The organism is Rhizobium sp. BK275 (assembly GCF_014193555.1).
Taxonomy (GTDB): Bacteria; Pseudomonadota; Alphaproteobacteria; order Rhizobiales; family Rhizobiaceae; genus Rhizobium.
In genome coordinates this window covers 1-227,358 of record NZ_JACHZL010000003.1, presented here as the reverse complement: position 1 = coordinate 227,358, position 227,358 = coordinate 1, and the positions used below count along the sequence as shown (strand labels likewise).

General features: G+C 59.8%; 216 protein-coding genes, 7 tRNA genes and 1 pseudogene (1 of these 224 only partly in view). 142 read left to right on the top strand and 82 right to left on the bottom strand.

From position 1 onward, the window contains the following. Together xth and erpA are read right to left on the bottom strand one after the other, a co-directional pair. A protein-coding gene (xth, locus tag FHT82_RS10970) for an exodeoxyribonuclease III (RefSeq protein WP_183729792.1) crosses the window boundary here: on the bottom strand, positions 1-78 show its beginning. It extends 714 nt beyond the left edge of the window; 78 of the gene's 792 nt are visible here — the first part of the coding sequence; its start codon is at positions 76-78; the stop codon falls past the left edge of the window. 120 nt (positions 79-198) lie between these two features. After that, positions 199-531 carry an iron-sulfur cluster insertion protein ErpA gene (gene erpA, locus FHT82_RS10965; RefSeq protein WP_183729790.1) on the bottom strand — a complete coding sequence of 111 codons (333 nt, stop codon included), beginning with the start codon at positions 529-531 and terminating at the stop codon, positions 199-201. A gap of 219 nt (positions 532-750) precedes the next feature. Here erpA and FHT82_RS10960 point away from each other — a divergent pair, with 219 nt between their 5' ends. From FHT82_RS10960 to FHT82_RS10900, 13 genes are all read left to right on the top strand, one after another. Then, positions 751-1,968, top strand: a complete 1,218-nt coding sequence (locus FHT82_RS10960; protein WP_183729788.1) for a deoxyguanosinetriphosphate triphosphohydrolase — start codon at positions 751-753, stop codon at positions 1,966-1,968. Positions 1,969-2,030: 62 nt separating this feature from the next. Further along, the gene (gene argS / locus FHT82_RS10955) at positions 2,031-3,788 is read left to right on the top strand and encodes an arginine--tRNA ligase (protein ID WP_183729785.1); all 1,758 of its coding nucleotides are present in this window, start codon (positions 2,031-2,033) and stop codon (positions 3,786-3,788) included. 62 nt (positions 3,789-3,850) lie between these two features. Beyond that, positions 3,851-7,153: an SPOR domain-containing protein gene (locus FHT82_RS10950; protein ID WP_183729781.1), complete on the top strand. Its 3,303-nt coding sequence runs from the start codon at positions 3,851-3,853 to the stop codon at positions 7,151-7,153. Between the two features lie 108 nt (positions 7,154-7,261). Further along, positions 7,262-8,275 (top strand): beta-N-acetylhexosaminidase, encoded by a 1,014-nt coding sequence (nagZ, locus tag FHT82_RS10945; protein ID WP_183729778.1) that lies wholly within the window; start codon positions 7,262-7,264, stop codon positions 8,273-8,275. Between the two features lie 25 nt (positions 8,276-8,300). Beyond that, entirely contained in the window at positions 8,301-9,161 is an 861-nt protein-coding gene (locus tag FHT82_RS10940; protein ID WP_183729775.1) for a ScpA family protein, read from the top strand. Continuing rightward, on the top strand, positions 9,158-9,880 hold the full coding sequence (scpB, locus tag FHT82_RS10935; protein ID WP_183729772.1) for an SMC-Scp complex subunit ScpB: 723 nt from the start codon (positions 9,158-9,160) through the stop codon (positions 9,878-9,880). Before FHT82_RS10940 ends, scpB begins: the two co-directional genes overlap by 4 nt. A 183-nt stretch (positions 9,881-10,063) precedes the next feature. Beyond that, on the top strand, positions 10,064-10,255 hold the full coding sequence (locus FHT82_RS10930; protein WP_132651313.1) for a twin-arginine translocase TatA/TatE family subunit: 192 nt from the start codon (positions 10,064-10,066) through the stop codon (positions 10,253-10,255). A 51-nt stretch (positions 10,256-10,306) separates the two neighbouring features. Next, positions 10,307-10,918 (top strand): Sec-independent protein translocase protein TatB, encoded by a 612-nt coding sequence (tatB, locus tag FHT82_RS10925; RefSeq protein WP_183729769.1) that lies wholly within the window; start codon positions 10,307-10,309, stop codon positions 10,916-10,918. Beyond that, the gene (tatC, locus tag FHT82_RS10920; protein ID WP_183729766.1) at positions 10,915-11,742 is read left to right on the top strand and encodes a twin-arginine translocase subunit TatC; all 828 of its coding nucleotides are present in this window, start codon (positions 10,915-10,917) and stop codon (positions 11,740-11,742) included. Before tatB ends, tatC begins: the two co-directional genes overlap by 4 nt. 94 nt (positions 11,743-11,836) lie before the next feature. After that, positions 11,837-13,120 carry a serine--tRNA ligase gene (serS, locus tag FHT82_RS10915; RefSeq protein ID WP_183729763.1) on the top strand — a complete coding sequence of 428 codons (1,284 nt, stop codon included), beginning with the start codon at positions 11,837-11,839 and terminating at the stop codon, positions 13,118-13,120. Positions 13,121-13,124: 4 nt separating this feature from the next. Beyond that, positions 13,125-13,898 carry a 5'/3'-nucleotidase SurE gene (gene surE / locus FHT82_RS10910; protein ID WP_183729760.1) on the top strand — a complete coding sequence of 258 codons (774 nt, stop codon included), beginning with the start codon at positions 13,125-13,127 and terminating at the stop codon, positions 13,896-13,898. Continuing rightward, the gene (locus tag FHT82_RS10905) at positions 13,895-14,548 is read left to right on the top strand and encodes a protein-L-isoaspartate(D-aspartate) O-methyltransferase (RefSeq protein WP_183729757.1); all 654 of its coding nucleotides are present in this window, start codon (positions 13,895-13,897) and stop codon (positions 14,546-14,548) included. Before surE ends, FHT82_RS10905 begins: the two co-directional genes overlap by 4 nt. Positions 14,549-14,711: 163 nt before the next feature. Then, complete coding sequence (locus tag FHT82_RS10900) at positions 14,712-16,349, top strand: LysM peptidoglycan-binding domain-containing M23 family metallopeptidase (RefSeq protein ID WP_183729754.1); 1,638 nt, start codon at positions 14,712-14,714, stop codon at positions 16,347-16,349. Positions 16,350-16,482: 133 nt separating this feature from the next. Here the strand turns inward: FHT82_RS10900 and FHT82_RS10895 are convergent, their stop codons facing one another. Continuing rightward, the gene (locus FHT82_RS10895; protein ID WP_183729751.1) at positions 16,483-17,355 is read right to left on the bottom strand and encodes an ATP-binding protein; all 873 of its coding nucleotides are present in this window, start codon (positions 17,353-17,355) and stop codon (positions 16,483-16,485) included. A 208-nt stretch (positions 17,356-17,563) separates the two neighbouring features. Between FHT82_RS10895 and yajC the strand changes: the two genes are divergently transcribed. From yajC to FHT82_RS10870, 5 genes are all read left to right on the top strand, one after another. Then, a complete protein-coding gene (yajC, locus tag FHT82_RS10890) occupies positions 17,564-17,911 on the top strand; it encodes a preprotein translocase subunit YajC (RefSeq protein ID WP_007813582.1) in 348 nt (115 codons plus the stop codon). A 43-nt stretch (positions 17,912-17,954) separates the two neighbouring features. Next, positions 17,955-20,474 (top strand): protein translocase subunit SecDF, encoded by a 2,520-nt coding sequence (gene secDF, locus FHT82_RS10885; protein WP_183729748.1) that lies wholly within the window; start codon positions 17,955-17,957, stop codon positions 20,472-20,474. Between the two features lie 4 nt (positions 20,475-20,478). Further along, positions 20,479-20,865 (top strand): Mth938-like domain-containing protein, encoded by a 387-nt coding sequence (locus tag FHT82_RS10880; protein WP_183729746.1) that lies wholly within the window; start codon positions 20,479-20,481, stop codon positions 20,863-20,865. Between the two features lie 2 nt (positions 20,866-20,867). After that, positions 20,868-21,716, top strand: a complete 849-nt coding sequence (locus FHT82_RS10875) for a phytoene/squalene synthase family protein (protein ID WP_183729743.1) — start codon at positions 20,868-20,870, stop codon at positions 21,714-21,716. A 69-nt stretch (positions 21,717-21,785) separates the two neighbouring features. Beyond that, complete coding sequence (locus FHT82_RS10870; RefSeq protein WP_183729741.1) at positions 21,786-22,253, top strand: hypothetical protein; 468 nt, start codon at positions 21,786-21,788, stop codon at positions 22,251-22,253. A gap of 121 nt (positions 22,254-22,374) precedes the next feature. Here FHT82_RS10870 and trmFO read toward each other — a convergent pair whose 3' ends face one another. The 5 genes from trmFO to FHT82_RS10845 all read right to left on the bottom strand — a co-directional run bounded on the left by trmFO (position 22,375) and on the right by FHT82_RS10845 (position 25,152). Further along, on the bottom strand, positions 22,375-23,808 hold the full coding sequence (trmFO, locus tag FHT82_RS10865; RefSeq protein ID WP_183729738.1) for a methylenetetrahydrofolate--tRNA-(uracil(54)-C(5))-methyltransferase (FADH(2)-oxidizing) TrmFO: 1,434 nt from the start codon (positions 23,806-23,808) through the stop codon (positions 22,375-22,377). Positions 23,809-23,884: 76 nt separating this feature from the next. Continuing rightward, positions 23,885-24,199: a hypothetical protein gene (locus FHT82_RS10860; RefSeq protein WP_183731041.1), complete on the bottom strand. Its 315-nt coding sequence runs from the start codon at positions 24,197-24,199 to the stop codon at positions 23,885-23,887. Positions 24,200-24,203: 4 nt separating this feature from the next. Continuing rightward, positions 24,204-24,443: a hypothetical protein gene (locus FHT82_RS10855; protein ID WP_183729735.1), complete on the bottom strand. Its 240-nt coding sequence runs from the start codon at positions 24,441-24,443 to the stop codon at positions 24,204-24,206. 124 nt (positions 24,444-24,567) lie between these two features. Beyond that, entirely contained in the window at positions 24,568-24,711 is a 144-nt protein-coding gene (locus FHT82_RS10850; protein WP_112568191.1) for a DUF1127 domain-containing protein, read from the bottom strand. 294 nt (positions 24,712-25,005) lie between these two features. Next, entirely contained in the window at positions 25,006-25,152 is a 147-nt protein-coding gene (locus tag FHT82_RS10845) for a DUF1127 domain-containing protein (protein WP_003558908.1), read from the bottom strand. Between the two features lie 855 nt (positions 25,153-26,007). On the opposite strand from FHT82_RS10845, the gene FHT82_RS10840 reads away from it, so the two are divergent. The 4 genes from FHT82_RS10840 to tig all read left to right on the top strand — a co-directional run bounded on the left by FHT82_RS10840 (position 26,008) and on the right by tig (position 29,620). Continuing rightward, positions 26,008-27,111 carry a DUF2157 domain-containing protein gene (locus tag FHT82_RS10840; protein WP_183729732.1) on the top strand — a complete coding sequence of 368 codons (1,104 nt, stop codon included), beginning with the start codon at positions 26,008-26,010 and terminating at the stop codon, positions 27,109-27,111. Beyond that, the gene (locus tag FHT82_RS10835) at positions 27,108-27,698 is read left to right on the top strand and encodes a GDYXXLXY domain-containing protein (RefSeq protein WP_183729729.1); all 591 of its coding nucleotides are present in this window, start codon (positions 27,108-27,110) and stop codon (positions 27,696-27,698) included. Before FHT82_RS10840 ends, FHT82_RS10835 begins: the two co-directional genes overlap by 4 nt. Positions 27,699-27,852: 154 nt before the next feature. Then, a tRNA-Leu gene (locus FHT82_RS10830) sits at positions 27,853-27,937 on the top strand. Positions 27,938-28,123: 186 nt separating this feature from the next. Further along, complete coding sequence (gene tig / locus FHT82_RS10825; RefSeq protein ID WP_183729726.1) at positions 28,124-29,620, top strand: trigger factor; 1,497 nt, start codon at positions 28,124-28,126, stop codon at positions 29,618-29,620. A 102-nt stretch (positions 29,621-29,722) separates the two neighbouring features. On the opposite strand, the gene FHT82_RS10820 is transcribed toward tig, so the two are convergent. From FHT82_RS10820 to map, 5 genes are all read right to left on the bottom strand, one after another. Then, on the bottom strand, positions 29,723-31,504 hold the full coding sequence (locus FHT82_RS10820; protein WP_183729723.1) for a radical SAM protein: 1,782 nt from the start codon (positions 31,502-31,504) through the stop codon (positions 29,723-29,725). Between the two features lie 311 nt (positions 31,505-31,815). Further along, entirely contained in the window at positions 31,816-33,222 is a 1,407-nt protein-coding gene (gene sthA, locus FHT82_RS10815; RefSeq protein WP_183729720.1) for a Si-specific NAD(P)(+) transhydrogenase, read from the bottom strand. Between the two features lie 97 nt (positions 33,223-33,319). Next, on the bottom strand, positions 33,320-33,910 hold the full coding sequence (locus FHT82_RS10810) for a dual specificity protein phosphatase family protein (protein ID WP_183729717.1): 591 nt from the start codon (positions 33,908-33,910) through the stop codon (positions 33,320-33,322). 72 nt (positions 33,911-33,982) lie between these two features. Then, entirely contained in the window at positions 33,983-34,798 is an 816-nt protein-coding gene (gene radC, locus FHT82_RS10805) for a DNA repair protein RadC (protein WP_183729714.1), read from the bottom strand. Positions 34,799-34,806: 8 nt separating this feature from the next. After that, complete coding sequence (map, locus tag FHT82_RS10800; RefSeq protein WP_183729711.1) at positions 34,807-35,643, bottom strand: type I methionyl aminopeptidase; 837 nt, start codon at positions 35,641-35,643, stop codon at positions 34,807-34,809. Positions 35,644-35,890: 247 nt separating this feature from the next. On the opposite strand from map, the gene FHT82_RS10795 reads away from it, so the two are divergent. The 3 genes from FHT82_RS10795 to FHT82_RS10785 all read left to right on the top strand — a co-directional run bounded on the left by FHT82_RS10795 (position 35,891) and on the right by FHT82_RS10785 (position 37,170). Then, positions 35,891-36,550 carry a TetR/AcrR family transcriptional regulator gene (locus FHT82_RS10795; protein WP_183729708.1) on the top strand — a complete coding sequence of 220 codons (660 nt, stop codon included), beginning with the start codon at positions 35,891-35,893 and terminating at the stop codon, positions 36,548-36,550. Positions 36,551-36,670: 120 nt separating this feature from the next. Next, the gene (locus FHT82_RS10790; protein ID WP_183729705.1) at positions 36,671-36,844 is read left to right on the top strand and encodes a hypothetical protein; all 174 of its coding nucleotides are present in this window, start codon (positions 36,671-36,673) and stop codon (positions 36,842-36,844) included. After that, positions 36,841-37,170 (top strand): DUF6105 family protein, encoded by a 330-nt coding sequence (locus FHT82_RS10785; protein ID WP_183729702.1) that lies wholly within the window; start codon positions 36,841-36,843, stop codon positions 37,168-37,170. The genes FHT82_RS10790 and FHT82_RS10785 overlap by 4 nt, the downstream gene beginning before the upstream one ends. Here the strand turns inward: FHT82_RS10785 and ruvX are convergent. Beyond that, entirely contained in the window at positions 37,110-37,601 is a 492-nt protein-coding gene (gene ruvX, locus FHT82_RS10780) for a Holliday junction resolvase RuvX (protein ID WP_183729699.1), read from the bottom strand. The genes FHT82_RS10785 and ruvX overlap by 61 nt on opposite strands. A 178-nt stretch (positions 37,602-37,779) precedes the next feature. On the opposite strand from ruvX, the gene FHT82_RS10775 reads away from it, so the two are divergent. From FHT82_RS10775 to FHT82_RS10760, 4 genes are all read left to right on the top strand, one after another. Continuing rightward, the gene (locus tag FHT82_RS10775) at positions 37,780-38,484 is read left to right on the top strand and encodes a metal-dependent hydrolase (protein ID WP_183729697.1); all 705 of its coding nucleotides are present in this window, start codon (positions 37,780-37,782) and stop codon (positions 38,482-38,484) included. A 125-nt stretch (positions 38,485-38,609) separates the two neighbouring features. After that, entirely contained in the window at positions 38,610-38,897 is a 288-nt protein-coding gene (gene gatC, locus FHT82_RS10770) for an Asp-tRNA(Asn)/Glu-tRNA(Gln) amidotransferase subunit GatC (RefSeq protein WP_113295688.1), read from the top strand. 58 nt (positions 38,898-38,955) lie between these two features. Further along, entirely contained in the window at positions 38,956-40,437 is a 1,482-nt protein-coding gene (gene gatA, locus FHT82_RS10765) for an Asp-tRNA(Asn)/Glu-tRNA(Gln) amidotransferase subunit GatA (RefSeq protein ID WP_183729694.1), read from the top strand. A gap of 106 nt (positions 40,438-40,543) precedes the next feature. Beyond that, positions 40,544-40,819, top strand: coding sequence for a hypothetical protein (locus tag FHT82_RS10760; RefSeq protein WP_183729691.1), 276 nt, complete (start codon positions 40,544-40,546; stop codon positions 40,817-40,819). A gap of 52 nt (positions 40,820-40,871) precedes the next feature. Here FHT82_RS10760 and FHT82_RS10755 read toward each other — a convergent pair whose 3' ends face one another. Then, positions 40,872-41,129 carry a YjhX family toxin gene (locus FHT82_RS10755; protein WP_183729689.1) on the bottom strand — a complete coding sequence of 86 codons (258 nt, stop codon included), beginning with the start codon at positions 41,127-41,129 and terminating at the stop codon, positions 40,872-40,874. A gap of 319 nt (positions 41,130-41,448) precedes the next feature. Between FHT82_RS10755 and FHT82_RS10750 the strand changes: the two genes are divergently transcribed. The 6 genes from FHT82_RS10750 (at position 41,449) to FHT82_RS10725 (ending at position 45,633) form a co-directional block, all read left to right on the top strand. Further along, positions 41,449-41,958: a GNAT family N-acetyltransferase gene (locus FHT82_RS10750; protein ID WP_183729686.1), complete on the top strand. Its 510-nt coding sequence runs from the start codon at positions 41,449-41,451 to the stop codon at positions 41,956-41,958. 76 nt (positions 41,959-42,034) lie between these two features. Then, the gene (gatB, locus tag FHT82_RS10745; RefSeq protein ID WP_183729683.1) at positions 42,035-43,537 is read left to right on the top strand and encodes an Asp-tRNA(Asn)/Glu-tRNA(Gln) amidotransferase subunit GatB; all 1,503 of its coding nucleotides are present in this window, start codon (positions 42,035-42,037) and stop codon (positions 43,535-43,537) included. Between the two features lie 65 nt (positions 43,538-43,602). Next, positions 43,603-44,109 (top strand): GNAT family N-acetyltransferase, encoded by a 507-nt coding sequence (locus FHT82_RS10740; protein ID WP_183729681.1) that lies wholly within the window; start codon positions 43,603-43,605, stop codon positions 44,107-44,109. A 1-nt stretch (position 44,110) separates the two neighbouring features. Beyond that, entirely contained in the window at positions 44,111-44,578 is a 468-nt protein-coding gene (locus FHT82_RS10735) for a GNAT family N-acetyltransferase (RefSeq protein WP_183729678.1), read from the top strand. 102 nt (positions 44,579-44,680) lie between these two features. Continuing rightward, positions 44,681-45,076 carry an NADH:ubiquinone oxidoreductase subunit NDUFA12 gene (locus FHT82_RS10730; protein WP_183729675.1) on the top strand — a complete coding sequence of 132 codons (396 nt, stop codon included), beginning with the start codon at positions 44,681-44,683 and terminating at the stop codon, positions 45,074-45,076. Positions 45,077-45,192: 116 nt separating this feature from the next. Next, on the top strand, positions 45,193-45,633 hold the full coding sequence (locus tag FHT82_RS10725; RefSeq protein WP_183729673.1) for a DUF2155 domain-containing protein: 441 nt from the start codon (positions 45,193-45,195) through the stop codon (positions 45,631-45,633). Between the two features lie 122 nt (positions 45,634-45,755). On the opposite strand, the gene FHT82_RS10720 is transcribed toward FHT82_RS10725, so the two are convergent. From FHT82_RS10720 to FHT82_RS10695, 6 genes are all read right to left on the bottom strand, one after another. Beyond that, positions 45,756-46,685, bottom strand: a complete 930-nt coding sequence (locus FHT82_RS10720; RefSeq protein WP_183729669.1) for a DUF2167 domain-containing protein — start codon at positions 46,683-46,685, stop codon at positions 45,756-45,758. Between the two features lie 74 nt (positions 46,686-46,759). Then, positions 46,760-47,377: a leucyl/phenylalanyl-tRNA--protein transferase gene (aat, locus tag FHT82_RS10715; protein WP_183729666.1), complete on the bottom strand. Its 618-nt coding sequence runs from the start codon at positions 47,375-47,377 to the stop codon at positions 46,760-46,762. A gap of 7 nt (positions 47,378-47,384) precedes the next feature. After that, positions 47,385-48,737 carry an acetyl-CoA carboxylase biotin carboxylase subunit gene (gene accC, locus FHT82_RS10710; protein ID WP_183729663.1) on the bottom strand — a complete coding sequence of 451 codons (1,353 nt, stop codon included), beginning with the start codon at positions 48,735-48,737 and terminating at the stop codon, positions 47,385-47,387. 10 nt (positions 48,738-48,747) lie between these two features. Then, positions 48,748-49,224 carry an acetyl-CoA carboxylase biotin carboxyl carrier protein gene (accB, locus tag FHT82_RS10705; RefSeq protein ID WP_183729660.1) on the bottom strand — a complete coding sequence of 159 codons (477 nt, stop codon included), beginning with the start codon at positions 49,222-49,224 and terminating at the stop codon, positions 48,748-48,750. A 21-nt stretch (positions 49,225-49,245) separates the two neighbouring features. Next, complete coding sequence (aroQ, locus tag FHT82_RS10700) at positions 49,246-49,683, bottom strand: type II 3-dehydroquinate dehydratase (RefSeq protein WP_183729657.1); 438 nt, start codon at positions 49,681-49,683, stop codon at positions 49,246-49,248. Between the two features lie 244 nt (positions 49,684-49,927). Continuing rightward, on the bottom strand, positions 49,928-50,686 hold the full coding sequence (locus FHT82_RS10695; protein ID WP_183729654.1) for a DsbA family protein: 759 nt from the start codon (positions 50,684-50,686) through the stop codon (positions 49,928-49,930). Positions 50,687-50,892: 206 nt separating this feature from the next. On the opposite strand from FHT82_RS10695, the gene FHT82_RS10690 reads away from it, so the two are divergent. Beyond that, positions 50,893-52,050, top strand: coding sequence for an aminotransferase class I/II-fold pyridoxal phosphate-dependent enzyme (locus tag FHT82_RS10690; protein WP_183729651.1), 1,158 nt, complete (start codon positions 50,893-50,895; stop codon positions 52,048-52,050). A gap of 6 nt (positions 52,051-52,056) precedes the next feature. Here the strand turns inward: FHT82_RS10690 and FHT82_RS10685 are convergent, their stop codons facing one another. Continuing rightward, on the bottom strand, positions 52,057-52,848 hold the full coding sequence (locus FHT82_RS10685; RefSeq protein ID WP_183729648.1) for an aldolase: 792 nt from the start codon (positions 52,846-52,848) through the stop codon (positions 52,057-52,059). A gap of 22 nt (positions 52,849-52,870) precedes the next feature. Continuing rightward, positions 52,871-53,572, bottom strand: a complete 702-nt coding sequence (locus FHT82_RS10680) for a haloacid dehalogenase type II (protein WP_183729645.1) — start codon at positions 53,570-53,572, stop codon at positions 52,871-52,873. An 87-nt stretch (positions 53,573-53,659) separates the two neighbouring features. Between FHT82_RS10680 and FHT82_RS10675 the strand changes: the two genes are divergently transcribed. Further along, the gene (locus FHT82_RS10675; RefSeq protein ID WP_183729642.1) at positions 53,660-54,514 is read left to right on the top strand and encodes a LysR family transcriptional regulator; all 855 of its coding nucleotides are present in this window, start codon (positions 53,660-53,662) and stop codon (positions 54,512-54,514) included. Here FHT82_RS10675 and FHT82_RS10670 read toward each other — a convergent pair. Further along, the gene (locus tag FHT82_RS10670) at positions 54,511-55,851 is read right to left on the bottom strand and encodes a tlde1 domain-containing protein (RefSeq protein WP_183729639.1); all 1,341 of its coding nucleotides are present in this window, start codon (positions 55,849-55,851) and stop codon (positions 54,511-54,513) included. The two genes, FHT82_RS10675 and FHT82_RS10670, sit on opposite strands and share 4 nt — an antisense overlap. A 281-nt stretch (positions 55,852-56,132) precedes the next feature. Continuing rightward, positions 56,133-57,962: a class I poly(R)-hydroxyalkanoic acid synthase gene (phaC, locus tag FHT82_RS10665; protein WP_183729636.1), complete on the bottom strand. Its 1,830-nt coding sequence runs from the start codon at positions 57,960-57,962 to the stop codon at positions 56,133-56,135. 148 nt (positions 57,963-58,110) lie between these two features. On the opposite strand from phaC, the gene FHT82_RS10660 reads away from it, so the two are divergent. From FHT82_RS10660 to recJ, 4 genes are all read left to right on the top strand, one after another. Then, positions 58,111-58,533, top strand: coding sequence for a hypothetical protein (locus tag FHT82_RS10660; RefSeq protein ID WP_183729633.1), 423 nt, complete (start codon positions 58,111-58,113; stop codon positions 58,531-58,533). Between the two features lie 223 nt (positions 58,534-58,756). Beyond that, entirely contained in the window at positions 58,757-59,974 is a 1,218-nt protein-coding gene (locus FHT82_RS10655) for an LL-diaminopimelate aminotransferase (RefSeq protein ID WP_183729630.1), read from the top strand. A 66-nt stretch (positions 59,975-60,040) separates the two neighbouring features. Continuing rightward, positions 60,041-61,366, top strand: a complete 1,326-nt coding sequence (locus FHT82_RS10650) for a homoserine dehydrogenase (protein ID WP_183729627.1) — start codon at positions 60,041-60,043, stop codon at positions 61,364-61,366. A gap of 440 nt (positions 61,367-61,806) precedes the next feature. Continuing rightward, positions 61,807-63,609 carry a single-stranded-DNA-specific exonuclease RecJ gene (recJ, locus tag FHT82_RS10645; RefSeq protein ID WP_183729624.1) on the top strand — a complete coding sequence of 601 codons (1,803 nt, stop codon included), beginning with the start codon at positions 61,807-61,809 and terminating at the stop codon, positions 63,607-63,609. A gap of 179 nt (positions 63,610-63,788) precedes the next feature. On the opposite strand, the gene FHT82_RS10640 is transcribed toward recJ, so the two are convergent. The 6 genes from FHT82_RS10640 to FHT82_RS10615 form a co-directional block, all read right to left on the bottom strand. Next, a tRNA-Glu gene (locus FHT82_RS10640) sits at positions 63,789-63,863 on the bottom strand. 162 nt (positions 63,864-64,025) lie between these two features. After that, positions 64,026-65,165 (bottom strand): response regulator, encoded by a 1,140-nt coding sequence (locus tag FHT82_RS10635; protein ID WP_183729622.1) that lies wholly within the window; start codon positions 65,163-65,165, stop codon positions 64,026-64,028. A gap of 12 nt (positions 65,166-65,177) precedes the next feature. Then, positions 65,178-65,543 carry a response regulator gene (locus FHT82_RS10630; RefSeq protein ID WP_183729619.1) on the bottom strand — a complete coding sequence of 122 codons (366 nt, stop codon included), beginning with the start codon at positions 65,541-65,543 and terminating at the stop codon, positions 65,178-65,180. Continuing rightward, positions 65,540-68,173 (bottom strand): GAF domain-containing protein, encoded by a 2,634-nt coding sequence (locus FHT82_RS10625; protein ID WP_183729615.1) that lies wholly within the window; start codon positions 68,171-68,173, stop codon positions 65,540-65,542. Before FHT82_RS10625 ends, FHT82_RS10630 begins: the two co-directional genes overlap by 4 nt. Beyond that, a complete protein-coding gene (locus FHT82_RS10620; RefSeq protein WP_183729612.1) occupies positions 68,139-68,720 on the bottom strand; it encodes an SCO family protein in 582 nt (193 codons plus the stop codon). The genes FHT82_RS10625 and FHT82_RS10620 overlap by 35 nt, the downstream gene beginning before the upstream one ends. 46 nt (positions 68,721-68,766) lie before the next feature. Beyond that, positions 68,767-69,774, bottom strand: a complete 1,008-nt coding sequence (locus FHT82_RS10615; protein WP_183729610.1) for an ABC transporter substrate-binding protein — start codon at positions 69,772-69,774, stop codon at positions 68,767-68,769. Between the two features lie 654 nt (positions 69,775-70,428). Between FHT82_RS10615 and FHT82_RS10610 the strand changes: the two genes are divergently transcribed. After that, a complete protein-coding gene (locus FHT82_RS10610) occupies positions 70,429-71,448 on the top strand; it encodes an ABC transporter substrate-binding protein (protein WP_183729607.1) in 1,020 nt (339 codons plus the stop codon). 226 nt (positions 71,449-71,674) lie between these two features. Here the strand turns inward: FHT82_RS10610 and FHT82_RS10605 are convergent. Together FHT82_RS10605 and FHT82_RS10600 are read right to left on the bottom strand one after the other, a co-directional pair. Beyond that, positions 71,675-71,749 (bottom strand) — tRNA-Glu (locus FHT82_RS10605). 74 nt (positions 71,750-71,823) lie between these two features. After that, positions 71,824-71,898: transfer RNA gene (locus FHT82_RS10600), tRNA-Glu, on the bottom strand. Here FHT82_RS10600 and FHT82_RS10595 point away from each other — a divergent pair. After that, on the top strand, positions 71,899-72,090 hold the full coding sequence (locus FHT82_RS10595) for a hypothetical protein (RefSeq protein ID WP_183729603.1): 192 nt from the start codon (positions 71,899-71,901) through the stop codon (positions 72,088-72,090). Between the two features lie 3 nt (positions 72,091-72,093). On the opposite strand, the gene FHT82_RS10590 is transcribed toward FHT82_RS10595, so the two are convergent. Further along, entirely contained in the window at positions 72,094-73,197 is a 1,104-nt protein-coding gene (locus FHT82_RS10590) for a D-Ala-D-Ala carboxypeptidase family metallohydrolase (RefSeq protein ID WP_183729599.1), read from the bottom strand. A 96-nt stretch (positions 73,198-73,293) separates the two neighbouring features. After that, positions 73,294-73,734: a lactoylglutathione lyase gene (gloA, locus tag FHT82_RS10585; protein WP_183729596.1), complete on the bottom strand. Its 441-nt coding sequence runs from the start codon at positions 73,732-73,734 to the stop codon at positions 73,294-73,296. Positions 73,735-73,927: 193 nt separating this feature from the next. Here gloA and FHT82_RS10580 point away from each other — a divergent pair, with 193 nt between their 5' ends. From FHT82_RS10580 to FHT82_RS10560, 5 genes are all read left to right on the top strand, one after another. Further along, positions 73,928-74,506 carry a cold-shock protein gene (locus FHT82_RS10580; RefSeq protein ID WP_183729593.1) on the top strand — a complete coding sequence of 193 codons (579 nt, stop codon included), beginning with the start codon at positions 73,928-73,930 and terminating at the stop codon, positions 74,504-74,506. Continuing rightward, positions 74,506-74,994, top strand: coding sequence for a DUF192 domain-containing protein (locus FHT82_RS10575; RefSeq protein WP_183729590.1), 489 nt, complete (start codon positions 74,506-74,508; stop codon positions 74,992-74,994). The genes FHT82_RS10580 and FHT82_RS10575 overlap by 1 nt, the downstream gene beginning before the upstream one ends. An 83-nt stretch (positions 74,995-75,077) precedes the next feature. Then, positions 75,078-75,154, top strand: a tRNA-Pro gene (locus tag FHT82_RS10570). Positions 75,155-75,785: 631 nt separating this feature from the next. Beyond that, a complete protein-coding gene (locus FHT82_RS10565) occupies positions 75,786-76,091 on the top strand; it encodes an ETC complex I subunit (RefSeq protein ID WP_112568114.1) in 306 nt (101 codons plus the stop codon). A 61-nt stretch (positions 76,092-76,152) separates the two neighbouring features. Beyond that, a tRNA-Arg gene (locus tag FHT82_RS10560) sits at positions 76,153-76,229 on the top strand. Positions 76,230-76,338: 109 nt separating this feature from the next. Here the strand turns inward: FHT82_RS10560 and FHT82_RS10555 are convergent. Both FHT82_RS10555 and FHT82_RS10550 read right to left on the bottom strand, forming a co-directional pair. After that, the gene (locus tag FHT82_RS10555; RefSeq protein WP_183729587.1) at positions 76,339-77,643 is read right to left on the bottom strand and encodes a DUF5623 domain-containing protein; all 1,305 of its coding nucleotides are present in this window, start codon (positions 77,641-77,643) and stop codon (positions 76,339-76,341) included. Between the two features lie 511 nt (positions 77,644-78,154). Continuing rightward, positions 78,155-78,679 carry a DUF992 domain-containing protein gene (locus tag FHT82_RS10550; protein WP_183729584.1) on the bottom strand — a complete coding sequence of 175 codons (525 nt, stop codon included), beginning with the start codon at positions 78,677-78,679 and terminating at the stop codon, positions 78,155-78,157. Positions 78,680-78,868: 189 nt separating this feature from the next. Here FHT82_RS10550 and FHT82_RS10545 point away from each other — a divergent pair, with 189 nt between their 5' ends. Next, the gene (locus FHT82_RS10545) at positions 78,869-79,042 is read left to right on the top strand and encodes a hypothetical protein (protein WP_183729581.1); all 174 of its coding nucleotides are present in this window, start codon (positions 78,869-78,871) and stop codon (positions 79,040-79,042) included. 206 nt (positions 79,043-79,248) lie between these two features. Here FHT82_RS10545 and FHT82_RS10540 read toward each other — a convergent pair whose 3' ends face one another. From FHT82_RS10540 to FHT82_RS10525, 4 genes are all read right to left on the bottom strand, one after another. Then, positions 79,249-80,022, bottom strand: a complete 774-nt coding sequence (locus FHT82_RS10540; RefSeq protein WP_183729579.1) for an amino acid ABC transporter ATP-binding protein — start codon at positions 80,020-80,022, stop codon at positions 79,249-79,251. Positions 80,023-80,037: 15 nt separating this feature from the next. Then, positions 80,038-81,183 carry an amino acid ABC transporter permease gene (locus FHT82_RS10535; protein WP_183729577.1) on the bottom strand — a complete coding sequence of 382 codons (1,146 nt, stop codon included), beginning with the start codon at positions 81,181-81,183 and terminating at the stop codon, positions 80,038-80,040. A gap of 1 nt (position 81,184) precedes the next feature. Next, positions 81,185-82,387, bottom strand: a complete 1,203-nt coding sequence (locus tag FHT82_RS10530) for an amino acid ABC transporter permease (RefSeq protein ID WP_183729574.1) — start codon at positions 82,385-82,387, stop codon at positions 81,185-81,187. Positions 82,388-82,491: 104 nt separating this feature from the next. After that, on the bottom strand, positions 82,492-83,517 hold the full coding sequence (locus FHT82_RS10525; protein WP_183729571.1) for an amino acid ABC transporter substrate-binding protein: 1,026 nt from the start codon (positions 83,515-83,517) through the stop codon (positions 82,492-82,494). Positions 83,518-83,897: 380 nt separating this feature from the next. On the opposite strand from FHT82_RS10525, the gene FHT82_RS10520 reads away from it, so the two are divergent. After that, positions 83,898-85,088, top strand: coding sequence for a cystathionine beta-lyase (locus tag FHT82_RS10520; RefSeq protein WP_183729568.1), 1,191 nt, complete (start codon positions 83,898-83,900; stop codon positions 85,086-85,088). Positions 85,089-85,103: 15 nt separating this feature from the next. On the opposite strand, the gene FHT82_RS10515 is transcribed toward FHT82_RS10520, so the two are convergent. Both FHT82_RS10515 and FHT82_RS10510 read right to left on the bottom strand, forming a co-directional pair. Continuing rightward, entirely contained in the window at positions 85,104-86,252 is a 1,149-nt protein-coding gene (locus FHT82_RS10515; protein WP_183729565.1) for an FAD-dependent monooxygenase, read from the bottom strand. Positions 86,253-86,281: 29 nt separating this feature from the next. Next, complete coding sequence (locus tag FHT82_RS10510; RefSeq protein ID WP_183729563.1) at positions 86,282-86,527, bottom strand: zinc-finger domain-containing protein; 246 nt, start codon at positions 86,525-86,527, stop codon at positions 86,282-86,284. Positions 86,528-86,674: 147 nt separating this feature from the next. Here FHT82_RS10510 and FHT82_RS10505 point away from each other — a divergent pair, with 147 nt between their 5' ends. From FHT82_RS10505 to clpA, 6 genes are all read left to right on the top strand, one after another. Then, positions 86,675-87,460: an alpha/beta hydrolase gene (locus tag FHT82_RS10505; protein WP_183729560.1), complete on the top strand. Its 786-nt coding sequence runs from the start codon at positions 86,675-86,677 to the stop codon at positions 87,458-87,460. Positions 87,461-87,592: 132 nt separating this feature from the next. After that, a complete protein-coding gene (gene cysE, locus FHT82_RS10500) occupies positions 87,593-88,426 on the top strand; it encodes a serine O-acetyltransferase (protein ID WP_183729557.1) in 834 nt (277 codons plus the stop codon). A 138-nt stretch (positions 88,427-88,564) separates the two neighbouring features. After that, the gene (locus tag FHT82_RS10495) at positions 88,565-88,768 is read left to right on the top strand and encodes a DUF3126 family protein (protein WP_007827403.1); all 204 of its coding nucleotides are present in this window, start codon (positions 88,565-88,567) and stop codon (positions 88,766-88,768) included. 285 nt (positions 88,769-89,053) lie between these two features. Continuing rightward, positions 89,054-89,422, top strand: coding sequence for a phasin family protein (locus tag FHT82_RS10490; RefSeq protein WP_183729554.1), 369 nt, complete (start codon positions 89,054-89,056; stop codon positions 89,420-89,422). Positions 89,423-89,686: 264 nt separating this feature from the next. After that, positions 89,687-90,037, top strand: a complete 351-nt coding sequence (gene clpS / locus FHT82_RS10485) for an ATP-dependent Clp protease adapter ClpS (protein WP_037072724.1) — start codon at positions 89,687-89,689, stop codon at positions 90,035-90,037. Between the two features lie 10 nt (positions 90,038-90,047). After that, positions 90,048-92,537, top strand: coding sequence for an ATP-dependent Clp protease ATP-binding subunit ClpA (gene clpA, locus FHT82_RS10480; protein WP_183729551.1), 2,490 nt, complete (start codon positions 90,048-90,050; stop codon positions 92,535-92,537). A gap of 90 nt (positions 92,538-92,627) precedes the next feature. On the opposite strand, the gene FHT82_RS10475 is transcribed toward clpA, so the two are convergent. The 4 genes from FHT82_RS10475 to FHT82_RS10460 all read right to left on the bottom strand — a co-directional run bounded on the left by FHT82_RS10475 (position 92,628) and on the right by FHT82_RS10460 (position 95,578). After that, positions 92,628-93,056 (bottom strand): HIT family protein, encoded by a 429-nt coding sequence (locus FHT82_RS10475; RefSeq protein WP_037106265.1) that lies wholly within the window; start codon positions 93,054-93,056, stop codon positions 92,628-92,630. 54 nt (positions 93,057-93,110) lie between these two features. Next, the gene (locus FHT82_RS10470; protein WP_183729549.1) at positions 93,111-94,313 is read right to left on the bottom strand and encodes a GNAT family N-acetyltransferase; all 1,203 of its coding nucleotides are present in this window, start codon (positions 94,311-94,313) and stop codon (positions 93,111-93,113) included. A 78-nt stretch (positions 94,314-94,391) separates the two neighbouring features. Next, on the bottom strand, positions 94,392-95,111 hold the full coding sequence (locus FHT82_RS10465; protein WP_183729547.1) for a glycerophosphodiester phosphodiesterase: 720 nt from the start codon (positions 95,109-95,111) through the stop codon (positions 94,392-94,394). Next, positions 95,111-95,578: a RidA family protein gene (locus FHT82_RS10460; RefSeq protein ID WP_183729544.1), complete on the bottom strand. Its 468-nt coding sequence runs from the start codon at positions 95,576-95,578 to the stop codon at positions 95,111-95,113. The genes FHT82_RS10465 and FHT82_RS10460 overlap by 1 nt, the downstream gene beginning before the upstream one ends. A 150-nt stretch (positions 95,579-95,728) precedes the next feature. On the opposite strand from FHT82_RS10460, the gene FHT82_RS10455 reads away from it, so the two are divergent. The 14 genes from FHT82_RS10455 to lpxB all read left to right on the top strand — a co-directional run bounded on the left by FHT82_RS10455 (position 95,729) and on the right by lpxB (position 109,934). Continuing rightward, complete coding sequence (locus FHT82_RS10455) at positions 95,729-96,568, top strand: cell envelope integrity EipB family protein (RefSeq protein WP_183729541.1); 840 nt, start codon at positions 95,729-95,731, stop codon at positions 96,566-96,568. A gap of 250 nt (positions 96,569-96,818) precedes the next feature. Then, positions 96,819-97,586, top strand: a complete 768-nt coding sequence (gene rpsB, locus FHT82_RS10450; RefSeq protein WP_183729538.1) for a 30S ribosomal protein S2 — start codon at positions 96,819-96,821, stop codon at positions 97,584-97,586. A gap of 238 nt (positions 97,587-97,824) precedes the next feature. Beyond that, a complete protein-coding gene (gene tsf, locus FHT82_RS10445) occupies positions 97,825-98,751 on the top strand; it encodes a translation elongation factor Ts (protein WP_183729535.1) in 927 nt (308 codons plus the stop codon). 96 nt (positions 98,752-98,847) lie between these two features. Then, positions 98,848-99,570 carry a UMP kinase gene (gene pyrH / locus FHT82_RS10440; protein WP_183729532.1) on the top strand — a complete coding sequence of 241 codons (723 nt, stop codon included), beginning with the start codon at positions 98,848-98,850 and terminating at the stop codon, positions 99,568-99,570. A gap of 51 nt (positions 99,571-99,621) precedes the next feature. Beyond that, complete coding sequence (frr, locus tag FHT82_RS10435; protein ID WP_183729529.1) at positions 99,622-100,182, top strand: ribosome recycling factor; 561 nt, start codon at positions 99,622-99,624, stop codon at positions 100,180-100,182. Between the two features lie 37 nt (positions 100,183-100,219). Continuing rightward, positions 100,220-100,963 carry an isoprenyl transferase gene (locus FHT82_RS10430; RefSeq protein ID WP_183729527.1) on the top strand — a complete coding sequence of 248 codons (744 nt, stop codon included), beginning with the start codon at positions 100,220-100,222 and terminating at the stop codon, positions 100,961-100,963. Further along, on the top strand, positions 100,963-101,793 hold the full coding sequence (locus tag FHT82_RS10425) for a phosphatidate cytidylyltransferase (protein ID WP_183729524.1): 831 nt from the start codon (positions 100,963-100,965) through the stop codon (positions 101,791-101,793). The genes FHT82_RS10430 and FHT82_RS10425 overlap by 1 nt, the downstream gene beginning before the upstream one ends. Positions 101,794-101,822: 29 nt before the next feature. Beyond that, positions 101,823-102,956 carry an RIP metalloprotease RseP gene (rseP, locus tag FHT82_RS10420; protein WP_183729521.1) on the top strand — a complete coding sequence of 378 codons (1,134 nt, stop codon included), beginning with the start codon at positions 101,823-101,825 and terminating at the stop codon, positions 102,954-102,956. A 200-nt stretch (positions 102,957-103,156) separates the two neighbouring features. After that, positions 103,157-105,496 (top strand): outer membrane protein assembly factor BamA, encoded by a 2,340-nt coding sequence (bamA, locus tag FHT82_RS10415; protein ID WP_183730989.1) that lies wholly within the window; start codon positions 103,157-103,159, stop codon positions 105,494-105,496. A gap of 50 nt (positions 105,497-105,546) precedes the next feature. Further along, positions 105,547-106,608, top strand: coding sequence for a UDP-3-O-(3-hydroxymyristoyl)glucosamine N-acyltransferase (gene lpxD / locus FHT82_RS10410; protein WP_183729518.1), 1,062 nt, complete (start codon positions 105,547-105,549; stop codon positions 106,606-106,608). Then, complete coding sequence (fabZ, locus tag FHT82_RS10405) at positions 106,601-107,068, top strand: 3-hydroxyacyl-ACP dehydratase FabZ (protein ID WP_183729515.1); 468 nt, start codon at positions 106,601-106,603, stop codon at positions 107,066-107,068. The genes lpxD and fabZ overlap by 8 nt, the downstream gene beginning before the upstream one ends. Next, positions 107,065-107,883 (top strand): acyl-ACP--UDP-N-acetylglucosamine O-acyltransferase, encoded by an 819-nt coding sequence (gene lpxA, locus FHT82_RS10400; protein ID WP_183729512.1) that lies wholly within the window; start codon positions 107,065-107,067, stop codon positions 107,881-107,883. The genes fabZ and lpxA overlap by 4 nt, the downstream gene beginning before the upstream one ends. A gap of 3 nt (positions 107,884-107,886) precedes the next feature. Then, positions 107,887-108,768 (top strand): LpxI family protein, encoded by an 882-nt coding sequence (locus tag FHT82_RS10395; protein WP_183729509.1) that lies wholly within the window; start codon positions 107,887-107,889, stop codon positions 108,766-108,768. After that, on the top strand, positions 108,765-109,934 hold the full coding sequence (lpxB, locus tag FHT82_RS10390; RefSeq protein ID WP_183729506.1) for a lipid-A-disaccharide synthase: 1,170 nt from the start codon (positions 108,765-108,767) through the stop codon (positions 109,932-109,934). The genes FHT82_RS10395 and lpxB overlap by 4 nt, the downstream gene beginning before the upstream one ends. Before the next feature lie 30 nt (positions 109,935-109,964). On the opposite strand, the gene gltA is transcribed toward lpxB, so the two are convergent. Further along, complete coding sequence (gene gltA / locus FHT82_RS10385; RefSeq protein ID WP_183729503.1) at positions 109,965-111,254, bottom strand: citrate synthase; 1,290 nt, start codon at positions 111,252-111,254, stop codon at positions 109,965-109,967. 341 nt (positions 111,255-111,595) lie between these two features. Here gltA and FHT82_RS10380 point away from each other — a divergent pair, with 341 nt between their 5' ends. After that, positions 111,596-113,968, top strand: coding sequence for a ComEC/Rec2 family competence protein (locus tag FHT82_RS10380; RefSeq protein WP_246698121.1), 2,373 nt, complete (start codon positions 111,596-111,598; stop codon positions 113,966-113,968). Here the strand turns inward: FHT82_RS10380 and lexA are convergent. Then, complete coding sequence (gene lexA / locus FHT82_RS10375) at positions 113,949-114,671, bottom strand: transcriptional repressor LexA (RefSeq protein ID WP_183729497.1); 723 nt, start codon at positions 114,669-114,671, stop codon at positions 113,949-113,951. The two genes, FHT82_RS10380 and lexA, sit on opposite strands and share 20 nt — an antisense overlap. Before the next feature lie 195 nt (positions 114,672-114,866). Here lexA and FHT82_RS10370 point away from each other — a divergent pair, with 195 nt between their 5' ends. The 15 genes from FHT82_RS10370 to FHT82_RS10300 all read left to right on the top strand — a co-directional run bounded on the left by FHT82_RS10370 (position 114,867) and on the right by FHT82_RS10300 (position 128,045). Then, positions 114,867-115,754 (top strand): VOC family protein, encoded by an 888-nt coding sequence (locus tag FHT82_RS10370; protein ID WP_183729493.1) that lies wholly within the window; start codon positions 114,867-114,869, stop codon positions 115,752-115,754. Further along, positions 115,751-116,596: a 3-deoxy-8-phosphooctulonate synthase gene (gene kdsA, locus FHT82_RS10365; RefSeq protein WP_183729490.1), complete on the top strand. Its 846-nt coding sequence runs from the start codon at positions 115,751-115,753 to the stop codon at positions 116,594-116,596. The genes FHT82_RS10370 and kdsA overlap by 4 nt, the downstream gene beginning before the upstream one ends. A gap of 152 nt (positions 116,597-116,748) precedes the next feature. Further along, complete coding sequence (gene eno / locus FHT82_RS10360) at positions 116,749-118,023, top strand: phosphopyruvate hydratase (protein ID WP_183729488.1); 1,275 nt, start codon at positions 116,749-116,751, stop codon at positions 118,021-118,023. A 145-nt stretch (positions 118,024-118,168) separates the two neighbouring features. Beyond that, positions 118,169-118,489: a septum formation initiator family protein gene (locus tag FHT82_RS10355; RefSeq protein WP_183729485.1), complete on the top strand. Its 321-nt coding sequence runs from the start codon at positions 118,169-118,171 to the stop codon at positions 118,487-118,489. Positions 118,490-118,635: 146 nt separating this feature from the next. Then, positions 118,636-119,682, top strand: coding sequence for a pyruvate dehydrogenase (acetyl-transferring) E1 component subunit alpha (pdhA, locus tag FHT82_RS10350; RefSeq protein WP_183729483.1), 1,047 nt, complete (start codon positions 118,636-118,638; stop codon positions 119,680-119,682). A gap of 16 nt (positions 119,683-119,698) precedes the next feature. Continuing rightward, entirely contained in the window at positions 119,699-121,096 is a 1,398-nt protein-coding gene (locus FHT82_RS10345; protein ID WP_183729480.1) for a pyruvate dehydrogenase complex E1 component subunit beta, read from the top strand. Between the two features lie 15 nt (positions 121,097-121,111). Further along, complete coding sequence (locus tag FHT82_RS10340; protein WP_183729477.1) at positions 121,112-122,452, top strand: pyruvate dehydrogenase complex dihydrolipoamide acetyltransferase; 1,341 nt, start codon at positions 121,112-121,114, stop codon at positions 122,450-122,452. Between the two features lie 21 nt (positions 122,453-122,473). Beyond that, the gene (locus tag FHT82_RS10335) at positions 122,474-123,115 is read left to right on the top strand and encodes an SGNH/GDSL hydrolase family protein (protein WP_183729474.1); all 642 of its coding nucleotides are present in this window, start codon (positions 122,474-122,476) and stop codon (positions 123,113-123,115) included. Between the two features lie 2 nt (positions 123,116-123,117). Then, positions 123,118-123,696 carry a GNAT family N-acetyltransferase gene (locus FHT82_RS10330; RefSeq protein ID WP_183729471.1) on the top strand — a complete coding sequence of 193 codons (579 nt, stop codon included), beginning with the start codon at positions 123,118-123,120 and terminating at the stop codon, positions 123,694-123,696. Positions 123,697-123,712: 16 nt separating this feature from the next. Continuing rightward, positions 123,713-125,158: a dihydrolipoyl dehydrogenase gene (gene lpdA, locus FHT82_RS10325; protein WP_183729468.1), complete on the top strand. Its 1,446-nt coding sequence runs from the start codon at positions 123,713-123,715 to the stop codon at positions 125,156-125,158. Between the two features lie 77 nt (positions 125,159-125,235). Beyond that, a complete protein-coding gene (locus FHT82_RS10320) occupies positions 125,236-125,490 on the top strand; it encodes a GlsB/YeaQ/YmgE family stress response membrane protein (RefSeq protein ID WP_183729465.1) in 255 nt (84 codons plus the stop codon). A gap of 13 nt (positions 125,491-125,503) precedes the next feature. Next, positions 125,504-125,752 (top strand): GlsB/YeaQ/YmgE family stress response membrane protein, encoded by a 249-nt coding sequence (locus tag FHT82_RS10315; RefSeq protein WP_183729462.1) that lies wholly within the window; start codon positions 125,504-125,506, stop codon positions 125,750-125,752. Between the two features lie 105 nt (positions 125,753-125,857). Next, entirely contained in the window at positions 125,858-126,829 is a 972-nt protein-coding gene (lipA, locus tag FHT82_RS10310) for a lipoyl synthase (protein WP_183729459.1), read from the top strand. Positions 126,830-127,055: 226 nt separating this feature from the next. Further along, positions 127,056-127,586, top strand: a complete 531-nt coding sequence (locus FHT82_RS10305; protein ID WP_348647593.1) for an AAA family ATPase — start codon at positions 127,056-127,058, stop codon at positions 127,584-127,586. Between the two features lie 9 nt (positions 127,587-127,595). Beyond that, positions 127,596-128,045, top strand: a complete 450-nt coding sequence (locus FHT82_RS10300) for a type II toxin-antitoxin system RatA family toxin (RefSeq protein WP_183729454.1) — start codon at positions 127,596-127,598, stop codon at positions 128,043-128,045. A gap of 8 nt (positions 128,046-128,053) precedes the next feature. Here FHT82_RS10300 and FHT82_RS10295 read toward each other — a convergent pair whose 3' ends face one another. From FHT82_RS10295 to FHT82_RS10285, 3 genes are all read right to left on the bottom strand, one after another. Continuing rightward, complete coding sequence (locus tag FHT82_RS10295; RefSeq protein WP_183729451.1) at positions 128,054-128,359, bottom strand: hypothetical protein; 306 nt, start codon at positions 128,357-128,359, stop codon at positions 128,054-128,056. Between the two features lie 79 nt (positions 128,360-128,438). Then, positions 128,439-128,933 (bottom strand): CinA family protein, encoded by a 495-nt coding sequence (locus FHT82_RS10290; protein WP_183729449.1) that lies wholly within the window; start codon positions 128,931-128,933, stop codon positions 128,439-128,441. Next, positions 128,930-130,150: a bifunctional 2-C-methyl-D-erythritol 4-phosphate cytidylyltransferase/2-C-methyl-D-erythritol 2,4-cyclodiphosphate synthase gene (locus FHT82_RS10285; RefSeq protein WP_183729446.1), complete on the bottom strand. Its 1,221-nt coding sequence runs from the start codon at positions 130,148-130,150 to the stop codon at positions 128,930-128,932. Before FHT82_RS10285 ends, FHT82_RS10290 begins: the two co-directional genes overlap by 4 nt. 141 nt (positions 130,151-130,291) lie before the next feature. Between FHT82_RS10285 and dusB the strand changes: the two genes are divergently transcribed. The 8 genes from dusB (at position 130,292) to hflX (ending at position 140,398) form a co-directional block, all read left to right on the top strand. After that, positions 130,292-131,311 (top strand): tRNA dihydrouridine synthase DusB, encoded by a 1,020-nt coding sequence (gene dusB, locus FHT82_RS10280; RefSeq protein ID WP_183729443.1) that lies wholly within the window; start codon positions 130,292-130,294, stop codon positions 131,309-131,311. Then, a complete protein-coding gene (locus FHT82_RS10275) occupies positions 131,308-132,462 on the top strand; it encodes a nitrogen regulation protein NR(II) (protein WP_183729440.1) in 1,155 nt (384 codons plus the stop codon). Before dusB ends, FHT82_RS10275 begins: the two co-directional genes overlap by 4 nt. Further along, positions 132,459-133,910 (top strand): nitrogen regulation protein NR(I), encoded by a 1,452-nt coding sequence (gene ntrC, locus FHT82_RS10270; protein WP_183729437.1) that lies wholly within the window; start codon positions 132,459-132,461, stop codon positions 133,908-133,910. Before FHT82_RS10275 ends, ntrC begins: the two co-directional genes overlap by 4 nt. Positions 133,911-134,094: 184 nt before the next feature. Further along, a complete protein-coding gene (locus tag FHT82_RS10265) occupies positions 134,095-136,362 on the top strand; it encodes a PAS domain-containing sensor histidine kinase (RefSeq protein ID WP_183729434.1) in 2,268 nt (755 codons plus the stop codon). Continuing rightward, positions 136,352-137,716 carry a sigma-54 dependent transcriptional regulator gene (locus tag FHT82_RS10260; protein ID WP_183729431.1) on the top strand — a complete coding sequence of 455 codons (1,365 nt, stop codon included), beginning with the start codon at positions 136,352-136,354 and terminating at the stop codon, positions 137,714-137,716. The genes FHT82_RS10265 and FHT82_RS10260 overlap by 11 nt, the downstream gene beginning before the upstream one ends. Positions 137,717-137,776: 60 nt before the next feature. Then, positions 137,777-138,640 carry a D-amino-acid transaminase gene (locus FHT82_RS10255; RefSeq protein ID WP_183729428.1) on the top strand — a complete coding sequence of 288 codons (864 nt, stop codon included), beginning with the start codon at positions 137,777-137,779 and terminating at the stop codon, positions 138,638-138,640. Positions 138,641-138,750: 110 nt separating this feature from the next. Continuing rightward, entirely contained in the window at positions 138,751-138,993 is a 243-nt protein-coding gene (gene hfq / locus FHT82_RS10250; protein ID WP_003539403.1) for an RNA chaperone Hfq, read from the top strand. A 79-nt stretch (positions 138,994-139,072) separates the two neighbouring features. Then, the gene (hflX, locus tag FHT82_RS10245; RefSeq protein ID WP_183729425.1) at positions 139,073-140,398 is read left to right on the top strand and encodes a GTPase HflX; all 1,326 of its coding nucleotides are present in this window, start codon (positions 139,073-139,075) and stop codon (positions 140,396-140,398) included. A gap of 16 nt (positions 140,399-140,414) precedes the next feature. On the opposite strand, the gene mazG is transcribed toward hflX, so the two are convergent. Together mazG and FHT82_RS10235 are read right to left on the bottom strand one after the other, a co-directional pair. Continuing rightward, entirely contained in the window at positions 140,415-141,260 is an 846-nt protein-coding gene (gene mazG, locus FHT82_RS10240) for a nucleoside triphosphate pyrophosphohydrolase (RefSeq protein ID WP_183729424.1), read from the bottom strand. A 5-nt stretch (positions 141,261-141,265) separates the two neighbouring features. Next, positions 141,266-141,853 carry a nucleoside deaminase gene (locus tag FHT82_RS10235; RefSeq protein WP_183729421.1) on the bottom strand — a complete coding sequence of 196 codons (588 nt, stop codon included), beginning with the start codon at positions 141,851-141,853 and terminating at the stop codon, positions 141,266-141,268. Between the two features lie 286 nt (positions 141,854-142,139). Between FHT82_RS10235 and cysG the strand changes: the two genes are divergently transcribed. Genes cysG through FHT82_RS10210 form a run of 5 tightly spaced genes read left to right on the top strand, consistent with a single transcriptional unit; the run spans position 142,140 to position 147,346 of the window. Further along, the gene (gene cysG / locus FHT82_RS10230; protein ID WP_183729418.1) at positions 142,140-143,576 is read left to right on the top strand and encodes a siroheme synthase CysG; all 1,437 of its coding nucleotides are present in this window, start codon (positions 142,140-142,142) and stop codon (positions 143,574-143,576) included. 1 nt (position 143,577) lies between these two features. After that, positions 143,578-143,892 (top strand): DUF2849 domain-containing protein, encoded by a 315-nt coding sequence (locus FHT82_RS10225; RefSeq protein WP_183729415.1) that lies wholly within the window; start codon positions 143,578-143,580, stop codon positions 143,890-143,892. An 8-nt stretch (positions 143,893-143,900) separates the two neighbouring features. Then, positions 143,901-145,571, top strand: coding sequence for a nitrite/sulfite reductase (locus FHT82_RS10220; RefSeq protein ID WP_183729413.1), 1,671 nt, complete (start codon positions 143,901-143,903; stop codon positions 145,569-145,571). A gap of 10 nt (positions 145,572-145,581) precedes the next feature. Then, on the top strand, positions 145,582-146,094 hold the full coding sequence (locus tag FHT82_RS10215) for a DUF934 domain-containing protein (RefSeq protein WP_112704833.1): 513 nt from the start codon (positions 145,582-145,584) through the stop codon (positions 146,092-146,094). Positions 146,095-146,134: 40 nt separating this feature from the next. Continuing rightward, on the top strand, positions 146,135-147,346 hold the full coding sequence (locus FHT82_RS10210) for a UbiH/UbiF family hydroxylase (RefSeq protein ID WP_183729411.1): 1,212 nt from the start codon (positions 146,135-146,137) through the stop codon (positions 147,344-147,346). Here the strand turns inward: FHT82_RS10210 and FHT82_RS10205 are convergent. The 3 genes and pseudogenes from FHT82_RS10205 to FHT82_RS10195 all read right to left on the bottom strand — a co-directional run. Continuing rightward, positions 147,326-147,436 (bottom strand): annotated as a pseudogene (locus FHT82_RS10205) (AEC family transporter); the annotation flags it as partial. The gene FHT82_RS10210 and the pseudogene FHT82_RS10205 overlap by 21 nt on opposite strands. Before the next feature lie 79 nt (positions 147,437-147,515). Next, the gene (locus FHT82_RS10200) at positions 147,516-148,265 is read right to left on the bottom strand and encodes a cytochrome c biogenesis CcdA family protein (RefSeq protein ID WP_183729409.1); all 750 of its coding nucleotides are present in this window, start codon (positions 148,263-148,265) and stop codon (positions 147,516-147,518) included. A 239-nt stretch (positions 148,266-148,504) separates the two neighbouring features. Then, positions 148,505-148,663 carry a hypothetical protein gene (locus FHT82_RS10195; RefSeq protein WP_183729407.1) on the bottom strand — a complete coding sequence of 53 codons (159 nt, stop codon included), beginning with the start codon at positions 148,661-148,663 and terminating at the stop codon, positions 148,505-148,507. Between the two features lie 174 nt (positions 148,664-148,837). Between FHT82_RS10195 and FHT82_RS30320 the strand changes: the two genes are divergently transcribed. Further along, on the top strand, positions 148,838-149,017 hold the full coding sequence (locus FHT82_RS30320) for a hypothetical protein (RefSeq protein ID WP_246698108.1): 180 nt from the start codon (positions 148,838-148,840) through the stop codon (positions 149,015-149,017). 86 nt (positions 149,018-149,103) lie between these two features. Here FHT82_RS30320 and FHT82_RS10190 read toward each other — a convergent pair whose 3' ends face one another. The 5 genes from FHT82_RS10190 to FHT82_RS10170 form a co-directional block, all read right to left on the bottom strand. Further along, entirely contained in the window at positions 149,104-149,379 is a 276-nt protein-coding gene (locus tag FHT82_RS10190) for a hypothetical protein (protein WP_183729405.1), read from the bottom strand. Positions 149,380-149,559: 180 nt separating this feature from the next. Beyond that, a tRNA-Lys gene (locus FHT82_RS10185) sits at positions 149,560-149,635 on the bottom strand. A gap of 207 nt (positions 149,636-149,842) precedes the next feature. Then, positions 149,843-150,709, bottom strand: a complete 867-nt coding sequence (locus FHT82_RS10180) for a DMT family transporter (RefSeq protein ID WP_183729403.1) — start codon at positions 150,707-150,709, stop codon at positions 149,843-149,845. A gap of 10 nt (positions 150,710-150,719) precedes the next feature. Beyond that, positions 150,720-153,116, bottom strand: coding sequence for a PIG-L family deacetylase (locus FHT82_RS10175; protein ID WP_183729402.1), 2,397 nt, complete (start codon positions 153,114-153,116; stop codon positions 150,720-150,722). A 36-nt stretch (positions 153,117-153,152) separates the two neighbouring features. Then, positions 153,153-154,373, bottom strand: a complete 1,221-nt coding sequence (locus tag FHT82_RS10170; protein ID WP_183729400.1) for an ROK family protein — start codon at positions 154,371-154,373, stop codon at positions 153,153-153,155. A 262-nt stretch (positions 154,374-154,635) separates the two neighbouring features. Between FHT82_RS10170 and FHT82_RS10165 the strand changes: the two genes are divergently transcribed. The 10 genes from FHT82_RS10165 to FHT82_RS10120 all read left to right on the top strand — a co-directional run bounded on the left by FHT82_RS10165 (position 154,636) and on the right by FHT82_RS10120 (position 165,376). After that, positions 154,636-155,892 carry an extracellular solute-binding protein gene (locus FHT82_RS10165; RefSeq protein ID WP_183729399.1) on the top strand — a complete coding sequence of 419 codons (1,257 nt, stop codon included), beginning with the start codon at positions 154,636-154,638 and terminating at the stop codon, positions 155,890-155,892. Positions 155,893-155,976: 84 nt separating this feature from the next. Beyond that, positions 155,977-156,849 carry a sugar ABC transporter permease gene (locus FHT82_RS10160; RefSeq protein WP_348647604.1) on the top strand — a complete coding sequence of 291 codons (873 nt, stop codon included), beginning with the start codon at positions 155,977-155,979 and terminating at the stop codon, positions 156,847-156,849. Continuing rightward, positions 156,846-157,703, top strand: coding sequence for a carbohydrate ABC transporter permease (locus FHT82_RS10155; protein ID WP_183729395.1), 858 nt, complete (start codon positions 156,846-156,848; stop codon positions 157,701-157,703). The genes FHT82_RS10160 and FHT82_RS10155 overlap by 4 nt, the downstream gene beginning before the upstream one ends. A 3-nt stretch (positions 157,704-157,706) precedes the next feature. Then, a complete protein-coding gene (gene argH / locus FHT82_RS10150) occupies positions 157,707-159,221 on the top strand; it encodes an argininosuccinate lyase (RefSeq protein WP_183729394.1) in 1,515 nt (504 codons plus the stop codon). Further along, entirely contained in the window at positions 159,221-160,252 is a 1,032-nt protein-coding gene (ugpC, locus tag FHT82_RS10145; protein WP_183729392.1) for a sn-glycerol-3-phosphate ABC transporter ATP-binding protein UgpC, read from the top strand. Before argH ends, ugpC begins: the two co-directional genes overlap by 1 nt. Next, positions 160,249-161,145: a sugar kinase gene (locus FHT82_RS10140; RefSeq protein ID WP_183729390.1), complete on the top strand. Its 897-nt coding sequence runs from the start codon at positions 160,249-160,251 to the stop codon at positions 161,143-161,145. The genes ugpC and FHT82_RS10140 overlap by 4 nt, the downstream gene beginning before the upstream one ends. 294 nt (positions 161,146-161,439) lie before the next feature. Next, a complete protein-coding gene (locus FHT82_RS10135) occupies positions 161,440-162,738 on the top strand; it encodes an efflux RND transporter periplasmic adaptor subunit (RefSeq protein ID WP_183729389.1) in 1,299 nt (432 codons plus the stop codon). Positions 162,739-162,750: 12 nt separating this feature from the next. Next, complete coding sequence (locus tag FHT82_RS10130) at positions 162,751-163,467, top strand: ABC transporter ATP-binding protein (RefSeq protein ID WP_183730986.1); 717 nt, start codon at positions 162,751-162,753, stop codon at positions 163,465-163,467. After that, positions 163,457-164,659, top strand: a complete 1,203-nt coding sequence (locus FHT82_RS10125; protein ID WP_183729386.1) for an ABC transporter permease — start codon at positions 163,457-163,459, stop codon at positions 164,657-164,659. Before FHT82_RS10130 ends, FHT82_RS10125 begins: the two co-directional genes overlap by 11 nt. Positions 164,660-164,761: 102 nt before the next feature. After that, positions 164,762-165,376 (top strand): GntR family transcriptional regulator, encoded by a 615-nt coding sequence (locus FHT82_RS10120; RefSeq protein ID WP_183729384.1) that lies wholly within the window; start codon positions 164,762-164,764, stop codon positions 165,374-165,376. A 48-nt stretch (positions 165,377-165,424) separates the two neighbouring features. On the opposite strand, the gene FHT82_RS10115 is transcribed toward FHT82_RS10120, so the two are convergent. Next, positions 165,425-166,237, bottom strand: a complete 813-nt coding sequence (locus FHT82_RS10115) for a ferredoxin--NADP reductase (RefSeq protein ID WP_183729382.1) — start codon at positions 166,235-166,237, stop codon at positions 165,425-165,427. A gap of 349 nt (positions 166,238-166,586) precedes the next feature. On the opposite strand from FHT82_RS10115, the gene pcsA reads away from it, so the two are divergent. The 14 genes from pcsA to FHT82_RS10045 all read left to right on the top strand — a co-directional run bounded on the left by pcsA (position 166,587) and on the right by FHT82_RS10045 (position 182,719). Then, complete coding sequence (gene pcsA / locus FHT82_RS10110) at positions 166,587-167,312, top strand: phosphatidylcholine synthase (protein WP_183729379.1); 726 nt, start codon at positions 166,587-166,589, stop codon at positions 167,310-167,312. Between the two features lie 11 nt (positions 167,313-167,323). Next, complete coding sequence (locus FHT82_RS10105; RefSeq protein WP_183729376.1) at positions 167,324-168,304, top strand: quinone oxidoreductase; 981 nt, start codon at positions 167,324-167,326, stop codon at positions 168,302-168,304. 39 nt (positions 168,305-168,343) lie between these two features. Then, on the top strand, positions 168,344-169,912 hold the full coding sequence (locus FHT82_RS10100) for an ABC transporter ATP-binding protein (protein WP_183729373.1): 1,569 nt from the start codon (positions 168,344-168,346) through the stop codon (positions 169,910-169,912). Then, a complete protein-coding gene (locus tag FHT82_RS10095; RefSeq protein ID WP_183729370.1) occupies positions 169,902-170,987 on the top strand; it encodes an ABC transporter permease in 1,086 nt (361 codons plus the stop codon). The genes FHT82_RS10100 and FHT82_RS10095 overlap by 11 nt, the downstream gene beginning before the upstream one ends. Then, positions 170,984-171,904, top strand: a complete 921-nt coding sequence (locus tag FHT82_RS10090) for an ABC transporter permease (protein ID WP_183729367.1) — start codon at positions 170,984-170,986, stop codon at positions 171,902-171,904. The genes FHT82_RS10095 and FHT82_RS10090 overlap by 4 nt, the downstream gene beginning before the upstream one ends. 54 nt (positions 171,905-171,958) lie before the next feature. Further along, positions 171,959-173,035, top strand: a complete 1,077-nt coding sequence (locus FHT82_RS10085) for a BMP family ABC transporter substrate-binding protein (RefSeq protein ID WP_183729364.1) — start codon at positions 171,959-171,961, stop codon at positions 173,033-173,035. Positions 173,036-173,183: 148 nt separating this feature from the next. Further along, positions 173,184-174,146 (top strand): galactofuranose ABC transporter, galactofuranose-binding protein YtfQ, encoded by a 963-nt coding sequence (gene ytfQ, locus FHT82_RS10080; protein ID WP_183729361.1) that lies wholly within the window; start codon positions 173,184-173,186, stop codon positions 174,144-174,146. A gap of 120 nt (positions 174,147-174,266) precedes the next feature. Further along, on the top strand, positions 174,267-175,790 hold the full coding sequence (gene ytfR / locus FHT82_RS10075; RefSeq protein ID WP_183729358.1) for a galactofuranose ABC transporter, ATP-binding protein YtfR: 1,524 nt from the start codon (positions 174,267-174,269) through the stop codon (positions 175,788-175,790). Then, positions 175,787-176,797 (top strand): ABC transporter permease, encoded by a 1,011-nt coding sequence (locus FHT82_RS10070; RefSeq protein ID WP_183729355.1) that lies wholly within the window; start codon positions 175,787-175,789, stop codon positions 176,795-176,797. Before ytfR ends, FHT82_RS10070 begins: the two co-directional genes overlap by 4 nt. Beyond that, entirely contained in the window at positions 176,794-177,762 is a 969-nt protein-coding gene (yjfF, locus tag FHT82_RS10065) for a galactofuranose ABC transporter, permease protein YjfF (protein ID WP_183729353.1), read from the top strand. Before FHT82_RS10070 ends, yjfF begins: the two co-directional genes overlap by 4 nt. 13 nt (positions 177,763-177,775) lie before the next feature. After that, positions 177,776-178,549, top strand: a complete 774-nt coding sequence (locus FHT82_RS10060; protein ID WP_183729350.1) for a FadR/GntR family transcriptional regulator — start codon at positions 177,776-177,778, stop codon at positions 178,547-178,549. A gap of 64 nt (positions 178,550-178,613) precedes the next feature. Then, positions 178,614-179,975, top strand: a complete 1,362-nt coding sequence (glmU, locus tag FHT82_RS10055) for a bifunctional UDP-N-acetylglucosamine diphosphorylase/glucosamine-1-phosphate N-acetyltransferase GlmU (RefSeq protein ID WP_183729347.1) — start codon at positions 178,614-178,616, stop codon at positions 179,973-179,975. A 108-nt stretch (positions 179,976-180,083) separates the two neighbouring features. Next, positions 180,084-181,910, top strand: a complete 1,827-nt coding sequence (gene glmS, locus FHT82_RS10050) for a glutamine--fructose-6-phosphate transaminase (isomerizing) (RefSeq protein ID WP_183729344.1) — start codon at positions 180,084-180,086, stop codon at positions 181,908-181,910. Positions 181,911-182,032: 122 nt separating this feature from the next. After that, positions 182,033-182,719 (top strand): DUF502 domain-containing protein, encoded by a 687-nt coding sequence (locus FHT82_RS10045; protein ID WP_183729341.1) that lies wholly within the window; start codon positions 182,033-182,035, stop codon positions 182,717-182,719. Here FHT82_RS10045 and recG read toward each other — a convergent pair. Further along, entirely contained in the window at positions 182,716-184,821 is a 2,106-nt protein-coding gene (recG, locus tag FHT82_RS10040; RefSeq protein ID WP_183729338.1) for an ATP-dependent DNA helicase RecG, read from the bottom strand. The genes FHT82_RS10045 and recG overlap by 4 nt on opposite strands. A gap of 94 nt (positions 184,822-184,915) precedes the next feature. Here recG and FHT82_RS10035 point away from each other — a divergent pair, with 94 nt between their 5' ends. Next, positions 184,916-185,218, top strand: coding sequence for a succinate dehydrogenase assembly factor 2 (locus FHT82_RS10035; protein WP_183729335.1), 303 nt, complete (start codon positions 184,916-184,918; stop codon positions 185,216-185,218). Next, positions 185,215-188,721 (top strand): transcription-repair coupling factor, encoded by a 3,507-nt coding sequence (gene mfd / locus FHT82_RS10030; protein ID WP_183729333.1) that lies wholly within the window; start codon positions 185,215-185,217, stop codon positions 188,719-188,721. Before FHT82_RS10035 ends, mfd begins: the two co-directional genes overlap by 4 nt. Positions 188,722-188,783: 62 nt before the next feature. Here the strand turns inward: mfd and FHT82_RS10025 are convergent, their stop codons facing one another. Both FHT82_RS10025 and FHT82_RS10020 read right to left on the bottom strand, forming a co-directional pair. Further along, positions 188,784-189,455, bottom strand: coding sequence for a DsbA family oxidoreductase (locus tag FHT82_RS10025; RefSeq protein ID WP_183729330.1), 672 nt, complete (start codon positions 189,453-189,455; stop codon positions 188,784-188,786). A gap of 124 nt (positions 189,456-189,579) precedes the next feature. Beyond that, positions 189,580-191,382, bottom strand: a complete 1,803-nt coding sequence (locus tag FHT82_RS10020; RefSeq protein WP_183729327.1) for an extracellular solute-binding protein — start codon at positions 191,380-191,382, stop codon at positions 189,580-189,582. Between the two features lie 285 nt (positions 191,383-191,667). Here FHT82_RS10020 and FHT82_RS10015 point away from each other — a divergent pair, with 285 nt between their 5' ends. After that, positions 191,668-192,339 carry an invasion associated locus B family protein gene (locus tag FHT82_RS10015; RefSeq protein ID WP_183729324.1) on the top strand — a complete coding sequence of 224 codons (672 nt, stop codon included), beginning with the start codon at positions 191,668-191,670 and terminating at the stop codon, positions 192,337-192,339. A gap of 110 nt (positions 192,340-192,449) precedes the next feature. Here FHT82_RS10015 and hspQ read toward each other — a convergent pair whose 3' ends face one another. From hspQ to FHT82_RS10000, 3 genes are all read right to left on the bottom strand, one after another. Further along, positions 192,450-192,779, bottom strand: coding sequence for a heat shock protein HspQ (gene hspQ, locus FHT82_RS10010; RefSeq protein WP_183729321.1), 330 nt, complete (start codon positions 192,777-192,779; stop codon positions 192,450-192,452). Positions 192,780-192,933: 154 nt separating this feature from the next. Continuing rightward, positions 192,934-194,343 (bottom strand): type I glutamate--ammonia ligase, encoded by a 1,410-nt coding sequence (glnA, locus tag FHT82_RS10005; protein ID WP_183729318.1) that lies wholly within the window; start codon positions 194,341-194,343, stop codon positions 192,934-192,936. A gap of 79 nt (positions 194,344-194,422) precedes the next feature. Then, complete coding sequence (locus FHT82_RS10000; RefSeq protein WP_003539626.1) at positions 194,423-194,761, bottom strand: P-II family nitrogen regulator; 339 nt, start codon at positions 194,759-194,761, stop codon at positions 194,423-194,425. A 343-nt stretch (positions 194,762-195,104) separates the two neighbouring features. On the opposite strand from FHT82_RS10000, the gene FHT82_RS09995 reads away from it, so the two are divergent. Beyond that, the gene (locus tag FHT82_RS09995) at positions 195,105-196,577 is read left to right on the top strand and encodes an NAD(P)H-hydrate dehydratase (RefSeq protein ID WP_183729315.1); all 1,473 of its coding nucleotides are present in this window, start codon (positions 195,105-195,107) and stop codon (positions 196,575-196,577) included. A gap of 4 nt (positions 196,578-196,581) precedes the next feature. Here FHT82_RS09995 and FHT82_RS09990 read toward each other — a convergent pair whose 3' ends face one another. From FHT82_RS09990 to uvrA, 3 genes are read right to left on the bottom strand one after another with little or no spacing between them, the layout of a single operon-like run. Beyond that, the gene (locus tag FHT82_RS09990; RefSeq protein ID WP_183729311.1) at positions 196,582-197,388 is read right to left on the bottom strand and encodes a DUF72 domain-containing protein; all 807 of its coding nucleotides are present in this window, start codon (positions 197,386-197,388) and stop codon (positions 196,582-196,584) included. A gap of 24 nt (positions 197,389-197,412) precedes the next feature. Next, positions 197,413-197,874, bottom strand: a complete 462-nt coding sequence (locus FHT82_RS09985) for an N-acetyltransferase (RefSeq protein ID WP_183729308.1) — start codon at positions 197,872-197,874, stop codon at positions 197,413-197,415. Further along, positions 197,871-200,795, bottom strand: coding sequence for an excinuclease ABC subunit UvrA (uvrA, locus tag FHT82_RS09980; protein WP_183729304.1), 2,925 nt, complete (start codon positions 200,793-200,795; stop codon positions 197,871-197,873). Before uvrA ends, FHT82_RS09985 begins: the two co-directional genes overlap by 4 nt. 256 nt (positions 200,796-201,051) lie before the next feature. Between uvrA and FHT82_RS09975 the strand changes: the two genes are divergently transcribed. Further along, positions 201,052-201,597, top strand: coding sequence for a single-stranded DNA-binding protein (locus FHT82_RS09975; RefSeq protein ID WP_183729301.1), 546 nt, complete (start codon positions 201,052-201,054; stop codon positions 201,595-201,597). 47 nt (positions 201,598-201,644) lie between these two features. On the opposite strand, the gene FHT82_RS09970 is transcribed toward FHT82_RS09975, so the two are convergent. Then, entirely contained in the window at positions 201,645-202,292 is a 648-nt protein-coding gene (locus FHT82_RS09970) for a MarC family protein (RefSeq protein ID WP_183729299.1), read from the bottom strand. A gap of 225 nt (positions 202,293-202,517) precedes the next feature. Between FHT82_RS09970 and gyrA the strand changes: the two genes are divergently transcribed. The 5 genes from gyrA to FHT82_RS09945 all read left to right on the top strand — a co-directional run bounded on the left by gyrA (position 202,518) and on the right by FHT82_RS09945 (position 208,724). Next, positions 202,518-205,319 (top strand): DNA gyrase subunit A, encoded by a 2,802-nt coding sequence (gyrA, locus tag FHT82_RS09965; protein WP_183729297.1) that lies wholly within the window; start codon positions 202,518-202,520, stop codon positions 205,317-205,319. Positions 205,320-205,413: 94 nt separating this feature from the next. Continuing rightward, positions 205,414-206,907, top strand: a complete 1,494-nt coding sequence (locus tag FHT82_RS09960; RefSeq protein ID WP_183729294.1) for an FAD-binding oxidoreductase — start codon at positions 205,414-205,416, stop codon at positions 206,905-206,907. Between the two features lie 10 nt (positions 206,908-206,917). Further along, complete coding sequence (locus FHT82_RS09955; RefSeq protein ID WP_183729292.1) at positions 206,918-207,325, top strand: hypothetical protein; 408 nt, start codon at positions 206,918-206,920, stop codon at positions 207,323-207,325. Beyond that, positions 207,325-208,398 carry a hypothetical protein gene (locus FHT82_RS09950; protein ID WP_183730983.1) on the top strand — a complete coding sequence of 358 codons (1,074 nt, stop codon included), beginning with the start codon at positions 207,325-207,327 and terminating at the stop codon, positions 208,396-208,398. Before FHT82_RS09955 ends, FHT82_RS09950 begins: the two co-directional genes overlap by 1 nt. A gap of 32 nt (positions 208,399-208,430) precedes the next feature. Next, positions 208,431-208,724 carry a hypothetical protein gene (locus tag FHT82_RS09945; RefSeq protein WP_246698107.1) on the top strand — a complete coding sequence of 98 codons (294 nt, stop codon included), beginning with the start codon at positions 208,431-208,433 and terminating at the stop codon, positions 208,722-208,724. Between the two features lie 57 nt (positions 208,725-208,781). On the opposite strand, the gene FHT82_RS30540 is transcribed toward FHT82_RS09945, so the two are convergent. Both FHT82_RS30540 and FHT82_RS30670 read right to left on the bottom strand, forming a co-directional pair. Further along, positions 208,782-208,916 (bottom strand): hypothetical protein, encoded by a 135-nt coding sequence (locus FHT82_RS30540; protein WP_281411227.1) that lies wholly within the window; start codon positions 208,914-208,916, stop codon positions 208,782-208,784. 347 nt (positions 208,917-209,263) lie between these two features. Next, on the bottom strand, positions 209,264-209,431 hold the full coding sequence (locus FHT82_RS30670; RefSeq protein WP_348647591.1) for a hypothetical protein: 168 nt from the start codon (positions 209,429-209,431) through the stop codon (positions 209,264-209,266). Between the two features lie 195 nt (positions 209,432-209,626). Between FHT82_RS30670 and coaD the strand changes: the two genes are divergently transcribed. The 5 genes from coaD (at position 209,627) to tgt (ending at position 213,538) form a co-directional block, all read left to right on the top strand. After that, a complete protein-coding gene (coaD, locus tag FHT82_RS09935) occupies positions 209,627-210,121 on the top strand; it encodes a pantetheine-phosphate adenylyltransferase (protein ID WP_183729286.1) in 495 nt (164 codons plus the stop codon). A gap of 25 nt (positions 210,122-210,146) precedes the next feature. Next, complete coding sequence (locus FHT82_RS09930) at positions 210,147-210,719, top strand: peptidylprolyl isomerase (RefSeq protein ID WP_183729283.1); 573 nt, start codon at positions 210,147-210,149, stop codon at positions 210,717-210,719. A gap of 25 nt (positions 210,720-210,744) precedes the next feature. Further along, positions 210,745-211,254: a peptidylprolyl isomerase gene (locus tag FHT82_RS09925; protein WP_183729280.1), complete on the top strand. Its 510-nt coding sequence runs from the start codon at positions 210,745-210,747 to the stop codon at positions 211,252-211,254. A gap of 71 nt (positions 211,255-211,325) precedes the next feature. Further along, the gene (gene queA, locus FHT82_RS09920; RefSeq protein WP_183729277.1) at positions 211,326-212,411 is read left to right on the top strand and encodes a tRNA preQ1(34) S-adenosylmethionine ribosyltransferase-isomerase QueA; all 1,086 of its coding nucleotides are present in this window, start codon (positions 211,326-211,328) and stop codon (positions 212,409-212,411) included. Further along, on the top strand, positions 212,408-213,538 hold the full coding sequence (tgt, locus tag FHT82_RS09915) for a tRNA guanosine(34) transglycosylase Tgt (protein WP_183729275.1): 1,131 nt from the start codon (positions 212,408-212,410) through the stop codon (positions 213,536-213,538). The genes queA and tgt overlap by 4 nt, the downstream gene beginning before the upstream one ends. Here the strand turns inward: tgt and FHT82_RS09910 are convergent, their stop codons facing one another. The 4 genes from FHT82_RS09910 to FHT82_RS09895 form a co-directional block, all read right to left on the bottom strand. After that, positions 213,539-213,967: a DUF4864 domain-containing protein gene (locus FHT82_RS09910; RefSeq protein WP_183729272.1), complete on the bottom strand. Its 429-nt coding sequence runs from the start codon at positions 213,965-213,967 to the stop codon at positions 213,539-213,541. Positions 213,968-214,030: 63 nt separating this feature from the next. Then, positions 214,031-215,296 carry a beta-ketoacyl-ACP synthase II gene (fabF, locus tag FHT82_RS09905; RefSeq protein ID WP_183729269.1) on the bottom strand — a complete coding sequence of 422 codons (1,266 nt, stop codon included), beginning with the start codon at positions 215,294-215,296 and terminating at the stop codon, positions 214,031-214,033. Positions 215,297-215,309: 13 nt separating this feature from the next. Further along, positions 215,310-215,816: a helix-turn-helix domain-containing protein gene (locus FHT82_RS09900; protein WP_183729266.1), complete on the bottom strand. Its 507-nt coding sequence runs from the start codon at positions 215,814-215,816 to the stop codon at positions 215,310-215,312. 262 nt (positions 215,817-216,078) lie between these two features. Continuing rightward, positions 216,079-218,427 carry a calcium-binding protein gene (locus FHT82_RS09895; protein ID WP_183729263.1) on the bottom strand — a complete coding sequence of 783 codons (2,349 nt, stop codon included), beginning with the start codon at positions 218,425-218,427 and terminating at the stop codon, positions 216,079-216,081. 257 nt (positions 218,428-218,684) lie between these two features. On the opposite strand from FHT82_RS09895, the gene FHT82_RS09890 reads away from it, so the two are divergent. Both FHT82_RS09890 and FHT82_RS09885 read left to right on the top strand, forming a co-directional pair. Next, positions 218,685-220,400, top strand: coding sequence for a type I secretion system permease/ATPase (locus tag FHT82_RS09890; RefSeq protein WP_183730980.1), 1,716 nt, complete (start codon positions 218,685-218,687; stop codon positions 220,398-220,400). Beyond that, positions 220,397-221,695 carry an HlyD family type I secretion periplasmic adaptor subunit gene (locus FHT82_RS09885; protein ID WP_183729261.1) on the top strand — a complete coding sequence of 433 codons (1,299 nt, stop codon included), beginning with the start codon at positions 220,397-220,399 and terminating at the stop codon, positions 221,693-221,695. The genes FHT82_RS09890 and FHT82_RS09885 overlap by 4 nt, the downstream gene beginning before the upstream one ends. 80 nt (positions 221,696-221,775) lie before the next feature. Here FHT82_RS09885 and fdhA read toward each other — a convergent pair whose 3' ends face one another. After that, the gene (gene fdhA / locus FHT82_RS09880) at positions 221,776-222,966 is read right to left on the bottom strand and encodes a formaldehyde dehydrogenase, glutathione-independent (RefSeq protein ID WP_183729258.1); all 1,191 of its coding nucleotides are present in this window, start codon (positions 222,964-222,966) and stop codon (positions 221,776-221,778) included. A 334-nt stretch (positions 222,967-223,300) separates the two neighbouring features. Here fdhA and FHT82_RS09875 point away from each other — a divergent pair, with 334 nt between their 5' ends. Next, complete coding sequence (locus FHT82_RS09875; RefSeq protein WP_183729256.1) at positions 223,301-223,783, top strand: phage regulatory CII family protein; 483 nt, start codon at positions 223,301-223,303, stop codon at positions 223,781-223,783. On the opposite strand, the gene FHT82_RS09870 is transcribed toward FHT82_RS09875, so the two are convergent. After that, positions 223,756-223,974 carry a hypothetical protein gene (locus FHT82_RS09870; RefSeq protein WP_183729253.1) on the bottom strand — a complete coding sequence of 73 codons (219 nt, stop codon included), beginning with the start codon at positions 223,972-223,974 and terminating at the stop codon, positions 223,756-223,758. The genes FHT82_RS09875 and FHT82_RS09870 overlap by 28 nt on opposite strands. 175 nt (positions 223,975-224,149) lie before the next feature. Continuing rightward, entirely contained in the window at positions 224,150-226,987 is a 2,838-nt protein-coding gene (locus tag FHT82_RS09865; protein ID WP_183729250.1) for a M16 family metallopeptidase, read from the bottom strand. Positions 226,988-227,358: the final 371 nt, after the last annotated feature.

The following is a 227,358-nucleotide window of genomic DNA, read 5'->3' as shown; positions in this document are numbered from 1 at the left end:
GCTGGAATCCTTCAACCATTGCGTCAGGTTATCGATGCGCGCCTTGACGCCGTTGATGTTCCAGGTCGCGATCTTCATGGCTTGTATCCTAGCTCCGTGTGAGCGTTCTTTTATCGCGCACCGGCGCCGGCGGACAAGACAGGAAACCGACCGAAAGAAAATCTCCGGCCGGTTATATGTGGAAAGCAAGTTGTCGGATCAGATCGCGAAGCTGGTGCCGCAGCCGCAGCTTGCCACCGCATTCGGGTTGTTGATCTGGAAGGACTGGCCGAGCAGGTTGTCGACGAAATCGATTTCGGAGCCAGCCATATAAACCAGCGAGAGACTGTCGATCAGCACCTTGGCATTGTTCTTCTCGACGACGATGTCGTCGTCAGCGGCAGCATCCACAAGATCGAACTTGTAGGAAAAGCCCGAACAGCCGCCGCCCTCGACGGAGACGCGCAACGCGCTCTTGCCGGGATCGCTGCCGACGATAGCGGCGATACGCTTTGCCGCGGCATCGGAAAGGGTTACATTTGCTTCAGTCATTATTCCTCCTGCCGGGGTCAAGATCCGGAGAGAACCCATTTTAGACGTTTGATGTTCAAACGCATGATATCAAAGAAACTTATCATGATCCTCCCATAAAGGACAGGATCTGGCGAAGCGGTCGACAAAGTGCTTCTTTGCCGTTTCTGTAGGCTATAGGTATGAAGAGCGGAAAGCGGCGTCAATGGGCAAGTCGCAACGCATTGGTGATGGTGAAGAATGAGCTTCGACACGCATGCATTGGGTTTCGGTTATGGCGAACGGGCGGTCTATGCGGCAGATCCATGGAACTCGCGCGGGCGCCTCTATCCAGAGAGCGGCAGCCCGACGCGCTCCGATTTCCAGCGAGATCGCGACCGCATTGTCCATACGACGGCCTTTCGGCGGCTGAAGCATAAGACACAGGTTTTCATCGCCCAGGACGGCGACCATTACCGCACGCGCCTGACGCATACGATCGAGGTGGCGCAGATCGCCCGCGCGCTTGCCCGTGCCCTGAAGGCTGATGAGGACCTGGCTGAGGGCGTGGCGCTCGTCCACGATTTCGGCCACACGCCCTTCGGCCATACCGGCGAGGATGCGCTGCACGAAGAACTGCTGCCCTATGGCGGCTTCGACCACAATGCCCAATCCTTGCGCATCGTCACCAAACTCGAGCGGCGTTATGCCGAATTCGACGGCATCAACCTGACCTGGGAAAGTCTCGAGGGTCTCGTCAAGCATAACGGCCCGCTGCTGACCGCCGATGGCGTTGGCACGCGCGGACCGGTGCCGCAGCCGATTCTCGACTATTGCGAGTTGCACGATCTGGAGCTTGCGAGCTATGCAAGCCTCGAAGCCCAGGTCGCCGCCATCGCCGATGACATCGCCTACAACACGCATGACATCGATGACGGCCTGCGCTCGGGTTATCTGAGTTTCGAGATGCTGGAGGAAATTCCGTTCCTCGCCGGGCTGATGGCAGAGGTGAGAGAGCGCTACCCGCATCTGGAGCCGAGCCGTTTCACGCATGAAATCATGCGCCGTCAGATCACGCGCATGGTCGAGGACGTCATCGGAGTGGCGCAGAAACGCCTCGCAGAGCTGAAACCGCAGAGCGCCGATGATATCCGCAGGGCGGATCACGTGATTGCAACGTTTTCAGACGAGATGGCCGAAACCGACAGGCAGATCAAGGCGATGCTCTTCAAGCGCATCTACCGGAATCCCGACATCATGCGCATCCGCGCCGGTGCCGCCCAGATCGTCAAGGATCTCTTCGGTGCCTATATGGCCAATCCCAAGGAGATGCAGAGCCATTATTGGGTAGACCATATCGCCGGTCTCTCCGATGCGCCGAAAGCCCGCCATGTCGGCGATTACCTTGCCGGCATGACGGACACTTATGCCATCAGTGCCCACAGGCGATTGTTTGACCACACTCCGGATTTGCGATAGGCAGCGGGCGCCCGGCAGCCGCCGGCAATCCTATTGGCACAGCCTGTGCATGGAAGAGTGCGATGAACCTTTTTACCGATTTTGAAGCCAGGATTAAAAACGCCCTTGAACAGCTCGATCTGGTCAAGGAAAAGCGATCCGAGCTCGATTTCGGTCGCATCGCCGTCGAACCGCCGCGTGATGCGAGCCACGGCGATGTCGCGACCAACGCTGCCATGGTGCTTGCCAAGCCGCTCGGCACCAATCCGCGTGCACTGGCCGAAATCATCATCGCCAAGCTGCAGGAAGATGCTGACGTCGCCGAAGTTTCGGTCGCCGGTCCGGGCTTTATCAACCTTAGGCTTTCCGTCGGTTACTGGCAGCGCCTGCTTGGCGCGATGATCCAGTCGGGCACCAAGTACGGCCGTTCCGGTCTGGGGCAGGGCCGCAAGGTCAATGTCGAATATGTCTCGGCCAATCCGACCGGCCCGATGCATGTCGGCCATTGCCGAGGCGCCGTCGTCGGCGACGCGCTGGCGAACCTGCTCGCCTTTGCCGGCTACGATGTCGTCAAGGAATATTACATCAACGATGCAGGCTCCCAGATTGATGTGCTCGCGCGGTCCGTCTTCCTGCGCTACCGCGAGGCGCTCGGCGAGAAGATCGGCGAGATCCCGTCCGGTCTCTATCCGGGAGACTATCTTGTCCCGGTCGGGGAATCGCTTGCTGCCGAATATGGCGTGCGCCTGCACAATATGCCGGAAGAGCAGTGGATGCCGATCGTCAAGGATCGCGCCATCGAGATGATGATGGCGATGATCCGTGAGGATCTGGCCGCGCTCAACGTCCATCACGACATCTTCTTCTCGGAGCGCACGTTGCATGCCAATGGCGCAGCCGCGATCCGCACCGCCATCAACGACCTGACCTTCAAGGGCTATGTCTACAAGGGCACGCTGCCGCCGCCGAAGGGTCAGCTTCCCGAAGACTGGGAGGACCGCGAACAGACGCTCTTCCGCTCGACCGAAGTCGGGGACGATATCGACCGTGCGCTCATCAAGTCGGACGGCTCCTATACCTATTTCGCCGCCGACGTCGCCTACTTCAAGAACAAGTTCGATCGCGGCTTTGACGAGATGATCTATGTGCTCGGCGCCGATCATGGCGGCTACGTGAAGCGTCTCGAGGCGGTTGCACGCGGCGTTTCGGATGGCAAGGCGAAGCTGACGGTGCTGCTCTGCCAACTCGTGAAGCTGTTCCGCGACGGCGAGCCGGTGAAGATGTCCAAGCGCTCGGGCGATTTTGTCACATTGCGCGATGTGGTTGAGGAAGTCGGACGTGATTCGGTCCGCTTCATGATGCTTTACCGCAAGAATTCCGAGCCGCTGGACTTCGATTTCGCCAAAGTAACGGAGCAATCCAAAGATAATCCGGTCTTTTACGTACAGTATGCGCATGCCCGCTGCATGTCGGTCTTCCGTCAGGCGAAGGAAGCATTCCCGGATCTTGCCCCGACGCCGGAGCTTTTGGCGCAATCCGTTGCAGGCATTAGCGATTCCGCCGAATTGCAGCTGATTGCCAAGGCCGCGGAATTCCCGCGAATCGTTGAAAGTGCAGCCCAGTCTCAAGAGCCGCATCGCATCGCTTTTTACCTCTATGATCTTGCCAGCGCCTTCCACGCGCACTGGAACAAAGGTAAAGATCAGACTGAATTACGATTTGTTAACGATAAGAACCGAGAATCGAGTATTGCCAGACTTGGGCTGGTGTACGCCGTCGCGTCGGTTTTGAAGTCGGGACTTGCCATTACAGGCACTGCCGCACCGGACGAAATGCGATAACGTCACCATTTCCCCACAATGCGCTGGCATTGAAGTGTTTGCGTTTTTGAGTGGGGATGGGCATGGCTGATAAACGACTTGCGTATGACACGCGCGGTAAAGACGATATGTTTGCCGACGATGATCCGTTGGCTGAACTTGCTCGTATCGTCGGCTTTGAACCCCGAATTGCGGCCAATACTGTAGACGAACCTCAGCGGCAGGAGCCGGTTCTCAATCTTGAGGACGAGCTTCTCCGCGAGTTCGAGAGCTATGATGCGCCGCGCCCCCCGGCTGACTCCGATCATCAGGTGGAGCCAGTCGCTCAACAACAAGTCGAAGCCTACGACTATGTCGAGCCGGTTCAGGAGGACGTCCCCTCGATCGGTGAGGAACTTGTCCCGACGGTCGTGTTCGATTTCGAGACGCCTGTGGTCGAGCCGGAGCTCCCGGAGGCAGCTGTCATTGCTCCCGAAGTGGCTGCTCCCGAACCGGTTGCGGTCAATCGGGAGGCGCCTGTCACCGATGATTGGGCTCCTGTTCCGACGAAGCCCGTTGCCGTTTCTGCCGAACCTCCGGCCACGTTTACGGCATATGGCGGCGCTCGTGATCTGATCGAAGAGCTGGAGCTTTCCATCAGCGGCGCTCTTCCTGCCGCTCCGTCCATTCAGCCGCCGACGAAGGCGCCGCAATGGTCGGCCGCCAGCATTCGTCTGCCGATCGCCAATTTCCACGCGCCGCGCCGCGAGGAACCGGTTCTCACCGAGCTGGCCATCGAGGCGCCCGTTGTCGAGCCGGCTCCGGTGGAAGCCTTCGCTGTCGAACCTGAATTTGTTGCCGAACCGGCGTTCACGGTCGAACCCGAAATGGCTGTGCCTGTCGCCGAAGAGCCTCTGCCGGTCGCCGCCGTTGAAGCTGCGGATTTCGAGCCGGTTGCCGCATCCTTCGGTTTTCCGGCAGAGATCGATCGCCACGAAGAAGTTGCCCTTCCTGAAGAGCCCGTCGCAGCGTTCGAAGATAGTGCTTCCTTCGAAGAGCCTGTTGAGCCCGCTAACTCCGGTTTCGACCTGATCGCGGCTGCAGCCGAAGGCGATGTCCATCCCGATGCTGCGCTCACCGAAGCGTTGCCGGAGCCCGCCTTCGATGCGGAAACCTTCGATCTCGACGATCTGCTTGCGGATGTCTCCCGTTATCCGGTACCGCAGCGCGCTGCATCGTCCGTTGCGTCTGAGCCCGTCGCCGCTGCACCCGAGCCTGTCGTTGCGTCGTCGGCACAGCAACCGGCGCCGGTTGCTGCTGTTCCCGTCTTCGAAGCTCCGGTGTTCGATACGCCCTTGTTCGAAGCGCCCGTTGCTCGCGCATCCGTGCAGCCGACGGTGATTGCGCCTGTGCCGATGAGCCGTGCGACGCCCGTTCTTCGTCAGCCCGAAGCGCCGAAGCCGGTCGTTCGGGCTCCGGTGGAGCCGGTCTCGCAGCCTATCGCGCCCGCGCCTGGCGTCGCGCGCCAGGCGGAACTGGAGGCTGAAGATCCTTTTGCCGGCCACGATTTCGAACTGGATCTCGCCGGTATCGAACTGGAGCTTGCCGATCTCGACTTCGCCGAGCCGCAGGCTCCGCAGTCGGAACCCGAGCCCGAACCCGTGCGAGTTGCGCCTGTCGTCGCAGCACAGCCTTCGCCGCGTCCGCAGCCGGCCCCGGTTTTCGTGCCTGAGCCGCAGCCTGCTCCGGTCAGCTATGCCAGGCCGGCGCCGGCAAGCGAATCCACCGAGGATCTGCCCTTCGATCCGTCGATGATCTCCGATCCGGAAGATCGTCCCGAGACGGTGGAGGACATGCATGTTCCGACGCTGCCGCCTGTCGAGCATCCGGAACCGGTCGCCAAGACCGCCGACTTCGATTTCGATCTCGATGCCGAGATCGCAAGCTTCTTCGAGCCCGCCAAGCGACAGGAGAAAGCACCGGTTGCCCCGGCTTGGGCATCCCCGGTCAGTGCTGCAACGGCCGCTGCTGTGGCCAAGCCCGCGAACTCCGTCTTTGCCGACGGGCTTGATGATTTCGAGCGCGCGCTGGAAGAGGATTTCCGCCGCAGTGTGCGCGAGCCGGTCGAGCGCCGCGAGAATGTTTCCGAAGTCCATATCGAATCCGCGAGCCAGACCGCGGATTTCAACCGCGCCCGCTCCATGCGCCGTCTGTTGGCTGCAGCCGCCATGCTGGTCGTTTTTGCCGGCGGCGCTTATGGGGTCTACACTTGGGTTTCCAACGGTCCCGGCCTTGGCATCGTCAGCTCCGGCGAGCCGCGCGTCATAACCGCCGACAAGGATCCGGTGAAGGTCGTTCCCGAGAATCCGGGCGGCAAGACCGTGCCGAACCAGGACAAGGCTGTCTATGACCGGGTCGCAGGTGCTGCCGAAGAGCCGAAGCAGAAGGCGCTTGTTTCCTCCGATGAGGCGCCGGTCGATGTCGTCCAGCGCACATTGACGCCGGAAGTTTCGCCCGATGACAATGAAGGTAGTGCCGATCAGGTCATGCCGACTGCAGTCGGCGAAACGCAGGATCCGCGCCTGCTGCCCGATCACGACAGCACTGTGAATGCCTCCGCTTCCGACGACGATGCGGTACCGTCCGTTTCGCCTCGCAAGGTCCGCACGATGATCGTCAAGCCGGACGGCACGCTCGTCGCTCGCGAAGAGCTCGCGCCTGCCGAGCAATCCGCGCCAGCCAATGACGTGGCGGCGACAACCCCTGCAGCCCAACCGGCTGCGACGCCATCTGCTGCAAGTTTCCCGGCAAGCACCGGCAATCAGGTTGCTTCCACAGCAATTCCACCTGTCGGAACTGCGCCTGCAGCTCAGACGGTGGCCAAGGTGGCTGAGGCGAATGCCGCCAACGCAAATCAGGTTGATCCGCCGGTTCGCGCAGTGAAGACGACGCCGATCGCCGACGCTGCCTCTGCCTCTGCCGTGGCGACCGATACGGCGCCTGTCCCGACCGCCCGCCCGGCCGAGCAGCCGGTCAATGTCGTCGGCACGGTAACCGAGAACGGCAATGTTCGCCCAACGGCTCAGCAGAAGCCGACGCAGGTCGCTTCTGCACCGGCAGCAACCGCTGCCCAGCCGGCACAGCAGGCTCCGGCCGCCGCAAGCGGTGGCTACGGCATCCAGATCGCATCGCTGCCGTCGGAGGATGAGGCGAAGAAGTCCTACGCCAGCCTGTCGAAGAAGTTCGCCGGTGTGCTCGGTGGCCGCGCCTACGAAATCCGTAAGGCAGATATCGCCGGCAAAGGTACTTTCTACCGCGTCCGCATCCCGGCCGGCTCGAAGGACGAAGCTGCCGCCCTTTGCGAGCAGTATCGCTCCGCCGGCGGAAGCTGCCTCATCTCGCGCTGAGCTTTCTGAATAATTTTATCGGAACGGCGGGCTTGTCCCGCCGTTCTTTTTTGTGGGATCGCGCTTGACCTTGCTCGCAATTCGCGAGGCTGCCCTTATGATTCGAGTATGACCGAATCAAAAGCAATGATCCTCGGCTGCAGCGGCCTCAAGCTGACCGACGAAGAGAAGGCCTTCTACAAGGCTGAACGCCCCTGGGGCTTTATCCTCTTCGGGCGGAATATTTCCGAAGCCCAGCAGATCAGTGATCTCGTTGCCGAGCTGCGTGAATGCGTCGGCTGGCATGCGCCTGTGCTGATCGATCAGGAGGGCGGTCGCGTTCAGCGCATCCGTCCGCCGATCCTGCAGCACTATCCGCCGGGACAGGCGCTTGGTGATCTCTATCGCCGCGACCGCGCGCTTGGGCTGCGCGCGGCCTGGCTGATGTCGCGCCTGCATGCCTTCGATCTCCAGAGGTTCGGCATCAATGTCGATTGCCTGCCGGTGCTGGACGTGCCCATCGAAGGCAGCAGCAACGTCATCGGCAACAGAGCCTATGGCGGCGATCCCGTCACTGTCACGGAAATGGGCCGGGCTGCTTGCGAGGGGTTGAAGGCTGGTGGCTTGCTGCCGGTCATGAAGCACATGCCGGGTCATGGGCGCGGCTTTGCAGATTCGCATCTGGAGCTGCCGGTCGTTACGGTATCGCGCGAGGAACTGCAAGTTCACGACTTCCCGCCCTTTATCGCCATGAAGGATGAGTTGATGGCCATGACCTGCCATCTCGTCTTCACGGCGATCGATCCGGACAATCCGGCAACCACCTCCCGTAAGGTGATCGACGAGGTCATCCGCACTGAGATCGGCTTCAAGGGCTTGCTCCTGTCGGACGATAGCTCGATGAATGCGCTTTCCGGCACGATCGGCGAACGGGCGGCGAATATTATTGCGGGCGGCTGCGATATCGTGCTGCATTGCAACGGCCATATGGACGAGATGCTTCAGGTCGTGGCAAATGTTCCGCCGCTGGCAGGTCTTGCGCGCGAGAGGGCACGGCTGGTTGAGGACGGCTTCCCGACCGCCGATGCTGTAGACGAGGCGACGATAAGGGCGGAATTCGACGCCATGTTTGCAACGGCTTGAGAAGAGGTCGGAAAGGCAGGGTAGGGTGAACACGATCAAGGGCACGGAGCGGTCCCAGGCGGCGTCAACGCCGATGGACAAGCTGTGGCAGCAGAACGGTTCGGAACGGGCCACCCATGAGCCGGCGCTGGTGATCGATGTCGCCGGCTTCGAAGGCCCGCTCGATCTTTTGCTCTATCTTGCCCGCAACCAGAAGGTCGACCTGTCGCGCATTTCGGTTCTGGCCCTTGCCGAGCAATATCTGCAGTTCGTCGAAAGCGCGCGGCGTATCCGCATCGAGCTTGCCGCTGACTATCTCGTCATGGCGGCTTGGCTTGCCTATCTGAAATCCAGGCTGCTCATTCCGCAGCAAGTGAAGGACGACGGTCCCTCCGGCGAGGAAATGGCCGCAACGCTCGCCTTCCGCCTGAAGCGACTGGAAGCGATGCGTCAGGTTGCCGATGGTCTCGTCAACCGCAACCGGCTCGGTCGCGATATCTTCGCCCGCGGCGCGCCGGAGCACATCCCGGATCGCCAGCAGTCAGCCTACGACGCCAATCTCTACGACCTTTTGAGCGCCTACGCGGCCTTGCGTCAGCGCCACGCGATCACTCAGGTAACGATCGAGCGCCGCAATGTCTGGTCGTTGACCGATGCCCGTGAACTGTTGACCCAGATGATCGGCGATATCGTCGACTGGACGGCGCTCGAACAATATCTGCTGCGCTACCTCGCAAGCCCCGCCGAGCGGGTCACTGCCGTCGCCAGTGCCTTTGCCGCCTCGCTGGAACTGGTGCGCGAGGGCAAGCTCGAAATACGCCAGGACGGCGCTTTCCAGCCGATCTACATGCGCCGCGGCCCGAAACATGCCACCCTGCAGGTGGTCGAACAGGAGCAGTCGGATTGATCGACGTGCAGGACGAGGACTTTGAACGCGAAGACGGGGAGGGCGAGGGCACTGCCCGCGATCTGCAGGCCGAAATAGAGGCGGAGCGCATTGCCGAAGCGCTGGTCTTCGCCTCCGCCCAGCCGGTATCCGAAGGTTTCATTACTGAACGCCTGCCAAAGGGATTCAATGCGCACGAGATCATGCTGCGCCTGAAGGAGCAGTATGCTCCCCGTGGCGTCAATCTCGTGCAGGTTGACAATGCCTGGGCTTTCCGCACCGCCGCCGATCTTTCCTTCGTCATCCGCCGTGACGAGAACGAGGTGAAGAAGCTCTCGCGTGCTGCGCTGGAAGTGCTGGCGATCATTGCCTATCACCAGCCGGTGACGCGCGCCGAGATCGAGGATATCAGAGGCGTGCAGACCTCGCGCGGTACGCTCGACGTGCTGATGGAGGCGGGTTGGGTACGTTTCCGCGGCCGCCGTCGCACGCCGGGCCGGCCGGTGACGCTCGGCACGACGCGGGATTTCCTCGATCATTTCGGCCTTGAGGAATTGCGCGACCTGCCTGGTCTTGAAGAACTGAAGGGCGCCGGCCTGTTGTCCGGCCGGATCCCCGCCAATTTCAACATTCCGTCGCCCCTCATGAACGACGAACTGACCGAGGACGAGGATCCAATTACACAACTGGACCTTGAAGAGCTTGGACTGCTCGCCCCGGGTGGCGCCTCCGAGGAATGATGAAGGTTGGTCTTGCTTTTGCCACGCCCTCGCAAAACAATGTCAATCATGACTTTTCGATGGATGAATGGCTTGTCACAAAGGCCGATACCGTGACATTAAGCTCAGTCCAGAAGGATTGATGTTGGAAACCGGATCGGAAATTCTTACATCGAGGGAATACCGAAACAGGGAGTATGCGTAATGGGTTCTTTTAGCATGTGGCACTGGTTGATCGTTTTGGTCATCGTGCTTTTGTTGTTCGGTCGCGGCAAGATCCCGGAACTGATGGGCGACGTTGCCAAGGGCATCAAGAGCTTTAAGAAGGGCATGAACGACGAAGACGCGCCTGAAACCGCAAAGACCGTCGATCACAAGGCCGACGAAACGAAGTAATCACGTACGGGAAAGGGCGCAGCCCCCGCGCCGCCCGTTCAGGAGCCTTGCATGTTCGATATTGGCTGGACCGAACTCTTGGTTATCGCGGTCGTTCTGATCGTGGTTGTCGGTCCGAAGGATCTGCCGCCGATGCTGCGCGCTTTCGGCAAGATGACGACACGTGCCCGCAAGGTGGCAGGTGAATTTCGTGCCCAGTTCGACGAAGCTCTGCGCGAAGCCGAACTTGACGACGTGCGCCGCACGATCAGCGACGCCCAGAGGCTGAACCCGGTCAACAGCCTGCGCGAGGCGATGAACCCGCTGCGCCAGATGGGCAACGAGATCAGGTCCGATCTGCAGAACGCGACGAAGGTTGACAAGCCGGTCGAGCAGGGCGCTGAAAACAAGACTGAAGTGCCGCTTGCGGAAGTCTCTGCACCGGCGCCGTCCCTGAGCCTGCCGGAAACGCCGCCAGCCGTTCCCGCGCCGCCGCCGGTTGCGCCGCTCGTAGCTGCTGAAAAGCCGAAGACGGTGCGCAAGCCGCGGGTGAAGGCAGCAGACAAGGCCGATGCGGTGGCCCTTGTTGCCGCACCTGTCGAAAAATCGAAGCGCGCTGCTGCAACGAAGAAGCCGACCGAGGTCAAGAAGCCGGCCGTAAGAAGAAAGAAGGATGAGGCATGAGCGGTGATATCGAAGACAAGCCGCAGCCGTTGATCGAGCACCTGATGGAGCTGCGTAAGCGGCTTATCTGGTCGATCGGGGCGTTCTTCATCGCCTTCATCGCGTGCTTCATTTTCGCCAAGCACATCTTTAATTATCTCGTCTTTCCCTACAAGCTTGCCGTCAGCTGGGCTCACCTCGATGTCGAGAAAGCGCAGCTCATCTACACCGCGCCGCAGGAGTTCTTCTTCACGCAGGTCAAGGTTGCCATGTTCGGCGGTCTTGTGATCGCCTTCCCGATCATCGCAGCACAGATCTACAAGTTCGTCGCTCCCGGCCTCTACAAGAACGAGCGCCAGGCCTTCCTGCCGTTCCTGATCGCATCGCCGATCCTGTTCCTCATGGGCGCCGCGCTGGTCTATTTCTTTTTCACGCCGATGGTCATGTGGTTTTTCCTGTCGATGCAGCAGGCGCCGGGCCATGACGAAGTGGCGATCTCGCTCCTGCCGAAGGTCTCGGAATATCTGAGCCTCATCATGACGCTGGTCTTCTCCTTCGGTCTCGTCTTCCAGCTTCCCGTCATCACCACGCTGCTCGCCCGCGTCGGTCTTCTCACCTCACAATGGCTCGTTGAGAAGCGCAAGTTCGCGATCGTGCTTGCCTTCGTCGTGGCTGCGGTTCTGACGCCGCCCGATCCCATGTCTCAGATCGGTCTTGCGCTGCCGACGATCCTTCTCTACGAGATTTCCATCTACGCGGCACGACTCGTGGAGCGTCAGCGTTCCAAACAGGCGCTTGAAGAGGCCAGTGAATCCTCCGACGTCGCCAAGACGGACAGCGTCTGAGCGCATCAGGACATTTCTCTGAGTTCTGCCGTTTTCCATCCGGTCGGGGTTTTCTCCGACCGGTTCATTTCTGTTGAAACGATCTGGAACGACGATGCTCGATATCAAATGGATCCGTGAGAATCCCGAGGCTCTCGATGCTGCCCTTGCCAAGCGCAGCGCGGAACCTCTGTCGCAATCTCTCATTGCCCTTGACGAAAAGCGCCGCTCCGCCGTGCAGAAGGCGCAGGATCTGCTCTCCCGCCGCAACGCCGCCTCCAAGGAGATCGGTGCGGCCATGGCGCAGAAGAACGCCGAGCTTGCCGACAAGCTGAAGGCCGAGGTCGCCGAGATCAAGGAAACGCTGCCGGCTGCTGAAGAGGAGGAGCGTGCGCTTTCCGCTGAACTCCACGATCAGCTCTCGCGTATTCCGAACGTGCCGTTTGACGACGTACCTGTTGGTAAGGACGAGCACGACAATGTCGTGACCCGCGTCGTTGGCGAAAAGCCGCGCTGGAACCATGCGCCTAAGGAGCATTTCGAAATCGGCGAGGCCCTTGGCTACATGGATTTCGAACGCGCAGCCAAGCTGTCAGGCTCGCGTTTCACGGTTCTGACCAGCCAATTGGCCAAGCTTGAACGTGCGCTCGGTCAGTTCATGATTGACCTGCACACGACCGAACACGGCTATACCGAAGTGTCCTCGCCGCTGATGGTTCGTGACGAAGCTGTCTACGGCACCGCCCAGCTGCCGAAATTCGCGGAAGATCTGTTCCGCACTACGGACGGCCGCTGGTTGATCCCGACGGCGGAAGTGACGCTGACCAACCTGGTGCGCGAAGAAATCCTCGATCAGGAAAAGCTGCCGCTGCGCTTCACCGCGCTCACGCCGTCCTTCCGTTCGGAGGCGGGCTCTGCCGGCCGTGATACCCGCGGCATGCTGCGCCAGCACCAGTTCTGGAAGTGCGAACTCGTCTCGATCACCGACGCCGAGAGCGCGATTGCCGAGCACGAGCGGATGACGGCCTGCGCTGAAGAAGTGCTGAAACGCCTCGGCCTGCATTTCCGCACGATGACGCTCTGCACCGGCGATATGGGCTTCGGCTCGCGCAAGACCTATGACCTCGAAGTCTGGTTGCCGGGACAGAACACCTTCCGCGAAATCTCCTCCTGCTCGGTCTGCGGCGATTTCCAGGCACGGCGCATGAATGCTCGCTATCGAGGCAAGGACGACAAGGCGACGAAGTTCGTCCACACGCTGAACGGCTCCGGTACGGCGGTCGGCCGCTGCCTGATTGCGGTTCTCGAAAATTATCTGAACGAGGATGGCTCGGTCACGATTCCGGACGTTTTGCTGCCCTATATGGGCGGTCTGACGAAGATCGAACGGGCGGCTTGAGACGATGCGCATCTTGCTGACGAATGACGACGGTATCCATGCCGAAGGCTTGGGTGCGCTGGAACGGATCGCAAGAGCGCTTTCTGACGATGTCTGGATCGTCGCCCCCGAAACCGATCAGAGCGGCCTTGCCCATTCGCTCAGCCTTTCGGAGCCGCTCAGGCTCCGGAAGATTTCAGACAAGCATTATGCGCTGCGCGGCACGCCGACCGATTGCGTCATCATGGGCATCAAGCAGGTGCTCGACATCAAGCCGGATCTTGTTCTGTCAGGCGTCAATTCCGGTTCCAACGTCGCCGACGACGTGACCTATTCCGGCACGATCGCCGGCGCCATTGAAGGCACGATGCAGGGCGTGCGCTCCTTCGCCCTCAGCCAGGCCTACATCTATGATGATGGTGCGCGCATCCTGCCCTGGGAGGTTTGCGAGGCACATGCGCCGGCACTGCTCGAAAAGCTGATGGCGGTCGATCTGCCTGAGGGTACCTTCCTGAATCTCAATTTTCCGAACTGTCATCCCGACGAGGTCGAGGGCGTCGAGGTGACGGCGCAGGGCAAGCTTGCTTTCAACCTGCAGGTCGACGCGCGCACGGATGGCCGCGGCTTTCCCTATTACTGGCTGAAATTCGGCGAGCGCGCCGGCGCCTTCACCGAGGGCAGCGATATTCACGCGCTGAAGCATAATAAGATTTCGGTAACACCTTTGAAACTGGATCTGACCGATTATTCCGTGACGGACCGCGTGGCGCGGGCCATCGGACACGGAGTGAAGGGGTGACGGCGAAACTGGCCGAGAAGGAGGGCTTTGCGGCGCTGGTCCTCAGATTGCGCGCAGAAGGCATTTCCGACATCGATTTGCTGACGGCAGTCGAGCAGACGCCGCGCTCGCTCTTCGTGCCTCCGCAATTTGCAGAGAATGCCTATTCCAGCCGCACCATTCCGATTGATTGCGGCTCCTTCCTCGAAGGCGTCGATTTTGCCGTCCGTCTTCTCCATCATCTCAAAGTCCGCCCCGGCCAGCGTGTGCTCGAAATCGGCACCGGCAGCGGATTTACCGCGGCGGTCATCGGTCGCATTGCCGAACGCGTGCTCACGGTCGATCGATATAAGACGCTGACGCTTTCGGCGCAGCGCCGCATGGAATCGCTGAGCCTGCGCAACATCATCATCCGTCAGGCCGACGGCAGCGCCGGCATGCAGGGCGAGGGCACCTTCGACCGTATCCTGGTCACGGCTGCCTTCAATTCCATGCCGCGCTTCTATGCCGATCAGCTCGTTTCGGGCGGTTCTATGATTGCGCCGCTGATCATATCCGAAAACGAATGCCGCATGGTTCGATTGACCAAAACCGGCAGCCGCTTCGAGCGGGAAGAGCTCTTTGACGCTCCCTATCTGCCGATCGTTCCCCGCCTCGCTTCCCAGCTTTAAGCTAGGTAAGGCTCCAGGGCCTGCGGGCTATGACTTTTCGCCCGCAAACTTATGGTTATCAAGCTCTCAAAAATATAGCACTGATTCCAGCGCCTTAACCGCATGGTAACACTAACGCGCTTTAATAGATTCACAAATGGTTGCGTTCTAAGTGGGTCGAGTCATGCGTTTTAGTTTTTCGCCGAAGTTCGGGAAGTCGGCCGGGAATCTTCTGGTGGTCGCCTTGCTGGCGAGCGCAGCTACGGGCTGCAGCTCTGATGTGACGCGTTTCGGCAGTCTGTTTTCCTCCTCCGGGCAGGATCAGATCACGACAAATTCCATCCCGCGCAGGAGCTTCAACGGCCCGCAGGGCGACCCGGTGCCGCGCGCCGATCTCGGCGGCTCAGGCATTCAACCGGCTTATGCCGCGAGCAATCAGGGCCAGCCGGCTTACGGCGCGAGCAATCAGGGGATGAGCCAGCCCTATCCGGGTCGTTCGAGCTATGAGCCGGTCAGCTCCAACGCACGGATGGCATCCACCCCGGTTTCTGTTCAGCGTTCCGATCTCTCGCCGCCAAGCGCAGGTCCGGTTTCCTCACGTCAGCGAGAGAGGGATGTCGCTCTCGCCCAACCGTTCCCGGCCGCTCCGAAGCCTGATCGTATTGCACCGGCTGCTGCGTCGGCTCCGAGGGTTGCGCCCGATGCGCTGACGACAGGCACGACACCGAAGGTCTCCGGCTGGTCCGGCGCCAATGCACCGTCCGTCACTCTGCGTCCCGGTGAAAACATCGCCATCCTTTCCCGTCGGTACGGCGTTCCGGAAAAGGAAATCCTGCGCGTCAACAATCTGAAGACGGCATCCGCCGCACAGCCCGGCCAGGCGATCCTCATCCCGACCTTCAATGGTGGCAACAACGCCGCCAAGGCCGCAGCCCAGTCCGCTGACCTTTCCAAGCCCGGCAACCTGCCGCAGCCGACGAAGGGCCAGGAACAGAAGGTGGCCGTTGTTCCAGGCGCCAATTCCGCTCGCGACAAAACCGTCGCAAGCGCGGACCCGGCAGGCAAGGTTCCCTCAGGTGCCGGTAAGGATCCGAAGGGCGCTGTCGGTACTTACACGGTCAAGCAGGGTGACTCGCTTACCAAGATCGCCAAGGCAACGGGCGCCAATATCGACGCTATCAAGGCGGCCAACAATCTGTCGGCAGGCTCGATCCGCATCGGTCAGGAATTGAAGATCCCGAACGGCGCGGCTTCCGCCGACGCGATCAAGACCGCGTCTATCCCGGCGCAGAAGGTCGATCAGGTAAAGCCCGCCCAGGCCGCGAGCGCTCCGGTCCAGACCGCTTCCGCGCAGCCGGCGCCTTACAAGGCTCCTGCCGCCACGCAGACGGTCGACGACGTCGAGAAGAAGTCCGATGTCAGCGCAGCAGCTCCGGAAGCCACCGGCATCGGCAAATATCGCTGGCCGGTTCGCGGTCAGGTGATTGCCGCCTATGGTGCCAACGTCAACGGCAGCCGCAATGACGGCATCGACATCTCGGTTCCGCAGGGTACTGCGATCAAGGCTGCTGAAAATGGCGTCGTCATCTATGCCGGCAACGGCCTGAAGGAACTCGGCAATACCGTTCTCGTCCGTCACGATGACGGCACCGTCACCGTCTACGGTAACGCCGATACGCTGAGCGTCACCCGCGGCCAGAAGATCCAGCGCGGCCAGACGGTCGCCGTGTCGGGCATGAGCGGCGACGTAAAGCAGCCGCAGGTACATTTCGAGGTCCGCAAGGATGCGGCCCCGGTCAACCCGATGACCTTTCTTGAATAGCGATATTTCTTGAGCAGGTAGAGCGTCTCAGGGAAATGCAAAAGCCCGGTCGGTGACCGGGCTTTTGTCGTTTTGAAGCGTTTCGCGCAAAAGCGTGCAGCGGTTTGCGATAACGACACGCGTTGGGAAATGTCTAAGCGGGGTCGAGATGGATGCGCAGTCGCCCCGCCAGATCCTGGATATACTGCCATGCGACGCGGCCGGAGCGGGCGCCGCGGGTCGTTGCCCATTCCAGCGCTTCGGCATGCATCTTCTCGCGGTCGAGGCCGAGCTTGAAGTGGTCGGCATAACCATCGATCATCATCAGATAATCTTCCTGGCTGCATTTGTGGAAGCCGAGCCACAGCCCGAAGCGATCGGAAAGCGACACCTTTTCCTCGACGGCTTCGGACGGATTGATTGCCGTCGATTGTTCGTTCTCCATCATGTGGCGCGGCAGCAGGTGGCGCCGGTTGGACGTGGCATAGAACAGCACATTGTCCGGCCGTCCCTCCACGCCGCCATCGAGCGCGGCCTTGAGCGACTTGTAGGCAGTATCGTCGTGGTCGAAGGAAAGATCGTCGCAGAAGACGATGACGCGATGCGGCGTATCTTTGAGGAGGTCGAGAAGTGTGGGCAGGCTGGCGATATCCTCGCGATGCACTTCGACGAGCTTCAGCGATACGCCACTCTCGCGGCGCACGTCTTCGTGCACTGCCTTGACGAGAGACGACTTGCCCATGCCGCGCGCGCCCCAGAGAAGGACGTTATTGGCCGCATAGCCCTCGGCAAAACGCACGGTATTTTCGTGCAGGATATCGCGCACGTGATCGACCCCGCGGATGAGCTTCAGCGCTACGCGGTTGGGACGCTTGACAGGCTGCAGATACTGGCGGGCAGGGGACCAGACGAAACAGTCGGCAGCATTCCAGTCGTTGACGGCAGGCGCCGGTCCCGCCAGCCGCTCCACCGCATTCGCGAGCCTCTTCAGCTCCTGAAGCAGAACGCTATTGATTTCCTCGGCCATCGGGTGCCTCCTTCATAGATTGCAGCGATAATCCGCTTTCTTTTTTTGATGCCGGGTAGCATGGCCTTTCCACAGCGGAAAGGTTATGAGGCAGCGGAATCGGTACGGTTGCCGGCTGTTTTTGTTGCATTCATCAAGGCTGCAACTATAGTCCGGCGACTTGAAAAGAGAGGCGGGGTTCCGCCGCCCACAGCCTTAGGAGCTTAGCATGTTTATCACCCCGGCATTTGCCCAGAGCGCAACTGACGCCACGAGTGCTTTCGGCGGCTCAGGCCTCGAAATGATCATCCTGTTCGTGCCGCTGATGGTGGTCTGGTATTTCCTGCTTATCCGCCCGCAGCGTGCTCAGGCCAAGAAGCGTGAGGAAACCCTGAAGGCGATCCGTCGCGGCGACCAGATCGTCACCGGCGGCGGCCTCGTCGGCAAGGTTACGAAGGTTGTCGACGAGAAGGAAGTGGAAGTCGAAATCGCCGAAGGCGTGCGCGTGCGCATCGTCCGTACCGGAATTTCCGAAGTCCGCGTGAAGGGCGAGCCGGTCAAGGCTGACGCTGCATAATATGCAATAGCAACACCCGCCGGATCGGAAGATAGTCGAGAGAATGCACCATTTTTCCCGCTTGAAAACACTTCTGATCTGGTTGTTCGCGATTGCCGCTATTGTCGTCGCTGCGCCTAATCTTCTGAGCCAGGCGCAGCTTTCCTCCCTGCCAGGGTGGGTCCGGCAGGACCGTATCACCCTCGGTCTCGATCTGCAGGGCGGCTCCTACATCGTATTTCGCCTCGAGCGCGCGGATATCATCCGAGACCGGCTCGAAAAAACGGTCGCCGGCGTTCGTGACAAGCTCCGTGGCGCCGGCATCCGCTATACCGGGCTCACAGGAACCGGCCAGACGGTGACGGTCAAGATCACCGATCTGGCCCAGCTTCAGGCTGCCGCCGATCTTCTGAAATCACTGACATCGGCCAATGTTGCTCTCCAGCAGAGCAATGATGGCCAATTGACGCTGCAGATCTCCGACAAGGCGATCGATGCCGATACGGTAGCGGCGCAGACGCGCTCCCTCGATATCGTCGCCCGCCGCATTGCCGGCTTTGGAATGGAGAATTTCACCGTTCGTCCTGACGGGAACGACCGTATCGCCATGCAGGTCCTCGGCTCCGTCGACGCCGAGCGGTTGAAGAACCTGCTGAACGAACCTGCGGCCCTCTCCTTCCACCTGATCGATGAAAGCATGACCGGCCAGCAGGCGCTCGCCGGCCGCTGGCCCGCGACATCGCAGGTGCTCTATTCGCTGGATGATCCGCCGATCCCCTATCTCGTCGATCGCTCGATAATTGCGACAGGCGCAGATTTTGCCGAGGTCGATACGAAGACTGACCCACAGACGCAGGACAGCGCGGTCGTCTACCGGCTGAACGCCGAGGCTGCGCAGCGCCTTGCACAGGCAACGACCGCCAATGTCGGAAAGCATCTCGCCATCGTCTTCGACGATCAGGTGATGGCAAGCCCCGTCATCGAAGCGCCGATCACAGACGGACGCGGTGAGATTGCCGCCAATTTCTCCGAAGAGGGCGTTGAGGATCTGGCCGTCATGCTTCGGGCCGGCGCGCTGCCTGCGACGTTGACGGCCGTCGAGGAGCGCACTGTCAGCCCGCTCTTCGGTTCCGAATCCGTTTTCTCCGGTCTGATTGCCGGCATTGTCGCGGTGGTGCTCGTCGCTGTGCTGATGATCGCGCTCTATCGTATGCTCGGCATCATCGCCCTCGTTTCACTGGTCTTCAATCTGGTGCTGATCGTTGCGGTCTTAAGCGTTGCCGGTGCGACGCTGACGCTTCCGGGCATTGCCGGCCTCGTGCTGATCGTCGGCATGGCGGTGGATTCCAACGTGCTGATCTATGAGCGCATCCGCGAAGAAGCGAGGGTGCCGCATACGACCTTCGCCCAGGCGGTCGAGCGCGGCTTCTCGCGTGCTTTCGCCACCATCGTCGATGCTAACGTCACGATCTTCATCGCCGCCGTCATTCTGTTTTTCGTCGGCAGCGAATCCATTCGCGGCTTTGCCGTGACGCTGGCCGTCGGCATCCTCACGACCATCCTGACGGCCTTCACGCTGACGCACGGCTTCGTCGCCGCCTGGCTGGCGAAGCGGCATCCCCGCCATCTGCCGAAGAGCGCGCTGGCAAGCCTGTTCGAGCATGCCAATATTCGTTTCATGGGCATTCGCCGCTATGTCTTCACGGCATCGGCGGCACTTTGCATCGCCGCAATGCTCGCCTTCGCCTCGGTCGGCCTGCAGCTCGGCATCGACTTCACCGGCGGTTCGCTGGTCGAGGTCAAAGCGAAGCAGGGCAATGCCGATATTGCCGATCTCAGCGCCCGTCTGAACGAGTTGAACCTCGGACCGGTGCGCGTCGAGCGAATCGGCGATGCCACCAACGCCCTGATCCGCGTAGGCTCGCAGGACGGCGGCGAAAATGCCGAGCAATCGGTGGCGACGTTCATTCGCGGCGAACTGGCCGAGGATTATGATTTTCGCCGTGTCGAGGTCGTCGGCCCGGCCGTCTCCGGCGAGTTGACGATGCTGGCGACGATCGGCATCCTTGCCTCGCTGTTCGCCATCCTGGTCTATATCTGGATCCGCTTCGAATGGCAGTTTGCGGTCGGCGCGGTCGTCGCGACGCTGCACGATGTCATCATCATGCTCGGCCTCTTCGTGCTGACGGGCATGGAATTCAATCTGACGAGCGTGGCCGCATTGCTCACCGTCGTCGGCTATTCGCTGAACGACACCGTCGTCGTCTATGACCGCATGCGCGAAAACCTGAAGCGCTACAGGAAAATGCCGCTGCCGATCCTGATCGATGCGGCGATCAACCAGACGCTCTCGCGCACCGTTCTGACGGGCGCCACGACCTTGCTTGCGCTGCTTGCGCTCTACATCTTCGGCGGAGCCGTCATCCGCTCGTTCACATTCACCATGCTCTTCGGCGTTGCGCTTGGAACATTCTCCTCCATCTATATAGCAGCGCCTGTCCTCATCATCTTCCGGCTGCGCCGGAACACGAACGGTGAGGACGAGGGCGACACCAGCATGAAATCCGGCAAGCCGGCGGTATAGATCCATGGCAAAAGGCATTGAAATCCGCGACGCCCATTTCCCGGGCCGCGCTCCCATCGACACCTATGGCAATGGCGGCTTCCGCTTTGCGGATATGTCGCATCGTGGTTCCATCCTCTGCCTGCCATCGGGCATTCACGGCTGGGATATGGACATGACGACGCCGCTGTCTGTAGAGAATTTCCGTCTTGTGCTCGATGAAGCCGCCGATATCGAAGTGCTGCTCGTAGGCACGGGCACGGAGCTTCGCCGTCTGCCCGCGGAATTGCGTGCCGCCCTCAAAGCGCGCGGCATTTCCTCAGATCCGATGAGCACGGGTGCCGCCGTGCGCACCTTCAACATCATGCTTTCCGAACAGCGCGCCGTCGCCGCCGCCCTGATCGCGGTCTGATCATGTCCGATGTGAAGACGAACCAGGATATCAGCCTGGCGATGCTGCGCGACACCGATCGCGACCGCTATCTTGCCTGCCTGCTGTCGCCCGAGGCCAAGCGCGGTGCGCTCGCTGCCCTTTATGCCTTCAATGCCGAGCTCGCCCGCATCCGCGATCTCGTCCACGAGCCGCTGCCCGGCGAGATCCGCATGCAATACTGGCGCGACCTTCTGGAGGGGAATGCGCACGGTTCGACCGAGGCCAATCCTCTTGCCGCGGCCCTTCTTACGGCCGTCGAGACGCATCGGCTTCCGCGCCAGACGCTCGTCAACATGATCGAAGCGCGGATATTCGACCTCTACGACGACCCGATGGAAAGCCGCACCTCGCTCGAAGGCTATGCGGGTGAAACGGCCTCGGCGCTGATTCAGCTTGCGAGCCTTGTCCTTTCGCCGGAAGACGCGACAAAATCCGCCGATGCTGCCGGTCATGCCGGTGTGGCGCAGGCGATATCAGGCATGCTGCTTTTGATGCCGCTCCATCAACGCCGCGGCCAGGTCTATATCCCGCTCGAAATTCTCTCGGCGACGGGTCTCGACCGGGAGACGTTCCTGGCTGGTACGGACAGGCCGCGCATCTCTGCGGCCATCGAAGCTTTTGCCGGGCTCGGCCGCGATCACCTTGCCAAGGCGAGGGCCTCTGCGCTGTCGCCGGTTATCGTGCCGGCCTTCCTGCCGGTTGCGCTTGCGGAACCGGTGCTGGTGAAAGCGCAGAAGCGCGGTGCTGCCGTTTTGGAAGGCTCTCTGCAGGAGCCGCAATGGCGTCGTCAGATGCGCATGGCTCTTGCGGGCATGCGTAAGAAAATCTGACGACGGTCAAACTCGCGCAAGTCTCGCGCGTTATGTCAGGCATAACCCCATTCTAAACGGAGAATCCGCGTGGGCATTATCGTCTGGTGCGTTCTTTTCGCCATCGTCATCTTCTTCGCCTTCGTGGCGACGCGCATGGCTGCTCAGAACAAGGAAGATGGCCTGCACGACACGGGCCTTGCCATCATCGAGTTCGGCCGTGCATTCCCCAATGAAGCGATCCGCCAGCTTCAGGCGACGGTTGACGGTCAGGCCGTCTTCGTTCGTCTGCACGATAACAAGGCCGGCTTCATGCGCAACATGTCGCGTCACTTCGCCTGTCATCTGATCGAGCCGGGAACGGTGCGCGTTCTTGCTTCCGAAACGGGCAGGGGCCTAAGCATCGAATTTGTCAATGCGCCCTCTCACAACGGCACTTACGAGTTCACCTCCGCCAAGGAGGCGTCAGAAGTGTCGCTCTGGCTGCTCGGCAACTATGTTGCCGAGCCGGATAAGGAATTGCCTGCGCCGAATTCGTCCGCCGCAAACGGCCATTAAAGCGTGTCGCGCAAAAGTGTGCGCGGTTTTGCGATATCGACACGCGTAAAAACAAAGACCTAAAGCACGGCGAGCGAATCTGAAAGATCGCGACGTGCTTTGGTCAAAACAAAATGTAGGCTCAGATGCTTTCGGCGAGCTTGACGTCCTGACCCAGCCAGGCGGCGCAATCTGCAAGCGCTCGCTTGGCAATCAACTGCCGCTTCATGATCGTCTTGTCCTTGCCGCGGAAGCGCTTGACGCCTTCAGGCTTGACGATCGAGCCGGGTTGAAGCTCGGGAAACAGACCGAAATTGATGTTCATCGGCTGGAATGAGCGCTTGCCTGGCTCCTCGTCGGTGACGAGATGTCCGCCGGTGATATGGCCGAGCAGCGAACCAAGCGCCGTCGTTGCGGGGGGGAGCGAAACTGGTTCTCCCTTGCGTTCCGCGGCGGCAAAGCGGCCGGCGAGCAGACCCACACTTGCGCTTTCGACATAGCCTTCGCAGCCGGTGATCTGGCCGGCGAAACGCAGACCGGGACGTGATTTCAGCGTCAGCGACGGATCGAGCAAGGTGGGCGAGTTGACGTAGGTGTTGCGGTGCAGGCCGCCGAGTCGGGCGAATTCTGCATTCTCAAGCCCTGGGATCATGCGGAAGATATCAGCCTGCGCACCATATTTCAGCTTTGTCTGGAAGCCGACCATATTGTAGAGCGTGCCGAGCGCATTGTCCTGGCGGAGCTGCACGACGGCATAGGCCTTCACGGTCGGATTATGTGCATTGGTGAGGCCCATCGGCTTCATCGGCCCGTGCCGCAGCGTCTCACGCCCGCGCTCTGCCATGACCTCGATCGGCAGGCAGCCGTCGAAATAGGGCGTGCCTTCCCATTCCTTGAAGCCGACGGTATCACCGGCAATCAGCGCGTCGACAAAGGCATTATACTGCTCTTCGGTCATCGGGCAGTTGATATAGTCCTTGCCGGTACCGCCGGGGCCGATCTTGTCGTAACGCGACTGATACCAGCAGATATCCATGTCGATGCTGTCGCGATAGACGATCGGCGCGATGGCATCGAAGAAAGCAAGAGAATCCTCCCCCGTTTCCGCCTGGATGGCGCTCGCAAGCGATGGCGCAGTCAGCGGACCGGTGGCGATAACAGCCAGATCCCATTCCCTCGGCGGCAGGCCGGAGATCTCCTCGCGCATGACCGTGATCAGCGGATGTTCCTGGATCGCCTTGGTCACGGCATCGGAGAAGCCATCGCGGTCGACGGCGAGTGCACCGCCGGCAGGCACCTGATGCCTATCGGCCGACGCCATGATCAGCGAACCGGCCATGCGCATTTCCGCATGGATGACGCCGACCGCATTGCTGGTAGCGTCATCCGAGCGGAAGGAGTTGGAGCAGACGAGCTCGGCAAGTCCATCGGTCTTGTGTGCATCCGTGCCGCGCACGCCACGCATTTCGTGCAGGATCACGGGAACGCCAGCATTGGCAATCTGCCACGCAGCTTCAGAGCCGGCCAGTCCGCCGCCGATGACATGAATAGGGGAATAGGAGGAATTGTTGATCATCGGCGGCTGATATCACGCCAGGACATGCGATCCAACAATAGAATCGAAAACGGCGCCGGCCGGCGCCGCAACGTGATTAGCTCTGCTCTCGCGTTCCGGGCGACGCTTCGCGCTGGTCAGCATCTTCGAGATCGGCAGCAACAACGTATGCGTCGCCATGTTCTCGCGCCGCTTCGCGTTGTGCAGCAAGGTTAGGGAGGTCGTCGGGGTTCATTTCTTCAGCGTCTGTGGTGAAGGCGTCTATTTCACCCTTTGGTGATGGACTGCCCTCACGACGGGCATCCAGTGCTCGGGAGGTTTCGTCCGCAATTTCGCGACGACGCGCGTCGGCAGCCGGGCTGTCTTCGGCCCGCGCATCGTCAGTTGCTTTTTCGAGAATGGTTTTGGCCATGATGTCACCTCCAGAAACGGCTGGTCTCGACGGATTGGCGACCGAGCAGATAGCCGATGCTGAAAGCCAGAACGCCGATACCTACAACGACGGAGCTGGCGGTATGGGGATGACCGGCCGCACCCGTTGCAACGGCCTGTACTTCGCGCTTGACGGCAGAGGCAGTATTGGAAGCAGCTTTGCGAATGCCTTCGGGCTTATTCGCCGGCTGGCCGGTAAAGCCGGCATTAAGTCGGTTTGCCATGGTAGTCTCCTTTCGTGAAGGAGAACTGACGGAAGGCTGTAGGGTTCCGATAAAGAAAGAGCAAAGCCCAAAAACGAAAACGGCGCCCGATGGCGCCGTCTTGGAGAATGGTTCGCTCGATGTATTAGCGGAACGAGCGGGATGCGATGTTGCGGATGTCGTAACGGCTGACGCCGATATCGGCAAGCGTCTGGTTGGACAGGTTGCCAAGTTCGTTGAGCGTGCGGCGGTAGCTAATCCAGCTCTTTGCAATGCGGATTGGGTTCATGATCTTTTTCCTCAGATGTCTTGTGCAGGCAGCGGGATCGCTGTCTCTGCGGTTGACATCTATATAATCGAGGTCATCGATATTGTGCAGTGCAAATAAAAGGCGTCTGCTATGCAATTGTGCAATCTGATGCTCGCTAATTATGCAGAGCACGATTTTTGAGCGGACCAAGAATTAATACTTCTGCAACTTTTTCGGCAGTCCGACCGATAGGCAAAAAGAAAACGCCCGCTGCGGAGGCAGCAGGCGTTTTGGGAAGGCAATCTGCTTGGGAGGAGCAGCGATTACCTGTACTTAGCGGGCGGAAGCTTCGCGAGCAACGCGATGGATGTCCGAACGGTCGATGCCGAGGTCATGCAATTCGCGGTTGGTCATGCGGCCGAGTTCGGTAACGGTCTGACGATACTTGCGCCAGTTATTGAAAGAGCGAGAGAAGTTCATGTTAATCCCCTTTCCTAGGGCTTGATCCTGCCAGCAGCCTGTCTTCGGCGCTGACCTCTATTTGATGACCAGAATATATGTTGCGGCGCGAAGAACTAACAGAGCCAAGATTTCAAGCCACCTATGCGTGATTCGCAGAGCTCAGGCCGAGATTCACACGCTTTAGCCATTTTCTGGTCAACGAATAGGCAGAATGATTTTTTCTCAGCCTCCCGGCTTTCGTGGATAGATATTTGGCCAGCTTCCATACCTGCGAAGGGGCTTTTCTCCCGTTGGCGCCTTCCTCAGCGCGTCCTGGTAACTGGTCGTTGGTCGAGCTTCGAAAGCCGTGTCGCTGGCTCTCGGATGAGGCTTAACGAATGCTTCACCTTGATTCTCGCGAAGGCCCGGAAGGGCAGGGTGCTAATCGTTTAATCATCCATTAAGCAAAACGCCCACCGGGGGAGGATCCGGTGGGCGTCGTGATGGTGACTGGCAACTGGGAGGAGGAGTGTTGCCAGTCTATCGCAGGGCGCTGGGAGGAGGAGTGCGCGTCTGCGAATCTCGTCACGGACAAATGGTCCGCAGGCATCCGGCAACCCGGGCCGGGGCGCCATCCCCGTGCTTCGATAAACAGGTAAATAGTATGACTTTTGATCTTTTTGCAGTGCAATATGGTCATGAGGGCTATGCTGTTCATGCATGCCTCTTCTGCGGTAGTTATATATTAGCAATGCCGCGGTTAGTGTTTCGTTAACGGTCGCCCCAATTTAGACCAGGGAGGAATTTGCATATTTCAAATGCCGACGTTTCCGTGCGCCGATCCTGCGCTATAAATGCGTCAGCCGAATATGGCGGATCATTGCGGGGTAGGGCATGTATCGCGGCAGGTTGGAGCGTGATCTCTCGCTCTGGGTGGGGAAGGGACTGCTTGAGGAAAAGACGGCGGAGACACTGCTGGCCGAATATGACGCGCGCCCGGCAAGTTTCAGCCTCGGTCGCGTGCTGATGGGGCTGGCGGCGATATTGCTTGGCGCGGCCCTGCTGCTGCTCGTCGCCTCAAACTGGGAGTATATTCCGCGCCTCGTGCGCGTAGGCCTCATGCTGGCGCTCATCTGGGCGGTTCATATCGGCGCCGCACTTCTTTTTGTACGTGGTGCGCTGGCGACCGCTAACGGTTTGCTTATCATCGGTGCCCTCAGTTTCGGCGGCGCCATCTCCCTTATCGGCCAGATGTATCATCTCTCAGGCGACGAGCAGACGGTCATGTATCTCTGGTTTGCCGTTGCAACTGTTTCGGCAATCCTTTTCCGCTCGGCCGCGGTGACCGTTGTCGCCGGCTTCCTCTCCTGGGCCTCCTTTGCCGTATACATCGAGAATTACGATACGCGTTGGGTCGGCTTCGGTCCCTACGCGCCGCTGGTGATGGCGGCTGTTGTTCTCGGGCTGGTGCGCTTTACGGGCGCCGATCGCGCCCGCCATCTCGCCTATCTGTTGGTCATCGGCTGGCTCGCATGGCTTTATGTACTTTTTGACGAGATTTCCGTGGCGATCGCCTTCGCAGTTTTCGGCATGGCGGCGTTCCTGCTGACGGCCTTGCCCGTCCGCCCGATTTCCACGCTCGTGAGAACGGCGGGTGCCGCTCCGGCGTTCTATAGCTTCCTTGTCGCCATTATGGGACTGTTCCTGCTGCATATGGAAATGGACGAAGGCGGGCGCATGGTCCTGCTTGGCCTGCTGACGCTGGGTGCTGCGGTTGTGGCGATTGTGCTGCATGGCCGCAACAATGGCGCGGTACGCTACCTGGCCTACGGCGCTTTCGCTGCTGAGATGCTCTATCTGGCCTCGGTGACGGTCGGCACGATCCTCGGCACATCGAGCCTCTTCCTGTTTTCCGGCCTGGTGGTGGCAGCCGTTGCTTGGGTCGTCATCCGCCTTGAAAAACGCTTCTCGGCAGGTCGAGTGGAGGAACGCGCATGAGCTTTGCCTTTGCAAGACCGCAATCCACCCGCTTCTATATTATTGCTGCGATTCTGGTCGCTGGCCTGCAGACGCTGATCCTTGGCTATATCATACAGAGCCGCGCTTCAATTCTTGCCGGAGGCACCGAGATATTGCTCAAGACGGCGCCGGTCGATCCGCGGGATTTCCTGCGCGGCGACTATGTGGTGCTGAATTACGACATATCTACCGTCCCGGTCTCGACGGTGACAGGCGGCATTCCGGCAGAAGCAGGCGAGCAGACGCTCTGGGTGCGCCTCAGGCGCCAGCCGGACGGCTTCTGGGGTGTTGTCGAATCGTCGTTCAAACAATTGCCGGCCGCGTCAGACACGGTCGTGATGCGCAGCCTGCCTTTCTACAGCTACGGTCCCGATAACGGCGAAACCATCCGGGTCGAATACGGGATCGAGCGATATTACGTGCCGGAAGGCAAAGGCAAGCCGCTGGAGGAGGCCCGCAACGAGGGTGTCGTTTCGATTGCCGCCAGCGTTTCGCCCTCGGGTGCCGCGCAGATCCGCAGCCTCGTCGTCGACGGTAAGCCGGCCTATGAGGAGCCGCTCTACTGAGAGGCGAGACGGGTGATGGGAGGGGCGCGCTTTTACCCGAAAATCCCTGTCATTTGCCGTTCATTTTTCCTTTGCCTGTTCTAAATCGGGTGATATAGAGACGCCGCGCTCCGGAAGGCCTCATGCGCAGGCATATGCATGCGGTTTTGCGAACGCGGGTATGGTGAAATTGGTAGACACGCCAGATTTAGGTTCTGGTGCCGCAAGGCGTGGGAGTTCAAGTCTCTCTACCCGCACCAAGCTGCCTTGCAGGGCGGGAGGACTGGAACTTGGTTGTCCCGGATACCCGGAAAGCGAGTGCTGTTCCGCTTCGAACGGAACGAACAGGAATTAGAAAAAGCCACGCGCGGCAGTTGGCCGGCGTCGTGCTCACCGAAACGAACGGCGTCTGGGCACGGCCGCCACGGAAATGAAGGTAGGAAGACATGCAGGTTATCGAAACGCTCGCTGAAGGGCTGAAGCGCGAAATCAAGGTCGTTATCCCGGCCAAGGACATGGAAAACAAGCTGAACGAGCGCCTTGCCGACGTGAAGGACAAGGTTCGCATCAACGGCTTCCGTCCGGGCAAGGTTCCGGCCGGTCATCTCAAGAAGCTTTACGGCAAGTCCGTCATGGTCGACCTTGTCAACGAGATCGTCCGCGACCAGCCGACCCAGATCCTGTCCAGCCGCGGCGAAAAGTCGGCCACCCAGCCGGAAATCGACATGACGGAAGACCAGGCCGAAGTGGAAAAGATCCTCGCCGCCCAGCAGGATTTCGAATTCACCCTGTCTTACGAAGTTCTCCCGCCGATCGAATTGAAGTCCAACACGGGCATCAAGGTCACGCGCGAAGTCGTCGACATCTCCGATGACGAAGTCAACGAGCAGGTTCTGAAGGTCGCTGAAAGCGCCCGCGACTACGCTGAAAAGAAGGGCAAGGCTGCCAACGGCGACCGCGTCAAGATGGACTATGTCGGCAAGGTCGACGGCGTTGCCTTCGACGGCGGCACCGATCAGGACGCTGAACTGGTTCTCGGCTCCGGCCGCTTCATCCCGGGCTTCGAGGACCAGCTCGTCGGCCTCAAGGCTGGCGACGAGAAGACCATCACCGTAACCTTCCCGGCCGACTATCCGGCCAAGAACCTCGCTGGCAAGGAAGCCACCTTCGACGTCACCGTCAAGGAAGTTGCAGCTCCAGCCGATGTCGAGATCAACGACGAACTCGCCAAGAAGCTCGGCCTCGAATCGGCCGATCGCCTGAAGGAAATCGTCCGTGGCCAGATCGAATCCCAGTACGGTTCGCTGACGCGCCAGAAGCTGAAGCGCCAGATCCTCGACCAGCTCGACGAGCTGTACAAGTTCGAAACCCCGTCCAAGCTCGTCGAAGCCGAATATAACGGCATCTGGAACCAGGTCAGCAACGACCTCGCCCAGTCCGGCAAGACCTTCGAAGACGAAGACACGACCGAAGAGAAGGCCCGCGAAGAATACCAGAAGCTCGCCGAGCGCCGCGTCCGCCTCGGTCTCGTTCTCTCCGAAATCGGCGAAAAGGCCGGCGTCGAGGTCAGCGAAGATGAAATGCAGCGCGCGATCTATGAACAGCTGCGTCAGTATCCGGGCCAGGAAAAGCAAATCCTCGAGTTCTTCCGCAGCCAGCCGGGTGCCGCCGCTTCGATCCGCGCTCCGATCTTCGAAGAGAAGGTCATCGACCACCTGCTGACCGAAATCAACGTCACCGACAAGAAGGTGACCAAGGAAGAGCTGCTCGCCGACGAAGAAGGCGAAGCTTCCGACAAGGCCGACGCCAAGAAGGCCGCACCGAAGAAGAAGGCTGCCGCCAAGACCGAGGCTTCTGCCGAAGCCGCTGAAGGCGAAGAAGCCGCTGCTCCGAAGAAGAAGGCAGCTCCGAAGAAGAAGGCTTCTGAAGACAGCGCCGAATAATCGGCTCTTTCCTGCTGAAATTCGAAAGCGCTGCCGCATGCGGCAGGGCTTTTTTGTTGGGCTCTGAAACCAGGCGGGCCGTGCGCCGGCCCGGTGACTTTGTCAGACGGCTTTGCGCGTGTGAGTCAGTTCGGCAACCTTCTTGATGTGGCTGACGGCAGCCGTGCCGCCGGCCGTCTTGGTGAAGAGATCCAGAACGTCTTCGTCATCGTCACCCACGGGCGTCAGAGCCTTGTCCGTATAGGTCTTGGCGCCGGCACCACGCGCAATCAGGAAGGCCGAAACGCTGAGGCCGATGATTGTGCCGGCAAGCGAGAGATGCTTGCGGGCGGTATCGAAGACAAAACGCGGCCAGAACAGCAGTGGATGTTCGCGCTTCAGGCCAGGGCGCCGCTCTGAGGGATGTTTTAGGCGCAGAAGGCCGCTCTGCAACGGATGGACATTCTCCAGCGGTACGGTGGTCGCAAACGAGACCAGGACCTTGACGAGACTGCTCAGCTTGATGCCGGTCGCCACAGCGCGGCGCAGCAGGGTCTTCATATGGTCAGGCGAGTAGTAGAGCGACCAAGCCTCCTGGTAGATATCTTCCCATTCCCGCTTGCTCATCTTTGGATGGGCCGTGCAGACATGCTCGACATCGTAGATATTGAGATCGGCATCCATCTCGACGCCCTTCTTCCAGAGAACCTGATGGTCCTCGGAGCCGGGGAGCGGCGTCAGAACGAAGAATTCGATGACGTCGAGCGGAAGCTCTTCCTGAATGATCTTGATGTCGCGGCGGATCGATTCCGGCGTGTCTGCCGGGAAGCCCAGAATATAGCCGGCAAGCGTCATGATGCCCTGCGCCTTCCAGGCAAGCAGCATCTTGCGATATTCGGTGATCTTGTTCTGGTTCTTCTTGGCGGCGGTCAGGTTGTCTGGATTGACGTTTTCCAGACCGATGAAGACGCGGGTAACGCCGGCACGCTTCGATTTTTCGATGAAGTTCGGGATCTTATGGCAGAGCGTGTCTACCTGGATCATCAGGCCGAGCGGAATGCCGTCTTTTTCTCTCAGCTCGATCAGCCGGTCGAAGATCGCTTCCCAATCCTTGTTACGGGCAAAATTGTCGTCGGTGATGAAGAATTTATGGATACCCTGCGCCCAGTTCATGCGCACCAGCTTCTCGACATCGTCGGCGGAGCGGAAACGGGACTTGCGGCCCTGCACGTTGATGATCGTGCAGAAGGAACATTGATAGGGGCAGCCGCGGCCTGCATCGAAACTGGTGCTGAGGCCAAGCGTGCGCTGGATATTGTCTTTCGGCAGGAAAGGCACCGGCGTGCCGCCGATGCCGGGAAGGTCGTTCATGAAATTGTAGAGCGGCTTCAGTTCGCCGGCGGCCGCATCGCGCAGCACCAGCTCCAGCCGTCCTTCGGCTTCGCCGGCAAACATCGAAACGCCCATCTTGCGGCATTCCTCAAGGCCGATCGCATCACCGTCGAGCATCGACAGGCATCCCGATATATGGAAGCCACCCATCGAAACCGGCAGTCCGGCATCGCGGAACGGACGGGCGATATCGAGCGCACGGGGATACTGGTTGGATTGCACGCCGATAAGCGCGATCATCCCGAAGTTGTCGTTGCGCTTGAACTGCGACAGCAGCGCCGCAAAATCGATGCGTGTATTGGTCTCGTCGATGACTGTGATGTCGATTGCAGTATCGGCGCCAAGAATTTGCCGCTCGGCACAATCCGCGGCAATCCCGTAGATGGCTGCCAGCGAATTGGAAGGGATCATTGCCCGCCACCAACGGATCACATAGCCGTCATCGTCATAGTGCGACGGCTTTATCAGGATGAGCTGAAACCGTTTGCGAGCAGCCTCTGAAGTATCGGACAAAATATCTATCTTTCGTTGTGGTCTGCATTGCTGGATTTACTGGTACCGCAGGCCGGTCTACGACATGGATTTCAGGCTGTCGAAAGGCGCACCCCATACTTGGGAAGGCGATAAGCAAAACGCAACAGAACAATGCAGGGTGCGAACACGCTGACCTTACCAATATCTTTTGACATAGGATATAGGTCATCGGCGCAGGGTACAGGCAATCGCCAGTAGCGTGCAACGAGACGCCCCGCGGAGAAATAAAATTAAATATCAGCGACCTGCGTTCTGCCGCTTGGAAAGGCGAGGGCGTTCCCCTCGCTTCCTTAAAGTTCGGACTTTATATCGCCCATGCGGTTCCACGCATCGAGGCCGGCGATTTTGTAGGCTTCGGCAAGCGTCGGGTAGTTGAAGGTATTTTCGACGAAATATTCGACTGTACCCTTCAGGTTCAGCACGGCCTGGCCGATATGTACCAGTTCGGTCGCACCTTCGCCGACGATGTGCACGCCGAGCAGCCGGCGCGTCTTCAACGAGAAGATCAGCTTCAGCAAGCCGGTATCGAGGCCCATGATGTGGCCGCGCGAGGTCTCGCGGAAGCGGGCGATGCCGCATTCATAGGGAATGCCGCGCTCCTTCATTTCCTCTTCCGTCAGGCCGCAGGTGGAGATTTCCGGCACGGCATAAATGCCGTAGGGGAAGTATTTCTGCGGCTCCTTGGCGACGGCGCCGATCGCCACGCGCGCTGCAATACGGCCCTGTTCCATCGAAGTCGAGGCAAGGCTCGGGAAACCGACGACGTCGCCGGCGGCGTAGATGTTCGGTACCGAGGTCTGGAAAGTCTCGGGATTGACCTTCAGACGGCCGCGGCTGTCGGCTTCGATGCCAACGGCTTGCAGGTTCAGCGTATCGGTGGCGCCCATGCGCCCGGCGGCAAAAAGCACCATGTCGGTCACGAGATGCCGGCCGCTGTCGAGCGTCAGCTGCACCTTACCGGTATCAAGCCGCTCGACCTTCTCTGCCTTCGTGCCGAGCAGCAGCTTCATGTTGCGGTCGCGCAGTTGATAGGTGAAGTCCTCGACGATTTCCTTGTCGATGAAGTCGAGCATGGTCGACTTCGGATCGATGACGGTTACAGCTGTATCCAGCGCCGAAAAGATCGTCGCATATTCGATGCCGATGACGCCGGCGCCGATGACGGCCATCGTGCGCGGCAGTTCTTCGATATCGAGCAGCTCGTCGCTGTCGAGCACGGTTTTGTGGTCGAACGGCATGTAGTCAGGTCGGAAGGGCTTGGTGCCGACGGCGAGCAGAATGCTGGCGCCGGTCACCGTCATCGTATCGCCGTCGTCCTTGATGACCTGCAGGGTGTTGGCGTCGACGAAGCTTGCCTTGCCGCGGATGTGCTGGACGCGATTGCGGGCGAACTGGTGTTCGAGCACTTCAACTTCATGATCGAGCGTGATCAGCAGGCGGCGGCGCAGGTCTTCGGCACTGATCTCCTGCTTGACGCGGTAGCTGCGGCCGTAAAAGCCGCGCTCGCGCCAGCCGGAAAGATTGAGTGCGGTTTCGCGCAGCGTCTTGGAAGGGATCGTGCCGGTATGGACGGACACGCCGCCGACACGCTTTCCTTGCTCGATGACCAGTACTTTCTTGCCGAGTTTTGCAGCCTGGATTGCGCCGCGGCGCCCCGCCGGACCGCTGCCGACTACCACGAGATCGTACTGGAACATCTTTAGCCCCGAACTGGAATTGGAATCATATTGCGACGCGAAATGTCGCGCGTTCATCGGTAGCCGGTCAATGTTACAGTTTGTATTCCCGTGCAGTTTAGGAGTTCAAAAAGCCAAACATCGGCTCAAGCCGCTCGAATGTGCGGTCCATTGCGTAGGCGCCGATGAAGAAAAGCGACAGATGGCCGTATGTCAGCGAGATCTGCGACTCCGCCGCCATCTCTCCTTCCTTGGCAATGCCGGCGACGTAGATAGCTGAAGCCAGTCCCGTACGGTCGGCGCCGGCCTTGCAGTGAATGAGCATAGGCTTGGGCGCGGCCGCCATGATCGCCATCAGCTGACGACCTTCCTCGATGGAGAGTTCCTTGGTCGCCGACATGCGGAAATCGATATGCTGGACATTGAGGCCCTTTGCAGCCGCGACCTCGTTGTCGTACCAGGCCTCGCCGCTGCTGTCGCCGCGCAGGTTCAGTACGGTTTTGATGCCGTACTCCTTGACGAGTTCGCCAAGCTTCGCGGGGGAGGGCTGGGCGGAGCGGTACACCTGGCCATCGACGACCGCATGCACGTTGGTCGAAAGCTGCAGGTAGCCGAGATAGAGACCGGTTATAACCAGCAGCAGAAGCGTCAGCCGTATCAGCGATCGAAGGCTCGGCGGCGCGTACAAGCGACCAGGAAAAACGCCCATATTTCCCATCCTGTTGTCAGTCCTTCAGCTTGGAGAACGCCAAAATGGCTTTTTCATGCCCTCGCCGGCGTCCTATATCAAACGCAGGCCTTTGAGGCTCGCTTGTCCGTCTTTGCCGATGATGATGTGATCGTGGATGGCAATACCGAGCGGCTTTGCCGCATCGATGATCATCTTCGTCATGTCGATATCGGCGCGCGATGGAGTGGGATCGCCTGAAGGATGATTGTGGACCAGAATCAGCGCCGTTGCCGAAAGCTCGAGCGCCCGCCTCACCACTTCGCGCGGATAGACAGGCGTGTGGTCCACCGTGCCATGCCCCTGCACCTCGTCGGCGATCAGCGCATTGCGTTTGTCGAGGAAGAGAATGCGGAATTGTTCGCGCGTCTCATGTGCCATGGCCGCATGACAATATTGGACGACCGACGACCACGAGGAAAGCACCTGCTTGCCCTTAAGCTCGCTCTTCAGTGCACGATGGCCAATGGCGGATATCAGCTTCAGGTCCAGCGCCACCGTCTCTCCGACGCCTTTGATTTCCTGCAGCAGTACTGCCGGTGCACCGAAGACGCCGGCAAGTGATCCGAAGCGATCGATCAGCGCCTTGGCGATCGGTTTCGTGTCGCGGCGCGGGATCAGCCGGAAGAGCAGCAGTTCGAGGATTTCATAGTCGGCGAGCGCCGTATCGCCATTCTCACGGAAGCGGTTGCGCAGCCTCTCGCGATGGCCGTGATAATGTTCTTCCCTGCCAGGCAGGGCGGCTTTTTTTGCGGGAGCCGCCGCCTTTGCCGGCTGTCCGAAAAACGCCCGTTCGTCCACGGCGATATCCTCGTCCATGTCGAAAGGCAATTCGTCATCGCCGGTCTGCGGAACGGGACCTTTCGCCATGGAGACCGTCACCCGTTCAGTGACGGCAGGCCCGGCCGGTCGAGACCGGCGGGCGAAAGCGTGAAGATCTCGCAGCCATTTGCGGTCACGCCGATGGTATGTTCGTATTGCGCTGACAGCGAGCGGTCACGCGTTACGGCGGTCCAGCCGTCCGCCAGCACCTTCACATGCGGGCGTCCGAGATTGATCATCGGTTCGATGGTGAAGATCATGCCCTCACGCAATTCCGGTCCTTCATTGGCGCGGCCGTAATGCAGGATGTTCGGCGAATCGTGGAACAGACGGCCGACACCATGGCCGCAGAAGTCGCGCACGACGGAGCAGCGCTCGGCTTCGGCATAGGTCTGGATCGCTTCGCCGATCGCGCCGGTGCGCGCGCCGGGATGAACGGCGGCGATGCCGCGCATCAGCGACTCATAGGTCACTTCGAGCAGTCGCTCGGCAGCGCGTTTGATCTGGCCGACCGGGTACATGCGGCTCGAATCCCCATGCCAGCCGTCGACGACAAAGGTCACGTCGATATTGACGATATCGCCTTCTCGCAACGGCTTGTCATCGGGAATGCCGTGGCAGACCACATGATTGATGGAAGTGCAGGTGGACTTCGTATAGCCGCGATAGTTCAGCGTCGCCGGATAAGCGCCGTGATCCATGCCGAATTCGAAAACGAAGCGGTCGATTTCATTGGTCGCGAGACCCGGCTTGACGATATCGGCAAGCGCATCGAGACAGCGCGCGGTCAGCTGGCACGCATCGCGCATTCCCTCGAATGCTTCGGGACCATAAAGCCTGATGGCGCCGGTATTCTTCGGCGGCGCGGAGGAGGCTTCGATATAATTCACCATTGCAAGGCCTTAGCAGAAATTGTCGTCTCTTTTCATAATGCAGCTATGCCGGGTTCGTCCATCGCGATCAACCGCATGGGCAAGATTTCTCGGACGCGTGATAGCGATGAGAAGATGCCGCCGGGCCGCCCACCAGCGTCTGCAGAGCTGCGGATCATCAATATCCACAGTCTTCTCAATTAGATAGGATTGTAGGCGGAAAATTCCGCTGTTACTCACCGATTGGTGACAGACCGGGGTTGACCGAATGCTGAATGAAAGTGCCGTGGCCGTGCTCGAACAGACGGGTGCTGCTGAACCTGAAAAGCGCATCCGCGACAGAAGCGCGACTGAGCGCGCTATCCTGAAAGCCGCCAAGAATCTGCTGGCGGAAGAAGGCTTCCAGAATTTCGGCATCAATGCCGTCGCCCGCCGCGCCGGCTGTGATAAACAGCTCATCTACCGCTATTATGGCGGCCTCGATGGCCTTGTCGAGGCGATCGGCGCCGATCTCGGCAATTGGGTCAAAGATCGCATCCCTGAAGATACCGGCGGCATGTTCCTCCTGACCTATGGCGACCTCATGGAGCGGCTCTCGCTGCTTTTCCTGGAAGCTCTGCGCGACGATCCTCTGATGCGGCGTATCGTTGCCTGGGAAATTTCGGAAAATACCGAGCAGGTGAGGCGCCTTTCCGAAGCGCGCTCAAAAGCGCTCGGACTGTGGCTAGATCGCATGCGCGGCTCGCTGACGCCGCCGAAGGGCATCGATACGGCAGCCGTCAATGCGCTGATCTTTGCCTCGATCCAGCATCTTGTGCTGTCAGCAGCGGCCGGCGGTCAGTGCGCGGGTTTGGTTTTGAAGAACGGCAAGGACTGGGAGAAGGCGGCAGGTGCGTTGAAGCGGCTGGTGCGCGGCGTCTACGGCTGAATAATCCACAGCCGGCGCCCGGGCATTAACCTTAACAATTGGTTTACGTTGCGTGACGCTGGTTAACCCGCCAGTGTGGTGTCAGGTAGAAATGTAACGAATGTGGACCCGAGTTCAGTGATGGGAACCAGAGCAGCCAGAACCGCGTTGCTTGTCGCGGCGATGATGTTTTTCGCCGTGCTGGCGCTGGATATCACGGTACCCACGCTCGTTCTCTGCATCATGGCATCGTCGGTCTGGCTCGTTTCTCTTGATATGCCGGTCCTGCGCAAGCACGAAGGAGAGGCCGCATGAAGTGGTTTCTGATCTTCTGGGCCGGTCCGATCGTCTTCTTGGCGGGATGGTACTGGCTTTCCTATTACGATCTGAACTTCGGCATCTTCATGCTGACGCGGCAGGTCCATGACCTGACATTCCAGGTTTACGGCAAGGTGCTCGGCCTGCCGCCGCAGGAAATCCCGCCGCTCGTCGCCCGCGCCATCGCCATCGACAGCCTCGTCGTCTTCGCCATCATGGGCTTCCGTAAGCGCCGTCAGATTGCGGCATGGTGGAAGGCGCGTCACGCCTCCGTATCGTCTGCCGACCTCGCCAGCAAGGAAAGCCTATCAAGCGCTCCCTGAAGGATGAAGCTTGCCGCAGCCGAATCGATCCGTTCGGCGCGTTTTGCCCGTGAAACATCCATTTCCAGCAAGGCTCGTTCTGCCGCCACCGTCGATAGCCGCTCATCCCAATAAATAAAGGGAAGGGCGGTTTTCTGCTCCATGTTGCGCACGAAAGCCCGCGTCGCCTGAACGCGCGGCCCTGCCGATCCGTCCATATTCATCGGCAGGCCGATGACGAAGGCTGAGACTTTTTCTTTCGTTGCGAAGGCCAGCAGGGTCTCGGCATCGATGGTGAATTTCTCGCGCTTGATGACCGGGCGCGGCGTCGCAAAGCGGCGTCCGAGATCGGACATGGCAAGACCGATCGTCTTCGTGCCAAGATCGAGGCCGGCAATTGCCTGTCCGGGGCCGAGTGCTTCGGCCAGTTCCTCGATCGTCAGCACCGTCATTGTCGTGTCATCCTGTCAAAAGAAATTGAACCGCCCACCGCTTTTCTTTGCGGCCATATCGGCTATGTCCTTAGAGCAATTCCAGAAAAAGTGCGAAACGGTTTTCCGGCCGGAATTGCTTTGAACCATTCTGGCTCCGAAATCGTCTTTTTGCATCACGTAATAAAGGAGACTTTTCATGAAGATCACCTGGCTCGGCCATGCTGCTTTCCGCATCGAGACGAAAGCCGCCAAAATCCTGATCGATCCCTTCCTGACTTATAACCCATCCTTCGCCGGCCAGGATATCAAGGACGTGACCAACGGCATCACCCACATCCTGCTGACCCACGGCCATGCCGACCATGTCGGCGATACGGTCCAGATTGCCAAGGAAACCGGCGCCGTCGTTCTTGCCAATGCCGACCTTGCTTCCTGGCTCGGCTCCAGAGGAGTCGAGAAGCTCGAAATGGGCAATACCGGAGGCACCGTCTCGCTCGGCAGCTTCAGTGCGACTTTCACCAATGCATTGCACTCTTCCGCCCAGATCACCGAAGATGGCGTTTCCCATTCGCTCGGTAATCCGAACGGCCTCGTGCTGCATTTCGAGGACGAGCCCAGCCTCTTCCATATGGGCGACACCGATATCTTCTCCGACATGGGGCTGATCAACGAATTGCATCAGCCGGATATCGGCATCGTCCCGATCGGCGACCGCTTTACCATGGGCGGTGCTGTCGCAGCGCTTGCCTGCCAGCGCTACTTCAACTTCAAGACGGCCATTCCCGGCCACTACGGCACTTTCCCGATCATCGACCAGACGCCGGAGAAATTCATTGCCGGCATGGAGGCTTCCAAGACCGAAGTGAAGGCGCCGAAGCCCGGCGAAAGCTTCTCGCTCTGATGCATAACTCCTCGAATCCAGGTGGATTTGAGGAGAGGAATTCTGCGTAGCCGAAAAGGCAAACCCGTTGCACAGGACGGACAGGGTCTTTATAGCGATAGGAAAATTCCTATCCGGAGAATGCCATGTCCGTCGATCTCGCCACCGTTAAGCGCGTTGCGCGCCTTGCCCGTATTGCCGTCTCGGAAGAAGAGGCAAATCGCATGGTCGGTGAGCTGAATGGTATCCTCGGCTTCGTCGAGCAGCTTTCCGAAGTTGACGTCGAAGGTGTCGAGGCTATGACCTCGGTCACGCCGATGGACATGAAGAAGCGGACCGATGTCGTCAATGACGGCAACAAGGCCGCCGATGTCGTTGCCAATGCGCCTATCACTGACCACAATTTCTTCCTGGTGCCGAAAGTCGTCGAATAAGGCGCTCAACGCCTCTTTCCGACCCTGTTGCCATTTTCAGATCTGAAGCGAAAACACGATGAGCGAACTCACCAGCCTGACCATTGCCGAAGCCCGCCAGAAGTTGCGCGCCAAGGAGATCACCGCCAGCGAGCTGACCGAAGCCTATATTTCGGCGATCGATGCGGCCAATGGCCAGCTCAACGCCTATATCAAGGTCACGCCGGATCTCGCACGCCTCATGGCGAAGAATTCCGACGAGCGCATTGCCGCCGGCAAGGCAGGTGATCTTGAAGGCATCCCGCTCGGCATCAAGGACCTGTTCGCCACCGTTGGCGTGCACACCCAGGCCTGCAGCCACATTCTCGATGGTTTCGAGCCGCGGTATGAATCGACGGTTACCCAGAACCTCTGGGACGACGGCGCCGTCATGCTCGGCAAGCTGAACATGGACGAGTTCGCGATGGGCTCTTCCAACGAGACCTCGTATTATGGCGCTGTCATCAACCCCTGGCGGGCTGCGGGCTCCAACCAGCAGCTCGTTCCCGGCGGCTCGTCCGGTGGTTCGGCCGCAGCCGTTGCCGCTCATCTCTGCGCCGGTGCGACCGCCACTGATACCGGCGGCTCGATCCGCCAGCCGGCAGCCTTCACCGGCACCGTCGGCATCAAGCCGACCTATGGCCGCTGCTCGCGCTGGGGCACGGTTGCCTTCGCCTCTTCGCTCGATCAGGCCGGCCCGATCGCCCGCGATGTTCGCGATGCCGCAATCCTCCTGAAGTCGATGGCCAGCGTCGACGCCAAGGACACGACCTCGGTCGATCTGCCGGTTCCGGATTATGAGGCCGCCATCGGTAAATCGCTGAAGGGCATGAAGATCGGTATTCCGAACGAATATCGCGTCGACGGCATGCCCGAGGAGATCGAAGCCATCTGGCAGCAGGGCATCGCCTGGCTGAAGGATGCCGGTGCCGAGATCGTCAACATCTCTCTGCCCCACACGAAATACGCCCTTCCGGCCTACTACATCGTGGCGCCCGCCGAAGCCTCTTCGAACCTCGCCCGTTATGACGGCGTGCGCTACGGGCTACGGGTCGACGGCAAGGATATCGTCGATATGTACGAAAAGACGCGCGCCGCCGGCTTCGGCCAGGAAGTTAAGCGCCGCATCATGATCGGCACCTATGTTCTGTCGGCCGGTTACTACGACGCCTATTACCTGCGCGCCCAGAAGGTTCGCACGCTGATCAAGCGCGATTTCGAACTCGCCTTCGATGCCGGCGTCGACGCCATCCTGACGCCGGCCACCCCGTCGTCCGCCTTCGGCGTTGCCGACGAGAACCTCGCCGCCGATCCGGTCAAGATGTACCTGAACGACATCTTCACCGTGACGGTCAACATGGCCGGCCTGCCGGGCATCGCCGTCCCTGCCGGTCTGGACCATAAGGGCCTGCCCCTCGGCCTGCAGCTCATCGGCAAGGCCTTCGACGAGGAAACCCTCTTCAAGACCGCCCATGTCATCGAACAGGCGGCCGGCAAGTTCACGCCGGCCAAGTGGTGGTAACAGATCTAACGATCCAATCAATCTTCGCGATTGAAGAAAAGCAGGCGCCGTCTCGGATTTCGAGGCGGCGCCTGTTATAGAGGGAGGACTTTGCGGGGAGGGCCTCATGCCGAAACGGGATCTTGCGCGATTGATCGAGGCCTTTGATCGCCTCGCTGCCAGCGGCTTTAAGATGGGCGCGGAGTGGGAGGCGGTTCACGAAATCTGCCAGAACCATGAAGGCGAACAGCCCTTCGACTGGGGCCACGCGCTTTGTCATCGCGTCGAAGGCGACGACTGGAACGCCGGCTACTGGTATCGCCGCGCCGGCAAGACGGTCGGCGCGGGCACGATTGCCGAGGAGTGGACGGCGATGCGTCCGGAGCTTTCCGAAAAGCTCTGAAACTCTGTCGGCCGCACAGCAACTTTGCTGCACGGCCAAGCTCTTGTCAGCCCTATCTGTTGTCGAGCTGCGACCTGACCAGTTTCAGCCCTCTGTCCGTGATCCGATAAGGCTGGCCGGCGGAAGATTTGATCGCCTTCAGCCGTTTCAGCTTACGGAAAAGCTCCAGACCGAAGCCGGGATAGACCCAGCCGTCGCGGGTGAAGCAGTTCACCGTTTCGATCTTCTTATTGTCGTCGCGGGTAATTTCGATACGGCCGCCCTGGGCCATAAGGTGCAGGATGCGCTGTTCTGCGCACGAGATGTCCATTGCTGTTGATCCGGAAACACGCCTTAGTAAAGGCGCACAAAAACGACCTGGCGTTCGGGCTTGCCGATACGCCGCGGCTTCGTTTTTCGGGTCCATGCGCGCGAGCCTGTGCTTGCGGGCAGGGACCTTTACCGGGACTCAGACAGGTTAGACATAAAACACCTCTGGCGCGTCTTTTATCAGCAACCACGATCCGGTCAAGCCGGACGAGGCTTGCGCAGAAAAGCCGATCGAAATGCTTTCCCCTTTTATCTCATTGGAGGCACTGGAAAATTGCCCGACTCAATGGTCTACTCTCTGTTGTAGAGCGGAGGTGCCATTGATCCACATTCGCAATGCCCGCGAAGGCGAAACGGAACTCTTGAGCGAAATCGGCTTACGAGCCTGGCAAAGAGCGATGGCATTGATCGGCGAATCGGACGCCATGACGGATGGAGCCCGCAGCGCCTTCCGGACTTTTGTGGACAATAACTGGCTGACCATCACTGTCGTCGAGCAGAACGGACAGGTTGCCGGTTGGGCTGCGCGCGAGGGGCTGGACGAGACGATTTCCGACTTCTGGATCGACCCGAGCTTCAACCGGCAGGGGCTCGGCACCGCTCTGCTGGAGCGTATCGAGGCCGATATTCTGGAGCAGGGCTTCGAGGAGGCGGCAATACAGACCCACTCGGGAAATTCCGAGGCGATCGCCTTCTTTCAGAAGCACGGTTATTCGATCCACTGGCTCTCGGTCGCCTATAATCCGAAGCTCGATCGTGACGTACCGTCCGTCGGGCTCACCAAGCATCTCGGCCCGCAGGAGCCGGAAGGTTACGGCCCCGGTTTCTAACCGTTGAAAGCCTTGCACCGGCAGGCCATTTCCTTTACCTCACCAGTTGAAAAGAACAGCCTTCGAAGAGCATCTCATGACCATTGTCGACGTTCGCACGCCCGATCCGAAACGTTATATCCCCGGCGCCACTGGCGATTGGGAAGTCATCATCGGCATGGAAGTCCATGCCCAGGTGCTCTCCAATTCCAAGCTTTTCTCCGGCGCTTCGACGGAATTCGGCAAGCCGCAGAATTCGAATGTCTCGCTGGTCGATGCCGCCATGCCCGGCATGCTGCCCGTCATCAACGAGGAATGCGTCAAGCAGGCGGTGCGCACCGGTCTCGGCCTGAAGGCTGAGATCAACAAGCGCTCGGTCTTCGATCGCAAGAACTATTTCTATCCGGACCTGCCGCAGGGCTATCAGATCTCGCAGTATAAAGACCCAATCGTCGGCGAGGGCAAGATCGTCATCTCGCTCGGCCCGGATCGTCAGGGCCAGTTCGAGGATATCGAGATCGGTATCGAGCGCCTGCACCTGGAGCAGGACGCCGGCAAATCGATGCACGACCAGCATCCGACCATGTCTTATGTGGACCTGAACCGTTCGGGCGTGGCGCTGATGGAAATCGTCTCCAAGCCGGATATGCGCACCTCCGATGAGGCCAAGGCCTACATGACGAAGCTGCGCTCGATCGTGCGCTACCTCGGCACCTGCGACGGCAACATGGACGAAGGCTCCATGCGTGCCGACGTCAACGTCTCCGTGCGCCGCCCGGGTGAGCCTTTCGGCACGCGCTGCGAAATCAAGAACGTCAACTCCATCCGTTTCATCGGCCAGGCGATCGAATTCGAAGCCCGCCGGCAGATTGGCATTCTCGAGGATGGCGGCACGATCGATCAGGAAACCCGCCTGTTCGACGCGAACAAGGGCGAGACGCGGTCCATGCGCACCAAGGAAGATGCGCATGATTATCGCTATTTCCCCGATCCGGACCTGTTGCCGCTCGAATTCGACGACGCCTTCATCAGTGATCTGGCCCAACATCTGCCGGAACTGCCCGACGACAAGAAAGAGCGTTTCGTTCGCGAGCTCGGTCTCTCGATCTATGACGCTTCCGTGCTCGTCTCGGAAAAGGCGATTGCCGATTACTTCGAAGCTGTTGCCGAAGGCCGCGACGGCAAGACGGCTGCCAACTGGGTCATCAATGACCTGCTCGGCGCACTGAACCGCACCGGCAAGGATATCGAGGAGACGCCGGTTTCTCCGGCCCAGCTCGGTGCCATCATCGACCTCATCAAGGCTGAGACCATCTCCGGCAAGATCGCCAAGGACGTCTTCGAAATCATCCTCAACGAAGGCGGCGATCCCGCCGAGATCGTCGAAAGCCGCGGACTGAAGCAGGTGACGGACACCGGCGCGATCGAAAAGGCTGTCGATGAAATCATCGCCGCCAACCCGGATCAGGTTGCCAAGGTCAAGGCGAAGCCGACGCTTGCCGGCTGGTTCGTCGGTCAGGTCATGAAGTCGACCGGTGGCAAGGCCAACCCGCAGGCCGTGCAGGCTCTCGTCAAGGCTAAGCTCGGCATCGAGGAATAAGCTGAAGGCATTAGCCGAAGCGTGCGAAGCGGTTTTCGAATGGCCGATGCCGTAAGGAGAAGGTCTTGGTTTATTTCGTCCGAACGGCCAGCGAGCGCGATCTCGATAAGGTGCGAGCCCTCTTGGTCGAAAGCTTCCATGCCGCCTATGACGCCGGCTATGGTGCCGCAAAGGTCAACGAACTGGTCGCTCATCTCTTTTCGCCGGCTGCGCTGAAGGCGCGGCTGGCGAAGAAAAATGCCGAGTTTCTCGTCGCCGACGATGGCAGGGATATCGGCGGCATGGGCTATGCGGCGATGTCGGACGAAACGACGAAGACCGTCATGCTATATCTCCTCTATGTCCGACCCGGCCTGCATCGGCAGGGCATTGGCCGCGATATTTTCGCGGAGCTCGAAACCTGCTTCCCGGACGCAGAGATCATGCGGCTGGAAGTCGAGGTGCAGAACCACAAAGCCATCCATTTCTATGAGCGGCTCGGTTTCGTCGAAGCCGGCAGTAACGAGAACGACGGTCCCGGCCAGTCCGGCATCCCGACGCTGGTCCTCGAAAAGGTGCTCGAGCTCCACTGACATGGCATTTGGCGACATAATCATTCGCGAGGCGCGTGAAAGCGTTCTGTCGGCCTTGATCGCAATGTTTGCCGCCAATCCGCTCGGCGGCCATGGGGATACGACCGATCCGAAGGCTTATCCGGATTATATCAGCGCCTTTGCGACGATCGCTGCATCGCCGAACCAGACGCTCTATGTTGCCGAATGGAATGGAGAAGTCGTCGGCACCTTCCAGACGATGATCACCACCTCACTCAATGGACGCGGCTCGTCCGCCATGATCATCGAGGCGGTGCAGACGCGTGCCGATCTGCGTGGGCAGGGCATCGGTGCTCGGATGATCGAATTCGCCATTGCCGAGGCGAAAAGTCGCGGCGTGCGGCTCGTCCAGCTGACATCGAATGCAGTGCGCAAGGATGCCCATCGTTTCTATGAAAGGCTGGGTTTCAAGCCCTCGCATATCGGTTTCAAGATGGCTCTGAAATGACCGTCGTTTCGGCGGGAATCACTGGACAATTCGGGTTGGCGGCGGCATAAGCGAAAAAGCCTATCTGCTTTCGTCCGCGTCCTGCGGCCACGAGGAAAAGACATGATCAAGTTCCTGCTGCACACCTTCACCTGGTGGAACAATTACACTTTCGGCACGCTGTTCGCCCTTCGCGGCTTCAAGCGCGTTGGTGAAGACGAGTTAGGCAATGTCTATTACGAAGGCGGTCTTTCCTCCTACGGTCTGCCGAAGCGCTGGGTGATCTACAAGGGTTACGCCGAAGCGTCCGCCATCCCCCCGGGCTGGCACGGCTGGATGCATCACCGCACCGACGTTCCGCCGTCGAAGGAAAATTACGCTGCCAAGGAATGGCAGAAGCCCCACCGCGCCAACCCCACGGGTTCGCCGCAGGCCTATCGCCCGCCGGGCTCGCTCTCGGTTGCCGGCGAACGTCCGCGCGTGACCGGCGACTACGACGCATGGACACCTGGCAACTGAGAGTCAAGCAATCGATGGCGGGGTCTGCCCCGCGCTTTGGCCACAATTGACCTTTACCCGCAGGTTGGCCGCAATCGCGCGGCCGTGAACCTGATATGTGCTGGAGACGGGTAGATATGAAGCTTTCCCTGCGAAACATGGTCCTGCCGGCTGCGGGAACTGTATCGCTGTTGGCGCTTTCCGCCGCGCTTCTTTCCACTCCCGCGCAGGCTGCCCGTATCGATAATCCGGTCGCCGTCTTCTCCGGCCTCGACAAGATCACCGGCCGCATCACCACCTTCGATGTCTATGTCAACGAAACGGTCCAGTTTGGCGCGCTACAGGTTACGCCGAAGGCGTGCTATTCGCGCGACCAGTCGGAAGCCCAGAAGATCGATGGTTTCGTCGAAGTCGACGAGATCACGCTGGACCGCAAGATCCGCCGCATCTTCACCGGCTGGATGTTTGCCGACAGCCCCGGCCTCAACGCCGTCGAGCATCCGATCTATGACGTCTGGCTGAAGGACTGCAAGCAGAACTCCGACGTCCCGCCACCGGACAGCGCTGGCGCGAAGTAAGAGCACACGCCTGATCGACCGGGCTTTCAGCTGCAAATAACTATCTACAGCAAGATGATGGCGGCGCCGGGTGCGTGTCGCATAAGATCCGTTCGATGCGACACGCCTGCTGATGCTGGCCGCTATGCGTTGGGCGTCTTGTTGCCGGTGAAGAGCTTCTTCACGAGGCCGACCGCCCCGCCAAATACCACAAAGACAAGGATCCACGCCTTCTTCAGAAAGGCAGCGGCGATTGCCAGCAGTCCGATCTTCGCGGCAACCTTGGCGCCAGCGCCTGCAGCGATCATGCCCGCCATCCCGTAGGCAGCGATCTTGTCGCCATCCACGTGATCGCTATAGGCCATTCCCTTGTCGAACTGGACGAGCTTGGTCACGGTCGGGACGGCGGTCTCGATTTCCTTCAACTGTTCGAGACCGGCAACGAAGTCGAACTGAAAGACGCCCTCACGGCCCAGCGTGCGCACGGAATAGTTCAGTGTATGCTGCGTGTTTCCATTTTCGTTGAACACCAAATCGCGTGCCCAGTGCAGGGCGTGTGCGGATTGGTCGTAATGCGGGGCAGAGGCCCAGCCGACGAGTGTCACCGTCGGAAAGCCCTGCTTCTGTCGCTCGGTATTGCTCTCCGAAATAGAGTCCTTGATGTTCTGCAGCAGTTCATCGTAGTCGATCGTCGCTGCGTCGGCATCCGATACATAGCCATCCGCGCTGAATTCGACGACCGAACCCCATGACCCGACATCAGTCGGGGAATATTGTGCAGGAAATAACATGCCCAACGCATCAGCCGCCGCGCCCGGAGGGTTGCCCCAGATATCGACAAGCACGGTCTTCGTATCTTCAGGGCTGAGATAGTAAAACCCATCCGGTACGTTCAGCGTTGCCCTCGCAGCCGGCAGCCTAATCGCCCCTTGCTGGAAGTCGAGCTTCTGCAGAACCGGCTTTTCTTGCTCGGAGAAATCCGTTCTGTTCGGAAACATTTCCTGATAGGGGCGGGAATCGGCTGTCCCGGCAGCCATGGCGAGCAGGATCGCTGCCGCAAAATATCGCTTCAAGATTTCACCCTCCGTTGCAGCCCGACCTTAAACCGATTGGTCGAAAAATCAACGCTGAGGTGAAAAATTCAACCTTAAAACTTAAGGTGTGGCGATTCCATCGCCGCGGCGAGCATCAGCGCGTAATCCGCTTTCGGCACGTCGAGCGCCCCGAATGTTTTGAGATGCTCTGTCGTGAATTGCGTGTCGAGCAAGGTGAAGTGCTGCCGCCTCAGATGCTCGACGAGATGGACGAGACAGATTTTCGAAGCGTCGGTGCGCCGCGAGAACATGCTTTCCCCAAAGAAGGCGGAGCCGAGAGAAACACCATAGAGGCCGCCGACGAGTTCATCGCCATCCCAGGCCTCGACAGAATGGGCATGGCCCATGCGGTGCAGGGCGGAATAGAGCGTCTTGATGGTTTCGTTGATCCAGGTGCTCGGCCGATCGGATGTCTCGCTGGCACAAGCGGTAATCACTGCATCGAAGTCACTGTTGAAGCGAATGTCGAAGGGCTTCTGGCGGACCGTCTTTCGAAGGCTTTTGGAGACGTGGAAACGATTGTCCAGCGGCAGGACGCCGCGGATATCCGGTTCGACCCAGAAGATTTCGGGATCGTCGGCGGATTCGGCCATGGGAAACAGGCCGATAGAATAGGCGCGCAAGAGGATTTCCGGGGTAATACCTGGTGACTTCCTGCGCGCTCCTGCCATTCCTGTCCTATGCTGCCGGCTTGCTGTTGGCGAGATAGTTTTCCAGCCAGTGAATATCGTAGTCGCCGTTGGCGATATCCTGGTTGGAAACGAGATCCTGGAACAGTGGCAGCGTTGTCTTGATGCCGTCAACGACAAATTCATCGAGCGCACGGCGCAGGCGCATCATGCATTCGACGCGCGTGCGGCCGTGAACGATCAGCTTGCCGATGAGGCTGTCGTAGTAAGGCGGGATCTTATAGCCCTGATAGGCGCCGGAATCGATGCGCACGCCAAGTCCGCCCGGTGCATGGAAATGCGTGATCGTGCCCGGTGAGGGCACGAAGGTGCGCGCGTCCTCGGCATTGATGCGGCATTCGATGGCGTGGCCCTGGAAATGCACCTCGTCCTGCGTGACAGACAGACCGCCGCCCGAGGCTACGCGGATCTGCTCATGCACGAGGTCGATGCCGGTAATGGCTTCGGTAACCGGATGCTCTACCTGCAGGCGAGTGTTCATTTCGATGAAATAGAACTCTCCGTTCTCGTAGAGGAACTCGATCGTGCCGGCGCCGCGGTATTTCAGCTTCTTCATGGCGTCAGCGCAAATCTGGCCGATCTTCTTGCGCTGTTCGACATTGAGGGCAGGCGAGTTTGCCTCTTCCCAGACCTTCTGGTGACGGCGCTGCAGCGAGCAGTCGCGTTCGCCGAGATGGATGGCATTGCCTTCGCCATCGCCGAACACCTGGATTTCGATGTGGCGTGGCTTTTCGAGGTATTTTTCCATGTAGACGGCGTCATTGCCGAAAGCGGCGGCCGCTTCGGTGCGGGCCGTCGACCAGGCTTCGATCAGGTCTGCTTCGGTCTTGGCAACCTTCATGCCGCGTCCGCCGCCGCCGGCCGTTGCCTTGATCAACACCGGATAGCCGATATAGCCAGCCGTCTTCAGCGCATCCTCTTCGGTCTTCACTTCGCCGTCGGAGCCGGGAACGACGGGGATGCCGAGTTCCTGTGCCGTGGTCTTGGCGGTGATCTTGTCGCCCATGATGCGGATGTGTTCCGCCGTCGGGCCGATGAAGGTAATACCATGCGCTTCGAGGATATCGGCGAACTTGGCATTTTCCGACAGGAAGCCGTAGCCCGGATGCACGGCGTCAGCGCCGGTGATTTCGCAGGCTGCGACGATCTGGTGGATGTTGAGATAGCTTTCGCGCGAAGGCGGTGGGCCGATGCACACACTTTCGTCGGCAAGGCGCACATGCATGGCGTCGGCATCGGCCGTCGAATGCACGGCGACACTTGCAATGCCGAGCTCCTTGCAGGCGCGCAGCACGCGAAGGGCGATCTCGCCGCGATTGGCTATGAGGATCTTCGAGATCATTGGCAAAGCCTTATTCGATGATGACGAGCGGCTGGCCGTATTCGACGGGCGAGCCGTCTTCGACGAGGATTTCCGTGACCTTGCCCGACTTCGGCGAGGGGATCTGGTTCATCGTCTTCATCGCTTCGATGATGAGCAGCGTCTGGCCTTCCTTGACGGTGGCGCCAAGTTCGATGAACGCGCGAGCGCCAGGGGCCGGGGCCATATAGGCCGTGCCGACCATCGGCGCGTTCACCGTGTTCGCCGGGTTACGGCCTGCCGCAGCGGGAGCAGCGGCAACCGCTACCGGGGCTGCTGCAGCTGCAGCCGGTGCTGCATAGGCGGGGGCCGCAATCGGCGCCTGGATGTACTGGGTCGTGCCTGCACGCGAAACGCGGATACGCAGATCTTCCTGTTCGACTTCGATCTCGGTCAGATCCGTGTCCTTGAGGATGTTGGCGAGATCGCGGATCAGTGCCTGATCGATACCGGATTTCTTTTCAGCCATGAGTGTTGCCCTGTCTTCTTCTTATGCCGTGATGTTCTTCAGCGCGCAGAGCGCCAGGATGTAGCTGTGAGGCCCGAAGCCGCAGATCACGCCTTTGCATGCCGGCGCGATCATCGACTTGTGACGGAATTCTTCCCGTGCATGCACATTGGATATGTGAAGTTCGATGACGGGAATGGAAATAGCACGGATCGCATCATGCAGCGCGACGGATGTGTGCGTATAGGCGCCTGCATTGATAGCAACGCCGAAAGCCTTTTCATCCGCTTCGTGGAACCAGTCCACCAGCGTGCCTTCGTGATTGCTCTGGCGGAAATCGATGTCGAATCCGAGTTCGCGGCCCGCAGCCTTGCAGTCCGCCTCTATGTCCTTGAGCGTCTTGCCGCCATAGATGCCAGGTTCTCGCTTGCCCAGCATATTCAGGTTGGGGCCGTTCAGGACGAAAATCGTTTGCGTCATCGAATGTTCCGTTTGGCGCACCGGCTCTTGATCCTCTCTGGATCAGGCGACCGTTACGCGGTTCATTGTATTCATCGCGCCCTGTGTCAGCCTTTCGACGGCAAAGGCACGGGAATGCGCGAGCGCCACCTATAGACTCCGCGCGGGCTTATTGAAAGCCCTTACAGAATCGGCAGCGGAGGTCGCGCCATGTTTGTCCACATGGCTGAAACGCTTCGATTTAGGCGATTTGATGGGCGCGGGTTCAGCAGCTCGTCTTGCCGCAGGCCCGCATGTTCTTCACCTTGGCTTCGAGATCGTTGAGGCCGACGGCGCCGGGCACCATTTCGTTACCGATCACATAGGACGGTGTACCGCTGATACCGAGATTGGCTGCAAGCTGATAAGTCGCCTGCACGATGCCATCGTTCGGGCTCTTTTTCATCTCCGCGCGGATCTTGTCTTCGCTGACGCCGAGAGAAGAGGCGACCTGGATTGCAGTGTCCTCGGAGGCGCGGCCATCGCTGCCGAGCAACGCGACGTGGAAATCGCCGTATTTTTCCGGCGCAAGGCGGCGGAAGGCATCCGCCACGCGGTGCGCCGCGACCGAATCCGGCCCGAGGATCGGGAATTCCTTCAGCACGAAGCGGACATTCTTATCCTTCTTCAACAAGGCCTGCATGTCGGGCAGGGCGTGGCGGCAATAGGTGCAGTTATAGTCGAAGAACTCGACGACGGTGACATCGCCTTTGGGATTGCCGAGCGTCACGTCGTCATTGGAATCGAAGATCCTGTCGGTATTGTTCTCGATGGCCATGGTGGCCTTCACCTGCTGGGCCATCTGCTGCTTTTTTTGCAGCGCGTCCTGCACGTCGAGCATGATCTCAGGATTTTCGATCAGGTACTGCTTGATGAATTCCCCCAGTTCCTTCTTCTGCTGGTCATCGAATGCAAATGCCTGAGCCGGAAGGGCTATAGAGGCTGCAAGCGCCAGCGCGGTGAGCGTTTTGGAGAAGAAGGCCATGGTATCCTCGTCGTCGGCTGATGGGTTTTCGAAGCGAAATTACCATTACCGGGTTAATGGGCTTGGATGCGTCCGCATCAAATTACGGCGCGTCGGGCCGCCATCAAACAGGAATTTTCCTCCGATCCAAGCCCTCGCGGGATTGTGATGAGCCGATTATTGCGGCAATTGTCTGGCCGTCATCTGAACCCAGGCAGGAAGTGATCGTGTTTTCCATCTCGAAACGCAGCGAAGTCGAACCGTTCCACGCCATGGATGTCCTGGCCGAGGCGACGAAGAGGCGCGCAGGCGGCCACCCCGTCATTTCCATGGCCGTCGGCCAGCCGTCGCATCCTGCACCCCAGTTGGCTCTTGAAGCCGCCCGCGCGGCGCTCGCCGAAGGGCGCATCGGTTATACGGATGCGCTCGGCACGGCACGGCTGAAACATGCGCTCGCCGAGCACTATCGCGATCGCCACGGCCTCGAGATCGCTCCTGCGCGTATCGCGATCACAACCGGTTCGTCGGCCGCCTTCAATCTCGCCTTCCTGTCACTTTTCGATGCCGGCGATGCCGTCGCAATCGCCCGGCCGGGCTATCCCGCCTATCGTAACATCCTCGGCGCCCTTGGCCTCAATGTGGTCGAAGTGCCCGTTACCGCAGAAACGCATTTCACCCTGACGCCAGAAAGCCTCGAAGCGATCCAGACGGAAAAGGGCGTGAAGCTGACGGGCGTGCTGCTTGCCAGCCCCGCCAACCCGACCGGCACTGTCACCGGTCGCGATGGCCTGAAGGCGCTTGCTGCTTACTGCGACGCCAACGACATCGCCTTCATCTCCGACGAGATCTATCACGGCCTGACCTTTGCAGGAGAAGAGACGAGCGCGCTGGAGCTGACCGACGAAGCGATCGTCATCAACTCCTTCTCCAAATATTATTGCATGACCGGCTGGCGCATTGGCTGGATGGTGCTGCCCGAGCGGCTGGTGCGTCCGATCGAGCGCGTCGCCCAGAGCCTCTATATCTCTCCGCCGGAGCTTTCGCAGATCGCCGCCACCGCCGCCCTCGGTGCCGGCGATGAACTGGATGGCGTCAAGGCAAGCTATGCCGCCAATCGTGAACTGCTGCTCGACCGCCTGCCGAAGATCGGTCTTGCGCCGGCGTCACCGATGGACGGCGCCTTTTACGCTTATGTGGATGTTGCGCGCTTCACCAATGACAGCATGGATTTCGCGCGGCGCATGCTGGCGGAGATCAATGTCGCCGCCACCCCCGGCCTCGATTTCGATCCGGTTGAAGGACCGCATACGCTGCGCATCTCCTATGCCGGTTCGGAGGCCGAGATCGCCGAGGCGCTGGAGCGCATCGGCGTCTGGCTGAGGTAGGCGTTTTCAGTCCCGGTATTCCGGGGCCTGCCGGTCGAGAACACGCCTGACGCTTTCGAGATGCAGGCGCGCACTTTCCGGATCGCCTTCCCGCATCTGCTTTGCGGCCTGTTCGGCGATATCGGTCGGCACAGCAATCAATTGCCGCCCGGTGCTCATCGCCTTGAGCTGAACCTCTGCAGCGCGCTCAAGATAATAGAGGTCGTCCCAGGCTTCGGCGATGTTTGGCGCGCAGACCATGACGCCATGGTTCTTCATGAACAGGATGTCCTTGTCGCCAAGCACGGCCGCGATCCTGTCGCCCTCGCGCTCATCGAGCGCCAGTCCGTTATAGTTTTCATCGACCGCGACGCGGCCATAGAATTTCAGCGACGTCTGACCGGCCCAGACGAAGGGTTCACCCTCGACCATGCTGAGCGCGGTCGCGTTCGGCATATGCGTATGGAAGGCGGCACCGACGCGCGGCGACATCTTGTGCAGGCGGGCATGGATGAAGAAGGCGGTCGCTTCCGGCACACCGTCGCCGGCGATGACATTGCCATCGAAATCGCAGATCAGCAGAGACGAAGCGGTGGCCTCCTGAAAGGCCCAACCGAGCCTGTTGACCAGGAAGAGATCGGGATGGCTGGGCACGACGGCCGAGAAATGATTGCAGATGCCTTCCTCGAGCCCGAGCCGCGCGGCCATTCTGAGGCAGGCCGCCAAATCGACGCGCGCCTGCCAAATCTCGTCCGTATCGAGCGGCAAATTGCGCAATATCGCGGGCTGTCCTTTCGCAAGGTTCAGTTCATGAGCCATGTCTTGTCTCCAATCGCGTCAATTACATCCAGCCGTTTGCGGCAAATAGGCCAGGCACCTTGTTGAGCGTCGGCACGATCTCGTTGGGACGGTAATCGCTGAGCGGCTTCCGTCCCGTGCCGCGATCCACCCAGATCGCACGAAAACCGAGTTCGCGCGCGGCGGCAAGGTCAAGATGCGGGCTGGCGCAGATATGCACGAGATCATCCATGCCTATGTCGAGTGTTTTCCAGGCATGCCGGAAGATCTGTGGCGACGGCTTATAGGCTTCCGCTTGTTCAGCGGTGATCACCCGGTCGATGAGGCCGCCGAGCTGTGCGACATTGCCGGCAATGATCGCGTCGTCCGTATTCGAGATAATGGCGAGCCGGAACCCGGCAGTCTTCAGCTCGTCGAGCGTTTTGACGACTTCGGGGAAGGGCGGCATCCGGCCGATCGATGACGTCAGCAGATCGGCATCGGCAGTGTTGAACGGCAGGCCGAACTCGTTCATTGCCAGTTCCAATGCAAGGGCGGTGACTTGGCCGAAGGATCGGTGCGGCTTCTGCTGTTCCAGTTCATGCTCGTATCGGTCGTAGACAGCAATGAAGGCCGACTGGTCGATATCGCCGCCCTTTGCCGACAGGATCGCATCCATCGCGGCAAGCAGCCCTTCATCCCACTGGATCAGCGTGCCGTAACAGTCGAATGTCAGCCAGCTCGGCCGATTTCCGGGAAGTGTCATCTGTCGTCTCCATGATTTTCGCCATGTTGACAAAGAATGGAGTCATTGAGAAATTAAATGTTGTAATTTCACATAGTGGAAAATCGAATGAGCTTCGCTTTCGACCTCGATCTTCTTCGCACCTTTGCAGCCGTGGTCGACGCCGGCGGCTTCACGCGTGCGGCCGAGCGCGTTCACCTCACCCAGTCCACTGTCAGCCAGCAGATCAAAAAGCTTGAGGCCAATATCGGTCGCACCCTGCTGCTGCGCGACAAGTCGACGGGTGGCATCCAGACGACCGAGGAGGGCGAAGTGCTCCTGAGCTATGCGCGACGTCTGCTGGCGACGGCAGAAGAGGCAATGGACGTCATGCGCAAGCCCACTGCGCCCAAGACCGTCAGGCTTGGTGTTCCCGAGGATTTTGCCGGCCGCAGGCTCATTGATCTTCTCTCCGGTTTTTCTGCTGCCTCATCGCATATAAGGCTCGACACTGTCAGCGGATGGAGCGTCGAGCTTCGCCGCCTCCTCGACGCCGGCGAAATCGATCTGGCGCTGATCAAACGCGAGCCCGGCGACGGCGCCTGTCTGGCCAGTTGGGAGGAAGAGCTGGTCTGGGTCGAGAGCATGAACCGGCCGGTAAAGGACGATGAGACGGTGCCGCTCGCGGTTTTTCCTGTTGGATGTATCTATCGCGAACGGTCGATCCGATTCATCGAGCGCAGCGGGCGGCGTTGGCGCATTGCCTATACGAGCCAGGGTTTGATGGGAGTTCAGGCCGCAGTCGCTTCCGGCCTCGGCATCAGCCTGCTGCCATCGGATGCCGTCTTGCCTGAACATCGCCGGCTTACAGCGGCAGATGGGTTCGATCCGCAGCCGGCATCCGAACTTGCGCTCGTCAGGGGAAAGCTGCGCCTCTCGGCGGAGAGCCGGTCGCTGGCCGATTTCCTCGCGGCCAGTCTTTAGGTTCGCGACGAGAAGAGCGAAGCGAGCGTCGAAGCAGGCTTGTTGTTCATCCGGGGCACGACGACGAGCTGCCTGATATCGCCGCGCTTGTAGGCGGCGAGGAAACGCTTGTAATCCTTGAAGGAAATGCAGCCGTTGGAATCGCCGTTCTTCCCAAGCATGTAGGTGTGTGCCAGCAGGCCGACGCGGTTGAAGATCGCGTCCGAACCCTGCACCGGCGTCAGGCGAATGGCCGCTACGCCATGGAACAAGGCTTCACGCATGGTCAGATTATAGGTGTGCGGCGGCGTCGGTCCGCGCATCTTCTGATCGATGTAGCGTGGGTTGTCGCGCATCTTTCCGAGGCCGGAATGGGCCTCCAGCCGCTCGCCGTTCGGCAGGTAGACCGTAGCGTTTTCGATGTCGTAGATCGCAACACCGGCGCGCAGGCGCGGCGAAAAGACCGGCTTATCGTAGCGCGGCACTGCATCGTCTTGGTCATCCTCGATCGGCGAGTTTGGCTTGGCATAAGCAAGCACAGGCTCGGCAGCGCGCGGCGAACCCTTGGAGGCCGGAGCCGGCTTGCCGACGAGGCCATCGGGCCGCGCCATCGGCAGCGGTACGGAATCTTCATCGGGCGCCAGAACCAGATCGAAAGGCCGCGGGCTGCTGTCTGCCTCGGCAACGTCCACCTCTGCCGGCTTGCCGGCAGCAGGAGCGGCAGCCCGATTGACCGGCGCCGGCTCGACCGGAACGGGCGTCACGCGAGGTCCGGCTTCGGCAAGCGCGAGCGTTGCCGGCATTTCGGCAGCAGCAACGGCTTCCTTCGACGGAATGATGATCCTGTCATCGACGTCAGACGCAGCGGAAGCGGTTTCGACGACGGTTGGCGGCGCCTTGAGCGTGTCGTCCTTGTTGAAGCGCGGATTGTCGGAGAGGGCAACCGGCTGAAGTTGCGCGACGGCAATGGGAAGGCGGTTGGTTTTCGCAAGTGCCAGGATTGCATTCGAGGCAGCCGATGTCTTCTCCGCATGCGACTGGATCAACTGGGCCGTCAAAGGCACAACCGGCTTGGCGTCGAATGCCGCAAGCCGCGAAGCCTTGTTCACGTGGATGAGGCGCTCATGCGCAACGGCAACAGGTGTTGCCTTCGGCGCAGCCGTGACCTGAGCAATCTCCTTTCGGGAGGAGAACGGCATCGGCACGGATTGCATCGTCGCAACAGCGCCGATGAGCCACGTGGAGGTCAAAAGTCCGGCGATTGCGATGCCGGTAAGAAAACCGCGAGATCTGCCCGAACGAACAGGGGATCCGCCAAAAGGGGCGACGTTATTGAACGTCCCTACTGCAAACGCCATACTCTACTCGTCTTCCAAAACTCGCTACGCAGGCCGGCAACACTGACTACTGATCTATGCCGGAGCCGCTAACTGCCCAAAAAGGCCGAATTTTGGCCCGTCCGCGGCATGCGACCGTTTCTTAAGGATGACGAACTATGGTTTCCAATTGGTTTACGGGCACGGCGCTCTGCTTCGATTGTCACGAAAAGAGACGCAATATTTTAGGGAAAGCTATTTTTCAAAGGTTTGCAGTCACCGCCCGGTGAGGGGTGATTCGATGGTGGAAGATTTTTCCGACGTCAGCTTCGCGCCATCACATAGCTGCCGGGTGCTTCCTCGATGGCGTTGAGTGCCGCGCCGCCCGGTTTGCGGGCCGCAACGCGCTCGCCGGCTTGCGCCTCGATCCACGCATGCCAGTGCGGCCACCAGGAGCCCGCCGTTTCCTTCGCCTTGGCAAGCCAGGCGTCATAGTCGCCCTTGGCCGGGCCGCCGCTCCAGAACTGGTATTTGTGCTTGTCGGGCGGGTTGACGACGCCGGCAATATGGCCGGAGCCGGTCACGACGAACTGCACTTTGCCGCCGAAGAACCGGCTGCCGAGGAAGACGGACTTCGCCGGCGCGATATGATCCTCACGCGTCGCGAGATTGTAGATCGGAATCTTGACGTCTTTCAGCGAGACGGTTTTGCCGTCGAGGATCATCTCGCCCTTTGTTAGTGCATTCCTCAGGTAGCAGTTGCGCAGGTAGAAGGCATGGTTGGCTGCTGCCATGCGGGTCGAATCGGCGTTCCAGAACAACAGGTCGAAGGGGAGAGGCTCCTGGCCCTTCAGGTAGTTGTTGACGAAATAGGGCCAGATAAGCTCGCTTGCTCTCAGCATATTGAAGGCCGTCGACATGCGCGAACCGTCGAGATAGCCGAGTTCCTGCATATGCGCTTCCAATGCCTGAAGCTGCTCTTCGTCGACGAAGACCTTGAGGTCGCCGGCATGGGTGAAATCGACCTGCGTGGTAAAGAGCGTCGCGGTCCTGATGCGCTTGTTCTTCTCCTTGGCATGCAATGCCAGCGTAGCGGCGAGCAGTGTGCCGCCGACGCAATAGCCGATGGCGTTGACCTCTTTCTCGCCGGTCGCCTTCTCCACCGTCTCCAGCGCGAAATCGACGCCTTCCCTTGCGTAAGCCGTCCAGTCTTTCAGCGCATGGCGGCTATCCGGATTGACCCAGGAGATAACGAAGACGGTGTGTCCCTGATCGACACACCATTTGATGAATGATTTCTGCGGGTTGAGATCGAGAATGTAGAATTTGTTGATCCAGGGCGGGCAGATCAGCAGCGGCCGCTTCAATACGGTTTCCGTCGAAGGCTCGTACTGGATGATCTGGCAGATTTCATTCTGGGCGATCACTTTGCCCGGGGTCAGCGCCATATCGCGGCCGACGGCGAATTTGGTCATGTCGGTCTGGCGCAGGCGTAGTTCGCCGCGGCCCGCGATGATATCCTCGGTCAGCATCTTCATGCCGCGCACGAGGTTCTCGCCGCTGGTCGCGATCGTTTCCCGGTAGACTTGCGGATTAGTGACCACGAAATTGGTGGGCGATAGTGCCGCGGTGATCTGCTTCACATAGAAGCCGGCCTTGTGCTTCGTGTGCTCATCCAACCCTTCGGTCTCGGCCACGAGCTTTTCAGCCCAGTCGGCGGTCACGAAATAGACCTGCTTCAAAAATTCGAAGAAGGGGTTCTTCTGCCAGTCTTCGTCTGCGAAACGCTTGTCCTTGCGCTCGATCTCCTGTTCGACCGTCTCGCCCTGCATGCGCTGCATCGACCGCATCCAGATGCCGAAGAACGAGGTCATGAGCTCCGTCTGGGCTTCGAAGGTGCGGCGCGGATCGGAAATCCAGTACTCCGTAACCTTGGAGAGCGTCTTCACCATATCGGTGACGGGTTCGACGACCGTGTCGGAGATTTCGCCACGCTCACGCGGGGCCAGCCACGCTGAAGCTGCCTTGCCGAGGTTTTCGAGCGCACGGGCGAAGTTCATCGCCATGGCCTCGGGATCCTTCAGGAGATAGGGATCAAGATCCTTGGCGTCGAAATCCCGCTTGGCACCATTCTCCCGCTTGCTGTCGGTCACGCATTTCCTCCGGCGGCAGCATCCACTGTTTGTTCGTTGTACATCTGCGACGATGAAGAAAACAAGTTCCGCAGACCCGCTCTCGTGCTATTGCTTTGTCGCTGCGACGAATTTAACAGTCGAAGCAGGCAGGATTGGATCATCAGGCATGACGACGACAGGCATTGGGCATTTCGCGACCTTCACCCGCACCGCAGCAATCTGCGCGGCGGCCGCGGCAATGGCCTTCGCGCTTGCCGGATGCAACAAGACCGCCGAGGAGAAGAAGGCCTTCGCCCAGCGCATGGCAGCGCCGACCGCAGTCGTGATGCCGGCGTCCAAGGGAGAGCCTGTCGAAGGTGGCCTGACCAAAAGCCGTGATGGTTATCCCTCATTCGGTGCGCCACTGACCGCCGCCAACGTGCAAATGAGTGACGAGCAGGCAGCCGAGCTGCAGCACCAGCTGACAGCGCTGACGGGCAAGCGCAATTCAGGCGCGATCTCGGAGGCGGAATATCAGCGTCGCGTCGCCGAGATGCGCGCGCTTGCCGCCGACCACGGGGCCTCGACGCTCTCCGAAATCACCAAATAAGCCTTGCCTTTAAGGCGATTTGGACGCAAAGCCTTCCGGATGGATCGGAAGATGCAATTTTCCCGATAATGCGCTTCATGTGCGGCTCTCCGTCAAAGATTTGCCGCGCAGTTTGAGTTGAAGAGGAATACGGCGCTGCGAGTCTGAAGCTCGTATCGCAGATGCCGGGAGACGGAACGAGCTTCGACAGCGGTCAGTTGGCCGCATTTCCATGGGGAAAGAGATGGAAGAGTTTCACAAAGTCCGGCGTTTGCCGCCTTACGTTTTCGAACAGGTCAACCGTTTGAAAGCGAGCGCGCGAGCGGGCGGGGCCGATATCATCGATCTCGGCATGGGAAACCCTGACCTTCCGACCCCTCAGGCGATCGTCGACAAGCTGTGCGAAGTCGTCCAGGACCCACGCACACACCGCTATTCGTCCTCCAAGGGCATTCCCGGCCTGCGCCGTGCGCAGGCTGCCTATTACGCCCGCCGATTCGGCGTGAAGCTGAATCCCGATACGCAGGTCGTCGCCACTCTTGGCTCCAAGGAAGGCTTCGCCAACATGGCGCAGGCGATCACCGCACCGGGGGACGTCATCCTCTGCCCGAACCCGACCTATCCGATCCATGCCTTCGGCTTCCTGATGGCTGGCGGTGTGATCCGCTCCATGTCGGTCGAGCCGGACGAAAGCTTCTTCCCGCCGCTGGAACGGGCGGTGCGCCATTCGATCCCGAAGCCGCTGGCGCTGATCCTGAACTATCCGTCGAACCCGACGGCCTTCGTTGCCAGCCTCGACTTCTACAAGGACGTCATTGCCTTCGCTAAGAAGCACGACATCATCGTGCTGTCGGACCTCGCCTACTCGGAAATCTATTTCGATGGCGAGCCGCCACCGTCTGTGCTGCAGGTTCCGGGCGCAATGGACGTGACGGTCGAATTCACCTCCATGTCCAAGACCTTCTCCATGCCTGGCTGGCGCATGGGCTTTGCCGTCGGTAATGAGCGGCTGATCGCGGCGCTGACGCGTGTGAAGTCCTATCTCGATTACGGCGCCTTCACGCCGATCCAGGTTGCGGCCACCCATGCCCTGAACGGCGACGGCTCCGACATTGCGGAAGTCCGCAACGTCTACAAGCGTCGCCGCGACGTCATGGTCGAAAGCTTCGGCAAGGCCGGCTTTGAAGTGCCGCCGCCGGCGGCCACCATGTTCGCCTGGGCAAAGATCCCGGAAAAGTTCCGTCATCTCGGCTCGCTGGAATTCTCCAAGCTGCTGGTCGAGAAGGCCGACGTCGCCGTTGCCCCGGGCATCGGCTTTGGCGAACAGGGTGACGACTACGTCCGTTTGGCGCTCGTAGAGAACGAACACCGCATCCGCCAGGCTGCGCGCAACATCAAGAAGTTCATGTCGACGGCCGACGAGACGATGCACAACGTCATCTCGCTCAACGCCCACCGTTAATTCCAACCTTGAAGACAGCCGCGAAACTGCGGCTGTCTTTCATCAGAGACATTTCAGGATCGATCCATGGCAGATGCCCTCAAAATCGGCATTGCGGGCTTGGGTACCGTTGGTGCCTCGCTTGTTCGCATCATCAAGCAGAAAAGCAACGAACTTGCAGTCACCTGCGGCCGCCCGATCACGATTACGGCAGTTTCGGCCCGTGACCGAACGAAGCACCGTGGCATCGATCTGACAGGCATCGCCTGGTATGAGCGCCCGGAAGAGCTGGCGGAAAAAGCCGACATCGATGTTTTCGTCGAGCTGATCGGTGGCGCAGAAGGCGCCGCAAACACAGCCGTTCGTGCCGCTCTCGCTCGAGGTCTCCATGTGGTGACAGCCAACAAGGCGCTACTTGCCTATCGTGGCGTCGAGCTTGCGACGATTGCCGAAGAAAAGGGCTCGCTCCTGAACTTCGAAGCGGCGGTCGCCGGCGGCATTCCGGTCATCAAGGCGCTGCGTGAATCGCTGACGGGAAATACGATCTCGCGCGTCTATGGCATCATGAACGGTACCTGCAACTACATCCTCACCAAGATGGAGAAGGAAGGTCTGTCCTTTGCCGATTGCCTGAAGGAGGCTCAGCGTCTCGGTTATGCCGAGGCCGATCCGGCTTTCGACATCGAAGGCAATGACACTGCTCACAAGCTGTCGATCCTGACGACGCTTGCCTTCGGCAACAGAATTGCCGCCGATGATATCTATCTCGAAGGCATCACGAATATCTCGATCGAGGATATCCGCGCTGCGGCCGATCTCGGCTACCGTATCAAGCTGCTCGGCGTTGCCCAGCGCACGGATACCGGCATCGAACAGCGCGTGCATCCGACCATGGTGCCAGTTGATTCCGTCATCGCCCAGGTCGATGGCGTCACCAACGCGGTCGCAATCGAATCCGATATCCTCGGCGAATTGCTGATGGTCGGCCCCGGTGCCGGTGGCAACGCCACGGCATCTTCTGTGCTTGGCGATATCGCCGACATCGCCAAAAGCCAGCCGGGCGCCCAGCGCGTTCCCGTTCTCGGTCATCCGGCAAAGTCACTGGAGCCTTACCGCAAGGCGCAGATCCAGAGCCATGAAGGCGGTTATTTCATTCGCCTGACCGTTCTCGACCGCACCGGCGTCTTCGCCAGCGTCGCCACCCGCATGGCTGAAAACCAGATTTCGCTGGAATCGATTGTCCAACGCTCCCAGCAGCATCTGGCGCCCTCGCATCATCAGACGATCGTCCTCGTCACTCATGCGACAATGGAGGATTCCGTGCGCAAGGCAGTCGCGGCGATCAAGGAGGAGGGCTACCTCGTCGGAGAGCCGCAGGTGATCCGCATCGAACGTCCGAAGGAAGAATCCTGACGCTTTGTTCCAGTTTGGAACGGTTCAACCCGTCCGAGGTCACTCGGACGGGTTTTCTGTTATTAATCAAGGCACTTCGCCAAAATTTATATTAACAGATATTGAGATATAGATATAATCAATCCGCGAGATGTTGGAGTCGTGGGTTGAGGAATATCGAGCAGCATACGGATGATCATGCTCCCACGGAGCTTGAGAGTCCTCGGGCGGATTTACAGAGATATGATCAGGCGACCCTTGGAGTGGCCCTCGAATGCGAGGGGCCGCAAGGGCGAAATTGGGCTACGCTCCTGATCCTGCTTTCGATCGTGTTCGTTCAGACACTGGGTATCGGCTTGGTTATCTGGACACTTTTCTGGTAATCCACAGCCTTCAAATCACCGCTTTGCTATCCGTTCCGCATCTGTAAAAAGAGGCAGATGATGAAAGCGGAGTTTGGCATGGCAGATATGGTCGATCCGGTACCGCGCGCCTTCCTGGGCGTCGAAAGGTCCGTTCTCGACAATCGCTGGGTTTCACGTCTCGACCAGGCGGGGCAAAACCGCGCGCTCGCCATGTCGCAGATGCATGGCCTGCCTGACCTGATCGCCCGCGTGCTTGCCGGGCGCGGCGTTGCGGTGGATGAGGCGGTCGAATTCCTCGATCCGACGATCCGCAGCCTCATGCCTGATCCCTACAAGCTGACCGACTGCGAGAAGGCCGCCAAACGCCTTGCCGCGGCGATCCGTAATAGTGAGCCCGTTGCGATCTTCGGCGATTACGATGTCGACGGTGCGGCCTCTTCCGCGCTCATGTATCGCTTCCTGACCCATTTCGGCGTCAAGGCGCATATCTACATTCCCGACCGCATCTTCGAAGGTTACGGCCCCAATCCGACGGCCATCAATCAGCTAATCGACAACGGTGCAAGCCTGATCGTCACCGTCGACTGCGGCTCCACCAGTCATGAGACGCTGGCGGCTGCCGCAGACCGCAACATCGATGTCGTCGTCATCGATCACCACCAGGTGACACACGAGCTGCCGCCTTGCCACTCCCTCGTCAATCCAAACCGCGAAGACGATCTTTCCGGCCTGGGGCATCTTTGTGCGGCGGGTGTCGTTTTCATGGTGCTTGTCGCAACGCTGCGCCTGCTGCGAGAGGCAGGAGACAAGCGCATTCTCGCGATCGATCTCCTGCAGTGGCTGGATATCGTCGCACTCGCCACCGTCTGCGATGTCGTGCCTCTCAAGGGGCTCAACCGCGCCTATGTGGTCAAAGGATTGGTCGCCGCGCGCCACCAGAGCAATGCCGGTCTTGCAGCACTTTTCCGCAAGGCGGGCCTGGCAGGCCCTGTTACGCCTTATCATTTCGGCTTCCTGATCGGTCCGCGCATCAATGCCGGCGGACGAATCGGCGATGCAGCGCTTGGAAGCCGCCTGCTGACACTGGATGATGCCGTAGAGGCCGAAGCCATCGCCCAGCGGCTGGATGAACTCAATCGCGAGCGTCAGGCCATGGAAGCGGTCATGCTGCAGGAGGCTGAGGCCGAAGCGCTAGCCGAGTATGGAGACGGCGAGGGGGCCTCTGTCATCGTTACCGCGCATGAGAAATGGCATCCCGGTATTGTTGGCCTCATTGCCGCGCGCCTGAAGGAAAAATTCAAGCGACCTGCCTTCGCCATCGCCTTCGATCCATCCGGCAGGGGTACCGGCTCGGGGCGTTCGATCAATGGCTTCGACATGGGCAGGATGGTGCGTGCAGCGGTTGATGAGGGACTGCTCGTCAAGGGCGGCGGACACGCCATGGCGGCCGGTTTGACCGTGGAGCGCAGCAAGCTCGGCCTGCTGCGCACTTTCTTCACCGAGAAGGCCCAGAAGACGGTGTCGGCCCTCGTCGCCAATGAAACACTGAAGATCGATGGCGCCATCGCTGCAAGCGGTGCAACGATCGAGCTTATCGACCGTCTGGAAACGGCGGGACCTTATGGCTCGGGACATTCCCAGCCGCTCTTTGCCGTACCGGGCCATCGTGTGCGCGATTCCCGTCTAGTCGGCGAACGGCATGTGAAAGTGACGTTGGAAGCCATGGATGGCGCACGCCTCGACGGCATCGCCTTCAGGGCTGCCGAGACCCCGCTCGGCAATCTGCTTCTTAACTCTCGCGGCGCCAACGTGCATGTCGCAGGCTCGCTCGGTGCCGAACACTATCAAGGCTCGCGCAGAATCCAGCTGCGGATCAGCGACGGCGCGCAGGCCAAGTGACGGGCTGAAGGGCAAGGGGTCAGGATGAGGGCAGGTCGGCTGAGCTGGAAAAATGGTGCTTTTCCGCGAGGACGAGTGACGGGCATACCAAGCGGCACGCCGCCGTCAATTCGCACATCGCGGCTCAGCGAGCGTACCGAGATAACTCTATAAAAATAAAAGGAAATATTGGAGGAGAGTGGCACGCCCTAGGGGAGTCGAACCCCTCTTTACAGAATGAAAATCTGTCGTCCTAACCGATAGACGAAGGGCGCGTGCTCTGTGGTGGCGCCCTTATAGTCAGCACTTTTCTGCACCGCAAGCGGCAAAATAAGAAATTTTTGCCGGATTGTGCAGTTTTTTGTTGGGCTTGTGGAAAAGCCGAAAAGAGCGGCTTTATTGCCTCGTATAGTCACTGCCTCCCGCTGCTAACTTTGTCAGCCAAGCCACCGAACAATTTCGTAAGCTGGCATCGGGCGGTGGAAACCTTTCAGAGTCAATTCGCCAACAGGAATGGATTCGACGAATGACTCGACGGCGCCGAAGACGCGTTGGCTGACGAGGATCTGACGAGACTTGGCCTCCTCGCACAATCGGGCCGCATGGTTCGCTACAGTACCGATGACCGCATAGTCCGAGCGCTGGTTGAAACCAATCTGCCCGATGGTTGCATGGCCCCGGGCGATGCCGATTCCGAAACCGAGCAAATAGCCCCGCTTGCGCCATCGTTCTGAATGCTCGTCAATTGCGTCACGCATCGCCACGGCCATTGAAACAGCACTCTCAGTATGGCTGGCGCAGGGCAATGGGTCGTTGAAGACCACAAGAATGCCGTCGCCCACGAACCGTTCCAACGTCCCTTCGTGGCGGGTGATTTGTTCACCGAGGCAGGAATGGTACTCGCCAAGAACCGTCATCACCTCTTCAGGCTCGGCAGTTTCGGCAAATGCCGTAAAGCCGCGTAGATCGCAGAAAACCACCGTGACCTCACGGCGGTGGCTTTGGAGAAGCGCTTCGCCATTGCCGGCCGCAACAATGAGATCGGCAACCTGGGCGGGCAGAAACCGTCGGAGCCGAGCCATCCGCTCGATCTCCATGACCTGCCGCGCCACTTTCTGTTCGAGGGATTGGTTCCACGCCGTCAATTGCGCGGTCAGGTCCTGAAGGCTCCGTGCCTGGGCTTCGACGGTGTCGTGAAGCGCCTTCTGCCGTAGCATCGATCGGACACGCGCCAGCAGCGCCTTGTGCTCGAATGGCTTAGTGAGATAGTCGTCGCCACCCGCATCCAGCCCCTCTACGACATCTCCCGTGTCGGCTTTTGCAGTCACGAGGATGACCGGGATTGATCGTAACGAAACGTCTTGCTTAAGTATGCGCACGACGCTGATACCGTCGAGTTTCGGCATCATGATGTCGAGAAGGATGAGGTCAGGCATGAGGTCGCGCACTTTAGCGAGCCCCTCTTCGCCATCCGCGGCGGTCGCCACTTCGTAACCATTCGCCTCGAGGCGCATCCGCAGGATCTCAAGATTTTCCGGCGTGTCGTCGACGGCAAGAATGCGGGGCGGATGATGCATGGTGCAGCCTCCCTAAGATAGGAATTCACGAATCTTTGCCAGCAACAATCGCGGGCTGAATGGTTTGGCGATGTAGCCATCGCACCCTGCAGCAAGGGCTTTTGCCGCATCGCCGGACAGCGCATAGGAGGTGACGGCGATGATCGGGATGTGCCGGAGCGCTGGGTCGGACTTGATGCGGCGTGTCGCTTCATATCCGTCCATCACGGGCAACTGGATGTCCATAAGGATCAAGTCCGGCCTGTGGGCCGCTGCAGCCGTAACGCCGGCGGCGCCATCCGCGGCCTCGATCAGTTCGTATTCGGTGGTCGCGATGAGGTCGCGCACGATCTGGCGATTGTCTTCTGTGTCTTCCACCATCAGGATTCGTTTGTTCATGCCGCTTGATCGCGCTCCCCTGCATCAATTGGGACCGTTATGCGGAAGGTCGCACCGGAACCGGCCTCCGACTCCACGGTTATTGTTCCGCCGTGCATTTCAACAAAGCGCTTCGAGATCGCCAGACCGAGACCCGTTCCTCCTTTCTGCTTGGTGCTGCTGTTGTCTACCTGCTGGAATTCCTCGAAGATGAGAACTTGGTCTTGAGGCGCGATGCCCGGGCCGGTGTCCCGCACGACGATCTCGAAGTGGCCATCGGCTGCGCTGGCCAGAATATTGACCGACCCCGCCTCGGTGAACTTGATAGCGTTCCCGGCGATGTTGAGCAGGACCTGAGTCAGACGGCGCTCGTCACCGCGGCCGGTCGGAAGATCGTCGGCAAGTGTCGCGGTGAACACGAGGCCCTTTTCCCGCGCCAGCGGCTCTACCGCAGCGGCGGTACTTCGAACGATCTGCGCAAGGGAATAATCGTCAAACGCCAGTGTCAATTGGCCGGCTTCGATCTTTGAAAGATCGAGCACGTCGTTAATGAGTCCCAGGAGGTGGCGACCGTTGGCCTGTACTCGCGCCACCGTCGCCTTTGCCCGGTCTGGAAGCTCGCCGTATATGCCGTCGAACAGAAGTTCGGTGAAGCCCAGAACCGAATTAAGCGGCGTCCTCAACTCATGGCTCATGTTTGCGAGGAACTGAGATTTGTGGCGGCTTGCGGTCTCAAGCTCCCGGCCTTTATCCTCAATCTCGCGGAACAGCTTGGCGTTTTGAATGGCCAGTACCGACTGAGCGGCAAAAGTTTCCATCAGGTGGACAATCTGCTCGTCAAATTCCCCGGGTTCGCGGCGCCTGACGACGAGAGCGCCAACAATCTTGTTCGGCCTGAGCAATGGAACAATCAGAACGCTGCGATATCCGGCGTCTCGAATAATTTTCTGAGCGGGAGTCGGCGTGCCTTCGCCGAGTTCGGGCACTTGAACAGGTTCGCGGCGCCGGGCGGCTTCACCGATCACCGGATCATTCAGAGAGATGGTCTGCCCAGAAATCGCAGCAACAAGCTCGTCGCTCATTCCGTAAGTTGCGCGCGGACGGAACTGTTGCTTGGTGCTGCTGAACACATAGATAGTACCCGCATCCGTGTCCGAGAGTTGTACGGCCTTAGCTACGATCGTCTGCAGCACGGTGTCGAGATCAAGCGTCGAATTGACCGCCTTGGTGACCTCTCCAAGCGCTTGCAATTCGGCGACAGAGCGCGCGAGTTCGGCCGTGCGCGCCTGGACCTCCTGGAACAAACGCACATTCTCGATCGCGATCACCGCTTGGTCGGCGAAGGTGGTGAGCAGTTCGATCTGCTTGCTGTTGAACGGGCGAACTTCGATACGACGGATTGTCAGAGTTCCGATGGCTTCGTCTTCCCGCAGGAGCGGGGCAGCAAGCGTGGTCCGATGGCCAAGCCGCATCGCCATTTCTCGGCCCGCAGGGAAATCATCGCCTGCGGTGGTGAGGTCGCTTACGAAAACGGTTTCTCTGTCAACAAAGGCGCGACCAGAAATCCACTCACGGCTGATCGGCCACCTGACGAAGTCAATCGGAATCGGGCCGTAATGCGCCCTGATTGTCAGCGACTCACCGTCTTTCAGGAGTATGATCGCGTCGTAGGCGTCGCAGAGTTTTGCCGCGCTCTCGGCGACGGCATTCAGGACAGGCTGAATGTCGGTCGGGGAAGCGGCGATCGTGCGCAGAATCGTGCTCGTCGCCATCTGCTGCTCAAGTGCTTCAGTCAGCTCTCGGTTCCGGGTCTCAATTTCCTGGTAAAGCCGCCCCAACTGCGCAGAGGTCTGGTTGACATTGTCGGCGAGCACTCCCAGCTCGTCCCGGTTGCCGACTGCAACCTGTTGGGCAAAGTCGCCGCTTGCTATCTGGCGTAGACGCGTCTCAATCTTCTTGACGGGCTCGATCAGCGACCAGGAGATGACGTAGCCAAGACCCAGCGCTAAGAGGATACTGCCCACAGCAAAGGACACTACCACCAGTCGCGAGGTGTCGTAGGCTCCCTCCGTCACCTCGATAGCCGTCACCATCTCGGCTTCGGCCATGTTGACCAACTGGTTCATCAGCCGTTCGAGCCGGTCGGCCGAAGGCATGATCTCATTAAGTTGAACGTTGCGTGCTTCCTCAGTCTGACCGGCGCGGATGAGTCCCGCGCCGCGCGTCACACCGGCCGTAAACCGGTCATACTCAAGCCGGACCTGACCGAGCACTTCCACCTCGCTCACGGCGACGAACTCCATCCGATCGAGATCATAACCAAACTGGTTGAGCTGGCGTAGCGCCGCATCCAACATCCTCTCATCTTGAAGCAAAAGTGCCGTCGAGATGCTGTACAGCTGGTTGGACGTGTCGTGCTGGACCTGGCGATAGGCTGCGATCTTGCGCTGCAGCTTGATCAGTTCGGTCGTCTGATCGTTGACCCCGCTCAACACCTGCAACCCGACCGCCCCGAGCACGATCAGCAGTCCGACGATCGACAGGAACGCGATTAGGAGCTTGGTCTGAACGCGTACCGGCAGGCGCGCAATCCAACCAATCAGCCGGGTCGCGACGCTACCGGGCTTCATCCACGAGGCTGAGAAGATCACTGCGGAACTCCTCCAAATCGAAACCAGCTCCGATATACTGCACGCGTAAGTTACCGCTACGATCCACGAGCGACGTCAACAGGGTATGATCGACGTCGCCGCCCACGGTCTTCCTCGCTATGACGCCATACCTCCGCCCCACATCGTGAACGACTGCCGGATCGCCGCTAAGAAACACCCAGCCCTTCACATCGGCGGCGAAATTCTGCGCGTATTGCTTCAACACTTCAGGTGTATCCCGTTCGGGGTCGACCGTGATCGAAACGAAGCTGATCTGCGGCCCGAACACAGGGCCAAGCGCGTCCTTCACACGCGCCATGTTGTCGGTCAGCATCGGGCAAATGTCGGTACAGGAAGCAAAGATGAACGCGACGGCGACGACCTTGCCGCGAAGATCGCGGAGTGACACAGGTACGCCGTCCTGCGACGTCAGAGTAAAGTCCGGCGCCGCTCCGATGGTCGGCAAACGCTCGTCGTGCGATGTATCATGCGCCTGCGCTGGCGCGCCTAGCAACATCAACAGCAGAATCTGTGCTGGCCATCTCATTGAAACCCCCTTCTTCCCTCCCGAAAGAGCGTGTCTGGCCACTCGCCTACATCTTCAGCTTGCGTTTCACCTCGTTGAGGAAGCGCCAATCGGTACCGCCGGCGATGATTTTTTGCGGGCTCGACTTGAGCATGCCGGACTCATGCAGCCGCAGGGAGTAAAATCGAATCGTGTCCTCGGGATCGTAATCGCGCCATTTGCCGTAGGGCACCTCGCTCATCGTTTGCAGGGCATAATCATAGTTGGCGGTGAACCCGCCATCGACGATTTGTCGTGCAACGCGACGTGGCTCGGCCACGCATAGGTCTGCCGCCTTGAGAATGGCGCGCAACACGCGCTTGGTGGCGACGGGGTTGTTCCGAACGAAGTTCGCATTGCCTGCGAGCATGCAGCAGAAGTACTGCGACCAGGGATGATCGATGGCACTGTTTACGACAACGTGACCGATGTTGCGGGCGCGCAGTTCCTGGGGTTCGGGTGGAAAGCCAAGGAACGCGTCGACTTTTCCGTTCTCGAAAAGCTCCATTGGCCTGACGGACGGATTGGTCACCCAGCGGATGTCCCTTTGTGGGTCAAGCCCGACATAGGCAGCCATGCTGGTCACGAACACGTGCGGCGTTGAACCCAAGCCTTGTATGCCTACAGTTTTTCCCTTCAGATCTGTGATGCCGCGAATACTTTCGTTTCCAAACAGCTCGAAGCAGCCGGAATGCACGCCCGCCAGCAGGGTGATCGGTTCACCCGCATCGATCGCAAGGGCAAGTGGTGCAGCGAAGTTCAAACTGAAATCCACATCACCGCGCGCGATCTGCTCGGCCTGGGCGTAGCCTGCTTCTGCCATCACATAGCGGATGTCTGTGAACCCATCCAAACGCAGCAACTCCTCGGCGACGTACTGGGGGGCGATACAGATGCCCCTGATCTTTGCCAAGCGGATGGTGCTGGTTTCTAATGGCGCTTCCGCGGCTAACGACTCCACTGCGCCGCCCAGACTAGCGACGACTGCGGACGTGGCGCTTGCCAAGAAACGGCGCCGGTTTAGCATCAGTTGCATAGTGCTCTCCTTCCCTGGAAAAGCACAACGTTCGGATTACACCCGAACGTTTTGGCAGCGTTCCTGAATGATCTGCATCGGAGTGAATCCCCTCCAAACTCAGCAGGAAAATTTCAAACAGAATCGCTAAAAAAATGATCCCAGAGGGCAGAAACTTCGGGCAATGTAATTATCACTGCGGAGAGCGCCTAAGGGTGAGTTCTCGCGCCGGCACTGAAGTTTCCACCGCTAAGATTATACACCTTGGCGGCGCCGGTATCGAGAGGAAAGCTTTCCGGCAGCAACCGGCTCGCCTACTAGTCGGACATCTTCACGCCGACTTTGATAGTCTCGCTCGGTACCTGCCTTAAGCCGAACTGATTAGCCAGACTTACGGTGCAGCACTTTCGCCTAATAGAGCGGCGCGGCAAACGAACCACAGGCGAGCGAAGCCGCCGCGCGCTGTTCGAGGACCGCGCCTACCGCTCGCGAGCGCGGAGATAGCATTGCTTTGCTTCCGTGCACCCTGCCGCGGGTTTAACCTCGTGCACCCTATGTGCTATTATTCGCAATCCAGTTAAACCGTACGAAGCTGTATCTGTTCATGCGAGGTCAGAGGCCCCATGGGTACATTCTTCATGTCACGCTGGCCAGCATTTGGAAGGGAGGGACACCATGTATACCCTATACCCTGGACGGTTTAGCCGACGGAGGTTCCTGCGTGGGATAACTCTGGCAGGGACTGCTGGGCTCCTAGGCTGGTACCCCACGCGAGCCGCTACGGAGCCGCCGCCCGAGACGACGCGGATCCGGCTCGTCAGGATTCCCAGCATCTGTCAGGCGCCCCAATATGTAGCCGAAGAACTGTTGCACGGCGAAGGGTTCACCGAAGTGCAGTACCTCCGGAAGGAGGGAACCGCAGACATCGAGACGGCCCTGGCCTCAGGCGAAGCCGATCTCAATGGGCATTTCGCCGCTCCGCTCCTTCTCCGCCTGGAGGCGGGGGATCCTATCGTCATTCTGGCAGGACTCCACGTCGGCTGCTTTGAGTTGTTCGGGACCGATCGCATCCAGACGATCCGCGACCTCAAGGGGAAGACCGTGGCGGTACCGGCGCTAGATTCCAGCCGATTCGTCTTCCTCGCCTCGATCGCGGCTTACGTCGGCCTGGACGTCCGTAAGGACATACACTTCGTGGCGTATCCCGGACCCGAGTCCGTCCGGCTCCTAAGTGAGGGGAAGATCGATGCCTATCTGGGCTTCCCTCCCGAACCACAGGAGATGCGGGAGCAGCAAATCGGCCATGTGGTGATTAGCAGCACCGTGGACCGGCCTTGGTCGCAATACTTTTGCTGCATGCTGGCTGGGAATCGAGAGTTCGTCCGCACGAATCCGGTGGCCACCAAGCGCGCCCTCCGCGCCATCTTGAAAGCGGCGGATTTCTGCGCCAGCGAGCCCCAGCAATCTGCACAATTCATGGTGGAACAGGGCTATACTAAGCGCTATGACCATGCCCTACAAGTTATGAAGGCGCTGCCATATCAGTGGCGCGAGTATAGCGCTGAGGACACCCTGCGCTTCTATGCCCTACGCCTCCACGAAGTCGGGATGCTCAAGAGTACACCCCAGAAGCTCCTGGCCGAGGGCACTGACTGGCGTTTCTTCAACGAACTAAAGAAGGAGTTGAAGGGATAGAAGAGGGAGGTGATAAGTGGAACGCGAGACGAGGAGATGGCCCGGGCAAGGAGGCGAGCTGCCCCCGGTTGTCCAATCCTTTAGGATTGGTTCTCATTGCGAAACGTTGGCACTTTCCCGAGAAGAATATGCACTGCCCATTCACGTGCCCTGGCGTGCCCCATAATGGCAATGGTTGTCCGGCTGTTATGAATCAGTACTATCTACATGACATAATTATATAATTTGGTACGCCCTAGGGGAGTCGAACCCCTCTTTACAGAATGAGAATCTGTCGTCCTAACCGATAGACGAAGGGCGCAGGCTTGCAACTCAAATAGGAGGGCGCAATGCGTTCCGCAAGCAGTAGATAGAGCACTGTATTATAAGAGGAAGTGGCACGCCCTAGGGGAGTCGAACCCCTCTTTACAGAATGAAAATCTGTCGTCCTAACCGATAGACGAAGGGCGCGTGCTGTGGTGGCGCCCTTATAGTCAGGCACTTCCGATCCCGCAAGCGGCAAATTTGAAATTTTTCAAAAAAATGACAGTTCGTTCCCACTTGTGGAAAATGAAGATTATTGCAGCCGAATCAAAGGGCTGCAACGGTCGCTGGAAATCAGATGCCGACCGCTTCCCTTACGTCATGCTGTTCAAGGGCTGAAAGTCATATGGCCCTTGCTGAAGCAATCGGCGCGCTCTTGCGGCCACAGCCCCAGTTCCAGTCGCGAGCATTGCCGGTATCCAGATGGACCGAATCCGTGTGGCAATAGGTGCCGACGCCGCCACGGTCCGGCAGCGAGCGAATATATTGGGCGATATCCCATTTGCTGATGCCGTCGATCTGGATATCAGCAGCTTCGCAGCTCTTGTGCATCGATTCTTCGGCGCCGCCGACTTCACGGTTATGCTGCGGATCGCGGTAGCCCGATGTCACGACGACCGGCTTGCCGAAATGGGTCTCGACCGTCTTGATGACCCGCATGAGATCGGGTTTGAAGCAGCCGACCTGGACGCTGTCGTTCTGCACATGCAGGCCATTCGGCGCGACACGCGTCATGCCAGGCAGCGATACCTTCTGCAGAAGCCCGGAAAGGCTGCTGAGCAGGTTCTGTTTCGGCGCACTGTAGAGCGCATTCGTCGTCGATCCCGGAATGCTGCCGCCGGCAAGCGAGGCGGTCTGTACGGGCGCAATCCTCGTGCTGGTATTCTGCGACGATTGCTGCGGCAGCATCTCGCCTTGCTGTGGCTCCGGCGGCGCGCTGAACACGCTCGATCTTGGGCCGGCATTCTCAGGTGCGTAAGCGTTCGCGCCCTGCGGCTGGATGACCGTGGAGGTCGAGTTGTTCTGTGGCAGCGGCTGATGATCGGAAAAGATGCTCATCGCCTGCGCATTGATTCGCGTCGACTGCATGACGAGGCCGCCGATATTGGCAGGCTGCTGCGGCTGAATGGCCGGATCGACGGGTGGAGCGGACGGTGCCGCATTCGGATCCTGCACCGCAACCTGCGGATCGACGCCGGAAACATTCGTCAGCATCGGATCGCGATAGAGTTGCTTTGGTGCCGTGGGCGTCGATGCGGCCGGCATTGCCGCAGCCAGTCGCGGCGCTGGCTGTCCCGCTGCTGCAGCCGGCGCGGCGACGGCGGCCGAATCAAGCGCCTTCTTGTCGGAAACGCAGCCGGAAAGCGCCAGGACGGAACTGGCAATCAGCAAAGCACCGACAGCCTGCCGGCTCGGAGGGGCAATCCGCTTGTTATTTCTGGTCAACCGAGAAATCTCCGGTGAATGCGGAAGGCGCCCGAAAGCGCGCTTCCGTTACGATAGAGCCGGAGAGTGCCTTGCGAAGCTTGCCCGCAGCTTGGCTTACCAGGTGCCGGTATTGCCCATGGACAGCCAGGGTTCGGCCGGAGCCAGTTTTTCGCCCTTCTGCAGGATCTCGATCGAGATGCCGTCGGGCGAACGCACGAAGGCCATGTTGCCGTCGCGCGGTGGACGGTTGATGATTATACCGTTGTCCATCAACTTTTGGCAGAGCGCGTAGATATCATCCACCTCATAGGCGAGGTGACCGAAATTGCGTCCTCCAGTATAATCTTCCGTGTCCCAGTTGTAGGTGAGTTCGAGGCAGGGAGTCTTTTCGCTACGGGCACGGTCGATATCGTCCCTAGCAGCCAGGAAAACGAGCGTAAAGCGGCCCTTTTCGTTATCATGGCGGCGGATTTCCTCGAGACCGAACAGGGCGGAGTAAAAATGGAGGGAGGCGTCGAGATCTTTGACGCGAACCATGGTGTGGAGATAGCGCATTTTGTTTCCTCTCTCTTTTTGGGCTAGCCCGTCTGGGTAACAGACACCAGTTTCGGGCAAGTCATCGCTATAAAATGTACAGTTGGGAATAACCGAAAACTAGGACTTGCGCTTATCCGTTACCAAGATGTTAATCTTGATTTCAAGAATCAGTTAACCGTAACAGTGTGACGCGTATTGAGGGGCTGGCGACATGGCTGACAGGATTTCATCGAATGGCTTCACCGACCTTGAAGAATTGTCGGCGGAACCGGTCGATCTCGTTGAAATCACCGGCGTGGTGAAATGGTTCGACGTGGCCAAGGGCTTTGGCTTCATCGTTCCTGACAACGGCATGCAGGACGTCTTGCTGCACGTAACCTGCCTTCGCCGCGATGGCTACCAGACCATCCTCGAAGGCACCCGCATCGTCGCTCTCGTCCAGCGCCGCGAGCGTGGCTACCAGGCCTTCAAGATTCTCTCCATGGACCAGTCGACTGCGGTTCATCCATCGCAGATGCCGCCGGTTCGCACCCATGTGCAGGTCACGGCAACCAGCGGCCTCGAGCGTGCCCTCGTGAAGTGGTTCAACCGCACCAAGGGCTTCGGCTTCCTGACGCGCGGCGAGGGCACGGAAGACATCTTTGTGCACATGGAGACGCTCCGCCGTTTCGGCCTCACCGAATTGCGCCCCGGACAGGTGGTGCTGGTGCGCTTCGGCGACGGCGAGAAGGGCCTGATGGCCGCCGAGATCCATCCGGATGTTCCGAGCCCGGTGGGCCGGTCTCACTGATGGGCGGCCTGTTCCCGGTCGAGATGATAAGAGGCGCCTTCATGGCGCTTTTTTTCATGGTCGCCCTGCCGGCATTTGCGCAGCAGGACATGCGATTCGAAAAAGAGCCGCTGATCATCCAGACGGCTGCCGGCAAGATGCTGCACTTCACCGTGGAGATCGCGGCCACCGGCGACCAGCGCGCCTATGGCCTGATGTTTCGCAAGGCGATGGCCGAAGACGCCGGTATGATCTTCGATTTCGGCACATCGCGGCGCGTCACCATGTGGATGGAAAATACCCTCCTGCCGCTCGATATGCTCTTTGCCGACGATCGCGGTGTGATCACCCATATCAAGGAAGACGCCACGCCCTATTCCCGCGACATCATCGATTCGATGGGCGACGTTCGCTATGTGGTCGAGGTGAATGCCGGCACAGCCCGCAAGCTCAATATTCGCCCCGGCGATCGCATCGTCAGCGCCACGACAACGAAAAAGGTGAAGTAAGCCTGTGAAAACTGCCGGGAAAGGCAGATTTATGGGGTTGCTAGGGCAGGGGGAAGCGTGTATTCCCGCTGCCATCAAAGGCTCGGAGTGTAGCGCAGTCTGGTAGCGCATCTGGTTTGGGACCAGAGGGTCGGGAGTTCGAATCTCTCCACTCCGACCATTATTCTCCCAATATCTTCCGCAATTTGAGATGGCTTCGCAGCGTGTCGTCGCCTGTGGCTGCAGAGATATTTTTGTTCGGGACGTGTTTCGCACCGGAAGATGGCGACGATACCATTCACGTCGCAAATCACGCATGCTCAGGCGTGCTGTGACTCAGCCTTGAGCAAGCAGGCCGACATACTGAGCATAGCTGATCGCTGCGTAGAAAAACGCAGTGATGCTTGCTCCAATCATGATGGCATGGAATTCTGCAGAAGTTCTCATAGCTCTCACCCGTATCACAACGGTTGGTAGACATCGTAGTCGCCTATGCCGGTCATAACAATTAGAAAGCGATCAAAACATGCAACAATCCGAAACATTTCGGATTGTGTGACAGGATTGCCCGCTTATCCACACCCGGCTACGAGGGCTGCGCCTTAAGCGCTCCGTATAAGAAACGCGCTATGCGGCAATCGGTTTCGTCGATCCACCGATCCTGTGGCAGCAGCGCTTTTCCCTTGAAAAAACGGGGATTCGCGGCTAAGCAAAATTCACTTCTTCCTGCGATGTTCGGTATGGAAGCAAGCCTGATCCCAGGCTGAGTTATGAAAGGCGGGCGTGGCCCGCATATCGGAGGCGCCGCAGTCATGTCTGCTAAGATCTATCGTCCGGCCAAGACCGCAATGCAGTCCGGCAAGGCCAAGACGCATCTCTGGGTGCTGGAGTTCGATCAGGAGCAGCCACGCAAGATCGACCCGATCATGGGCTACACGTCTTCGGGCGATATGCGCCAGCAGCTGAAGCTGACCTTCGAAACGCAGGAACTTGCCGAGGCCTATGCCAAGCGCAACGGCATCGAATACCGCGTGATCGCGCCCAAGGATCCCGCGCGCCAGGTCGTCGCTTACCCGGATAATTTCCGCTATACCCGTACCCAGCCCTGGACGCACTGATCCGCCCGCTGCTTGAGACAGAAATGCTGGTGTCGCGGGCTCGCGACATATGCAGACAGACGGCCCCTTAGCTCAACTGGATAGAGCAGCTGCCTTCTAAGCAGCAGGTCGCAGGTTCGAGTCCTGCAGGGGTCGCCATCTTTATCTTTGTCCGACCCGGAGACATCGGTAACACTCCGTACCTAGGACATGGGCGACAATCTGGTGCGAGCGCGCCTCGAGGTCATGCCCTGAGGCGCGCTGAATTTCACTTCCAACTCGTCAGAGACTGAAGCGCAAGGTCGAGCTTTCGAAGCAGACCGCGAACTGGCTTGCAATCGGGATAGGAGGAGGCGATCAGCGCCTTCGCTTCCTGCAAGCGTTCGATGTGAAGGCTGCGGCCGGCGATGCCATACTCATCATCAGGCACAATGTTGCGCTCATGATAGTAGAGTTCGAAGAATACATCGTTCGGCAGGGTGTTACTGTCATACTCAAGCTGGACCCAATCATCCAGTTCCGAACGAACGGAAGCGAGCCTGTTGACGATTCCGGCTCGTTGCCGGGTCGCACTTATAACATCCTTCAATAGTTGGCCGACACGCTGATGCGTGGCGATAGCCATTTTTACATTCGGCCGCCGGCCAGAAGCCATCACCATCCGGTACGGCACGGTATTGCCCGTCGTCCGGGGGCCGCGCTTCTGTTTCGCTTTCTGAGCTTTTTCTTCTGCGTCCCGTACTTCCCCAGGTGACCGAAACAATTCGCCATCAGTCACGGTCACCCGTTTGCAGTTTTCGGGTACAACAGGGGCGGGCATGCGCGACAGCGCCAAAAGAACCGGTCCAAGTGGCAAGCCTTTCTGCTCATCCGAAATCAGATAAAGCTCACTCCCGCCTTCCGGATAGTACATACCAGCCCAAAGCGGCTTGGCAATTTCCCAGCGATTGCGAAGAGACCATGTACTGCGCTCCTGCTGCCGATCCTCTACCGCTGCCGCGTAGGGTTCATCGACGAAGAGGAAACGCTTTTCGACGGGATCGTACCAGCTGCTGCCGTGATCTCTTCCGGGGAGGTCACGTCCAAAATCACCCCTGATGGGCATCCTTTTTGAGGAGGGCTTAAGTCCGGTGGAAGCCATAAACTGCAATGTACGCGCCGCTTTACACGCGAGGGCAAGAGCTGAATCCGCGCCCTCTATATTCATCTGGCAGTGGATCAGGTCGGACGCCCAGCGCGTGAAGTATCCCAGTCCGCGAGCCTGCTTGTATTGGCGAGTTGCGATGATCTCGTCGAGGGGCTTTGATAGCGAGACCTCGATGATCTCGTTGCCACTCGCCTTTGTCTTCGGGTTCCGCCAATGAACGCTGATGAACGTGGAGAAAATGGGCGATGACGGAACAACCGTTGAGGCTTGCAGCGTCCGCAGAGCGTTGGTGTAGTTTGAAAAACCGGCTCGAACCGATGCGCGATCGAGACCCACTGAATGGGCAACGTCGTCCTGCTTGGAGATGGTTTTCGCGAGGCGCCTAATGCCCTCGATTGTGGTAGGCCTAATGTCGTTGACGGACATGTTCTTTTCTCCCGGACTCTTTTTGAAGCGTCACCCGTCAACCGCTTCTGAGCCCGATCAAAAAACATGAACGGGTTCGACTTTCCACCAAGGCAGTGCTGTCAACAGCTTCGCAACTGACGGGCGGCGTGCTCCTGCCGGGAGCGAAAAAGAGATAAGTTCGATTCCAATTGGTTTCAAGATCAATACAGATGGCAGAGCTCAAGCCTTTCTGTATCACTTCCTTGGATGGGGTGGTTGAGAGATTTTGCCGAGGACGATTTTGTCCGGAGGCTCGTCGACCGTCACGTCAAGAGCCGACTCATTTGAGGCATTCGAATTTGAAGAATTTGCTAGATACAGAGGCTTTGACTCCGAACGTATGCGTCGGGGTGCAATCGTATTCAAAGAATTTGAACTGAGCAGCAGACTTCTGCTCGCTGCGGACGATGATTTTGATAACGGAATAAGGGCTGGCCAGGCATGATCAAAGTTGAATGCGCGGCCAGCCCGATTTCTCCGGCTTGCCGACTTAGCCTTCGGGTGTCAGCGTCATGGACGTGCCTGTCGCGGCAACATTGATGCCGAGCTGGCCGGTGACGCTGATCGTCTGCAGATGGATCGAGCCGGAAGTGCCGCCGAAGAGCACGTTGGTGCCGATGCCGCCGACGAGCGTGGCTTCAGCGGTTGCGCCCTGGTAGAGGCCAGCCAGCGAGCCGCGGTGATAGCCGGCTGTCGGTGCAAAGACTGCCCAGAGCAGGCGACCGCGCGTGGTAAAGCCGAGATCCACGCCGAACTTGCGCAGTGCGCCACTGTAGTGCTCAGGCGATTCGCTGCTGCTCGTCGGCTGGAAGACGCAATCGATCTGCTTGGAGGACCCGAGCACATAGCCGACGCCGCCGCCGATATCGCAGGCAAGGTAGCCGATCTTCACGCCCCCACTTACATCGGGAGCTACCGGCGGCTCCCTCCGTACCAGGTCCGCTGCGCCGGCACTCATGGCAAAAGCCTGGAGCAACGAGGCTGCGGCGATTGTGGTCGCGAGTATTTTTTTCATTTCCGTCTCCTTTGGATATCGCGCGAAGGATATAGCGTCGGCTTTGTCATAACCAAGGCAGAAAAGCTTTCGCCCTCATTTTGGTTCCGAGATCTGCCTGTGCCAAGCTGCCGCGGCCATCTTTTATGGAACCCTATCGGCCTGCATCGGTTGTCCAGATATCCATTTCTTCAAACTATGGAGATCAGAATGAGCAAGACCAATGCAGACGATATCCGCAAGCGAACGGAACGGCAGGTCGAGAACACCAGTGCCGGAGGACATCTTGGCGGGACCTATTTCGGCCAGCAGCCGGACGGAAAAACAGCCTCTTCCAGCAGCACCGAGGCACGGAAATCCCGTCCGAACGATGGAAGCAACTGATCCAATAGATGTTGCCATCCTTGCGGCCGATCGGGAAAGCGTGTCGTCCGCATCCCTGAGGTTCTACGTGTCCCATTTTTTGAAACGGTTATGATTTGATTTTAAAAGCAGGCTGCTGCGCTCTGCGGCTTTCCGTTAAATGCGCAAAACCCGCCGGCAATCAGCCGGCGGGTTTTGAATTTCTATACGCCGATATCAGTGTTCGATCAGTGCAGGATCTGGCTGAGGAACAGTTTGGTGCGTTCGTGCTGAGGATTGTCGAAGAATTCGGCCGGTGAATTCTGCTCGACGATCTGGCCCTGGTCCATGAAGATCACGCGGTTCGCAACCTGACGCGCAAAGCCCATTTCGTGGGTGACGCAGAGCATGGTCATGCCTTCTTCGGCAAGGCCGACCATCGTATCCAGCACCTCCTTGATCATTTCCGGATCGAGCGCCGAGGTCGGCTCATCGAACAGCATGATCTTCGGGTTCATGCAGAGTGAGCGGGCAATCGCCACGCGCTGCTGCTGGCCACCCGAAAGCTGGCCCGGATATTTGTTGGCCTGTTCGGGGATCTTGACGCGCTTCAGGAAGTGCATGGCAATGTCTTCCGCCTGCTTCTTCGGCATCTTGCGCACCCAGATCGGCGCCAGCGTGCAGTTTTCCAAGATCGTCAGATGCGGGAAGAGGTTGAAGTGCTGGAACACCATGCCGACTTCGCGGCGCACTTCGTCAATCTTCTTCAGGTCGTTGGTCAGCTCCGTGCCGTCAACGATGATCTTGCCCTTCTGATGCTCCTCCAGACGGTTGATGCAGCGGATCATCGTCGACTTGCCGGAACCCGAAGGGCCGGCAATGACGATACGCTCGCCGCGCATGACCTTCAGGTTGATGTCGCGAAGCACATGGAAATCACCGTACCACTTGTTCATGTTGATGATCTCGACGGCAACGTCGGTCGCCGACACGGTCATCTTCTTTGTTTGGGCTTCTGCCATTGCGTGTTCCTATTCTTATCGTTTGTGGCCGGTGTCGAGATGACGTTCCATGAATGCTGAATAGCGCGACATGCCGAAGCAGAAAAGCCAGAAGGCGAAGCCGGCGAATATCAGCCCTGTCAGCGGCGTTACCGCGGTTGCCCAGTTCGGATCGACGAAGTTGAGGCGAACGATGCCGAGCAGATCGAACATGCTGATGATCGACACCAGCGAGGTATCCTTGAACATGCCGATGAAGGTGTTGACGATACCCGGGATCACCAGCTTGATCGCCTGCGGCATGATGATCAGCCGCATCTTCTGCCAGTAGCCGAGGCCGAGTGAATCGGCCCCCTCGAACTGGCCCTTGGGAATTGCCTGCAGGCCGCCGCGGATGACCTCGGCCATATAGGCGGAGGCAAAGATCGACACACCCACGATCGCGCGCAACAGCTTGTCCACCGTCCAGCCGGCCGGCAGGAAAAGCGGCAGCATGACGCTCGCCATGAAAAGAACTGTGATCAGCGGCACGCCGCGGACGACCTCGATGAAGATGATGCAGACCGTGCGGATGATCGGCATCTGCGAGCGTCTTCCGAGTGCCAGAATAATACCGACCGGGAAGGAGACGGCGATGCCAACGAAGGAAAGCACCAGCGTCACCAGCAGCCCGCCCCAGAGCGGTGTCTCGACTATTTCCAGTCCAAAGCCGCCGTAAAGCAGAATGAAGGAGACGACCGGCAGCACGATGAACAGCAGGATCGCATTCAGCCCCTTGCGCGGCACAGATGGAATGAGCATCGGCACGAGCAGCAGCACGAAGAGAATGCCCACCAGCGTCGGCCGCCAGCGCTCGTCGAGCGGATAACGTCCAAAAATGAACTGGTCGAATTTGGCATTGACGAAGGCCCAGCACGCACCGCTCCAGCCGTCCGGCTGGATGCCGCCCTGGACGGCAGTGGCGCAGAAGGTGCGGTCCGGGCCGGTCCAGACCGCCTGTACAAACAGCCAGTTGATGGCATGCGGCAAGGCCCAGGCGAGGAAGGTCACTGCCAGAAGGGTGAGGACGATATCCTTGGGTGTAGCAAGCAGGTTGCGGCGTATCCAGGCTCCGGCGCCCTTTTCTCCAGATGGCGGCGGCTCCTGGGCCAGCATGCTGGTTCTGACGAAACTGTCACTCATCTTATCTCTCCACCAATGCCATCTTGGCGTTGAACCAGTTCATCAGCAGCGAGGTCACGATGCTGATGGCGAGATAGATGACCATCCAGATGAGAATAACCTCTACGGACTGACCGGTCTGGTTCAGTGTCGTGCTGCCGACGGCGACGAGATCGGCAAAGCCGATGGCAATAGCCAGCGACGAGTTCTTGGTGAGGTTCAGATACTGGCTGCTCAGCGGCGGAATGATGATGCGGAACGCCTGCGGAATGACCACCAGCCGGGTGATTGCCGAAGGATGCAGGCCGAGTGCCGCTGCTGCCTCCGTCTGTCCCTTCGGCACGCCGCGGATGCCCGAGCGCACGATCTCGGCTATGAAGGCGGCCGTATAGAAGGAAAGCGCCAGGAAAAGCGACATGAATTCCGGGCCGACCACGGAACCGCCGGTCAGATTGAACTTGCCGGCGACCGGGAAATCAAAAGACAGCGGTGCGCCTGCGAGCAGAAAGGCAATGAGCGGCAGGCCGACTATGAGGCCGATCGAAACCCAGATCGTGTGGAACGGCTGACCTGTCGCTGCCTGCCGGCGATGCGCCCACCGTGCGGTGATAACAGTGGCAATGATCGCGACAGCAAAAGCAACGCCGACCAGCCAGAAACCGTCGCCGAAGATCGGCTTGGGGAAGGCGAGGCCGCGATTGTTCAGATATGATCCGAGGGGGAGATGCAGCGAGTCACGGGCATTGGGCAGAATAGCCAGAACGCCAGAATACCAGAAGAAGATCACGAGCAACGGCGGAATGTTGCGGAAGACTTCCACATAGACCGTGCAGAGCTTGGCAATCAGCCAGTTCCGCGACAGGCGGCCGATGCCGATGACGAAGCCGATTATTGTTGAAGTGATGATGCCGGTGACGGCGATCAGCAGCGTGTTCAGAAGGCCGACGAGAAGTGCGCGGCCGTAGGTCGAATCACTCGAATATTGGATCAGCGACTGGCCGACTTCGAAACCGGCGCGCCCGTTCAGAAAGCCGAAACCCGATGCGATGTTGGCGCGTGCCAGGTTGACTGCCGTATTGTGAGCAATCGACCAGATCAGCGCGACCAGCAAGACAATGGTAAGAGCTTGGAAGAAGATGCCCCGAATTGTCGGGTCATAGAGGGCAGACTGGAAGCTCCAGCCGCTCCTAGTCAAAGAGGATGAATCCGCAACCTGATGCGTCATGCCTGGCCAATTCCCCACGTTATGCGCCCCTTTTCGGAGCTTTTTTATAGGAGGATGAGGAAAGGCGGTTTCCCGCCTTTCCGGCTTTTCATGCCTGATGCCGGTTAGCGAACCGGCGGAGCGTACTGAATGCCGCCCTTGTTCCAGAGAGCGTTGAGGCCGCGCGAGATCTTCAGCGGGCTGCCCTGGCCGATGTTCTTTTCGAAGACTTCGCCATAATTGCCGACGGTCTTGACGACGTTGTAGGCCCAGTCGTTGGTCAGGCCGAGATCGGTACCGATCTTCGTGTCGGCTTCAACGCCGAGGAAGCGCTTGATATCCGGGTTCGGCGAATTCTTCATGTCGTCGACATTGGCCTGGGTGATACCGAATTCTTCGGCGTTGATCATCGCGTAGCCGACCCAGCTAACGATATCGAACCACTGGTCGTCACCCTGGCGGACGGCCGGCGCGAGCGGCTCCTTGGAGATGATTTCCGGCAGGATCATGTGTTCGTCGGGGTTCTTCAGCGTCAGACGCAGCGAGTAGAGGCCGGACTGGTCAGTCGTGTAGACGTCGCAACGGCCGGAGTCATAGGCGGCGTTGACTTCGTCGAGCTTCTCGAAGACCACCGGATTGTACTGGAGATTGTTGGCCTTGAAGTAGTCGGCGAGGTTGAGCTCGGTCGTGGTACCCGACTGTACGCAGACGGATGCGCCGGAGAGTTCCAGAGCCGACTTCACGTTCAGGCTCTTGCGAACCATGAAGCCCTGGCCGTCATAATAGTTGATGAAGCGGAAGTTCAGGCCGAGAGCGGTGTCGCGGTTGATCGTCCAGGTCGTATTGCGGGCGAGCACGTCGACTTCACCGGACTGCAGCGCAGGGAAACGGTTGGCGGCGCTGAGGGGGGTGAACTTCACCTTGTTGGGATCGCCGAAGATCGCAGCGGAAACCGCGCGGCAGAAGTCAACGTCGAAGCCCGACCAGTTGCCGGACGCGTCAGGGGCAGCAAAGCCGGCAAGACCGGTGTTGACGCCGCACTGGACAAAACCTTTTGCCTTTACGTCTCCGAGAGTTGTGGCCGAAGCGGCCGAAGCGCCAAGAGCGAAAACTGCTGCGCCGACAGCTGCGGACAGGAGCTTGTACTTCATTTTTCCCAACCTTTTTTCCGTTGTCTTATATTTTATCGTTTTGAGGAGTGGCCGGATTGAAATTGCCCGTGTGCCTCCCCGTTTCCCGCAACCCTCCCGGCGCGAGTAGGTCTATCACAGTCGCAAATGTCACTATGGTCAAGTGTCGCGGCCAATAATTGCGGCAAAATTCAGCATTTTGGTAGATTGCGCTGCGTCTCTAGGCACTTGGCTAGAAATTGGGCTCTAGCTTGAGGAAAAAATAGCGCTGAAATCGCGAAGTAAAGGCCGACGGCTTTGCGGGGCGAGGCTATCACGTCGAGTTGTAGGGGTTGACCCTGATGGCGACGCGGTTCAAGAGTTCGGCCTTTGCATACCCTCGCCAGAAGGCCATTTCCCACATGAAAGATCTAGACAGTCTCCTGCCGGGCGCCGGCATCAACACCCGTCTTTCCCATATCGGCTACGACCCCGCAGATTATCACGGTTTCGTCAATCCGCCGGTGGTGCGCGCTTCGACGGTGCTCTTTCCCGATGCCAAATCCATGGAGACACGCAACAAGAAATACACTTACGGTACCCGCGGCACGCCGACGACCGACGCTCTGGCCGAAGCGATCAATGCGCTCGAAGGCTCGGCCGGCACTGTGCTGGTACCTTCTGGGCTCGCCGCCGTCACGGTCGCGATCCTCGCCTATGTCGCCGCGGGCGATCACGTCCTGATCGTCGATTCCGTCTACGGTCCGACGCGCCATTTCTGTGACACGATCCTGAAACGTATGGGGGTCGGGGTCGATTATTTCGATCCGGCGATCGGCGCGGCCATCGAAACGCTCTTCAAGCCGAACACTACGGTCGTGCTGACCGAGGCTCCTGGCTCCAATACTTTTGAGATGCAGGATATCCCGGCAATCGCGGCGGGGGCACACAAGCACGGTGCCGTCGTGCTGATGGACAACACCTGGGCCACACCTCTTTATTTCCGGCCGTTGGATTTCGGCGTCGACGTGTCCATCCATGCCTCGACCAAATATCCATCGGGACATTCCGACATTCTGATGGGAACCATTTCCGCCAATGCCGAGCACTGGCCGAGGCTGATCGAGACGCATGGAACGCTCGGCCTTTGCGGTGCGCCTGACGATTCCTATCAGATCCTGCGCGGTCTGCGCACCATGGGTATCCGGCTGGAGCGCCACTATGAAAGCGCATTGGCGATCGCCACATGGCTCGAAAGCCGCGAAGAGGTTGCCCGCGTCCTGCATCCAGCCTTGCCGAGCTTCCCGTCGCACCATATCTGGAAACGTGACTTCAAGGGTGCCAGCGGCATCTTTTCCTTCGTGCTCAAGGCCAGCGATCCGCAGAAAGTCAAGCCGAAGGCGCATGCCTTCCTCGATGCTCTCTCTTATTTCGGCCTCGGCTATTCCTGGGGGGGCTACGAAAGCCTTGCCGTGCTGGTCAATCTCTCTGACCGTAAGATCGCCAAGGCGCCGGCTGAAGGTCCGGTCATTCGCCTGCAGATCGGCCTCGAAGATATCGTTGACCTCAAGGCCGATATCGAACGCGGTTTTGCTGCGGCAAACGCCGTCTGATCAGCCGCCATTTGATCAGCCGATGGGGCGGTAGCCGTAAATCCAGTCAAGATCCGCCGCGAGGCTTTGCGGCGGTTTCAGCGACAGCACGATATCCCGGCCGAGGCGGATCGGTCCGCTTGCATGATAGGCGAAGCGGTTGAAGGCGCCGCGCTGGCGAAGCTTGGCGATGCGCGGCGTGCGATGCCGCTCGAAAAGCGAGATGGCTTCGGAAACCGGACGGGTGGCGAGGAAGGCCGCAAGCTCGAAGGCATCCTCGATCGCCATTGCCGCGCCCTGCGCCGCAAAAGGCATCATCGCATGCGCTGCATCGCCGATCAGCACGGTCTTGTTCCCATCCTGCCACTTGCCCGGCGTCGCTTCGAAGAGCGGCCAGAAGGTGATGTCGCTGCGCCCGCGAAGCAGACCGGCGATAACAGGATGCCAGCGACGGAAGCGCGACTGCAGAAGCTCCTGCTGGGCCTGTGTCGGCGCGCCCTGCCAGGCTTGCGGAGCAATATTGCCGGCGGTGATTGCCACCATGTTGAAGCCGCCTGTTTCCTTCAGCGGATAGCAGACCATATGCGCCGAGGAGCCGAGCAGGGCCGAGACGCTGGTGCGGTCGAGAAAGCCCGGCGCTTCGGCTTCTGCGATGGTGAAACGGAAGGCGATATTTCCGGAGAATTGCGGGACAGGGGCGCCTGGTATTGCCTGCCGCAGTCTGGACCAGACGCCGTCGGCGCCGATGATGACATCGGCCGAACGCCGGCCCTGCGGCAGATCCGATTCGAATCGTGTTCCGAGATGCAGCGTGCAAAGCGGATTGGCGATCACCGCATCCAGAAGAGCCTTTTGAAGCGTCTTGCGATGCAGGACGCCGTAGGGTGCTCCCCAGCGATTCCGGGCGAAACTCCCGGCAGGCACTGCCGCAAGCTCGCGCAGCGAACTGCCTGAGATCAGCCGGATGGATTGCGGCTCGAGCCAGAGGTTGGCCAGCCCGTCGAGCACACCGAGTTCGGCAAGCACGCGCGATGCATTGGGAGAGATCTGCAGGCCGGCACCTACCTCTGCAAGCTCGGACGCCTGTTCGAAAATATCGGAACTGATGCCACGCCTTGCGAGCGCCAGCGCGGCTGTCAGGCCTGCAATTCCGGCGCCGATGATGGCGGCATGTTCGACCGGCATGGGGTGTCCGATCTAAAAGAAGAGGAAAATTACGCTGCCTTGATGTGGAAGACGCAGCCGGGCGGGTTGGTCTGGTTGGCCTTCAGCGACGTATTGTAGCGATAGAGGGTCGAGCAGTAGGAGCAGACCTTCTCGTTGTCATCGCCCATATCGATGAAGATATGCGGATGATCGAAGGGAGCGGAGGCACCGGTGCACATGAATTCCTTGACGCCGACTTCGATAACGCGGTGACCGCCGTCGTTCTGGAAGTGGGGAATGCTGTGGCCGGCCATGTCTGTCTCCGAATGCTTTGATATTCTGCGCGGACCTTATAGGCCTTCGAAGGAAAAGTGTAGTGCCAAAGCAAGGCTCCAATGCGAGTTTTTGGCTTCACGCTCAAAGGTCGCTCGACTATGGTCGCGCCAAACAAGGACGACCCGATGAACCTGAATACGCCTGCATTTTCAAGCTTCACTCATGATGGACTGAAACTCGCTTTCTTCGACGAGGGGGATCCCTCTGGCCCGCCGGTGCTGCTGATTCATGGCTTTGCCTCGTCGGCGAGCGTCAACTGGGTTCATCCGGGCTGGCTGAAGACTTTGGGTGACGCCGGCTACCGTGTCATTGCCGTCGACAACAGGGGGCATGGCGCCAGCGACAAGCCGCGCGATGCCGAAGCTTACAGGCCATGGTTCATGGCTGGTGACGCGATCGCGCTGCTTGATCATCTCGGTATTCCCGAGGCCAATCTGATGGGCTACTCCATGGGTGCCCGCATCTCCGTCTTTGCGGCACTTGCCCATCCACACCGCGTCCGCTCGCTGGTGCTCGGTGGCCTCGGTATCGGCATGACCGATGGGGTGGGCGATTGGGACCCGATCGCCGATGCGCTGCTTGCGCCGTCGCTTGCCTACGTCACCCATCAGCGCGGGCAGATGTTCCGCGCTTTTGCCGAGCAGACGAAGAGTGACCGTGAGGCGCTTGCCGCCTGTATCAAGGGTTCGCGCGATCTGGTTGCCCGCGCCGACATGGGCAAGATCGATGCGCCCACCCTGATCGGGGTTGGAACGAAAGACGACATTGCCGGTTCTCCCCAGGAGCTTGCGGCGCTGATGCCTGACGCCGAAGCGCTGGATATCCCCGGCCGCGACCACATGCTCGCCGTGGGTGACCGGGTGTTCAAGAAGGCTGTCTTGGAATTCTACGCCAAGGTCGCTGCCGGCTGATGTCGCCGGCAGGTGACATAAACGTGATTTCCAGGAAAAACGCACTGCACCGGTGTGCCGCGGGCACCCATTTATGTTATCGGCGTTTTCCTCTATATAATCGCATTCCAACAGGAAATGAGGAGACCGGAAATGGTCGCTAAGACGGATATCCGCACGCTGGATGCAGCCCATCCGCTGAAGGTGATGGACCCTATCTGGGACAGTCTGCGAGAAGAAGCGCGCCTTGCTGCAGAAAGCGATCCGGTGCTGGCAGCCTTCCTCTATTCGACGGTCATCAACCACCGCTCGCTCGAAGAATGCGTCATCCACCGCATCTGCGAGCGCCTCGACCATCCCGACATGCAGGCAAACCTGCTGCGCCAGACCTTTGAGGAAATGCTCGAGGACTGGCCGGAATGGAGCTCGATCCTGCGCGTGGATATCCAGGCAGTCTATGATCGCGACCCCGCTTGCCTGCGCTTCATGGAAGCCGTTCTCTACTTCAAGGGCTTCCACGCGCTGCAGACGCATCGGCTGGCGCACTGGCTGTTGAACCGCGGCCGGCGCGACTTCGCGCTGTACCTGCAGAGCCGCTCCTCCAGCGTCTTCCAGACGGACATCAATCCCGCCGCTCGCATCGGCAAGGGCATCTTCCTCGACCACGCGACCGGCCTCGTCGTTGGCGAAACGGCTGTCATCGGCGACAATGTCTCCATCCTGCATGGTGTGACGCTTGGCGGAACAGGCAAGGAAGGGGCCGATCGTCACCCGAAGATCGGCACGGGCGTAATGATCGGCGCAGGCGCCAAGATCCTCGGCAATATCGAGATCGGCTTCTGCTCGCGCGTTGCCGCCGGCTCCGTCGTCCTGAAAGCGGTGCCGCCAAAGACCACGGTGGCGGGCGTGCCTGCCAAGGTTGTCGGTGAGGCCGGCTGCTCCGAGCCCGCACGTGTGATGGATCAGGTTATCGGCGCCGATATCTGAGCCTTCATTGGAAAAATGCGGAAAAACGCCTAGATCCCGGTGGAGACAGTCGTTGCTAACAGGAGCTTGCGACCTTTACAGCGCCGCTTTACCTGTGCAAGAAGCGGCCAACCGAGGTCGCTTACGGAGATCAAAAGAGTGAAGCCTGAAGAAATCAAGAAGCTCGACGCCTATTTCAAACGCACGCTGAACCCGCAGATCGTGGTGAAGGCGCGCCCGCGCAAGAACGACTCCGCGGAAGTCTACATTGGCGAAGAATTTCTGGGTGTCATCTACATCGATGACGAGGACGGTGACCGTTCCTACAATTTCTCGATGGCAATTCTCGACGTCGATCTCTGATCGGCCGTCACTTCGATCAAAAGCCGTGCATCGCCAGCCGATGCACGGCTTTTTTGTTTGCGCCGATCGCCAAATATGCTGGTTCGCCAAAATTTATGATAACCCTGCGGTTGCAGTCGCCTGATATATATTAGCAAAATCAATGAAAGACGAACGTGCCCAAAAATCCGGTCTTTAATGTCGTTAACGACCACAACCAGTGGATGTTTTGCGATGCACAAGACTACTTGACTCTTTGTGCATTGCAGCTACCTTCTGCCTGCAACAGCCAATTGGAGGATGGTCATGTTCAATTTCGATGATGTAAACCGGAAGAGCAAGGAAACTGTGGATTCGATGCTGAAGAGCTATTCCGATACTGCCAAGGGTTTCCAGGCGATCGCCTCCGAGGCGGCCGAATATTCCAAGAAGTCCTTCCAGGATGCCGTCACCCATTTCGAGACGCTGTCGGGCTTAAAGAGCTTCGAAGCGGCTTTCGAATTGCAGACCAATTATGCGAAGTCTTCCTATGAGGCTTTCGTGACCGAGGCGACCAAACTCGGCGAAATGTATGCCGACCTCGCCAAAAATGCTTACAAGCCTTACGAAGCACCGATGGCCGCCACTGCCGCCAAGGTCTCGAAAGCGACCCCGGTAGCCCCCGCCGCCGCATAAATCTTGTAGCGCATTGCGCGCCGCCTATTGAAAATCAAAGACCGGCACCGCATCTGCGGCCGGTCTTTTTTGTTTCCCGAAGCCTGCCCTGGTTTTTACGCAGACTTTTTTGGCCTTTGCGTCAAGTCCTGCGGAATTGTGATTGCAGTCGGAAACAAGGGGCTTAAAATCGCTCTATTATGAACTACCTTAGGGTTTCAGATATTCGTCGGGAAAGCACCCCTCCCATGCTCCCCTGCCGGATTGATTGAGGAATGAATGACAATGATCGCCAGACCGATCCGGATGCAAAACGACAGCGAAAGGAACGGGGACAACGGAAATCGAACCTCGGTCATCACGCGCACCAAGCCGAAGACCAAGAAGCCTAATCTCTATCGCGTACTGCTTTTGAATGACGACTACACCCCAATGGAATTCGTCATTCACATCTTGGAGCGTTTTTTTCAGAAGGATCGGGAAAGTGCCACCCGCATCATGCTGCATGTCCATAACCACGGCGTCGGCGAATGCGGAATATTCACATACGAGGTAGCGGAGACCAAGGTGAGCCAGGTGATGGACTTTGCCCGGCAGCATCAGCATCCGCTGCAATGCGTCATGGAAAAGAAGTGAGGAACTGAACGTGCCAACATTTTCGCCTAGTCTTGAGAAGGCGCTCCATCAGGCACTGACCTTTGCCAACGAGCGGCACCATGAATATGCGACGCTCGAGCATCTGCTGCTCGCCCTGATCGACGATGCCGATGCGGCTGCGGTCATGGGTGCCTGCAATGTCGACCTCGACGCGCTCCGCAAAACGCTCCTGGAATATGTCGATAACGAACTCTCCAACCTGGTCACCGGTTACGACGAGGACTCCAAGCCGACGTCAGGTTTCCAGCGCGTCATTCAGCGCGCGGTGATCCACGTCCAGTCTTCCGGCCGCGAGGAGGTAACTGGCGCCAACGTGCTCGTCGCGATCTTCGCCGAGCGCGAGAGCCATGCTGCCTATTTCCTGCAGGAGCAGGAAATGACCCGCTACGACGCCGTCAACTACATCTCCCACGGTATCGGCAAGCGCCCCGGCGTATCCGAAAGCCGTCCACCGCGCGGCGCTGAGGACGAGTCCGAGTCCAAGCCGACCGCACGCGGCAATGAGGAGGAAAGCGGGCCGAAGAAGCAGCAGGATGCGCTGAAGGCTTACTGTGTGAACCTGAACGAGAAGGCCAAGGGCGGCAAGATCGACCCGTTGATCGGCCGTAACGCCGAGGTGAACCGGACCATCCAGATCCTGTGCCGCCGCTCCAAGAACAACCCGCTCTATGTCGGTGACCCCGGCGTCGGTAAAACGGCGATTGCCGAAGGCCTTGCCAAGCGGATCGTCGAAGGCAAGGTTCCGGAAGCTCTGGCCGATGCCACGATCTTTTCGCTGGATATGGGCACGCTGCTCGCCGGCACGCGTTATCGCGGTGACTTCGAAGAGCGCCTTAAGCAGGTCGTCAAGGAACTGGAAGAATATCCGGGTGCCGTGCTCTTCATCGACGAAATCCACACCGTCATCGGTGCGGGTGCAACGTCGGGCGGCGCAATGGATGCCTCGAACCTCTTGAAGCCGGCCCTGTCTTCGGGCGCGATCCGCTGCATCGGTTCGACCACCTACAAGGAATACCGCCAGTTCTTCGAAAAGGATCGGGCTCTGGTCCGCCGCTTCCAGAAGATCGATGTCAATGAGCCGTCGATCGACGATGCAATCGAGATCATGAAGGGCCTGAAGCCCTATTTCGAAGAATACCACCACCTGCGCTACTCGAACGAGGCGATCAAGACCGCTGTCGAACTCTCGGCTCGCTATATTTCGGACCGTAAGCTGCCGGACAAGGCGATCGATGTCATCGATGAGACCGGTGCGGCCCAGATGCTGCTGCCGCCGTCCAGGCGCCGCAAGCTGATCACCGAAAAGGAGATCGAAGCGACGATTGCGACGATGGCCCGTATCCCGGCAAAGACCGTCTCGAAGGATGACGAAGCCGTTCTTGCCAATCTCGAGAAGGAGCTGCGCTCGGTCGTCTATGGTCAGGATGTGGCGATCGAAGCCCTGTCCACTTCGATCAAGCTGGCCCGTGCTGGCTTGCGCGAACCGAATAAGCCGATCGGCGCCTATGTCTTCTCCGGCCCCACCGGCGTCGGCAAGACGGAAGTCGCCAAGCAGCTTGCCGCCTCGCTCGGTGTCGAGATACTGCGCTTCGACATGTCGGAATACATGGAGCGGCATACGGTTTCCCGTCTGCTCGGTGCACCTCCCGGCTATGTCGGCTTCGACCAGGGTGGCCTCTTGACCGATGGCGTCGACCAGCATCCGCATTGCGTGGTGCTGCTGGACGAAATCGAGAAGGCGCATCCAGATATCTACAATATCCTGCTGCAGGTCATGGACCACGGCACGCTGACCGACCATAACGGCAAGAAGATCGACTTCCGCAACGTCATCCTCATCATGACGACCAATGCGGGCGCTTCGGAAATGGCCAAGGCCGCCATCGGCTTCGGTTCGTCCAAGCGCACTGGCGAAGACGAAGAGGCGCTGACCCGCCTGTTCACGCCGGAATTCCGCAACCGTCTCGACGCGATCATCCCGTTCGCGGCGCTGCCGACGGCCGTCATCCACAAGGTCGTACAGAAGTTCATCATGCAGCTTGAAGCTCAGCTCTCCGAACGCAACGTCACCTTCGACCTGCACGAGGATGCGATCGCCTGGCTGTCCGAAAAGGGTTACGATGAGAAGATGGGCGCCCGCCCGCTGTCCCGCGTGATCCAGGAAAACATCAAGAAGCCGCTGGCGAACGAAATCCTCTTCGGCAAGCTGAAGAAGGGCGGCGTCGTCAACGTCACCGTCGGTCCCAAGGAAGACGGCAAGCCCGGCCTCATTCTGGAAGCCATTCCGGAAACGGCGCCGATCAAGCCGAAGCCTGAGGCCGAACTGGTTCACCCGGAAGCGGCTCACGAGGATGATGGCGAGCTGAAGACCAAGCCGGTCAAGAAGACAAAGGCCAAGACCGTGCCGCGGCCTGAACCGGAAGTTCGCGACGCCCCCAAGAAGGGTTCGACGGTTCCGAAGGTTCCGCGCAAGAAGTAAGTCTTCAAAGCCAGAGAATGAAAAAGGCCGTTGAAAAGCGGCCTTTTTATTTGCATTAAAGCATGTCGCGCAAATCGGGCGGTGTTTCCGTTACGCGAGTTCCGCCTTGATCTTCTCCGCGTTGGCGGCGAGCACCGCGCCGTCCTCCATCTTGCCGGAATGCGGCTTGAGTGCCACGCCCTCATGCCGAGGGATGACATGGAAATGCAGGTGGAAAACCGTCTGACCTGCTGCCGGCTCGTTGAACTGGGCGATGAAGACGCCGTCGGCGTCGAAGGCTTCTTTCACCGCATTGGCGACCTTCTGGACGACGGTGATAGTGTGAGAGAGCGAAGCCGGATCGGCGTCGAAGATGTTGCGGGAAGGTGCCTTCGGCAGGACCAGAACATGGCCCGGCGCTTGCGGCATCACATCCATGAAGACGACTGTCTTGTCGTCCTCATAGACGCGATGCGACGGGATCTCGCCGCGCAGGATCTTGGCGAAGATGTTGTTGTCGTCATAGGCGGCGCTGGTCATGGCGAAATCTCCTCATGCTTTCCTTGATCGCGTAGCGCGGCGGAGCCAAGCGCGTCAATCCTCCTGCAGCCGTTCGCCCTTGCGGAAGGGAGTGTGTTCGCTCAGCATCTCATTTATGTACTCGACATCCTCCCGTTCCCGCTCGAGGTAGTCGGCAACCGCACGGCGCAATCCCGCATGGGCGATATAGTGGGCCGAATGTGTCGTCACCGGCAGGTAGCCGCGCGCTAGCTTATGTTCGCCCTGCGCGCCGGCCTCCACCTTCTTGAGACCCTTTTCCAGCGCGAAGTCGATTGCCTGATGGTAGCAGACCTCGAAATGCAGGTAGGGATGATCTTCGATGCAGCCCCAGTGCCGCCCGTAGAGCGTATCGCCGCCGACGAAATTGATGGCGCCTGCCACATAGCGGCCGTCGCGCTTCGCCATGACGAGCAGGATGTCGTCGGCCATGCGCTCGCCGATCAGCGAGTAGAATTTGCGCGTCAGATAGGGGCGGCCCCATTTGCGGCTGCCGGTATCCATGTAGAAGGCGAAGAACTGGTCCCAGATTTTTTCGGTCAGGTCTTTTCCGGTCAGCCAGTCGATAGTAATGCCGTTTTCAACCGCCGTCCGACGCTCCTTGCGCAGTGCCTTGCGCTTGCGGGAGGCAAGCGTTTCCAGGAACTCATCGTGGTTGGCATAGCCTTCATTGATGAAATGAAACTGCTTGTCGGTGCGATGGAGATAGCCGTCGGTCTCGAAGACCGGCATCTCGTCCTCTGGCACGAAGGTGATATGGGCCGAGGAAATATCGAGACGGCGTACAACCTCCTTGAGGCTTTCCGCCATGGCATTCTGAACTGGTAGTCTTGCAAATCCTTCGGCCACGAGCAGGCGAGGGCCGGTTGCAGGCGTGAAAGGGATCGAGCATTGCAGCTTCGGGTAATAGCTGCCACCGGCCCGTTCGAAAGCGTCGGCCCAGCCGTGGTCGAAGACATATTCGCCCTGGCTGTGGTTCTTGAGATAGCCGGGCAGGGCACCGACCAGTTCACCCTTGTCTGTTTCCAGAAGCATGTGATGGCCGAGCCAGCCGGTCTGTGCCGTGGCCGAGCCGGATTCTTCCAGCGACGAGAGAAAGGCATGCGAAACGAAGGGGTTATAGGCGATGATATCGCACGCCTTCGATGCTCCCGAAAGCCTGGACCAGCGCTCTGGGGAAATCGCAGTGAATGATCGCTCGATGCGAATGGAAAGTTCGTCTGACGATTCGTCTGTCATGAAGCAAATGCGAAGCCGTTGGGAGGAGGGAGCGGGCTCCCTCCCAGTCTGCGCACGATCTTGTCGAAAAAGCGAGCGTCAAACCGCCGTGCGTGGATCGAAGCCCTCGAAAGTCATCTGGTCGGCGTTCTCGAATGTATGCTTGCGGGCCTCATCGTCGCGCACCGTCCAGGTGATGACCGGAATGCCCTTGTCGCGCTGGCCGGTGATGAACGGGTTCGGCAGGTCGGCATAATAATAGGAGATGAAATCGAGGCCGATCTCCATTGCCTTTTCATGCACGGCATATTCTTCGGCCGTGTTGCCGTTGGCCGTCAGGCCGAGCGGGTAGGGCGAATTCAGGTCCTTGAGGTCCTTCAGCAGCCAATGGTCGAAGCTCATCAGCGCAACCTTGCCCTGGTAGCCCTCTAGCACTTCGAGAACGGCCTCGGCAAAGCCCTCGTCGTCGGCTTCGCGGCCCTTGAGCTCCAGCACCAGTGGTACCTTGCCCTGCACAAGGGTGAGAAGCTGCTTCAGCGTCGGCACTTTGTCCTTCGTGCCGCCGACGGCAATCAGACCGAGCTCCTGGGAGGTCCGTTCACGCACGTCGCCCTTCAGGTTGCAGAGGCGTTCCAGATCTTCATCGTGGAAGACGACCGGCACTGCATCGGAGGCGTAATGCAGGTCGCATTCGATGGCAAAGCCTGCTTCGACGGCACGCGAGAAGGCCGAAAGCGTATTTTCCCAGACGACATTGTTGAGGTCATGATAGCCGCGGTGCGCAACCGGCAGCTCTTTGATCCATGAGGCATTCGTCATTATGCGATTTCCATGATAGCATCGATCTCGACTGCGGCATTGAGCGGCAGAGCAGCCATGCCGACGGCAGCGCGGGCATGTTTGCCGGCTTCGCCGAGCACGCCGGCGATCAGGTTCGATGCGCCGTTGATGACAAGGTGCTGCTCGACGAAATCAGGTGCAGAGGCAACGAAACCGTTGAGCTTGATGACGCGGCGGATGCGACCGAGATCGCCGCCAAGCGCTGCCTTTGCCTGAGCGAGGATGTTGATGGCGCAAAGTTCTGCAGCACGCTGACCGGCGGCGACGTCGACAGTCCTGCCGAGGTGACCGGAAATCGCGACCTTGCCGCCTTCGAGCGGCAGCTGGCCGGAAATAGTGAGAAGATTGCCGCTGATGACATAGGGGACATAATTGGCGGCAGGTGCGGCAGCTTCGGGCAGGGTTATCCCCATTTCCGACAGGCGCGTGGCGATTTGATCGGACATTTTCGTCTCCGCTTTTGTTGTCAATTCTTCAAAAATTATGCATCAAGACTAGAATCTTTAATGTGACAGTTTCGAGCCTCGACTTGGCCGCCTCTATTTGGCCGAAACGGTTCTTATAACATCGCGGACGAGTCCAACAGGAGTTAATGAATGTTCCGATCGTCACTTGCCGCTCTTCTTCTCGCAAGCGTTTCCGCCAATGTTTCGGCGGCCGCGCCGGCGACGAGCGCTGCGATCGCGACCGGGCTCGTCGCTCACCGCGCCGTCTACGACCTGGAACTGAAGGACGCCTCGGAACGCTCCGGCATCTCCTCCATGTACGGCCGCATGGTCTATGAGTTCGACGGCAATTACTGTGAAGGCTTCACCACGAATTTCCGCTTCGTCACCCAGATCGACACCGGCGACAGCGTGCGTGTCAGCGACCAGCAGACCAAGACCTTCGAAAGCCTGAAGGACGGCAAGTTCACCTTCGATACCAAGTCTTTCACCGACGATCAGCTCGACAAGGAAGTCAACGGCGCGGCTCAGGATAAGCCGGAAGGCGTGAAGGTCGACCTGACACAGCCGGCCAGCCGTGAACTGCAGCTCGAGGAAAGCCGTTTTCCGACCGAGCACATGCTCGACGTCATCCAGAACGCCAAGGATGGCAAGCGCTTCTTCGAGGCTCGCGTTTTCGACGGCTCCGACGACGGCGACAAATCCCTTGTCACCACGACCATTGTCGGCAAGCAGGAGACCCCGGTCACGGATGAGGCCGATGCCGGCAATGCCGGCCAGTTCGCCAAGTCGTCCTTCTGGCCGGTGACGATCTCTTATTTCAACGAGAATGCCAAATCGGACACGCTGCCGGTCTACCGCATGTCGTTCAAGCTCTATGAGAACGGCATCACGCGCGACTTGACGATGGACTACGGTGATTTCGTCCTGACCGGCAAGCTCGCCAAGCTTGAGCTTCTCGACAAGAAGGCTGCGCCGGTCTGCCACTGAGGCAGCCCTCGCCGCAGGCCTGACCGGAACTGGCAAGCTGAGCCGATCGTCTCGACAATTCGCATGCGGGTCCAAGCAGATTTTTTGGCATAAGCCTTGCTTTTACGGCAAATCGAATGTAAGGCCACGCGCATTCCACACGTAAGGCATGGGATCGTCCGGGAGAAATCCGGCTTTTCCGCCCGGTGGCATCTTCAAAGAGGATGCTGTTCGCCTTGCGGAGGTTCAACCGGAAAAGGAGTAACAAGGCATGGCATTGCCTGATTTTTCTATGCGCCAGCTGCTCGAAGCAGGCGTCCACTTCGGTCACCAGACGCACCGCTGGAACCCGAAGATGAAGCCGTACATTTTCGGCGATCGTAACAACATCCACATCATCGACCTGGCCCAGACCGTGCCGATGCTGTCGCGCGCCCTGCAGGTCGTGTCCGACACCGTTGCTCGTGGCGGCCGCGTTCTCTTCGTCGGCACCAAGCGCCAGGCTTCCGAACTGATCGCTGACTCGGCTAAGCGTTCTGCCCAGTACTACGTCAACTCGCGTTGGCTCGGCGGCATGATGACGAACTGGAAGACGATCTCCAATTCGATCCAGCGCCTGCGCAAGCTCGACGAAATCCTCAGCGCCGAGCAGTCCGGCTACTCCAAGAAGGAGCGCCTGAACCTCGAGCGCGAACGCGAAAAGCTCGACAAGGCCCTCGGCGGTATCAAGGACATGGGCGGCACGCCGGACCTGATGTTCATTATCGACACCAACAAGGAAAAGATCGCGATCGACGAAGCCAAGCGCCTCGGCATCCCGGTCGTTGCCATCATCGACTCGAACTGCGATCCGGACCTGATCGACTATCCGATCCCGGGCAACGACGACGCTTCGCGCGCCATCGCTCTCTACTGCGACCTGATCGCCCGCGCTGCCATCGACGGTATCGCCCGTCAGCAGAGCGCATCGGGCCGCGACCTCGGCGCCTCGACCGAAGTTCCGGTCGAGCCGGCGCTCGATGAGGCAGCCGACGCCTGATAAAGCGGGCGGAGCAAATCTCCGCTGAAGCTTGTGAAGATTGGGAAAGGCCGCTCGCGACTCTCTGAAGTTCGGCGGCCTTGCTCGTTTCCGGTGGAAGCGCACGCTGCTTTCGCCCCAAGAGTTTTGTTATGATGCGTCTTCATAACGCTGTCATACATACAGGTACATTTCGTGCCTCAATCCGGTGCCGCACCGCGTTCCGCGGGCCACCGTATAAACCGACAAGAGGAAGCTTATGACCGAGATTACGGCTGCACTGGTGAAAGAACTGCGCGAAAAGTCTGGCGCAGGCATGATGGACTGCAAGAAGGCGCTGACCGAGACCAACGGCGATATCGAAGCCGCGATCGACTGGCTGCGCGCCAAGGGCATCTCCAAGGCCGACAAGAAGTCCGGCCGCGCCGCCGCTGAAGGCCTGGTCGCCATTGCCGGCGCCGGTCACAAGGCTGTCGTCATCGAGCTCAATTCCGAAACCGACTTCGTTGCCCGTAACGATGCCTTCCAAGATCTAGCACGCGGGGTCGCCGAAGTTGCGCTGTCCACCGACGGCACGGTCGAAGCCATTTCGGCTGCGACCTATCCCGCATCCGGCAAGCCGGTCGCCGACACCATCAAGGAAGCGATCGCAACCATTGGCGAAAACATGACGCTCCGTCGTGCCGCCAAGCTGGAAGTCGAGCACGGTGTCGTGGCAACCTACATCCACAACGCTGCCGGCGACGGCATTGGCAAGCTCGGCGTTCTCGTCGCGCTGAAGTCCGTCGGCGACAAGGCCGTTCTGACCTCGATCGGCCGCCAGGTTGCCATGCATATCGCGGCTACCAACCCGCTGGCGATCCGCGCCGAAGAAGTCGATGCTGCAGTCGCCGAGCGCGAACGCAACGTCTTCATCGAGCAGTCCCGCGAATCCGGCAAGCCGGAAGCCATCATCGAAAAGATGGTGGAAGGCCGCATGCGCAAGTTCTTCGAGGAAGTCGCTCTTCTCTCGCAGTCTTTCGTCATCAACCCGGACCTGACGGTTGGCGCTGCGATCAAGGCAGCCGAGAAGGAAGCCGGCGCGCCGATCGAAATCACCGGCATGGCTCGCCTGCTCCTCGGCGAAGGCGTCGAGAAGGAAGAAACCGACTTTGCGGCCGAAGTCGCCGCTGTCGCCAAGGGCTGATCTTTTCAGCCATATTTGGGAAAACCGAAGGGCATCGCGTGACAACGCGGTGCCCTTCGTGTATCGGGCAATTGCGGCAATATACGAGGAGCCAACATGACGTCGGAGCCAATCTATAAACGTGTTCTACTCAAGGCTTCCGGAGAAGCCATGATGGGTGCCCAGGGGTTCGGCATCGACGTTGCGGTAGCAGATCGCATCGCTTCCGACATTGCCGAGGCAAGGCACATGGGTGTCGAAGTTGGCGTCGTTATCGGCGGCGGTAACATCTTTCGCGGCGTGGCAGTTGCATCCAAGGGTGGTGACCGCGTCACCGGCGATCACATGGGCATGCTCGGCACCGTCATCAACGCGCTGGCGCTGGCAACGTCCCTGCGCAAGCTGAACATTGACACGGTGGTTCTTTCGGCAATCTCCATGCCGGAAATCTGCGAAAGCTTCTCGCAGCGCGCGACCCTCTATCATCTGTCGCTTGGCAGGGTAGTGATTTTCGCCGGTGGCACAGGAAATCCCTTCTTCACGACCGATTCCGCTGCAGCGCTTCGCGCCGCCGAAATGGGCGCTGAGGCAATCTTTAAGGGCACGCAGGTGGACGGCATCTATACCGCCGATCCGAAGAAGGATCCGGACGCGACCCGTTTCGACCATCTGAGCCATAAGGAAGTTCTGGACAGGGGCCTTGCCGTGATGGATGTCGCAGCCGTTGCGCTGGCGCGAGAAAATTCCATTCCGATCATCGTTTTCTCGATCCACGAGAAGGGGCGTTTCGGTGAAATCTTGACGGGGGGTGGTCTCAAGACCATCGTATCCGACAACTGATAGGGAGCTGCGCTGCTGACGGCGCAAAACTTCTGAGACGGGAGCATAGACATGAGTGAAGGTATCGACATCAAGGAATTGAAGCGCCGCATGGACGGTGCCATTTCCTCGTTCAAGAGCGACATTGCATCGCTGCGCACCGGCCGTGCTTCGGCCAACATTCTCGATCCGGTGACGATTGAAGCCTATGGTTCGCGCATGCCGCTGAACCAGGTTGCCAATATCACGGTGCCCGAGCCGCGCATGCTGACGGTATCCGTCTGGGACAAAAGCATGGTCGGCGCCGTAGACCGTTCGATTCGCGAATCGAACCTCGGCCTGAACCCCATCGTCGATGGTCAGAACCTTCGTATCCCGCTGCCGGAGCTCAACGAAGAGCGCCGCAAGTCGCTCGTCAAGGTGGCGCACGACTATGCCGAAAAGAGCAAAGTTGCGATTCGCCATGTTCGTCGCGATGGCATGGACGGCCTTAAGAAAGCCGAAAAGGATGGCGTAATCGGCCAGGACGAAAGCCGGGCACAGTCGGAACGCGTTCAGAAAATGACGGACGAGACGATTTTGGAAATCGACCGCTTGCTTGGCGAGAAAGAAAAGGAAATCATGCAAGTCTAGTATACTTGCGTCCTCGCCAAGAAAGACCGGACGGAAAATGTCGGAAACCTCATTTTTGACTGCGCCAGAGCACGTTGCGATCATCATGGATGGCAACGGCCGTTGGGCAAAGCAGCGCGGCCTGCCGCGGACGATGGGACACCGCAGGGCGGTCGAGACCGTTCGCCAGACCGTGCGCACGGCAGGCGATCTGGGCATCAAGTACCTGACGCTCTTTGCCTTCTCCTCGGAGAATTGGCGCCGCCCGGAGGCCGAGGTCACCGATCTCCTCGGCCTGCTGAAGGCTTTCATTCGCAGCGATCTCGCGGAGCTCCATCGGCAGAATGTACGCATCAGGGTGATTGGCGACCGTGTCAATCTGCGCAGCGACATCCTCAAGCTGCTGCTGGAAGCCGAGGAGACGACCAAGGCCAATACGGCACTCACGCTCGTCATCGCCTTCAACTATGGCTCTCGCGATGAGATCGCCCGCGCCATGATGAGCCTTGCCAAGGATGTGGAGGAGGGGCATCTCCGGTCGCAGGATATCACGCCCGCGTTGATCAACGCCCGGCTCGATACGGCCGGTATCCCCGACCCTGATCTCATCATCCGCACCAGCGGCGAGGAGCGGCTCTCCAACTTCCTTTTGTGGCAGGCTGCCTATTCGGAATTCGTTTTCCTGCCGGAATACTGGCCGGATTTCAGCCGTGAGCTCTTTCTTTCAGCGCTCGAGAAATTCGCCTCGCGTGATCGCCGCTTCGGCGGACTGTCTGCGCAGGCTGCGGCAGTGAACACCTGATGAAGCAGGAACTGAAGCTCCGCATCGTTTCAGGCCTGATTCTCGCAATCGTCGTTCTTGCCGCAACCTGGTATGGCGGCCTTATCTTCCGCGTCGTGGCGGCAGCGATCGCTCTTCTGATCTATTACGAATGGTCGACGATAACAGGCATTGCCCGCGACCCGGTCACCAACGTGCTCGGCTGGGTGGGTGAGGGGCTGGTTTCCCTTCTCGTTCTGGCCGGCGCGTTCGAATATGCCCTGGGAATGCTGATTGCCCTGACTGCGGTTGGCATTGCCATGATCTTTCTGCATCGTGCCAGCCGCTGGTTCGCGCCGGGGCTTTTATACGCCGGCGGCACCGGACTGGCGCTCGCTGCGATCCGCGGTGATGAGACACTAGGTCTCTATGCAATGCTCTTCATCTTCGCCGTTGTCTGGGCGACCGATATTCTCGCCTATTTCGTCGGCCGCGCGCTCGGCGGCCCAAAGCTTGCGCCGCGCATATCGCCCGGCAAGACCTGGTCGGGGGCGGTCGGCGGCGCCATTTCGGCCGTCATTGCCGGAGCCGTCATTGTCCATTTCCTGATTCCGGAAGCCCAGGATCAAGCCGCAGTGATTGCGCTTGTCCTGTCCGTTTTCAGCCAATCAGGCGATCTTTTCGAGAGCTTCATCAAGCGAAAATTCGGCGTGAAGGACTCAAGTCGTCTCATTCCGGGGCATGGCGGTGTCATGGACCGTGTCGATGGACTGATTTTCGCCTGTTTTTCAGCGTTCTTGCTTGCTGGTCTTTTTTCGCTGATAAAGGGCGGCGGAACGACGTCGCTCGGTGCGGCGTTGTTCGGCCTTTGATCATTACGGCCAGATAGAAGAAGGAACTCATGGAAGCGGTGACCGGCATATTCGGTTTTTTGACGGGCTATATCGTCCCCTTCGTCATCGTGCTGTCGCTGCTCGTCTTCGTGCATGAGATGGGCCACTATCTCGTCGGACGCTGGAGCGGTATCCGCATCCTAGCCTTCTCCGTCGGCTTCGGCCCGGAGATTGCCGGTTTCACCGATCGCCACGGAACGCGCTGGAAGATCTCGGCGATCCCGCTCGGCGGCTATGTACGCTTTTTCGGCGATGAGGATGCCTCCAGCAAGCCGGATACGGACAGGCTTGCAGCGATGACGGACGAAGAGCGCGAGCGTTCTTTCGCCGGTGCAAAGCTGTGGAAGCGTGCTGCAACCGTCGCCGCCGGTCCGATTGCCAATTTCATCCTCGCCATTGCCATCTTCACGGTCCTTTTTTCGATCTATGGCCGGACGGTGTCCGATCCCGTCGTCGCTGAAGTAAAGCCGGATAGTGCTGCCGCGGCAGCCGGCGTACTGCCGGGCGACCTGCTCTTCTCCATCGACGGCACCAAGGTCCAGACCTTCGACGACGTGCGCCGTTATGTCAGCATCCGTCCGAACCAGAACATCGTCGTGACCGTCGAGCGTAACGGCGAAAAGATGGACCTGCCGATGGTGCCGCAGCGCACCGATATCACCGACCAGTTCGGCAACAAGATCGAGATCGGCTTGATCGGAATCGTCACGAACGAAGAAGTCGGCCACTTCCGCCTGCAGACCTTCACGCCGCTGGAAGCGCTGCATGAAGGCGTGATCCAGACCTGGCATATCGTGACCGGCACCTTCAAATATATCGGCAACCTGCTCAATGGATCGATGAAAGCTGACCAATTGGGTGGTCCGATCCGCGTGGCGCAAGCTTCGGGCCAGATGGCTACGCTTGGAATAGGTGCGTTGCTGCAGCTTGCTGCGGTTTTGTCGGTTTCGATTGGATTGCTGAATTTGATGCCGGTCCCGGTACTTGATGGCGGCCACCTGATGTTCTATGCGGTGGAAGCGGTTAGGGGAAGGCCGCTCGGTTCTTCGGCTCAGGAAATTGCGTTTCGCATTGGCTTGGCCATGGTGCTTACATTAATGGTTTTTGCGACCTGGAATGACATTAGCGCGCTCATCGGCTAGCGCGTAAAAGATAGGGAAAATTACTGTTTATTTACGATGTTTCAAAGCTGTAGTGGCGAATGGGTCACGCTTCGAAATGAAGTAAACAGAAATTAACGAGCTCCCTTGCTTGTATGTCAAAAGCGGGTAAAACGACACACGTGGCCGGAATCGGGGGATCCCCTGGGGCCGGAGACGAGGGAAAAAAGGTAATGGGTGAAATGAAGGCTGGTTCAAGATTTTTGAACGCAGTATCGGCGATTGCGCTGTCTGCTAGTGTTGTTGCTTCTGGCGCAGGTGCTTTGACTTTCGTTTCGGCTACGGCTGCGGAAGCTGCCGTCATTCAGCGGATCGACGTGCACGGTGCAAGCCGCGTCGGTGCTGAGGCCGTCCGGTCGAACCTCACCATTACTCCTGGCAAAAGCTTCTCCAACACCGATATCGACGACTCCGTAAAGCAGCTTTACGGCACCGGTTACTTCTCCGACGTCAAGATTTCGGTTTCCGGCAGCACCCTCGTCGTCAACGTTCAGGAAGCGCAGCTCGTCAACCAGGTCGTCTTCAACGGCAACCGTAAGGTCAAGGACGACAAGCTGGCGGCTGTCGTCAAGACGCATGCCGCTGGTCCCTATAGCGACGCGCAGATCCAGTCCGATATCGCAGCGATCAAGGAAGCCTATGCCGCTACCGGCCGCAGCGAAGTCGAAGTGACGACGCAGGTCGTGCCGCTCGGCGAAGGCCGCGTCAATCTCGCTTTCGTCATCAATGAAGGCGACCGTACCAAGATCGACGCCATCAATTTCGTTGGCAACCAAGCCTATAGCGCCGGCCGTCTTGCTGCCGTCATTCAGACCAAGCGTTCGAATTTCCTCTCGTTCTTGACCCGCAAGGACGTCTACAACGAGGACAAGCTGCACGCTGACGAAGATGCGCTGCGTCAGTTCTATTACAACCGCGGTTATGCCGACATGCGCATCGTTTCTTCCGATGCTGCGTTCGACGAGGCGACGAACAAGTACACGCTGACCTTCAACATCGAGGAAGGCCCGCGCTATGACTTCGGTGCAGTTACCGTCCAGTCGACTGTTGAGGGCGTCGACGCCCAGCAGTTGCAGGGGTTGGTCAGAACCCGCGAAGGTCAGGTCTACAACGCCAAGGAAGTTCAGAAGTCCATCGAAGCGATTTCGGATCAGGTTGCTTCGGCCGGTTATCCCTTCGCACGCGTTACCCCACGTGGTAACCGCGACCTGAACAACAATACGATCGGCGTCGAATACCTCGTCGATCAGGGCGAGCGCGCCTATGTCGAGCGTATCGAAATCCGTGGCAACAGCCGCACGCGCGATTACGTTATCCGCCGCGAGTTCGATCTCAGCGAAGGCGACGCCTTCAATCAGCAGATGATCACCCGCGCAAAGCGCCGTCTCGAAGCGCTTGGCTACTTCTCCTCGGTCAACATCTCGACCCAGCCGGGCAGTTCGCCTGACCGTGTTGTCATCGTTGTCGACGTGCAGGATCAGTCGACCGGTTCGTTCGGCATCGGTGCCGGTTACGCGGCCGGCGGCGATGGCCTGCTGCTCGAAGCCTCGATCGAAGAAAAGAACTTCCTCGGCCGCGGTCAGTACATCCGCGTTTCGGCCGGTGGCGGTCAGGAAGGCTCGCGTGCTTACGGCTTGAACTTCACCGAACCCTACTTCCTCGGCTATCGCCTCGCCGCCGGTTTCGACATCAATCACAGCGAAACGTCGAGCAACGACAACTACGATTACGAAGAAACCAGCGGTGTTCTGCGCGTTACTGCGCCGATCACGGAAGATCTGGCGACGACGTTCCGCTATAACTACAAGCAGATGAAGTACGATTCCAGCGGAAGCAGTCTGAGCGATTTGTCCGCTACCTATCAAAACCTGGTCGAGAACGGCCCGTGGGTAAAGTCGTCCATCTCGCAGACGCTGACTTACAATACACTGGATGACACCGTCCTGCCGCGTGAGGGTATCTACGCTACCGCGACCCAGGAAATTGCCGGCCTCGGCGGCGACTCGCAATTTTACAAGATCTACGGTAAGGCCCGATATTACCATCTGCTCGCTGACGACGCCGATATCATCGGCTCTCTCTCGGCTTCGGCAGGTTATGTTGTCGGCTTCGGCGATCATCTGAACGTCTTCGACCAGTTCACGCTGACCAATTCCGATATCCGCGGCTTTGAGAACAAGGGCATCGGCCCGCGCATCGTGAACCCGGACGATCCGCTCGGCGGTACGACCTACTTCACCGCTTCTGCCGAAGCGACGTTCCCGATGCCGGGCTTCCCGCGCGACTTCAACCTGCGCGGCGCAGTCTTCGCAGACGCCGGCACGCTGTTCGGCAACGATGTCGAACTCCTCGGTTCGGATACTGCAGAAGGTACGGACGCGCAGCTGCGTGCTTCGGTCGGTCTCGGCCTGATTTGGCAGTCGCCCTTTGGCGCGCTCCGCGTCGACTATGCGATCCCGGTCATGAAGGAAGACTTCGACAAGACCCAGCGCTTCAAGTTTGGCATTAACAACCAATTCTGATATCGGCAGTCCGGAACTGTAAATTTCAATTCCGTTCTGGAGTTTTGCCGATGGAGCAAAATACTTTTTTTCCGCCCCATGAAGGCGTGCGGCTCGTTGAGTTGGCGCAATTTCTTGGGGCGGAACTTGGCAATTCCGCTCATGGCGATGTCATCATCCATTCGGTCTCGCCGATAGCGAGAGCCCAGGCGGGGGATATCTGTTATATCCTCTCTCGACGTAACCGCGACGAGCTTCTGAGTTGCGAGGCTTCGGCCGTGATTTGCGACAAGGCCTTGGCTGAGCTGGTGCCGCCGCATATCCCTGTGGTGATCTCCTCCAATCCACATGCTGCCTTCGCGATGGCAGGCGGGTTTCTCTATCCCGCAGCTCTCAAGCCGGTGACGTTTTCATCCGGCGAGACGGAGATCGCGCCGAGCGCCGTCGTCGATCCGACAGCCCGGCTGGAGAAGGGCGTGATTGTCGAGCCGATGGCGATCATCGGCCCCGGCGCGGAGATCGGCGAGGGCACGCGCATCGGTGCTCAGTCGATCATCGGCCCCAACGTCAAGATCGGCCGCAACGGTTCGATCTCGACGGGCGCGAGCATTCTCTGCGCGCTCATCGGCAACGGCGTTATCATCCATAACGGTGTCCGTATCGGCCAGGACGGTTTCGGTTATGCGCCGGGTCCGCGCGGCATGATCAAGATCGTGCAGATCGGTCGCGTCATCATCCAGGACAATGTCGAAATCGGCGCCAATACGACGATCGATCGCGGCGCCATGGACGATACCGTCATCGGCGAAGGAACCAAGATCGACAACCAGGTCCAGGTCGGTCACAACGTCCGCATCGGGCGCCATTGCGCCATTGTTTCGCAGGTCGGTCTTGCCGGCAGTACGATCGTCGGCGATGGCGTGCAGATCGGTGGACAGGTCGGCCTCAAGGGGCATATCACCATAGGCGATGGCGTACAGATCGCCGCAAAAAGCGGTGTGATGACCGATCTTGCTGCGGGCGGCCGCTATGGCGGAATACCTGCACGTCCTCTAAATGACTATCTGAAAGACGTTGCCCAGCTCATGGCAAAATCCGGAGCGCGCGGAAAAAAGGGAGGCAAGAATGACTGAGGAAACCGCCGCCACGCTCTCTTCGGCGGATATCATGGAGATAATGAAGCTGCTGCCGCATCGCTATCCGTTTCTGATGGTCGACAAGATCGTCGATATCGATGGCGACAACGCCGCCGTGGGCATCAAGAATGTGACGGTCAACGAGCCGCATTTTACCGGCCATTTCCCTGATGCGCCGATTATGCCGGGCGTTCTGCTGGTAGAAGGCATGGCGCAGACTGCGGGCGCGATCTGCGCCAAGAAGGAGGGCCAGACCGGCAACCTCGTCTATTTCATGACGATCGACAATGCCCGCTTCCGCAAGCCGGTCGTGCCGGGCGACCGCGTTGAATTTCACGTGCAGAAAATAAAGCAACGCGGCAATATCTGGAAATTCCATTGCGACGCAAAGGTCGACGGCGCGCTCGTCGCCGAGGCCGATATCGGCGCGATGATCGTACGTAAGGACAACGCATGAGCATGATCGCCGAAAGCGCCAGAATTCATCCGATGGCCGTAGTGGAGGACGGTGCCACGGTCGGTGAAGGCGTGGTGGTCGGCCCGTTTTGTCATGTTGGCCCCAAGGTCACGCTTCAAGACAATGTCGAACTGATCAGTCACGTGGTTGTTCTCGGCCTGACGACCGTCGGCGCCGGTACGCGTATATTTCCTTCGGCCGTTATTGGTGGCGACTCGCAAAGCGCCCGTCACAGCGCTGTCGACACGTCGCTGATCATCGGCCGCAATTGCACGATTCGCGAAGGCGTTACGATGAACACCGGTACCGTCGAGCATGGCGGTTCGACTGTCATTGGCGACAACAGCCTTTTCCTTGCCTATTCGCATGTTGCCCATGATTGCCGGGTCGGCAACCATGTCATCATGTCCAACAATGTCATGCTGGCTGGCCATGTCTCTGTTGGCGATCACGCGATCATCAGCGGCGGCGCGGCAGTGCATCAGTTCACCCGAGTTGGCAAATATGCCTTTGTCGGCGGTCTCTCGGCCGTCAGCTATGATGTCATTCCCTACGGCATGCTGAACGGCAATCCCGGCATTCTGAGCGGTCTCAACGTCGTCGGCATGACGCGCGCCGGCGTTGATCGCGCTGTCATTCATACGGTTCGCCGCGCCTATAAGGCGATCTTTGAGGGTGCCGGTTCGATCCGCGAGAATGCCGCCCAGATTCGCGACGAATATGCCAATTGCGAGCAGGTGATCGAGATCCTTGATTTCATCGCCGCCGAGAGCGATCGCGCGCTATCTTCGCCGAGCCGGGGGCAGAAGGGCTGATCTGTGGCTTCCGCTGGCGACACTGCTGAAGGCCGGCTGGCGATCATTGCCGGCGGCGGCCTTCTGCCGTCCTATGTCGCCGAAGCTGCGCGTTCGGCCGGCGAGAACCCTGTTATCGTCATCCTGAAGGATGAGGGCGACCGTCGCTGGGATGGTTTCGACCACGCCACGATCGGGATCGGTGATTTCGCTGCCCTGGACGGGCTCTTTAAGAAATATCGTATCGACCGTGTCGTCATGTCGGGCAGCGTGCGTCGCCGGCCCGAGTGGCGCGAGGTGCGGCCGACGCTGCGCATCCTGACCAAGGTGCCCGCCGCCATCCGCACGCTGCTTTCCGGTGGCGACGATACTGTTCTGCAGATGGTGATCAAGCTGATAGAAGGGCGAGGCCTGCGCGTCGTTGGCGCCCATGAGATTGCACCGGACCTGCTGGCGACCGCAGGTCCGCTGGGCGCGGTTTCGCCCAATGAAGAGGATCGTCGTGATATAGCGCGCGCAGGCAAGGCGGCGGAGGTGCTTGGCGGTCTGGATATCGGGCAGGGCGCGGTTTCGATCGGCGGACGCGTGGTGGCCGTCGAGGGCGTCGAGGGTACGGACGGGATGCTTGACCGTGTAGCGGCCCTGAGAGCCGCAGGCCGTATTTCACCACGCCGGCGCGGCGTGCTGGTCAAGCTTTGCAAGCCACAGCAGGATATCCGCGCCGATTTGCCGGCGATTGGTGTGTCCACTGTGCTGAACGCCAAAGCCGCCGGGCTTGCAGGAGTGGCCATCGAAGCCGGCCGGTCGTTGGTGCTTGATCGCGACGCGCTCATCAAGGCGGCGGACGAGAACGGTCTTTTTGTCTTCGGTATCGACAAGGGCTTGCCGGGATGGGGGCTTGCATGAGCGGCAGGTCGTTGAAAATTGCTGTCGTAGCCGGCGAAGTGTCCGGCGATCTGCTTGGCGCCGATCTCGTTGCAGGCCTGCGGAAGATCCATTCCGGCTCCATCGAACTCGTCGGCGTCGGCGGTGAGGGGCTGCAGGCCGAAGGATTGAAATCGTTCTTTGATTTCTCTGAGCTCTCCGTCATGGGCATCACGCAGGTCCTGGCCAAGCTGCCGACGCTGTTTTCCCGCATTCGGCAAACGGCAGCGGCGATCATTGCGGCAAAGCCCGATATCCTGCTCATCATTGACAGCCCGGATTTCACCCACCGTGTCGCCAAGCGTGTGCGCACAGCGCTGCCTGATCTGCCTGTCGTCAATTATGTCTGTCCCAGTGTCTGGGCCTGGAAGGAATATCGTGCCCAGCGCATGCTCGCCTATGTCGACCATGTGCTGGCTGTACTTCCTTTCGAACCGGCGGTGATGCAGCGTCTCAACGGGCCGGCCACCACCTATGTGGGCCACCGTCTGGTTGCCGACGCGGCGCTTCTGGAGACCCGGCGTCTGCGCGCTGGCCGGCAGCCCGGCAACGGTGCGATCCTGCTTCTTCCCGGCTCGCGTTCCTCTGAGATCAAGAAGCTCCTGCCTTATTTCGAGGCCGCCGCCAATGAGCTCGTCGCCCGCAATGGACCGATGCGCTTCATCCTGCCGACTGTGGCGCACAGGGAAGCGTTTGTGCGGGAAGTGACTGGGGGATGGGCGGTGAAGCCGGAAATCGTTGTGGGCGCCGAAGCGAAATGGAAGGCCTTCGCCGAAGCCGATGCTGCCATGGCGGCGTCCGGGACCGTAATCCTGGAACTGGCGCTCGCCAATGTCCCCGTCGTTTCCGCCTACAAGGTCGATTGGATCATGCGCATGCTGACATCAGGCATCAAGACCTGGACTGGCGCTCTGCCCAATCTGATCGCAGACTATGCGGTCGTACCGGAATATCTGAACGACATCGTTCGTGGTGCAAGCCTCGCACGCTGGATGGAAAGGTTGTCGGCCGACACCTACCAGCTCAAGGCGATGAAGGAAGGTTACGAGCTCATCTGGCTGCGTATGCAGACGGAAAGTCCCCCGGGGGAGCACGCGGCGCAGATATTGCTCGATGTTCTCGCCAAAAAAAAACCCGGTCATTTCTGACCGGGTTCTTTTTTGTCTCGAAGTCAGCGCTTAGCGCTTGGAAACCGGCACGTAGTCGCGCTTCGGCTCGCCGATATAGAGCTGGCGCGGACGGCCGATGCGCTGTTCCGGATCTTCGATCATTTCGTTCCATTGTGCGATCCAGCCGACGGTACGGGCGAGAGCGAAGAGCACGGTGAACATCGTCGTGGGGAAGCCCAGAGCCTTCAGCGTGATACCCGAATAGAAGTCGATGTTCGGATAGAGCTTCTTCTCGATGAAATAGGAGTCGGTCAGAGCGATACGCTCCAGTTCCATCGCGACTTCGAGAAGCGGATCGTCCTTGATGCCGAGTTCGCCGAGAACTTCATGCGTCGTCTTCTGCATGATCTTGGCACGCGGATCGTAGTTCTTGTAGACGCGATGACCGAAGCCCATCAGGCGGAACGGGTCGTTCTTGTCCTTGGCGCGGGCGATATATTCGGGAATGCGGTCAACCGTACCGATCTCCGTCAGCATGTTGAGAGCTGCTTCGTTGGCGCCACCGTGAGCGGGACCCCAGAGGCAGGCGATGCCGGCGGCGATGCAGGCGAACGGGTTTGCGCCCGAAGAACCGGCGAGGCGGACCGTCGAGGTCGAGGCGTTCTGCTCGTGATCGGCATGCAGAATGAAGATGCGGTCCATGGCGCGCGAAAGCACCGGGTTGACCACATATTCTTCGCAGGGAACGGCAAAGCACATGCGCAGGAAATTCGACGCGTAATCGAGGTCGTTCTTAGGGTAAACGAAGGGCTGGCCGATATGGTACTTGTAGGCCATGGCAGCGAGCGTCGGCATCTTGGCGATCATGCGCAGGCTGGCGACCATGCGCTGATGCGGATCGGTGATGTCGGTGGAGTCGTGATAGAAGGCCGAAAGCGCGCCGACGCAGCCGCACATGACGGCCATCGGGTGCGCGTCGCGGCGGAAGCCGGTGAAGAAGCGGCTCATCTGCTCGTGCACCATCGTGTGGTGCGTGACGCGATAGTCGAAGTCCTTCTTCTGAGCGGCGGTTGGCAGTTCGCCGTAGAGCAGCAGGTAGCAGACTTCCAGGAAGTCGCCGTGCTCGGCAAGCTGCTCGATCGGGTAACCGCGATGCAGCAGAACACCTTCGTCACCGTCGATATAAGTGATCTTTGATTCACAGGATGCGGTCGACGTAAACCCGGGATCGTAGGTGAAGGAGGCCGTATTTTTATAGAGTGCACCGATATCGATGACGTCAGGTCCGACCGTGCCTTTTCTGACGGCGAGGTCGACTGATTTGTCACCGATTTTGATTGTAGCGCTTTGATCCGTCATGCTGATCCTCCGGAGTGGCGGTGGCGCCGCAAAAGCGCCATAAGGGTTAAGCGTCCTAAGCGATAGCTATATGATCGTGAAGCTAATGCCAAGTTACCGTGATGCCATTTTGTGCATCGCGGCATCATCTTTTAGGCACTGCAGCGATGAGCCCTATGCATATCAGAACACCATGATTTGACTGGATTTTTCGTTCCCATGAATTTTCCTCGTATTTCAATCGATTATTGTTTGCGCGTTTTGATCACAGGTTGCATTCTGCCGATATCCGGGGGCGGGTCCAGGCGGTTATGACGGGGTTCGAGACAAGAGAACGGCAGGCGCAATCCATTGATGCCAAGATGGATTTTGCCGATGTCGCACCGCGCGCCATTGTGACGCAACCGGTAAGGACGCAGGCTGCTGTTCCGCTGCAGTGGCGGCTGATTGCCGTTGCGAAACAATACACCGAATCGTCTATCCGCATGGCCGCCGAAGAGGCTGGCCACGGTCGCCTCATTCTCTTCTCGCCGGTCTTCCTCGGTGCGGGTGCTGCGACCTGGTTTCTGGCAGTTTCGGATTTTCCGGCCGTCTCGCTTGGTCTCTGCCTGTTTATCCTCTTCCTTGCCGTTGCGCTCTGCGGATATGGCCGGACGGAACTGCGGGCGACGCTGCTTGCTCTGCTTCTCTTTGCTGGCGGAATGCTTTCGGCACAGGTCGAAACATGGCGGGCGCAGACCCTGATCCTGGATTCTGCCGTAACGACAACGGTGACCGGCCGCATCGAGCGCCGCGAAGGCGATGGAAGAGGGCGCTGGCGCTATATTCTTGCTGTTAGCGGAACGGATGCTCCTCAGATCAAGCGTCCACCCAAGCGTATTTCCGTGCTGGTCCGGGGCGCCACGCAGCCCTTTGAGCTTGGTGACGTCATCGAGGGCAGGGCACGTCTCACGCCTCCGGCAGGACCCGCACTTCCCCACCTCAACGATTTTGCCTTCAGCGCCTATTTCGACGGCATTGGCGCCAACGGCTTTTTCTATGGTGCGCCGAAAAAGGCTGCGTCGCAGCCGCAGCAGGCGGGCTCGATCGGTAAGGCGACCCTGGAATGGCTCTATCGGCTCAGGAGCGGCATCGGCGATCGAATCCGCTCCGTTCTGCCGGGTGATACCGGCGCCTTTGCTGCTTCACTTGTCACCGATGAGAGACGGGCGATCTCGGATGAAACGACGGAGGCGCTGCGGCAATCCGGCCTTGCCCACATCATCGCGATCTCCGGTCTTAATATGGCGCTCTCCGCCGGCATCTTCTTTGTCGGCCTGCGCGTCATCCTCAGTCTTTTTTCCGGCATTGCCCAGGCATGGCCGACCAAGAAAATCGCGGCGGCCGGAGCGCTCGCTGCGGTGACGGCTTATTATCTGATCTCGGGTTTTGCCGTCTCCGCCGAACGCGCTTTCATCATGATGGCGATCATGCTGGTTGCCGTCTTCTTTGACCGGCCGTCGATCAGCCTCAGAAACGTGGCGCTGTCCGCGCTCGTGATCCTCGCAGCCTCGCCGTCAGAGGTGCTGGGACCGAGCTTCCAGATGTCCTTTGCCGCAACGCTTGCCCTGGTCGCCGGTTACGACCTCTGGAAGGGCCGGCCGATGCGGGAGAATGCCTTTGCCAAGTTGCCGATCATGAAACCCCTCTTCATGATTGGCGGCTTCTTCGGCGGCATTTTCCTGACCTCGTTGATCGGCGGTTTCTCGACCGCGTTGTTTTCGATCGAGCATTTTCACCGGTTGACTGCCTACGGCCTGCCGGCAAATCTCGCGGCCATGCCGGTCATTTCCTTCATCGTCATGCCGGCCGGTATGCTGGCGATGCTGCTGATGCCCTTTGGCCTCGATGGCCCGGTGTGGCAGGTCGCAGGCTTCGGGCTCGATCTGGTGATAAAAATCGCAAAGACGGTATCGAGCTGGGGTGGCAATATCGATGTGGGCCGTTTGCCCGGCTGGTACTTCCCGACAGCCGTCTTCGGGTTTCTGCTGCTGACCCTGCTCAGAACCAGACTGCGGCACGTCGGAACGGCAATCGTTGCGGTTTCCACGCTTGCCGTCGCGTTGCTTCCGATCGAGGCGATGCCCGACATCACCATCGCCGAAGATGGCGGCCTGGTCGCTGTTGTCGATGGAGAGGCAATAGCTTCGAACCGCGAAAAGCCGCCTGCCTTCATCTTCGAACAATGGCAGCGGGCGCTTGCCATGGAAGAACATCGAAAGCCGGTCATGCTCCAGGCTGTCAATGTCCCCACTGCGCCTGAAGGTAAACGGCTGCAGCTATCACGGGATCAGCAGGACGAAGCCAGAGCAGCGATAAGACATGCCGCCGCGAGCTTGCCATCGCGCTTCTCCTGCCAGAAGGGCGCCTGGTGCACTGCCTTGCTCCGAAATGGAAAGAAACTGACGGTCATCGACAATGCAGCCTATCTCGGGCCGGCCTGCGATACGGCCGATATCGTCGTTACCCCTGTCCGTTTGCGGTTTGACCATTGTCGTTCCGGCGCATTGCTCTTTACTGGCGAGACACTACGCAGAACAGGCTCCGTCGAACTTCGTTTTACCGATAAGGGGATTGAGATCACAACTGCATTCGACACGTTGCGGCGGCCCTGGATGCGCCACCGTGCCTATGACTGGCGCAGCGACAGTTTCGCAGACGCCAGTACGTCACCGGTCAGTGATAGCGGCGAATGAGGCCGACGAGCTTGCCCTGGACCTTGACGCGATCCGGCGGGAAAATGCGGGTCTCATAAGCGGGGTTTGCTGCCTCGAGTGCAATCGATGCGCCCTTGCGGCGAAAACGCTTGAGCGTCGCTTCCTCCTCGTCGACGAGTGCCACCACAATATCACCGGGATTGGCGGTGCTGCCGTTGCGGATGATGACCGTGTCGCCATCGAAGATGCCGGCTTCGATCATCGAGTCGCCGCGAACCTCGAGTGCATAATGCTCACCCGAGCCCAGCATGTCGGCGGGAACGTTGATGTCGTGCGTATTGTTCTGGATTGCCGAGATCGGTACACCGGCGGCGATGCGCCCCATGACCGGCACAGAAATCGAATTGCCGTTGTCGGCAGCAGGTGCAGACTTTGCCGGAGCGGGAGCCGCCGGCTGAGGCTTGCCGAGGCTGCCCTCGATGACGCTCGGCGAAAAGCCGCGCCGAGGCTGCAGGCTCGGGCTGTAGGCTTCCGGCAACTTGATGACTTCGAGCGCGCGTGCCCGGTTCGGAAGCCGGCGAATGAAGCCGCGTTCTTCGAGCGCTGTGATCAGCCGGTGGATGCCGGATTTTGAGGCCAGATCCAGGGCATCCTTCATCTCGTCGAAAGACGGCGGAACGCCTGACTCCTTCATCCTTTCATGAATGAAAAGAAGAAGTTCCTGTTGTTTGCGCGTGAGCATGGCGTATACCCCAGTCTTGAAACAAATCCAGAACAGACACTATATGTTCCATATGTGTTCCGCAAGTGGCTAAATTTTCGTAAAACTTCTGTTCATTCTGCTGAGAATTTTATTTTTATCGCGGGAAAGCCTGCCCGGCCTTGCTTCGTAACGCCTGCTGAAGCACATCATCCTGGCAATGCTGGAGAGTAGCCGATGACCCAGGACATGCTTCCGATCGATCATCTCGTTTTGCCGGTTACCGATATCGATCTTGCCCGCGAAAGGCTGGGCAAGCTTGGTTTCACCGTAGCCCCTGATGCCCGCCATCCCTTCGGCACGGAAAATGCCTGCGTTTTCTTTACTGACAAAACCTATCTTGAGCCATTGGGTGTCGCGAGTGTGGAGGAGAGCGAGGAGACGGCGCGTGAGGGCAATGTCTTCACCGCCCGCAATCAGGCTTTCCGCTTCCGCTGCGGCAGCGAGGGACTGTCCGCCATCGCCTTTGCGACAGCGGATGCGAAGCGCGAACATGCTCGATTCGTAAAGGGCGGCATCAGCGCTGGCTCTGTGCTGCAGTTCGAACGTCCCGTGAAAATGCCCGATGGTGCAGAAAGTGTTGCCGGCTTCCGGCTCGCCTTCGCTGGCGACCTGCGGGCACCGGATTTCTTTCTCTTCGCTGTCGAGCGCATCAACCCGCTTCCGGCCGACCGCGGCGCGCTGGAGACCCATGCCAATGGCGTGACGGGCATTGCCGAGATCGCGCTCGCGGCCCCCGAGCCGACAGCTTTCGGCGAGTTCGTTCGCGCGGCGGCAAAAGCCGCTTCTGCCGATGTCACGAGTTTCGGGCTGGAGGTGCCGACCGGAAACGCAAAGATCAGCCTGATGATCCCAGAGGGGCTGGAGGCCTATTTCGATTTGAGCACGCCGGATAGCGATCGCGGCCTGCGCGGCCGGGCGATCCTCTTTGCGGTTGCCGATCTGGCCGTGACAGAAGCGCATTTGGCTGCTAACGGGGTGACCTATACACGCAAGGGAAACCGTATTCTTGTGAAGTCCGTGCCCGGTCAGGGTGCGCTCTTTGCCTTCGAGGAAACATCATGAGCTCCAATACCAATGCAGAGGTCCGGATCGGCGAGGGCGCTGGCCAGGTTCTGTTTTCCAATTCTGCCAAGCTTTCGCTCATCGCTGGTCCGTGCCAAATGGAAAGCCGCGAGCATGCCTTCATGGTCGGCGGCACGCTGAAGGAGATCTGCGACAAGCTCGGTATGGGCCTCGTCTACAAGACCTCCTATGACAAGGCGAACCGCACCTCGATTTCCGCCAAGCGCGGTATCGGCCTCGAAAAGGCGATGGAGGTTTTCGACGACCTCAAGAAGGAATTCGGCTTTCCTGTCCTGACGGACGTTCATACGGCAGAACAATGCGCCATTGTCGCTGAAACCGTCGATGTGCTGCAGATCCCGGCCTTCCTCTGCCGCCAGACGGATCTTCTCGTTGCCGCCGCCAAGACCGGCCGCGTCGTCAACGTCAAGAAAGGCCAGTTCCTGGCTCCCTGGGACATGAAGAATGTGCTCGGCAAGCTGAATGCCAGCGGCAATCCGAATGTATTGCTTTGCGAGCGCGGCGTTTCCTTCGGCTACAACACGCTGGTCTCCGACATGCGTTCCCTGCCGATCATGGCGGCAATGGGCGCTCCTGTTATCTTCGACGCCACGCATTCCGTCGCCCAACCGGGCGGGCAGGGCGATTCCTCCGGCGGCCAGCGCGAATTCGTTGAAACGCTGGCGCGTGCTGCCGTAGCCGCCGGCGTTGCAGGTGTCTTCATCGAAACCCATGAGGATCCGGACAATGCCCCTTCCGACGGCCCGAACATGGTCTATCTCAAGGATCTGCCGCGGCTTCTGGAAAAGCTGCTTGCCTTTGATGCGGTCGCCAAGGGCTGACAGTCAAAAGCCTGACATGATCGTGTTATAGCGACGATTAGAGATGCAGGTCGAAAGTGTCGCAAAGCGCCCCCCAAAGTGCCATTGTAATTTGCGTACCTTCGATTAAGACGGTTTCAAACGATTTATCCACCCACGAGCAGGAAAAAACCATGACTGCAATTACCGATATCATCGCCCGCGAGATTCTCGATAGCCGTGGTAACCCCACCGTCGAAGTCGATGTCTATCTCGAAGACGGCAGCATGGGCCGTGCAGCTGTTCCCTCGGGTGCTTCGACCGGCGCGCATGAAGCCGTCGAAGTGCGTGACGGCGGCAAGCGTTATCTCGGCAAGGGTGTTGAAAAGGCCGTCGAGGCCGCTAATACGGAAATCTTTGACGCCATCGGCGGCATCGACGCCGAAAACCAGATTCAGATCGACAAGATCATGATCGAGCTCGACGGCACGCCGAACAAGTCGCGTCTCGGTGCCAACGCCATCCTCGGCGTTTCGCTCGCCGTCGCCAAAGCTGCCGCAGAGGCTTCCGGCCTGCCGCTCTACCGTTACGTTGGCGGCGCTTCCGCAAACCTGCTGCCGGTTCCGATGATGAACATCATCAACGGCGGCGCACATGCCGACAATCCGATCGATTTCCAGGAGTTCATGATCCTGCCGGTTGGCGCAGATTCGATCCGTGAAGCTGTTCGCATGGGCTCGGAAGTCTTCCATACGCTGCGTAAGGAACTCGCTGCCCAGGGACACAATACCAATGTCGGCGACGAAGGCGGTTTTGCGCCGGGTCTGAAGAGCGCTCCGGAAGCCCTCGACTTCATCGTCAAGTCGATCGAGAAAGCCGGCTACAAGCCGGGCGAGGACATCTACCTCGGCCTCGATTGCGCCTCGACGGAATTCTTCAAGGACGGCAAGTATGTGATGGAAGGTGAAGGCCGCACGCTCGAGCCGGGCGCCATGGCTGAATACCTTGCCGAACTCGCTGCCAAGTATCCGATCATCTCCATCGAAGACGGCATGGCCGAGGACGACTGGGAAGGCTGGAAGACGCTGACCGATCTCGCCGGCAAGAAGTGCCAGCTCGTCGGCGACGACCTCTTCGTCACCAACTCGGCTCGCCTGCGCGACGGGATCCGCATGGGCGTCGCAAACTCGATTCTCGTCAAGGTCAACCAGATCGGCTCGTTGACGGAAACGCTCGACGCCGTCAATACCGCGCACAAGGCAGCCTACACCGCCGTCATGTCGCACCGTTCGGGTGAGACGGAAGACTCCACGATCGCCGATCTTGCGGTTGCCACCAACTGCGGTCAGATCAAGACCGGTTCGCTGTCGCGCTCGGATCGCCTTGCCAAGTACAATCAGCTCATCCGCATCGAAGAAGGTCTCGGCCCGCAGGCTGAGTATGCCGGCCGCTCTATCATCCGCGGCTAATACGATCTTGGAAATCAGGCATTTGGAACCCGCGCTCCGGCGCGGGTTTTTTGTTGAGTCCCTTCCGGAATCGCTCAGAGTCAACGAACGGTTAAACTCTGCGCGTTAAGTTGAAATGATTGGTAATGCGTTAGAGCATGAGTGTATGTGGACAAAGCATCATAAGAAGAGAAAGACCGGTCGCTTCGTCATTCCGGCCATGACGGTCGCCTTCCTCTCCTATTTCGGCTATCATTGCATCCATGGTGATTATGGTCTGCGTGCGACGGAGGCGTTCGAGCGCCAGCGTCTCGCGCGCGAGAAGGAATTGGCGGTGCTCAAGGCTAAGCGCGAGCATCTGGAGGCGCAGGTAGCGCTCCTCAGCGACGGCTCGCTGGACAGGGATATGCTCGACGAAAAGGCGCGGTATCAGCTCAACATGTCGCGCGCGGACGAGATTGTCATTTACAATCATTACCGCAATTAACCGAATTTAGGTTAATCGATTTTTTTTGTTTTTTATCAATAATTTACAAGCGAATATGAGCCATGCAATTATGGCATTGCTGTGGTGATTTTTCTTCCCTATGGTACGCGCCACCTGAGAACCGATAAACCCATAGGGAGGGTTGAATGGCGTTGCGCAAAACCGCGACCGTTTCCAGCCGCAAAACCAGTGCGAAATCTGCAGCCAAGGCATCGAATGGCGGTCCCATCGCCGATTTCGATCGCGATGAGGAGCTGAAGGCCTATCGCGAGATGCTGCTCATCCGCCGTTTCGAGGAAAAGGCGGGCCAGCTTTACGGCATGGGCTTCATCGGTGGTTTCTGTCACCTTTACATCGGCCAAGAAGCTGTTGTCGTCGGCATGCAAATGGCGCAGAAGGAAGGCGATCAGGTCATCACCGCCTATCGCGACCACGGTCATATGCTGGCGACCGGCATGGAAGCGCGCGGCGTCATGGCCGAGCTAACCGGGCGTCGTAACGGCTATTCCCACGGGAAGGGCGGTTCGATGCACATGTTCTCCAAGGAGAAGCATTTCTACGGCGGCCACGGCATCGTCGGTGCCCAGGTTTCGCTCGGCACGGGCCTCGCCTTCGCAAACAAATACCGCGGCAATGACAGCGTCTCGATCGCCTATTTCGGCGACGGCGCAGCCAACCAGGGTCAGGTCTACGAGAGCTTCAACATGGCTGCTCTCTGGAAGCTGCCAATCATCTATATCGTCGAAAATAACCGTTACGCCATGGGCACTTCGACAGCCCGCGCGACGGCGCAGTCGAACTATTCGCTCCGCGGTTCCGGCTTCGGCATTCCCGGCATGCAGGTCGATGGCATGGACGTTCGTGCTGTCAAGGCTGCTGCCGATGAGGCGCTCGAGCACTGCCGCTCCGGCAAGGGGCCGATCATCCTGGAAATGCTGACCTATCGCTATCGTGGTCACTCCATGTCCGACCCGGCGAAGTACCGCACCAAGGAAGAAGTACAGAAGATGCGCTCCGAGCAGGACCCGATCGAGCAGGTTCGCCTGCGCGTGATGGAAAAGGGCTGGGCGACCGAAGACGATCTGAAGGCGATCGACAAGGAAGTCCGCGATATCGTCGCCGACAGTGCCGATTTTGCCCAGGCCGATCCGGAGCCGGATGCATCCGAGCTTTACACCGACATTCTGCTCTAATTCGGGGAGGGAACCCATGCCTATCGATATCCTCATGCCCGCCCTTTCTCCGACGATGGAAGAAGGCACGCTGTCCAAGTGGCTCAAGAACGAAGGTGACAAGGTCACTTCCGGCGACGTGATTGCCGAAATCGAAACCGACAAGGCAACGATGGAAGTCGAAGCCGTCGACGAAGGCGTCATCGGCAAGCTGCTGGTTCCGGCCGGCACTGAAAACGTCAAGGTAAACGCTAAGATCGCTATCCTGCTGCAGGACGGCGAATCTGCCGACGCGATTTCCGCCGCTCCTTCTGCCGCTCAACCGGCTCCGGTCGCTGTTCCGCAGGTTGCCCAGGAAGAGAAGCCGACGAATACCGGGTCGGCTACTGCCCCTGTTCCGGCCGAGCCCAAGGCTTTCGTGCCGAACGACCCGGAAATTCCGGCTGGTACCGAAATGGTGTCGATGACGGTGCGCGAAGCGCTGCGCGACGCCATGGCCGAAGAAATGCGCGCTGACGACAACGTCTTCGTCATGGGAGAGGAAGTTGCCGAATACCAGGGTGCCTACAAGGTTACCCAGGGTCTTCTGCAGGAATTCGGCGCTCGCCGCGTTATCGACACCCCGATCACCGAGCACGGTTTTGCCGGCGTCGGCGTCGGTGCCGCCATGTCGGGCCTGAAGCCGATCGTCGAGTTCATGACCTTCAACTTCGCCATGCAGGCGATCGACCAGATCATCAACTCGGCTGCCAAGACGCTCTACATGTCCGGCGGCCAGATGGGCGCCCCGATTGTCTTCCGCGGCCCGAACGGCGCTGCTGCTCGTGTCGGCGCCCAGCACAGCCAGGATTACGCAGCCTGGTACAGCGCGATCCCCGGCCTGAAGGTTGTCATGCCTTACACGGCTTCCGATGCCAAGGGTCTGCTGAAGGCCGCGATCCGGGATCCGAACCCGGTCGTCTTCCTCGAAAACGAAATTCTCTACGGCCAGCATTTCGATGTGCCGAAGCTCGATAATTTCGTTCTGCCGATCGGCAAGGCCCGCATCCACCGTCCGGGCAAGGATGCTACCGTCGTCTCCTTCGGCATCGGCATGACCTATGCCACGAAGGCGGTCGCCGAACTCGAGAAGATCGGCATCGATGTCGAACTGATCGACCTGCGCACCCTTCGTCCGATGGATCTTCCGACGGTCATCGAATCCGTCAAGAAGACCGGCCGTCTGGTCACCGTCGAGGAAGGTTATCCGCAGAACTCCGTTGGCACCGAAATCGCCACCCGCGTCATGCAGCAGGCCTTCGACTATCTCGATGCGCCGATCCTGACGATCGCCGGCAAGGACGTTCCGATGCCTTACGCCGCCAATCTCGAAAAGCTCGCGCTTCCGAATGTCGGCGAAGTGGTCGATGCGGTGAAAGCCGTTTGCTACAAATAAGGAGAGGGCCTTTCGATGCCGATCAATATCACGATGCCCGCCCTCTCTCCGACCATGGAAGAAGGCAACCTTGCCAAGTGGCTGGTCAAGGAAGGCGATAAGGTCAAGTCCGGTGATGTGATCGCCGAGATCGAAACCGATAAGGCGACGATGGAAGTCGAAGCCGTTGACGAGGGCACGGTCGCCAAGATCGTCGTTCCGGCCGGCAGCGAAGGCGTGAAGGTCAATGCCCTGATCGCCGTTCTCGCCGCCGATGGTGAAGATGTCGCTGCCGCTGCAAGTGGCGCCGGCTCTGCCGCTCCGGCACCGAAAGCTGCTGCTGCTCCGGCTGAAGCACCGAAGGCTGAGGCCGCATCTGCTCCGGCGCCGTCGGCTCCGGCTGCTGCCCCGGCACCCGCTGCGGTCCCCTCTGGCGGCGCGCGTGCCTTCTCTTCGCCGCTTGCTCGTCGTCTGGCCAAGGAAGCCGGTATCGATATTTCCGCCATTGCCGGCACCGGTCCGCATGGCCGTGTCGTCAAGAGTGATATCGAAGCTGCCGCTGCCGGCGGTGGTGCCAAGGCTGCCGCTGCTGCCCCGCAGGCTGCTGCACCGGCTCCGGCCGCTGCCGCTCCGAAGGGTGCATCCGACGAAGCCGTGCTCAAGCTCTTCGAACAAGGCTCCTACGAGCTCGTGCCGCATGACGGCATGCGCAAGACGATCGCCCGTCGCCTCGTCGAATCCAAGCAGACCGTTCCGCATTTCTACGTGTCGGTCGATTGCGACCTCGACGCGCTGATGGCGCTGCGTGCCCAGCTGAACGACGCCGCTCCCCGCAAGGACGGCGCTCCGGCCTACAAGCTGTCGGTCAACGACATGGTCATCAAGGCCATGGCTTTGGCGCTCCGCGATGTTCCTGACGCTAACGTTTCCTGGACGGAAAGTGCCATGGTCAAGCACAAGCATGCCGACGTTGGTGTGGCTGTCTCGATCCCCGGTGGCCTGATCACCCCGATCGTCCGCAAGGCCGAGGAGAAGACGCTCTCCGTCATCTCCAACGAGATGCGTGATCTTGGCAAGCGTGCGAAGGACCGCAAGCTGAAGCCTGAGGAATATCAGGGCGGCACGACTTCGGTCTCCAACATGGGCATGATGGGCGTGAAGAACTTCGCAGCTGTCATCAACCCGCCGCATGCGACGATCCTCGCCGTCGGCGCGGGTGAGCAGCGCGTCATCGTCAAGAATGGCGAAATGGCGATTGCGACGGTCATGACCGTGACGCTCTCGACCGACCACCGCTGCGTCGACGGCGCTCTTGGCGCCGAGCTGCTGCAGGCTTTCAAGGGCTACATCGAAAATCCGATGGGCATGCTGGTCTAAGCAGGACGCGGGAGGGCGGACATGACGAAGACTGTTCTTTGCTATGGTGACTCGTTGACCTGGGGCTATAACGCCGACACGATCGGTCGTCACGCCTATGAGACTCGCTGGCCGAGCGTGCTTCAGGCAACGCTCGGAAGCGAGGCTCGCGTCATCGCGGAAGGCCTGAACGGCCGCACCACCGCCTTCGACGATCACCTCGCCGATTGTGACCGTAATGGTGCACGCGTCCTGCCGACGATCCTGCAGACGCATGCGCCGCTCGATCTCGTCATCCTGCTGCTCGGCACCAATGACATGAAGCCGGTTGTCGCCGGCTCCGCCTTTGCCGCATGCCAGGGCATCGGTCGTCTGGTGCGTCTGATCCGCAACCATGCCTGGCCCTTCGAATTCGACGGGCCAGAGATCCTGATCGTGGCGCCGCCGGCGATCTGCGAGACGGGCAATGTGCCCTTCGCGGCTTCGTTCCCGGGCGGCATCGATGAATCGGCAAAGCTTCCCACGCTTTACCGTGACCTTGCCGATGAACTCGGCTGCGGCTTCTTCGACGGCAATTCCGTCGCCAGGACCACGCCGCTCGACGGCATCCATCTCGATGCGGAGAATACGCGTGCGCTCGGTCGCGGCCTTGAGCCCATCGTTCGGATGATGCTGGGTCTTTGACGGTGACCGCCTTTCTCGCCCTCCGAAAAGCCTCCCGCCGGGATGCCTCGGAACTGGCGATTCTGGCAGACATTGCTTCTCACGGCTTTGCCTCATGGCTCTGGTTTGCCGATGTCGCAAGCGGCATGAGCGATACGCCGCTGGAACGGGGCCGGTTGAAGATGAGCGATGAGGCGCTCGGGGGCTGGAAGAACGCCGTCATCGGCGAGGCCTATGACGAGATCGCCGGAATGGCGATCGGTTACGAAGTGGATGAAGGCATACGCGATCTCGAAGCGCGGCATCCGGCCATAGAGCCGATGCTGGCGATGCAGAGATCGGTGATCGGGCATTGGTTCATTGGCAGCCTTGCGGTCTATCGCCATATGCGCGGTATCGGCATCGGCAAGAGGCTGCTGGAGGATCAGCTTGCAAGGGCAGATCGGCTGCCGGTCAGCCTGATCACGTCGGATAGTAACGAAGCGGCTCTGTCGCTTTACGAAAGAAACGGATTTTCGGAAACGGCGCGCATGAAAGCTGTGCCGCTCTTCGATAACAGCAAGAAGCACGCATGGGTTTTGATGACCCGGGCGGGAGCGTAACAAAGGCAGGAAAGCAATGGCTCAATCCTACGACGTCATCGTCATCGGTTCCGGTCCCGGCGGCTATATCGCCGCCATCCGCGCCGCGCAGCTCGGCCTCAAGGTCGCCTGTGTCGAGCGCGAACATCTGGCCGGCATCTGCTCCAACTGGGGCTGCATTCCGACCAAGGCGCTGCTGCGCTCCGCAGACGTCCTGCATACCGCCCAGCACGGCAAGGATTACGGCCTGGTGCTGGAAGGCACGATCAAGCCGGATATCAAGGCGATCGTCACCCGTTCGCGCGGCATCGCCCACCGGATGAACAACGGGGTCGGATTCCTGTTCAAGAAGAACAAGGTCGATGTCATCTGGGGTGAAGCCAAGATCACCAAGCCCGGCGAAATCGTCGTTTCCAAGACGACGAAGAAGCCGATGGAGCCGATGGGGCCGGTGCCGAAGAATGCGCTGGGTGAGGGCACCTACACTGCAAAGCACATCATCGTTGCGACTGGCGCCCGTCCGCGTGCGCTGCCGGGCATCGAGCCGGATGGCAAGCTGATCTGGACCTATTTCGAAGCGATGAAGGCTGACGAACTGCCGAAGTCGCTGGTCGTCATGGGCTCGGGCGCAATCGGCATCGAATTCGCAAGCTTCTACCGCACCATGGGCGTTGATGTCACCGTCGTCGAAATCATGAGCCAGGTCATGCCGGTCGAGGATGCGGAAATCTCTGCTCTCGCCAAGAAGCAGTTCGAGCGCCAGGGCATGAAGATCCATCTGGAGGCCAAGGTCGCCAAGGTGGAGAAGGGCGCCAACTCGATCACCGCTACCATCGAGAAGAAGGACGGCACGACTGAGACGATCACCGCTGACCGCATGATTTCGGCTGTCGGCGTGCAGGCCAATGTCGAAGGCATCGGCCTTGAGGCTGTCGGTGTGAAGACCGATCGCGGCTTCATCGCCATCGACGGCTACGGCAAGACCAACGTGCCCGGCATCTATGCGATCGGCGACGTTGCCGGCCCGCCGCTTCTCGCCCACAAGGCCGAGCACGAGGCTGTCGTCTGCGTCGAGAAGATCGCCGGCCTTCCGAATGTCCATCCGATGGACAAGCTGAAGATCCCGGGCTGTACCTATTGCAACCCGCAGGTCGCTTCCGTCGGCCTCACCGAAGCCAAGGCCAAGGAGCTGGGCCGCGATATCCGCGTCGGCCGCTTCCCCTTCAGCGCAAACGGCAAGGCTGTCGCGCTCGGTGAGGACCAGGGCCTCGTCAAGACGATCTTCGACAAGAAGACCGGTGAACTGCTTGGCGCCCACATGGTCGGCGCTGAAGTCACCGAACTCATCCAGGGCTTCGTTGTCGCCATGAACCTGGAGACGACCGAGGAAGAACTGATGCACACCATCTTCCCGCATCCGACTATTTCGGAGACGATGAAGGAAAGCGTGCTGGATGCTTACGGCCGCGTGCTGAACGCTTGATAATTTCCTGGTCTGCCCTCTATCCCGGCGTGGCGGAACGCCATCGCCGGGGATGGAAAAAACGAAAGGAAATCATCATGTCTATGAGCACGCAGTCGCTTCTCATCTTTCTGCTGATCGGCCTGGTTGCGGGCTTTCTTGCAAGCCTGGTCGTCGGCGGGGGTGGGTTGATACGATGCCTCCTGAGCGGCATCATCGGCGCGTTCGTGGGCGGGTTCCTGTTCAATGCGCTGGGGATCTCGCTCGGCATTGAAAATGCATTGGTGGTTGAGATCATCCACGCCACTGTCGGTGCCATTGTCGTGGTGCTGATCGCAAGGGCGATAGCGTAGGAAAAGGGACAGGATGGAAGGCGTCGGCTGGATTTCGGCGATCATCATCGGCGGACTTGCGGGCTGGCTCGCAGGCAAGCTGATGGAAGCGCGCTACGGCATTTTACTGAACATCGTGCTCGGCATTGTCGGCTCGGTTGTCGCCACTGCCGTCCTGGCGCAGTTTCATATCGAGGTTGCCGGCGGAAGGTTCGGTTATTTCGTGACGGGTTTCATTGGCGCCTGTCTGCTAATATTCCTCGCGCGCCTGGTGCGAAGATAGTGAGCGAAGATCGGGCGCACCTCCTCAGATCGAAAGATTTGAATAAAGGAGCGATGCGCAATATGAGATGCCGGGCCGCATGGGGCGGCGGAAAGTTGAACTGACATGGTCACCATTCTCGACACGATCAATCCAGACGCAAAGCGCGTGCGGCATCCGGAAAAGGCGCATCGCCCGGATACGGAAGTCCTGCGCAAGCCGGACTGGATTCGTGTGAAGGCGCCGACCTCGAAAGGCTATGCCGAGACCCGCTCGATCGTGAAGGAGCACAAGCTCGTCACCGTCTGCGAAGAAGCGGGCTGCCCGAATATCGGCGAGTGCTGGGACAAGAAGCACGCAACCTTCATGATCATGGGCGAGATCTGTACGCGCGCCTGCGCCTTCTGCAACGTGGCGACAGGCAAGCCGAACGCGCTCGACATGGCCGAGCCTGAGAATGTCGCTAAGGCGGTCAAGGAAATGGGCCTGTCGCATGTCGTCATCACGTCGGTCGACCGTGACGATCTGGAAGACGGCGGCGCTGAGCACTTTGAAAAGGTGATCTGGGCGATCCGCGTCGCTTCGCCGATGACGACAATCGAAATCCTGACGCCAGACTTCCTGAAGAAGCCTGGAGCGCTGGAACGTGTCGTCGCCGCCAAGCCCGACGTCTTCAACCACAATCTGGAAACCGTTGCCGGAAACTACCTGACGGTTCGCCCCGGCGCCCGCTACTTCCACTCCATCCGCCTGCTGCAGCGGGTGAAGGAACTCGATCCCACCATGTTCACCAAGTCGGGCATCATGGTCGGCCTCGGTGAAGAGCGGAACGAGGTCCTGCAGCTCATGGATGACCTGCGTACTGCCGATGTCGACTTCCTGACGATCGGCCAGTATCTGCAGCCGACCCGCAAGCACCACAAGGTCGAGAGCTTCGTCACGCCGGATGAGTTCAAGTCCTACGAGACGGTTGCCTACACCAAGGGCTTCCTGATGGTCGCCTCCAGCCCGCTGACCCGCTCCTCGCACCATGCCGGCGACGACTTCGCCCGCCTGAAGGCTGCGCGCGAGAAGAAGCTGCTGATGGCTGCCGAGTAAAAGCTTACCCCTTGTTTTTGATGGGAACCGCAGCGATTTTCGCCGCGGTTTTTCTTTGCGTGTTGCGCTGTCATCATCAGGTCATGCGAAGCAGCTAGCCAGCACGCCGCTCTTCGCAGTTAAGTCTGTCCGCGAAGGCGATCCTGTCGAAAGCGAGCCTGCCATGCATCAAGTGACGACGTCGCCTGAACCCATTTGTGAGGTCTCTATTGCAGAGGCAGCCGACATGATCCTTCGTGCCGAGCGAATCATGGTCATCGGTTGTTCGGGCGGCGGCAAGTCGACGCTGGCCCAGAAGCTGGCAAGCCATTTCGACCTGACCTACCTCTCCATCGACCGTGATATCCGCTGGCTGCCAGGCTGGGTGGAACGCGGCAGGGAAGAGCAGCGCCAGCGTATCATCGAGAGGATTGCCGGCGAACGCTGGATCATGGATGGCACCAATACCTCCACCTTCGATATCCGCCTGCCGCGTACCGATATCGTCATCTGGGTGCGGATGCCGCGCCTGCTTTGCGTGTGGGGCGTCATGACCCGCTGGCTGAAGCACATCGGCCGCACCCGCCCGGAAATGGCGCCGGGCTGCATCGAAAAGGTCGACTGGCAGTTTCTGGAGTTCATCTGGACTTTCGAGAAAAAATTTACGCCGCGCATCACAGCCGCGATCGCCGCCCACGGGCCGCATATACCGGTTTTACAGGTGAAATCCCGCCGCCAGATGCGCGCGCTTCTTGATCTTCTCGGTATGCCGGCTTAACTGCGCTTCATGCCGCAATTCGAAACGCATCGCTCCGTCCCGCACACGCCCGACCAGATGTTCGACCTGGTGTCAGATGTCGAACATTATCCGGAATTTCTGCCGCTCTGCGAAGCTCTTGTTGTGAAGAACCGCAAGGAGCGCGACGGCAAGGAACTGCTGATCGCCGACATGACGGTCGGTTACAAGGCGATCCGCGAAACCTTCACGACCCAGGTCCTGCTAAACAGGGCCGAGCGCGTCATCGACGTCAAATATATCGACGGCCCCTTTCGCTACCTCGACAACCGCTGGCGGTTTGTCGAGGCGGAGGGTGGCGGCTGCACGGTCGATTTTTTCATCGACTACGAGTTCAAGAGCCGCATTCTCGGAGCTCTGATGGGGTCAATGTTCGACCGGGCTTTCCGCATGTTCACGGAAGCCTTCGAAAAGCGGGCGGGCACGATCTACAGCCGATAGAGCCTTGGTCAGCGATCGAAGAAATGATCGAAGATCTGCGTCGCGGGATAGGCGTAGGCGCCACGGTCGACGAAGCTGTAGCGATAGAGGCAGCCTCTGAGCGCAGCGTTGTAGATCAGGCTGGTGGTATCAGGCGATCCGCGATAGCCCAGCGCTTCCGGCTGGCAGCGGCGGAGCGCATGGTCGTATTTGCGCAGCAGAACGGGATCGGAATCCACCCGCACGCCACCGTAAGTCTGATAGTTGGATGGTGCTTCAGCCGCCGAAACGCAGGCGAGGCTCAAGACGACACCGATGCATGCGAAGTATCTCATTTAACTGATCCCTCAAAACCGACTCTTGCCTAGACTCGGCAGAAACTGAAATTCCTGCCTTTTGTTCCCTCACTCAATATCACACAATTTCAATAACCATTTGAAGTGCCGTCCGGATTGTTGCCAGCCGGATTTCCGTGCGGCCAATGTCGCCGTAAAGCATCTTCCGATGGATAAGCTTACCCGAACGTGATTTCGCGGCAAGATGCACCAGCCCGACAGGTTTTTCCGGCGATCCACCACTGGGGCCGGCAATGCCTGTCACGGCGACCGCAAGGTCGGCGCGTGAGCGGAAGAGGGCGCCATGCACCATCTGCCGCGCCGTCTCCTCCGAAACTGCTCCGAAACGGGCGAGCGTTTCCTCCTGCACGCCGAGCATCTGCATCTTGGCGGTGTTCGTATAGGTTACGAAACCGCGGTCGACGACGGCTGACGATCCGGAAATCTCTGTCAGTGCGCCGACAATCAGCCCACCGGTGCAGGACTCTGCCGTCGATACCAGCAGGCCCGCAGCCGTGAAATCGCGGATGATGTTTTCCGCCATCGACGTGATATCTGCGGGAAACAGGCTCATCGCTTCGTGCTTCCATAGACAACGGTTGCCGTTGCGATCGCGGCGATCCCTTCGCGGCGGCCGACGAAACCGATCTTCTCGTTGGTGGTGGCTTTCACCGAGCAACGCTCGATGTCAATGCCGAGGAACTCCGAGAGATTGGCGCGCATGGCCTCACGGTGCGGGCCGACCTTCGGCGCCTCCGCGATCAGGGAAACGTCGGCATTGGTGATCGTGCCGCCATGATCGCGCACGATCTTTGCGGCATGTTCGATGAAGATACGGGAAGCGGCACCCTTCCATTGCGGATCGGACGGCGGGAAATGGTCGCCGATATCGCCTGCGCCGCAGGTGGCAAGCAGCGCATCCGTCAGCGCATGCAGTGCGACGTCGGCATCGGAGTGACCCTTCAGCTTCTGGTCATGTGGAATGAAAACACCGCAGAGCGTCACGCCGTCACCGGGCACTAGTTGATGCACGTCATAGCCGTTGCCGGTTCGCACATCGGGAATGCGCGCGCCCGAGAGCCTGTCGTCGGCCATGGTGATATCGCTCCTGACTGTCAGCTTCACGTTGCTCGATGCGCCCTCGACGATCGTTACGGGGATATCGAGCCATTCGGCGATCGACGCATCGTCGGTGAAATCTGTTTTGCCGATTGCGGCTGCCTTCTGATGGGCCTCGAGAATGATGGCGAAATCGAAGGATTGCGGCGTCTGGGCCGCATAGAGCTGGTCGCGCGGGATGGTCTTGACCACGATTCCGTCGCTCCCTGCCTGCTTCAGCGTATCGGCGACCGGTGTTGCAGGAAGGACTGCGGGCGCGCCGGTCGAAAGTGCATCGCCAATCCTGTCGAGAAGCTGGTGATCGAAGAAGGGGCGCACCGCATCATGGATCAGCACATGGCTGATGCCCTTATCCTTGAGGTGTCGCAGGCCGGCAAGCACCGATTGCTGCCGCGTGGGGCCGCCATGGACGGTATCGATCGGGGTTGCCGAGATGATGTGCCGAGACGCTCTGGCAAAGAGCGCTTCATCATCCGGGTGGATGACGACGACGATGTGCTTTGCCGGTTCCCATGTCATGAAGTTTTCAAGCGTGTGGACGATAACCGGCTTGCCGCCGATCATCCGGTATTGCTTGGGGCCTTCCTCTGACGATCCGGCGCGTTCGCCGCGGCCTGCCGCAACGACGACAATTCCAGCCGATATCGGTTGCTTACTATGCATTTGCAGCATAAATCCCTGAAATATCCGGAATGGATGTCAGTTGCTCTATCGTCTTGCTCGGACCTTTTCCAGCATTTGCCCAAAAAATATCAATTCGGGCTCGACCCTCTTGGCAAGCCAGAGATCTATGGCTAAAAATAATGCAGATACATGGTGTGCCTGAAAGATAATCATTTGATTTCCAAGGACCTCGCAACGCCTTTTCGAATCGGATCTGTGTCCGTGCGGAACCGCGTTGTGCTTGCCCCGATGTCCGGCGTCACTGACATGCCGTTCCGTGAGCTTGCCTGGCGCTATGGCGCCGGCCTCGTGGTGACGGAGATGGTGGCAAGCCGGGAACTGGTGAACGATACCGCCGAATCCTGGGCGCGCCTGCGGGTAGCCGGTTTCCGTCCGCATATGGTGCAGCTTGCCGGGCGCGAAGCATACTGGATGGCTGAGGCCGCGAAGATCGCGGCCGATCACGGCGCCGATATCATCGACATCAACATGGGCTGCCCAGCCAAGAAGGTCATCGGCGGCTATTCCGGTTCGGCGCTGATGCGCGATCCCGATCATGCGCTTGAACTCATCGAAGCGACCGTCAAGGCAGTCGATATCCCCGTGACGCTGAAGATGCGCCTCGGCTGGGACGAAAATTCCATCAACGCTCCGCACATTGCCAAACGCGCCGAAGAAGCGGGTATCCAGCTCGTCACCATCCACGGCCGCACCCGCATGCAGTTCTATGAGGGCAGGGCGGATTGGGATGCGATCCGCCTCGTGCGCGATGTCATTTCCGTGCCGCTGATCGCCAATGGCGATGTCGAGACGGCCGCAGATGCCCAGGAGATTCTGCGCCGGTCCGGTGCTGACGCCGTCATGATCGGCCGAGGCTGCCAGGGCAGGCCTTGGCATGCAGGTGTTCTTGCCGGCGCAAACGAGCCGTCGCGCGAGGAGATCGCCGCAATTGCCGTCGAGCACTATCGCATGATGCTGGAATTCTATGGCGAGGCCGTTGCCGTCAGGCACGCCCGCAAACATCTCGGCTGGTATCTGGAGCGCTTTGCGCCGGACCTTCCCGGCGAACATAAGGCTGCGATCATGACATCGCGCAATCCTAATGATGTCATTGCCCGCTTCGGCGATGCAATGGCGGTAGGTGCAGTAGAACAGCGGGAGGCGGCATGAGCACGGACGGCACACCTTCTTCCGAGAATACCGGCAATGCCGTTGCAATGTCGGTGTTGAACGCCATCCAGAACCCGGTCGTCATGGTGGATGAGGGCGGCTTCATCGCTTTTGCGAACTGGGAAGCCGAAGCCTTCTTCGGCGCCAGCGCCGCGCATCTGTCGCGCTACCGCATCTCGACCTTCATTCCTTTCGGAAGCCCGCTTCTGGCGCTCATCGATCAGGTGCGCGAACGCAAGGCGCCGGTCAACGAATACCGCGTGGACCTGAGCTCGCCGCGCCTCGGTCAGGACAAACTCGTCGATATCTATGTCGCACCCGTCATTGCCGAACCCGGCTCGGTCGTCGTCGTTTTCCAGGAACGGTCGATGGCCGACAAGATCGACCGGCAGCTGACGCACCGGGCGGCGGCCCGCTCGGTCACGGGGCTCGCCTCCATGCTGGCGCATGAGATCAAGAACCCGCTCTCCGGCATCCGCGGCGCTGCCCAGCTCCTCGAGCAATCTGTGATCGACGATGACCGCGCCCTGACGCGGCTGATCTGCGACGAGACGGACCGTATCGTCTCGCTGGTCGATCGCATGGAGGTCTTTTCCGACGAGCGCCCGGTCGACCGCGTGCCCGTCAACATCCATTCCGTGCTCGACCATGTGAAGGCGGTCGCCAAGGCAGGCTTTGCCCGCAATATCCGTATGACGGAAAATTACGACCCGTCGCTGCCCGCCGTTTACGCCAATCGCGATCAGCTCGTGCAGGTCTTCCTCAATCTGGTGAAGAACGCTGCCGAAGCCGTCGGCGACCGGTCGGACGGTGAAATCATCCTGACGACGGCCTATCGCCCCGGTATCCGCCTGTCTGTCGCCGGCACGCGCGAGAAAATCTCGCTGCCGCTGGAATTCTGCGTTATCGATAACGGCCCAGGCGTGCCGACGGACCTGCTGCCGCATCTTTTCGACCCCTTCATCACCACCAAGACGAACGGCAGCGGTCTTGGCCTCGCCCTCGTTGCCAAGATCATCGGCGATCATGGCGGCATCATCGAATGCGACAGCCAGAACAACCGCACGATTTTTCGCGTCCTCATGCCGGCGTCCAAGGATGCCTCGCTTGATGACGCCGGTATTGCAAGCTCGACAGGACCCAATAGATGACAGCCACGATCCTCGTTGCAGATGACGATGCGGCCATCCGCACGGTGCTCAATCAGGCCTTGAGCCGCGCCGGTTATGATGTGCGCATTACTTCCAATGCCGCAACGCTGTGGCGCTGGGTTTCAGCCGGCGAAGGCGATCTCGTCGTGACTGACGTCGTAATGCCCGATGAAAATGCTTTCGACCTTCTGCCTCGCATCAAGAAGGCGCGGCCGGAACTGCCGGTCCTCGTCATGAGCGCGCAGAACACCTTTATGACGGCGATCAAGGCTTCCGAAAAGGGCGCCTATGATTACCTGCCGAAGCCTTTCGACCTGACGGAGCTGATCGGCATCATCGGCCGGGCGCTTGCCGAGCCGAAGAGGAAGCCGGCCAAGCTCGACGAGGACACCCAGGACGGCATGCCGCTCGTCGGTCGCTCGGCGGCGATGCAGGAAATCTACCGCGTTCTCGCCCGCCTCATGCAAACGGACCTGACGCTGATGATCACCGGCGAGTCGGGCACCGGCAAGGAGCTCGTCGCCCGCGCGCTGCATGACTACGGCAAGCGCCGCAACGGCCCCTTCGTCGCCATCAATATGGCCGCCATCCCGCGCGATCTCATCGAATCCGAGCTCTTCGGCCACGAGAAGGGCGCCTTCACCGGCGCACAGACCCGTTCGACCGGTCGCTTCGAACAGGCCGAAGGCGGCACGCTTTTTCTCGATGAAATCGGCGACATGCCGATGGATGCCCAGACGCGTCTTCTCCGTGTGCTGCAGCAGGGCGAATATACGACTGTCGGCGGCCGCACGCCGATTCGCACGGACGTGCGCATCGTGGCGGCGACCAACAAGGATCTGAAGCAGGCGATCAATCAGGGTCTCTTCCGCGAGGATCTCTATTATCGCCTTAACGTCGTGCCGCTGCGCCTGCCGCCGCTGCGCGACCGCGCGGAGGACATCCCCGATCTTGTCCGCCATTTCGTCCAGCAGGCCGAAAAGGAAGGCCTCGGCTCCAAGCGCTTCGATCAGGAGGCGCTGGAACTGATGAAGGCCTATGCCTGGCCGGGCAACGTGCGCGAGCTGGAAAACCTCATCCGCCGCCTGATGGCGCTTTATCCACAGGATGTCATCACCCGCGAAATTATTGATGCGGAGCTTCGCTCCGATGTTCCCGACAGCCCGATCGAGAAGGGGCCGATCCGTAGCGGCACGATGACGATCGCCCAGGCGGTCGAAGAGAATATGCGCACCTATTTCGCAAGTTTCGGCGAAAACCTGCCGCCGCCCGGCCTCTATGATCGTGTGCTGACGGAAATGGAATATCCGTTAATTCTTGCGGCATTGACGGCCACCCGCGGCAATCAGATCAAGGCGGCCGATTTGCTGGGGCTGAACCGCAATACGCTGCGCAAAAAGATCCGCGAACTCGGCGTTTCCGTCTACAGAAGCTCGCGTACGGCCTGACCTTCGACCTTGACATTGTGGCGAAGTGCGTTGCATTTTCGCCACAATGCGTTGCTTAAAGGTCACGCATAGGGTTTGGACATTCGCCCACGATCGAGTCGTTTGAACGCCGGTTTTTTTCGTAAACCGGCGCCATTTGGCTTCTCGTTGGGCGTGGCGGCAATGCCGTCCGAAGAGAGGCTGAATGGACGAAGAAGGGGTATCGCCGGAAACGGCGAACGAGGCGGTGACAACGGTGACCGACCGTCGTGCCCTGTTTGCCGTACCCGGTCTGGTGCTTGCCGGCGGCGCGTTGGTCTGCGCGACCGTCACGCTCTTCGTACTGCTCGGCGTGACGCCGATTGCCCCGACCTCGCACGTGGTCATCGGCTCCGTCGTCATCAATTCCTTTTTCGTCCTCGGTCTGATCGCGCTGATCGGTCGCGAAGTCGCGCGGCTTTTCAAGGCCCGCACGCGCGGCCGCGCCGCGGCCCGCCTGCATATTCGTATCGTCGTGCTCTTCTCGATCGTTGCGATCACGCCGGCGATCCTGGTGGCGATATTCGCCAGTATCACGCTGAATGCCGGCCTCGATCGCTGGTTTGCGCTGAGAACCCAGGCGATCGTCAGCTCATCCCGCAACATCGGTCAGGCCTACATGCTGGAAAACGCCAGCTATTTGCAGGGCCAGACAGTGTCGATGGCAAACGATCTGGAGCGCAACCGCGCGCTCTACAGTCTGGACAAGACCGGCTTCGGCGAGTTGATGACCCGTCAGGCAAGGGGCCGTGGCTTGCTCGGTGCCTTCCTCGTCGAGCGCGATGGCTCCGTTATCGTCCAGGCCGATATCAGCACGGAAAAGCCGCTGCCCGCCATCCCGCAGGATGCGCTGGAAAAGGCCGCCGCCGGCCAGCCGACGCTGATCCCGCCCGGCGTGACCAATCTTGTCGGCGCCATCATCAGGCTCGAGTCAATACCCGGAACCTTTCTCTATACGGTGCGCGCCGTCGACCCCAAAGTCATGAACGCCATGCGCATGATGGAGGAGAACGCCACCGAATACCGCTCGATGGAAGCCGGCCGCGTTTCGCTGCAGATCGCTTTTGCGGTACTCTATATCGGCTTTGCGCTGATCGTGCTGCTGGCGGCGATCTGGACCGCGATCGCGGTGGCCGACCGCATCGTTCGGCCGATCCGCCTGCTGATCACCGCTGCCGACAGCGTTGCATCCGGCAATATGGACATCGTCGTACCTGTCCATGCTGTCGATGGCGACGTCGCCAGCCTTTCGCGCACCTTTAACAAGATGATATCGGAAATCCGCACCCAACGCGACGAGATCCTTGAGGCCAAGGACGAGGTGGACGACCGTCGCCGCTTCATCGAGGCCGTGCTTTCCGGTGTCACCGCGGCTGTCATCGGTGTCGAACAGGACCGGCGCATCACCATCGTCAACAGTTCGGCCGAAACGCTGATGGCGCTGCACGTCGATGAATTGCTCGGCAAGCAGTTGTCGGAAGTCGCGCCCGAAGTGGACCAGGTTCTGACGGAAGCTGCCTCACGCTATCGCGGCGATTTCCGCAAGCAGATCGCGCTGGTGCGCGGCGGCACTGTGCGCACGCTCAGCGTTCAGGTGACCCGCGAGGAAGTGCGCGATCTCAGCGAATCCTATGTGATTACGCTCGATGACATCACCGATCTCGTCATCGCCCAGCGTTCCACCGCCTGGGGCGACGTTGCGCGCCGTATCGCCCATGAGATCAAGAATCCGCTGACGCCGATCCAGCTTTCGGCCGAGCGCATCCGCCGGCGTTATGGCAAGCAGATCGACGAGAACGATCGCGCCGTCTTCGACCAGTGCACGGATACGATCATCCGCCAGGTCGGCGATATCGGCCGTATGGTCGACGAATTTTCCGCCTTTGCACGCATGCCGAAGCCGACGAAGGAGCCGAGCGATCTGCGCGCCATCCTTCACGATGCGATCTTCCTGCGCGAGATGGGTAACAACCATATCTCCTTTCTGCAGGAACTCGGCGAAGAACGGCTGGAGGGCGCCTTCGACAGCCGCATGCTGGGTCAGGCCTTCGGCAATCTCATCAAGAACGCTGTGGAAGCGATCGAGGCCGTACCGAGCGAGGAACGCGAGGCGCGCAAGATCCTCGTCCGTGCCTCTCTGGACGAAGCGCGCGACCGCTTCACCGTCGATATAATCGACAATGGCCGCGGCCTGCCGGTCGAGAACCGTCACAGCATTCTGGAACCCTATATGACAATGCGCGAGAAGGGCACCGGCCTCGGCCTCGCCATCGTCAAGAAGATCATCGAGGAACATGGCGGGCAGCTTGAACTGCATGATGCGCCCGTCGATTTTGACCAGGGAAGAGGGGCCATGATCCGCGTGCATCTGCCACGCCGGGACGTGTCCACAACCCCGGCAGCCAGTGACAAGGAAAGCGTTTATGGCCTCTGATATTCTCGTCGTCGACGATGAGCATGACATCCGCGAGATCGTTGCCGGCATCCTGTCGGATGAGGGCCACGAAACTCGCATGGCGCATGACAGCGACAGCGCGCTGGCGGCAATTTCCGATCGCGTGCCGCGCCTTGTCTTCCTCGATATCTGGATGCAGGGCAGCAAGCTCGACGGTCTCTCGCTGCTGGACGAGATCAGAACGCGCCATCCCGAGCTCCCGGTCGTGATGATATCAGGCCACGGCAATATCGAGACGGCTGTCTCCGCCATCAAGCGCGGGGCCTTCGACTTCATCGAAAAGCCGTTCAAGGCCGACCGCCTGATCCTGATCGCTGAGAGGGCATTGGAAAATTCCAAGCTGAAGCGTGAAAACATCGAATTGAAGCGCCGCGCCGGCGATGCGCTGGAGCTGATCGGCACCTCGGTCGCCGTTTCGCAGCTGCGCCAGACGATCGAAAAGGTCGCGCCCACCAACAGCCGCATCATGATCTTCGGCGCATCCGGCTCCGGCAAGGAACTGGTGGCGCGCATGATCCATAAGAAGTCGACGCGCGCCAACGGCCCCTTCGTCGCGCTGAACGCGGCCAATATCACGCCCGACCGCATGGAAGTGGCGCTGTTCGGCACGGAGGGTGCACCGGGGCAGGCGCGCAAGATCGGCGCGTTGGAGGAGGCCCATCGCGGCATCCTCTATCTCGACGAAGTCGGCGAAATGCCGCGCGAGACGCAGAACAAGATCCTGCGCGTGCTGGTCGACCAGCAATTCGAGCGTGTCGGCGGCTCCAAGCGCGTGAAGGTCGATGTGCGCATCATTTCCTCGACCGCTTATAATCTGGAAAGCCGCATCGCCGAAGGCTGGTTCCGCGAGGATCTCTATCATCGCCTTGCCGTCGTGCCGGTGCGCGTACCGCAGCTCGCCGAGCGCCGCGAGGATATTCCGTTCCTCGTCGACCAGCTCATGCGCCAGATTTCCGAACAGGCGGGCATCCGGCCGCGCCGTATCGGTGATGACGCCATGGCCGTGCTGCAGGCTCATGACTGGCCGGGCAATATCCGCCAGCTCCGCAACAATATCGAGCGCTTGATGATCCTCGCGCGCACCGACGGTCCGGATACGCCGATCACCGCCGACATGCTGCCGACCGATCTTGGCGACATGCTGCCGAAGGTTTCGGCCAAGAACGACTACCACATCATGACGCTGCCGCTGCGCGAAGCCCGCGAAATGTTCGAGAAGGATTACCTGATCGCCCAGATCAACCGCTTCGGCGGCAACATTTCTCGCACCGCCGAATTCGTCGGCATGGAGCGCTCGGCGTTGCACCGCAAGCTGAAGTCGCTCGGCGTCTGATGTTTTTCCGGCGCGGGCTCGTGTCGCGCCGGTTCCCTCCTTTGCCTGAAGCAGGTTTCAATGCCAAGAATTGCCTATGTGAATGGACGCTATGTGCCGCATTCTAACGCCATGGTGCATGTGGAGGATCGTGGCTATCAGTTCGCCGATGGCGTCTATGAAGTTTGCGAGGTCCGCCACGGCCTGATCGTCGACCTGAGCCGGCACCTGAACCGGCTCGACCGTTCGCTCAGTGAACTGCGCATCGCCTGGCCGATGAGCCGTGCGGCTCTGACGCAGGTGATTCGCGAGACGCTGCGCCGCAACCATGTCCGCAACGGTCTCTTCTATCTGCAGGTGACGCGCGGCGTTGCCCGCCGCGACCATGTCTTCCCGGCTGAAGGCACGCCGCCATCGATCGTCGTAACTGCCAGGAGCACCGATCCGTCAATCATCGCCAAGAAGAATGCCACTGGCATCAAGGCGATCACCGTTCCCGACAATCGCTGGGACCGCGTCGACATCAAGTCGATCGGGCTGCTGTCGAATGCGCTTGCGCGCCAGCAGGCGAAGGAAGCCGGCGCACAGGAGGCGATCTATATCGATGCCGACGGCATGGTGAAGGAGGGGGCCGCGACCAATGTCTGGATCGTCGATGCCGACGGTACGCTGGTAACGCGGCCTGCCGAACATGGCATCCTGCGTGGCATCACCCGCACGACTCTGATCGATGTCGCGGCCAAACTGGGGGTTGATATCGTCGAGCGAAAGTTCTCCGTTTCGGAGATGATGGCCGCCCGCGAGGTCTTCATCACAGCGGCTACAAGCATTTGTTTTCCGGTGGTTTCCATTGACGGACAGGCGATTGCGAACGGTCATCCGGGAAGCCTGTCACAGAATATTCGGGAAGCCTTTTTCGACGTTGCGGAAAAGATTACGATTTGATACCAAGATTTGCTGGGCTGGAGGAATGAGGGTGCCACCTGCCTTGCTGGAGAGGTTGATTGATATTCTACCGGCTTGATCAGGCCGGCAATAAAGAAAGAAGCGGCGCGATGGCGGAACGTTCTCAGAATCTGCAGGACTTATTTCTCAATACTGTACGCAAGCAAAAGATTTCCCTGACAATCTTTCTGATTAACGGCGTGAAACTCACGGGTGTTGTCACTTCTTTTGACAATTTCTGTGTTCTGCTTCGCCGTGACGGCCATTCGCAACTCGTGTATAAACACGCGATCTCGACTATTATGCCTGGTCAGCCAATGCAGATGTTCGAGAGCGAAGAAGCAGCGTCCTAAACCAAGGCCAGCCGTCATTTCGACACGCGATACAAAGAATGATTCCATCATCCCTGAGGCCGCCAAGCACAGGGATGATATGCGCGCGACTGTCGTCGTGCCGGTGTTGAAGTCGCGCTCGCGCGGCGGTCAGACTGAGTCGGCTTCGACTCGCACTCCCGAAAGCCGTCTCGACGAAGCGACGGGTCTCGCCCAGGCGATCGACCTCAATGTCGTCAACGCATCGATCGTCTCCGTCAACGATCCGCGTCCGGCAACGCTTCTCGGCACGGGCAAGATCGAGGAAATCAAGCACCTGCTGGACGAGCGTGATTCCGGCTTGGTCATTGTCGATCATCCGCTGACGCCTGTGCAGCAGCGTAATCTGGAAAAGGAATGGAACGCCAAGGTCATCGACCGGACGGGCTTGATCCTCGAAATCTTCGGCCGCCGCGCCTCCACGAAGGAAGGCACGCTGCAGGTCGATCTTGCGCATCTGAACTACCAGAAGGGCCGGTTGGTTCGAAGCTGGACCCACCTTGAGCGCCAGCGCGGCGGTGGCGGTTTCATGGGTGGTCCGGGTGAAACCCAGATCGAAGCCGACCGCCGTCTGCTGCAGGATCGCATCATTAAGCTCGAACGTGAACTGGAGCAGGTCGTGCGCACCCGCCAGCTTCACCGAGCCAAGCGTAGGAAGGTGCCGCATCCGATCGTGGCGCTCGTCGGTTATACCAACGCCGGCAAATCGACGCTCTTCAATCGCATCACCGGGGCAGGGGTTCTCGCCGAAGACATGCTCTTCGCGACGCTCGACCCGACGCTGCGCCGCATGAAGCTGCCGCACGGCCGCACCGTTATCCTCTCTGATACCGTCGGTTTCATCTCCGACCTGCCGACCCATCTGGTCGCCGCTTTCCGCGCGACGCTGGAAGAAGTGCTGGAGGCCGATCTCATTCTGCATGTCCGCGATATGTCCGATGTGGACAATCAGGCCCAGAGCGCCGACGTGCTGCGTATCCTCAACGACCTTGGCATCGACGAGGCCGAAGGCCAGCGCCGCATCCTCGAGGTCTGGAACAAGATCGACCGGCTGGAGCCCGAAGCCCATGACGCCATGGTGCAGAAGGCTTCCACCATGCAAAATGTCATCGCCGTTTCCGCCATCAGCGGTGAGGGCGTGGACAGGCTGATGGACGAGATCAGCCGCCGTCTGTCCGGCGTCATGACGGAAACGACGATCACGCTGCCCGTCGACAAGCTGGCGCTGCTGCCCTGGCTCTACGACCACGCCGTCGTCGATAGCCGCGAGGACAATGAGGATGGTTCGGTGACGCTGGAACTCCGGCTATCGGAGACCGAGGCCGCCGAGCTTGAGCGCCGGATCGGCCATGGCCAGAAGCCGGCAAAAGAAGACTGGGAACGGTAATCGTGTTGGGCGGAGCTCACTCCGCGCCAGCAACGACAGCCCGCTCGATCGCCTTCGCCGCTTGCCAGATCTCTTCCATCCGCTCCAGGCTGGCTGCCTCCAGGCTCTCGCCTCCTGCATCAAGAACCGTCTCGATATGATTGAATCGGCGTCTGAATTTCGTATTCGTTCCGCGCAGTGCCTGTTCCGGATCGGCCTTCACGTGTCGCCCGATATTGACCATCGCGAAGATCAGGTCGCCAAGTTCATCGCTGACCTTTGATTTATCGCCCTCACGCATCGCAACCCGCAGCTCGTCGACCTCTTCTTCGATCTTGTCGAGGATCGGTTCGGGCGCCGACCAGTCGAAGCCGACCTTGGCGGCGCGCTCCTGAAGTTTGAGCGCTTCGGTCAGCGCCGGGAAGCTGCGCTGGACGGAGCCAAGGAAGCCGGCCTTGAAATCTTCAGTGATGCCGCGCCGCGCCCGGCGTTCCGCGCGCTCGCGTTTTTCCGCCTGCTTGATCTCGTCCCACTGCTTCTTCACGGCATCGGGCGTATCCGCATCCGAGCGAGCAAAGACATGCGGATGCCGGCGGATCATCTTGCGGGTGATCGCTTCCACCACATCGCCGAAGGAAAACTCGCCGGCTTCTTCGGCCATGCGCGCATGAAAGACCACCTGCAGCAGCAGGTCGCCAAGCTCGTTGCAGAGATCGTCCATATCCTTGCGCTCGATCGCATCTGCAACCTCATAGGCTTCTTCGAGCGTATAGGGCTTAATGCTCTCGAAGTTCTGCTCGATGTCCCAGGGGCAGCCGGTACGAGGATTGCGCAGTGCTGCCATGATCTCGATCAGGCGCGAAATGTCTTTCGAAGGTTCCATGGTCCTCAGCTCAGCGGAATGTCGTTGGCGCTCTTGGTGGCCTGATAGGTGTCGGAGAGGGCGGCGTAGCGTGATTTGATCCGCACTGTCTGCGCCTTGAGGTCAGCCTTCAGCTGATCATCCTCTGTCTCGACGAGATCGGCGATCGCAAAGCTCTTCCAGAAGGCGTTTTGCCGCCTATAGCCGCCAGGCTCGAGCCCGAAGACTTCCTTCAGGATCTTCAGATCGTGCGGAATCGCAAAGCTGTCGCGCGAATCCTCGTGGCTGAAGAAATAATAGAAATTATCGAAGCCGGCCCAGGTGATCGCCGACATGCACATGGTGCAGGGTTCGTGTGTGGAGAGAAAGATCAGGTCCTTCGTCGTCGGCTTGTCGTTGAGCTCGTAGAAGCGTTTCAGCGTGTGCACTTCGCCGTGCCAGAGCGGATTTTCGAGCTCGTTGTTGGTTTCGGCGAGGATGAGCGACAGATCGGACTTGCGCAGGATCGCCGCCCCGAACACCTTGTTGCCGGAGGCGACGCCGAGCTCCGTCATCGGTAGGATATTGTCTTCCATGACCTGCAGGAGGCGGTTTGCGATTGTCTTTTCCGGCATGAAATTCTCCTGTTTCACCCATCCTATCGCCCCGCGGAATGAAGCGGAATGCATAAGTCCGGCGCCGGGGACTTTGCCACAGGCTTTATCGCTTCGTCCTTTGGCATCGGACACAAAGCTGCGACAACTGCTCAAGATATGTGCTTTTTGCGCCGCACGGGTCAGTTTTCTCAAATCATTGATCAACCGGGTAAAAGAATACGCGACTGGCCGGCCTTTGGAATTCTGTTTCTTCATTCGCCTGTCCGGAGAATGCATATTCGGGCAACTTCGAAGTGGATTGAGAATGCCTCCCAGGACTGAACAGCTTTCGGTATTTCCCGCCTTCTTTCGCGTGGAAGGTCGGACTGCGGCCGTATTCGGCAATGGCGACGAAGCCTTCGCCAAGGTTCGCCTGCTCTTGAACACGCAGGTGCGTATTATCGCGCATGCCGATCGCCCAGAGGCCGATTACCACGCCTTCCTGATTGCCAATCGTATCGAGACCGTCCGCGAAGCCTTCGCGCCTGAGCAGGTTGAAGGTGCCGTTCTGGTATTCGCCGCGACTGGCGAAGCCGAGCAGGATCGCCGGATCGTCGAAGCAGCCCGCGCGGCGAAAATCCCGGCCAATGCCGTCGACCAGCCCGAATACTGCGATTTTTACACGCCGGCTCTCGTCAATCGCGCGCCTGTCGCCGTCGCGATCGGCACGGAAGGCGCAGGTCCCGTACTCGCGCAGATGATCCGGGCTCAGATCGACCAGCTTCTCTCGCCATCTCTCGGGCGCCTCGCAGCGCTTGCAACCAGCTATCGCAAGACGGTCGAGCATCTCGTCCCGCGCGGCGTTTCCCGCCGCATCTTCTGGCGTCGTTTCTTTTCCGGCCCGGTTGCAGATGCCGTTGCCAACGGCAATCTCCCGCAGGCTCGCCGTTCTGCCAATGGCTTGCTGCGGTCGCTCGATCGCGTCGAAGGCCATGTCTGGCTTGTCGGCGCCGGCCCCGGTGCTGAGGACCTTCTTACCTTGCGCGCCCAGCGCGTGATGATGGAGGCCGATGTGATTGTCTATGACGCACTCGTGCCGCAGGCGATCGTCGATATGGGCCGCCGCGATGCCGAGCGTCTTTCGGTCGGCAAGCGCAAGGGCTGCCATTCGAAGTCCCAGGAAGAGATCAATGATCTCCTGGTCGATCTCGGCCGTCAGGGCAAGCGCGTCGTGCGCCTGAAAAGCGGCGATCCGCTGGTCTATGGCCGGGCAGGGGAAGAGATGGCCGCTTTGCGCGCCGCCGGCATCTCCTATGAGATCGTGCCGGGCATCACTTCCGCCTTTGCCGCCGCTGCCGATTTCGAGCTGCCGCTGACCCTGCGCGGCATTGCCTCTTCGCTGGTCTTCACGACCGGGCATGATCTGACCGGCGACGTTCTGCCGGACTGGGCAAGCCTTGCCGTGTCGGGCGCCACGATCGCCGTCTATATGGGCCGCACGGTCGCAGCCTCCGTTGCCGAGCGGTTGATGCAGGCCGGTATCCCCGCAGAGACCACCGTTGCCGTGATCGAGAATGCCAGCCGCGCAGATCGTCGCCTGTTGCATGGAACCTTACGTGATCTTCCGGACCTGCAGCATCGCGACGAGTTGACGGGACCGGTCATGGTCATTATCGGCGATGCGGTCGCAGGCGCCAATTTCGAACTGTCCGAACCATTGGTGCGCGAACGCATCCGGTTCGATGAACTTGCAAGGAGCTGACATGGTAGACAAGGTTCTGACCGCCAACCGCCTGACGGACGGCATTGCCGTCTGGCTGAACGCCAATGGCGAGTGGGTGACCTCGTTGCAGGAAGCGCTTGTCGCTCGCCATGCCGAAGCCGTCGCGGCACTCGAGGAGATCGGTAAGAAATCCTATGCTGACAACCTGGTCGTCGACGTTGCCGTTGTCGAGGTTCAGGAAACCAATGGCCAGCTCTGGCCGCTGCGTCTGCGCGAGCGCATTCGCGCCCAGGGGCCGACCATGGAATATGCGCCGGGCTACAAGCCGGCTGATCCAGAATTCATTGCAGTCTGAGGAAGACGATGTACCGTTACGACGAATTTGACCATGCCTTTGTCGCCGAGCGCGTCGAGCAGTTTCGCGATCAGGTCCAGCGCCGCCTTTCCGGCGAGCTGGCCGAGGACGCATTCAAGCCGCTGCGCCTGATGAACGGTGTCTACCTGCAGCTTCACGCCTATATGCTGCGCATCGCCATTCCCTATGGCACCCTGAGCTCGCGTCAGATGCGCATGCTCGCCCATATCGCCCGCACCTATGACCGCGGCTATGGCCACTTCACCACACGCCAGAACCTGCAGTTCAACTGGCCGAAGCTATCCGAAATACCTGATGCGCTTGCCGACCTCGCGAGCGTCGAGATGCACGCCCTCCAGACCTCGGGCAACTGCATCAGAAACGTGACAGCCGATCACTTCGCCGGCGCCGCCGCCGATGAGATCGCCGATCCGCGCCCTTACGCCGAAATCCTGCGCCAATGGTCGTCGGTCCATCCGGAATTCTCCTTCCTGCCGCGCAAGTTTAAGATTGCTGTGACCGGTGCCGAGCGCGACCGCGCCGCCATTCAGGTCCATGATATCGGCCTGCACCTGAAGAAGAATGACAAAGGCGAGATCGGTTTCGCCGTCTATGTCGGCGGCGGTCAAGGCCGCACGCCGATGGTCGCCAAGCTGATCCGCGACTTCCTGCCGGAAGAAGATCTTCTGTCCTACACGACCGCCGTCATGCGCGTTTATAACCTGCATGGTCGCCGCGACAACAAGTACAAGGCCCGCATCAAGATCCTCGTCCATGAAACCGGTGCCGAAGAGCTTGCCCGTCAGGTCGAGGTCGAATTCGCTCAGTTGAAGGACAGCGAACTGAAACTGCCGGAAAAAGACGTGCAGGCAATCACCGCCTACTTCGCGCCGCCGGCCCTGCCGGAACGTGCCGAGGGCTGGGAAAACCTTGCCCGCTGGAAGAAAGCCGATCCGGCTTTCGCACGCTGGGTCCAGCAGAATGTCCAGCCGCACAAGAACCCCGACTACGGCATGGTGACGATTTCGCTGAAGCCGATCGGTGGCATTCCGGGTGATGCTTCGGACTCGCAGATGGATGCGATCGCCGATATCGCCGAGGAATATGCCTTCGACGAAATCCGCGTCAGTCATGAGCAGAACCTCATCCTGCCGCATGTCGCGCTCGCCGACCTCGAAGCCGTCTATCGCGGTCTCGTCGCGATTAATCTGGCGGAAGCCAATGCCGGCCTGATCACCGATATCATTGCCTGTCCGGGGCTGGACTATTGCGCGCTCGCCAATGCGCGCTCCATTCCGCTCGCCCAGGAAATCTCCCGCCGCTTCGGCGACGCGGCCCGTCAGGCCGAGATCGGCGAGTTGAAGATCAAGATCTCCGGCTGCATCAATGCCTGCGGCCACCACCATGTCGGCCACATCGGCCTGCTAGGCGTCGAGAAGAAGGGTGCTGAACTCTACCAGATCACGCTGGGCGGTTCCGGTGACGAACATACGTCGATCGGCGAAATCATCGGCCGCGGCTTCGAGCCGGACAAGGTGACGGATGCGATCGAGACGATCGTCGATACCTATCTCGGCCTGCGCCTCGATCCATCAGAGATATTCCTTGCCACTTATCGCCGTGTTGGTCCGCAGCCCTTCAAGGATGCGCTCTACGGCTCGGCTGCGGAAGCGGCATAAGGAGGGGATGATGACGAAGATCTGGAGAGAAACCGGTTTTGTCGAAAACGATCCCTGGGTGATCGAGACCGACGAGGTGAAGGCAACGGGTGATCAGAAGCCGCTTCTGACGCTCGATGAGCTGATTGCCAAGGCCGATGAGAGCAACGATGTCGGCTTCGGCGTGCTGATCAAGCCGGCCGACGATGTGCTGAAGCTTGAGCCTTATCTCTATCGCCTGGAGATCGTGGCTGTCGCATTTCCGGCCTTCAACGATGGTCGTGCTTTCAGCCACGCTTCGCTTCTGCGCCAGCGCCTCGGTTACACCAACGAGCTGCGTGCTGTCGGCGATGTGCTGATCGACCAGGTGCCGCTGATGCTGCGTGTCGGCATCGACAGTTTCGCCGTCACCAACGAGACGGCGATCCGCCGTCTGTCGGAAAAGCGCCTGCCGTCCATTCCGCATCATTATCAGCCGGCGGTGCGTGACGCCGAAGCCGGCAAGGGCTATAGTTGGCGCCGTCAGGCAAAGCCGGCCGCCTGAGGCTGCCGGTTTGCCGTCTTTTTGATGACGGAACGATAGCATGAGCAAATTCGAAGTGGCGGTGATCGGTGGCGGTCTCGCCGGCATGATCGCCGCAGTCGCCTTGGCGCGCGGCGGTCGCAATGTGGCACTGGTCGCCCCTCCATCTCCCAAGGAAGATCGCCGCACCACCGCATTAATGGATCAGTCGATTCGCTTCCTGGATCGGCTCACCCTCTGGGAAAAGCTTCGCCCGGCAGCGGCTCCGCTCGCCAGTATGCGCATCATCGACGGCACGAATCGCCTGCTGCGTGCCCCGACCACGAGCTTCCGTTCCGCCGAGGTAGGGCTGGAAGCTTTCGGCTACAACTTTCCGAACAAGGCGTTGATGGACGTGCTTGAGGCTGCGGTCGCCGCCGAGGGCAATATCACGCGTTTCACCGTCATGGCCGAAACGATCGGCATCGCTTCGGAAGCGGTGACGATCAAGCTTTCGGACGGCGAAGAAATCAGCGCTGATTTCGTCATCGGTGCCGATGGCCGCAAATCGAAGCTGCGGGAAACCGCCGGCATCGATGTGCGTACCTGGTCCTATCCGCAATCGGCCATGGTGCTGAATTTCGCCCATACGCTGCCGCACCAGAATATCTCCACGGAGTTCCACACGGAGCACGGTCCCTTCACGCAGGTTCCGCTGCCGGGCAACCGCTCCAGCCTTGTCTGGGTCCAGAACCCTTCCGATGCCACAGCCCGCATTGAGCTGTCGCTGGCCGAACTCGGCAATGTCGTGGAAGAGCGAATGCAATCCATCCTCGGCAAGGTCACTGTGGAGGAGGGCGTGCAGATCTGGCCGCTGTCTGGCATGATGGCGCATCGCTTCGGCAAGGGCCGCATCGCGCTGATCGGCGAGGCCGCCCATGTTTTTCCGCCCATTGGCGCGCAGGGCCTCAACCTTAGCCTACGCGATATCATGGCGTTGACCGATCTTCTGTGCGCGCGCGCCGAATTGCCTATTCCCTCGGATGCTGGCAGCCGCTTTGATCGTAAGCGCCGTGTCGATATCATGACGCGAACGGCAAGCGTCGATCTCCTGAATCGTTCGCTGTTGTCCGATTTCCTGCCGGTACAGATGCTGCGCGCCGCAGGCTTGCACATCCTGTCGGCCATCCCGCCGCTGCGCAACATCGTCATGCGCGAAGGCATCGAGCCGGGACGCGGCTTTCGCGATATTCCCGATGCGATCAAGGAACACTTAAAGCGGAAGAAAGCCTGATCTTGTTACAATCAGGCCGAACGAGACCGTCACCACTGATAGCACCGTGGTGATCAGGATCGTCGCCGAGGCCCGTTCCTGCCAGCCGCCTATCGCTGGCCGATGACGGATGATATCGGCCGACGACTTTTCCAGTGGGGCATTTTGCGGGGCAGGGCGAGACTTCCGCTTAGCCGATTTGCATCAGGATCGGAAAGGTCTGCTGGAACCAGATCGCCACATTGCTGACCCAGCCGAGGAGGAAGGCGAGACCGGTCAGCACGAGGAAGATGCCCATGATCTTCTCCACCGTGCCGAGGTACCGGCGGAAACGCGACAGGAAGCGCATGAACGCCCCGGAAAAGCCAGCCGCGATCCAGAAGGGTACGGCAAGGCCGAGCGAATAGACGGCAAGCAGCCCGGCGCCGGAACCGACCGTATCACGCGACGCGGCGACACCGAGGATCGCCCCGAGCACCGGCCCGATGCAGGGCGTCCAGCCGAATGCGAAGGCAAGTCCCATGATGTAAGCGCCCGTCAGCGTCGCCGGCTTGCCGCTGCTCTGGAAGCGAGCTTCCCGCGACAGGAGGCCTATTCGGAAAAGCCCGAGAAAATTCAGCCCCATGACGATGATGATGAGGCCACCGATCTTGGCGAGCAGATCGAGGTGCTGGCGCAGCACCATGCCGATCGTCGAGGCGCCGGCGCCGAGCGCCACGAAGACAGTCGCAAAGCCAAGCGTGAAGAAAAGCGCCGAGAAAAGCACGCCGCGCCGCACATCTGGGGCTGCGGCAACCGTACCGCCGCCGCGGAACTGCTCGACGGAAATGCCCGCCATATAACAGAGATAGGGCGGTACGAGTGGAAGCACGCAGGGCGACAGGAAGGAAAGCGCTCCGGCAAGCAGTGCGCTCCAAAGGGAAATATCGGCGATCGACACGCATTCTCTCCGGCAGCAATTGAGCGCTGTTCCTACCGCCGCAGCAGGGCGATTGCCAATCACCTTTTTGCGCTGATCGGAGCTGGCCCGCGGACCCGTGCGTTCCGAAGCGGGACAGAGCATGTGGATATTAACCGCGCATAAACCACGACAGGCACTGTGAATGGATCGACTCACGCGCTCTCGCTGGTATGGCCGGGCATTTGCGGACACCCCACTGCAAATGCCGGGAGGTCCGGCTAGGTAAGCGAGAGGCCGATGCCGGGTCTCTCGCTGCTCGTCCGGGCCTGTTGCTGGCGCGCCGATGCGTTTGCGACCGAAAGCGCCTGGATGGCGGACTGGATCGAATCGCGGAGATCGCTGACGAAGTTCTGCTGGATGTTTATACGCTTCTGCATCGCCACGATGGCTAATAGACTGCTCCGATGCCTGGACGTTCGATTCCAGGTAAATGATAGTCACAGGAGCCAGCGCCGTGGAAATGGGCTGTAAGCCTTTCCGGTATAAAGCCCATTCAGTTGCGGTGACTGCGTGATAGATTGCCGCCAGAGAATCCACGAGGAGAAGCATTGATGAGCAGATTTCGGGCATTTGTGGCAGTCGGAGCGCTGATTGGCATTTCGGTGTTGACGGCATGCGCAACTCCCCCGAATTCCTACGGGTCCGCATCAGGCTACGTGCCAGGAGATTCGTTGAACAGAGCATGCCAGGATGGTTTCAGGCCGAGAGACGGGCGTTCCTGCAGCTATTGATGGTGATAGGAGGGGACATCGAGCTGCCAGTATTGCGGCGAGCAACTTGAAATTCGTCTTGCTCATCTGCGCCTGGCAGCATCCCGTCAATGCAGTTGCGGCTCGTCCTCATCCTCATCGAGAAAGCTTTGCACGCCATCTCGTTCTGCGGTGGCCAGGAATTCTTCCCAAGCGTCCAGGTCCGTGGCGAATTTGTCTTCCCAGCTGGTCACGACTTCGGTTTGCGAGATGACTTCGAGGGTCCAGTCTCCGTTGGTGCCTGCCGGCCGAAATATATCGACGAGTACGGTTACTCCACCGTCTTCGAACTCGCCGGAAAAATCAGAGTGCTCAAGCTTCGGTTCTCTAGTCTTTTTCGCCATTTCAATCTCCAGCACCGAAAGGCGCATCATTCTCATAAAGGCAACGACACTGAACGTCTCGCATTCTCGGACGTCGATCGCCGGACTGGCGGATCAGGCTGACGCCTGGGTTCTCCGCGTGCCAACCTTACGTCGATTCGCAAATCGTTATCTCTACTTCGGTGAAAAGAAAGGCAGTTATGGTGAGAGCGATGGGGCTCGAACCCATGACCTACTGATTAAAAGTCAGTTGCTCTACCAGCTGAGCTACGCTCTCCCTCTCCGCGGGTGCGAAGCACCCCGGCTGGAAGTGCGCGGAACATAGGCAGCTGACCTATCGCGGTCAACCGAAAAATCTTCCTATTCATTGTATTGGGCACATTTCTTGCCCGCCACCATTTTTCAAAACCGGCATTGCCCGGCCATCACGATCGAACGCGGGGGATATGGGACCCGTTCATCAGTAAATGTGGTCGACGCTATGTTAATTCTTCCGCCGCTCCAGAAAGGTGATTGCCTGCAGTGTGGCGATGATGACGACGATGCCGATAAGCGTGCGAAGATCGGGCACCTCATTGAAGAAGAAGTATCCGCTCGCAGTCGCAAAGACGATCGACAGATAACCAAACGGGGCAAGCAGGCTGGCGCTGGCAATCTGATAGGCGCGCAGGAAGCAGAATTGCCCAAGTTGTGCCAGAAGGCCGATGCCGAGCAGGGCGGGCCAGTCCTCGCTGCGTACCGGTTGCCAGACGAAGAGCGCGGGAAGGACGGTGATGACGGTCAGACCCGCCGTGTAGAAGACCATCATGACTGTCGTATTTTCGTTATGCAGCATCCGCGTCTGGATTGTCGCCAGCGCCCCAAAGATGATGGAGAGCAGCACCGCCACCAACCCTATATTCCAGGCGAATGTATCCGGCGCCAGCATGATCAGCACGCCGACAAAGGCAAGCACCGCGCCGATCCACCGCCAGCGGCTGACCTTTTCGCCGAGCATGGCGACAGCCATCAGCATCGAGACGAGCGGCCGGGTGAAACCCAGCGCATTGACCAGTACCAGCGGCAGCATAGTAAGCGCGACGAAATTGCTGGTCAGCGCCACAGCGTTGCAGCTGATACGCATGACGTTGCGCAACGGATCTCTGGAATTGGCAAGCTGCCGGCGATGGCGCCAGATCAACGGCAGGATAAGCACGAGCCCGATCAGCGCACGAATGAAGACGAGCTGGATAGCCGGATAGGATGCGCCCTGCATCTTCACGAACACCGTCATGCCCGTCACCAGCGTCGTATCGGAAAGCAGCCAGACGATGCCGAAACTGCTGTCCCTGGCTGCTGTAAAGCCATCCATTTCGCTCGCCTCAGGCGGGCTGGACGAGGTTGGCGATCAGCCGGAAGGCGCCGGGCACGAGTTTGTCGAGCTGGTGATGCAGCACGAGGCTCGTATGCGTATGCCGGCCCTTGCCGATTTCGGCTGATATCAGCGCGCCCTTGAGCGGCTGCTCTTCGGGGTCGTGGATCGCAACGAGCGGCACATAGGCATCGTCCCAGCGGGAGGCGAAATAGAGGCCGCGCTCCTTGTCCCAGCCATCCCAGTCGGCGGAGGTGATCTTGTTCGGCCCCTGCAGCAACGGGTGTGCGGGCTCCAGCACGGTGACGTCAGCCGTCGGATCGGTCACGCGCCAGCGGAGGGAGGGAGAGCCGACTTCGATCCGCTTTGGCGGCGTGGCATCAGGCTGCCAGCCGTCGCTTGGGCGGTGATAGAGCGTCAGCAGATGGCCGCCCTCTTCGACAAAGCAATGCAGGCGGGCCGTCGCGGCCGCCAGATCCTTACGCATGCCGAAGGCGAAGATGCCGATGACGATGGTCGTGAAGCGGGAGAGATCGCCTGACAGAGCCTGTGCGTCAAGCTCCGTGACATCGAGCCCCATGCGATCAAGCCAGAGGCCGACGCGATCCGCGCCGCCGCCGACATAGCCGATTTTCGCGCCATCAGGCAGTTTAAGATCGAGCGCCAGAACCCGCAGCCGCTCCGGCTCACGGAAACTCGTGCGGCCGATATGCGGATAGGCGATCGGCGAGATGCGCATGGCCGGCTGACCATCCACAAGCGGCGCGATGGCGAGGAGGCCGGGTGTTATAGCGGCAGGAGGCGAAAGCTTGAGAGCGCCGTTGTCTTCCTTGACGGTCCAGCCGGCCGGAGCGGAAAAGCCGATACGCCCCGCGGAAGCAGCTTTGATCGTCAGTTCCTGCCTGTTGCCATCTACGGGAAGGATGAACGCGTTGGGCTGGAGGCTCAGCGAATGTTGCGGCGCGACGGTAAGCGGCTCTTCGAGATCGACCGTCACCTTTACTGAACGGCCGCCGATCCGAGCCCTGACTTCGACGGAAGCATTGCCGTTGCCGCCAAGGCTCGACCATGTCGGCAGGTATTGCCGGGTGAGAGGGGCATCGGCCGTCGATCTCAGTTCGTAGACGATCGATAGCGGCGAGGTTTCCTTCAGACTGGCCGAGACGCCCTCGGGCAATCTTAGATCCGCATCGGATACCGCAGTGCCGGCATTGCCGCTGAGATGGAGCGTCAGTTTGCTGGTCGCGCCAGGCGAAAGTTCGGCAGGTTCGGCAACGGCCCGGACGAAGACCTGCTCGGCCTCGCACAATGCCGCCTCGATTTCCACAAGCTTGCGTCGCAGACGATGGCCGTGCGCATCGAGGAATGCTTCGGGCGCATCGGCAAGCGCTCTTTCAACTTCGGCTGCCGCTTTCAGCAGCGCATCCACAATGGCGGATCGTTCCGGGAAGCGCTCGATCGCCTTGCCGATCGCGCCATCTGCCCGCATCAGCGCATCGACGACCGTTTGCGGCAGCTCCGTCTCCCGTGCAAGATCAGCCAGCGTCGAGGGAAGCGAATCGAGAATGGAGGTCTCCGCAACGGAGCCTTCGGCGCTGAGTTTCAGGTGCAGCGGCCATTCATTGTCGCCGATATCATGCCAGCGGCCCATGCCCTGTGAGGCATGGTAATAACGCGACCATTCGCCGATGTGGGCGTAGCTGACGCCGCTGACAGGTTCGAGGCCCAAGGCTTCGAGCGGCAGCGTCGTGGCCGGCGGCGGCACTTCGTCGTCATAGGTATCGCCGCCGCCTGACCATGCGGGCAGGTAGAATTTTGCCACCTGCCACGGCGCCAGCCCTTCGTCGAGATGTTCCGGAAAGGCGGAGGCGTCGGCCGCAAGGCTTATTGCGGTTTCCGCCGCCCGCGTCATGGCGCGATGATGTCCATGCTGCCCCGGTACGTCGAGGAAGGTCGGAAGTACGATATCGGGACGCTCCGCGCGGTAGGCCCGCACCAGCCGCTCGACGATGCGCTTTTCGCCCCAGCGGTCGAACGTCCGGTCGCCATTCTTGGAGAAGCCGAAATCATGGATCGGATCTTCAGGACCATGGCCGAGCCAGTGGATATTGGCGTCGAGTTCGCGCGCCGCTTCCTCCATCTCGCGGCTGCGCACAATGCCGAGCGCGCCGAGCCGTTCAGGCCCGAGCGAATTCTGCCCGCCTTCACCGCGTGTCGAGCAGGCGACGACGACGCGCATGCCGAGACCGAGACGCAGATAGGCGAGCAGGCCGTTGTGCTCGTCGTCGGGATGGGCGCCGGTATTCATCATGGTGACGGTCGAGGTCAGGCGCGACAGCGCCCGATGCAGACGCGTGAGCGGGAGGCTCCGCTTCTGTCTTTCAATACGGTCTCGATCGGTCAGCATGGTTCCTCCCTTGGGGCAGACGGGCGGCGCGCTTTCTTAGGCTGCGTTATCGGCGGCGGCGGTCGGTGAAATATCGAGTTTGGGGGTGACGGCTTCAAAGAGCGGCAAGGCGGCAGCGCCGAGTGCCGCCGTCAGCTGTCCCGTCTGGCCGCGGATGACGCGCGGAAGCGCGCGCGTGCGCCGGCTGGCAACGGAAACCGGAAGCGTCTGCATCGCCGCGACGATCTCGTCGATGACCGCATCGGGCAGTGCACCGCCAAGGATCACGGTCTCCGGATCGAGAACGTTTTCCAGCATCGCCACCATCGGCGAAAGATAGTCCGCAGTCTCAGCGATCCATTCCTTCACGACGGGATTGCCTTCCCGGTGCAGCACTTCGATCGCCGCAAAATCGGCATTCTCATAACCGGCCTCGGCGAGCTTTTCCTTCAGTGCATGTAGAGAGGCGTAACGCTCCAGGCAGCCGCGTTGGCCGCAGGGGCAGGGTTTTCCGCGCGGGGCAACGACAACGTGGCCGATTTCACCGGCGTTGCCGAAAGCGCCACGGAAAGGCGCACCGTCATGGATGAGGCCAAGACCGACGCCGACGCCGAAATAGATCATGCAGAAACTGGAGATGGTCCGGCCCGCACCGAACAGCCGCTCGCCGACAGCTGCAGCATTCGCATCGTTTTCGACGATGACGGTCTCGCCACTGGCTTCGCTCAGCACCGCAGCCGGATTGATGCTGCTCCAGCCGGGCAGGGTAGTCGGGCCGACCGAGCTCATGCCCTCGATTTCGAAGGGGCCAGGCATGACGACACCAATGCCGAGAAGTTTTGATGGGAAGCGCTTGTGGACCTTCTTCACCTCGCCGGCAAAGAGCGGAACGATATGCTCCGGGCTCGTATTCTCCACAGGCATAATGGTCTCGGAGCGCACCTTGCCGGAGAGATCCAGCACCGTCGTCACCATATGGTCGGCGGCGATTTCGACGCCGATGGTAACGGCACCATCAGGATTGACGGCAAACTGGATCGGCGGCTGCCCACGGCCGGAGCGTAGCCGGCCAATTTCCATCAGCAACTGCTCGCTGACGAGCTCGTCGACGATATTGGCAACGGCCTGCGCGGTCAGATGCGTGAGCTTGGCAATATGCATGCGGCCGAGCGAGCCATGCATGCGCACGACATCGAGAACGACACGACGGTTATGGTCGCGGCTGCGCTCGGGGTTCTTGCCCATCGCGATCTGCTGCTTGCCGGATTGCCGTGTCATCTCTCCGCCCTCGTCTCTGCCGATATGGATAGCGCCGATATCATGAAAGGAGCAATAGAATAATTAAACTAAATTATCTTATTGACAAAACCTTCCGTCCGAACCAGCCTGAAAAGGTCGCACTGCGATGCCGAGGAAGGAGGAGCCTCAGTTCCATCTTCCCGAGCCAATCAAATCGGGGCGCCGGCGAAATCGCGGGATGTCCTGGGGAACCAGATGAGCGCGAGCGGCATGAAGGCCGGCTCGGCAATGGAGGGATAATATGCGTCGCGGAATCTTATTTGCCGGCCTGTTTGCAGGCATCAGCATGGTTGCGGTCAACAGCGCCCAGGCGGTGGAAATCGAATATTGGCAGTATGTCTACGATACGCGCGTCAAGGCGATGGATCAGCTGATCGCCAATTTCGAGAAAGCCAATCCCGATATTACCGTCAAGCAGACGACCTTCCCCTATGCCGACTACCAGACGCGTGTCGTAGCGGCCAATCTCGCTGGCAACGGTCCCGATGTGATGCAGCTCTTCTACGGCTGGCTCGACCAGTTCATCGCCGGCGGCCTGTTGCAGCCCCTGCCATCAGACGCTTTCCCGCATGACCAGATCGAGAAGGACTTCTTTCCGATCGTGAGCGCCATGAAGCGCGGCGACGATTATTACGGCCTGCCGACCGCCGTCCGCTCGCTGGCGCTCTTCTACAACAAGAAGCTCTTCCAGGAAGCTGGCCTCGACCCGAGCAAGCCGCCGCAGACCATCGATGAATTCGTGGCTGCCGCCGAAAAGACGGTCAAGCGCGATGCCGCCGGCAACATTGCCGTCGAAGGCACGACGCTCGATATGGGCGGCCAGGATCACCAGTGGTGGCGCGAAGTGCTGATCCGCCAGTTCGGCGGCGAGCCCTATACATCAGATTATTCCAAGGTCACCTACAATAGCGATGCCGGCCTGAAGGCGCTGAAATTCTACACCAGCCTGCAGACCGAAAAGAAGGTCGGCCAGGCTGGCTTCATGGACGAAGGCCAGGCCGCCTTCCGCGGCGGCAAGGCGGCAATGACCATAGACGGCACCTTCCGTCTCGGCTCCTTCGGCAGCATCAAGGATTTCGAATGGGGCGTCACCGAACTTCCGGCTAACGCAGATGGCCTGCGCTCCAACTATGCGAGCTATTTCGCCAACGGTATCGGTGCCAAGGTCTCCGGCGAAAAGCTGGAGGCCTCCAAGAAGTTCCTCGCCTACGTGACCTCGCCGGAGGCCATGAAGATCTGGCTTGGTACGGTCGGCGAGTTGCCGGCTCGCCGCGAAGCCGCTCTGACAGACGAAAACCTCAAGAACCCGATCTATGCGCCGTTCCTGAAGGCGCTCGCCTATTCGCACACCTCGCTCTTCGTGGACGAAGCCGGCCAGCGCCAGAATGCCATCGATATGGTCAACCGCGTTCTCCTCGAAGGTCAGTCGCCCGAAGATTCCATTGCTCAGGCCGCAACCGCCGAGCAGGAAATCATCGACAACGCCAAGAACAAATAAGGGACGGCCATGAGCTCCGCACCCGCGAATACGGAAGGGGCGGCTATCGGCCGTCCCGCCGGATCGTTGTGGGATCGGCTGACGATGCGCCAGAAGCGCCTCGTCCGGGTCTGGGCATTCCTGGCCCTGCCGATCCTGTTTTACTGCGTGATCCGCTTTTATCCGACACTGCAGGCCTTCTACCTGTCCTTCACCAATTGGAACCTGATGAAGCCGCCCAAATTCATCGGCGTCGCCAATTATGTGAAGCTCTATAACGACCCGCAGTTCTGGAAGGTTTTTCGCAACACTTTCACCTATCTGATTATCGGCACGCCGATCAGTCTCGTGGTCGCTTTCGTCGTGGCCTTTTTCCTGGATCGTGTGCGCTTTCTGCACGGGCTGATCCGCGCGCTCTATTTCCTGCCATTCCTGACGACGGCCGCCGCGATGGCCTGGGTGTGGCGCTGGTTCTACCAGCCGGCCCCGATCGGCGTCATCAATGATGTGCTCGGCATGGTCGGCCTGCCGCAGCAGCAGTTCATCCGCTCCGTCGATCAGGCGTTGCCATCGATCATGGTCACGGCCATCTGGGCCGGGCTCGGCTTCCAGATCATCATCTTCATGGCCGGTTTGCGCGCCATTCCGAACACCTTCTACGAGGCTGCGAAGATCGATGGTCTCGGCGAATGGCCGATCCTGTGGAAGATCACGCTGCCGCTCCTGAAACCGACGACCGTCTTCCTCGTCGTTTTCTCGTCGATCGGCTTCCTCCGCATCTTCGACCAGGTCTACAACATGACGACGAACGATCCCGGCGGCCCGCTCGGATCGACCAAGCCTCTGGTTCTCATGATCTATCAGACGGCCTTTTCATCCTACAACATGGGGTATGCGGCGGCGCAGACCGTGGTGCTTTTCGCCATTCTCCTCTGTGTCTCCCTGCTGCAGCTCTGGATCCTGAGGGAACGTAAATGAGCGCCGTGACGACCGCTACCGCGGCACCGCTGCCGAAAGCCAATATCCGCCCCGGTGCGATCATCACCTGGACGCTGCTGTTCATTGGCGGCCTCATCATGGTCTCGCCGCTGCTGTTCATGTTCTCGACCTCGCTGAAAACGGCAGGCCAGGTCTACGACCTACGCCTCATCCCGGCCGAGCCGACGCTGCGGAACTATATCACGGTTCTCTCCGACGGCCGCTTCATGCGCTGGTTCCTGAACTCGACGATCGTTGCCTGCACAGTGACGCTCTCGAATGTCTTCTTCGACAGCCTCGTCGGCTACACGCTCGCCAAGTTCGAGTTCCGGGGCCGCTACCTGATCTTCCTCGCGATCCTCTCGACCTTGATGATCCCGACGGAAATGCTCGTCATCCCCTGGTATCTGATGTCGGCCCAGCTCGGCTGGCTCGACAGCTACTGGGGCATCATGTTCCCAGGCATGATGACGGCCTTCGGCACCTTCCTGATGAAGCAGTTTTTCGAGACGGTCCCGAACGATTTTCTGGAGGCTGCCCGCATCGACGGCCTGAACGAATTCCAGATCTGGTGGAAAGTGGCGATGCCGCTTGTCACCCCGGCGCTCTCGGCACTTGCCATCTTCACCTTCCTCGGCAACTGGACGGCTTTCTTCTGGCCGCTGATCGTCACCACCAGCCGCGAACTCTACACGCTGCCGGTCGGCCTCTCGAGCTTTGCCGTCGAGCAATCCATTCAATGGGAAATGATCATGACCGGTGCAGCCCTCGCGACATTGCCGACGCTGCTCGTCTTCCTGGTGCTGCAGCGCTACATCGTACGCGGCGTCATGCTGGCCGGTCTGAAGGGATAGAACATGACCGAAACCAATCCACGCTTGGCCGACAGGAGCGTCTTTCCTGATCCGGTCTATAAGGAAACGGTGCTAAAGCCGCTTTTCGATGGCGCCAAGACGCATCATGTCGACGGCTTCCGCCGCATTGACCGTGCCCATTTGGTGATGCTGGTCGAAACCGGCATTCTGGACCGAGAGCAGGCCGGTAAGATCGCCACCGCGCTTGAAGCGATCGACCGCGACATCGACCCGGAAAAGCTCGTCTATACCGGCGAGGTAGAGGACTTCTTCTTCCTGATCGAAAAGGAACTGAAGGCCCGTATCGGCGTCGATATTGCTGGCCGCCTGCATACGGCGCGTTCGCGCAACGACATCGACCACACGCTGTTCAAGCTCGGCCTGAAGGAGCGCATCGACGCGCTGATGGTCAAGGCGCGAAAATTGCTCGATGCGATGATTGCCACCGCCGATTGGGAAAAGGAGACGCTGATCGTCGCCTATACGCACGGCCAGCCGGCCCAACCGACCACCTTCGGCCATTATCTCTCGGCGGCGATCGAAGTGCTGATCCGCGATATCGAACGCTTCGCGGAAGCCCGTGAGATCGTCAACCTCAGCCCCATGGGTGCTGCGGCGATCACAACCTCTGGCTTCCCGATCGACCGCGCCCGCGTCGCCGAACTGCTCGGCTTTGCCGCGCCACTGCGCAATTCCTACAGCTGCATCGCAGCCGTCGACTACACGACCTCGACCTATAGCGCCATCGAACTGATGTTCCTGCATCTCGGCCGGCTTATTCAGGACTTGCAGTTCTGGACGAGCTTCGAGGTCGGCCAGATCTATGTGCCGAACGCGCTGGTGCAGATCTCCTCAATCATGCCGCAGAAGCGCAATCCGGTGCCGATCGAGCATATGCGTCATCTGGCGAGCCAGACCTTCGGACGCGCCCGCACCGTGCTCGACGTGATGCACAATACGCCTTTCACCGACATGAACGACAGCGAGGGCGAGACGCAGGGCGTGGGCTACGAGGCCTTCCATTCGGCAGGCCGTGTGCTTGACCTGCTCGCCGCCTTCGTCGCGCAGATCAGCATCGATCCAGAGCGCGTTGCGGAAAACATCCGCCGCTCCTGCATTACGATCACCGAGCTTGCGGATTCGTTGGTACGTCGGGAAGGGCTCTCCTTCCGGCAGGCGCATGAGATTGCCGCGACCGTCGCTCGCGAGGTGGTCGCCAAGGGTGGTGGTCTCTCGGATGACGGCTACGAGCCTTTCCTCGCAGCTTTCCAAGAATTGGCTGGCCGCAAACCCGGTATCGACAAGGCGCAATTTGCCGAGATCGTCTCGCCGGAACATTTCGTTGCCGTCCGCGCCCGTTTCGGCGGTCCTGCGCCGGCACCGATGGCGGATGCGCTTGCAGCCTACCAGGAAAAGGCTGCCGCATTCGCCAGACAGGCACAGGAGAATGCAGCGCGCGAAGCCGCCGCTGCTGAAGAACTTCAAACCAGATTCACGACATTGATGGGGGCCGCCTGATGGCAAATATCGAACTGCAGGGGCTCGTCAAACGCTACGGCAAGCTCGATGTCGTGCACGGCATCGATCTCGCGATCGCCGATGGTGAATTCGTCGTCTTCGTCGGCCCGTCCGGCTGCGGCAAGTCGACGACGCTGCGCATGATCGCCGGCCTCGAAGACATCTCGGGCGGCACGCTGAAGATCGGCGGCGAGGTGGTGAACGAGCGCGAACCGAAACAGCGCAACATCGCCATGGTGTTTCAGAACTACGCCATCTATCCGCATATGAGCGTACGCCAGAATATCGGCTTCGGCCTCTACACCTCGAAGCTCTCGCAGGCGGAAAAAGACAAGCGCATCGATGAGACGGCACAGATCCTCGGCCTCACGGACTATCTCGCTCGCCGTCCGGCGGCTCTCTCTGGTGGTCAGCGCCAGCGCGTCGCGATCGGCCGCGCCATGGTGCGCAACCCTTCCGCCTTCCTCTTTGACGAGCCGCTCTCGAACCTCGATGCACAGCTTCGCACCCAGATGCGCATCGAGATCAAGCGCCTGCACCAGCGTTTGGGCACGACGATCGTCTATGTCACCCACGATCAGGTTGAGGCCATGACCATGGCCGACCGGATCGTCGTCATGAAGGACGGCCATATTCTGCAGGCGGGAACGCCGATGGATATCTATGAAAACCCCGCCGATGTCTTTACGGCGCGCTTCATCGGCAGCCCGTCGATGAACCTTTTGCCAGGCACTGCTGCGGCTGATGGCATCCGCATCGGGCAGGGCGGTCCGCACCTGATCGGCGTGCGGCCGCATGATCTTGTTATCGGCGAGGGGGGCAGCGTGCTGTCGCTCTCAGGCACAGTCACCGCAGTCGAGCCGCTCGGAGCCGAGACGCTGGTGCATTTCGATGTCGCTGGCACATCGGTGATTGCAACCGCCCCCGGTAAGGTGATACCGGCCGTCGGCGGCGTCGTGAATGCCCATGCGGCCTCCGGTGCTCTCTATGTTTTCGATGCAAAAACGGAAAAGGCCCTCGGGCGCCAATGACATCTGATAGTGACATGCGATCGGCGGTGCTCAGCATCGGCCGGATCTATTGCGACCTGATCTTCACAGGACTGGAGACCATGCCCGTTCTCGGGCGTGAGATATTCGCCGATGACTTGCGCATCGCGGCAGGCGGCGGAGCTTTCATTATGGCCGCTTATTCGGCCCATATCGGTCGCAAGACCGCTCTGCTCTCCCGTCTCGGGACTGATGGGCTTTCGAGCGGCCTGACCACGGAACTGCAGGCGAGCGGCGTCGATTTACGCTTTCTCGATCGGGCCGCCGATGCCGGTCCGCAGGTCACCGTCGCAATCAACAATGGTGAGGAGCGGGCCTTCCTCTCCCGCCGCGCTGGCGGCGCGAAACCGGCAACGCTTGGCGAAGCGCTTGCCTGGAGCGAGGCGCGTCATCTCCACATAGCGGAATTTGCAACACTCGCAGAAGTTCCCGGCCTGGTCGGAAAAGCCAGGGAGAACGGCCTTACCGTATCGCTCGATCCGAGTTGGGATGAGACCCTGATCTACCAGCGTGATTTCCTCGATTGCTGCGCCGGCGTCGATCTCTTCCTGCCGAATGTCGAGGAAGCCGTTGCCATCACCGGATGCTCCGATCCGGCTGAAGCACTGGACAGGCTTGCGACGCGCTTCCCGATGGTGGCGCTGAAGGCAGGCGCTGGCGGTGCTTATTATACGGCCGGTAATATGCGCCTCCATCAGAATGCCCCGACCGTCAAGGTCGTGGATACGACGGGCGCGGGCGATGCCTTCAATGCCGGGCTCATCCACGCCTGGCTTGGCGGCGCGAGCCCCGATATCTGCCTGCGCGAAGGTATTGCCATGGGCAGTCTCGCGGTTCAGGCTGCGGGTGGCGCTGCAATCCTGCCTGCACGTTAGAGCTTGAACGATACCGCGGCCTTTCCAGAGCCGCGGATCGCTCTAGGTTGACCGAAAGCGGCACAGAAATCGCCGTGCCAGATGCAGCCTGAATATTCGCATAGAGCCCGCGGAGCTCGTTGCCGAACGGCTTTCGCTGACTGCGCCATCCAGCTGTTTCCTTACGAATATTTCATGTTTTTCAGCCGCATTTCCGTGCCATCGTCAGGGCATCGGTAATGTTGGGTTCATCTTCGGCATGATTATCTCGGCCTGAAGCAGGGCTGATACGGCGAAGCATATATCGAGGATTAGATGGACAATTTGGAGGCTGGCAAAGAGACCGGTTCCGTAACAGGCGCAAACGCCGACTTGGCTGCCGTGCTTGCTGCCGGCCGGCAGAGCAGGGGGCGTCGCTGGCGTAGCCGGCTGATCGTCCTGGTGCTTTTGATCCTTGCCGCCGCGGCTGCTGCCTACTTCTACATGGGCCGAAGCCGCGCCGAGTTCAGCTACACGACCCAGCCGGTCAAGCGCGGCGACCTGACGGTGCTCGTCACTGCCACGGGTTCCGTCCAGCCGACCCAGCAAGTGGATATATCGAGCGAACTGTCGGGCACGATGCGCGACGTCAATGTCGACTATAACAGCACCGTCAAGGCAGGTGATGTTCTGGCCGTACTCGATACGAACAAGCTGGAAGCCGACGTGAAGAGTTCTCGTGCCAAGCTCAATTCGGCAAAAGCCAATGTGGTCAAGGCGAATGCCGATCTGCAGTCGGCCGCGACCTCGCTCGACCGTCTGAAGAGCCTTGTCAAAAGCAACGTCTCCACGCAGCAGAGCCTTGACGACGCGACCTACAAATATGACTCGGCTGTCGCCGCCAAGGATATCAACGAGGCCGACGTGCTGGCTTCCGAGGCCAACCTGCAGCTTGCCGAGGTCAATCTCGGCAAGGCGAAGATCGTCTCGCCGATTGATGGCGTGATCCTGACCCGCTCCGTCGACCCCGGCGCAACCGTTGCTGCCTCGCTCTCGGCACCCGTGCTGTTCACCATTGCCGGTGATCTCAAGAAGATGGAGCTGCAGGTGGATGTCGATGAAGCCGATGTCGGCCAGATCGCCGTCGGCCAGAAGGCGACCTTTACGGTCGATGCCTATCCGGATCGCATTTTCCCTGCTGTCATCGAGCAGATCCGCTTTGCCTCCGAGGTCGTCAACAATGTCGTCACCTACAAGGCGGTCCTTTCAGTCGACAATGCCGACCTGCTGCTGCGCCCCGGCATGACTGCGACCTCAGACATCACTGTCGAGGCCGTCAAGGATACACTGATGGTCCCGAATGCGGCCCTCCGCTACGCCCCGCCGCAGATGGAAACGCGTGGCAGCCGCGGCATCTTCAGCTTCTTTCGTCCGCCTCGCCTGTCGCGCAGCGGTGGTGGCGGCGATTCCAAGCTGACCGGCACCCAACGCCGCGTCTGGGTGCTTCGTAGCGGCCAGCCTGCGCCGGTGGTGATTCAGGTGGGATCTTCCGATGGCCAGTTCACGCAGGTTACGTCCGGCGAGCTTGCCGAAAAAGACGCAATCATCACCGATGCCGCAGCGCGGACGAACTGACGGGAGTCGATGATGGAACGCCCGCCGCTGCTCGAATTCAGGCAGGTCTCGAAAATCTACGGTGAGGGCGCTGCGGCCATCCGCGCGCTCGATCATGTGGACCTTTCGATCCGCACGCATGAATTCGTCGCGATCATGGGACCGTCGGGCTCCGGCAAGTCGACGGCGATGAATATTCTCGGCTGCCTCGATGTACCGACCTCCGGCGATTATGTTTTCCAGGGCATTTCGACCAGCGGTTTCGATCGCAGCCAGCTGACGCTTCTGCGCCGCCATATGCTCGGCTTCGTCTTCCAGGGCTTCAACCTGTTGTCGCGCACATCGGCGGTCGAGAATGTCGAACTGCCGCTGATCTATCGCGGCATGGCGGTCGGCGAGCGGCGTAAGCGGGCGAGGGAAGCGCTTGGCCTCGTCGGCCTGTCGGGCCGGGAGCATCACAAGACGCAGGAACTCTCCGGCGGCCAGCAACAGCGCGTAGCGATCGCCCGCGCCATCGTCACCGAACCCGCCCTGCTGCTTGCCGACGAGCCGACCGGCAACCTCGATACCAAGACCAGCATGGAGATCATGGATCTGATGACGCGGCTGAACCGCGAACAGGGTATCACCATCGTCATGGTTACGCACGAGCCTGATATCGCAGCTTACGCAGGGCGCCTGCTGCGCTTCGTCGACGGCAAGCTCGAAACAGAAGCGGAGCACCAGCGGAGGGCGGAACATGTTCTTTGAGACGCTGAAGCTCGCGCTGCGCGCCATCAGCCGCAATCTGCTGCGCTCCTTCCTGACTGTGCTCGGCGTCGTCATTGGTGTTGCCGCCGTCATCGCGCTCGTCACGATCGGCAACGGCACGACGGCGCAGGTTTCAACCGAGCTGTCGCGCCTCGGCACCAACATGCTCTTTGTACGTCCCGGCCAATTCGGTCCCGGTCGCGCCAGCGCCGAGGCGCGGCGTTTCACGCTGAAAGATGTCGAAGCGATCCGCGATCAGGTTCCCGGTCTGCGCGCCGTGGCGCCGTCCAACCAGTCTACGGCAACCGTCATCTTCGGCGGGCAGAACCATTCCACCACCGTCTACGGCACGACCAACGACTATTTCATCGCGCAGGACTGGGATTTGGCGCTCGGCCGCAATTTCACACCCGCCGAAGAGCGCGGCCAGTCGCGCTGCATCATCGGCGAGACCGTGCGCGAACAGCTTTTCGGCGCCGCCGATCCGACCGGCCAGCAGATCCGTGTCGGCAAGGTTTCCTGCCCTGTTATCGGCGTATTGGCAAAGCGCGGTCAGTCCGGCATGGGCAACGACCAGGACGATGTCGTCATCATGCCGGTCAAGGTCTTCCAGCGGCGCATCAGTGGCAGTTCCAACGTGCCGACCATCCTCATTTCGGCGCGTGACGGCGTGTCGACCTCAAAGGTGCAGGCCGATGTCGAAAACCTTCTGCGTGAACGCCGCAAGATCATTCCCGGCCGCCAGGATGATTTCAACGTCAATGACATGACGCAGATCGCCGAGGCGATGACCGGCACGACGACACTGCTGACCGGTCTGCTTGGTGCGGTCGCCGCCGTCAGCCTGCTCGTCGGCGGCATCGGCATCATGAATATCATGCTGGTATCGGTGACCGAGCGCACCCGTGAGATCGGTATTCGCCTTGCCATCGGCGCGCTCGAAAATCAGGTGCTGACGCAATTCCTCGTCGAGGCGGTCGCCCTGTCGCTGTTCGGCGGCATAGCCGGTATCATGCTCGGTCTGACGCTTGCCTACGGTACGGTCAGTTTCCTGAACGTGCCCTTCGTCGTCAGCCCGCTCATCATCTTCATCGCCTTCGTCTTTTCGGCGGCGATCGGTATGATCTTCGGCTTCTTTCCGGCGAGACGCGCAGCCCAGCTCAATCCCATCGAGGCATTGCGCCACGAATAACGGGATTGTTCTCGCATGCTGCATGGCTTTGATATATCAGCATAACTTGTCTTTGGCATTTAACCGTGCCAGTATTGATATATCAGTTTCGGATTCGCCCGTATGCAGGAATCGCTAAGCCATCTCGCCTATCTGGCGCTAGAGCATGCCATTGTGACGCTGGCTTTGGCGCCCGGTGCGCTGGTGACGGAGAAGCAGCTCATCGATCTTGCGGGCCATGGCCGCACACCGGTGCGCGAAGCGATCCAGAAACTCGCCTGGCAGGGGCTGATCGTGGTGAAGCCGCGTGTCGGTCTGCAGATCGCCGAGATCCACGCCGAAGACCATGCGAATGTCATGCAGGTGCGTCGCAAGCTTGAGCCGGCAGCGGCGGCATTGGTCGCCGACGCGGCGAATGACGAAGAGAGGGCGCGGCTCATTCAATGTGCCGCCGCTATGGAGAAATGTGCTGTCGGGGGCGATCTGAAAGGCTTTTTCGCTGCGGACAAGGCTTTCGACGAGATTCTTGAGGATGTGTGTCCGAACCGCTTCATCACCGCGGCCCTCGGGCCGGTGCAGACCCATTCCCGACGTCTGTGGTATTCGACTGCGAATCCGGAAAGGATGGATCGCTCCATTTCTCTCCATGTCACAGTGATCACAGCCATTCATCAGGGCGAGGTCGATGAAGCACGCCTGACGATGGCAGCGTTGATCGATTATCTGAGCCAGAAATAAAAACGGCCCCGTTTCCGGAGCCGTTGCCTGGAAATCCGTATCGCAGCCTCAGCCGACGAAGGCGCGTTCGATCACGAACTCGGCGGGTTTGCTGTTGGCACCCTCTTCGAGTCCGGCCTTTTCCAGAAGCTCCTTGGTGTCCTTCAGCATCGCGGAAGAACCGCAGATCATGCCGCGGTCAACCGCCGGATCGATTGGCAGGACGCCGAGATCGGTGAAGAGCTTGCCAGAGGAAATCAGGTCGGTGATGCGGCCGCGATAGTCGAAATCCTCGCGGGTGACGGTCGCATAGTGACGCAGCTTGTCACCGACCACTTCCTGGAGAAGTTCGTCATTCCGGATCTCGTCGACGAGATCGAAGCCGTATTTCAGCTCGGAAATCTCGCGCGCTGTATGGGTGAGGATGACTTCGTCAAACTTCTCGTAGGTTTCCGGATCGCGGATGAGGCTCGCGAAAGGCGCAATACCTGTGCCGGTCGAGAACATGTAGAGGCGCTTGCCGGGGGTCAGCGCATCAAGAACCAGCGTGCCCGTCGGCTTCTTGCGCATCAGCACCTGATCGCCCGGCTTGATCGCCTGCAGATGCGAGGTCAGCGGGCCATCCGGCACCTTGATGGAGAAGAATTCCAGCTCTTCGGCCCAGGCCGGGCTTGCGATCGAATAGGCACGGAAGATCGGCTTGCCATCGACCATGAGGCCGATCATCGCGAACTCGCCCGAGCGGAAGCGGAAACCATCCGGCCGGGTCATCGTGAAGCGGAAGAGCCGGTCGGTATAATGCGTCACGCTCAGCACCGTCTCGGCATAAACACCGGCGGGAATGGCGGAGGCGAATTCTTCGGTCTTTGCAGGAGCGTTCATTTCGATATCGGGCTCGTCGTTCGCAAGATAATCATCACATGCGAGGCAGATATTACAAAACCCCGCTAAATTAAAGGCAATCCATTCCATCGCATGGCTGAGGAGCGAAATATGCATGTCACGGTCAGGATTCGCCGGCCTGTGGCGAACTGTCGCTTTTGCGCTGGCTAAGCTATTCAAAGGATGCATATTAAAGCATGTCGCGCAAAAGTGTTCATGCGATTTTGCGACAACGACATGCGTCAAACAAAGACCTGAAGCGTGGCGAGCGATCTGAAAGATCGTGGCACGTTTCAAGAAAAAAACGACGCCCGCCGCGGCGCGGGCGCGACAGATGGTACGGGGGAACATGAAGATTTTCAATTACAAGCGCGTTCCTTACGCGGAAATGCGCGCATTTTCCGTCCATATCCTGACGGCCTCCGGCTCCTTTCTGGCATTTCTCGGCGTGGTCGCTGCCGCCGAGCACCGTTTCGTCGACATGTTCTGGTGGCTGGGTCTTGCGCTCCTGGTCGATGGCATCGACGGGCCGATCGCCCGCAAAGTGCGTGTCAAGGAAGTTTTGCCCAATTGGTCGGGTGATACGCTCGACAATATCATCGATTACGTGACCTATGTGCTGCTGCCGGCCTTCGCACTCTATCAAAGCGGCATGATCGGCGAGCCCTGGTCTTTCGCCGCCGCCGGTATGATCGTCGTGTCGAGCGCGATCTATTATGCCGATACGGGCATGAAAACGGAGGAGTATTTCTTTTCCGGTTTCCCCGTCGTCTGGAACATGGTGGTCTTCACGCTCTTCGTCATGCATGCGAGCGAGATGACGGCCTTTATCGTCGTCACCGTCTCCGTGATCCTGACCTTTTTGCCGATCAATTTCCTGCATCCCGTGCGGGTCCAGCGCCTGCGCCCGCTGAACCTCGGCATCTTTCTGCTGTGGTCGGCGCTTGGTGCCTATTCGCTGCTGATGCACTTCGACATGCCGCAATGGGCCGTCGTTCTCTTCATCGTGAGCGGCATCTATCTTTACGTGATCGGTGCGGTGCTCCAATTCTTCCCAGCGCTCGGACGCAAGTGAGGCAGATACAAATGACAAAGACGAAGGCGGTTTCTTTCTCCAGAAACGGTGGACCCGAGGTTTTCGAATATGTCGATATCGATCTGCCGCCACCCTCGGAGGGTCAGGTGCAGATCCGTCAGGAAGCGATCGGCCTGAATTTCATCGACATCTATTTCAGGGATGGCACCTATAAGGCGCCGCAACTGCCCTTCGTGGCCGGCAAGGAAGCCGCCGGCGTCGTCACGTCAGTCGGTCTCGGTGTGACCGATTTTGCCGTGGGCGACCGCGTTGCCTATGCCAGCGCCGACGGCGCGTACAGCGCCGAACGCAACATCGAGACAAAACATCTGGTGAAGGTACCAGAGGGTATCAGCCTGGAGACCGCGGCCGCCATGATGCTGAAGGGCATGACGGCCGAATACCTTCTGAACCGCACCTTCAAGGTCGGTCCTGAGACGGTGTTACTGTTCCATGCTGCAGCCGGCGGCGTCGGCCTCATCGCCGGCCAGTGGGCAAAGGCGCTCGGCGCAACCGTCATCGGCACGGCAGGCTCCGCCGACAAGGTGCAACTGGCGCTTGACCACGGCTATGACCACGTCATCAATTACAAGACTGAAAATTTCGCCGAACGCGTGCGGGAAATCACCGGCGGCAAGGGCGTCGACGTGGTCTATGACTCGATCGGCCGCGACACTTTTCCGCAATCGCTGGATTGCCTGAAGCCGCGCGGTCTCTTCGCCTCCTTCGGCCAATCCTCTGGCGCCATTGAGAATTTCACGATGGCGCACCTCGCCCAAAGGGGCTCGCTCTATGCCACGCGCCCGACGCTCTTCACGTATATTGCCTCGCGTCAGGAACTGACCGATTGTGCAAACCATCTATTTGATGTTGTGCAGAGCAACAAAGTGCGTATCAATATCAACCAAACCTATCCGCTGCGTGAGGTTGGGCAGGCTCACGCGGATCTGGAAACAAGAAAAACAACCGGAACGACGCTGCTGATTCCATGAGATCCAAACGGACCGGTCGGCAGAAGAAATGAGGGGAACGTGTCGCCATTGAATGTGCCGGCTTCCGGCGCGTTGTTATCGGTGCAGAAGCTGACCAAATTCTTCGGTAGCTTTGCCGCCTGCAATGAAATCGATCTCGATATAGCGCCGGGCGAAATTCATGCGCTTCTCGGCGAAAATGGTGCAGGCAAATCCACACTGGTCAAGATGCTGTTCGGCGTTCTGGAGCCGACGGACGGACAGATCCTGTGGGAGGGCAGGCCGGCTACGATTACCTCGCCGGGCGAGGCCCGCAAGCTCGGCATCGGCATGGTCTTCCAGCATTTCTCGCTCTTCGAGGCACTGACTGTTGCCGAGAATATTGCGCTTTCCCTCGATGACAGCATCCCGATCGGCAAGATCGCCGAAGAGGCGAGGGCATTGTCTGAGGCCTATGGCCTGCCGCTCGACCCGCATGCCCATGTTGCCGATCTCTCGGTCGGAGAACGCCAGCGCATCGAAATCGTCCGCGCGCTGTTGCAGAACCCGAAGCTCATCATCCTTGACGAGCCGACCTCGGTGCTGACGCCGCAGGAGGCTGACAGGCTCTTCGAAACCCTCTTCAAGCTGCGTGGCGAGGGCCGCTCCGTTCTCTATATCAGCCACCGCCTGGAAGAGGTGCAGCGTATCTGCGATCGCGCTACGGTCCTTCGCCACGGCCGCGTGACCGGCGCCTGCGATCCCAAGCAGGAGACGCCCGCTTCTCTCGCCCGCATGATGGTGGGCAGCGAGGTGGCAGCCGTTACCCATCCCGAGCGCAACGACAAGGGCGAGGTGCAGCTTGCCGTCTCGAACCTCTCCGTCTCTGCGCGCACACCCTTTGCCATGCCGCTGCGCGATGTCTCCCTGACGGTGTGCTCGGGAGAAATCCTCGCAATCGCCGGTGTGGCCGGCAACGGACAGAGCGAGCTTTTCGATGCGCTGTCAGGCGAATATCCGGTCTCGTCTGCCGAAGCGATCATTATCAGAAAGAAACCGGTCGGTACGCAGGGCATCACCGCCCGACGCCTGCTCGGCGCCGGCTTCGTGCCGGAGGAGCGGCATGGCCATGCGGCCGTCTCCGCCATGAAACTCTCCGACAATCTGGTGCTGGCTCGCAGCCAGTCGGATCGCAAGGCTTTCCTTGGTATCCTCGGCATCATCCGCCAAGGCGCGGTGAAATCCGCAGCCCGGCGCATTTCGGAGGTCATGGACGTGCGCAAGAGCGGCGATGACCCCGCGGCAGGCTCGCTCTCCGGCGGCAACCTGCAGAAATTCATCGTCGGTCGCGAACTCGACCGCCAGCCGGCTGTTCTCGTCGTCAATCAGCCGACCTGGGGCGTCGACGCCGGTGCCGCAAGCCGCATCCGCCAGGCCCTTGTCGATCTTGCAAAAGCCGGTTCGGCCGTCGTCGTCATCAGCCAGGATCTCGACGAGATCTTCGAAGTGGCGACCGATATCGCCGTCATTTCCGAAGGACGGCTTTCCAGTCCCTATCCGGCTGACGAATTGACGCGCGAAAAGATCGGCCTGCTGATGGGCGGCCTGCATGAAGGCAAGCATGCCGCGGAGGCTGTTCATGCGCATTGAGCTTGAAAAGCGCCCACAGGTCTCGAAACTCTACGCCTTCATTTCACCACTTCTCGCTCTCGTCCTGACGCTGATCGCAGGCGCGATCATGTTCGCCATGCTCGGCAAGGATCCGGTCGAGGCGCTCGACGCCTTCTTCGTCGAGCCGCTTCTGGAAGTCTGGTCGCTGCATGAGCTGGCGATCAAGGCAGCCCCGCTGATCCTGATCGGCGTTGGTCTCGCCGTCTGTTATCGCTCGAACAACTGGAATATCGGCGCTGAAGGCCAGTTCACCATCGGCGCGATCACCGGTTCTTATATCCCGATCATCTTCTACGACTGGCATTCGCCGCTGGTGCTGCCGCTGATGCTTATCCTGGGCGCGCTTGGCGGCGCGCTGTTTGCCGCCATTCCGGCGCTCTTGAAGGCGCATTTCAACACCAACGAGATCCTGACGTCGCTGATGCTGGTCTATATCGCCCAGCTCTACCTCGACTGGCTGATACGCGGTGCATGGCGCGATCCGAAGGGCTTCAATTTCCCGGTTTCGCGCGACTTTGCGCCGGAGGCGATCGTGCCGGCAATCTGGGAGGAATCGGGCCGTGCCCACTGGGGTTTCATCTTCGCCATCGTCGCGGCTGTTCTCGTCTGGTTCATGATGCGCTTCACGCTGAAGGGCTTCGAGGTCGTCGTGCTCGGCCAATCGGAACGGGCAGGGCGCTTTGCAGGCTTCTCGTCCAAGCGGATGATCTGGTTCAGCTTTCTCTTCTCCGGCGCGCTGGCCGGCCTTGCCGGCATTTGCGAAGTCTCAGGCTCGATCGGTCATCTGCAGCCGGCGATCTCGCCGGGGTACGGCTTTACCGCCATCATTGTTGCCTTCCTCGGCCGTCTCAATCCGCTTGGCATCATCGCTTCGGGTCTGGTGCTGGCGCTGACTTATCTCGGCGGTGAGGCAGCACAGCTTTCGATCGGTGTTTCCGACAAGGTCACCCGCGTCTTCCAAGGGTTGATCCTCTTCTTCGTGCTCTCTTGCGACACGCTGATCTATTACAAAATCCGCATCGTCTGGTCGCGGGTAAGGGGTGGCGCGGCATGAGCATCTTCGAAGCCATTCTTCTGACGGTTATCACCGCCTCCACGCCGCTTGTCATCGCGGCACTCGGCGAACTCGTGGCGGAGCGCTCCGGCGTCCTCAATCTCGGCGTCGAGGGCATGATGATCATGGGTGCGGTCGCCGCTTTTGCCGGCGCGCAGATATCGGGTTCGCCCTATGTCGGCATCATCGGCGGCATCGTCGTCGGCGCGCTTTTCTCATTGCTCTTTGCCTTCCTGACGTTGACGCTGGTTGCAAACCAGGTGGCGACCGGCCTGGCGCTGACCCTTCTCGGTCTCGGTCTGTCCGGCCAGTTGGGCGAGGCCTATGTCAGCGTGCCCGGCATCCGGCTGGAGGAGATCGTCATTCCGCTCCTCTCCGATATTCCTGTTGTCGGCCCGGTTCTCTTCAAGCAGGATTTCATCTTCTACCTGTCGATCGCGCTCGTCTTCGGCGTGAACTGGTTCCTTTTCCGCAGCCGCGCCGGCTTGAAGCTAAGAGCGATTGGCGACAGTCACGGCTCCGCTCATGCGCTTGGCATCCATGTTATCCGCACGCGTTATCTGGCTGTCATGTTCGGCGGCGCCTGTGCCGGTCTTGCTGGCGCACAGCTCTCGCTCGTCTATACGCCGCAATGGGCGGAAAACATGTCTGCCGGCCGCGGCTGGATCACGCTGGCGCTTGTCGTCTTCGCCTCCTGGCGCCCGTGGCGGGTCTTTGCCGGCGGTTATCTCTTTGGGGCGGTCACGATCCTGCAGCTCCACGCGCAGGCTTTCGGTCTCGGCATTCCCTCGCAGTTTCTCTCGATGCTGCCCTATGCCGCGACTATTGTGGTTCTCATCATCATTTCTCATAATCGGCGCACGACGTTGATCAATACGCCCGCGTCGCTTGGAAAAGCCTTCGTACCGGAGCGATAGAACAAGAACAGAGAGATGGGTTTCCGGAAAATCTTCAAACCAACAGGGGTCATCATGAAGAAGTTCGCACTCACACTTGCCGCATCGGCTGCAGCCGTGATCGGCATCTCCTCCGCCGCCGAGGCAGCGGACAAGACGAAGGTCTGCTTCGTCTATGTCGGTTCGCACACCGACGGCGGTTATTCGCAGGCACACGATCTGGGTCGCCAGCAGGTCCAGGCCGAATTCGGCGACAAGATCGAAACGCCTTACCTCGAAAACGTTCCGGAAGGTCCGGATGCCGAGCGTGCCATCGAGCGCCTTGCCCGCTCCGGCTGCAAGCTGATCTTCACGACGTCTTTCGGCTTCATGGACGCGACGGTCAAGGTTGCTGCCAAGTTCCCGGACGTCAAGTTCGAGCACGGCACCGGTTACAAGGCCGGCCCGAATCTCGCGACCTACAACTCGCGCTTCTATGAAGGCCGCTACATCCTCGGCCAGATCGCCGCCAAGACCTCGAAGAACCACGGCGCTGCCTACATCGCCTCCTTCCCCATCCCGGAAGTCGTGATGGGCATCAACTCCTTCGAGCAGGGCGCCAAGTCGATCGATCCGAGCTTCAAGCTGAAGGTCATCTGGGTCAACACCTGGTTCGACCCGGGCAAGGAAGCCGACGCCGCCAAGGCCATGATCGACCAGGGCGTCGACGTGCTGACCCAGCACACCGACACGACCGCGCCGATGCAGGTTGCCGAAGAGCGCGGCATCCACGCCTTCGGCCAGGCATCCGACATGATCGCAGCCGGCCCCAAGGCGCAGCTGACGGCAATCGTCGACACCTGGGGCACCTACTACTCCAAGCGCGTCCATGCGCTTCTGGATGGCACCTGGAAGTCCGAGCAGAGCTGGGACGGCCTGAAGGACGGCATTCTCAAGATGGCGCCATACACGAACATGCCTGACGACGTGAAGAAGATGGCTGAGGAAACCGAAGCCAAGATCAAGTCCGGCGAACTGCATCCCTTCACCGGTCCGATCAACAAGCAGGACGGCACGCCCTGGCTGAAGGCCGGCGAAAAGGCTGACGATGGCACGCTGCTCGGCATGAACTTCTACGTTGAAGGCGTGGATGATAAACTGCCGGCGCAGTAAGCAGAGTTTGTAACTCGCAGTTGCGAAAAGGCGCTCTGAAAAGAGCGCCTTTTTTGCTGCAGTGCATACCAAAATGCTCATTTACAAAAGTATTACTATATGATTTTTTGACCCTGCGCCGCGAGACGCGGCATTGGGAGAGGAAATCATGAAATTGAAGACTGCACTTTTGAGTGCCACGATTCTGGCTGCCTGCATGTTTGGTTCGGCTTCGGCTGCCGGCCTGACCGTTGGTTTCTCGCAGATCGGCTCGGAATCGGGCTGGCGCGCGGCTGAAACGACCGTGACCAAGGAGCAGGCCAAGAAGCGTGGCATTGATCTGAAGTTTGCCGATGCGCAGCAGAAGCAGGAAAATCAGATCAAGGCTCTGCGCTCCTTCATTGCTCAGGGCGTTGACGCCATTCTCATTGCTCCGGTTGTCGAAACCGGCTGGGATGACGTTCTCAAGGAAGCCAAAGAAGCCAATATTCCGGTCATCCTTCTCGACCGTACCATCAAGGCTCCTGACGATCTCTATCTGACGGCGGTTACCTCCGACCTGGTCCATGAAGGCAAGGTCGCCGGCGACTTCTTGGTCAAAACCGTCGGCGACAAGAAGTGCAATGTCGTCGAGCTGCAGGGCACGACCGGTTCGTCGCCGGCCATCGCTCGTAAGAAGGGCTTCGAAGAGGCCCTCGCCGGCCACGATAACCTGAAGATCGTTCGCAGCCAGACCGGTGACTTCACCCGCACCAAGGGCAAGGAAGTCATGGAAAGTTTCCTGAAGGCCGAGAACGGTGGCAAGGATATTTGCGCTCTCTATGCCCATAATGACGACATGGCGGTTGGCGCCATCCAGGCGATCAAGGAGGCCGGCCTGAAGCCGGGCAAGGATATCCTCGTCGTCTCCATCGACGCCGTGCCGGATATCTTCAAGGCCATGTCCGAAGGCGAGGCCAATGCCACGGTCGAGCTGACGCCGAACATGTCGGGTCCGGCCTTTGATGCGCTCGAAGCCTACCTGAAGGACAAGAAGGCTCCGCCGAAGTGGATCCAGACCGAGTCCAAGCTCTATACGCCGGCTGACGACCCGATGAAGGTCTATGAAGAGAAGAAGGGTCAGGGCTACTGATTTAAACCTGGAACCGCACCGGTCCATCATGGACCGGTGCGGAACTGCCGGGGCCGGGTCGGGCGTCATGCCTGGTTTTGGCACAGGCGTAAGGCGCAATATCAGGAAACAGCAGCCCTCATGGTTCACAATTTCGAGAATATTCTCGCAGCCTCGGCCATATCGAAATTCTTCCCCGGCGCTACCGCCCTGGACAAGGTGGATTTCACGCTGCGCCGTGGCGAGGTTCATGCGCTTCTCGGCGAAAACGGCGCCGGCAAATCAACGCTCATCAAATGCATGACCGGCGCCTATCGCCGCGATGCCGGAAGCCTAACGCTGGAGGGTCACGAGATCGATCCGGCCGATACGCTGGCCGCCCAGAAGCTCGGCATCGGCACCGTCTACCAGGAGGTCAACCTCCTCTCCAATCTCAGCGTTGCGGAAAACCTCTTCCTCGGCCGCCAACCGAAGCGCTTCGGGATGATCGATGCCCGGGCCATGAACAGGAATGCTCGTGAGCTTCTGGCAGGCTACGGCCTCGACATCGATGTGACAGCGCAGCTCGATCGCTTTTCGGTCGCCGTCCAGCAGATCGTCGCGATCGCGCGTGCCGTCGATCTCTCCGGCAAGGTTCTCATCCTCGACGAACCAACGGCAAGTCTCGATACCCACGAAGTCGAGATGCTGTTCGGTATCATAAATGACTTGAAGAAGCGCGGATTGGGTATTGTCTTCATTACCCATTTCCTTGAGCAGGTCTATGCCGTCAGTGACCGTATCACCGTGCTGCGCAATGGCAGGCTTGTCGGTACGCATGAGGCAGCCGAACTGCCGCGCCAGAACCTGATCGCCATGATGCTCGGGCGGGAACTCGCCCAGACAGAGCATGCCGCCAGGGAACACACCATCGCCGCCGGCGAGGTTAAATATGCTTTCGAGGGCTTTGGAAAACGCGGAAAGGTGAAGCCCTTCGATCTCGAAGTCCGTGTCGGCGAAGTTGTCGGCATTGCCGGACTTCTGGGCTCCGGACGCACAGAAACCGCCGAGCTCATGTTCGGCATCGAAAGCGCCGACAGCGGTGTCGCCAAGATCGATGGGGCGCCCGTGACGCTGTCGAGCCCACGGACCGCGATCGCCAAGGGCTTCGGCTTCTGCCCGGAGGATCGCAAGACGGATGGCATCATCGGCGATCTATCGATCCGGGAGAATATCGCGCTTGCGCTGCAGGCCCGCCGCGGCTGGGCGCGACCGCTTTCACGCGCCGAACAGAATGCGATTGCCGACGAATATATCAAGGCGCTCGATATCCGCACGACCGACCGCGAAAAGCCTATTCGGCTACTGTCCGGCGGCAATCAGCAGAAGGCGATCCTTGCCCGCTGGCTCGCCACGAATCCGGATTTCCTGATCCTGGACGAACCGACCCGCGGCATTGATGTCGGCGCCCATGCCGAGATCATCAAGCTGATCGAGCAGCTTTGCGCCAGGGGCATGTCGCTGATCGTCATTTCCTCGGAGCTGGAGGAACTGGTTGCCTACAGCTCGCGCGTCATCGTGCTGCGCGACCGCGAACATATCGCTGAATTGACCGGTGAGCGTATTACCGCCGCCGGCATCGTCGACGCCATTGCTGCGGGCGACAAACGAACGGAGGATGCATGACTGCCTCGCTGAAGGCGCTGGGCTTTCGTCTTGCGCCGCAATTGATTGCGCTTTTGGTTGTTCTTCTTTTGAATTTCAGCTTCTTCCCGCAATTTCTTGATGTAATTGTTCAAAATGGCCGGCTCTACGGAAGTATCATCGATGTGCTCAATCGCGGCGCGCCGGTGGCGTTGCTCGCCGTCGGCATGACGCTTGTGATCGCCACCAAAGGCATCGACCTCTCGGTCGGCGCGGTCATCGCGATTTGCGGCGCCGTTGCAGCCTCGTCGATCGTCGAAGGCAATTCGCTTGCCTATACCCTGGCACTCACTGTTGTCATCGGTCTGCTCTGTGGCTTCTGGAACGGCTTGCTTGTTGCCATCCTCAATATCCAGCCGATCATCGCGACCCTCGTTCTCATGGTCGCCGGCCGCGGGATTGCCCAGCTCATCACCGAAGGTGCCATCATGACCTTCAACGATGACGGACTGATCTTTCTCGGCAGCGGTTCCTTCGCCTTCCTGCCTATGCCCGTCGTCATCTGGCTGGTCGTCGCCCTGCTGGTCATCCTGCTGGTCCGCCGCACGGCGCTCGGTATGCTGATCGAGGCTGTCGGTATCAACAGACGCGCGAGCACGCTGTCCGGCGTTCAGACGCCGGTGCTGCTGATGGCGGTCTATATGCTGAGCGGCCTCTGCGCTTCCATCGCCGGTCTCATCGTCGCCGCTGACATCAAGGGAGCGGATGCCAACAATGCCGGCCTCTGGCTGGAACTCGATGCCATCCTCGCCGTAGTCGTCGGTGGTAACTCGCTGCTCGGTGGCCGCTTCAGCATCATCGGCTCGCTGATCGGCGCAATGATCATCCAGGCGGTCAACACCGGTATTCTGCTTTCCGGCTTTCCGCCGGAGTTCAATCTCATCATCAAGGCGATCATCATCATCGTCATTCTGGTCATCCAGTCGCCGGCCATGCAATCGCTGACCAGCTTCCTGACCCGCCGGACGGACGCAGGGGGGCGCAAATGAATTCCAAATACTTGCCGCTCCTTGCGACGATCGTCATCTTCGTGCTCGCCTATGCGGTTTGCACGCTGCAATATCCGAACATCCTGTCGACGCGCGTCATCGGCAACCTGCTGACGGATAACGCCTTTCTCGGCATCGCCGCCGTCGGCATGACGTTCGTCATCATCTCCGGCGGCATCGATCTGTCGATCGGGTCCGTCATCGCCTTCACCGGCGTCTTCTTAGCCGTGATCCTGCAGAACACCAGCATTCATCCGCTGGCCGCCTTCGCGATCGTTCTCATCATCACCACGGCCTTCGGCGCGGTCATGGGCATGATCATCCATTTCCTGCAGATGCCGCCGTTCATCGTGACGCTCGCCGGCATGTTCCTTGCGCGCGGCATGGCCTATGTCCTGTCGATCGACAGCATTCCGATCAATCACGAATATTATTCGACGCTGACGAGCCTTTATTACCGTTTGCCTGGCGGCGGACGGCTGACGCTGATCGGCGGCATCATGCTGATCGTCTTCGCAGCCGGCATATTCATCGCCCATCGCACCCGCTTCGGGACTAACGTCTATGCGCTGGGCGGTGGCGTGCAGACCGCGCAGTTGATGGGCGTTCCGGTGGCGCGCACGACGATCCAGATCTACGCCTTGTCGGGTTTCCTGGCGGGCCTATCCGGAATCGTTTTTTCCCTATACACCTCTGCAGGATATTCTCTTGCGGCGGTGGGCGTCGAACTGGATGCCATCGCGGCAGTCGTCATCGGAGGGACGCTGCTGACAGGAGGAGCGGGATTCGTGGCAGGGACCTTCATCGGTCTGCTGATCCAGGGGCTCATTCAGACTTACATCACTTTCGACGGTACGCTGTCGAGCTGGTGGACGAAAATCCTGATTGGCCTGCTGCTTTTTGCATTCATGGTAATGCAGAAGGCCATCCTTTTCCTTTCCAGTCTGAACAGGAGATATGGCTAGGAGGAGTGTCGTATTGCGCAACAGACCGCTTGAAACCCGTAAGGCAGGGCGAAGAACCCGAACAAGCCACGCGCATGTCGTCGATGAACTCGGAAGGGGAATCGTCGCCGGCACCTATCCCGTCGGCACGATCCTGCCCGGAGACGGAGAGCTGGCGCAGCGCTTCAAGGTCTCGCGTACGGTGCTGCGTGAAACGATGAAGACGCTCGCCGCCAAGGGCATGGTCGTTGCAAAGGCGCGCGTCGGTACGCGTGTGACGGAAAAGAACTTCTGGAACATGTTCGACACCGAAATCATATCCTGGCATTTCGCCAATGGTGTGAGTGAAGAATTCCTCCTGCAGCTTTACGATATCCGCCTCGCTTTCGAACCCTTCGCTGCCGGCCTCGTGGCAGAGCGCGCAAATCCGGCCGAGATCGAATTGCTGCGCGGCCTAGCGCTCGATATGGCTGCAAGCGGCCACACGTCCGAGAGCCTCGCGCTTGCCGACCTGCGTTTCCATCTCGCTGTTTCCGAAGCTTCCCACAACCCGTTCATGCGTACACTCGGCGGGCTTATCGAGGCAGCACTCGTCGGCATGTTCCGCATGAGCACGCCGCCATCCCAGAGCGGTTTCGCCAACATCGCCGAGACCCATATGCGCATCGTCGATGCTATCGCCGCAGGCAATACCGCTGCCGCACGCAAGGCGATGGAAGATGTCATCGTAGAGGGCAGAGAGCACGTCCACGAAGCCTTCTCCGCGCTCGCCGAGCCTATCGTTTCCCTGCCGATTTCGTCTTTTTGAAGCCTCGCCTTGCTGCTATGAGCGGCAGAACAGCCGATTAGCAATGGATTCTCGGAGTCTGCCCATGGAACGCACCTGCCTTGCCGTCATTCTCGCCGCCGGTGACAGCACGCGAATGAAATCCGCAAAGTCGAAGGTGCTGCATGAGGTGGCCGGCCGGCCGATGATCGCCCATGTCGTCGATGCGGTAGCAGCAACCGGAATTTCGTCCGTAGCCCTCGTCGTCGGCCGCGATGCCGAGAAGGTGGCAAAGGCTGCCGATATCGGTGGCGTAAAAATCCAATCCTATTTGCAGGAGCGGCGCCTCGGCACCGGCCATGCCGTTCTCGCCGCCCGTGAGGCGATTGCCGAGGGTTACGACGATATCCTCGTCACCTATGGCGATGTGCCGCTGCAGACCGCCGGCCCGCTGCTCGAAGCGCGCAAGGCGCTGGCCGAAGGCAGCGACATCGTCGTCATCGGTTTCCACACGGACCGCCCGACCGGCTATGGGCGCCTGCTCGTCAAGGATGGTGAGCTGATCGCCATCCGCGAGGAAAAGGATGCGACGGATGCCGAGCGCACCGTCAAGTGGTGCAATAGCGGCCTGATGGCGATCAATGGCCGCAAGGCGCTCGACCTTTTGTCGCGCATCGGCAACAGCAATGCCAAGGGCGAATATTATCTGACCGATCTCGTGGAGATCGCCCGTTCGCTTGGTGGCCGCGTCACTGCTGTCGATGCGCCGGAGGTTGAAATGACCGGCTGCAACAATCGCGCCGAACTCGCTGCCATCGAACGGCACTGGCAGGAGCGTCGCCGCCACGAATTGATGCTCTCGGGTGTGACGATGATCGCCCCGGAAACGGTCTTCCTCTCTTATGATACCGTCATCGGCCAGGATGCGCTGATCGAGCCGAATGTCGTTTTCGGCCCCGGCGTCGTCATCGACAGCGGCGCAGTTATCCATGCCTTCTCGCACATCGAGGGCGCGCATGTGAGCGAAGGCGCAACGGTCGGTCCTTTCGCGCGTCTGCGCCCAGGTGCGGATCTGTCGGCCGGTTCCAAGGTCGGCAATTTCTGCGAGGTCAAGAACGGCAAGATCGGCGAGGGCGCCAAGGTCAACCATCTGACCTATATCGGCGACGCCGTTATCGGATCAGGCACCAATATCGGCGCCGGCACGATCACCTGCAATTATGACGGGGTGAACAAGTTCGAGACGATCATCGGCAAGGATGCCTTCATCGGCTCGAATTCCTCGCTGGTTGCCCCCGTCACGATCGGCAACAGCGCTTATATCGCGTCGGGCAGCGTCATCACCGCCGATGTGCCGGCCGAGGCGCTCGCCTTCGGCCGTGCCCGTCAGGAAATCAGGCCCGAGCGGGCCAGACTTCTGCGCGAACGGGCGCTTGCCATCAAGGCGGCGAAGAAGGCCAAGGCCTGAGCTTTCTTCCGTAACCGGCGGAAACCGAAAGTGACCGCCGTACCAATTGAGAAATAAGCGAGAATCGCTAGGAGTGGCCTCAGGATTAAAGGCCGAGGGGACGTTTGCATGTGCGGAATTGTGGGGATCGTTGGAAATGCGCCGGTTGCGGGCCGTCTCGTTGATGCGCTGAAGCGGCTGGAATATCGCGGTTACGATTCCGCCGGTGTCGCCACGATCCATGAGGGCGTGATGGATCGCCGCCGCGCCGAGGGCAAGCTCTTCAATCTGGAGAAGCGCCTCGACAGCGAGCCGCTTCCGGGAACGACCGGCATTGCCCACACGCGCTGGGCAACCCATGGCGTGCCGAACGAGACCAACGCCCATCCGCATTTCGTCGAAGGCGTCGCCGTCGTCCATAACGGCATCATCGAAAATTTCTCCGAACTGCGCGATGAACTGAGCCACGAAGGCGCTGCCTTTCGAAGCCAGACCGATACCGAAGTTGTCGCCCACCTCATGGCGAAATATCTGCGCGAAGGCCTGTCGCCGCGCGAAGCCATGCTGAAGATGCTGAACCGCGTCACCGGCGCCTATGCGCTCGCCGTCATGCTGAAGAGCGACCCCGACACGATCATGGCCGCCCGCTCCGGCCCGCCGCTTGCCATCGGTTATGGCAGGGGCGAGATGTTCCTGGGATCGGATGCCATCGCGCTGTCGCCCTTCACCAACGAGATCACCTATCTCGTCGACGGCGATTGGGCCATAATCACCCGCGATAGCGCGACCGTGCTCGATTTCTCCGGCAAGGTGGTCAAGCGCCCGCGGCAGATCTCCCAGGCGACCGCCTATGTCGTAGACAAGGGCAATCACCGCCACTTCATGGAAAAGGAAATCTACGAGCAGCCGGAGGTCATTTCCCACGCGCTCAGTCACTATGTGGATTTCGCAGCCAATACGATCAGTCCGAATGCATCCGCCATCGATTTCAAGGCGGCGACCGGTCTTGCCATTTCGGCCTGCGGCACGGCCTATCTTGCCGGCTTGATCGGCAAATACTGGTTCGAGCGCTATGCGCGCCTGCCGGTCGAAATCGACGTCGCTTCGGAATTCCGCTACCGCGAAATGCCGCTGCAGCCCTCGCAGGCAGCGCTCTTTATTTCGCAGTCGGGCGAGACCGCCGATACGCTGGCGTCGCTGCGCTACTGCAAGGAAAACGGCCTGAAGATCGGCGCCGTCGTCAACGTGCGGGAATCGACCATTGCCCGCGAATCCGATGCGGTCTTCCCGATCATGGCCGGCCCGGAAATCGGCGTCGCCTCCACCAAGGCTTTCACCTGCCAGCTTGCCGTGCTTGCTTCGCTGGCGATTGGCGCCGGCCGCGCCCGCGGCACGATCAGCGCTGACGACGAGAAGGCAATGGTGCGCCACCTGGCCGAAATGCCGCGCATCATGAGCCGAGTCCTGAACCTCGTCCAGCCGCAGATGGAAGGCCTGTCGCGCGAACTCTCCAAGTGCAAGGACGTGCTCTATCTCGGCCGCGGCACCAGCTTCCCGCTTGCAATGGAAGGCGCGCTGAAGCTCAAGGAAATCTCCTATATTCACGCCGAAGGTTATGCCGCCGGTGAGCTGAAGCACGGACCGATCGCACTGATCGACGAAAATATGCCCGTCATCGTCATCGCGCCCTATGACCGTTTCTTCGAAAAGACCGTGTCCAACATGCAGGAAGTCGCAGCCCGCGGCGGCCGCATCATCTTCATCACCGACGAGAACGGTGCGGCTGCCTCCAAGCTGCCGACAATGGCGACGATCACGCTTCCTGTCGTCGATGAGATCATCTCGCCGATGATCTTCTCGCTGCCGATCCAGCTGCTTGCCTATCACACGGCAGTCTTCATGGGCACGGACGTGGACCAGCCGCGCAATCTCGCGAAATCGGTGACTGTGGAGTAAGCCTTCAGGGGTTGAAACATGTTGTGCGACAAGGCGAATTCTGGCAGTTTTGAGCCTACGGACACAGGGGGAGGCCGGTTCGACGGCCTGTCTGAAGACTGAAACGGAGTTCATCAGAAAAGATGACCGAGAAGGCTCCCCGAGTGCCGGTCGCAATGCGGCTGAGGAATAATTTTCTCGCCGGACTTATCATCTGCGCACCGATCGCGATCACCATCTGGCTGACCTGGACCTTCATCCATTGGTCGGACAGTTGGGTGCGGCCTTATATCCCGGCGCGCTGGAATCCCGAGAGCTACATCAACTTCGCCATACCCGGTTTCGGCCTGCTGATTGCCGTGGTGCTGATCACCATCGTTGGTTTCCTCGGCAAGAACCTTATCGGCCAGAGCATTGTCCGCTTCGGCGAATCCATCGTGCATCGCATGCCGCTGGTGCGTACCGTCTATAGGAGCGTCAAGCAGATCTTCGAAACAGTTCTGAAAGAGCAGTCGAATTCCTTCAAGAAGGTCGGCCTCATCGAATATCCGGGGCCGGGCCTCTGGGCACTGGTCTTCATCGCCACCGATGCCAAGGGCGAGATCGGTTCGAAGTTCAATGCAATGGGGCAGGATATGGTTGCCGTCTTCCTGCCGCCGACGCCGGTGCCGACGGCGGGCTTCCTCATCTTCGTGCCGCGCGAGAAGATCGTCATGCTCGACATGAGCCCGGAAGATGCGGCCAAGTTCCTGATATCAGGCGGCCTCGTTGCCCCCGAACACTTGCCTGTCGTGCGTCCCAAGCCTAAGGCGATATCCAAGGTCGACTAGCCTGCCCTCAGGAAGCGGATCGCTTCGTCGCGGCGGAAGAGGTAGAGTAGGGTGCGCACTGCCTCGCCGCGTTCGCTCGTCAGGTCCGGATCGCGCTCGATCAGATAGGCGGCGTCCTTGCGGGCGATTTCGAGCAGATCGGCATGCGCCTCGATACTGGCGATACGAAACCCCGGCGTGCCTGACTGACGTGTGCCGAGAAGCTCGCCTTCGCCTCTGAGCTTCAGATCTTCCTCGGCAATCCGGAAGCCGTCCTCGGTCTCGCGCATGATCGAAAGCCGCGCATGGCCTGTTTCACCGAGCGGCCCCTTATAAAGCAGGATGCAGGTGGAAGCCTCGTCGCCACGGCCGACACGACCGCGAAGCTGATGCAGCTGCGCCAGGCCAAAACGCTCGGCATGTTCGATCACCATGATCGTCGCATCCGGCACGTCGACGCCGACTTCGACGACGGTCGTCGCCACCAGCAACCGTAATTCGCCGCTCTTGAAGGCGAGCATGACCGCATCTTTCTCCGGTCCGCTCATCCGCCCGTGAATGAGGCCGATGCCAGGACCGAGTGCGGAGACGAGCGTCGCATGCCGCTCCTCCACCGACATCAGATCAACTTCTTCGGATTCCTCGACCAACGGGCAGATCCAGTAGGCCTTCTTGCCTTCCGCCAGCGCGCTCTTGAGGCGGCCGACGATCTCACCGGTCCGCTCGATCGGAACTGTGATCGTTTGGATCGGCTTTCGACCTGCCGGCTTCTCCGTCAGCTTGGAGACATCCATGTCGCCGAAGGCTGCCAGCACCAGCGTGCGCGGGATCGGTGTTGCCGTCATGACCAGCATATGCGGCGAAATGCCCTTTGCCGTCAGCCGCAGGCGTTGGTGCACACCGAAACGGTGCTGCTCGTCGACGACAGCCAGCATCAGGTTCTCGTAGTTGACGCTATCCTGGAAGAGCGCATGCGTGCCGATGATGATCTGCGCTTCGCCCGACGCAATGCGCTCGAGAATATCCTCTCGCTCACGGCCCTTGGTTCGGCCCGTCAGCACTTCGACGCCAAGGCCCGCCGCATCAGCGAATTTCGAGATCGTTGCATGATGCTGGCGCGCGAGGATTTCGGTCGGCGCCATCAGCACGGCCTGTCCGCCGCTCTCGATGACCGCAGCCATTGACAGCAGCGCAACCAGCGTCTTGCCGGAGCCGACATCGCCCTGGAGAAGCCGCAGCATACGTTCATCGCCAGCCATGTCCTTCAGGACATCGGCAACAGCCTCGGTCTGGCTGCGCGTCGGAGAAAAAGGAAGGCTTTGCAATATCTTGCCGCTGATTTCTCCAGTAGCATGTACGGGTTGTCCAGCCACTTTGCGCAGCCGTTGGCGCACCAGCGCAAGCGATAGCTGGCCGGCCAGAAATTCGTCATAGGCAAGCCTGCGACGGGCAGGGGTCTGCGGATCTATGTCAGAGGTGTCCCGCGGCTCGTGCAGCATATGGAAACTGTCGCGGATAGAGGGCAGGCCCTGCTTCTGCGCCAGCGAAAGATCGATCCATTCCGGCAATTCCGGCATGCGCGGCAGCGCCGCCTCGATGATCTTGCGCAGCGTCTTCGGCGAAAGCCCCGCCGTCAGCGGATAGATCGGCTCGATCAGCGGTAGGTTCTCACCCTCGCTTGCCTTGACGATATAGTCGGGGTGAACCATCGAAGCGCGGCCGTTGAACCAGTCGACCTTGCCGCTGACGGTCACTTCCTCGTCGATCGGGAGCTGTTTCTCCAACCACGCGGCCTGTCCGCGGAAGAAGACGAGCGACAGCTCGCCGGTCTCGTCACGCAGGAAGACGCGGTAGGGAACGTTGCGATTGCCGCGCGGTGGCGCCTGATGCCTGTCCACACGCGCCGTGATCGTCACGATCGCGCCTTGCGGCGCGCGGGCGATCCCCGGCTGGTTGCGCCGGTCTATCAGCGAATGGGGCGCATGGAACAGAAGGTCGATGACTCGGCAATCCTCGGGCGTCTCGCGTCCGAGCAGCTTGACGAAGAGCTCCGAGATCTTCGGGCCGACGCCTGGAAGGCCCGAGACGGGAGAAAACAGCGGATCGAGAATGGCGGGGCGCATAGGCGCCAAAATGCGATGAACAATAGGGCCTTGGCAAGGCTGACAAGCCGCTTTCGAGGGTCTATAGAGGCGCATCAACAAGGAAGGTGATGCCATGACAGGTGTAACGCTCACGAGCGCCGGTCTCGACCCCCGCCGCCGCCGGATTCTGTTCCGCTGCTGGCATCGCGGTATCAGAGAGATGGATCTTGTCTTCGGTCAGTTTGCTGAAAACGAACTTCCCACCATGAGCGAAGCCGAACTCGATGAGTTCGAGACGATCATGGGCGAAGAGGATAACGACCTCGTGCGCTGGATCATGGGAACCTGGCCGACGCCCGAGCATTTACGGACACCCATGTTTGCCCGCATCGCCGCCTACAAACCCGATTTCGACCTGCCCAGGAAGCCGGAATGATCCCTGGTTTTGATGCCAAAAAGCTCGCAGCTGCCGCCGAGCCGCTGACGATCGGCAACGTGCCTGCGGGCATGGAGCCGCTGCTGCTTGCCGAACTCGCCCGCAATGGTGAGCCGGTGGCCTATGTCCTGTCGGACGGTCAGCGCATGGCCGATCTGGAGCAGATGCTGGGCTTCGTCGCCCCCGATATCCCGGTCCTGACGCTGCCCGCCTGGGACTGCCTTCCCTATGACCGCGTCTCGCCGAGCGCCGATACATCGGCAAGGCGTCTCGCCGCCCTTTCGGGCCTGATTGCGCATCACAAGAAGCCGCACGCGGCAATCGTGCTCGTGACTGTCAATGCCCTGCTGCAGAAAGTGGCGCCGCAGGACATCATCGAAAGCTTGGCCTTCTCGGCTCGCCCCGGCAATCAGGTGCGGATGGATGATATTGCCGGCCGGCTGGAGCGCAACGGCTTCGAGCGTGTGGCAACCGTGCGCGAGGTCGGCGAATATGCCGTGCGCGGCGGCATTCTCGATGTCTTTGTCCCTGGTTCGGAAGAGCCCGTGCGTCTCGATTTCTTCGGCGACACGCTGGAGAGTATCCGCAGCTTCGATCCGGCCAGCCAGCGCACGATCGGACAGGTCCGCTCCCTCGATCTCAACCCGATGAGCGAGGTGACGCTGACGCCGGATACGATCAGCCGCTTCCGCAAGAACTACCTCTCCGCTTTCGGCGCCGCGACCCGCGACGATGCGCTTTACCTTGCCGTTTCCGAAGGCCGCCGTTATCCCGGCATGGAGCATTGGCTGCCGCTCTTCTATGAGAGGCTGGATACGGTGTTCGATTACCTCTCCGGCTTTCGCATCGTCACCGACCATACGGTGCGCGAAGCCGCCGAAGAGCGCTCGAAGCTGGTCTATGATTATTACGATGCGCGCCTGAATTCCGGGCAGTCGAGCAAGGGCCAGATGGCGCAGGGCACGCCCTATAAGCCCGTCACGCCGGGCCAACTCTATCTCGATAGTAAGACTTTGGCGCGCACGCTGGATGCGATCAACGCTATCAGGGTTTCGCCCTTTAACGAGCATGAGGGGGAGGCGCGCCGCGTCGTCAATCTCGATGCACGCCAGGGACCGCGCTGGGCGCGCTCCAATGCCGAAGGCGGCGGCGATGCGGAGCGCGTCAACGTCTTCGACGTCGTTGTCAAACATATCGCCGATAAGCGCGCCGGCGGCGCGAAGGTCGTTATCACAGCCTGGACCGAGGGTTCGCTCGAGCGCCTGCTGCAGGTGCTGAATGAACACGGCCTGGAACGCATCAAGCCGATCGCTGCGCTGAAGGATGTCGCGGGCCTTGCAAAGGGCGAGGCGGCGGCGGCCGTGCTCAGCTTGGAATCCGGTTTCGAGACAGGTGATCTGATCGTCATCGGCGAACAGGATATTCTCGGCGATCGCATGGTGCGCCGCTCCCGCCGCAGGAAGCGCGCGGCCGACTTCATCTCCGAAGTCGCCGGCCTCGACGAAGGATCGATCGTCGTCCACGCCGAACACGGCATCGGCCGGTTTGTCGGCCTGCGCACCATCGAGGCGGCCGGTGCGCCGCATGCCTGCCTCGAACTGCAATATGCCGACGATGCCAAGCTCTTCCTGCCGGTCGAAAACATCGATCTCCTGTCGCGGTTCGGCGGCGAGGGTACGGAGGTGCAGCTCGACAAGCTCGGCGGCGGCGCATGGCAGATGCGCAAGGCCAAGCTCAAGAGGCGGCTGCTGGATATGGCCGACGCGCTGATCCGCATCGCGGCCGAACGCCTGACTCGCCACGCGCCCGTGTTGACGACGCCGGAAGGGCTCTATGACGAGTTCGCCGCCCGTTTCCCCTATGACGAAACGGAAGATCAGGAAAACGCCATCGAGGCCGTCCGCGGCGATCTCGGCGCCGGTCGTCCGATGGATCGCCTCGTCTGCGGTGACGTCGGTTTCGGCAAGACCGAGGTCGCACTGCGCGCTGCCTTCGTCGCTGCCATGAACGGCGTGCAGGTCGCCGTCGTCGTGCCGACGACACTGCTCTCCCGCCAGCATTTCAAGACCTTCTCAGAGCGCTTCCGTGGTCTGCCGATCCGCATCCAGCAGGCTTCGCGCCTCGTCGGCTCCAAGGAGTTGGCGCTCACGAAAAAGGAAGTGGCCGACGGCAAGACGGATATCGTCGTCGGCACCCATGCGCTGCTCGGCGCCGGCATCAACTTCGCCAATCTCGGCCTGCTGATCATCGACGAAGAGCAGCATTTCGGCGTCAAACACAAGGAGCGCCTGAAGGAGCTGAAGAGCGACGTGCATGTGCTGACGCTCTCGGCAACGCCGATCCCGCGCACGCTGCAGCTTGCCATGACCGGGGTGCGCGAACTCTCGCTCATCACCACGCCGCCGGTGGACCGCATGGCGGTGCGCACCTTCATTTCGCCCTTCGACAGCCTCGTCATCCGCGAGACGCTGATGCGCGAGCATTATCGTGGTGGCCAGAGCTTCTACGTTTGCCCGCGTCTCGCTGATCTGGAAGACGTGCATGCCTTCCTGCAATCGGATGTGCCGGAGCTGAAGGTCGCCGTCGCCCACGGCCAGATGCCGGCCGGCGAACTGGAAGACATCATGAACGCCTTCTACGAAGGTCGATATGACGTGCTGCTCTCGACCACCATCGTCGAATCCGGCCTCGACGTGCCGACGGCCAATACGCTGATCGTCCACCGCGCCGATATGTTCGGCCTGGCACAGCTCTATCAGTTGCGCGGCCGCGTCGGCCGCTCCAAGGTGCGCGCCTTCGCGCTCTTCACGCTGCCAGTCAACAAGGTGCTGACGGCAACCGCCGAGCGCCGCCTCAAGGTGCTGCAGTCGCTGGACACGCTCGGCGCCGGCTTCCAGCTGGCAAGCCACGACCTCGATATCCGCGGTGCCGGCAACCTGCTCGGCGAGGAGCAATCCGGCCATATCAAGGAAGTCGGTTTCGAGCTGTACCAGCAGATGCTGGAAGAGGCGGTCGCAGAAGTGAAGGGTGTCGACGAGATCCAGGATACCGGCTGGTCGCCCCAGATATCCGTCGGCACGACTGTGATGATCCCGGAAGGTTACGTGCCCGACCTGCATCTGCGCATGGCGCTCTACCGCCGCCTCGGCGAACTCACCGATCTCAAGGAGATCGATGGCTTCGGTGCCGAGATGATCGACCGCTTTGGCCCGATGCCGGTAGAGGTCCAGCACCTGCTGAAGATCGTCTACATCAAGTCGCTCTGCCGCACCGCCAATGTCGAGAAACTCGATGCCGGCCCGAAGGGCGTCGTCGTACAGTTCCGCAACAAGGAATTCCCGAACCCGGCCAATCTGGTCGGCTATATCGGCAAGCAGGGCGCGATGGCGAAGATTCGCCCCGACCACAGCCTGTTCCTGACGCGCGACCTGCCGACGCCGGAAAAGCGCCTGCAGGGTGCGGCCGTCGTCATGACGCAGCTTGCGGAGTTGGCCAAAAACTAAGGGCAGCCCGGCCAAATCGGATTGCCCCAACGGCATTTTCAGTTTGTCGATGCTGACAGGCGTCAGTTCATGCCGGCGCGTGCTTCGGCCTTCGCCTTGGCGATCTCGCGCAGCGCTCCTGCCAGCACATCCGGCGTCTGCGCGCCGCTGACGGCATACTGCTGGTCGAAGATGAAGAAGGGCACGCCGTTGACGCCCATGCGCTGCGCTGCGTCGATTTCCGAGAGAATGACGCTGCGGTCGGCGTCCGAAGCGAGCAGGGCGGCAATGACGGAGCGCTGCAGGCCTGCCTTCTCGGCGATATCGAGCAGTACTTCGTGATCGCCGACATTGCGGCCTTCCTCGAAATTGGCCTTGAACAGCGCCGAGACGACGGCCTCCTGCATCTGCCGGTCCTCGACAACAGCCCAATGGATCAGCCGATGCGCATCGAGCGTGTTCGGGCCGATCTTGATGGCTTCAAAATTGAAGTTGATGCCGACCTCGCGGCCGTAATTGGTCAGCATCTTGTGCGCCTCAGCCACGCGTTCGGCGCCGCCGAGCTTCTGTTCCAGCATCTTCTTCTGGTCGACGCCCTCGGGCGGATAGTCCGGATTGAGGCGATAGGGGCGCCAGTTGATATCGACGCCGATTTCATCCTGCACTTCGGCGATCGCCAGCTCCAGCCGCGCCTTGCCGAGATAGCACCAGGGGCAGACGACATCAGAGACAACGTCGATGGTGATGCGTTCCATTGTGATTCCTTATTCTGCCATCCCTCAGTGACGGTTGGCTCAATTGCATAAAAATTGTTTTCGACGATCTTTAGAGGAAGGTCGAGGCAAGAGAAAGGAAATAGAACGACGCCTGCTGATGTGATTATTGCGCGCTCGTATCCCACCAGGTTTGCAGCTGATAGCCATAGAGCGGCACCGCATCGGGGTGCCCGATGCGCTTGTTGCGCGCCACCCATTGCTGGTCGATATGGTAGAGCGGCAGCACATAATGGTTGGACAGCAGCAGCCGGTCGTAGGAGCGCACGGAAGCCGTAAAATCCTCTGTCGAGCGCGAGCGCAGCAGATGATCGATCAGGGTATCGAGATTGGGATCGTTGGCCCCGGCGAAACTGTCCGTCCCTTCGCGCGTGCGGGCGGCGGACGACCAGCGGCCGAGTTGCTCGTTGCCCGGTGACAGCGATGAGGTGTAGGCCTTCATGATCATGTCATAGTCGAAACTGTTCGTGCGGCTCTGATACTGCGAATCGTCGACGGTGCGGATCGACGCGGCGACGCCGATCGTCTGCAGCGATCGCTGGTAGGCGACGGCCAGCTTCTCCTGGTCAGCATTCTGGGTCATGATCTCGAAGGCGAGCTGCTTGCCGCTCTGATCGGCCATCTTGCCGCCCTGGATCGTGTAGCCCCCTTGTTTCAGTAGGTCGACGGCCTGCTTCAGGACCTTGCGGTCGCGTCCCGAGCCATCGGTCACCGGCAGCTTGTAGCTGCCGTCGAGAATCGCAGGGTCGATCTGGTCTTTGATCGGCCCGAGCAGCGCCAGCTCGCGCGCGTCCGCCGGTACCCCGAAACTCGAGAGATCGGAATTCTGCCAGAAGCTCTGCGTGCGCTTGTAGGCGCCGGAATAGAGGTTCTTGTTGGCCCACTCGAAGTCGAAGACCAGTGACAGGCCCTCGCGTACCTTGATATCGCTAAAGATCGGCCGCCGCGTATTGAAGACGAAGCCCAGCATGCCGCTCGGCAGTTTCGGTTTGAACACGTCCTTCACGACCGCACCCGACGTTGCCGCCGGGAAATCATAGGCATTGACCCAGTGCCCCGGATTGCCCTCCAGATAGATATCGATGTCGCCCTTCTTGAAGGCCTCGAACAGCGTCGTGTCCTGCAGGAAATACTGCACGGTGAGCTGGTCGTAATTGTCCATGCCGACCTTGGCCGGAATGTCCTTACCCCAGTAGTTCGGGTCGCGCTCGTAGGTGATGCTTTCGCCTGGCTTCAGGCTCTTGATCTTATAAGGACCGGAGCCGATGGGTGGCGTGAGCGAGCTGCGATCGAAGCTATCAGGATCGATCGCATGTTTCGGCAGGATCGGAAACAGGCCAAAAATCATCGGCGTCTCACGATCGGCCTTCTCATTGAAGGTGAAGCGCACGCTGTGATCGCCGACCTTCTCCATTTTGGATACGAGATTGAGGCGGCTGGAAAATGGCACACGGCCCTTGTCGCGCAGCAGCTCGAAGGAAAAGATCACGTCTTCGGGCGTAACGGATTGTCCGTCGGACCACTTGGCCTTCGGATTGAGATTGAACTGGATGAAGCTGCGGTCTTCATCCCATTCCACCGTTTCCGCCAGCAGCCCATAGAGCGTGAAGGGTTCGTCGCTCGACCGCTGCAGCATGGATTCGTAGATCAGATTGCCGAATTGCGGATCCCACATGCCGCGTGCCGTCGTCCGCATGCTTTTCAGGATGAAAGGATTGAGACTGTCGAAGGTGCCGACCACGCCATAGGTGATTTTCCCGCCCTTTTTGACGTCGGGATTGACGTAAGGGAAGTTCTTGTAATCGGCGGGCAGCGCCGGTGCGCCATGCATGGCGATACCGTGCACGGGTTCTGCGGCTGCGGCACCGGCAACAAGCGTGAAAGCGGTGAGAAGAGCGATCCGAAGCATTCTGAAATTCCTTGATGCGTGGCGACGGGCACGATTCGCCGGAAGGGTAGCATGAGAGCGCTCAATTCCAACCGCGGCCGCCGCTTTCTTTACCTATGTGCCAAAATGCCCGCGAAATTGCCAAAGAAATGCTGGATATCTTCTACGGTGCGATGTAACACGTGACCCGAAGTTTTCGGGGTCATGCATTTGCCTTAATGTTTTAAGAGGTGGAGTGCCGAACGACCCGGTGGTTGGGGCGGCCGAACGTAGCCCCGCAACGGATATCAGGAGACGGAATTCGTTATGATGTTCAAGTCTGAAAAGAAAATGCGGGCAGCACTGTCCGTTATGGCAGTGGTCTTCGGCGCTTCGGCTCCGGTCTCGTCCTTTGCACAGGATGCGGCGGCTCCGGCTCCGGCGGCGTCAGCCGACGCTCCCGCACAGGCCGCCGGCGCGCCGCGTCTCGGCTGGTACAAGACCTGCAGCAAGCAGGAAGACAACGACATCTGCGTTGTTCAGAACCTCGTTCTCGCCAACGGCGGCCAGCTCGTTACGGCCGTCGGCCTGATCTCGGTTTCCGGCAAGATCAACCGCAAGATCCTTCAGGTTTCGGTTCCGGCTGCACGCCTGATCCCTCCGGGCATCGCCATGCAGATCGATGGCGGCAAGGGCCAGAAGCTCGACTACGCCGTCTGCCTGCCGGACAAGTGCACGGCTGAAATCCCGCTGACGGATGCCATGATCGCCAGCCTCAAGAAGGGCAGCGACGTGGTCTTCACCTCGATCAACTTCCGCCGCGCGCCGAACCCGATCAAGGTTTCGCTCGAAGGCTTCACCGGCGCATATGACGGCGAACCGGTTTCCGAATCGAAGCTCGCCGAAAGCCAGCGCAGCCTGCAGGACAGCATGCAGAAGAAGGCCGAAGAAGCCCGCAAGAAGCTGGAAGACGCCCAGAAGGCAGCAAAGGCCCAGTAATAAGCGCCTTCAGGAATTCATGAAAAACCCGGCTTCGAGCCGGGTTTTTCATTGCCAAAAAGAAAGGCCCCGACATGCGGGGCCTTGTCATGGGGGTTATATGTTCCGACTTAATGGGCGAAGCTCATCTTGGGTTTGAACTGGCCCGTCGGGCCGCGGTCGAAAATCTGTTCGACCTGCGGATTGCGAAGCGGTGCGTCGCTTTCGTCGCTCACCAGGTTCTGCTCGGAAACATAGGCGACATATTCGCTGTCATCGTTTTCGGCAAGCAGGTGGTAGAACGGCTGGTCCTTGCTGGGGCGGACTTCCGCGGGGATGGAATTCCACCATTCTTCCGTATTCGCGAACTCCGGATCTACGTCGAAGATCACGCCGCGAAACGGAAAAACCTTGTGCCGGACCACTTCGCCTATACTGAACTTTGCAACTCTTTCTTTCATGGTACGACTTCCTTTCTCACCTGATTTGGTGATCGGTCCCGCGTAAATCAAGATTTTTGCGGGGTTTCGTCACATGACTGTCATATCTGCCCATCGGCTCTTACGACCTCCGGATCGAAAAGCCCCGGCGAACCGGGGCTTCCATTTTCCTGTCTTATGCCGAGTAGTACATGTCGTATTCGACCGGATGCGGCGTCATTTCGAAGCGCATCACCTCGGCCATCTTCAGTTCGATGAAGGCATCGATCTGATCGTCGTCGAAGACACCACCGGCCGTCAGGAACTTGCGGTCCTTGTCAAGGCTTTCGAGCGCTTCGCGCAAGCTACCGCAGACGGTCGGGATCTTCTTCAGTTCCTTCGGCGGCAGGTCGTAGAGGTCCTTGTCCATGGCCTTGCCGGGATGGATCTTGTTCTTGATGCCGTCGAGGCCGGCCATCAGCATGGCGGCAAAGGCGAGGTAGGGGTTGGCGGTCGGATCCGGGAAGCGGACTTCGACGCGCTTGGCTTTCGGGTTGGAGCCGAACGGGATGCGGCAGGAGGCCGAGCGGTTGCGGGCGGAATAGGCCAGCAGAACCGGGGCTTCATAACCCGGGACGAGACGCTTGTAGGAGTTCGTCGACGGGTTGGTGAAGGCGTTGATCGCCTTGGCATGCTTGATGATGCCGCCGATGTAGTAGAGGCAGGTTTCGGAGAGGCCTGCATATTCGTCGCCTGCGAAGGTGGGCTTGCCGCCCTTCCAGATCGACTGGTGTACGTGCATGCCAGAGCCGTTGTCGCCGAAGATCGGCTTCGGCATGAAGGTTGCCGTCTTGCCGTAGGCATTGGCGACCTGATGGACGACATATTTGTAGATCTGCATCTTGTCGGCGTTGCGAACGAGCGTGTCGAACTTGATGCCGAGCTCGTGCTGGGCGGCAGCCACTTCGTGGTGGTGCTTTTCGACGACGACGCCCATTTCGGAGAGAACCGTCAGCATTTCCGAACGCATGTCCTGGGCACTGTCGACAGGCGGAACCGGGAAGTAGCCGCCCTTGACGCGCGGACGGTGGCCGAGGTTGCCGGTCTCATAGTCGGTGTCGTCGTTCGACGGCAGTTCGGTCGAGTCGAGCTTGAAGCCGGTATTGTAGGGGTCAGCCTTGTACTTGACGTCGTCGAAGACGAAGAATTCGGCTTCAGGGCCGACAAAAACCGTGTCGCCGATGCCCGATGCCTTCAGATAGGCTTCGGCCTTCTTGGCGGTGCCGCGCGGGTCGCGGTTATAGGCCTCGCCGGAAACCGGGTCGAGGATGTCGCAGACGATGACCATGGTCGACTGGGCGAAGAACGGGTCCATATGCACCGTTTCCGGGTCGGGCATCAGCACCATGTCGGACTCGTTGATGGCCTTCCAGCCGCCGATCGAGGAACCGTCGAACATGACGCCGTCGGCGAACATGTCTTCATCGACGCAGACGACGTCCATCGTTACGTGCTGCAGCTTGCCCTTGGGGTCGGTGAAGCGCAGGTCGACGAACTTGACGTCGTTGTCCTTGATCTGCTTCAGGATTTCGCTTGCACTCGCCATGAAATGTTTCCTCTGTTTTGTGATGACGTTACATTATGTGCGATGAGGATGGGTGGGCTTTGCCGAAAGGCAAAGCTGGTCAGATGGCATCGATACCGGTTTCACCGGTGCGGATGCGGATGACCTCTTCGACGTTGGAAACGAAAATCTTTCCGTCGCCGATGCGCCCCGTCTGCGCGGCCTTGCGGATCGCGTCGATGACGGCTTCCGCGTTTTCATCTGCGAGCACGACCTCAACCTTCACCTTCGGCAGGAAATCGACGACATATTCGGCGCCGCGGTAGAGTTCGGTATGACCCTTCTGGCGACCGAAGCCCTTCGCTTCCGTGACGGTGATACCCTGCAGGCCGACTTCCTGAAGGGCTTCCTTCACTTCGTCCAGCTTGAAAGGCTTAATGATCGCTTCGATCTTTTTCATGAGAAAATGTCTCTCCGCTTCTCCGTTAAAGCAGGAACTTTCCCGCTCGCGGGATATGATGCAGATATCGTGCCAGTTTGAAATCCGTCTCACGCAAAAAATCGCGGAATTTTATACGCGCGGCCCTGTTTGCCCGCGTTTCCGTGTCGTTTTGATGAAAAAGGAGGCGAACAAGGCCGCGTTTTTAACGAAAATGACGTGAAATGCGAAAAAATCGTCTCGTAGTCGGCTTCATGAGGCGCGCTCCGATTCGATTAAAAAATATGCAAATGCAAAAAGTATGTGCTTTTGTTTTCGCGATCAGACGGTTGTTTTTTAGGCGCTTTTTGAATTGAATGAGATCATGAGCGAACGCCTTTCCGATCTTCTCCTGACGCCCGCTGAAATGGCTGCGGCCGATAAGGCCGCAGCCGCATCTGGTATCGATTCCTACGGCCTGATGGAGAGAGCAGGTGCTGCTGTTGCTGCCGCGGCGTTGCGCCTTTATCCGGATGCCCTGCGCTTTGCCATATTCTGTGGTCCTGGCAACAATGGCGGCGACGGCTATGTCGTCGCCAGGCTTCTGCAGGAGAGCGGTACGCCGGTGGAGGTCTTCCATCTTGGCGATCCGGACAAGCTGAAGGGAGACGCGGCTCGCGCGAGGGCAGCTTGCACGCTGAAAGGACGGGATATCGGCCATTATCTCCCGCAGCAGGATGATATCATCATCGACGGTCTCTTTGGCGCTGGCCTTGCGCGTGATGTCCCGCCCGACGTGGCCGATCTGATCCGAAAGGTCGAAAAGGTCAATATTCCCGTCATCGCCATCGATCTGCCCTCTGGCCTCGACGGCCGCACTGGCGCCGTGCTCGGAGCTGCCTTCCGTGCAGCACATACGGTGACCTTCATGACCCGTAAACCTGGCCATCTGCTGATGCCGGGCAGGGAGCTTTGCGGCGAGCTGGAAGTCTTCGATATCGGCATTCCCGGCCGCATCGTCAGGGCGCAGACGAGTGGCTTCGTGGCCGAGAACACACCCGCCGCCTGGCGCGCTGCCTTGCCGGCCGAACAGGTGGAAACCCACAAATATAAGCGCGGCCATCTGGTCGTGTTTTCGGGAGAGGCAAGCAAGACGGGGGCAGCCCGCATGTCGGCGACGGCAGGCCTCAAGTCTGGGGCAGGGCTGGTCACCATCGCCGCGCCGGTGGACGCTCTCGCCGCCAACAGCGCCCATCTGACAGCCGTCATGCTGCACGCCATCGACGATGCCGCCGCATTGGAGGACTGGCTGAAGGACGCACGCCTTCAGAGCTTCGTTCTCGGCCCCGGTTTCGGCATTGGAAAGAAGGCCCGCGATTTCGTGTCGCTGCTGCGCGAGCGCCATCTCGTTCTCGACGCGGACGGCATCAGCTCCTTCAAGGACGATCCGCAGGCGCTTTTCGAGTTGTTCAAGGGAGAGCCTCGGCTCGTCCTGACGCCGCATGACGGTGAATTCGCCCGCCTCTTTCCCGATATTGCTGCCGACAAGAAGGCAGGCAAGGTGGACAAGGCTCTCGCCGCTGCTAGTCGCGCCAACGCCGCTGTCATCTATAAGGGTGCCGATACGGTCATCGCCTCACCGGACGGCCGGGCGCTGATCAACGCCAATGCCCCGGTATGGCTTGCCACCGCCGGTTCCGGCGATGTGCTGGCTGGCATCATCGGCGGCTTGCTCGCCCAGGGCCTGCCGGCCTTCGAGGCGGCGGCTGCAGGTGTCTGGTTGCACGGAGAGGCGGGACATCGTGCCGGCAAGGGCCTGACGGCCGAAGACCTCGCCGCGCACGTACTGCCCTTCTGAGCGATTATTGATCGATCCGCTTCTGCAGGGCGATCGCCCCATGCGGTGCATTGACCTTGCCTTCGTGGATCATGAAGGCGAAGACGTCGCGCGGCTCTTTCTTGACCTTCCTGTTCTGGTCGATCAGCGGCAGGTCGTCAGGCACATTGCCCTCGGCCCAGGTCTGGAGCCGCTTGGTCCAGTCCTTCAGCTCCGGTTCCGGATAGCAGGTCGGAATATCGTCCGATCCTTTCTGCAGCCGCGTATAGACGAAGTCCGCCGTCACATCGGCAATCATCGGATAGTCGAAATGCTCGGCGCAGACAGGCGCCACGCGGTATTTCTCGAGCAACGCGACGAATTCCGGCACCTTGAAGGAATCGTGCCGGACTTCCACGACATGGCGCAACTTCAGCCCGTCCTGCTTTTCCGGCAGCAGTTTCAGGAAGGCCTCGAAATCATCGGGATCGAATTTCTTCGTCGGCGCGAACTGCCAGAGCAGGGGGCCGAGATGATCGCCAAGTTCGCTGATGCCGGACGAGAGAAATTTCTCCATCGATTCACCAGCCTCGGCAAGCACTCGTCGATTGGTGGTGAAGCGTGTCGCCTTCAGCGAAAAGATGAAACCTTCAGGCACATCCGCAGCCCACTTTGCGAAAACCGCCGGCTTCTGCGTGCTGTAATAGGTGCCGTTGACCTCGATGACTTTCAGCTGGCGGCTGGCATAATGCAGCTCATCCTTCTGTTTGAGATCGGCGGGAAAGAAATGACCACGCCAAGGTTCGAACGTCCAGCCGCCGATACCCACGCGGATCGTGCCCGATTTGCTCATCTGCTCCTCCTCACTTGCGATCCCTCAGATCGCGCCGATCTTTTTCGCCATATCGACGATAGTCCATCCTGGCCGATAGGGATTGGGCCGGCGACCCGTTTCCCGAAAACCGAAGGCGGAATAGAGGGTGATGTTCCGCTCCATCCGCGCATTGGTGTAAAGCCGGATCTCCGGCACGGCCCACTCCCGCGCCCTCTCCTCCAGCCAGCGAAGCATGGCCATGCCATGTCCCGCACCCTGAAAGTCTGGCGATACCGCGATGCTGAAAAGCATCAGGTGATCGGTATGGCGCTCGACCACTGAAAGCCCCGCCACCGCGCCATCCGCCTCCCGCAGCCAGACTTCGCCTCGTTCGATCCGTGGCTCATAGTCTTCCGTCACCGGGATCGGCGGATAGCCGAAAAGATCGGTATAAGGCTGATAGGCGGCGGTCGTCAGCGCCACGACGGCAGGCAACTCCGCAATCGCGGCAAGCCGCATCGTCATTCCGCCGCCGCAACCGTCTTCTTGACCGGCCGCCGCTCCAGCAACTCCCTGAGGAACTGGCCTGTATAGGAGCGCTGCTCCTTCACGATCGCCTCCGGCGTGCCAACGGCCACGATCTCGCCGCCGCCATCGCCGCCCTCGGGTCCGAAGTCGAGGATCCAGTCGGCAGTCTTGATGACTTCGAGATTATGCTCGATGACAACGACCGAATTGCCCTGGTTCACCAGCTCATGCAGCATTTCCAGAAGTTTGGCGACGTCATGGAAATGCAGGCCGGTAGTCGGCTCGTCGAGAATATAGAGTGTGCGGCCCGTCGACCGCTTCGACAATTCCTTGGCGAGCTTGACGCGTTGGGCCTCCCCGCCCGAAAGCGTATTGGCCTGCTGGCCGACCTTGATGTAACCGAGGCCGACATCGAAGAGCGACTGCAGCTTGTCACGCACGGCCGGGACCGCAGTGAAGAATTCGACGCCTTCTTCCACCGTCATATCCAGCACGTCGGAAATCGACTTGCCCTTGAAGGTAACATCGAGCGTTTCGCGGTTGTAGCGCTTGCCGTGGCAGACGTCGCAGGTGACATAGACGTCGGGCAGGAAGTGCATCTCGATCTTGATGACGCCATCACCCTGGCACGCCTCGCAGCGGCCGCCCTTGACGTTGAAGGAGAAGCGGCCCGGCTGGTAGCCGCGCGCTTTGGCTTCCGGCAGGCCGGCAAACCAGTCACGGATCGGCGTGAAGGCGCCAGTATAGGTGGCCGGGTTGGACCGCGGCGTGCGGCCGATCGGCGACTGGTCGATGTCGATGACCTTGTCGATATGCTCGAACCCGTCGATACGATCGTGATCGGCGGGGATCTCGCGCGCGCCCATGACGCGGCGTGCCGCCGACTTGTAAAGCGTTTCTATCAGGAAGGTGGACTTGCCGCCACCGGAGACACCCGTTACCGCCGTGAAGACGCCGAGCGGGATGGCCGCTGTGACATTCTTCAGATTGTTGCCGCGGGCACCAACGACCTTGATCTCCTTGCCCTTCTTCGGCTTGCGGCGTTCATCCGGCAGAGCCACGCCGAGTTCGCCGGAGAGATATTTGCCGGTCAGCGACTTCGGATTGGCCATGATTTCCTGCGGCGTGCCATGCGCCACCACCTGGCCGCCATGGACGCCGGCCGCAGGGCCGATATCGACCACGTCGTCGGCCGTCAGGATCGCATCCTCGTCATGTTCGACCACGATGACTGTATTGCCGATGTCACGCAGATGCTTCAGCGTATCGAGAAGACGGGCATTGTCGCGCTGATGCAGGCCGATCGACGGTTCGTCGAGCACGTAGAGAACGCCGGTCAGGCCGGAGCCGATCTGTGAGGCAAGGCGAATACGTTGGCTTTCGCCGCCGGACAGCGTGCCGGAATTGCGCGACAGGCTCAGATATTCCAGGCCGACGTCGTTCAGGAAGCGCAGGCGGTCACGGATTTCCTTGAGAATGCGCACGGCAATCTCGTTCTGTTTGGCATTGAAAGTCGCCGGCAGCGCTTCGAACCAGTCGCGTGCGATGCGGATCGACATCTGGGTGACTTCGCCGATATGCAGCCTGTCGATCTTCACGGCCAGGGCTTCCGGCTTCAGGCGAAAGCCGTTGCAGGCCGGGCAGGGGGCCGCCGACATGAAGCGCTCGATATCCTCACGCGCCCAGGCCGAATCCGTCTCTTTCCAGCGTCGCTCGAGATTGGGCACGATGCCTTCGAAATTCTTCGAGGTCGTGTAGGAGCGCGCGCCGTCGGCATAGTGGAATTCGATCTTCTCTTCGGTGCCGTTTAGGATGACATCCTTGGCCTTTTCAGGGAGATCATTCCACCGGCTGCCGAGCTTGAAGCCGAAATGTTTGCCGAGCGCTTCGAGCGTCTGGTTGTAATAAGGCGAGGTCGACTTGGCCCAGGGCGCAATCGCGCCGTCGCGCAGCGTCCGCTCGGGCTCCGGTACGATCAGATCGGGGTCGATCTTCTGCTGCGAGCCGAGACCGTCGCAGGTCGGGCAGGCGCCGAAGGGATTGTTGAACGAAAAGAGCCGCGGTTCGATCTCCGGAATGGTGAAGCCGGAGACGGGGCAGGCAAATTTTTCCGAAAACAGCACGCGCTCATGCGTTTCGTTGAGCGACTTGTTGGCTGAGCCGCCGGCCGAGGTTTCCTCCGGCGGCAGCGGCTTGTCGGCAAATTCGGCAACGGCAAGGCCATCGGCGAGCTTCAGCGCCGTCTCGAAACTGTCGGCAAGGCGCGAGGCCATATCGGGCCGCACGACGATACGGTCGATGACCACGTCGATATCATGCTTGTATTTCTTGTCGAGCGTTGGCGCGTCGGCGATCTCGTAGAACTGCCCATCCACCTTGACGCGCTGGAAGCCTTTTTTCATGAGCTCCGCCAGCTCTTTCTTATATTCGCCCTTACGACCGCGGATCATCGGCGCCAATATATAAAGACGCGTGCCTTCCTCGAAAGCCAGCACCCGGTCGACCATCTGGCTCACGGTCTGGCTCTCGATCGGCAGGCCGGTCGCAGGCGAATAGGGGACGCCGACACGCGCAAAGAGCAGGCGCATATAGTCGTAGATTTCGGTGACGGTACCGACCGTCGAGCGCGGGTTGCGCGAGGTCGTCTTCTGCTCGATCGAGATCGCCGGCGAAAGCCCGTCGATCTGGTCGACATCGGGCTTCTGCATCATTTCCAGGAACTGGCGCGCATAGGCCGAAAGGCTTTCGACGTAGCGGCGCTGGCCTTCGGCATATATAGTATCGAAGGCGAGCGAGGACTTGCCGGAGCCGGAAAGGCCGGTCATGACGATCAGCTTGTTGCGTGGCAAATCAAGGTCGATGCCCTTCAGATTATGCTCGCGCGCGCCACGGATGGAGATCGTCTTCAGTTCGCTCATCGTCTCTGCTTCAAGTCGTTTGGGGAATGACAGCCCTTATTTAGTGATGCCAGCGGGCGAGTCGAGGCTGAATGTCCGGAACAACAAAGGTTTTCGATTCTGTTGACAGGATCATAGCGAATAATTAGAACAAATAAAGAACAAAATTCCTTGTGGATTAAGAGGGCCTGGATGCGCATCGCTTGTCCTCTATGGTTTAAGGTGCGCCGATGATTTTTTGAACGCCGCCGGTCAGGGCGGCAGTAAGGTGAACAATATGGCTGGCAGTGTGAACAAGGTAATTCTGGTCGGGAACGTGGGCGCCGACCCCGAAATCCGCCGGACGCAGGATGGCCGGCCGATCGCCAATCTTCGCATCGCGACCTCGGAAACCTGGCGCGACCGCAATTCCGGCGAGCGCCGCGAGAAGACCGAATGGCACACCGTCGTCGTCTTCAACGAAGGCCTCTGCAAGGTCGTCGAGCAATATGTGAAGAAGGGCGCCAAGCTCTATATCGAAGGCGCACTGCAGACCCGCAAGTGGCAGGACCAGAACGGCAACGACCGTTATTCGACGGAAATCGTGCTGCAGGGCTTCAATTCGACGCTGACGATGCTCGACGGGCGTGGTGAAGGTGCCGGTGCCGGCTCCGGCTTCGGCGGCGGTCGAGGCGGGGATGATTTCGGCGGCGACGACTACGGCTCCAGCTCGTCCTCCGGCGGTGGCCGCAGCAGTGGCGGCGGTAATCGTGGTGGCAGCGGCAACAGCGGCGGTGGCGGCGGAAACTTCTCGCGCGATCTCGACGACGATATCCCGTTTTGATCGACGCTAACCCGATGTTGTGATGACGGCGCCTTCTGGCGCCGTTTTCATGTCGGCGTGGCGCTGATCAGATTGAGCGCGGATTTGGCACCATCCACGACGAATTGAGCGGCAAGGGCTGCCAGGATAACGCCGAGCAGGCGAGTCAGGATCGCCCGGCCGGTGACGCCGAGGAAGCGGTCGAGCCGGTCGGCAAGGAAGAGCACCAGCAGGGTGATCAGCAGGCAGCCGGCGATGACGCCGATCAGTTGCGCGCGCTCGACCGTGGAGGGCAGGGTGCCTCCGAGCAGGATCGTCGCAGAGATCGCACCCGGCCCGGCAATCAGCGGCAGCGCCAGCGGGAAGACGGCGATATTCTCGATATGATCCTTGGTAATTGCCACTTCCGTAGTCTTTTCCTTGCGGTCCTGCCGCCGTTCGAAGACCATCTCGAAGGCGATCCAGAAAAGCAGCAGCCCGCCGGCGAGCCGGAAGGCGCCGATCGAGATGCCGAGCACACCGAGCACGCTGGAACCGAACAGCGCGAAAACGGCAAGGATGATGAAGGCGATCGTCGTGCCGCGCAGCGCCACCTGCTTTCGCTCCGGCCGGCTCATACCGACAGTGAGGCCGAGAAAGAGCGGTGCAAGCCCCGGCGGATCGATGGTAACGAGCAGCGTCGTGAATGCGTTGATCAGTTGGTCGGCGCTTGCCATCGCTTCTTCAAAACCCCATATAGATGCTTGTTTTTGATGATTGTGCTGTGCGGCTTCCGATTTGGCAAATGCATGATCGCTGATTGTTTCCTACCCATGGGCAAATGCCGTGATTTGCCCTCTTTCGACCGCAAAAGCCTGTTCAAAACCCCTGGCCAAATTGGCGCGGGAACAGGCTTTCCGCTATAAATCTTCGAGTGATTCTAGAAGAGAACGTGAACCGTTTTGACTGAGCAAACACCCCCCGGCGGCGGGAAGCTCCCGCCAGGCATCGAGCCCATCTCCATTATGGAGGAAATGCAGCGGTCGTATCTCGATTACGCGATGAGCGTGATCGTGTCCCGCGCACTTCCCGACGTGCGTGATGGCCTGAAGCCCGTGCATCGACGCATCCTCTACGGCATGTCCGAGCTCGGCATCGACTGGAACAAGAAATACGTCAAATGCGCCCGTGTTACCGGGGACGTGATGGGTAAATACCATCCGCACGGCAATGCCGCGATTTACGACGCGCTCGCCCGCATGGCGCAGGACTGGTCGCTCCGCCTGCCGCTCATCGACGGTCAGGGCAATTTCGGCTCCGTCGACGGTGACCCACCGGCGGCTGAACGTTACACCGAATGCCGCCTGCAGAAGGCCGCGCATTCGCTGCTCGACGACCTCGACAAGGAAACGGTCGACTTCCGCGACAACTATGACGGCACGCTCTCCGAGCCCGTGGTGGTGCCAGCCAAGTTCCCGAACCTTCTGGTCAACGGTGCGGGAGGTATCGCCGTCGGTATGGCGACCAACATTCCGCCGCATAACCTCTCCGAGGTGATCGACGGCTGTATTGCGCTTATTAACGATCCCGCGATCGAGCTGCCGGAACTGATGCAGATCATTCCGGGTCCGGATTTCCCGACTGGCGCCAAGATTCTCGGCCGCGCCGGCATCCGTTCGGCCTATGAAACCGGCCGCGGTTCCGTCGTCATGCGCGGCGTCGCCGCGATCGAGCCGATGCGCGGCGATCGCGAACAGATCATCATCACCGAAATCCCCTATCAGGTGAACAAGGCGACGATGATCGAGAAGATGGCCGAGCTGGTGCGCGAGAAGCGTATCGAAGGCATCTCCGACCTGCGCGATGAATCCGACCGCCAGGGCTATCGCGTTGTCGTCGAGCTGAAGCGTGACGCAAACGCAGACGTCATCCTCAACCAGCTCTATCGTTACACACCGCTGCAGACCTCCTTCGGCTGCAACATGGTGGCGCTGAACGGCGGCAAGCCGGAACAGCTGACGCTGCTCGACATGCTTCGTGCCTTCGTCTCTTTCCGTGAAGAAGTCGTTAGCCGGAGAACGAAATTCTTGCTTCGCAAGGCGCGTGAACGTGCGCACGTCTTGGTCGGCCTGGCAATTGCGGTTGCCAATATCGATGAAGTCATCCGCGTCATCCGTCAGGCGCCGGACCCGCAGTCCGCCCGCGAAGAACTGATGACCCGCCGCTGGCCGGCGGAAGATGTCGAAAGCCTCATCCGCCTTATCGACGATCCGCGCCATCGCATCAACGAGGACCTTACTTATAACCTCTCGGAAGAGCAGGCTCGGGCGATCCTCGAGCTGCGCCTTGCCCGCCTGACGGCCCTCGGCCGCGACGAAATTGGCGATGAACTCAATAAGATAGGCGAGGAAATCAAGGATTACCTCGATATCCTGTCGTCGCGTGTCCGCATCCAGACGATCGTCAAGGACGAGCTGATTGCCGTTCGCGACGAGTTCGGCACACCGCGCCGCACCGAGATCATCGATGGCGGTCTCGAAATGGACGATGAGGACCTCATCGCCCGCGAAGACATGGTCGTCACCGTATCGCATCTCGGCTATATCAAGCGCGTGCCGCTGACGACCTATCGTGCGCAGCGCCGCGGCGGCAAGGGCCGTTCGGGTATGACCACCCGCGACGAGGATTTCGTTAGCCGGCTATTCGTTGTCAATACGCACACGCCGGTTCTGTTCTTCTCATCGCGCGGCATCGTCTACAAGGAAAAGGTCTGGCGTCTGCCGATCGGCACACCGACCTCGCGCGGCAAGGCGCTGATCAACATGCTGCCGCTGGAGTCAGGAGAACGCATCACCACCATCCTGCCGTTGCCTGAGGATGAGGACAGCTGGGATAACCTCGACGTCATGTTCTCGACGACTCGCGGCACGGTCCGCCGCAACAAGCTGTCGGACTTCGTCCAGGTGAACCGCAACGGCAAGATCGCCATGAAGTTGGACGAGGAGGGCGATGAAATCCTCTCCGTCGAGACCTGCACGGATCGGGACGACGTTCTGCTGACGACGGCGCTCGGCCAGTGCATCCGCTTCCCGGTCGATGACGTGCGCGTTTTTGCCGGCCGCAACTCGATCGGTGTGCGCGGCATCAATCTCGGCGATGGCGACCGCATCATCTCGATGACGATTGTCGGCCATGTCGATGCCGAGCCGTGGGAGCGTGCTGCTTACCTCAAGCGCTCTGCCGCCGAACGTCGTGCGACGGGCGTGGACGAAGAGGATATCGCTCTGGTCGGCGAAGAAGTCACCGAAGAGGGACAGCTCTCCGATGAGCGTTATGAAGAGCTGAAGGCACGCGAGCAATTCGTGCTGACGGTTTCGGAAAAGGGCTTCGGCAAGCGCTCGTCCTCCTACGATTTCCGCATCTCCGGCCGCGGCGGCAAGGGCATCCGCGCCACGGACACGTCGAAAACAGGCGAAATCGGCGAACTCGTCGCCGCCTTCCCGATCGACGACGGCGACCAGATCATGCTCGTCTCGGATGGCGGCCAGCTGATCCGCGTACCGGTGGGCGGTATCCGCATCGCCAGCCGTGCGACCAAGGGCGTCACGATCTTCTCCACCGCCAAGGATGAGAAGGTCGTCTCGGTCGAGCGCATCAGCGAGCCGGAAGAGGAAGAGACGGCGGAAAACGGTGAAGAAGCCGCGGTTTCCGAAGGCGAGGCGCCTGCAGCGGGCGAAGCTGACGAAACCCCATCGGGCGAATAATTCACCACTTTCTCGTTGCAGACCGGGCGGCCCCTGCCGCCCGGTTTTTTATTGCGCTATGAAGGACTTGCCGATTCATCCGAGGGGGAATGCTGTGGGCAGGTGGACAAGGCGAGGGGTGCTGGCCGGCATTTCGGCAGCAGCAGGTGTCGCGGCGGGACGTTTCCTGCTTCAGCCGCAAAGCGATCCCGGACCAGCCTTTCCAGCAGAGCTTCCCGTTGAAGACGGCTCGACCATTCTCAATGATGCCGGAGAGCTGACGCCGACCCGGGTTGCGGCCCATCTGACCGTCAAGGAGCCGCCGCAGGATGCCATGATCGGCCAGTTGCGTACGGCGCTCGTTGAAGCCGTCAAGGCAAACAGGCCCTTCATCGCCAGCGCCGCGCGCCATTCGATGGGCGGTCAGAGCCTTGCCGAAAATGGCACGACGCTGACGCTCGATCAGGACTGGCTGGAGGCGGATACGGCAGCCAGGACCTACCGTGTCGCCGCCGGCACTCGCTGGTCGACGATCATTTCCAAGCTCGATGCGATCGGCTTTTCGCCCGCCGTCATGCAGTCCAACAACGATTTCGGCGTCGCCAGCACCTTTTCGGTCAATGCGCATGGCTGGCCGGTTCCTTTCAGCGCCTGCGGCAGCACCGTCCGTTCCATCAGGCTGATGACGGCGGACGGCAACCTTTTGACCTGCTCGCGCACGGAAAATACCGAGCTTTTCAATCACGCCATGGGTGGATACGGGCTTTTCGGCGTCATCACCGAACTTGAGCTCGACATGGTGCCGAACGTGCTATTGCAGCCGACCTTCGAGCATCTGGCAGGCGAAGATCTCGGCCGGCGCTTTGCCGAGGTGCTCGCAGGCGACAGCGCGATCAACATGGCCTATGGCCGCATGGATATTTCGCTCGATCGTTTCTTTGAAGATGCGCTGCTGACCACCTACCGGGCTGCGCCGGACCAGACGAAGATACCGCCCGCCTCCGGCTCCGGTTTCGTCAGTCACGTCTCGCGCGAAATCTTCCGGGCGCAGCTCGGTTCCGACACGGCCAGGCATTTCCGCTGGTGGACCGAGGCCGTTGTCAATCCGTCGCTCGCCGGCCAGGCTACGCGCAACAGTCTGATGAACGAACCCGTCATCACCCTCGATGACCGTGATCCGTCCCGAACGGATATCCTGCACGAATATTTCGTCTCACCCTCGCGCTTCGCCGATTTCGTTGCAGCCTGCCAGGATGTTATTCCCGCCTCCTACCAGCAGCTCCTCAACATCACGCTGCGTTATGTCCATACCGACCGCGACAGCGTATTGGCTTACGCCACGGAGCCTCGCATTGCCGCGGTCATGCTCTTCTCGCAGGAAAAGACGGTGAGGGGCGAGGCCGACATGCGGCGTATGACGGAAGCGCTGATCGAGCGCGTGCTCGCAATCGGCGGCAGCTATTATCTGCCGTATCGCCCGCATGCCCGGCTGGATCAGTTTACCCGCGCCTATCCTCGCGCTGAGGAATTTGCGGCGGCCAAGCGTCGGCTCGATCCCCGCCTTACCTTCCGCAATCATTTCTGGGATCGCTATCTCGGAAGCCTTTAGGAGGATTTGCATGTCCAGGCTTCGGCTGATTGCTGCGCTTTATACCGTGGCTCTGCTTTTTGCGGCCGCGTTGAATTACATTCCGGGACTGACGGATGCGCAGGGGCGCGCCTTTGGCATTTTCGCCCTCGATATCTACGACGACAGCCTGCATCTGGCCTCGGCTGCCTGGGCAGGCATCGCTGCCTTCCTGTCGGCTCGTGCGTCACGAAACTTCCTTTTCTATTTCGGCCTGCTCTATTTCAGCGATGCTCTGCTTGGGCTGATCACCGGGTCGGGTTATCTCGATCTCGGCATCGTCAATTACGGCATTCAGGATCTTCCCTTTACGTTCAAGATCCTTGCCAATCTGCCGCATCTCTTCCTTGGCGGAATGGGGATTGCGTCCAGCTACATCTTCCGTCGCGAGGCCCCGTGATGCGGCGCCTCCTGAAGATTATCGGCTGGATCCTCGCGGCGCTCGTTGTTGCGATCCTGCTGCTGCTCAGCCCGGTTGCCTATGTCGAGACCTTCTGCCATGCCGTTCCGGAAACCGATCGTTACAAGCCGCTGATATCGGATCCGGAATTCCGTCGGCACGAGGCTAATACTTATCTGACCTATCCGGAGTGGCATATCGTCTACGCCTATGACGGGCTCGCCGAGGCCCTGAAAACTGGCGACGAATATCGCTTCGGCTATTTTTCCAGCGTGAAGGATTTCTGGGCGGCCGACTGCGCGCTGACCCGCATCGCCGATCGCCATGGCGGCGCCGATCGCGAAACCCGAATGATGATCGCCACCATCGGCGTCAGCTTCACGCTCGAAATGGGCCTGAAAGCGGCCTATGAGGAAACGATCGGCCGGGTTTTTGCGCTATGGCGCGGCAGCGAAAAGACGCCGCAGGATCTCGTCGCCCGCGATATGGCGATCGATTACGCTGCCTTCCTGCGCCAGACTCCATGGTACAAATACCCCTTCCAGCCCTGGATCGACAGGCTCTGGGCTGCACCGGTGGAAGAGCCGCTGCGCGGCTGGGAACGCCGTCTGGCGCTCGGTGGCGAATGGCGCGCCAAGATCGCTTATGCCGGCGTGATCGCGAGCGCTGTCGCCGCAACCGGCGAGGCGAAGCTGACGATCCGCTCGGTCATATCAGGTCTGCCTGCCACCGCGCTTTCGGCAATTCCCGATGTATCGGTCATTGCGGAAAGTACCGATGGCGTGCTGATCGAGACGCCGCGCTACGACCGCTTCACCCATATCCTCGCCGAGATCGCCGAGGCGGGCGGTACAATCCGCGAGATTGCCGGCAATGACGAGATCATGGTGTCGCTGACCATGCCCCAGGGTACGGAGCAGGGCAATCTGCCCGGTGAGGTAATCACGCGGCTTCCGCGATCAGGTTTTGACAGCGACCGTGTGCTTTTGTCCGTCAAGGTGGCTGATCTTGCCGCGTTGCTTAAAGACCGGCCGATTGCTGATCCCGGCCTTGAGCATATATTCGATTTCTGAAGCATCGAACGGGTGGCTCTTTGATAAGACGCTTGGCACGCAGGACAGGCACTGCGATTGCGGTCATTGCCGCAGTCTTCGCACTGTTTGCCGTCGTCTTTGCCGCAACAGGCGCGGCGCCAGCAGCCATGGTCTTTCCGGCCGGCAGCATTGAACCTGACGCATTGCCCGAAGGTATCTCCATCCTGCGATGGGGCAGGGGCTTTGCCGTCGTCACGAGTGAACGCAGCGACTATGTGCGTGCGCTTTATGGCAGAGGTGCGCTTCTTGTCCTGCCGCTGCGAAAAAGCGGCTGCCTGACGCTGCGGCCTGCATCGTCGACATGAAAAAGCCGGATGCAGAACATCCGGCTTGTATTGCTGTTTTCCGCTGCGGAAGCGGCTTTAGAAGGCGCTGTGCTTCTCTTTCAGCGACTTCCCTTCCTTGCTCTCACGGCGCAGCGCGGAAATCGTCGAAGTCACGGACACGATGAACATGATGCTGATGAGTGCTGTGAGGACTGTCAGGATCGTGAACATGGTGGCGTTCCTTTCTGTGGAGAGTTGCGTTCAAGCCCCTCAGTACTGGCCAATAACGCTTACGGAGCGAGCCGAAGCGTAGGGGCCGTATACCTTGGAAGTATCGATCTTCTGGTTGTCATAGAGAGCGACTGTAGCAGTCAGCATGCCTGTAATCATTGCCATCCAAAGCACGTTAATCATGGTGATCTTACCAGGCATGTTCATTCCCTTCCTGCCGCGCTTCCGCATCTCATATGTGTCGATCAAGTGAACGCATCCGTCTTAAAATGGTTCCCGCCGGATGTTGACGGGGTGTTTACCAACCGTGTTCTGAAGCGACCTTGAATGCCCTGTTCATCTACCGTTCAGAATTCAAATCGATTAGAACGCATGCGGCCAAGCTGGCGCATAATGGCCGCATGTTCGTTGACTTCCGGTCGTACCCAAAGCTGGCGCCGATTAGCGACATAACCGTAGAAAAGCTCCGCAAGCAGCGAGAAAATAACGGCTATTGCAATAAGGATGATCAGCATGATCAAGGTCTTCCGGGGATAACGCTACCTGGACCGGCAGCGTCTGCGTTGATGGTCTGAGTAAAACAGATCGCATCTGAGCGGGCCTTGAACGCCCCGTTCATTCATCGTTCAGCCGCGCCAGGCGGCATGGCTAAATGACTTGCGAGAAACGGGCTTCCATGACAAAAGGCGTGAAACAAACGGCCGGGCCAGATGACGACAGCTTTCTATCCGGGGTCCTTCGACCCGATCACCAACGGACACGTTGATGTGCTGGTGCAGGCGCTGAACGTCGCCGAGAAAGTGATCGTTGCGATCGGCATTCACCCCGGCAAGGCCCCGCTCTTCTCCTTTGAGGAAAAGGCCGCGCTAATCCGTGCGTCGCTGGCCGAGGTCTTGCCGGAAAAGAGCGCGCATATCGACGTCGTTTCCTTCGACAATCTCGTCGTCGACGCCGCACGCGCGCATCGCGCAAGCCTGTTGATCCGCGGCCTGCGCGACGGAACTGATCTTGATTACGAAATGCAGATGGCCGGCATGAACCGGCAGATGGCGCCCGATATCCAGACCATCTTTCTGCCGGCAGGCACGGCCTCGCGGCCTATTACCGCCACATTGGTACGACAGATCGCAGCCATGGGCGGCGACGTCAGCGCCTTCGTGCCGGCGGCCGTCTTGCAAGCCCTGAAATCCAAGCGCAAAGCCTAGGCGGCATCGCCTCAACGGAGCTCACATGAAACTCTTCTATCTTGCATTTGCCGGCGTGCTCTATCTCGCCTCTTTCGCAGGCGACGCTTTTGCGCAGGCTGCCGATCACTACGTCACCATCCAGTTGAAGAGTGGCCCGGTCGTTATTCAACTGATGCCTGATGTCGCGCCGAAGCACGTTGCGCAGATCGAGGCGCTGGTGAAGAAGGGCGAGTATGACAATGTTGCCTTCCACCGTGTCATCCCCGGCTTCATGGCCCAGACCGGCGATGTGAAATACGGCAACATGGAAAAGAACTTTGATGCGGGCCAGGCCGGCACCGGCGGTTCCGATCTGCCCGACCTCCCGGCTGAATTCTCCAAGACGCCCTTCGTGCGCGGCACGGTTGGCATGGCACGCGCCCAGGATCCGAATTCCGCCAACTCGCAGTTCTTCATCATGTTTGCCGACGGCTCCTTCCTGAACGGTCAGTATACGGTCGTCGGCAAGGTTGTTTCGGGTATGGAAAACGTCGACAAGATCAAGAAGGGCGAAGGCCAGAACGGCGAAGTCAGCAATCCTGACCGCATGATCAAGGTCACGCTGGGCAAGAAGTAAGTTCAAGACGAGAAGGAGAACGACAATGGCCGAGATCAAGGATCCGGAAAACACCATCATTCTGGAAACCACCAAGGGCAAGGTTGTCATCCAGCTTCTGCCGCAGGTCGCGCCCGAGCATGTCAAGCGCATCAAGGAACTCGCCCGCGAGAAGGCCTATGACGGCGTCGTCTTCCACCGCGTCATCGCCGATTTCATGGCGCAGACCGGCGACGTGCAGTTCGGCAAGAAGGGCGGCGAGAATTTCAACCCGGGCCGAGCCGGCATGGGTGGGTCCTCCAAGGACGATCTCAAGGCGGAATTCTCGGCAACGCCGCATATCCGCGGCACCTGCTCGATGGCCCGTTCGCAGAGCCCGAACTCGGCGAACTCCCAGTTCTTCATCTGCTTCACTGACGCTCCGTGGCTGAACAAGCAGTATTCCGTCTGGGGTCAGGTCATCGAGGGCATGGAAAACATCGACAAGATCAAGAAGGGCGAGCCCGTCTCCGATCCGGATTCGATCGTCTCCATGCGGGTTGCCGCCGACGTCTGATTGTGATTTCTGCTGGAACCCGCCCTTGCGCGAGAGCGCGGGCGGGTTTCGCTTTGCCTGGAAGTGCCCCAATGCGCGTAGACCTCTTCGATTTCGACCTGCCGGATGAACGCATTGCGCTGCGGCCTGCCGAGCCGCGCGACAGCGCACGCCTGCTCGTGGTCGATCCGAACGCGCAGACGATGCTTTCCGATCATAGCGTCTCCGATCTGCCATCTTTCCTCAGGGCGGGCGATGCGCTGGTCTTCAACGATACGAAGGTCATTCCAGCCCAGCTCGAAGGCATCCGCTATCGCGAGGGGGCGGGCGGGCAGCAGGTGTCGGCCACACTCCACATGCGTATCGGCGCCAACAAGTGGAAGGCTTTCGCCAAGCCCGGCAAGCGCATCAAGGAGGGCGATCGTATTGCCTTCGGCCACAACGGCGAAAGCTGCATGATCGGCTCTCTCAATGCCACCGTCGAGGAAAAGGGTGAGGCGGGTGAAGTGACGCTCGCCTTCGATCTCTCCGGCCCTGTGTTGGACGAAGCGATTGCCAGCGTCGGCCACATTCCGCTGCCGCCCTATATCGCCGCCAAGCGTCCGGAGGACGAACGCGACCGCGTCGATTACCAGACCATCTATGCGCGGGAGGAGGGCGCCGTCGCCGCCCCCACCGCCGGACTGCATTTCACGCCCGGCCTGTTCGAAGTGCTCGACAAGGCCGGTATCGAACGCCATTTCGTGACGCTGCATGTCGGTGCCGGCACCTTCCTGCCGGTCAAGGCTGACGATACCGACGATCACAAGATGCATCTTGAAAGCGGCTATGTCAGCGCTGAGATCGCCGCGAGGCTGAATGCCGTGCGGGACCGGGGCGGGCGCATCATCTGCGTCGGCACGACCTCGCTTCGGCTGATCGAAAGTGCTGCCGACGAGAGCGGTGAGATCCAGCCTTGGGTAGGCGCCACCGGCATCTTCATCACGCCCGGCTACCGCTTCAAGGCGGTCGATATTCTCATGACGAACTTCCACCTGCCGCGTTCGACGCTTTTCATGCTGGTCTCGGCCTTCGCCGGCTTCGAGACTATGCACGCGGCCTACGAACATGCCATCTCGACAGGCTACCGCTTCTACTCCTACGGCGACGCGAGCCTTCTTTTCCGGAAAGACAAATGACAGAGAACTTCCAGTTCACCCTGAAGAAGACCGATGGTGGCGCACGCCTCGGCGAGATTTCCATGCCGCGCGGCACGATCCACACCCCGGCCTTCATGCCTGTCGGCACGGTCGGCACGGTCAAGGCCATGTATCTCGACCAGGTGCGTGAGACCGGCGCCGACATCATTCTCGGCAATACCTACCACCTGATGCTGCGCCCGACGGCCGAGCGTGTCGCTCGCCTCGGTGGCCTGCACAAGCTTATCCGCTGGGAGCATCCGATCCTGACGGATTCCGGCGGCTTTCAGGTCATGTCGCTGTCTGGTCTGCGTAAGCTCGACGAGCAGGGCGTCACCTTCAAGTCGCATGTCGACGGCAGCCTGCATCACATGTCGCCGGAGCGCTCCATCGAAATCCAGGGGCTGCTCGGCTCGGATATCCAGATGCAGCTCGATGAATGCGTGGCTCTGCCGGCCGAGCCCAAGGAGATCGAGCGCGCCATGGAATTGTCGCTGCGCTGGGCCGAGCGCTGCAAGGTCGCTTTCGGCAACCAGCCGGGCAAGGCGATGTTCGGTATCGTGCAGGGCGGTGACGTGCCGGCTTTGCGCGTCCGTTCGGCCGAAGAACTGGCGAAGCTCGACCTCAAGGGCTATGCGGTCGGCGGCTTGGCCGTCGGCGAGCCGCAGGACGTGATGCTGAAGATGCTCGAAGAGACGCTTCCGGTCCTGCCCGGTGATAAGCCGCGCTACCTGATGGGCGTCGGCACGCCCGATGACATCCTGAAATCCGTTGCCCGTGGTATCGACATGTTCGACTGCGTGATGCCGACCCGTTCGGGCCGCCACGGTCTCGCCTTTACCCGCCGCGGCAAGGTCAATATCCGCAACGCCCGCCATGCGGAGGACATGCGCCCGCTCGACGAACAGTCGAACTGCCCGGCGACTCGTGATTATTCGCGCGCCTATCTCCACCATCTCGTCCGCGCCAACGAAGCGCTCGGCGGCATGCTGCTCTCCTGGCACAATCTGAACTACTATCAGGAACTGATGCAGGGTATCCGCAAGGCGATTGCCGAAGGCCGTTTCGCCGATTTCATGGCCGAGACGATCGAGGAATGGGCGAGGGGCGATCTCGAACCCGTCTGATCAAATGCCCTTGCTGTCGGCGTTCGGCACGATCTGCACGCCATTGATCTTGAGGCTCCCGTCGGGCTGGCGGGCGACCTGATAGACCGCTGTCCAGTCCTTGCCGTCGCGGCCTGAGATCAGCACTTCCTGGTAGATGACAGCGCCGTCGTCAATCGATCTGCTGCGCCCGAAGGCATAGTTGCCGGGATGATAAACTGGCTCGTAACTCTTCTTCACCATGGCGAAGAAGACGTCCTTGTCCGGATACATCGCCTTGATACCCGGTGCCGCAAAGGAATAGGCCGTATCGGCGTCATCCTTGAGGAATGCCCTGATCTGCTCCTCGATCATCGTCTGTGTCGTCTGCACTGGATCTTCGGCATGAACCACCATGCCTGACATCACGGATACGGCACACAGAACCAGCACTGCAAAGAAAGTGCGCATGGGATCATCTCCGGCAATATCCGGACAAGTGTAGGCTATTTTGCGCGCATGAAAAGAGGTTGCTCAGGACCAGCGGCGGAAGAGGGCGCTGGCATTCACCCCGCCGAAGCCGAAGCCATTGGTGATCGCATATTCCATCGCGACTTTGCGGGGCACTTTGCCCACGAGATCGATGCCCTCGGCTGCCGGATCGGCCGTTTCCAGATTGCGCGTCGGCGGGGCGATCTGGTCGCGCAGCGCAAGGATCGTGAAGATGGCTTCGAGCCCGCCGGCAGCCCCCAGGAGATGGCCGGTCGCCGATTTCGTAGCGCTGACGGCAATGCCGCCAGCGCGGCCGAAGACCGTGCCGATTGCCGCGATTTCACCCTTGTCGCCGACCGGTGTCGAGGTCGCATGCGCATTGAGGTGCTTGACCTCGGAGGCTGGAATTCTGGCCTGCCGCAGAGCCGTCTCCATTGCCCGGCGGGCGCCATCGCCATCCTCCGGTCCTGCGGTCATGTGATAAGCATCGGCGGCCGTACCGTAGCCAACGAGCTCCGCAAGCGGCGTCGCGCCGCGCGCCAGCGCATGCTCCAGCGTTTCGATGACGAGAATGCCGGCCCCTTCGCCCATCACGAAGCCGTCACGGGCAGTATCGAAGGGACGTGAGGCAAGTTCGGGCCTGTCGTTGAAACCACTCGAGAGTGCGCGGGCTGCAGCAAAACCGCCAAGGCTGACCTTGTCGATGCAGGCTTCCGAGCCGCCGCAGATCGCAACATCAGCTTCACCCGACCGGATCAGTCGGGCCGCGTCACCGATGGCCTGAACGCTGGCAGCGCAGGCCGTCACAGGTGCGCCGAGCGGCCCCTTGAAGCCGTAGCGGATGCTCACTTGGCCGGCCGCGAGATTGACAAGGAAGGAAGGTACGGTGAAGGGCGAGAGCCGCCGCACGCCCCGCGTCTCAGCCGTGCGCACCGCATCGGCGATCGCCGGAAAGCCGCCGATGCCGGAGGCGATGATCGTTGCAGTCCGTTCACGCTCGTCCGTGCCCTCGGGCATCCAACCAGCCTGGCGCACGGCTTCATCTGTCGCCATCATCGCGAACTGGATGAAGCGGTCCATCTTCTTCTGGTCCTTGGGCGGAACGGCACGGTCGGGATCGAAGCCGGCTTCGGTATCCTCCTCGACGGAGGGAACGACGCCGCCGACCTTGGCGGCGAGATCGCCCACCACATCGTCAGGCAGGGCACGCAAGCCAGAACCACCTGCGACAAGCCGCTCCCATCCCGTCTCGACACCAACGCCGAGCGGTGAAACAAGTCCCATACCGGTGACAACGATGCGTTCCATGGATTCTTCCTTTCTAGGCGTCGATGCCGAGGTAATAGGCGCGCATGCGTGCGATCCGTTCGCGGTCGCCATCGTCAGCGGCCGGTCCCGGCAGCAGGCAGGTATTTTCGGGTTTCAGTTCTTCGCCGCTGGCTGCATCCACCAGCACGGGCCGGCGTTCCTCGCCGGAGGCGGCATTGCCGAGCAGGAAGGCGAGATCCTCTTGCGGAGCGTGCCGGCGTCCCCAGGAAAACAGGGCCATCAAAACCGGAAAGAAATCGCGTCCCTTCTCGGTCAGGACATATTCGTAGCGGGCAGGGCGCTCACTATAGAGGCGCTTCTCGAACAGCCCTTCATCGATCAGATGCGCGAGCCGTCGCGTCAGTATGTTCGGCGCAACGCCGAGGCTCTTCTGGAATTCGTCGAAGCGCGTCAGTCCGTGAAAGGCATCGCGCAGGATCATCATGCTCCACCAGTCGCCGACGCTATCGAGCGCGCGCGCCGCCGGGCATTTGAAATTGGCGAAACTTGTTCGTTGCATGATGCAAGTCACTACAGAGGTTACTTGCATCATGCAAGTCTCAAATTCGAGCGTCGCTCCGCTCGAAGATCTGTGCCAGCAGAGCACTGGTTGCAGGAATGCAGGCAGCTACATGAAGAGAAATGTACCGGTCAGCGCAATCGTCTCTCCGCTCGGCTGGGCGCTACAGGCAATGTTGTGCATGACTGCTGCGCGATAAAAAATGGGGCTCCGTAAAGGAACCCCATACAATCCGCCGCTTTAAGGCGTCAGATCTCCGATCTCAGAGGAACAGGAAATCGTCGTGATGAAGCGTAGCCAGATTGGAAAGCGTCGCGATTTGCACAGCCGCGCCGCGCCCGCTTCCATCAGCGTCGTATAGGAGCTTTCCAGTCGTCTGGTCGTAGATCAACCGGTCGTTTGTATCCAAAGCCTTGGTGCCGAGCACGAAGTTTCCGGAGGAAAAATTGGCTGTATCGATCGCCGTGAAAATGTTGTGGTCGAGTGCGATCTTGTCGCCTGAGCTTTCCGAAAAGTCCTCGATTTTGTCGATGTTCCCGGTAGCATTGGGTTTGATGTTGAAGACAAAGTTGTCGGCTCCAGATCCGCCTTTGAGGATATCGTTGCCGTTGCCGCCGATAAGTTGATCGTTTCCGGCTCCGCCCGAAAGCACGTTGCTGGCCGTATTCCCGGTCAGATTATTGTTTCCGGCATTGCCCGTGGCGTTGATTGCCGATGAACCAGTTAGTTTCAGATTCTCTACGGTGCCAAGGGTGTTCGTCAGATTGAAGGATATGGACGCGTAGACGGTGTCATTGCCGCCGCCGTCTGTTTCGTCGACGATATCGCCTGTTGAATCCACCTTATAGGTGTCGTTGCCAACGCCTCCCATCATCCGGTCGTCTCCCTTGCCGCCGTCGATATCGTTATTCCCGGTATTGCCGGTGAGGATATTGTTCGAGGCATTACCCGTAGCATCGGTATTCGCCGACCCGATCAAAGTCAGGTTCTCGACGGTCCCGGTCACGCGATCCTGGTTCGCCAGACTAAGGGAGATGTAGGATTTGATAATATCCTTGCCGGAGCCGCCGGCTTCGACCACGTCATCATAGATACTGTTGACGATATAGGTGTCGTCGCCGGCACCTCCCGTCATCAGGTCCGCACCTGCGCCGCCATCCAGCACGTTGGCCCCGGAATTGCCGACGAGCACGTTGGCAAGCGCGTTGCCCGTGGCGTTGATGTTTGCATTGCCGGTCAGCGTCAGATTCTCGATGGCGCCGATCGCATGCGCCGTATCCGCCAGGCTGAAGCTGATCGACGACATGACGGTATCGGTTCCGCCGCCGCCGCTTTCGTCGACGATATCGGTCGGGGAGGTGACGGTGAAGACATCGTCTCCGGTGCCGCCGTAGATGTGGCCGGGTTCCCGCAACGCATCAGCTCCCGCTGCTATGTTGATAATGATCGGATGGTCGACTACATCCACATTCAGGGAGGATATGTTGCTGAAGCTCTTGATCGGTGTATCGCCCGTCAGCGGATCGTAGACCTGCACCGTCCCGAAAGCCCCGCCCAGATTGACGCTGACACTGGTCGCCGCCGCCTGGATCGCCGTGTCGGATGTCTGGTTCCAGATATCGGGCTCATTCCAGACGATGATCTGATAGCTACCATCAGATTTTTCCGTCAAGTAGCTGCGCGCCGTCGACGGCAGCCCACTGATCGAATAATTGAGCGCCCCCGGATTGAAGGTTGCCTGTGCTGCGCCGTCATCACCAAGAATTTCCGTCAGATTATGGATCGCCGTTGCGGCCGGCTTGGGGGAATAATCCAGGCGGAAGAGCCCGAAGTGCTTTTCCTGATCGGAACCCTGCGAATCCGCATAGGCATCGAGAAGCTGGTAGATGAAGGTCCCCTTCGATCCGAGAAAGGCGCCGTCCATCAGCGTGTTGAGAAGCAGTTTGGCCTGCGTCGTTTCGTCGACGCCTTCCCATCCGCCGTTGGTATCAGCCGTCAGCGATGTGTGGTACCCGATCTCGGTGATGGTCAGCGGTTTGCCGGGATCGGCGCTCATCTGGTCGCCCGATTCACGCTGGAGCCAGGAGAAAGGCTGGTCGCCCTCCTTCGCATAGGTGTGGATCGTCGTGTAGTCGTTGGACGAGGCGACCGTGTAGCCGGTAAAGCCGAGCACGGGAATGTCCTTCAACAGCGGATCGGCATTCACCGCGTTGAACAGATCCTTTTGATAGGCAAGGGCCGCGGCCTCTCCCGACAGTCCCTTATAGGCAACCGGCCAATTATTGACCTCGTTCGGGCCTTCGATGCCGACGATCGAACCGGGATGCGCCTCCACGAAGGCATGCAACCGCTGCACGACGGTGGCAGGGGTGTCATCGCGCCCCGAGACGAAAACGAACTTCACGCCGGCATCAGCCGCGTCCCCAAGATGGCCTTGACCATAGGGGTCGGAGGCGGGGGTGGGCGCATGATCGCGAACCGTGTCGAGGCCGAGGTATCCCAAGGCTTTAACAACTTCCGCGATATTAGAGTATTTTCCGTCCGTGTAATCGATGTGTGTATCAATTCCGAAGGAGTCGATAACGTCATTAATTCTAATAGCTTGGGCCATTATTGCATTCCTCGCCTGGAAGTAGAATTTATTGCTTTGATGGTATAACGATTCCCTCCAAAAGCAATTTGACGTTATACAGTTGAATTCGTCAAAGTTATGATGCATTAACCATGTCGTATTGCTGGCAACATGTTTGCGAAGCCTTGACTGATTTGCCTGTACAATCAGTCCAAACGTCCCACGGAGATTCGATATTGAACGGACTTAGCATCTCGCCAACTCAAAAAGGCGAGAAAGACCTCGGCGCGGAAGCGATGCGACGCAGCCGCGGAGGCTTGATCGCGGTCGGCGCCGCAAGTGCGCTGGTCAACGTGCTCTATCTCACCAGCTCGTTTTTCATGCTGCAGGTCTATGACCGCATCATACCGAGCCGCAGCATCCCGTCGCTGATTGCGCTCATCCTTCTGGCACTATTGCTCTATGCCTTCCAGGGGGCCTTCGATCTCGTGCGCGGTCGCATTCTCGTCCGGATATCGGGTGTCTTCGACGAGGTGATGAGCCGTCGTGTGTTCAAGGCGACGCTAAAGGCGCCGCTCAAGGGCAAGGTGGCCGGTGACGGCCTTTCCCTATTGCGGGACTTCGATCAGGTTCGCAGCTTCCTTTCCAGCCCCGGCCCCTCAGCCTTTTTCGATTTGCCCTGGGTGCCGCTTTATGTCGGCATCTGTTTTCTGTTCCATCCGATCATCGGCATCATTGCCATCTGCGGCGCGCTGATCCTGATGGCGCTGACCTATCTGACGAATAGAAGCTCGCAGGCTTCGGCCAAAAAAGCCTATGAACTTGCGACCGAGAGAAATGCACTTGCAAGTGCGGCGCAGCGCAATGCAGAAGTGGTCCAGGCCATGGGTATGGCCGACGAACTCGCCGACAGCTGGTCTGCACGCAACGATACCTACCGCGATGTTCAATCCGGCAACGCCGATACGGTCAATGGCTACTCGATTGTATCCAAGATCTTCCGCATGGCGCTGCAGTCGGGCGTACTTGCCGCCGGTGCCGTGCTGGTTATCGAAAACCTGGCCTCCGGTGGCGTCATCATTGCTGCTTCGATCCTGACATCGCGAGCACTCGCACCTGTCGAGCAGGTGATCGCCAGCTGGAAGGGCTTTGTCTCAGCCCAGCAATCTTGGAAGCGGCTGCGCCAGACATTGGCCCTGCTGCCCGAGACAGTTTCGCCGCTTGAGCTGCCTGCGCCATCTCGCGAGCTTGCCATCGAGGCGATGTCGAGTGGTGCCCCCGGCAAGCAAGAGCTCATCGTGCAGGGCGTCAGTTTCACGCTGCGGGCAGGGAACGCACTCGGCGTCATCGGCCCGAGCGCCTCGGGCAAATCCTCGCTGGTGCGTGCTATCGTCGGCCTTTGGCCGGCATATCGCGGGTCGGTGCGCCTCGATGGCGCAGCACTCGATCAATGGGATGATATCTCGATCGGACGCCACATCGGCTACCTGCCGCAGGATGTGGAACTCTTTGCCGGCACCGTCGCCCAGAATATTTCCCGCTTTCGCAGCGATGCGCAGGCAGCAGAAATCATCGCGGCAGCCCGCAAGGCCGGGGTCCATGAGCTGATCCTGCGGCTGCCGAAGGGTTACGAGACGGAAATAGGGGCGGGCGGCTCCATGCTTTCGGCCGGCCAGCGTCAACGCATCGCCCTTGCTCGGGCGCTCTATCGCGATCCCTTCCTTGTCGTGCTCGACGAGCCGAATTCCAATCTGGACATTGACGGAGAGTCGGCGCTCGCCGGCGCGATCTTGAGCGTTCGCCAGCGCGGCGGCATCGTCATTGTCGTTGCTCACCGGCCAAGCACACTCTCCAGCGTCGATCTCGTGCTGGCAATGCGCGAGGGGCAGGCGCTCGCGTTCGGGCCGAAGGATCAGGTACTCGCCAAGGTGCTCCGCGCCGATAATCTGACGGAGCAACCGAGACATGGATCGCTGAAGGTTGTCGGCGATAATCAGGAGCAGGGCCGATGATGAAGAAGTCGCAACACTCGCTGAACCGTCACATCCTATCCGTCTGGGTCCTGTCTGTCGCCCTTGTCGGCGGCATGGGAGGCTGGGCCGCCTCGACGTCGCTTTCCAACGCCGTGGTCGGGCACGGCACCGTGATTATCGACCAGAACGTGAAGAAGATTCAGCACCTTACGGGCGGTATCGTGTCGGAACTGATGGCAATGGAAGGGGGGCACGTCCAGGCCGGCGACGTCCTTCTGCGGCTCGACAGCACCTCTGTGAAAGCCAATCTCGCCATCATCGACAGCAATCTTGCCCAGCTCTATGTCCGTCGCGCTCGCCTGCAGGCTGAACGCATCGGCGCAACGGAATTCTCCGCCGACGATATTCCCGCAAATGAGCTGGATATCGACGTCAGCAAGAACCTGGTCGACGGCGAGATCCAGCTTTTCAATGCCCGCCGGTCGTCATTGGTCGGGATGCGCAAGCAGTTGGAAGAGCGCAAGGCGCAGCTCGCCGAGGAGATACAGGGCGATACGCTGCAACTCGCATCGATCGATGAGGCGACCAAGCTCGTCGATCAGGAATATGATGCCGCCGCCAAGCTTTACGACCAGAAGATCGTTACGATGCAGAAGGTCAACGGCCTCAAGCGCCAGCGTGTCGAACTCGACGGCAATCGCGGCGAGCGGCTGTCTTCACGGGCGCAGGCGGAGGGCAAGATCGCCGAGATCAACCTGCAGATATTGCAGCTCGACGAAGATCGCAGGACCGAGAATTCGAAGGATCTGACGGATGTCGAGGCCAAGACTGCCGAAATGCAGGAGCGTCGCATCGCGGCCGTCGACCAGATGAATCGGCTGGAGCTGCGCGCACCGATGGGCGGTCGCATCTATCAACTGACAGTCCATACCGTCGGCGGCGTTGTCAATCCCGGCGAGGTGTTGATGCTGCTGGCGCCGGATCAGCGCGACTTGACCATCGAGGCGAAGATTGCCACACGCGATATTGACCAACTCACGCTCGGCCAGAAAGTCGATATCCGTTTCAGCGCCTTCGATCAAAAAACGACACCGGAGGTGCAGGGCGACGTCGTATCGATTTCGCCCGATGTCGTGACCGAGCAGCGCAGCGGCACCGATTATTACCCCGTGCGCATCAAGCCGGAACCGGCGAGCTTGCAAAAACTCAGCAACATGAAGCTCTACCCCGGCATGCCGGCAGAGGTCTTCATCAAGGTCGCGGATCGCTCCGTCCTTTCATACATGACCAAGCCGCTGATGGATCAGATCAGCCACACGTTCCGCGAAGAGTGAATTTCCCTGCAAGAGCAGGGCGGCGGATCATATTTGCAATGGCTGTGCCGGGGCGTTACCGCCCCGGCATATGATGCCGATCAGGCGGCCTTGGCGACCTCGCCATGCGGGTCGAGAACGAATTTCGTCGCGGCACCCTGGTCGAAGCTCTCATAGCCCTGGGCAGCATCTTCAAGCGAAATCACCTTCGCATTGACAATGTCGGCGATCGGCAGCCGGTCATGCAGGATCGCCTGCATCAGCTGGCGGTTATATTTGGTAACAGGCGTCTGACCGGTGTGGAACGACTGCGCCTTCGCCCAGCCAAGGCCGAAGCGCAGAGAGAGGCTACCATGTTTGGCCGCATTGTCCACTGCGCCCGGATCTTCGGTAACGTAGAGGCCGGGAATGCCGATGGAGCCGGCGGCGCGGGTGATCTCCATCATCTGGTTCAGGACGATCGCCGGCTGTTCGCCGCCCGAATGTCCACGCGCTTCGAAGCCGACGGCATCGATCGCGCTGTCCACTTCATTGGTGCCGACCACCTGCGCGATCATATCTCCGAGCCGGTCGCTTTTCGAGAGGTCGATGGCTTCGAAGCCGACACGGCTGGCATGGGCGAGGCGGTCCTTGTTGAAATCACCGATCATCACTACGGCCGCGCCGAGGATACGGGCGGATGCCGCCGCCGCAAGGCCGACCGGGCCAGCGCCTGCAACGTAAACGGTCGATCCGACGCCGACCCCGGCTCTGACGGCACCGTGGAAGCCCGTTGGAAGGATATCGGAGAGCATGGTGAGATCGCGGATCTTGGCCATCGCCTTGTCGCGGTCGGGTAATTTCAAGAGGTTGAAATCGGCATAGGGGATCGTGACATAGCGGGCCTGACCGCCGATCCAGCCGCCCATGTCGACATAGCCGTAAGCGCCGCCGGCGCGCGACGGATTGACCGTCAGGCAGACGCCGGTGTCCTGTGATTTGCAGCAGCGGCAGCGCCCGCATGCCACATTGAAGGGCACCGACACGATGTCGCCGACATCGAGCATTTCCACATCGATGCCTTTTTCGATGATCTCGCCGGTGATTTCGTGCCCAAGCACGAGGCCTGGCATTGCTGTGGTACGGCCACGGACCATATGTTGGTCCGAACCGCAGATATTGGTGGAGATGACTTTCAGGATGACGCCATGTTCGATACGACGGCCATCAGGCGCCTCGAGTTTCGGATCGTCGATGTCGCGGACTTCCACCTTGCCGGGCCGCAAATAGACGACGCCACGATTCTTGCTCATTTCCGTCTCCTCCGTTGAAATCAAGGCAACGCGCCGGCAGCTCCTCCCGCGGCGTTTGCCTGTTATAGAGTAGACTAGAAAGATCCGAGCGCCGTCCCGAAAGCGACGCCTTGCAGGCGGAAACCAGCAAAACAGGACCAAAGTGCATTCGCGCCGATGCGGTCCGGCCACCCACCTTGGCGGACCCGGAGGCAGGTGGCCTTTCCCCGCCAGGTGGGGTGTCTCCTGCCGAGGCGCCGCGTTAGCATCGCCCTGACAGATACGATATCAAAACAACGGCTCCCTTTTGACGTGACTTCCGCTATAGTTGCAGTGACAGAGCCTGGGGGCGATCATGACGCAACGCGGCCGTGCCTTCGCAGACATCGTCTACACCATTTTGATCGTGGAAAAGACCTATCCGGTAGGCGTGGTTGCCACTGCATTGGGCATGAACTACGCCGCTTTTCACTCGCGCCTGATCAACAGGACATGTTTCTCCGCTGACGAAATCCAGAATCTGCTGGAAGTCGTGCCCGATCCGCGTCTCGCATCCTATCTTCTCGAGAGAAGTACGTTTGTTGCCGCCGAGCGTTCTTCCGGCGCAGAACAGGCAGAGCCTATCGCGTCGTTGCAAAGAGGTGCAACGCGCGTGGTTATCGAGGCGACTGACGTGCTCGAACTGGTGGATGCCGCATTTGCCGGTGGTGGAATGGATCACCGCAAGCAACGACTGGTGCTCAAGGAGATCGAGGATGCGGAGAGGGCGCTCGCGTCCCTTCGTCTCGGCCTAAGTGGAACCTACACCGATCAGTCCTTGCGCATCAGCAGGAGATAGCCTTCACCTTCCTCATCGAGCGAGAGCATCGCTTCGATGAGCGAGAGGCGTGTCTCTTCCAGAAAGGATTTCCAGGCACCGCTGGCCGTGGCAAGCTGCCGATCGACCGAAAGAAGACGAAGCTTTAAAAGGTTCTTTTCGCGCACGATGCGCGCATATTCCCGGATAGGATGAGAATGATCGGATGCCATGCGAAGACCAGTGAAATTCGGTCAGGCATCTAGGCCGGTATGATGTTGGTCGGCCATCAAAACGACGTCGACAATTTTACGTCGCCAAAACGGTTCGTCAATCGCAGCGGACGAAACAGGAGGGGATCCCGACGCACGCGGCCGCCTTCGGGATCCTGCCTGAAGCGCGCTGGGCCTATCGTACCGCTGCGGGCAGCACCTCGAATTTCCAGAACTTGTCCGGCTGGAAGTAGGTCGTGGCAAACTGGCGGATATCCTCGGCGGTGACCTTGTCGTAGCCACTGAGATTATCGCGTATCCGCTCCAGGCGGCGAGGGTCCGTTTGAGCGCCGTTCAAATATTGCACCCAATATTCGTTACTCTGCTGCTGGTGCTTCAATGTCTCGATAATCGGCGCTCGGGCACGAACAAGTTCGTCCGGCGAGACATCGTTTGATCTGAGATCGGCAGCGATCTTGTCCACGAGCGCATAGAAATTCTCGATCTTGGCCGGCGTCGTTTCGACGTAGAGATAAGCGTAGCCATAGCCGGGAATGTCCCATGAAAGGTCCATGGCGCCCTGCGGACTGTAGGTCGCGCCTTCGGCCATGCGGAACTGATCTATCAGCCTGTTTTCGTAGATCTGGGCAGCGACGTTTGCGACAAAGCCCCGCTGCATATCTGAAAGCATGTCGCCGATCGGAGCAGCGACGATGGCCGCCGCATTATCGGCTCTGCCGCTATGTGTCCGCATGACCGGTTTTTCAGTGCGCGCGGGGAAATGCACTTCGTTTGCCGCATTGCCCGGTGTCGTATCCGCGCGGGCCGGCAACGTGCCGAAGGTTTCCGCCGTCCGGCGGATTGCCTCGTCCGCCGTTATATCGCCGACAATGGTGATATCGATCGACGCCGTGGAGATATGGGGCCGGAACAGTGCTTCGAAATCTTCCAGCGTCGTGGCGGACAATTGCGCCCGGTCCGGGAAGGTCCAGCGCGGATCGCCGGAATGCACGAGGCCGGCAAAATCGCGACTGATGACGGCGCCCGGCGTCGCCTCATACTGATCGAGGTTGTTTAAATAGGCTTGCTGGACGCGCTTGAAAACTTCAGGCCGGTAAGCCGGATCGGATGTGTAGGCGGTCATGATCTGCAATTGCGTCGCAAGATCCTCCGTCTGCGTCTGACCGGTGAACTGGAAGGAGCTGTCGTCCACGGAGAAATCGATACCCGCGATGTTGGCCGCCAGCGCTTTCTGCAAATCCGGATAATCCATCGCCTTGGTGCCGGAGAGGACGACGGCTGGCGATGTCCAGATCGGCAGGGGACGGTCGTTCGGCAGATCCAGCCGGCCGCGACCGAGATCCTCGCGCACCAGCACTTCGTTGGCGCGCAGCTTGGTCGGTTTGACGGTGAGCCGCACGCCGTTGGCAAAGCGCACCATGGTCAGGCCGAGATCTTCGACAACGCGTCGTTCGACGACCGTGCCTGGCTCGCCAAAATGCGTATAGGGCCAGACGACGGCCGCCGCGCTTGACGGCGCCGTAACCGGAACGGCGAGGGAGGCGTCATAAGCCTGCCTGATATCCCCGGCACCGCCCTGCGGCGCTTGCGCTGTCTGCAGCACGAGCTGCGGACCGTTGCCGGAGAAGACATGCGCGAGGGTTTGGTTGACCTCGGCTGCTGTGAGGCCTTTCGTCATGGTCTCGAACATTGACAGATCTTCCGCAGGTGAGGTGAAGACCTGATTGTTATCGACGCTGCTCGCCAGCATGGAAGCGATATCGGGGCTCGCGCGTGTCGCAGCACCGGCCGCAGCGGCCTGCAGAAGCGAGCGGTATTCGATGATTTCGCGATCGATCTCTGCCTGCTCGGCGCCGAATTGCTGGAAGCGGCGTTGCTCCTGGTCAATGGCGGCCAGTGCGGCCTGCCATTTAAGCGGCGCGGAATTCGCCGCGATGACGACGATATGGGCGGAATCGAAAAGATCCTGGGAGCCGACGGCGGCGCTGATAAAGGGCGCATTGGCCCTGTTGGCCATGGCGCTCAGCCGGCGTTTGAGCACCAGAAGACCAAGATCCTCGACCAGCTGCTGCCGGCGCTTGGCGGAAGTGTCAGGCGAAGCGTCATAGGGGCGCGTCCAGGCGATCTGTACGCTCGTTGTGCCGCCCGGAACCGCGATGACCTCGGCGCTTTCGCCTTTCGCCTTCAGTGTGCCGAGATCGGGTTTTTGCGGCTCAGGACGGGCGGCCTTCCAATCACTGAAGCGTTGCCTGATCTCGGTCTCGATTGCGGCCGGGTCGATATCGCCCACTACGATCAGCGTGGCGCGATCGGGCCGGTAGTTGGTGTGGTAATAGTCACGAAGCAGATCGACTGGCGCATTGCTGATGATATCGACCTTACCGATCGGCGGGCGCAGGGTCGCACGCTGGCCGGCGAGCAGGGAGTTCGTGACGCCGATTGCTGCGCGATATTGCGGCGTGTCACGCAGCCGCTCTTCCGACAGGATGACGCCGCGCTCACGATCGAAGGCGCCGGCATCGAGTGTCAGCTCGCTTGCCGTCTCGCGCATCAGCATCAGGCCGGTAGAAAGCGTATCGGCATCGACCTCGGGAAGATCGAGGGAATAAACGGTCTCGTCATAGGAGGTGTTGGCGTTGGTGTCCGGCCCGAAAGATAGGCCCTTGCGCTGCAAGATGCGGATCATCTCTCCTTCAGCGACATGGGTCGAGCCCTTGAAGGCCATATGTTCGAGGAAATGCGCCAGCCCTTGCTGATTGTCGTTCTCGTCGAGCGAACCTGCGCCGATGCGGAAGCGGATTGCAGCCTGTCCCGGCGGCGTAGCGTTGCGCATGATCGCAAACCGCATGCCGTTTTCGAGCGTACCGAAGTGGATGCCGGGTTCCGCCGGCAGGTCACTGTGCGTCTGTGGCCAGGGCGCGGACGGGCTTTCAGCATGGGCCGGCAGCCCTGACGTGAAGATCGCGGCAAGCGCCACCGCTGCCATGAACCGCGGAAAAATAGGGAATCTCATATGTTTAAAGCATTCCGTTCAAGTGGTGGGCATGGAGAGGGTGTGTGTGGTTGATCGAACTATCAGACAGGTTGCACCTCACATCAACGTCTATTTTCCGGGACGGATGCATCGCCATAAACATCGTCGCGGACACGTTGATCATCTTCGAGAATAGCGATCCTGCAGGTCACGCTCGCTCATCGCTATCAATCCCATCCGCAATCTCCCAGGTCATCAAAACCCGGGGAGAGTGACATTCTAACTTTGCAGAATCAGGACACTTTAACTTTGCGGTGGAGAATCTATCCCAAGCGCATCATGCCGTTTTTGAGGGTAGGGGATCATGCCCCGTCTTGCAAATGTGTGAGGAAGACCTCGGCCGGCGTTCG

Excerpts from the sequence above, each read along its gene's own strand:
- erpA (WP_183729790.1), bottom strand. The coding sequence starts at position 531 with ATGACTGAAGCAAATGTAACCCTTTCCGATGCCGCGGCAAAGCGTATC.
- FHT82_RS10960 (WP_183729788.1), top strand. The coding sequence starts at position 751 with ATGAGCTTCGACACGCATGCATTGGGTTTCGGTTATGGCGAACGGGCG.
- argS (WP_183729785.1), top strand. The coding sequence starts at position 2,031 with ATGAACCTTTTTACCGATTTTGAAGCCAGGATTAAAAACGCCCTTGAA.
- FHT82_RS10950 (WP_183729781.1), top strand. The coding sequence starts at position 3,851 with ATGGCTGATAAACGACTTGCGTATGACACGCGCGGTAAAGACGATATG.
- nagZ (WP_183729778.1), top strand. The coding sequence starts at position 7,262 with ATGACCGAATCAAAAGCAATGATCCTCGGCTGCAGCGGCCTCAAGCTG.
- FHT82_RS10930 (WP_132651313.1), top strand. The coding sequence starts at position 10,064 with ATGGGTTCTTTTAGCATGTGGCACTGGTTGATCGTTTTGGTCATCGTG.
- tatB (WP_183729769.1), top strand. The coding sequence starts at position 10,307 with ATGTTCGATATTGGCTGGACCGAACTCTTGGTTATCGCGGTCGTTCTG.
- tatC (WP_183729766.1), top strand. The coding sequence starts at position 10,915 with ATGAGCGGTGATATCGAAGACAAGCCGCAGCCGTTGATCGAGCACCTG.
- serS (WP_183729763.1), top strand. The coding sequence starts at position 11,837 with ATGCTCGATATCAAATGGATCCGTGAGAATCCCGAGGCTCTCGATGCT.
- surE (WP_183729760.1), top strand. The coding sequence starts at position 13,125 with ATGCGCATCTTGCTGACGAATGACGACGGTATCCATGCCGAAGGCTTG.
- FHT82_RS10900 (WP_183729754.1), top strand. The coding sequence starts at position 14,712 with ATGCGTTTTAGTTTTTCGCCGAAGTTCGGGAAGTCGGCCGGGAATCTT.
- FHT82_RS10895 (WP_183729751.1), bottom strand. The coding sequence starts at position 17,355 with ATGGCCGAGGAAATCAATAGCGTTCTGCTTCAGGAGCTGAAGAGGCTC.
- yajC (WP_007813582.1), top strand. The coding sequence starts at position 17,564 with ATGTTTATCACCCCGGCATTTGCCCAGAGCGCAACTGACGCCACGAGT.
- secDF (WP_183729748.1), top strand. The coding sequence starts at position 17,955 with ATGCACCATTTTTCCCGCTTGAAAACACTTCTGATCTGGTTGTTCGCG.
- FHT82_RS10880 (WP_183729746.1), top strand. The coding sequence starts at position 20,479 with ATGGCAAAAGGCATTGAAATCCGCGACGCCCATTTCCCGGGCCGCGCT.
- FHT82_RS10875 (WP_183729743.1), top strand. The coding sequence starts at position 20,868 with ATGTCCGATGTGAAGACGAACCAGGATATCAGCCTGGCGATGCTGCGC.
- trmFO (WP_183729738.1), bottom strand. The coding sequence starts at position 23,808 with ATGATCAACAATTCCTCCTATTCCCCTATTCATGTCATCGGCGGCGGA.
- FHT82_RS10860 (WP_183731041.1), bottom strand. The coding sequence starts at position 24,199 with ATGGCCAAAACCATTCTCGAAAAAGCAACTGACGATGCGCGGGCCGAA.
- FHT82_RS10855 (WP_183729735.1), bottom strand. The coding sequence starts at position 24,443 with ATGGCAAACCGACTTAATGCCGGCTTTACCGGCCAGCCGGCGAATAAG.
- FHT82_RS10850 (WP_112568191.1), bottom strand. The coding sequence starts at position 24,711 with ATGAACCCAATCCGCATTGCAAAGAGCTGGATTAGCTACCGCCGCACG.
- FHT82_RS10845 (WP_003558908.1), bottom strand. The coding sequence starts at position 25,152 with ATGAACTTCTCTCGCTCTTTCAATAACTGGCGCAAGTATCGTCAGACC.
- FHT82_RS10840 (WP_183729732.1), top strand. The coding sequence starts at position 26,008 with ATGTATCGCGGCAGGTTGGAGCGTGATCTCTCGCTCTGGGTGGGGAAG.
- FHT82_RS10835 (WP_183729729.1), top strand. The coding sequence starts at position 27,108 with ATGAGCTTTGCCTTTGCAAGACCGCAATCCACCCGCTTCTATATTATT.
- tig (WP_183729726.1), top strand. The coding sequence starts at position 28,124 with ATGCAGGTTATCGAAACGCTCGCTGAAGGGCTGAAGCGCGAAATCAAG.
- sthA (WP_183729720.1), bottom strand. The coding sequence starts at position 33,222 with ATGTTCCAGTACGATCTCGTGGTAGTCGGCAGCGGTCCGGCGGGGCGC.
- FHT82_RS10810 (WP_183729717.1), bottom strand. The coding sequence starts at position 33,910 with ATGGGCGTTTTTCCTGGTCGCTTGTACGCGCCGCCGAGCCTTCGATCG.
- radC (WP_183729714.1), bottom strand. The coding sequence starts at position 34,798 with ATGGCGAAAGGTCCCGTTCCGCAGACCGGCGATGACGAATTGCCTTTC.
- map (WP_183729711.1), bottom strand. The coding sequence starts at position 35,643 with ATGGTGAATTATATCGAAGCCTCCTCCGCGCCGCCGAAGAATACCGGC.
- FHT82_RS10795 (WP_183729708.1), top strand. The coding sequence starts at position 35,891 with ATGCTGAATGAAAGTGCCGTGGCCGTGCTCGAACAGACGGGTGCTGCT.
- FHT82_RS10790 (WP_183729705.1), top strand. The coding sequence starts at position 36,671 with ATGGGAACCAGAGCAGCCAGAACCGCGTTGCTTGTCGCGGCGATGATG.
- FHT82_RS10785 (WP_183729702.1), top strand. The coding sequence starts at position 36,841 with ATGAAGTGGTTTCTGATCTTCTGGGCCGGTCCGATCGTCTTCTTGGCG.
- ruvX (WP_183729699.1), bottom strand. The coding sequence starts at position 37,601 with ATGACGGTGCTGACGATCGAGGAACTGGCCGAAGCACTCGGCCCCGGA.
- FHT82_RS10775 (WP_183729697.1), top strand. The coding sequence starts at position 37,780 with ATGAAGATCACCTGGCTCGGCCATGCTGCTTTCCGCATCGAGACGAAA.
- gatC (WP_113295688.1), top strand. The coding sequence starts at position 38,610 with ATGTCCGTCGATCTCGCCACCGTTAAGCGCGTTGCGCGCCTTGCCCGT.
- gatA (WP_183729694.1), top strand. The coding sequence starts at position 38,956 with ATGAGCGAACTCACCAGCCTGACCATTGCCGAAGCCCGCCAGAAGTTG.
- FHT82_RS10760 (WP_183729691.1), top strand. The coding sequence starts at position 40,544 with ATGCCGAAACGGGATCTTGCGCGATTGATCGAGGCCTTTGATCGCCTC.
- FHT82_RS10755 (WP_183729689.1), bottom strand. The coding sequence starts at position 41,129 with ATGGACATCTCGTGCGCAGAACAGCGCATCCTGCACCTTATGGCCCAG.
- gatB (WP_183729683.1), top strand. The coding sequence starts at position 42,035 with ATGACCATTGTCGACGTTCGCACGCCCGATCCGAAACGTTATATCCCC.
- FHT82_RS10735 (WP_183729678.1), top strand. The coding sequence starts at position 44,111 with ATGGCATTTGGCGACATAATCATTCGCGAGGCGCGTGAAAGCGTTCTG.
- FHT82_RS10730 (WP_183729675.1), top strand. The coding sequence starts at position 44,681 with ATGATCAAGTTCCTGCTGCACACCTTCACCTGGTGGAACAATTACACT.
- FHT82_RS10725 (WP_183729673.1), top strand. The coding sequence starts at position 45,193 with ATGAAGCTTTCCCTGCGAAACATGGTCCTGCCGGCTGCGGGAACTGTA.
- aat (WP_183729666.1), bottom strand. The coding sequence starts at position 47,377 with ATGGCAGGAGCGCGCAGGAAGTCACCAGGTATTACCCCGGAAATCCTC.
- accC (WP_183729663.1), bottom strand. The coding sequence starts at position 48,737 with ATGATCTCGAAGATCCTCATAGCCAATCGCGGCGAGATCGCCCTTCGC.
- accB (WP_183729660.1), bottom strand. The coding sequence starts at position 49,224 with ATGGCTGAAAAGAAATCCGGTATCGATCAGGCACTGATCCGCGATCTC.
- aroQ (WP_183729657.1), bottom strand. The coding sequence starts at position 49,683 with ATGACGCAAACGATTTTCGTCCTGAACGGCCCCAACCTGAATATGCTG.
- FHT82_RS10695 (WP_183729654.1), bottom strand. The coding sequence starts at position 50,686 with ATGGCCTTCTTCTCCAAAACGCTCACCGCGCTGGCGCTTGCAGCCTCT.
- FHT82_RS10685 (WP_183729648.1), bottom strand. The coding sequence starts at position 52,848 with ATGGCTCATGAACTGAACCTTGCGAAAGGACAGCCCGCGATATTGCGC.
- FHT82_RS10680 (WP_183729645.1), bottom strand. The coding sequence starts at position 53,572 with ATGACACTTCCCGGAAATCGGCCGAGCTGGCTGACATTCGACTGTTAC.
- FHT82_RS10675 (WP_183729642.1), top strand. The coding sequence starts at position 53,660 with ATGAGCTTCGCTTTCGACCTCGATCTTCTTCGCACCTTTGCAGCCGTG.
- FHT82_RS10670 (WP_183729639.1), bottom strand. The coding sequence starts at position 55,851 with ATGGCGTTTGCAGTAGGGACGTTCAATAACGTCGCCCCTTTTGGCGGA.
- FHT82_RS10660 (WP_183729633.1), top strand. The coding sequence starts at position 58,111 with ATGACGACGACAGGCATTGGGCATTTCGCGACCTTCACCCGCACCGCA.
- FHT82_RS10655 (WP_183729630.1), top strand. The coding sequence starts at position 58,757 with ATGGAAGAGTTTCACAAAGTCCGGCGTTTGCCGCCTTACGTTTTCGAA.
- FHT82_RS10650 (WP_183729627.1), top strand. The coding sequence starts at position 60,041 with ATGGCAGATGCCCTCAAAATCGGCATTGCGGGCTTGGGTACCGTTGGT.
- recJ (WP_183729624.1), top strand. The coding sequence starts at position 61,807 with ATGGCAGATATGGTCGATCCGGTACCGCGCGCCTTCCTGGGCGTCGAA.
- FHT82_RS10635 (WP_183729622.1), bottom strand. The coding sequence starts at position 65,165 with ATGCATCATCCGCCCCGCATTCTTGCCGTCGACGACACGCCGGAAAAT.
- FHT82_RS10630 (WP_183729619.1), bottom strand. The coding sequence starts at position 65,543 with ATGAACAAACGAATCCTGATGGTGGAAGACACAGAAGACAATCGCCAG.
- FHT82_RS10620 (WP_183729612.1), bottom strand. The coding sequence starts at position 68,720 with ATGAGATGGCCAGCACAGATTCTGCTGTTGATGTTGCTAGGCGCGCCA.
- FHT82_RS10615 (WP_183729610.1), bottom strand. The coding sequence starts at position 69,774 with ATGCAACTGATGCTAAACCGGCGCCGTTTCTTGGCAAGCGCCACGTCC.
- FHT82_RS10610 (WP_183729607.1), top strand. The coding sequence starts at position 70,429 with ATGTATACCCTATACCCTGGACGGTTTAGCCGACGGAGGTTCCTGCGT.
- gloA (WP_183729596.1), bottom strand. The coding sequence starts at position 73,734 with ATGCGCTATCTCCACACCATGGTTCGCGTCAAAGATCTCGACGCCTCC.
- FHT82_RS10580 (WP_183729593.1), top strand. The coding sequence starts at position 73,928 with ATGGCTGACAGGATTTCATCGAATGGCTTCACCGACCTTGAAGAATTG.
- FHT82_RS10575 (WP_183729590.1), top strand. The coding sequence starts at position 74,506 with ATGGGCGGCCTGTTCCCGGTCGAGATGATAAGAGGCGCCTTCATGGCG.
- FHT82_RS10565 (WP_112568114.1), top strand. The coding sequence starts at position 75,786 with ATGTCTGCTAAGATCTATCGTCCGGCCAAGACCGCAATGCAGTCCGGC.
- FHT82_RS10555 (WP_183729587.1), bottom strand. The coding sequence starts at position 77,643 with ATGTCCGTCAACGACATTAGGCCTACCACAATCGAGGGCATTAGGCGC.
- FHT82_RS10550 (WP_183729584.1), bottom strand. The coding sequence starts at position 78,679 with ATGAAAAAAATACTCGCGACCACAATCGCCGCAGCCTCGTTGCTCCAG.
- FHT82_RS10545 (WP_183729581.1), top strand. The coding sequence starts at position 78,869 with ATGAGCAAGACCAATGCAGACGATATCCGCAAGCGAACGGAACGGCAG.
- FHT82_RS10540 (WP_183729579.1), bottom strand. The coding sequence starts at position 80,022 with ATGGCAGAAGCCCAAACAAAGAAGATGACCGTGTCGGCGACCGACGTT.
- FHT82_RS10535 (WP_183729577.1), bottom strand. The coding sequence starts at position 81,183 with ATGAGTGACAGTTTCGTCAGAACCAGCATGCTGGCCCAGGAGCCGCCG.
- FHT82_RS10530 (WP_183729574.1), bottom strand. The coding sequence starts at position 82,387 with ATGACGCATCAGGTTGCGGATTCATCCTCTTTGACTAGGAGCGGCTGG.
- FHT82_RS10525 (WP_183729571.1), bottom strand. The coding sequence starts at position 83,517 with ATGAAGTACAAGCTCCTGTCCGCAGCTGTCGGCGCAGCAGTTTTCGCT.
- FHT82_RS10520 (WP_183729568.1), top strand. The coding sequence starts at position 83,898 with ATGAAAGATCTAGACAGTCTCCTGCCGGGCGCCGGCATCAACACCCGT.
- FHT82_RS10515 (WP_183729565.1), bottom strand. The coding sequence starts at position 86,252 with ATGCCGGTCGAACATGCCGCCATCATCGGCGCCGGAATTGCAGGCCTG.
- FHT82_RS10510 (WP_183729563.1), bottom strand. The coding sequence starts at position 86,527 with ATGGCCGGCCACAGCATTCCCCACTTCCAGAACGACGGCGGTCACCGC.
- FHT82_RS10505 (WP_183729560.1), top strand. The coding sequence starts at position 86,675 with ATGAACCTGAATACGCCTGCATTTTCAAGCTTCACTCATGATGGACTG.
- cysE (WP_183729557.1), top strand. The coding sequence starts at position 87,593 with ATGGTCGCTAAGACGGATATCCGCACGCTGGATGCAGCCCATCCGCTG.
- FHT82_RS10490 (WP_183729554.1), top strand. The coding sequence starts at position 89,054 with ATGTTCAATTTCGATGATGTAAACCGGAAGAGCAAGGAAACTGTGGAT.
- clpS (WP_037072724.1), top strand. The coding sequence starts at position 89,687 with ATGATCGCCAGACCGATCCGGATGCAAAACGACAGCGAAAGGAACGGG.
- FHT82_RS10475 (WP_037106265.1), bottom strand. The coding sequence starts at position 93,056 with ATGACCAGCGCCGCCTATGACGACAACAACATCTTCGCCAAGATCCTG.
- FHT82_RS10470 (WP_183729549.1), bottom strand. The coding sequence starts at position 94,313 with ATGACAGACGAATCGTCAGACGAACTTTCCATTCGCATCGAGCGATCA.
- FHT82_RS10465 (WP_183729547.1), bottom strand. The coding sequence starts at position 95,111 with ATGACGAATGCCTCATGGATCAAAGAGCTGCCGGTTGCGCACCGCGGC.
- FHT82_RS10460 (WP_183729544.1), bottom strand. The coding sequence starts at position 95,578 with ATGTCCGATCAAATCGCCACGCGCCTGTCGGAAATGGGGATAACCCTG.
- FHT82_RS10455 (WP_183729541.1), top strand. The coding sequence starts at position 95,729 with ATGTTCCGATCGTCACTTGCCGCTCTTCTTCTCGCAAGCGTTTCCGCC.
- rpsB (WP_183729538.1), top strand. The coding sequence starts at position 96,819 with ATGGCATTGCCTGATTTTTCTATGCGCCAGCTGCTCGAAGCAGGCGTC.
- tsf (WP_183729535.1), top strand. The coding sequence starts at position 97,825 with ATGACCGAGATTACGGCTGCACTGGTGAAAGAACTGCGCGAAAAGTCT.
- pyrH (WP_183729532.1), top strand. The coding sequence starts at position 98,848 with ATGACGTCGGAGCCAATCTATAAACGTGTTCTACTCAAGGCTTCCGGA.
- frr (WP_183729529.1), top strand. The coding sequence starts at position 99,622 with ATGAGTGAAGGTATCGACATCAAGGAATTGAAGCGCCGCATGGACGGT.
- FHT82_RS10430 (WP_183729527.1), top strand. The coding sequence starts at position 100,220 with ATGTCGGAAACCTCATTTTTGACTGCGCCAGAGCACGTTGCGATCATC.
- FHT82_RS10425 (WP_183729524.1), top strand. The coding sequence starts at position 100,963 with ATGAAGCAGGAACTGAAGCTCCGCATCGTTTCAGGCCTGATTCTCGCA.
- rseP (WP_183729521.1), top strand. The coding sequence starts at position 101,823 with ATGGAAGCGGTGACCGGCATATTCGGTTTTTTGACGGGCTATATCGTC.
- bamA (WP_183730989.1), top strand. The coding sequence starts at position 103,157 with ATGAAGGCTGGTTCAAGATTTTTGAACGCAGTATCGGCGATTGCGCTG.
- lpxD (WP_183729518.1), top strand. The coding sequence starts at position 105,547 with ATGGAGCAAAATACTTTTTTTCCGCCCCATGAAGGCGTGCGGCTCGTT.
- fabZ (WP_183729515.1), top strand. The coding sequence starts at position 106,601 with ATGACTGAGGAAACCGCCGCCACGCTCTCTTCGGCGGATATCATGGAG.
- lpxA (WP_183729512.1), top strand. The coding sequence starts at position 107,065 with ATGAGCATGATCGCCGAAAGCGCCAGAATTCATCCGATGGCCGTAGTG.
- lpxB (WP_183729506.1), top strand. The coding sequence starts at position 108,765 with ATGAGCGGCAGGTCGTTGAAAATTGCTGTCGTAGCCGGCGAAGTGTCC.
- gltA (WP_183729503.1), bottom strand. The coding sequence starts at position 111,254 with ATGACGGATCAAAGCGCTACAATCAAAATCGGTGACAAATCAGTCGAC.
- FHT82_RS10380 (WP_246698121.1), top strand. The coding sequence starts at position 111,596 with ATGGATTTTGCCGATGTCGCACCGCGCGCCATTGTGACGCAACCGGTA.
- lexA (WP_183729497.1), bottom strand. The coding sequence starts at position 114,671 with ATGCTCACGCGCAAACAACAGGAACTTCTTCTTTTCATTCATGAAAGG.
- FHT82_RS10370 (WP_183729493.1), top strand. The coding sequence starts at position 114,867 with ATGACCCAGGACATGCTTCCGATCGATCATCTCGTTTTGCCGGTTACC.
- kdsA (WP_183729490.1), top strand. The coding sequence starts at position 115,751 with ATGAGCTCCAATACCAATGCAGAGGTCCGGATCGGCGAGGGCGCTGGC.
- eno (WP_183729488.1), top strand. The coding sequence starts at position 116,749 with ATGACTGCAATTACCGATATCATCGCCCGCGAGATTCTCGATAGCCGT.
- FHT82_RS10355 (WP_183729485.1), top strand. The coding sequence starts at position 118,169 with ATGTGGACAAAGCATCATAAGAAGAGAAAGACCGGTCGCTTCGTCATT.
- pdhA (WP_183729483.1), top strand. The coding sequence starts at position 118,636 with ATGGCGTTGCGCAAAACCGCGACCGTTTCCAGCCGCAAAACCAGTGCG.
- FHT82_RS10345 (WP_183729480.1), top strand. The coding sequence starts at position 119,699 with ATGCCTATCGATATCCTCATGCCCGCCCTTTCTCCGACGATGGAAGAA.
- FHT82_RS10340 (WP_183729477.1), top strand. The coding sequence starts at position 121,112 with ATGCCGATCAATATCACGATGCCCGCCCTCTCTCCGACCATGGAAGAA.
- FHT82_RS10335 (WP_183729474.1), top strand. The coding sequence starts at position 122,474 with ATGACGAAGACTGTTCTTTGCTATGGTGACTCGTTGACCTGGGGCTAT.
- lpdA (WP_183729468.1), top strand. The coding sequence starts at position 123,713 with ATGGCTCAATCCTACGACGTCATCGTCATCGGTTCCGGTCCCGGCGGC.
- FHT82_RS10320 (WP_183729465.1), top strand. The coding sequence starts at position 125,236 with ATGTCTATGAGCACGCAGTCGCTTCTCATCTTTCTGCTGATCGGCCTG.
- FHT82_RS10315 (WP_183729462.1), top strand. The coding sequence starts at position 125,504 with ATGGAAGGCGTCGGCTGGATTTCGGCGATCATCATCGGCGGACTTGCG.
- lipA (WP_183729459.1), top strand. The coding sequence starts at position 125,858 with ATGGTCACCATTCTCGACACGATCAATCCAGACGCAAAGCGCGTGCGG.
- FHT82_RS10305 (WP_348647593.1), top strand. The coding sequence starts at position 127,056 with ATGATCCTTCGTGCCGAGCGAATCATGGTCATCGGTTGTTCGGGCGGC.
- FHT82_RS10300 (WP_183729454.1), top strand. The coding sequence starts at position 127,596 with ATGCCGCAATTCGAAACGCATCGCTCCGTCCCGCACACGCCCGACCAG.
- FHT82_RS10295 (WP_183729451.1), bottom strand. The coding sequence starts at position 128,359 with ATGAGATACTTCGCATGCATCGGTGTCGTCTTGAGCCTCGCCTGCGTT.
- FHT82_RS10290 (WP_183729449.1), bottom strand. The coding sequence starts at position 128,933 with ATGAGCCTGTTTCCCGCAGATATCACGTCGATGGCGGAAAACATCATC.
- FHT82_RS10285 (WP_183729446.1), bottom strand. The coding sequence starts at position 130,150 with ATGCTGCAAATGCATAGTAAGCAACCGATATCGGCTGGAATTGTCGTC.
- dusB (WP_183729443.1), top strand. The coding sequence starts at position 130,292 with ATGGTGTGCCTGAAAGATAATCATTTGATTTCCAAGGACCTCGCAACG.
- FHT82_RS10275 (WP_183729440.1), top strand. The coding sequence starts at position 131,308 with ATGAGCACGGACGGCACACCTTCTTCCGAGAATACCGGCAATGCCGTT.
- ntrC (WP_183729437.1), top strand. The coding sequence starts at position 132,459 with ATGACAGCCACGATCCTCGTTGCAGATGACGATGCGGCCATCCGCACG.
- FHT82_RS10265 (WP_183729434.1), top strand. The coding sequence starts at position 134,095 with ATGGACGAAGAAGGGGTATCGCCGGAAACGGCGAACGAGGCGGTGACA.
- FHT82_RS10260 (WP_183729431.1), top strand. The coding sequence starts at position 136,352 with ATGGCCTCTGATATTCTCGTCGTCGACGATGAGCATGACATCCGCGAG.
- FHT82_RS10255 (WP_183729428.1), top strand. The coding sequence starts at position 137,777 with ATGCCAAGAATTGCCTATGTGAATGGACGCTATGTGCCGCATTCTAAC.
- hfq (WP_003539403.1), top strand. The coding sequence starts at position 138,751 with ATGGCGGAACGTTCTCAGAATCTGCAGGACTTATTTCTCAATACTGTA.
- hflX (WP_183729425.1), top strand. The coding sequence starts at position 139,073 with ATGCGCGCGACTGTCGTCGTGCCGGTGTTGAAGTCGCGCTCGCGCGGC.
- mazG (WP_183729424.1), bottom strand. The coding sequence starts at position 141,260 with ATGGAACCTTCGAAAGACATTTCGCGCCTGATCGAGATCATGGCAGCA.
- FHT82_RS10235 (WP_183729421.1), bottom strand. The coding sequence starts at position 141,853 with ATGCCGGAAAAGACAATCGCAAACCGCCTCCTGCAGGTCATGGAAGAC.
- cysG (WP_183729418.1), top strand. The coding sequence starts at position 142,140 with ATGCCTCCCAGGACTGAACAGCTTTCGGTATTTCCCGCCTTCTTTCGC.
- FHT82_RS10225 (WP_183729415.1), top strand. The coding sequence starts at position 143,578 with ATGGTAGACAAGGTTCTGACCGCCAACCGCCTGACGGACGGCATTGCC.
- FHT82_RS10220 (WP_183729413.1), top strand. The coding sequence starts at position 143,901 with ATGTACCGTTACGACGAATTTGACCATGCCTTTGTCGCCGAGCGCGTC.
- FHT82_RS10215 (WP_112704833.1), top strand. The coding sequence starts at position 145,582 with ATGACGAAGATCTGGAGAGAAACCGGTTTTGTCGAAAACGATCCCTGG.
- FHT82_RS10210 (WP_183729411.1), top strand. The coding sequence starts at position 146,135 with ATGAGCAAATTCGAAGTGGCGGTGATCGGTGGCGGTCTCGCCGGCATG.
- FHT82_RS10195 (WP_183729407.1), bottom strand. The coding sequence starts at position 148,663 with ATGCAGAAGCGTATAAACATCCAGCAGAACTTCGTCAGCGATCTCCGC.
- FHT82_RS30320 (WP_246698108.1), top strand. The coding sequence starts at position 148,838 with ATGAGCAGATTTCGGGCATTTGTGGCAGTCGGAGCGCTGATTGGCATT.
- FHT82_RS10190 (WP_183729405.1), bottom strand. The coding sequence starts at position 149,379 with ATGGCGAAAAAGACTAGAGAACCGAAGCTTGAGCACTCTGATTTTTCC.
- FHT82_RS10180 (WP_183729403.1), bottom strand. The coding sequence starts at position 150,709 with ATGGATGGCTTTACAGCAGCCAGGGACAGCAGTTTCGGCATCGTCTGG.
- FHT82_RS10175 (WP_183729402.1), bottom strand. The coding sequence starts at position 153,116 with ATGCTGACCGATCGAGACCGTATTGAAAGACAGAAGCGGAGCCTCCCG.
- FHT82_RS10170 (WP_183729400.1), bottom strand. The coding sequence starts at position 154,373 with ATGACACGGCAATCCGGCAAGCAGCAGATCGCGATGGGCAAGAACCCC.
- FHT82_RS10165 (WP_183729399.1), top strand. The coding sequence starts at position 154,636 with ATGCGTCGCGGAATCTTATTTGCCGGCCTGTTTGCAGGCATCAGCATG.
- FHT82_RS10160 (WP_348647604.1), top strand. The coding sequence starts at position 155,977 with ATGCGCCAGAAGCGCCTCGTCCGGGTCTGGGCATTCCTGGCCCTGCCG.
- FHT82_RS10155 (WP_183729395.1), top strand. The coding sequence starts at position 156,846 with ATGAGCGCCGTGACGACCGCTACCGCGGCACCGCTGCCGAAAGCCAAT.
- argH (WP_183729394.1), top strand. The coding sequence starts at position 157,707 with ATGACCGAAACCAATCCACGCTTGGCCGACAGGAGCGTCTTTCCTGAT.
- ugpC (WP_183729392.1), top strand. The coding sequence starts at position 159,221 with ATGGCAAATATCGAACTGCAGGGGCTCGTCAAACGCTACGGCAAGCTC.
- FHT82_RS10140 (WP_183729390.1), top strand. The coding sequence starts at position 160,249 with ATGACATCTGATAGTGACATGCGATCGGCGGTGCTCAGCATCGGCCGG.
- FHT82_RS10135 (WP_183729389.1), top strand. The coding sequence starts at position 161,440 with ATGGACAATTTGGAGGCTGGCAAAGAGACCGGTTCCGTAACAGGCGCA.
- FHT82_RS10130 (WP_183730986.1), top strand. The coding sequence starts at position 162,751 with ATGGAACGCCCGCCGCTGCTCGAATTCAGGCAGGTCTCGAAAATCTAC.
- FHT82_RS10125 (WP_183729386.1), top strand. The coding sequence starts at position 163,457 with ATGTTCTTTGAGACGCTGAAGCTCGCGCTGCGCGCCATCAGCCGCAAT.
- FHT82_RS10120 (WP_183729384.1), top strand. The coding sequence starts at position 164,762 with ATGCAGGAATCGCTAAGCCATCTCGCCTATCTGGCGCTAGAGCATGCC.
- FHT82_RS10115 (WP_183729382.1), bottom strand. The coding sequence starts at position 166,237 with ATGAACGCTCCTGCAAAGACCGAAGAATTCGCCTCCGCCATTCCCGCC.
- pcsA (WP_183729379.1), top strand. The coding sequence starts at position 166,587 with ATGAAGATTTTCAATTACAAGCGCGTTCCTTACGCGGAAATGCGCGCA.
- FHT82_RS10105 (WP_183729376.1), top strand. The coding sequence starts at position 167,324 with ATGACAAAGACGAAGGCGGTTTCTTTCTCCAGAAACGGTGGACCCGAG.
- FHT82_RS10095 (WP_183729370.1), top strand. The coding sequence starts at position 169,902 with ATGCGCATTGAGCTTGAAAAGCGCCCACAGGTCTCGAAACTCTACGCC.
- FHT82_RS10090 (WP_183729367.1), top strand. The coding sequence starts at position 170,984 with ATGAGCATCTTCGAAGCCATTCTTCTGACGGTTATCACCGCCTCCACG.
- FHT82_RS10085 (WP_183729364.1), top strand. The coding sequence starts at position 171,959 with ATGAAGAAGTTCGCACTCACACTTGCCGCATCGGCTGCAGCCGTGATC.
- ytfQ (WP_183729361.1), top strand. The coding sequence starts at position 173,184 with ATGAAATTGAAGACTGCACTTTTGAGTGCCACGATTCTGGCTGCCTGC.
- ytfR (WP_183729358.1), top strand. The coding sequence starts at position 174,267 with ATGGTTCACAATTTCGAGAATATTCTCGCAGCCTCGGCCATATCGAAA.
- FHT82_RS10070 (WP_183729355.1), top strand. The coding sequence starts at position 175,787 with ATGACTGCCTCGCTGAAGGCGCTGGGCTTTCGTCTTGCGCCGCAATTG.
- yjfF (WP_183729353.1), top strand. The coding sequence starts at position 176,794 with ATGAATTCCAAATACTTGCCGCTCCTTGCGACGATCGTCATCTTCGTG.
- glmU (WP_183729347.1), top strand. The coding sequence starts at position 178,614 with ATGGAACGCACCTGCCTTGCCGTCATTCTCGCCGCCGGTGACAGCACG.
- glmS (WP_183729344.1), top strand. The coding sequence starts at position 180,084 with ATGTGCGGAATTGTGGGGATCGTTGGAAATGCGCCGGTTGCGGGCCGT.
- FHT82_RS10045 (WP_183729341.1), top strand. The coding sequence starts at position 182,033 with ATGACCGAGAAGGCTCCCCGAGTGCCGGTCGCAATGCGGCTGAGGAAT.
- recG (WP_183729338.1), bottom strand. The coding sequence starts at position 184,821 with ATGCGCCCCGCCATTCTCGATCCGCTGTTTTCTCCCGTCTCGGGCCTT.
- FHT82_RS10035 (WP_183729335.1), top strand. The coding sequence starts at position 184,916 with ATGACAGGTGTAACGCTCACGAGCGCCGGTCTCGACCCCCGCCGCCGC.
- mfd (WP_183729333.1), top strand. The coding sequence starts at position 185,215 with ATGATCCCTGGTTTTGATGCCAAAAAGCTCGCAGCTGCCGCCGAGCCG.
- FHT82_RS10025 (WP_183729330.1), bottom strand. The coding sequence starts at position 189,455 with ATGGAACGCATCACCATCGACGTTGTCTCTGATGTCGTCTGCCCCTGG.
- FHT82_RS10020 (WP_183729327.1), bottom strand. The coding sequence starts at position 191,382 with ATGCTTCGGATCGCTCTTCTCACCGCTTTCACGCTTGTTGCCGGTGCC.
- FHT82_RS10015 (WP_183729324.1), top strand. The coding sequence starts at position 191,668 with ATGATGTTCAAGTCTGAAAAGAAAATGCGGGCAGCACTGTCCGTTATG.
- hspQ (WP_183729321.1), bottom strand. The coding sequence starts at position 192,779 with ATGAAAGAAAGAGTTGCAAAGTTCAGTATAGGCGAAGTGGTCCGGCAC.
- glnA (WP_183729318.1), bottom strand. The coding sequence starts at position 194,343 with ATGGCGAGTGCAAGCGAAATCCTGAAGCAGATCAAGGACAACGACGTC.
- FHT82_RS10000 (WP_003539626.1), bottom strand. The coding sequence starts at position 194,761 with ATGAAAAAGATCGAAGCGATCATTAAGCCTTTCAAGCTGGACGAAGTG.
- FHT82_RS09995 (WP_183729315.1), top strand. The coding sequence starts at position 195,105 with ATGAGCGAACGCCTTTCCGATCTTCTCCTGACGCCCGCTGAAATGGCT.
- FHT82_RS09990 (WP_183729311.1), bottom strand. The coding sequence starts at position 197,388 with ATGAGCAAATCGGGCACGATCCGCGTGGGTATCGGCGGCTGGACGTTC.
- FHT82_RS09985 (WP_183729308.1), bottom strand. The coding sequence starts at position 197,874 with ATGACGATGCGGCTTGCCGCGATTGCGGAGTTGCCTGCCGTCGTGGCG.
- uvrA (WP_183729304.1), bottom strand. The coding sequence starts at position 200,795 with ATGAGCGAACTGAAGACGATCTCCATCCGTGGCGCGCGCGAGCATAAT.
- FHT82_RS09975 (WP_183729301.1), top strand. The coding sequence starts at position 201,052 with ATGGCTGGCAGTGTGAACAAGGTAATTCTGGTCGGGAACGTGGGCGCC.
- FHT82_RS09970 (WP_183729299.1), bottom strand. The coding sequence starts at position 202,292 with ATGGCAAGCGCCGACCAACTGATCAACGCATTCACGACGCTGCTCGTT.
- FHT82_RS09955 (WP_183729292.1), top strand. The coding sequence starts at position 206,918 with ATGTCCAGGCTTCGGCTGATTGCTGCGCTTTATACCGTGGCTCTGCTT.
- FHT82_RS09950 (WP_183730983.1), top strand. The coding sequence starts at position 207,325 with ATGCGGCGCCTCCTGAAGATTATCGGCTGGATCCTCGCGGCGCTCGTT.
- FHT82_RS30540 (WP_281411227.1), bottom strand. The coding sequence starts at position 208,916 with ATGTTCACGATCCTGACAGTCCTCACAGCACTCATCAGCATCATGTTC.
- FHT82_RS30670 (WP_348647591.1), bottom strand. The coding sequence starts at position 209,431 with ATGCTGATCATCCTTATTGCAATAGCCGTTATTTTCTCGCTGCTTGCG.
- coaD (WP_183729286.1), top strand. The coding sequence starts at position 209,627 with ATGACGACAGCTTTCTATCCGGGGTCCTTCGACCCGATCACCAACGGA.
- FHT82_RS09930 (WP_183729283.1), top strand. The coding sequence starts at position 210,147 with ATGAAACTCTTCTATCTTGCATTTGCCGGCGTGCTCTATCTCGCCTCT.
- FHT82_RS09925 (WP_183729280.1), top strand. The coding sequence starts at position 210,745 with ATGGCCGAGATCAAGGATCCGGAAAACACCATCATTCTGGAAACCACC.
- queA (WP_183729277.1), top strand. The coding sequence starts at position 211,326 with ATGCGCGTAGACCTCTTCGATTTCGACCTGCCGGATGAACGCATTGCG.
- tgt (WP_183729275.1), top strand. The coding sequence starts at position 212,408 with ATGACAGAGAACTTCCAGTTCACCCTGAAGAAGACCGATGGTGGCGCA.
- FHT82_RS09910 (WP_183729272.1), bottom strand. The coding sequence starts at position 213,967 with ATGCGCACTTTCTTTGCAGTGCTGGTTCTGTGTGCCGTATCCGTGATG.
- fabF (WP_183729269.1), bottom strand. The coding sequence starts at position 215,296 with ATGGAACGCATCGTTGTCACCGGTATGGGACTTGTTTCACCGCTCGGC.
- FHT82_RS09900 (WP_183729266.1), bottom strand. The coding sequence starts at position 215,816 with ATGCAACGAACAAGTTTCGCCAATTTCAAATGCCCGGCGGCGCGCGCG.
- FHT82_RS09895 (WP_183729263.1), bottom strand. The coding sequence starts at position 218,427 with ATGGCCCAAGCTATTAGAATTAATGACGTTATCGACTCCTTCGGAATT.
- FHT82_RS09890 (WP_183730980.1), top strand. The coding sequence starts at position 218,685 with ATGCGACGCAGCCGCGGAGGCTTGATCGCGGTCGGCGCCGCAAGTGCG.
- FHT82_RS09885 (WP_183729261.1), top strand. The coding sequence starts at position 220,397 with ATGATGAAGAAGTCGCAACACTCGCTGAACCGTCACATCCTATCCGTC.
- fdhA (WP_183729258.1), bottom strand. The coding sequence starts at position 222,966 with ATGAGCAAGAATCGTGGCGTCGTCTATTTGCGGCCCGGCAAGGTGGAA.
- FHT82_RS09875 (WP_183729256.1), top strand. The coding sequence starts at position 223,301 with ATGACGCAACGCGGCCGTGCCTTCGCAGACATCGTCTACACCATTTTG.
- FHT82_RS09870 (WP_183729253.1), bottom strand. The coding sequence starts at position 223,974 with ATGGCATCCGATCATTCTCATCCTATCCGGGAATATGCGCGCATCGTG.
- FHT82_RS09865 (WP_183729250.1), bottom strand. The coding sequence starts at position 226,987 with ATGAGATTCCCTATTTTTCCGCGGTTCATGGCAGCGGTGGCGCTTGCC.